General features: G+C 67.3%; 197 protein-coding genes and 12 pseudogenes (2 of these 209 only partly in view). 109 read left to right on the top strand and 100 right to left on the bottom strand.

Annotated features, from left to right (window positions below):
- Together BOX37_RS14940 and BOX37_RS14935 are read left to right on the top strand one after the other, a co-directional pair.
- Window positions 1-821: the 3' portion of a TetR/AcrR family transcriptional regulator gene (locus BOX37_RS14940; RefSeq protein WP_071928181.1), read on the top strand. The gene continues 403 nt to the left of window position 1, outside the view; only the last 821 of its 1,224 coding nucleotides appear in the window; its start codon lies off the left edge, out of view; its stop codon occupies window positions 819-821.
- A gap of 55 nt (window positions 822-876) precedes the next feature.
- The gene (locus BOX37_RS14935) at window positions 877-2,181 is read left to right on the top strand and encodes a TetR/AcrR family transcriptional regulator (RefSeq protein ID WP_071928180.1); all 1,305 of its coding nucleotides are present in this window, start codon (window positions 877-879) and stop codon (window positions 2,179-2,181) included.
- A 121-nt stretch (window positions 2,182-2,302) separates the two neighbouring features.
- On the opposite strand, the gene BOX37_RS14930 is transcribed toward BOX37_RS14935, so the two are convergent.
- Together BOX37_RS14930 and BOX37_RS14925 are read right to left on the bottom strand one after the other, a co-directional pair.
- Window positions 2,303-3,448 carry an acyl-CoA dehydrogenase family protein gene (locus BOX37_RS14930; RefSeq protein WP_071928179.1) on the bottom strand — a complete coding sequence of 382 codons (1,146 nt, stop codon included), beginning with the start codon at window positions 3,446-3,448 and terminating at the stop codon, window positions 2,303-2,305.
- A 42-nt stretch (window positions 3,449-3,490) separates the two neighbouring features.
- A complete protein-coding gene (locus tag BOX37_RS14925) occupies window positions 3,491-4,999 on the bottom strand; it encodes an aldehyde dehydrogenase family protein (protein WP_240505351.1) in 1,509 nt (502 codons plus the stop codon).
- A gap of 223 nt (window positions 5,000-5,222) precedes the next feature.
- Between BOX37_RS14925 and BOX37_RS14920 the strand changes: the two genes are divergently transcribed.
- The 3 genes from BOX37_RS14920 to fadD5 are packed head-to-tail and all read left to right on the top strand — an operon-like array spanning window position 5,223 to window position 8,612.
- On the top strand, window positions 5,223-6,209 hold the full coding sequence (locus tag BOX37_RS14920) for an NAD(P)H-dependent flavin oxidoreductase (RefSeq protein ID WP_206045834.1): 987 nt from the start codon (window positions 5,223-5,225) through the stop codon (window positions 6,207-6,209).
- Window positions 6,206-7,012: an enoyl-CoA hydratase-related protein gene (locus BOX37_RS14915; protein ID WP_071928177.1), complete on the top strand. Its 807-nt coding sequence runs from the start codon at window positions 6,206-6,208 to the stop codon at window positions 7,010-7,012. Before BOX37_RS14920 ends, BOX37_RS14915 begins: the two co-directional genes overlap by 4 nt.
- Before the next feature lie 25 nt (window positions 7,013-7,037).
- Window positions 7,038-8,612: a fatty-acid--CoA ligase FadD5 gene (gene fadD5 / locus BOX37_RS14910; RefSeq protein WP_071928176.1), complete on the top strand. Its 1,575-nt coding sequence runs from the start codon at window positions 7,038-7,040 to the stop codon at window positions 8,610-8,612.
- Between the two features lie 124 nt (window positions 8,613-8,736).
- Here fadD5 and BOX37_RS14905 read toward each other — a convergent pair whose 3' ends face one another.
- The 11 genes from BOX37_RS14905 to BOX37_RS14855 form a co-directional block, all read right to left on the bottom strand.
- On the bottom strand, window positions 8,737-10,086 hold the full coding sequence (locus BOX37_RS14905) for a lipase family protein (protein WP_071928175.1): 1,350 nt from the start codon (window positions 10,084-10,086) through the stop codon (window positions 8,737-8,739).
- Between the two features lie 100 nt (window positions 10,087-10,186).
- Complete coding sequence (locus BOX37_RS14900; RefSeq protein WP_071928174.1) at window positions 10,187-11,179, bottom strand: AurF N-oxygenase family protein; 993 nt, start codon at window positions 11,177-11,179, stop codon at window positions 10,187-10,189.
- An 84-nt stretch (window positions 11,180-11,263) separates the two neighbouring features.
- Window positions 11,264-11,956, bottom strand: a complete 693-nt coding sequence (locus BOX37_RS14895; RefSeq protein ID WP_071931514.1) for a TetR/AcrR family transcriptional regulator — start codon at window positions 11,954-11,956, stop codon at window positions 11,264-11,266.
- Window positions 11,957-12,060: 104 nt separating this feature from the next.
- A complete protein-coding gene (locus BOX37_RS14890; protein WP_071928173.1) occupies window positions 12,061-13,218 on the bottom strand; it encodes a CaiB/BaiF CoA transferase family protein in 1,158 nt (385 codons plus the stop codon).
- Window positions 13,215-15,428, bottom strand: coding sequence for an acyl-CoA dehydrogenase family protein (locus tag BOX37_RS14885; protein ID WP_071928172.1), 2,214 nt, complete (start codon window positions 15,426-15,428; stop codon window positions 13,215-13,217). The genes BOX37_RS14890 and BOX37_RS14885 overlap by 4 nt, the downstream gene beginning before the upstream one ends.
- Window positions 15,429-15,430: 2 nt before the next feature.
- Window positions 15,431-16,309: an SDR family oxidoreductase gene (locus tag BOX37_RS14880; protein WP_071928171.1), complete on the bottom strand. Its 879-nt coding sequence runs from the start codon at window positions 16,307-16,309 to the stop codon at window positions 15,431-15,433.
- A gap of 11 nt (window positions 16,310-16,320) precedes the next feature.
- Entirely contained in the window at window positions 16,321-17,193 is an 873-nt protein-coding gene (locus tag BOX37_RS14875; protein ID WP_071928170.1) for a MaoC/PaaZ C-terminal domain-containing protein, read from the bottom strand.
- The gene (locus tag BOX37_RS14870) at window positions 17,190-17,630 is read right to left on the bottom strand and encodes a type II toxin-antitoxin system Rv0910 family toxin (RefSeq protein WP_071928169.1); all 441 of its coding nucleotides are present in this window, start codon (window positions 17,628-17,630) and stop codon (window positions 17,190-17,192) included. Before BOX37_RS14870 ends, BOX37_RS14875 begins: the two co-directional genes overlap by 4 nt.
- Before the next feature lie 33 nt (window positions 17,631-17,663).
- Window positions 17,664-18,854: a lipid-transfer protein gene (locus tag BOX37_RS14865; protein ID WP_071928168.1), complete on the bottom strand. Its 1,191-nt coding sequence runs from the start codon at window positions 18,852-18,854 to the stop codon at window positions 17,664-17,666.
- Between the two features lie 207 nt (window positions 18,855-19,061).
- On the bottom strand, window positions 19,062-21,353 hold the full coding sequence (locus BOX37_RS14860) for a DUF4132 domain-containing protein (protein WP_156910415.1): 2,292 nt from the start codon (window positions 21,351-21,353) through the stop codon (window positions 19,062-19,064).
- A gap of 306 nt (window positions 21,354-21,659) precedes the next feature.
- Window positions 21,660-22,499 carry an alpha/beta hydrolase gene (locus BOX37_RS14855; RefSeq protein WP_071928166.1) on the bottom strand — a complete coding sequence of 280 codons (840 nt, stop codon included), beginning with the start codon at window positions 22,497-22,499 and terminating at the stop codon, window positions 21,660-21,662.
- Window positions 22,500-22,646: 147 nt separating this feature from the next.
- Between BOX37_RS14855 and BOX37_RS14850 the strand changes: the two genes are divergently transcribed.
- A complete protein-coding gene (locus tag BOX37_RS14850; RefSeq protein ID WP_071928165.1) occupies window positions 22,647-23,852 on the top strand; it encodes a PucR family transcriptional regulator in 1,206 nt (401 codons plus the stop codon).
- A gap of 9 nt (window positions 23,853-23,861) precedes the next feature.
- Here BOX37_RS14850 and BOX37_RS34015 read toward each other — a convergent pair whose 3' ends face one another.
- From BOX37_RS34015 to BOX37_RS34010, 3 genes are all read right to left on the bottom strand, one after another.
- Window positions 23,862-24,035 (bottom strand): hypothetical protein, encoded by a 174-nt coding sequence (locus BOX37_RS34015; RefSeq protein ID WP_156910414.1) that lies wholly within the window; start codon window positions 24,033-24,035, stop codon window positions 23,862-23,864.
- Between the two features lie 224 nt (window positions 24,036-24,259).
- Complete coding sequence (locus BOX37_RS14845; RefSeq protein ID WP_071928164.1) at window positions 24,260-24,601, bottom strand: hypothetical protein; 342 nt, start codon at window positions 24,599-24,601, stop codon at window positions 24,260-24,262.
- Complete coding sequence (locus BOX37_RS34010; protein ID WP_156910413.1) at window positions 24,591-24,728, bottom strand: hypothetical protein; 138 nt, start codon at window positions 24,726-24,728, stop codon at window positions 24,591-24,593. Before BOX37_RS34010 ends, BOX37_RS14845 begins: the two co-directional genes overlap by 11 nt.
- Before the next feature lie 503 nt (window positions 24,729-25,231).
- On the opposite strand from BOX37_RS34010, the gene BOX37_RS14835 reads away from it, so the two are divergent.
- The 3 genes from BOX37_RS14835 (at window position 25,232) to BOX37_RS14825 (ending at window position 28,372) form a co-directional block, all read left to right on the top strand.
- Window positions 25,232-26,674, top strand: a complete 1,443-nt coding sequence (locus BOX37_RS14835; protein ID WP_071928162.1) for an ATP-binding protein — start codon at window positions 25,232-25,234, stop codon at window positions 26,672-26,674.
- The gene (locus BOX37_RS14830; protein ID WP_071928161.1) at window positions 26,674-27,087 is read left to right on the top strand and encodes a roadblock/LC7 domain-containing protein; all 414 of its coding nucleotides are present in this window, start codon (window positions 26,674-26,676) and stop codon (window positions 27,085-27,087) included. The genes BOX37_RS14835 and BOX37_RS14830 overlap by 1 nt, the downstream gene beginning before the upstream one ends.
- A 67-nt stretch (window positions 27,088-27,154) precedes the next feature.
- The gene (locus tag BOX37_RS14825) at window positions 27,155-28,372 is read left to right on the top strand and encodes a cytochrome P450 (RefSeq protein ID WP_071931513.1); all 1,218 of its coding nucleotides are present in this window, start codon (window positions 27,155-27,157) and stop codon (window positions 28,370-28,372) included.
- A gap of 48 nt (window positions 28,373-28,420) precedes the next feature.
- Here the strand turns inward: BOX37_RS14825 and BOX37_RS14820 are convergent, their stop codons facing one another.
- The gene (locus BOX37_RS14820) at window positions 28,421-29,653 is read right to left on the bottom strand and encodes a cytochrome P450 family protein (RefSeq protein WP_071928160.1); all 1,233 of its coding nucleotides are present in this window, start codon (window positions 29,651-29,653) and stop codon (window positions 28,421-28,423) included.
- A gap of 194 nt (window positions 29,654-29,847) precedes the next feature.
- Window positions 29,848-30,732, bottom strand: coding sequence for an alpha/beta fold hydrolase (locus BOX37_RS14815; RefSeq protein ID WP_071928159.1), 885 nt, complete (start codon window positions 30,730-30,732; stop codon window positions 29,848-29,850).
- A 148-nt stretch (window positions 30,733-30,880) separates the two neighbouring features.
- Here BOX37_RS14815 and BOX37_RS34005 point away from each other — a divergent pair.
- A pseudogene (locus BOX37_RS34005) lies at window positions 30,881-30,985 on the top strand (nuclear transport factor 2 family protein); the annotation flags it as partial.
- On the opposite strand, the gene BOX37_RS14810 reads toward BOX37_RS34005, so the two are convergent.
- Entirely contained in the window at window positions 30,979-32,220 is a 1,242-nt protein-coding gene (locus BOX37_RS14810) for a glycosyltransferase (protein WP_071928158.1), read from the bottom strand. The pseudogene BOX37_RS34005 and the gene BOX37_RS14810 sit on opposite strands and share 7 nt — an antisense overlap.
- An 11-nt stretch (window positions 32,221-32,231) precedes the next feature.
- A complete protein-coding gene (locus BOX37_RS14805) occupies window positions 32,232-33,521 on the bottom strand; it encodes a glycosyltransferase (protein ID WP_071928157.1) in 1,290 nt (429 codons plus the stop codon).
- A gap of 92 nt (window positions 33,522-33,613) precedes the next feature.
- Between BOX37_RS14805 and BOX37_RS14800 the strand changes: the two genes are divergently transcribed.
- Complete coding sequence (locus BOX37_RS14800) at window positions 33,614-34,603, top strand: Gfo/Idh/MocA family protein (protein ID WP_071931512.1); 990 nt, start codon at window positions 33,614-33,616, stop codon at window positions 34,601-34,603.
- On the opposite strand, the gene BOX37_RS14795 is transcribed toward BOX37_RS14800, so the two are convergent.
- The 4 genes and pseudogenes from BOX37_RS14795 to BOX37_RS14785 form a co-directional block, all read right to left on the bottom strand.
- Window positions 34,586-35,638: an alpha/beta hydrolase gene (locus tag BOX37_RS14795; protein ID WP_071928156.1), complete on the bottom strand. Its 1,053-nt coding sequence runs from the start codon at window positions 35,636-35,638 to the stop codon at window positions 34,586-34,588. The genes BOX37_RS14800 and BOX37_RS14795 overlap by 18 nt on opposite strands.
- Window positions 35,635-38,160 (bottom strand): thioester reductase domain-containing protein, encoded by a 2,526-nt coding sequence (locus BOX37_RS14790; RefSeq protein ID WP_071928155.1) that lies wholly within the window; start codon window positions 38,158-38,160, stop codon window positions 35,635-35,637. The genes BOX37_RS14795 and BOX37_RS14790 overlap by 4 nt, the downstream gene beginning before the upstream one ends.
- The gene (locus BOX37_RS36150; RefSeq protein ID WP_420811625.1) at window positions 38,157-38,825 is read right to left on the bottom strand and encodes a hypothetical protein; all 669 of its coding nucleotides are present in this window, start codon (window positions 38,823-38,825) and stop codon (window positions 38,157-38,159) included. Before BOX37_RS36150 ends, BOX37_RS14790 begins: the two co-directional genes overlap by 4 nt.
- Window positions 38,826-38,859: 34 nt before the next feature.
- Window positions 38,860-48,516 (bottom strand): annotated as a pseudogene (locus tag BOX37_RS14785) (HAD-IIIC family phosphatase); the annotation flags it as partial.
- 251 nt (window positions 48,517-48,767) lie between these two features.
- On the opposite strand from BOX37_RS14785, the gene BOX37_RS14780 reads away from it, so the two are divergent.
- Window positions 48,768-50,126: a cytochrome P450 gene (locus tag BOX37_RS14780; protein ID WP_071928153.1), complete on the top strand. Its 1,359-nt coding sequence runs from the start codon at window positions 48,768-48,770 to the stop codon at window positions 50,124-50,126.
- Here BOX37_RS14780 and BOX37_RS14775 read toward each other — a convergent pair.
- Window positions 50,108-52,030: an acyl-CoA dehydrogenase family protein gene (locus tag BOX37_RS14775; protein ID WP_071928152.1), complete on the bottom strand. Its 1,923-nt coding sequence runs from the start codon at window positions 52,028-52,030 to the stop codon at window positions 50,108-50,110. The two genes, BOX37_RS14780 and BOX37_RS14775, sit on opposite strands and share 19 nt — an antisense overlap.
- Before the next feature lie 106 nt (window positions 52,031-52,136).
- Between BOX37_RS14775 and BOX37_RS14770 the strand changes: the two genes are divergently transcribed.
- Window positions 52,137-52,763 (top strand): TetR/AcrR family transcriptional regulator, encoded by a 627-nt coding sequence (locus BOX37_RS14770; RefSeq protein ID WP_071928151.1) that lies wholly within the window; start codon window positions 52,137-52,139, stop codon window positions 52,761-52,763.
- A gap of 117 nt (window positions 52,764-52,880) precedes the next feature.
- Window positions 52,881-53,489 carry a class I SAM-dependent methyltransferase gene (locus BOX37_RS14765; RefSeq protein ID WP_071931511.1) on the top strand — a complete coding sequence of 203 codons (609 nt, stop codon included), beginning with the start codon at window positions 52,881-52,883 and terminating at the stop codon, window positions 53,487-53,489.
- 2 nt (window positions 53,490-53,491) lie between these two features.
- On the opposite strand, the gene BOX37_RS14760 is transcribed toward BOX37_RS14765, so the two are convergent.
- Window positions 53,492-54,766, bottom strand: coding sequence for a hypothetical protein (locus tag BOX37_RS14760; protein WP_071928150.1), 1,275 nt, complete (start codon window positions 54,764-54,766; stop codon window positions 53,492-53,494).
- Between the two features lie 231 nt (window positions 54,767-54,997).
- Between BOX37_RS14760 and BOX37_RS14755 the strand changes: the two are divergent.
- Window positions 54,998-55,279, top strand: a pseudogene (locus BOX37_RS14755) (HNH endonuclease); the annotation flags it as partial.
- Window positions 55,280-55,448: 169 nt separating this feature from the next.
- Window positions 55,449-55,877, top strand: coding sequence for an alternative ribosome rescue aminoacyl-tRNA hydrolase ArfB (gene arfB / locus BOX37_RS14750; protein ID WP_071928149.1), 429 nt, complete (start codon window positions 55,449-55,451; stop codon window positions 55,875-55,877).
- Window positions 55,878-56,176: 299 nt separating this feature from the next.
- Here the strand turns inward: arfB and BOX37_RS14745 are convergent, their stop codons facing one another.
- A complete protein-coding gene (locus BOX37_RS14745) occupies window positions 56,177-56,602 on the bottom strand; it encodes a Fur family transcriptional regulator (RefSeq protein WP_071928148.1) in 426 nt (141 codons plus the stop codon).
- Between the two features lie 364 nt (window positions 56,603-56,966).
- Between BOX37_RS14745 and BOX37_RS14740 the strand changes: the two genes are divergently transcribed.
- Window positions 56,967-57,833, top strand: a complete 867-nt coding sequence (locus BOX37_RS14740; protein WP_071928147.1) for a class I SAM-dependent methyltransferase — start codon at window positions 56,967-56,969, stop codon at window positions 57,831-57,833.
- 91 nt (window positions 57,834-57,924) lie between these two features.
- Here BOX37_RS14740 and BOX37_RS14735 read toward each other — a convergent pair whose 3' ends face one another.
- On the bottom strand, window positions 57,925-59,184 hold the full coding sequence (locus BOX37_RS14735; protein WP_071928146.1) for an MFS transporter: 1,260 nt from the start codon (window positions 59,182-59,184) through the stop codon (window positions 57,925-57,927).
- 175 nt (window positions 59,185-59,359) lie between these two features.
- Here BOX37_RS14735 and BOX37_RS14730 point away from each other — a divergent pair, with 175 nt between their 5' ends.
- The 4 genes from BOX37_RS14730 to BOX37_RS14715 are packed head-to-tail and all read left to right on the top strand — an operon-like array spanning window position 59,360 to window position 64,768.
- Entirely contained in the window at window positions 59,360-61,033 is a 1,674-nt protein-coding gene (locus BOX37_RS14730) for an ABC transporter family substrate-binding protein (protein ID WP_071928145.1), read from the top strand.
- A complete protein-coding gene (locus BOX37_RS14725) occupies window positions 61,030-62,058 on the top strand; it encodes an ABC transporter permease (protein ID WP_240505350.1) in 1,029 nt (342 codons plus the stop codon). Before BOX37_RS14730 ends, BOX37_RS14725 begins: the two co-directional genes overlap by 4 nt.
- Window positions 62,055-62,891 carry an ABC transporter permease gene (locus BOX37_RS14720; RefSeq protein ID WP_071928144.1) on the top strand — a complete coding sequence of 279 codons (837 nt, stop codon included), beginning with the start codon at window positions 62,055-62,057 and terminating at the stop codon, window positions 62,889-62,891. Before BOX37_RS14725 ends, BOX37_RS14720 begins: the two co-directional genes overlap by 4 nt.
- Window positions 62,888-64,768 carry a dipeptide ABC transporter ATP-binding protein gene (locus BOX37_RS14715; protein ID WP_071928143.1) on the top strand — a complete coding sequence of 627 codons (1,881 nt, stop codon included), beginning with the start codon at window positions 62,888-62,890 and terminating at the stop codon, window positions 64,766-64,768. Before BOX37_RS14720 ends, BOX37_RS14715 begins: the two co-directional genes overlap by 4 nt.
- On the opposite strand, the gene BOX37_RS14710 is transcribed toward BOX37_RS14715, so the two are convergent.
- The 5 genes from BOX37_RS14710 to BOX37_RS14690 all read right to left on the bottom strand — a co-directional run bounded on the left by BOX37_RS14710 (window position 64,750) and on the right by BOX37_RS14690 (window position 71,275).
- Window positions 64,750-65,988, bottom strand: coding sequence for an ATP-grasp domain-containing protein (locus BOX37_RS14710; protein WP_240505349.1), 1,239 nt, complete (start codon window positions 65,986-65,988; stop codon window positions 64,750-64,752). The two genes, BOX37_RS14715 and BOX37_RS14710, sit on opposite strands and share 19 nt — an antisense overlap.
- The gene (locus tag BOX37_RS14705) at window positions 65,985-67,199 is read right to left on the bottom strand and encodes an aminotransferase class V-fold PLP-dependent enzyme (protein WP_071928141.1); all 1,215 of its coding nucleotides are present in this window, start codon (window positions 67,197-67,199) and stop codon (window positions 65,985-65,987) included. The genes BOX37_RS14710 and BOX37_RS14705 overlap by 4 nt, the downstream gene beginning before the upstream one ends.
- A gap of 4 nt (window positions 67,200-67,203) precedes the next feature.
- Window positions 67,204-68,523 carry a pyridoxal-phosphate dependent enzyme gene (locus BOX37_RS14700; protein WP_071928140.1) on the bottom strand — a complete coding sequence of 440 codons (1,320 nt, stop codon included), beginning with the start codon at window positions 68,521-68,523 and terminating at the stop codon, window positions 67,204-67,206.
- Window positions 68,520-69,947 carry a type III PLP-dependent enzyme domain-containing protein gene (locus BOX37_RS14695; protein ID WP_206045833.1) on the bottom strand — a complete coding sequence of 476 codons (1,428 nt, stop codon included), beginning with the start codon at window positions 69,945-69,947 and terminating at the stop codon, window positions 68,520-68,522. The genes BOX37_RS14700 and BOX37_RS14695 overlap by 4 nt, the downstream gene beginning before the upstream one ends.
- Before the next feature lie 629 nt (window positions 69,948-70,576).
- Complete coding sequence (locus tag BOX37_RS14690; RefSeq protein ID WP_071928138.1) at window positions 70,577-71,275, bottom strand: DUF8020 domain-containing protein; 699 nt, start codon at window positions 71,273-71,275, stop codon at window positions 70,577-70,579.
- Between the two features lie 696 nt (window positions 71,276-71,971).
- On the opposite strand from BOX37_RS14690, the gene BOX37_RS14685 reads away from it, so the two are divergent.
- The gene (locus tag BOX37_RS14685; protein ID WP_156910412.1) at window positions 71,972-72,688 is read left to right on the top strand and encodes an alpha/beta hydrolase family protein; all 717 of its coding nucleotides are present in this window, start codon (window positions 71,972-71,974) and stop codon (window positions 72,686-72,688) included.
- 56 nt (window positions 72,689-72,744) lie between these two features.
- Here the strand turns inward: BOX37_RS14685 and BOX37_RS14680 are convergent, their stop codons facing one another.
- From BOX37_RS14680 to BOX37_RS14670, 3 genes are all read right to left on the bottom strand, one after another.
- A complete protein-coding gene (locus BOX37_RS14680; protein ID WP_071931509.1) occupies window positions 72,745-73,191 on the bottom strand; it encodes an NUDIX hydrolase in 447 nt (148 codons plus the stop codon).
- A gap of 132 nt (window positions 73,192-73,323) precedes the next feature.
- A complete protein-coding gene (locus BOX37_RS14675; RefSeq protein ID WP_071928136.1) occupies window positions 73,324-74,700 on the bottom strand; it encodes an FAD-binding oxidoreductase in 1,377 nt (458 codons plus the stop codon).
- Between the two features lie 30 nt (window positions 74,701-74,730).
- On the bottom strand, window positions 74,731-75,093 hold the full coding sequence (locus BOX37_RS14670) for a cupin domain-containing protein (RefSeq protein ID WP_084759684.1): 363 nt from the start codon (window positions 75,091-75,093) through the stop codon (window positions 74,731-74,733).
- Between the two features lie 142 nt (window positions 75,094-75,235).
- On the opposite strand from BOX37_RS14670, the gene BOX37_RS35815 reads away from it, so the two are divergent.
- Window positions 75,236-78,118 carry an ATP-binding protein gene (locus tag BOX37_RS35815; RefSeq protein ID WP_156910411.1) on the top strand — a complete coding sequence of 961 codons (2,883 nt, stop codon included), beginning with the start codon at window positions 75,236-75,238 and terminating at the stop codon, window positions 78,116-78,118.
- Here BOX37_RS35815 and BOX37_RS14660 read toward each other — a convergent pair.
- The gene (locus BOX37_RS14660) at window positions 78,115-78,411 is read right to left on the bottom strand and encodes a DUF4242 domain-containing protein (RefSeq protein WP_071928134.1); all 297 of its coding nucleotides are present in this window, start codon (window positions 78,409-78,411) and stop codon (window positions 78,115-78,117) included. The genes BOX37_RS35815 and BOX37_RS14660 overlap by 4 nt on opposite strands.
- Before the next feature lie 606 nt (window positions 78,412-79,017).
- Here BOX37_RS14660 and BOX37_RS14655 point away from each other — a divergent pair.
- The 5 genes from BOX37_RS14655 to BOX37_RS14635 are packed head-to-tail and all read left to right on the top strand — an operon-like array spanning window position 79,018 to window position 84,457.
- Window positions 79,018-80,496, top strand: coding sequence for an ABC transporter substrate-binding protein (locus BOX37_RS14655; RefSeq protein ID WP_167659944.1), 1,479 nt, complete (start codon window positions 79,018-79,020; stop codon window positions 80,494-80,496).
- Between the two features lie 46 nt (window positions 80,497-80,542).
- On the top strand, window positions 80,543-81,484 hold the full coding sequence (locus BOX37_RS14650) for an ABC transporter permease (protein WP_071928132.1): 942 nt from the start codon (window positions 80,543-80,545) through the stop codon (window positions 81,482-81,484).
- Window positions 81,481-83,295, top strand: coding sequence for a dipeptide/oligopeptide/nickel ABC transporter permease/ATP-binding protein (locus BOX37_RS14645; RefSeq protein WP_084759680.1), 1,815 nt, complete (start codon window positions 81,481-81,483; stop codon window positions 83,293-83,295). Before BOX37_RS14650 ends, BOX37_RS14645 begins: the two co-directional genes overlap by 4 nt.
- Entirely contained in the window at window positions 83,292-84,167 is an 876-nt protein-coding gene (locus tag BOX37_RS14640) for an ATP-binding cassette domain-containing protein (protein ID WP_071928131.1), read from the top strand. Before BOX37_RS14645 ends, BOX37_RS14640 begins: the two co-directional genes overlap by 4 nt.
- The gene (locus BOX37_RS14635) at window positions 84,164-84,457 is read left to right on the top strand and encodes a hypothetical protein (RefSeq protein ID WP_156910409.1); all 294 of its coding nucleotides are present in this window, start codon (window positions 84,164-84,166) and stop codon (window positions 84,455-84,457) included. Before BOX37_RS14640 ends, BOX37_RS14635 begins: the two co-directional genes overlap by 4 nt.
- A gap of 390 nt (window positions 84,458-84,847) precedes the next feature.
- Here BOX37_RS14635 and BOX37_RS14630 read toward each other — a convergent pair whose 3' ends face one another.
- The 5 genes from BOX37_RS14630 to BOX37_RS14610 all read right to left on the bottom strand — a co-directional run bounded on the left by BOX37_RS14630 (window position 84,848) and on the right by BOX37_RS14610 (window position 92,609).
- On the bottom strand, window positions 84,848-87,082 hold the full coding sequence (locus BOX37_RS14630) for a glycoside hydrolase family 3 N-terminal domain-containing protein (RefSeq protein ID WP_071928129.1): 2,235 nt from the start codon (window positions 87,080-87,082) through the stop codon (window positions 84,848-84,850).
- Window positions 87,083-87,334: 252 nt separating this feature from the next.
- Window positions 87,335-88,897: a sulfatase family protein gene (locus tag BOX37_RS14625; RefSeq protein ID WP_071928128.1), complete on the bottom strand. Its 1,563-nt coding sequence runs from the start codon at window positions 88,895-88,897 to the stop codon at window positions 87,335-87,337.
- A 99-nt stretch (window positions 88,898-88,996) separates the two neighbouring features.
- Window positions 88,997-89,563 (bottom strand): PadR family transcriptional regulator, encoded by a 567-nt coding sequence (locus tag BOX37_RS14620; protein WP_071928127.1) that lies wholly within the window; start codon window positions 89,561-89,563, stop codon window positions 88,997-88,999.
- 68 nt (window positions 89,564-89,631) lie between these two features.
- On the bottom strand, window positions 89,632-90,573 hold the full coding sequence (locus tag BOX37_RS14615) for a formylglycine-generating enzyme family protein (protein WP_071928126.1): 942 nt from the start codon (window positions 90,571-90,573) through the stop codon (window positions 89,632-89,634).
- Between the two features lie 125 nt (window positions 90,574-90,698).
- On the bottom strand, window positions 90,699-92,609 hold the full coding sequence (locus tag BOX37_RS14610; RefSeq protein ID WP_240505348.1) for a sulfatase: 1,911 nt from the start codon (window positions 92,607-92,609) through the stop codon (window positions 90,699-90,701).
- 293 nt (window positions 92,610-92,902) lie between these two features.
- On the opposite strand from BOX37_RS14610, the gene BOX37_RS14605 reads away from it, so the two are divergent.
- The 4 genes from BOX37_RS14605 to BOX37_RS14590 all read left to right on the top strand — a co-directional run bounded on the left by BOX37_RS14605 (window position 92,903) and on the right by BOX37_RS14590 (window position 96,850).
- Window positions 92,903-93,733, top strand: coding sequence for an esterase/lipase family protein (locus BOX37_RS14605; RefSeq protein WP_071928125.1), 831 nt, complete (start codon window positions 92,903-92,905; stop codon window positions 93,731-93,733).
- A gap of 226 nt (window positions 93,734-93,959) precedes the next feature.
- Entirely contained in the window at window positions 93,960-94,685 is a 726-nt protein-coding gene (locus tag BOX37_RS14600; protein WP_156910408.1) for a DUF8020 domain-containing protein, read from the top strand.
- 23 nt (window positions 94,686-94,708) lie between these two features.
- Window positions 94,709-95,476: a DUF8020 domain-containing protein gene (locus tag BOX37_RS14595; protein ID WP_071928123.1), complete on the top strand. Its 768-nt coding sequence runs from the start codon at window positions 94,709-94,711 to the stop codon at window positions 95,474-95,476.
- A 180-nt stretch (window positions 95,477-95,656) separates the two neighbouring features.
- Window positions 95,657-96,850, top strand: a complete 1,194-nt coding sequence (locus tag BOX37_RS14590) for a lipase family protein (RefSeq protein ID WP_167659943.1) — start codon at window positions 95,657-95,659, stop codon at window positions 96,848-96,850.
- A 4-nt stretch (window positions 96,851-96,854) separates the two neighbouring features.
- Here the strand turns inward: BOX37_RS14590 and BOX37_RS14585 are convergent, their stop codons facing one another.
- Genes BOX37_RS14585 through BOX37_RS14575 form a run of 3 tightly spaced genes read right to left on the bottom strand, consistent with a single transcriptional unit; the run spans window position 96,855 to window position 98,223 of the window.
- Window positions 96,855-97,472 (bottom strand): TetR/AcrR family transcriptional regulator, encoded by a 618-nt coding sequence (locus tag BOX37_RS14585; protein ID WP_084759676.1) that lies wholly within the window; start codon window positions 97,470-97,472, stop codon window positions 96,855-96,857.
- Window positions 97,403-97,909 carry a DUF202 domain-containing protein gene (locus BOX37_RS34655; protein WP_071928121.1) on the bottom strand — a complete coding sequence of 169 codons (507 nt, stop codon included), beginning with the start codon at window positions 97,907-97,909 and terminating at the stop codon, window positions 97,403-97,405. The genes BOX37_RS14585 and BOX37_RS34655 overlap by 70 nt, the downstream gene beginning before the upstream one ends.
- Window positions 97,906-98,223 (bottom strand): YidH family protein, encoded by a 318-nt coding sequence (locus BOX37_RS14575; protein WP_240505347.1) that lies wholly within the window; start codon window positions 98,221-98,223, stop codon window positions 97,906-97,908. Before BOX37_RS14575 ends, BOX37_RS34655 begins: the two co-directional genes overlap by 4 nt.
- A gap of 501 nt (window positions 98,224-98,724) precedes the next feature.
- Here BOX37_RS14575 and BOX37_RS14570 point away from each other — a divergent pair.
- From BOX37_RS14570 to BOX37_RS14555, 4 genes are all read left to right on the top strand, one after another.
- Window positions 98,725-99,438, top strand: coding sequence for a DUF8020 domain-containing protein (locus tag BOX37_RS14570; protein WP_071928119.1), 714 nt, complete (start codon window positions 98,725-98,727; stop codon window positions 99,436-99,438).
- Between the two features lie 211 nt (window positions 99,439-99,649).
- Window positions 99,650-100,498 (top strand): SDR family NAD(P)-dependent oxidoreductase, encoded by an 849-nt coding sequence (locus BOX37_RS14565; RefSeq protein ID WP_071928118.1) that lies wholly within the window; start codon window positions 99,650-99,652, stop codon window positions 100,496-100,498.
- A gap of 11 nt (window positions 100,499-100,509) precedes the next feature.
- Window positions 100,510-101,808: an MFS transporter gene (locus BOX37_RS14560; RefSeq protein ID WP_071928117.1), complete on the top strand. Its 1,299-nt coding sequence runs from the start codon at window positions 100,510-100,512 to the stop codon at window positions 101,806-101,808.
- Between the two features lie 264 nt (window positions 101,809-102,072).
- On the top strand, window positions 102,073-103,485 hold the full coding sequence (locus tag BOX37_RS14555) for an MFS transporter (protein ID WP_167659942.1): 1,413 nt from the start codon (window positions 102,073-102,075) through the stop codon (window positions 103,483-103,485).
- 71 nt (window positions 103,486-103,556) lie between these two features.
- Here BOX37_RS14555 and BOX37_RS14550 read toward each other — a convergent pair whose 3' ends face one another.
- From BOX37_RS14550 to BOX37_RS14540, 3 genes are all read right to left on the bottom strand, one after another.
- Window positions 103,557-104,156: a GDSL-type esterase/lipase family protein gene (locus BOX37_RS14550; protein ID WP_084759670.1), complete on the bottom strand. Its 600-nt coding sequence runs from the start codon at window positions 104,154-104,156 to the stop codon at window positions 103,557-103,559.
- A gap of 36 nt (window positions 104,157-104,192) precedes the next feature.
- Window positions 104,193-105,413, bottom strand: coding sequence for a family 1 glycosylhydrolase (locus BOX37_RS14545; RefSeq protein ID WP_071928115.1), 1,221 nt, complete (start codon window positions 105,411-105,413; stop codon window positions 104,193-104,195).
- Between the two features lie 177 nt (window positions 105,414-105,590).
- Complete coding sequence (locus BOX37_RS14540; RefSeq protein ID WP_167659941.1) at window positions 105,591-106,625, bottom strand: Lrp/AsnC family transcriptional regulator; 1,035 nt, start codon at window positions 106,623-106,625, stop codon at window positions 105,591-105,593.
- 126 nt (window positions 106,626-106,751) lie between these two features.
- On the opposite strand from BOX37_RS14540, the gene BOX37_RS14535 reads away from it, so the two are divergent.
- The 3 genes from BOX37_RS14535 to BOX37_RS14525 are packed head-to-tail and all read left to right on the top strand — an operon-like array spanning window position 106,752 to window position 110,259.
- Window positions 106,752-108,068, top strand: coding sequence for an MFS transporter (locus BOX37_RS14535; RefSeq protein WP_071928113.1), 1,317 nt, complete (start codon window positions 106,752-106,754; stop codon window positions 108,066-108,068).
- Between the two features lie 11 nt (window positions 108,069-108,079).
- Complete coding sequence (locus BOX37_RS14530; protein ID WP_071928112.1) at window positions 108,080-109,306, top strand: M20 metallopeptidase family protein; 1,227 nt, start codon at window positions 108,080-108,082, stop codon at window positions 109,304-109,306.
- 44 nt (window positions 109,307-109,350) lie between these two features.
- Complete coding sequence (locus tag BOX37_RS14525) at window positions 109,351-110,259, top strand: alpha/beta hydrolase fold domain-containing protein (protein WP_071928111.1); 909 nt, start codon at window positions 109,351-109,353, stop codon at window positions 110,257-110,259.
- Between the two features lie 91 nt (window positions 110,260-110,350).
- On the opposite strand, the gene BOX37_RS14520 is transcribed toward BOX37_RS14525, so the two are convergent.
- Genes BOX37_RS14520 through BOX37_RS14505 form a run of 4 tightly spaced genes read right to left on the bottom strand, consistent with a single transcriptional unit; the run spans window position 110,351 to window position 115,225 of the window.
- Window positions 110,351-111,802, bottom strand: coding sequence for an NAD-dependent succinate-semialdehyde dehydrogenase (locus tag BOX37_RS14520; protein ID WP_071928110.1), 1,452 nt, complete (start codon window positions 111,800-111,802; stop codon window positions 110,351-110,353).
- A complete protein-coding gene (locus BOX37_RS14515) occupies window positions 111,802-112,926 on the bottom strand; it encodes an alcohol dehydrogenase catalytic domain-containing protein (protein WP_071928109.1) in 1,125 nt (374 codons plus the stop codon). The genes BOX37_RS14520 and BOX37_RS14515 overlap by 1 nt, the downstream gene beginning before the upstream one ends.
- Window positions 112,926-114,053: an acyl-CoA dehydrogenase family protein gene (locus BOX37_RS14510; protein WP_071928108.1), complete on the bottom strand. Its 1,128-nt coding sequence runs from the start codon at window positions 114,051-114,053 to the stop codon at window positions 112,926-112,928. Before BOX37_RS14510 ends, BOX37_RS14515 begins: the two co-directional genes overlap by 1 nt.
- 8 nt (window positions 114,054-114,061) lie before the next feature.
- The gene (locus tag BOX37_RS14505; protein WP_071928107.1) at window positions 114,062-115,225 is read right to left on the bottom strand and encodes an acyl-CoA dehydrogenase family protein; all 1,164 of its coding nucleotides are present in this window, start codon (window positions 115,223-115,225) and stop codon (window positions 114,062-114,064) included.
- 55 nt (window positions 115,226-115,280) lie between these two features.
- Here BOX37_RS14505 and BOX37_RS14500 point away from each other — a divergent pair, with 55 nt between their 5' ends.
- Window positions 115,281-115,997: a TetR/AcrR family transcriptional regulator gene (locus BOX37_RS14500; RefSeq protein WP_071928106.1), complete on the top strand. Its 717-nt coding sequence runs from the start codon at window positions 115,281-115,283 to the stop codon at window positions 115,995-115,997.
- On the opposite strand, the gene BOX37_RS14495 is transcribed toward BOX37_RS14500, so the two are convergent.
- The 3 genes from BOX37_RS14495 to BOX37_RS14485 form a co-directional block, all read right to left on the bottom strand.
- Window positions 115,897-116,481 carry a QsdR family transcriptional regulator gene (locus BOX37_RS14495; protein WP_240505346.1) on the bottom strand — a complete coding sequence of 195 codons (585 nt, stop codon included), beginning with the start codon at window positions 116,479-116,481 and terminating at the stop codon, window positions 115,897-115,899. The genes BOX37_RS14500 and BOX37_RS14495 overlap by 101 nt on opposite strands.
- 351 nt (window positions 116,482-116,832) lie before the next feature.
- Window positions 116,833-117,138: a hypothetical protein gene (locus BOX37_RS14490; RefSeq protein ID WP_156910407.1), complete on the bottom strand. Its 306-nt coding sequence runs from the start codon at window positions 117,136-117,138 to the stop codon at window positions 116,833-116,835.
- 58 nt (window positions 117,139-117,196) lie between these two features.
- Entirely contained in the window at window positions 117,197-118,141 is a 945-nt protein-coding gene (locus BOX37_RS14485) for an RNA polymerase sigma factor SigF (RefSeq protein ID WP_084760818.1), read from the bottom strand.
- Window positions 118,142-118,463: 322 nt separating this feature from the next.
- Between BOX37_RS14485 and BOX37_RS14480 the strand changes: the two genes are divergently transcribed.
- From BOX37_RS14480 to BOX37_RS35310, 4 genes are all read left to right on the top strand, one after another.
- A complete protein-coding gene (locus BOX37_RS14480; RefSeq protein ID WP_206045832.1) occupies window positions 118,464-119,183 on the top strand; it encodes a GAF domain-containing protein in 720 nt (239 codons plus the stop codon).
- A gap of 89 nt (window positions 119,184-119,272) precedes the next feature.
- Window positions 119,273-120,019 carry a GAF and ANTAR domain-containing protein gene (locus BOX37_RS14475; protein ID WP_071928103.1) on the top strand — a complete coding sequence of 249 codons (747 nt, stop codon included), beginning with the start codon at window positions 119,273-119,275 and terminating at the stop codon, window positions 120,017-120,019.
- 233 nt (window positions 120,020-120,252) lie between these two features.
- Window positions 120,253-120,600, top strand: coding sequence for a hypothetical protein (locus tag BOX37_RS14470; RefSeq protein WP_071928102.1), 348 nt, complete (start codon window positions 120,253-120,255; stop codon window positions 120,598-120,600).
- Window positions 120,601-120,689: 89 nt separating this feature from the next.
- Window positions 120,690-121,439 carry an esterase/lipase family protein gene (locus tag BOX37_RS35310; protein WP_156910406.1) on the top strand — a complete coding sequence of 250 codons (750 nt, stop codon included), beginning with the start codon at window positions 120,690-120,692 and terminating at the stop codon, window positions 121,437-121,439.
- Between the two features lie 188 nt (window positions 121,440-121,627).
- Here the strand turns inward: BOX37_RS35310 and BOX37_RS35305 are convergent.
- Window positions 121,628-122,245 (bottom strand): annotated as a pseudogene (locus BOX37_RS35305) (NAD-dependent epimerase/dehydratase family protein); the annotation flags it as partial.
- A gap of 97 nt (window positions 122,246-122,342) precedes the next feature.
- Here BOX37_RS35305 and BOX37_RS14455 point away from each other — a divergent pair.
- Both BOX37_RS14455 and BOX37_RS14450 read left to right on the top strand, forming a co-directional pair.
- Window positions 122,343-123,026, top strand: coding sequence for a TetR/AcrR family transcriptional regulator (locus BOX37_RS14455; RefSeq protein WP_071928100.1), 684 nt, complete (start codon window positions 122,343-122,345; stop codon window positions 123,024-123,026).
- A 204-nt stretch (window positions 123,027-123,230) separates the two neighbouring features.
- A complete protein-coding gene (locus tag BOX37_RS14450; protein ID WP_071928099.1) occupies window positions 123,231-124,511 on the top strand; it encodes a cytochrome P450 in 1,281 nt (426 codons plus the stop codon).
- 79 nt (window positions 124,512-124,590) lie between these two features.
- Here BOX37_RS14450 and BOX37_RS14445 read toward each other — a convergent pair whose 3' ends face one another.
- Entirely contained in the window at window positions 124,591-125,994 is a 1,404-nt protein-coding gene (locus tag BOX37_RS14445) for an MFS transporter (RefSeq protein WP_071931500.1), read from the bottom strand.
- Window positions 125,995-126,167: 173 nt separating this feature from the next.
- On the opposite strand from BOX37_RS14445, the gene BOX37_RS14440 reads away from it, so the two are divergent.
- From BOX37_RS14440 to BOX37_RS14425, 4 genes are all read left to right on the top strand, one after another.
- On the top strand, window positions 126,168-126,530 hold the full coding sequence (locus tag BOX37_RS14440) for a YciI family protein (RefSeq protein ID WP_071928098.1): 363 nt from the start codon (window positions 126,168-126,170) through the stop codon (window positions 126,528-126,530).
- Window positions 126,512-127,798 (top strand): RNA polymerase sigma factor, encoded by a 1,287-nt coding sequence (locus BOX37_RS14435; protein WP_071928097.1) that lies wholly within the window; start codon window positions 126,512-126,514, stop codon window positions 127,796-127,798. The genes BOX37_RS14440 and BOX37_RS14435 overlap by 19 nt, the downstream gene beginning before the upstream one ends.
- Window positions 127,799-127,939: 141 nt before the next feature.
- Window positions 127,940-128,467, top strand: coding sequence for a hypothetical protein (locus BOX37_RS14430; protein ID WP_071928096.1), 528 nt, complete (start codon window positions 127,940-127,942; stop codon window positions 128,465-128,467).
- On the top strand, window positions 128,460-128,771 hold the full coding sequence (locus BOX37_RS14425) for a transcriptional regulator (RefSeq protein WP_071928095.1): 312 nt from the start codon (window positions 128,460-128,462) through the stop codon (window positions 128,769-128,771). The genes BOX37_RS14430 and BOX37_RS14425 overlap by 8 nt, the downstream gene beginning before the upstream one ends.
- Window positions 128,772-128,949: 178 nt before the next feature.
- Here the strand turns inward: BOX37_RS14425 and BOX37_RS14420 are convergent, their stop codons facing one another.
- Genes BOX37_RS14420 through BOX37_RS14410 form a run of 3 tightly spaced genes read right to left on the bottom strand, consistent with a single transcriptional unit; the run spans window position 128,950 to window position 132,128 of the window.
- Window positions 128,950-129,708: an SDR family NAD(P)-dependent oxidoreductase gene (locus BOX37_RS14420; RefSeq protein ID WP_071928094.1), complete on the bottom strand. Its 759-nt coding sequence runs from the start codon at window positions 129,706-129,708 to the stop codon at window positions 128,950-128,952.
- A 33-nt stretch (window positions 129,709-129,741) separates the two neighbouring features.
- A complete protein-coding gene (locus BOX37_RS14415) occupies window positions 129,742-130,518 on the bottom strand; it encodes an enoyl-CoA hydratase/isomerase family protein (RefSeq protein ID WP_071928093.1) in 777 nt (258 codons plus the stop codon).
- Window positions 130,515-132,128, bottom strand: a complete 1,614-nt coding sequence (locus BOX37_RS14410; RefSeq protein ID WP_071928092.1) for an AMP-binding protein — start codon at window positions 132,126-132,128, stop codon at window positions 130,515-130,517. The genes BOX37_RS14415 and BOX37_RS14410 overlap by 4 nt, the downstream gene beginning before the upstream one ends.
- Window positions 132,129-132,250: 122 nt before the next feature.
- Between BOX37_RS14410 and BOX37_RS14405 the strand changes: the two genes are divergently transcribed.
- The gene (locus tag BOX37_RS14405) at window positions 132,251-132,877 is read left to right on the top strand and encodes a TetR/AcrR family transcriptional regulator (RefSeq protein ID WP_071928091.1); all 627 of its coding nucleotides are present in this window, start codon (window positions 132,251-132,253) and stop codon (window positions 132,875-132,877) included.
- 139 nt (window positions 132,878-133,016) lie between these two features.
- Here the strand turns inward: BOX37_RS14405 and BOX37_RS14400 are convergent, their stop codons facing one another.
- Window positions 133,017-134,813: a CocE/NonD family hydrolase gene (locus BOX37_RS14400; RefSeq protein ID WP_240505345.1), complete on the bottom strand. Its 1,797-nt coding sequence runs from the start codon at window positions 134,811-134,813 to the stop codon at window positions 133,017-133,019.
- Between the two features lie 49 nt (window positions 134,814-134,862).
- Here BOX37_RS14400 and BOX37_RS14395 point away from each other — a divergent pair, with 49 nt between their 5' ends.
- Window positions 134,863-135,228 (top strand): NADPH-dependent FMN reductase family protein, encoded by a 366-nt coding sequence (locus tag BOX37_RS14395; protein WP_071928090.1) that lies wholly within the window; start codon window positions 134,863-134,865, stop codon window positions 135,226-135,228.
- Window positions 135,229-135,723: 495 nt separating this feature from the next.
- Here BOX37_RS14395 and BOX37_RS14390 read toward each other — a convergent pair whose 3' ends face one another.
- The 3 genes from BOX37_RS14390 to BOX37_RS14375 all read right to left on the bottom strand — a co-directional run bounded on the left by BOX37_RS14390 (window position 135,724) and on the right by BOX37_RS14375 (window position 140,255).
- Window positions 135,724-136,851: a GDSL-type esterase/lipase family protein gene (locus BOX37_RS14390; protein WP_240505344.1), complete on the bottom strand. Its 1,128-nt coding sequence runs from the start codon at window positions 136,849-136,851 to the stop codon at window positions 135,724-135,726.
- A 368-nt stretch (window positions 136,852-137,219) separates the two neighbouring features.
- A complete protein-coding gene (locus BOX37_RS14385; protein WP_071931497.1) occupies window positions 137,220-138,815 on the bottom strand; it encodes a GMC oxidoreductase in 1,596 nt (531 codons plus the stop codon).
- 1,149 nt (window positions 138,816-139,964) lie between these two features.
- Window positions 139,965-140,255, bottom strand: a complete 291-nt coding sequence (locus tag BOX37_RS14375) for a winged helix-turn-helix transcriptional regulator (protein ID WP_240505343.1) — start codon at window positions 140,253-140,255, stop codon at window positions 139,965-139,967.
- A gap of 149 nt (window positions 140,256-140,404) precedes the next feature.
- Here BOX37_RS14375 and BOX37_RS14370 point away from each other — a divergent pair, with 149 nt between their 5' ends.
- The 3 genes from BOX37_RS14370 (at window position 140,405) to BOX37_RS14360 (ending at window position 142,175) form a co-directional block, all read left to right on the top strand.
- Window positions 140,405-140,995: a carboxymuconolactone decarboxylase family protein gene (locus BOX37_RS14370; RefSeq protein WP_071928087.1), complete on the top strand. Its 591-nt coding sequence runs from the start codon at window positions 140,405-140,407 to the stop codon at window positions 140,993-140,995.
- Between the two features lie 134 nt (window positions 140,996-141,129).
- Window positions 141,130-141,471: a CoA transferase gene (locus BOX37_RS35810; RefSeq protein WP_338039858.1), complete on the top strand. Its 342-nt coding sequence runs from the start codon at window positions 141,130-141,132 to the stop codon at window positions 141,469-141,471.
- Complete coding sequence (locus BOX37_RS14360; protein ID WP_071928085.1) at window positions 141,468-142,175, top strand: CoA-transferase family III protein; 708 nt, start codon at window positions 141,468-141,470, stop codon at window positions 142,173-142,175. Before BOX37_RS35810 ends, BOX37_RS14360 begins: the two co-directional genes overlap by 4 nt.
- Here the strand turns inward: BOX37_RS14360 and BOX37_RS14355 are convergent.
- The gene (locus tag BOX37_RS14355) at window positions 142,172-142,786 is read right to left on the bottom strand and encodes a TetR family transcriptional regulator (protein WP_071928084.1); all 615 of its coding nucleotides are present in this window, start codon (window positions 142,784-142,786) and stop codon (window positions 142,172-142,174) included. The two genes, BOX37_RS14360 and BOX37_RS14355, sit on opposite strands and share 4 nt — an antisense overlap.
- A gap of 96 nt (window positions 142,787-142,882) precedes the next feature.
- On the opposite strand from BOX37_RS14355, the gene BOX37_RS14350 reads away from it, so the two are divergent.
- Window positions 142,883-143,704 carry an SDR family NAD(P)-dependent oxidoreductase gene (locus BOX37_RS14350; RefSeq protein ID WP_071928083.1) on the top strand — a complete coding sequence of 274 codons (822 nt, stop codon included), beginning with the start codon at window positions 142,883-142,885 and terminating at the stop codon, window positions 143,702-143,704.
- A 247-nt stretch (window positions 143,705-143,951) separates the two neighbouring features.
- On the opposite strand, the gene BOX37_RS14345 is transcribed toward BOX37_RS14350, so the two are convergent.
- Window positions 143,952-144,287 carry an ArsR/SmtB family transcription factor gene (locus BOX37_RS14345; protein ID WP_071928082.1) on the bottom strand — a complete coding sequence of 112 codons (336 nt, stop codon included), beginning with the start codon at window positions 144,285-144,287 and terminating at the stop codon, window positions 143,952-143,954.
- A 181-nt stretch (window positions 144,288-144,468) separates the two neighbouring features.
- Between BOX37_RS14345 and BOX37_RS14340 the strand changes: the two genes are divergently transcribed.
- Both BOX37_RS14340 and BOX37_RS14335 read left to right on the top strand, forming a co-directional pair.
- Window positions 144,469-145,203, top strand: coding sequence for an NADPH-dependent F420 reductase (locus BOX37_RS14340; RefSeq protein WP_071928081.1), 735 nt, complete (start codon window positions 144,469-144,471; stop codon window positions 145,201-145,203).
- 33 nt (window positions 145,204-145,236) lie between these two features.
- Entirely contained in the window at window positions 145,237-146,580 is a 1,344-nt protein-coding gene (locus BOX37_RS14335) for an NtaA/DmoA family FMN-dependent monooxygenase (RefSeq protein WP_071928080.1), read from the top strand.
- Between the two features lie 118 nt (window positions 146,581-146,698).
- On the opposite strand, the gene BOX37_RS14330 is transcribed toward BOX37_RS14335, so the two are convergent.
- On the bottom strand, window positions 146,699-147,508 hold the full coding sequence (locus BOX37_RS14330; protein WP_167659939.1) for an esterase/lipase family protein: 810 nt from the start codon (window positions 147,506-147,508) through the stop codon (window positions 146,699-146,701).
- 137 nt (window positions 147,509-147,645) lie between these two features.
- On the bottom strand, window positions 147,646-148,965 hold the full coding sequence (locus BOX37_RS14325) for a family 1 glycosylhydrolase (protein ID WP_071928078.1): 1,320 nt from the start codon (window positions 148,963-148,965) through the stop codon (window positions 147,646-147,648).
- 205 nt (window positions 148,966-149,170) lie between these two features.
- Between BOX37_RS14325 and BOX37_RS14320 the strand changes: the two genes are divergently transcribed.
- Window positions 149,171-149,797 (top strand): TetR/AcrR family transcriptional regulator, encoded by a 627-nt coding sequence (locus tag BOX37_RS14320; RefSeq protein ID WP_071928077.1) that lies wholly within the window; start codon window positions 149,171-149,173, stop codon window positions 149,795-149,797.
- Between the two features lie 272 nt (window positions 149,798-150,069).
- Window positions 150,070-151,473: a cytochrome P450 gene (locus tag BOX37_RS14315; protein ID WP_071931496.1), complete on the top strand. Its 1,404-nt coding sequence runs from the start codon at window positions 150,070-150,072 to the stop codon at window positions 151,471-151,473.
- 618 nt (window positions 151,474-152,091) lie between these two features.
- Here the strand turns inward: BOX37_RS14315 and BOX37_RS14310 are convergent.
- Both BOX37_RS14310 and BOX37_RS14305 read right to left on the bottom strand, forming a co-directional pair.
- A complete protein-coding gene (locus tag BOX37_RS14310) occupies window positions 152,092-152,919 on the bottom strand; it encodes an SAM-dependent methyltransferase (protein ID WP_071928076.1) in 828 nt (275 codons plus the stop codon).
- Between the two features lie 26 nt (window positions 152,920-152,945).
- The gene (locus tag BOX37_RS14305; protein ID WP_240505342.1) at window positions 152,946-153,863 is read right to left on the bottom strand and encodes a helix-turn-helix domain-containing protein; all 918 of its coding nucleotides are present in this window, start codon (window positions 153,861-153,863) and stop codon (window positions 152,946-152,948) included.
- Window positions 153,864-154,011: 148 nt separating this feature from the next.
- Between BOX37_RS14305 and BOX37_RS14300 the strand changes: the two genes are divergently transcribed.
- The 5 genes from BOX37_RS14300 (at window position 154,012) to BOX37_RS35800 (ending at window position 157,922) form a co-directional block, all read left to right on the top strand.
- Window positions 154,012-154,263, top strand: coding sequence for a hypothetical protein (locus BOX37_RS14300; protein ID WP_071928074.1), 252 nt, complete (start codon window positions 154,012-154,014; stop codon window positions 154,261-154,263).
- 333 nt (window positions 154,264-154,596) lie between these two features.
- The gene (locus tag BOX37_RS14295) at window positions 154,597-155,217 is read left to right on the top strand and encodes a helix-turn-helix transcriptional regulator (protein WP_167659938.1); all 621 of its coding nucleotides are present in this window, start codon (window positions 154,597-154,599) and stop codon (window positions 155,215-155,217) included.
- Window positions 155,218-155,297: 80 nt separating this feature from the next.
- Window positions 155,298-155,636: a DUF3703 domain-containing protein gene (locus BOX37_RS14290; protein ID WP_071928072.1), complete on the top strand. Its 339-nt coding sequence runs from the start codon at window positions 155,298-155,300 to the stop codon at window positions 155,634-155,636.
- A 566-nt stretch (window positions 155,637-156,202) separates the two neighbouring features.
- The gene (locus BOX37_RS35805; protein ID WP_084759662.1) at window positions 156,203-156,415 is read left to right on the top strand and encodes a WhiB family transcriptional regulator; all 213 of its coding nucleotides are present in this window, start codon (window positions 156,203-156,205) and stop codon (window positions 156,413-156,415) included.
- Window positions 156,416-157,793: 1,378 nt separating this feature from the next.
- Complete coding sequence (locus BOX37_RS35800; RefSeq protein WP_276207279.1) at window positions 157,794-157,922, top strand: hypothetical protein; 129 nt, start codon at window positions 157,794-157,796, stop codon at window positions 157,920-157,922.
- Between the two features lie 206 nt (window positions 157,923-158,128).
- Here BOX37_RS35800 and BOX37_RS14280 read toward each other — a convergent pair whose 3' ends face one another.
- Window positions 158,129-158,710 carry a M23 family metallopeptidase gene (locus tag BOX37_RS14280; protein ID WP_206045830.1) on the bottom strand — a complete coding sequence of 194 codons (582 nt, stop codon included), beginning with the start codon at window positions 158,708-158,710 and terminating at the stop codon, window positions 158,129-158,131.
- Between the two features lie 287 nt (window positions 158,711-158,997).
- Window positions 158,998-159,537, bottom strand: a complete 540-nt coding sequence (locus BOX37_RS14275) for an ArsR/SmtB family transcription factor (protein ID WP_084759660.1) — start codon at window positions 159,535-159,537, stop codon at window positions 158,998-159,000.
- A gap of 239 nt (window positions 159,538-159,776) precedes the next feature.
- Here BOX37_RS14275 and BOX37_RS33320 point away from each other — a divergent pair.
- The 3 genes and pseudogenes from BOX37_RS33320 to BOX37_RS14265 form a co-directional block, all read left to right on the top strand.
- Window positions 159,777-160,840, top strand: a pseudogene (locus tag BOX37_RS33320) (acyl-CoA synthetase family protein); the annotation flags it as partial.
- A gap of 27 nt (window positions 160,841-160,867) precedes the next feature.
- Entirely contained in the window at window positions 160,868-161,992 is a 1,125-nt protein-coding gene (locus BOX37_RS14270; protein ID WP_071931493.1) for a TIGR03857 family LLM class F420-dependent oxidoreductase, read from the top strand.
- Window positions 161,989-163,074 carry a phosphotransferase gene (locus BOX37_RS14265; protein ID WP_071928070.1) on the top strand — a complete coding sequence of 362 codons (1,086 nt, stop codon included), beginning with the start codon at window positions 161,989-161,991 and terminating at the stop codon, window positions 163,072-163,074. The genes BOX37_RS14270 and BOX37_RS14265 overlap by 4 nt, the downstream gene beginning before the upstream one ends.
- Before the next feature lie 49 nt (window positions 163,075-163,123).
- On the opposite strand, the gene BOX37_RS14260 is transcribed toward BOX37_RS14265, so the two are convergent.
- From BOX37_RS14260 to BOX37_RS14250, 3 genes are read right to left on the bottom strand one after another with little or no spacing between them, the layout of a single operon-like run.
- Window positions 163,124-163,903: an SDR family NAD(P)-dependent oxidoreductase gene (locus BOX37_RS14260; protein ID WP_206045829.1), complete on the bottom strand. Its 780-nt coding sequence runs from the start codon at window positions 163,901-163,903 to the stop codon at window positions 163,124-163,126.
- Entirely contained in the window at window positions 163,900-164,853 is a 954-nt protein-coding gene (locus tag BOX37_RS14255; protein WP_071928069.1) for an alpha/beta hydrolase, read from the bottom strand. The genes BOX37_RS14260 and BOX37_RS14255 overlap by 4 nt, the downstream gene beginning before the upstream one ends.
- Window positions 164,850-166,229, bottom strand: a complete 1,380-nt coding sequence (locus BOX37_RS14250; protein ID WP_071928068.1) for a flavin-containing monooxygenase — start codon at window positions 166,227-166,229, stop codon at window positions 164,850-164,852. Before BOX37_RS14250 ends, BOX37_RS14255 begins: the two co-directional genes overlap by 4 nt.
- Before the next feature lie 150 nt (window positions 166,230-166,379).
- Between BOX37_RS14250 and BOX37_RS14245 the strand changes: the two genes are divergently transcribed.
- The gene (locus tag BOX37_RS14245; RefSeq protein WP_240505341.1) at window positions 166,380-166,985 is read left to right on the top strand and encodes a TetR/AcrR family transcriptional regulator; all 606 of its coding nucleotides are present in this window, start codon (window positions 166,380-166,382) and stop codon (window positions 166,983-166,985) included.
- A gap of 13 nt (window positions 166,986-166,998) precedes the next feature.
- Here BOX37_RS14245 and BOX37_RS14240 read toward each other — a convergent pair.
- A pseudogene (locus tag BOX37_RS14240) lies at window positions 166,999-167,374 on the bottom strand (hypothetical protein); the annotation flags it as partial.
- Between the two features lie 157 nt (window positions 167,375-167,531).
- Here BOX37_RS14240 and BOX37_RS35300 point away from each other — a divergent pair.
- A pseudogene (locus BOX37_RS35300) lies at window positions 167,532-167,660 on the top strand (IS630 family transposase); the annotation flags it as partial.
- A 333-nt stretch (window positions 167,661-167,993) separates the two neighbouring features.
- Window positions 167,994-169,139: a cytochrome P450 gene (locus BOX37_RS14235; protein WP_167659937.1), complete on the top strand. Its 1,146-nt coding sequence runs from the start codon at window positions 167,994-167,996 to the stop codon at window positions 169,137-169,139.
- 529 nt (window positions 169,140-169,668) lie between these two features.
- On the opposite strand, the gene BOX37_RS14230 is transcribed toward BOX37_RS14235, so the two are convergent.
- Window positions 169,669-171,063 carry a pyridoxal phosphate-dependent decarboxylase family protein gene (locus BOX37_RS14230; protein ID WP_420811624.1) on the bottom strand — a complete coding sequence of 465 codons (1,395 nt, stop codon included), beginning with the start codon at window positions 171,061-171,063 and terminating at the stop codon, window positions 169,669-169,671.
- 163 nt (window positions 171,064-171,226) lie between these two features.
- Between BOX37_RS14230 and BOX37_RS14225 the strand changes: the two genes are divergently transcribed.
- Window positions 171,227-171,442 (top strand): hypothetical protein, encoded by a 216-nt coding sequence (locus BOX37_RS14225; RefSeq protein WP_071928064.1) that lies wholly within the window; start codon window positions 171,227-171,229, stop codon window positions 171,440-171,442.
- Between the two features lie 335 nt (window positions 171,443-171,777).
- Here the strand turns inward: BOX37_RS14225 and BOX37_RS33995 are convergent, their stop codons facing one another.
- The 5 genes from BOX37_RS33995 to BOX37_RS14205 all read right to left on the bottom strand — a co-directional run bounded on the left by BOX37_RS33995 (window position 171,778) and on the right by BOX37_RS14205 (window position 177,926).
- Window positions 171,778-172,284 carry a hypothetical protein gene (locus BOX37_RS33995; protein ID WP_156910404.1) on the bottom strand — a complete coding sequence of 169 codons (507 nt, stop codon included), beginning with the start codon at window positions 172,282-172,284 and terminating at the stop codon, window positions 171,778-171,780.
- A 638-nt stretch (window positions 172,285-172,922) separates the two neighbouring features.
- Window positions 172,923-175,040, bottom strand: coding sequence for a heavy metal translocating P-type ATPase (locus BOX37_RS14220; protein WP_084759656.1), 2,118 nt, complete (start codon window positions 175,038-175,040; stop codon window positions 172,923-172,925).
- On the bottom strand, window positions 175,030-175,317 hold the full coding sequence (locus BOX37_RS14215; RefSeq protein WP_071928062.1) for a hypothetical protein: 288 nt from the start codon (window positions 175,315-175,317) through the stop codon (window positions 175,030-175,032). Before BOX37_RS14215 ends, BOX37_RS14220 begins: the two co-directional genes overlap by 11 nt.
- A gap of 93 nt (window positions 175,318-175,410) precedes the next feature.
- Window positions 175,411-177,015, bottom strand: a complete 1,605-nt coding sequence (locus BOX37_RS14210) for an ABC transporter permease (RefSeq protein ID WP_240505340.1) — start codon at window positions 177,013-177,015, stop codon at window positions 175,411-175,413.
- Entirely contained in the window at window positions 177,012-177,926 is a 915-nt protein-coding gene (locus BOX37_RS14205) for an ABC transporter ATP-binding protein (protein ID WP_071931490.1), read from the bottom strand. Before BOX37_RS14205 ends, BOX37_RS14210 begins: the two co-directional genes overlap by 4 nt.
- Between BOX37_RS14205 and BOX37_RS35295 the strand changes: the two are divergent.
- From BOX37_RS35295 to BOX37_RS14165, 8 genes and pseudogenes are all read left to right on the top strand, one after another.
- Window positions 177,822-178,349: pseudogene (locus BOX37_RS35295) on the top strand (flavodoxin domain-containing protein); the annotation flags it as partial. The gene BOX37_RS14205 and the pseudogene BOX37_RS35295 overlap by 105 nt on opposite strands.
- Before the next feature lie 364 nt (window positions 178,350-178,713).
- Window positions 178,714-181,017, top strand: a complete 2,304-nt coding sequence (ppsA, locus tag BOX37_RS14195) for a phosphoenolpyruvate synthase (RefSeq protein ID WP_071928061.1) — start codon at window positions 178,714-178,716, stop codon at window positions 181,015-181,017.
- Between the two features lie 40 nt (window positions 181,018-181,057).
- A complete protein-coding gene (locus BOX37_RS14190; protein ID WP_071928060.1) occupies window positions 181,058-181,801 on the top strand; it encodes an SDR family oxidoreductase in 744 nt (247 codons plus the stop codon).
- Window positions 181,798-183,318, top strand: a complete 1,521-nt coding sequence (locus BOX37_RS14185) for a bifunctional aminoglycoside phosphotransferase/ATP-binding protein (protein WP_071928059.1) — start codon at window positions 181,798-181,800, stop codon at window positions 183,316-183,318. Before BOX37_RS14190 ends, BOX37_RS14185 begins: the two co-directional genes overlap by 4 nt.
- Before the next feature lie 25 nt (window positions 183,319-183,343).
- Window positions 183,344-183,658, top strand: coding sequence for a universal stress protein (locus BOX37_RS14180; RefSeq protein ID WP_071928058.1), 315 nt, complete (start codon window positions 183,344-183,346; stop codon window positions 183,656-183,658).
- Window positions 183,659-183,936: 278 nt separating this feature from the next.
- Window positions 183,937-184,362, top strand: coding sequence for a hypothetical protein (locus BOX37_RS14175; RefSeq protein WP_071928057.1), 426 nt, complete (start codon window positions 183,937-183,939; stop codon window positions 184,360-184,362).
- A gap of 4 nt (window positions 184,363-184,366) precedes the next feature.
- Entirely contained in the window at window positions 184,367-184,894 is a 528-nt protein-coding gene (locus tag BOX37_RS14170; protein ID WP_071928056.1) for a flavodoxin domain-containing protein, read from the top strand.
- A gap of 94 nt (window positions 184,895-184,988) precedes the next feature.
- Window positions 184,989-185,632: pseudogene (locus BOX37_RS14165) on the top strand (response regulator).
- An 86-nt stretch (window positions 185,633-185,718) separates the two neighbouring features.
- Here BOX37_RS14165 and BOX37_RS14160 read toward each other — a convergent pair.
- Both BOX37_RS14160 and BOX37_RS14155 read right to left on the bottom strand, forming a co-directional pair.
- Window positions 185,719-186,720, bottom strand: coding sequence for a zinc-binding alcohol dehydrogenase family protein (locus tag BOX37_RS14160; protein WP_071931489.1), 1,002 nt, complete (start codon window positions 186,718-186,720; stop codon window positions 185,719-185,721).
- 90 nt (window positions 186,721-186,810) lie between these two features.
- On the bottom strand, window positions 186,811-187,068 hold the full coding sequence (locus BOX37_RS14155; protein ID WP_071928055.1) for an SHOCT domain-containing protein: 258 nt from the start codon (window positions 187,066-187,068) through the stop codon (window positions 186,811-186,813).
- Window positions 187,069-187,313: 245 nt separating this feature from the next.
- On the opposite strand from BOX37_RS14155, the gene BOX37_RS14150 reads away from it, so the two are divergent.
- Window positions 187,314-187,568 carry a hypothetical protein gene (locus tag BOX37_RS14150; RefSeq protein ID WP_156910403.1) on the top strand — a complete coding sequence of 85 codons (255 nt, stop codon included), beginning with the start codon at window positions 187,314-187,316 and terminating at the stop codon, window positions 187,566-187,568.
- A 123-nt stretch (window positions 187,569-187,691) separates the two neighbouring features.
- Here BOX37_RS14150 and BOX37_RS14145 read toward each other — a convergent pair whose 3' ends face one another.
- Both BOX37_RS14145 and BOX37_RS14140 read right to left on the bottom strand, forming a co-directional pair.
- The gene (locus BOX37_RS14145; protein ID WP_071928054.1) at window positions 187,692-188,609 is read right to left on the bottom strand and encodes an IS3 family transposase; all 918 of its coding nucleotides are present in this window, start codon (window positions 188,607-188,609) and stop codon (window positions 187,692-187,694) included.
- Window positions 188,609-188,932 (bottom strand): transposase, encoded by a 324-nt coding sequence (locus BOX37_RS14140; protein WP_071928053.1) that lies wholly within the window; start codon window positions 188,930-188,932, stop codon window positions 188,609-188,611. Before BOX37_RS14140 ends, BOX37_RS14145 begins: the two co-directional genes overlap by 1 nt.
- An 85-nt stretch (window positions 188,933-189,017) precedes the next feature.
- Between BOX37_RS14140 and BOX37_RS14135 the strand changes: the two genes are divergently transcribed.
- Window positions 189,018-189,635 (top strand): hypothetical protein, encoded by a 618-nt coding sequence (locus BOX37_RS14135; protein ID WP_071928052.1) that lies wholly within the window; start codon window positions 189,018-189,020, stop codon window positions 189,633-189,635.
- Here BOX37_RS14135 and BOX37_RS14130 read toward each other — a convergent pair.
- Window positions 189,608-190,582: a hypothetical protein gene (locus BOX37_RS14130; protein WP_071928051.1), complete on the bottom strand. Its 975-nt coding sequence runs from the start codon at window positions 190,580-190,582 to the stop codon at window positions 189,608-189,610. The two genes, BOX37_RS14135 and BOX37_RS14130, sit on opposite strands and share 28 nt — an antisense overlap.
- Before the next feature lie 250 nt (window positions 190,583-190,832).
- Between BOX37_RS14130 and BOX37_RS14125 the strand changes: the two genes are divergently transcribed.
- A complete protein-coding gene (locus tag BOX37_RS14125) occupies window positions 190,833-191,282 on the top strand; it encodes a hypothetical protein (RefSeq protein ID WP_071928050.1) in 450 nt (149 codons plus the stop codon).
- 457 nt (window positions 191,283-191,739) lie between these two features.
- On the opposite strand, the gene BOX37_RS14120 is transcribed toward BOX37_RS14125, so the two are convergent.
- On the bottom strand, window positions 191,740-192,231 hold the full coding sequence (locus BOX37_RS14120; RefSeq protein WP_071928049.1) for a pyridoxamine 5'-phosphate oxidase family protein: 492 nt from the start codon (window positions 192,229-192,231) through the stop codon (window positions 191,740-191,742).
- Window positions 192,232-192,427: 196 nt separating this feature from the next.
- Between BOX37_RS14120 and BOX37_RS34645 the strand changes: the two genes are divergently transcribed.
- Both BOX37_RS34645 and BOX37_RS36145 read left to right on the top strand, forming a co-directional pair.
- Window positions 192,428-192,607, top strand: a complete 180-nt coding sequence (locus BOX37_RS34645; RefSeq protein WP_167659936.1) for a hypothetical protein — start codon at window positions 192,428-192,430, stop codon at window positions 192,605-192,607.
- A gap of 32 nt (window positions 192,608-192,639) precedes the next feature.
- Window positions 192,640-193,200 (top strand): annotated as a pseudogene (locus tag BOX37_RS36145) (universal stress protein); the annotation flags it as partial.
- A 35-nt stretch (window positions 193,201-193,235) separates the two neighbouring features.
- Here the strand turns inward: BOX37_RS36145 and BOX37_RS33990 are convergent.
- A complete protein-coding gene (locus BOX37_RS33990) occupies window positions 193,236-193,400 on the bottom strand; it encodes a hypothetical protein (RefSeq protein WP_156910402.1) in 165 nt (54 codons plus the stop codon).
- A gap of 464 nt (window positions 193,401-193,864) precedes the next feature.
- On the opposite strand from BOX37_RS33990, the gene BOX37_RS14100 reads away from it, so the two are divergent.
- The gene (locus BOX37_RS14100; RefSeq protein ID WP_071928046.1) at window positions 193,865-194,779 is read left to right on the top strand and encodes a universal stress protein; all 915 of its coding nucleotides are present in this window, start codon (window positions 193,865-193,867) and stop codon (window positions 194,777-194,779) included.
- A 196-nt stretch (window positions 194,780-194,975) separates the two neighbouring features.
- On the opposite strand, the gene BOX37_RS14095 is transcribed toward BOX37_RS14100, so the two are convergent.
- The 3 genes from BOX37_RS14095 to BOX37_RS14080 all read right to left on the bottom strand — a co-directional run bounded on the left by BOX37_RS14095 (window position 194,976) and on the right by BOX37_RS14080 (window position 197,571).
- The gene (locus tag BOX37_RS14095; protein WP_156910401.1) at window positions 194,976-195,992 is read right to left on the bottom strand and encodes a hypothetical protein; all 1,017 of its coding nucleotides are present in this window, start codon (window positions 195,990-195,992) and stop codon (window positions 194,976-194,978) included.
- Between the two features lie 2 nt (window positions 195,993-195,994).
- Window positions 195,995-196,585, bottom strand: a complete 591-nt coding sequence (locus BOX37_RS14090; protein ID WP_156910400.1) for a dienelactone hydrolase family protein — start codon at window positions 196,583-196,585, stop codon at window positions 195,995-195,997.
- A gap of 179 nt (window positions 196,586-196,764) precedes the next feature.
- Window positions 196,765-197,571, bottom strand: coding sequence for a ribosome hibernation promotion factor (locus tag BOX37_RS14080; protein ID WP_084759646.1), 807 nt, complete (start codon window positions 197,569-197,571; stop codon window positions 196,765-196,767).
- A 580-nt stretch (window positions 197,572-198,151) separates the two neighbouring features.
- On the opposite strand from BOX37_RS14080, the gene BOX37_RS14075 reads away from it, so the two are divergent.
- Window positions 198,152-199,216 (top strand): IS630 family transposase, encoded by a 1,065-nt coding sequence (locus tag BOX37_RS14075; protein WP_240504908.1) that lies wholly within the window; start codon window positions 198,152-198,154, stop codon window positions 199,214-199,216.
- Window positions 199,217-199,385: 169 nt separating this feature from the next.
- Here BOX37_RS14075 and BOX37_RS36140 read toward each other — a convergent pair whose 3' ends face one another.
- The 3 genes from BOX37_RS36140 to BOX37_RS14065 are packed head-to-tail and all read right to left on the bottom strand — an operon-like array spanning window position 199,386 to window position 202,657.
- Complete coding sequence (locus tag BOX37_RS36140; RefSeq protein WP_420811598.1) at window positions 199,386-199,502, bottom strand: hypothetical protein; 117 nt, start codon at window positions 199,500-199,502, stop codon at window positions 199,386-199,388.
- Window positions 199,503-199,522: 20 nt separating this feature from the next.
- Complete coding sequence (locus tag BOX37_RS14070; protein ID WP_071928042.1) at window positions 199,523-199,837, bottom strand: hypothetical protein; 315 nt, start codon at window positions 199,835-199,837, stop codon at window positions 199,523-199,525.
- 54 nt (window positions 199,838-199,891) lie between these two features.
- Entirely contained in the window at window positions 199,892-202,657 is a 2,766-nt protein-coding gene (locus tag BOX37_RS14065) for a cation-transporting P-type ATPase (protein WP_156910737.1), read from the bottom strand.
- A 714-nt stretch (window positions 202,658-203,371) separates the two neighbouring features.
- Between BOX37_RS14065 and BOX37_RS14060 the strand changes: the two genes are divergently transcribed.
- Window positions 203,372-206,584, top strand: a complete 3,213-nt coding sequence (locus BOX37_RS14060) for a beta-phosphoglucomutase family hydrolase (RefSeq protein ID WP_071928040.1) — start codon at window positions 203,372-203,374, stop codon at window positions 206,582-206,584.
- Here BOX37_RS14060 and BOX37_RS14055 read toward each other — a convergent pair.
- Window positions 206,562-206,825, bottom strand: coding sequence for a hypothetical protein (locus BOX37_RS14055; protein WP_071928039.1), 264 nt, complete (start codon window positions 206,823-206,825; stop codon window positions 206,562-206,564). The two genes, BOX37_RS14060 and BOX37_RS14055, sit on opposite strands and share 23 nt — an antisense overlap.
- Window positions 206,826-206,933: 108 nt before the next feature.
- Entirely contained in the window at window positions 206,934-208,313 is a 1,380-nt protein-coding gene (locus BOX37_RS14050; protein ID WP_071928038.1) for an MBL fold metallo-hydrolase, read from the bottom strand.
- Between the two features lie 514 nt (window positions 208,314-208,827).
- On the opposite strand from BOX37_RS14050, the gene BOX37_RS14045 reads away from it, so the two are divergent.
- The 5 genes from BOX37_RS14045 (at window position 208,828) to BOX37_RS14025 (ending at window position 212,918) form a co-directional block, all read left to right on the top strand.
- The gene (locus tag BOX37_RS14045; protein ID WP_084759644.1) at window positions 208,828-211,011 is read left to right on the top strand and encodes an MMPL family transporter; all 2,184 of its coding nucleotides are present in this window, start codon (window positions 208,828-208,830) and stop codon (window positions 211,009-211,011) included.
- A gap of 89 nt (window positions 211,012-211,100) precedes the next feature.
- The gene (locus tag BOX37_RS14040; protein ID WP_056809283.1) at window positions 211,101-211,370 is read left to right on the top strand and encodes a metal-sensitive transcriptional regulator; all 270 of its coding nucleotides are present in this window, start codon (window positions 211,101-211,103) and stop codon (window positions 211,368-211,370) included.
- 25 nt (window positions 211,371-211,395) lie between these two features.
- Window positions 211,396-211,641: a YgaP family membrane protein gene (locus BOX37_RS14035; protein WP_071928036.1), complete on the top strand. Its 246-nt coding sequence runs from the start codon at window positions 211,396-211,398 to the stop codon at window positions 211,639-211,641.
- Window positions 211,642-211,681: 40 nt separating this feature from the next.
- Window positions 211,682-212,086: a DUF302 domain-containing protein gene (locus BOX37_RS14030; protein WP_071928035.1), complete on the top strand. Its 405-nt coding sequence runs from the start codon at window positions 211,682-211,684 to the stop codon at window positions 212,084-212,086.
- Between the two features lie 58 nt (window positions 212,087-212,144).
- Window positions 212,145-212,918, top strand: coding sequence for a sulfite exporter TauE/SafE family protein (locus tag BOX37_RS14025; RefSeq protein ID WP_071928034.1), 774 nt, complete (start codon window positions 212,145-212,147; stop codon window positions 212,916-212,918).
- Window positions 212,919-213,439: 521 nt separating this feature from the next.
- Here BOX37_RS14025 and BOX37_RS14020 read toward each other — a convergent pair.
- A complete protein-coding gene (locus BOX37_RS14020; RefSeq protein ID WP_071928033.1) occupies window positions 213,440-214,405 on the bottom strand; it encodes an Acg family FMN-binding oxidoreductase in 966 nt (321 codons plus the stop codon).
- 449 nt (window positions 214,406-214,854) lie between these two features.
- A complete protein-coding gene (locus BOX37_RS14010) occupies window positions 214,855-215,757 on the bottom strand; it encodes a universal stress protein (RefSeq protein WP_071928031.1) in 903 nt (300 codons plus the stop codon).
- A 54-nt stretch (window positions 215,758-215,811) separates the two neighbouring features.
- On the opposite strand from BOX37_RS14010, the gene BOX37_RS14005 reads away from it, so the two are divergent.
- The 9 genes and pseudogenes from BOX37_RS14005 (at window position 215,812) to BOX37_RS13960 (ending at window position 224,308) form a co-directional block, all read left to right on the top strand.
- Window positions 215,812-216,165 (top strand): hypothetical protein, encoded by a 354-nt coding sequence (locus BOX37_RS14005; RefSeq protein WP_071928030.1) that lies wholly within the window; start codon window positions 215,812-215,814, stop codon window positions 216,163-216,165.
- A 174-nt stretch (window positions 216,166-216,339) separates the two neighbouring features.
- Window positions 216,340-217,224 (top strand): universal stress protein, encoded by an 885-nt coding sequence (locus tag BOX37_RS14000; RefSeq protein ID WP_071928029.1) that lies wholly within the window; start codon window positions 216,340-216,342, stop codon window positions 217,222-217,224.
- 657 nt (window positions 217,225-217,881) lie between these two features.
- Window positions 217,882-218,103 (top strand): universal stress protein, encoded by a 222-nt coding sequence (locus BOX37_RS35290; RefSeq protein ID WP_084759641.1) that lies wholly within the window; start codon window positions 217,882-217,884, stop codon window positions 218,101-218,103.
- A pseudogene (locus BOX37_RS36135) lies at window positions 218,070-218,162 on the top strand (hypothetical protein); the annotation flags it as partial. The gene BOX37_RS35290 and the pseudogene BOX37_RS36135, both read left to right, overlap by 34 nt.
- An 84-nt stretch (window positions 218,163-218,246) precedes the next feature.
- Window positions 218,247-218,879, top strand: coding sequence for a response regulator (locus tag BOX37_RS13985; RefSeq protein WP_071928027.1), 633 nt, complete (start codon window positions 218,247-218,249; stop codon window positions 218,877-218,879).
- Window positions 218,880-218,992: 113 nt separating this feature from the next.
- Entirely contained in the window at window positions 218,993-220,693 is a 1,701-nt protein-coding gene (locus tag BOX37_RS13980; protein ID WP_276207253.1) for a GAF domain-containing sensor histidine kinase, read from the top strand.
- Window positions 220,694-220,970: 277 nt separating this feature from the next.
- Window positions 220,971-221,420 (top strand): annotated as a pseudogene (locus tag BOX37_RS13975) (aromatic-ring hydroxylase C-terminal domain-containing protein); the annotation flags it as partial.
- A 35-nt stretch (window positions 221,421-221,455) separates the two neighbouring features.
- Window positions 221,456-222,427, top strand: coding sequence for an SMP-30/gluconolactonase/LRE family protein (locus BOX37_RS13970; RefSeq protein ID WP_071928024.1), 972 nt, complete (start codon window positions 221,456-221,458; stop codon window positions 222,425-222,427).
- 267 nt (window positions 222,428-222,694) lie between these two features.
- A complete protein-coding gene (locus BOX37_RS13960) occupies window positions 222,695-224,308 on the top strand; it encodes a recombinase family protein (protein ID WP_084759639.1) in 1,614 nt (537 codons plus the stop codon).
- 9 nt (window positions 224,309-224,317) lie between these two features.
- Here BOX37_RS13960 and BOX37_RS13955 read toward each other — a convergent pair whose 3' ends face one another.
- Window positions 224,318-224,554, bottom strand: a complete 237-nt coding sequence (locus BOX37_RS13955; protein WP_156910399.1) for a hypothetical protein — start codon at window positions 224,552-224,554, stop codon at window positions 224,318-224,320.
- Between the two features lie 1,023 nt (window positions 224,555-225,577).
- On the opposite strand from BOX37_RS13955, the gene BOX37_RS13950 reads away from it, so the two are divergent.
- The 7 genes from BOX37_RS13950 to BOX37_RS13925 form a co-directional block, all read left to right on the top strand.
- Window positions 225,578-225,787, top strand: a complete 210-nt coding sequence (locus BOX37_RS13950; RefSeq protein ID WP_071928021.1) for a hypothetical protein — start codon at window positions 225,578-225,580, stop codon at window positions 225,785-225,787.
- 89 nt (window positions 225,788-225,876) lie between these two features.
- The gene (locus BOX37_RS13945) at window positions 225,877-226,266 is read left to right on the top strand and encodes a DNA-directed RNA polymerase subunit beta (RefSeq protein WP_156910398.1); all 390 of its coding nucleotides are present in this window, start codon (window positions 225,877-225,879) and stop codon (window positions 226,264-226,266) included.
- 74 nt (window positions 226,267-226,340) lie between these two features.
- Complete coding sequence (locus BOX37_RS33980; RefSeq protein WP_156910397.1) at window positions 226,341-226,484, top strand: hypothetical protein; 144 nt, start codon at window positions 226,341-226,343, stop codon at window positions 226,482-226,484.
- Window positions 226,485-226,659: 175 nt separating this feature from the next.
- The gene (locus BOX37_RS13940; protein WP_206045826.1) at window positions 226,660-228,276 is read left to right on the top strand and encodes a B12-binding domain-containing radical SAM protein; all 1,617 of its coding nucleotides are present in this window, start codon (window positions 226,660-226,662) and stop codon (window positions 228,274-228,276) included.
- Window positions 228,277-228,304: 28 nt separating this feature from the next.
- Window positions 228,305-229,597 (top strand): radical SAM/SPASM domain-containing protein, encoded by a 1,293-nt coding sequence (locus tag BOX37_RS13935; protein ID WP_084759637.1) that lies wholly within the window; start codon window positions 228,305-228,307, stop codon window positions 229,595-229,597.
- Entirely contained in the window at window positions 229,594-229,983 is a 390-nt protein-coding gene (locus BOX37_RS13930) for an inorganic diphosphatase (protein WP_156910396.1), read from the top strand. The genes BOX37_RS13935 and BOX37_RS13930 overlap by 4 nt, the downstream gene beginning before the upstream one ends.
- Window positions 229,984-230,131: 148 nt before the next feature.
- A protein-coding gene (locus BOX37_RS13925) for a hypothetical protein (protein ID WP_156910395.1) crosses the window boundary here: on the top strand, window positions 230,132-230,686 show its start. The gene runs 750 nt beyond the window's last position; only the first 555 of its 1,305 coding nucleotides appear in the window; the start codon lies at window positions 230,132-230,134; the stop codon falls past the right edge of the window.

The raw sequence follows: 230,686 nt of genomic DNA, 5'->3' as shown, positions 1-230,686 counted from the left end.
CCGACCAGTTCACGACCGCGATCGCCACGGTGCGCGCGATGATCCGGCACGTGCGTCCCGAGCTCGACGGCTACGACCGAGTGGTCCGCGCCGTGTCGTTGTTCGCGGTGATCAGCAGCATCGGTGACCACCACGTCACCATGTCGGTGAAGGCGCTTGCCCCACTGCTCAAAGCGACCGTCTGGGCGATGATCGACGCGGATCTGTCCGGCGAACGTGACGCGGCGCCGATCCGCGGGGCCGGCGAGCGGCTACCGCCGTTCAAGCACGAGTTGTTGCTCCGCAAGGCGGTGGAACTGTTCCATGAACACGGCTATCCGAACGTCAGCGTGGAAGACATCGCGGTGGCCTCGGACCTGTCGGCCGCCTCGGCGGTGTACCGCTACTACCGCAGCAAGAGCGACCTGCTCGCCGCGGCGTTCCGGCGCGCGGCCGACCGGGTGTCCGGGGCGATCACGCCCGCGGTGAGCGCCGCGAACACCCCCGCCGAGGCGCTGGAAACGCTGATCGACCTCTATGTCACCGGGTCCTTCGACGAACGCGCGCTGACCTTCGTCTACTACGCCGAGTTCAGCCATGTGGACCGGGCCGACCAGGTGACCCTGCGCCACCTGCAGCAGGTGATCGTCACCGAATGGGCCACCCTCGTGACCGAGGCCAGACCGGAGCTGTCGCTCGGCGAGGCCAGAATCCTCGTCCACGCCTCGTTCAGTCTGGTGGTCGATCTCGGACGGACCTTCGGCGATGACGGAATCTGCCCGCCGGACCGGGTGATCCGGCTCCTGCACGCGGTCGCGCTCGGCCGGCCGCTCCCGAGCTGACCCACGGTACGGCAGCCCAAACCGGTGCGACGGGCCTACCAGGTCAGGCGATAACATGACGGGCAAGATCATCGCCGAACGCGCGCTACCGCGAGGAACAAAGGGCAAGACAACGAGTAAGCAGGCAGACGAAGCACCCTCGGACACACCGGCCCGCACGGTCCGGCGCAGGCCGAAGAACCGCCGTGCCCAGATCGCGGCGGAATCAGCGGCCGCGTTCGGCGCGCACGGCTACCACGGCGTCAGCATGGACGATATCGCCCGTCGGCTCGATATCAGCTCCACCGCCCTCTACCGCCACTTTCCGAGCAAGTACGCGCTGTTCCGGGAGGAATTGCTGCGGCTGTCCGGGCTCGCGCTCAGTGCCACCACGCTACCCGCCGAGGCCGCCGATTGGACGCCACGTCAGCGTGTGGACCACGTCCTCGACGCGATCATCAGCCACACCATCGCCAATCGGCCGACGGTGGCGCTGGTGCGCTGGGAACGCCGCTACCTGGAGCCCGCCGATTTCGACGAGCTCAACGCGCAGTTCACCGGGGCCATCGCCGCGCTGCGCACCCTCCTCGGCGAGGTTCGCCCCGAACTGAGCCGCCGCGATCGCGCGATCCGGGCGGTCTCGATCTTCGCCGTGGTCAGCAGCATCGGCGATCACCATGCGACGGTGCCGGTGAAGGCCCTGTCCGCACTGCTCACCGCGACGAGCTGGACGCTGATCGACGCCGATCTCGATCGCCCGGGCACCGCGACCCGGTCGGACCGGAACAAACAGCGCCATCAGCCGTTCAAGCACGACCTGCTGCTGCGCAAAGCGGTGGAACTGTTCCACGAGCGGGGCTATCCGAACGTCAGCGTGGAAGACATCGCCATCGCCGCGGAGCTGTCGGCTGCCTCGGCGGTGTACCGCTACTACCGCAGCAAGAGCGACTTGCTGGTGGCCGCCTTCCGCCGCGCGGCCGATCGGGTGTCGGCGGCGATCGCGCCCGCGATCGTCGCGGCCGACACCCCGGCCGACGCGCTGGCGACCCTCATCGGGCTCTATGTCGCCGGCTCGTTCGACGAACGCGCGCTGACGTTCGTGTACTACGCGGAGTTCAGCCACGTCGATCACGCCGATCAGGTGACCTTGCGGCATCTGCAGCAACTGATCATCGCCGAGTGGGCCAAGCTGGTCGTCGCGGCCCGGCCGGAACTGTCGATGGGCGAAGCCAGGATCCTGGTGCACGCCGCCTTCAGCCTGGTGGTCGATCTCGGTCGCGCCTTCGGCGACGACGGAATCTGCCCCGAGGACACCGTGACCCAGTTGCTCGAGACCATCCTGCTCGGGCGGCCGCTGTCGACGGTCTCGCCCCCGAGCTGAGCGCGAACCCGCCCAGCCACCAGATCGCGGCGGCCACCCAGCGCGCCCTCGCGGCCCCCGAAATCACGTTCCCGGTGGGCGCCCGGCCGGAGCTCCGGCCGGGCGCCCACTCCCCTCCTGGTCAGAGGCCGAAGGTCTTGCCGATGATGTCGCGCTGGATCTCGCTGGTACCACCGAAGATGGTCGACACCAGGGCGCCGCGGACATGCTTTTCCATGTCGAACTCGCGGGCGTAGCCGTAGCCACCCATCATCTGCATGCCGGCCAGTGCCACCTGCTTGGAGGTCTCGGTGGCCTTGAGCTTGGCCATCGATGCCTCGCGAGCGAAGGTCTTGGCCGGGTTGGCGTCCACCGCGGCGGCGACGCTGTAGACCAGCAGCTTGGTGCACTCGATCTCGGTGGCCAGATCGGCGACGCGGTGCCGCAGGGCCTGGAAGGAACCGATCGGCCTGCCGAACTGCTTGCGCTCGCTGATGAACTGCAGGGTGTCCTCGAACGCGCGCTCGGCCGCGCCCAGGCTCATCGCGGCCAGGATCAGCCGCTCGAAGTTCAAGCCCGTCATCAGCTGACGCCAGCCGTTGCCCACCTCGCCGACCACCGCGTCCTCGGGGAGCACACAGTCGGTGAAGTACAGGTCGTTGGTTTCCTTCTGGTTACCCATCAGCTCGATCGGGCTGATCTTCAGGCCCGAGGTCGTGGCGGGCACGTGGAACATGGTGAGTCCCTCGTGTTTGCCGCCGCTGCGATCGGTGCGCGCGACCAGCAGGATGTTCTCGGAGATGTGGGCGTTCGAGCACCAGGTCTTCTGACCGTTGATCAGCCAGCCGTCGGTGGTCTTCTCCGCGCGGGTGGTGATGTTGGCGACGTCGGAGCCCGCCTCCGGCTCCGACATCGAGATCGACTGCGACGCACCACGAACGATCCCGCGCAGCACCGCGTCCTTCTGCGCCTCGGTACCGAACTTGGCGTAGGCGCCACCGGTGATCAGCGTCGGGCCGATGGCGCCGATCGGCAGCAGGCCGCGCAGGCTCTCCTCGAGCAGGATGCACATGTCGACCATCGAGGCGTCCGAACCCCCGTACTCCTCGGGCACGGTCAGGCCGAGCCAGCCGAGCTCGGCCATCTTGGCGTAGACCCCCGCGTTGTGCTGCTCGGCGTCGTGGTCGGTGAGCGCGTCGCGCTTCTCCCGCGTCCCGGCCTCGCGCTTGGCGAACGCGGCGACCGCCGCGGCGAAATCCCGCTGTTCCGGGCTGAATTGGACGCCCATGAGTGTGTCCCTCTGCTTTCTGTGGTCGGTGGATGTACTGACTTACTTCGCGCGCCCGAAGCGGCGGGCGGTGAGCTTGCGCACGAGCGACATGGTGGACGCGGTGCGGGAAAACGACAGCAACGCCATGCCGGGGATGACGAAACGCTGCCGCGCGATCGAATGCGGCCTGGTGAAGCCGAGCAGGCCCGCGGCGCCGTGGATGCGGCCGATGCCGGACTCCCCCACCCCGCCGAAAGGCAGCGCCGGGATCGCGGCGTAGGCGGCCGGGCTGTTCACCGAGGTGGCGCCGACCCGCAGCTGCCGGGCGATCTCCATCCCGCGCTTGCGGGAGAACACCGTCGAGGCCAGGCCGTACCGCGAGGCGTTGGACAGCCGGATCGCCTCCTCGACATCGCGCACCCCACGAATGGTGAGGGTGGGGCCGAAGGTCTCCTCCGCGACGGCCAGCGAGTCCTCGGGGACATCGAGCAGCACGATCGGGCCCACGAACGGTGCCTGGATGGACTCGCGGCCACCGAAGACCGCCTTCGCGCCCTTGTCCAGGGCATCCTCGACATGGCTGCAGACCACGTCGACCTGGGCGGGCAGCGTCATCGGACCGTAGGCGGCATCGGGGCCCGAACCGGGCGTCAGCTCGGTGACCCGCTTGGTCACCTCGGCGACGAACTCGTCGAGCACCGAGTTCACCACGTAGCAGCGTTCGGTACCCACACAGGTCTGACCGGAGTTGGCGATCGCCGACCAGACGACCGCGTCCGCCGCCGCGGCGACATCGGCGTCCTCGGCGATGATGGCCGCGTCCTTGCCGCCGCATTCGAGGACCACCGGGGTCAGGCGCTGCGCGGCCGCGGCCATGATCTTCTTGCCGGTGGCCGTCGAACCGGTGAAGGCGATCATGTCGACATCGGACTCCACCAGCGCGCGCCCGGTCTCGCCGTCACCGCTGACGACGCTCAGAATGCCTTGGGGCAGCGCGGGATTGGCCTTGGTGAAGGCATCGGCGAACCAGTGCCCGACCCCGATGGTCAGCTCGCTCGGCTTGAACACGACCGTGTTGCCCGCGGCCAGCGCGTAGGCGATGGACCCGTTCGGCGTGTACACCGGGTAGTTCCACGGGCCGATCACGCCCACCACACCGTGCGGCCGCTGTTCGATCACCGCCTCGTGGTTGGCCATCATCAGGCCGGGGAAGACCTTCTTCGGCTTCAGCACCTTGGGCGCGTTGTCCGCGGCCCAGTTCAGGTGCTCGACGGCGGTGATCACCTCGAGGTAGGCGTCCTCGAGCGGCTTGCCGTTCTCGGCCTTGATCAACTCGCAGAACTCATCGATGTTATTGACGATGCCAGCAGCCCAGCGTAGAAGTGCCCGCTTCCGCTCGGTGAACCCGAGTTCACTCCACGTCTGCGCGGCGGCACGAGCCCGCCCGACGGCCGTGGCGACGCTCGCGGCGTCATCGACGGCCCAGGTGCCGACCGGTTCCCCCGTCGCCGGGTTCACAGTGCTCACCATCGTCGCAGAAATGGATGCGGTCGTGGGGGTTTCGGTCATTCTCGACCATCCTTCAGATAGCTCGACGGCGCCCTCGCACCGCACAGGACGGGTAGGGCGCCTACGGGTTCCAGCGCGCCGCGCGACCTATTGACAGGTCGCGTCGGCCACCGTTAAGTTCATCATAATTCTCGTTAAGTTAATCACGATTCTCTTCGGTTGCAAAGAGCTGTCACCGCTCGGCACCACTGTGGGGAAGCGTCGAATCCGGAGGGAGAGCGCGATGCTGCGCACCCGATTCACCGAGGCCTTCGGTGTCGAGCATCCGATCGTGCAGGGCGGAATGATGTGGGTCGGCCGGGCCGAACTCGCGGCCGCGGTCTCGGAGGCGGGTGGGCTCGGCATCATCACCGGCTTGACCCAGCCCACCCCGCAGGCCTTGCGCGAGGAGATCGCCCGTACCAGGGATCTCACCGACAAGCCGTTCGGGGTGAATCTGACCATCCTGCCGTCCATCACGCCGCCGCCCTACGCGGAGTATCGCCAGGCCATCATCGATGGCAGGGTGCCGATCGTGGAGATCGCGGGCGGCAATCCGGCCACCCACCTGCCCTTCCTCAAGGACGCGGGCATCAAGGTGCTGCACAAGTGCACCAGTGTCAAGCACGCGCTCAAGGCGCAGCAGGTCGGCGTCGACGGGGTGAGCATCGACGGCTTCGAATGCGCCGGTCATCCCGGCGAGAACGACACACCGGGCCTGGTGCTCATCCCCGCCGCGGCCCGCGAGCTGGAGATCCCGATGATCGCCTCGGGCGGTATCGCCGACGCCAAGGGGCTGGTCGCGGCCATGGCACTGGGCGCCGACGGGGTGAACATGGGCACCCGGTTCCTGTGCACGGTCGAGTCGCCGATCGCGCACGTGGTCAAGGAACAGATCGTCGCCAACACCGAGCTCGACACCAAGCTGATCTTCCGCACCATGAACAACACCGCCCGGGTGGCCGACAATGCCGTGAGCCGCCAAGTGGTCGAGATCGAGCGTGCCGGTGGCAGTTTCGAGGACGTGCGCGAGCTCGTCGCCGGTGCCCGTGGCCGCAAGGTCTACGAGGACGGCGATCTGGACGCGGGCATCTGGAGCGTCGGTCAGTGTCAGGGCCTGATCCACGACATTCCCACCTGCGCCGAGTTGGTCGGGCGGATGGTGCGCGAAGCCGAGGATCTCATCGCAGGCCGGCTCGCGGGCGCGATCGTCGGGGCGGTGGCCCGATGAGCGCGAGCATCCAGATCGAAGAGCACCAGGGGACCCTGCGGATCACGATCGACCGCCAGGCGCGCATGAACGCCATCGACCTGGCCACCATGGATGAACTGGGCGCGCTGATCGTCGACGCCCAGCACCGCCCCGAGGTGCGGGTGATCGTGCTGACCGGCGCGGGCAAGGCGTTCTGCACCGGCGCCGACCTGGCCGCCGCGGCCGCCGCGGGCGGCAACGAGGCGTCCCCGGAGCGGGTGATGGACAGCGCCAACGCGCTGATCCGCGCCATCGTCGATTCCCCGCTGCCGGTCATCGCCCGGGTCAACGGCCCCGCCGCCGGGGTCGGCGCCTCGATCGCGCTGGCCGCCGATCTGGTCTACGCCGCCGAGTCCGCCTACCTGCTGTTGCCGTTCACCTCCATCGGCCTGATGCCCGACGGTGGCGCGACCGCGATGGTCGCCGCCGCCATGGGCCGGGCAAAGGCCGCCGAACTGGCCTTGCTCGGTGCCCGGCTGCTCGCGCCCGAGGCGGCCGCGGCCGGCCTGATCACCCGCAGCCTGCCCACCTACGAACTCGATGCCGAGGTCGAGGCGGTCGCCGCCAAACTGGCCGCCGGGCCGCGTCGGGCGCTGCAGCTGACCAAGGCCGCGCTCAATGCCGCGACCCTGGCCGAGCTCGACGCCGCGCTGGCCAGGGAGAAGACCGGCCAGTCCGAGCTGCTCGTCTCGGCCGACTTCCTCGAGGGCATGACCGCCATGCTGACCCGCCGCCCACCGCGATTCGCCGGTGCGCCCACTCCGATCGCCGACCCGGCCTAGTCCACGCCCCCGAGGAGACGACCCCATGACCACTGCCGTAGAACCGGTGCGCTCGCGCCGCAATCACTGGATGAACCAGATCGCCCTGCACGCCACCACGAACCCGGACGGGCCCGCGCTGCGCTTTCTCGGCAAGACCACCACCTGGGGCGAGTTGCACACTCGCGTCCAGCGCCTGGCCGACGCGCTCGCCCGCCGCGGCGTCGCACCCGGTGACCGGGTGATGATCCTGATGCTCAACAACACCGAGTACATCGAAACGGTGTTCGCGATCAACACCCTCGGCGCCATCGCGGTGCCGGTGAACTTCCGGCTCACCCCGCCCGAACTCGTCTACCAGGTGAACGACAGCGGCAGCGCGGTGATCATCACCGACGCGGTACTCGCGCCACTGGCCGCCGCGGTGTCGGCGGCCACCGAGACGCTGCGTACCCGGATCGTGGTCGGGGTACCGACCGGTGACGGCGCGCTCGGCTACGAGGATCTGCTCGCCGAGGACGGCGCCCCGCACGAACCGCGCGATGTGCCCGAGGATTCGGCCGCGCTGATCATGTACACCTCGGGCACCACCGGCAACCCCAAGGGCGCGGTGCTGACCCATCTCAACATGCAGGCCCAGGCCCTGACCTGTATCCGGGCCATGCGCTATGGCCCCGACGACATCGCCTTCTGCGCCTCGCCGCTGTTCCACATCGCCGGATTGGGCAGTGTCGCTTCCTGTTTCGTGCTCGGTTCGTTGACGGTGATCCACCCGCTCAAGGCCTTCGACGCCACCGAGGTCCTCGACGCGTGGGAAGCCGAACGCGCCACCTCGGTGTTCCTGGTTCCGGCGCAGTGGCAGATCGTGTGCGCCGATCCCACGGTGGCCCAGCGTGATCTGCGACTGCGGGTGATCAGCTGGGGCGCCGCCCCCGCCTCCGACACCGTGCTGCGCGCGATGGCCGAGACCTTCCCGAACGCGCTGAATGTGGCCGTGTTCGGGCAGACCGAGATGTCACCGATCACCTGTGTGCTCGACGGCGAGGACGCGATCCGCAAACTGGGTTCGGTCGGCAAGCCGATTCCCACCATCGCCACCCGCATCGTCGACGACGAGGGCAATGATGTCGCGCCGGGCGAGATCGGCGAGATCGTCTATCGCGGACCGACTCTCATGCGCGAGTACTGGAACAATCCGCGCGCCACCGCCGACGCGTTCGCCGGGGGCTGGTTCCACTCCGGTGACCTGGTGCGCGCCGACGAGGAAGGCTTCGTCTACGTCGTCGACCGCAAGAAGGACATGATCATCTCCGGCGGCGAGAACATCTACTGCGCCGAGGTGGAGAACGTGCTGTTCGCCCATCCCCGGATCCGCGAGGCCGCGGTGATCGGCCGGGCCGACGAGAAGTGGGGCGAGGTGCCCGTCGCGGTCGTCGCGGTCGAGGACGACCAGGAAATCGGCCTCGCCGACCTGGAATCCCACCTCAACGCACACCTGGCCCGCTACAAGCATCCCAAGGCACTGGTCGTGGTCGATGCCCTGCCGCGCAATGCGGGCGGCAAGGTCGTCAAACCCGAGCTGCGCAAGCTGCACGGGTCCGCGGCCCCGGTCAGCGGCTGAGAACTCCTCGATCGCGGGACGGATCGACTCGGCGGTGACCACACTGGCGACCAGCCCTCAGGTGGCCACCGCCGACCTCGACGAAGCGGGACTCAGCGGCCCTGGGCAGTAGATCGCCGCGCGCCTAGGCAGCGCGACGGGCCGCGCCCGCTGCCGTACTGCCGTCACGGTCGATGGCCGCGGCGGTGAGCGGCCGGGCGAACAGCGCTTGGAGCGCGGCCCGCGCGAGTCCGGCGAAGCCGCGGCGCCCGGCGGGCAGGCCGAGGACGCTGCGCACGGTGCGGGTCCGCGGCGGCGTCAGCGCCGCACCGGCGAACCGGTCGGCGAGCCAGTTCAGGCTCAGTGGCGTGGAGATCGCCAGCAGGCTGAGATGCTCACTCGTGCGGTCGCGCAGGTAGGTGACATGGGCGCCGTGGGCGCGATAGCGCTCGACCAGCGCGTCGATGTCGTCGACGGCGATGATCTGGTCGTGCACGGCCTGCACGACCAGCAGCGGCACCGTCGGCGCCGAGGTGCCGAGCGCGAGATCGTCGATCATGGCGGCCAGCGTCTCGAGAGCGAGAACTTCGGCGATGGGCATCGTGGTGTGTCGGCTGACGTTGTATCGCGCCAGACGCAGCACCGCGGCGGCCGTGGTGGACAGGGCCGCCTTGTCGAGCACCGCGCGCCCGTCATCGTTGAAATGGCTGCCGATGACCGTGTCCAGCGCCGGATAGACGCGTCGCAGCGCGGCGACGACCAGAGTGGGCAGACCCGCGTGCAGGCCACCGTTGAGGCGGTGGAAGGTCGAGAGCAGATCACCGACCGGCGAACCGAGGACGGCGCCGACGATGTCGAGTTCGGGCGCGTAGGTGGGCGCCATCTCGACCGCCCAGGACGTGGCGAGCCCGCCGCCGGAGTAGCCCCACAGCCCGACCTGCGCGTTCGGGTCGAGGCCCAGCGGCGCGAAGTTCAGTGCCGCGCGGACGCCGTCGAGCGCGCGGTGGCCGGGTTCGCGCGGGGCGCCCCACGCGCCGAGCATGCCCTCGTGATCGGGGATCGAGATCGCCCAGCCCCTGGTCAGCGCGTCGACGAAGCACAGCAGTTCGACATGGGTGAAGGTACCGATCGCCCGCGAGCCGCGCTGCAGCGCGTAGGAAGGGAACGCCTTGGACGAGATGGCGTCGATGGCGCACTGGAACGACAGCAGCGGCGTGGTCGCCCCGGCTCCGCCCGCGGGCGCGATGACCGTGGTCACCGACGCGTCGGCCGCGCCGTTCAGGTCGGTCGTGCGATAGAGCAGCTGCCACGCCGAGACCCGCAGCGGGATCAGGCCGAAGGCGGCCAGCTCCACCGGACGCCACCGCAACAGCGTGCCCTCGGGCAACCGCTCGTACCCGGACCGCGGCCGATAGAACGGGTCGAGTTCGGGCAGCACGGCCTGGGCGGGCGCGGGCCAGCTCTGCGCGTGTGCGCGGGTGGTCTCGGCAGTCAAGGGTGAACTCCAGGAAATCGGGGGCCGAATGGGACCGGATGTGCGCGGGAACGGGCCGGGTCGGTGACCCGGCCCGTCATGCGAGGCGGATCGCCACTGGTCAGGCGGCCCTGCGCGCGGGCTCGGAGCGATAGCGCGAGACCGGCCCGTCGATGCCGAGCAGCCGCCAGGTCAGCTTGGCGACCGGGTTCATCAGCCCGGTGCTCACGACCAGTGCCCGCACATCGGCGAAGACGTCACGCTTGGTGATCTGCGCCTCGGGACTGCCCCAGTAGGCCTCGCGCATGACTTCGTCGGGAATGTCGAACTTCTCCACGAATTCCTTGGGCGGGGTCGCGATCATCGACAGCATCACTCGCATGGCGATCGGAAAAGCCACCGACAGCACGGTTTTCGTGATCGGGTTCATGTTCGGCACGTTCCGGCGCAGGTATTCGTGCGCGAAGGAGATGTGGCGGGCTTCCTCGGCCACGTGGATCTGCATGACCCGCTGCACCATCGGATGCAGGTCGGCCCCGCCGCGCAGCAGCGACTTCTGCAGGTGGTCGATCGGCTCCTCACCGCCGAGGATCATCGTGAAGAACAGCTCGGGAAAGTACTTCACCGCCGGCCAGATGATCATCGTCAGCTTGCGGTCGACCGGGCCCATCCCGATGACGTCGTGATGACCGATCCGGTTGATCATCTCCTGGAACATCATCGTGTGGTTGCACTCTTCGGCAGCCTCGTGGGTGACGTACCGGAACTCCGGATCGCCGTTGGGCACCGAGATCAAGTACTGCATGAGGCCACGGATGAGCAGCTGCTCGAAGTCGAGACCGACCTTGGCGATCCCGGCCTGGCGCCACATACCCATCTCGATCTGGCGTTCCACCGGCTGGGCCTTGTACCAGGGGTGGCGGCCGAGTGGGTCTTCCTCGGGCATGATCCAGCGCGGGTCGTCGGCGTGCACGGCCAGCTCGGGCGAATCCCAGTCGATGTCGACATAGGGGTCGAAGTGCTTGGTCACCGAGCCCTCGGACAGTCCACGGAGGACGTCGTGGTACTCGGGCTCGGTGGTGGATTTCTTGGCGGCGGCGGTGGACAGCGTCATCGATGTCTCCTCAGTACGGTTCTTCCGTCCAGTTTAGTGGTACTGGCGGTACCATACAAGGGTTGACGCTACCTAGTGTTACACCTATTCCGCCGGTGCCGCGGCGACCAGATCCGCGATCGGAGTCAGTGGATTGAGCATGACTCCCGCCTTGCGCAGACTGCTGTCGATGATCGCCCAGATCGCTTCCTGCAGGTAGGACGACAATTCCGCGGCATCCAGCGGTTGCATCGACTGGCTGAGCCAGCGGTTCACACTGGAGTCGACGAAGCCGACCAGGCCGAAGGCCATCGGCTCGGCAATCGTCACCGGCGCGGACTGGGCGCGCAACGCGTTCTCGAACACCTCTTTGACCGTGCCCGCGATGGCGATCTTGGTGCCGGACACGATCGGCGAGTTGTGCCGTCGCGTGCCCGGCGATCCCGCGCCGATGAAGTAGTGCAGGCGTGGATTGGCCGCGATCCAGCCCACGTAGGTGTCGACCGAGCGGGCGATCGCCTCGGCCACCGTGCCCTCCGGATTCAGCGTCGGGGCCAGCACAGCCATCAGGTCGTCGAGGATGCGGACCCGCAGCTGTTCGTCGAGGTCCTGACGGTCCTTGAACAGCCGGTAGAGCACCGACCGCGGCACTTGCGCTCGATCGGCGATCTCCTGGACACCGACCGAGGCCCCCTCGGCCTGCACCGCGTCGAGCGCCGCCGCGAGGATCCGTTCGCGGCGGTCGGCGCGGTGCCGGTCCCAGCGGCTGGCCCGGCCATCGGCGCGCTCTGCGGTCACGTTCCTCCCATCAGGCACCTCGTCGGCACACTCCGAGGAACTGTAGTCCAGCGATACCGGGCTGCTTCCGGTCGCCGCCGGACCTTCCGGCGCGCCGCGCACGCTCAGGCGATCGAGCCCGCGCGCCGTAACCGGCCGACCTCCTCCTCGGAATAGCCGAGCCCACGCAGCACCGCGCCGGTGTCGGCACCGGACGCGCTGCCCGGTCGCGGGACCGGCGCGGGGGTGCGCCCGAATCGGGGTGCGGGCGCGGGCTGGGTGATCCCGCCGACCTCCACGAAGGTCTCGCGCACCCGGTTGTGTGGGTGTTCGTGGGCTTGCCAGGCCGAGAGGACCGGGGAGACACACGCATCGGAGTCGGCGAAGATCGCCGCCCACTCGTCGCGTGGCCGGGTCGCGAAGGTCTCGGCCAGCACCGCGCGGAGTTTCTCGGCCTCGTCGAGGTCGTACTGCGCGGGCAGGTCGGCCTCGGCAAGACCCAGCCGGTCGAGCAGTTCGGCGTAGAAGTGCGGTTCGACCGCGCCGACCGCGACGTAGCCGCCGTCGGCACAGCGGTAGGTGTCGTAATAGGCACCGCCGCCATCGAGCAGATTCTCGCCGCGCCCGCCTTCCCACAGCCCGGCAGCGTGCATGCCGTGCAAGAAGGCAGTGAGTAGCGCGGCACCGTCGACCATGGCGGCGTCGACCACCTGGCCCAGGCCCGAGCGGGTGCGTTCCTGCAGAGCGGCGAGCACGCCGACGACGAGCAGCATGCCGCCGCCACCGAAGTCGCCGAGCAGGTTGACCGGCGGAGTCGGGTTCTGTCCGGCCCGGCCGAGCAGGTCGAGCGCGCCCGCGACGCCGATGTAGTTGATGTCGTGCCCGGCCGCGTTCGCCAGCGGACCGTCCTGGCCCCAGCCGGTCATCCGGCCGTAGACCAGTCCGGGGTTGCGCTGTGCGCAGTCGTCCGGGCCGATGCCCATCCGTTCGGCCACGCCCGGCCGGAACCCCTCGACGAGAATGTCGGCGGTTTCGGCCAGGCGCAACACCACCTCCCGGCCCTCGGGCGCTTTCAGGTCGACCGCGATGGACTGGCGGCCCCGGTCGAGCACGCCCGAGGGTGCGAGCAACCCGGCGGAGTCACCGACCCGGTCGACCCGGATCACCTCCGCACCGAGGTCGGCCAGCACCATGCAGGCGAAGGGACCGGGGGCCAGACTCGCGATCTCGACGACCCGCAGACCGGCCAGTGGGCCGTCCGCCCGAGGACCGGGGGCGCTCACCCGGCGACCGCCGCGTCGCGGGGCAGTCCGAGCATCCGCTCGCCGATCACATTGAGCTGGACCTCGGTGGTGCCGCCGTAGATGGTGGTGGCCCGGCCCGCGATCAGCTGTTCCTGGGCGTGATCGCTGCGCTCACCGGGCACCGACACCACCCCGGCGATACCGAGTTCGGCGACGACGAACTCCGAGATGGCCTGTCCCAGCGCCATTCCCAGCAGTTTGCCCACGCTCGAGGTAGTGGAGACATCGATCCCGGACAGCTGCTTGAGCACCACCCGCGACCCGATCACGTCCACCGCCCGGCTCTCGGCCATCAGCTCACCGACGCGATACCGCGCCACCGGCGAGAGGTCCCGGCCGATCGCGAAACGCAGCAGGTCGGTGTCGGTGGCGTAGGCCTCCATCTTCTGGCTCAATGCCACCCGCTCCCCGGCCAAGGTGGTGCGGGCCACGTGCCAGCCGTCGTCCACCGCGCCGACCACGTTCGCGTCGGGGATGAACACCTCGTCGAGGAACACCTCGTTGAACAGCGCCGACCCGGTCATCTCGCGCAGCGGGCGCACGGTGATGCCGGGGGTGGACATGTCGAGCACGAAGTAGGTGATGCCCTCGTGCTTGGGCTTGTCCGGGCTGGTGCGCGCGATGAGCATCGCCCAGTCGGCGAACTGCGCAACCGTGGTCCAGATCTTCTGACCCGTCACCCGCCAGCCACCGTCGACCTTGGTGGCCTTGGTGGTCAGGCTCGCGAGGTCAGAGCCCGCGCCCGGTTCGCTGAACAGCTGGCACCACACCAGTTCGCCGCGCAGCGTCGGCACGACCAGTTCTCGCTTCTGGCGTTCGTCGCCGTGCGGGACGATCGCCCCGACGGCCCAGGTGCCCATGAGCAGCTGCGGCATCTGGATGCCGGAAGCCTTGATCTCCTGGGAGATCACCACCTGCTCGAGCGGGGCGGCCGAGCGACCGTAGGGACGGGGCAGGTGCGGCAGGTTCCAGCCGCCGTCACCGAGCGCCACGAGCTGATCGTCCTCGTCGTCGATCTGCGCGATCTCGGCGAGTTCGGCCCGAATCCCGGCGCGGATCTGTTCGGCCTCGGCGGGCAGTTCCAGTTCGCTGGACAAAGTCAGCCCGGACAGCGCGTACTCCGCGACCGCCTCGGCGCGAGCGTCGCGCGCACCGAGCAGACCGCGCAGCGCCAGTGCGCGCCGGTAGTACAGGTGCGCGTCGTGCTCCCAGGTGAAGCCGATGCCACCGTGCACCTGGATGCAATCCTGCGCGACCTGCACCGCGGCGTCGGGCACGATCAGCGCGGCGACGGCGGCCGCGTAGTCGGCGGTCTCGTCGTCACGATCGAGGGCGAACGCCGCGTCCCACAGGACCGCGCGCGCCTTCTCCAGCGCGATGCCCATCTGGGCGCACTTGTGCTTGACGCCCTGGAACTGTCCGATCGGGCGACCGAACTGCACGCGGGTCTTGGCGTATTCCGACGCCGTGGACACACACCACGACATGACGCCGACCGCCTCGGCACCGAGCACGACAGCCGTGACCGAACGCACCCGCGCGGCCGAGACCTCGAGCACCCGCTCGGCCGACACCTCGATCGAGTCCGCCTGCACGCGGGCAGAACCGCGCAGCACGTCGACGGAATCCTGCGTGCTCACGGCCAGTTCGACGTTCTCGAACGCCACCCACCGCTGCGTATCGTCCACGGTCACCGGTGCGACGATCACATCGGCGGACCCGGCGCCGAGCACGCCGTCGGCGGTGCCGTCGACGACCAGCACGCCGTCACGCAGCGAGCCGGTCAGGTTCGACTCCGTGGCGACCGCACCGGTCCGCGATCCATCGGCCAGGCCGGGAAGCTGTGCCTGTGCCCAGGCCCCGCCCGCCTGGGCGAGCACTGCGCTCGCCAGCGCGGTCGGCACGAACGGCCCGGTGTGCAGGCCGCGACCGAGCGGTTCGAGCGCCACGGCCAGCGTCAGCAGGCCCGCGCCCTGACCGCCCAGTTCCTCGGACACGTGCAGGCTCAACAGGTCCTGCGCGACGAGCGCGTCCCAGTAGGGCAGCTGTTTGCCGCCCTCGGTGGATTCGACGGCGGCCCGGACGATCTCGGGGGTGACGGTGCGTTCGACGAACCCGTTGACGGCGTCGGCCAGGGCCAGGTGGTCCTCGCTGACGCCGACCCCGAGCTCATAGCTGGTGCGTGCCATGACTAGCTGGTCTCCTTCAGCTGGGCGGCGACCCCGTCGATGGTCCACGGACCGTCGGTCTCGACCGTGCGCACGTCGTGCCACCCGCCCAGCTCGATGATCGCGCCGCCCTGCACCGCGAACACCTTGCCGGTGAGTGAGCAGTCGGCCTCGGCCAGATGCGCGACCAGCGGGGAGATGTTGGCCGGGGAGAACGCGTCGAACTCGCCCTCGGGCACCTCGGCGGCGAACAACGCGCCCATACCGGGCGTGGCCAGCGTGAGCCGGGTGCGCGCGATCGGGGCGATGGCGTTGACCCGCACGCCGTAGCGCTCGAGCTCGTCGGCGGCGACCAGGGTCAGCGCGGCGATGCCCGCCTTGGCGGCGCCGTAGTTGCCCTGCCCGGCGTTGGGCATGAAGGTGCCCGAGGCCGAGGCAGTGTTGATGACCGCCGCGTTGACGGGAACGCCCGCCTTGGTCTGCGCCTTCCAGTACGCCGCGGCGTGGTGCAGGGTGGCGGCGTGGCCCTTGAGGTGCACGGCGATGACGGCGTCCCACTGGGATTCCTCCATGCCCGCGATGAACGCGTCGCGCAGGATGCCCGCGTTGTTCACCAGCACGTTCAGCGTGCCGTATTCACTGATCGCCTGGTCGACAACGGCTTTCGCCCCGTCCCAGGTGGCGATGTTGTCGGTGTTGGCCAGCGCCGTGCCGCCGGCGGCGATGATCTCGTCGACCACCTGCTGTGCCGGTCCGGCGTCGGCGCCGGATCCGTCGTTGGCGCCGCCGAGGTCGTTGACCACGACCTTGGCGCCTTCGCGGGCGAACAGCAGCGCGTGTTCACGGCCGATACCGCGTCCCGCGCCGGTGACGACGGCGACGCGCCCCTCGAGCTTTCCCATGGTTGTGTCTCCTAGTTGAATTCGACGCGGCCGTCGGTGATCGCGATCTGACCCGCGGCTTCGGTCTCGAAGGCGTACGCGGTCACACCCGGTGCACCGGAGTCGGTGCGCCACAGCGTGGTGGTGATGTCCTGACCGGGCAGGACCGGCTTGGCGAAGCGCACGGCCAGCCGGCGCAGGCGCGCGGTGTCGCCGTCGGCGAGTTCGGTCAGCGCGGCCCAGGAGGTGAACGCCATGGTGCACAGACCGTGGTTGATGATGCCGGGCAGTCCGGCCATGCGGGCGATCTCGTCGTCGAGGTGGATCGGCATGGGATCACCGGAGGCCGGTGAGTACCGGAAGGTCTGGTCCTCGTCGATGTGGGCGGTGACGGTCGCGACCGGATCCTGTGCCCGATCGGCGTCGGTGATCCGGTGTTCGGGTGCGGTCTCACCCTCGCCGGGTCCGGCGTCGACCTTGCGGAAGAACGCGGTCAGCCACTGCTCGTTGACGAGTTCACCAGCGGCGTCGCGGGTTTCGGCGTACACGACCACGGTGGAGCCGTTGGGCTTGCCCAGGTAGCCGATCGGCTTGGCCCGCACGACCAGTTCGTCACCCGCCCGGATGGGCCGGTGGAACCGGAAGTCCTGCTCACCGTGGACCAGCTTCATCAGCAGTTCCACCGGCGCGACCGAGAGCGCGGCCGGCGCCATCGAGGTGAACACCGGCACCACCGCGAACACCGGCGGCGCGATCGACCCGTCGCGGTGCGCGGTGATCGGATCATTGGTCGCGGCAGCGTAATCGGCGATCCGCTCGGCGGTGACCGAAAACCGCTCCTCGTCGGTCCACTCCCCCAGGCCGGAGCCGTCGAAGACGACCCCGGCCGATTCCGAAGTGGTCATGCGGCCGAACCGACGAGCTCGTTGAACTTGTCCATCGAGGCGCGCAGATCGGCCTCGGCGTGCTTGGCCACGGCCTTGCCGATCGGGCCGACGATCATCGTGCCCTTGAAGCTGGCGTCGAACGCGGCCGAGGAACCGGTAGCGGTCGGCTCCACCTTGAGCGCGAATTCCACGGTGACACCGGCCATTCCGGTGCCGGTGATGCGCAGATACTTGTTCGGGTCGACCTCGGCGACGGTCCATTCGATCTTGTTGGCCATGTTCATGACCGACACGACCTCGATGAAGCGCGAACCCGCGGCCAGTTCGGCGGGCAGTTCGCTGCGCCAGCCCTGGTGGATGGTCAGCCATTCCTCCCAGTTGGCGAGATCGCTCAGGCGGGCCCACGCCTGCTCGGGGGTCACGGGAAGTTCGGTGGAAACGGTCACGGATGCCATGGGATTACTCCTTCGAGCGGGTTGGGGGTGATGTCAGCGGACGGCCGGGCGGTAGGCGGTCACCACGACCGCGCCACCGAGACCGATGTTGTGTTGCAGGGCGATTCGCGCGCCCTCGACCTGGCGGGCGTCGGCGTCGCCGCGCAGCTGCCAGGTGAGTTCGCTGCACTGGGCCAGACCGGTGGCGCCCAGCGGGTGCCCCTTGGAGATCAGGCCGCCGGAGGGGTTGACGACCCACTTGCCGCCGTAGGTGGTGGCGTTGTCGTCGACGAGGCGACCGCCCTCGCCCGGCGCACACAGCCCGAGCGCCTCGTAGGTCAGCAGTTCGTTGGTGGAGAAGCAGTCGTGCAGTTCGATGACGTCGACGTCCTCGGGGCCGAAGCCGGCCTGCTCGTAGACCTTCAGCGCCGCAGTGCGCGACATGTCCGCGCCGACGAGATTGATCGCGCTCGGGTTGGTGAAAGTGGACGCGAGGTCGGTGACCATGGTCTGCCCGACGATCTCGACCGCGCGATCGGCCAGGTCGTGCCGGTCGACGAAGGCCTCGTTGGCCAGGATCACCGCGCCGGAGCCGTCGGAGGTCGGCGAGCACTGCAGCTTGGTCAGCGGGCCGTAGATCGGCTTGGCCGCGAGGACTTCCTCGAGGCTGTACTGCTTCTGGAACTGCGCGTACGGGTTGTTCACCGAGTGGCGGTGGTTCTTCACGCCGATCTTGGCGAACTGCTCGGCGGTGGTGCCGTAGCGCTCCATGTGTTCCTTGCCCGCGGCGCCGAACATGTACGGCGCGGGCGGCATGGCGAACTCCTGCAGTTCGGCCAGGGCCAGCAGGTGCCGCATCATCGGCTGTTCGCGGTCGTCGAAGGTCGAACCGAGCGAGCCTTTCTGCATCTTCTCGAAGCCGAGCGCGAGGGTGCACTCGGCCAGCCCGCCCCGGATCGCCTGCGCCGCGAGGTAGAGCGCGGTCGAGCCGGTGGAACAGTTGTTGTTGACGTTGACCACCGGGATACCGGTCAGCCCCAGTTCGTAGACCGCGCGCTGTCCCGAGGTGGATTCGCCGTAGACGTACCCGACGTAGGCCTGTTCGACCTGGTCGTAGCCGATGCCGGCATCCTCGAGCGCTGCGGTCCCGGCCTGGCGGGCCATCTCCGGGTAGTCCCATTCCAACGCGCCCGGCTTCTCGAATTTCGTCATGCCGACGCCGACGACGAACACCTTCTGTGTCATGTACGCACTCCCGTGTGCCGTGTGCCCCGGATACGTGGGACACGGTGTCACGTCAATGTATGTTGGACAGCACGTCCCAGTCAATACCCAGACAGAACCGGCACCTGACCGGTCGAATGTGTCGTGAAGCACCAAGATCGACCGGTTGGATCGTCTTTAATGAGATGAATGTCTCGGATACTCCGCCGGGCCGGAGGCGGGGCTGATTCAGGCCCGCGCGGCGGTGCCCGCGACCGAAACGACCAGGTCCAGGTCGCGCATGACCTCGGAGAACGCGACGGGCGAGACCTCGTGCAGTGGCACGGCGCGACTGTCGGCGAGAAACCGGATTTCCCCGATCTCGACGGCACCGTGTCCGAAGTATCCGCTGAAGTCGCAGCGCAGCGCGACGACGAGGTCGGCACCCGCGGGTCTGGTCGCCTGGTACTCGTCGTAGCGACCGTGGGTGGACCACCCGCGACCGGACAGCAGTGCGACCGCCTGTGCGCCGTCGACCGTGCGGCCGTCGAAGCGCCGCGAAACCGCACCGGCCGCGCGTTCGGCTGGGGTCAGCGAGTAGAGCGCCCTGGACACCTGCGGGACCGGCTGTTCGATCCCCTGCCGCTCCAGCCGCGCCTGCCACTCGCCCTGAGTTCCCTGCTCGTGCAGGTCGACGGGGTGCACGGCGGCGATCGGGGCTGCGGTGTCGACCTCGCCGAGCAGACCGATCGTGCCCGACCGGTCGCGCCACAGCAGGGCGGGCAGCATCGCCGCACCGGCGGGCAACGAGCACAGTCGTCCCAGCTCGTCCGGCGTCACTGTCGCCCCGGTGGCGACGAGGCGCTCGAGCAGTCCGCTCCGCATCCGCCTGGCCTGCTCGCGGAGACGTTCCTGATGATCACGCAGCTCGCGATACGCCGGGTCGGCACGCACGGCGGCGGGCACCGATTTCAGCTCCCGGTCAGCCCGTGAGACCCGCAGCTCCGGCTCGGAACCATGGAACCGCAACCGGATTCGATACTCGCCGACTGTCGTCTCCGTGGGTGTCGCGGTGGCGATGCGTGCCTCGCAGTCCCATTCGAGCCGACTCGCCTCCCCCACCCCGGCCACCTGCGCCAAGTGGTCGAGGGCGACCTCGATCGCCGCGGCATGACTGATCCGACGATTGGGACCGAGCTCGGCGCCCTTCGTGGCGGATTCGCGGATCGCCAGATACCGGTCGAGGACCGTCTCGGGTGGATCCAACGGCAACATACCGAAGGCCGCGATCCCATGCAGCGCACGATGTTTCACCCGCTTGACGACCTGGGCGCGGTTCCGGCCGAGGACGGCCGAGACGAGTTCGCTCGGCACCAGGGTGAGCAGCCGCCGCACCTTCTCGGCGCCTGCCTCCTCGATCGCGGCCAGCAGCGCCGCCCGGTCCTGCCGGACGACCTCGTCTTCCGGTATCGCCCGGATCAGGCGCAGCAGTCGCGCGCACTCGGCCAGGTCGAACAGCGGCAGCAAGGCCTCGGCGTCACCGGCCCGGCCGCGCCATCCGAATACCGTGCGCCGCACCGCGACCGGCTGTTCGCGCAGGTGGTCGAGCAGCTCGGTGCGTTCGGTGTCAGTCAGTTCGGCCGTGCCGAGATGCTCGGCCACCTTCTGCTCGCCCTGCCACGACAGCGCGGCTCGGACGAAGCGCAGCCCGCGCGGCGCGAACCCTTTCGGGAACACGTCCCAGCCCACGGGATCGGGCGCCGACACCAGTCGCCAGGTCATCGAATCCACCAGTACGCGAACATCGTCCGCGCACGTCAGCGGCGCACCGGTCACCACGCCGCTGCCGTTTCGGCCGACGATGGCGTAGCCGAGATACCGGTCCGCGGTGAACGCGCGCTCGACAACCTCGGCGTCGAGCGCGTCCGCGCGGTCGAGAGCGTCGAGGACGCGCGCGACCGACTGCCGATCCAGACTCCCCAGCGGGGTCAGCGCGAGCACACGCAACAGACCGACGTCGGCCTCGGCGATCGCGGTCGCCGCCACCTCGTCCAAGAGCAGCCGATGCCGAACATCCACGCCGAGATACGCGGCCAGCAAGGCCTTCCGGCGCGCCGACGGCCACGGCGCGGCCAACAGACCCGTGATGCCGCCCGGCGCTCCGGGCCGGCAGGCGACATCGGAGAGCGCGTCGGGGGCCGCGGTGGTGTCGCGGAACGCAGCGTCGTAGCGATCGTCCGAGCCTGCGGTGCTGTCGTCCGGCGCGCTGGGCGGGAACGCGGCGTCGTAGAGATCGTCGAGGGCTGTGGTGATGTCGCCGATGTGATCGACCAGGTGGCCGTTGGCGCGATCGTCACCCTCGTCGATGCGTGCCAGGATCTGTTCGGCGCTCACACGCAGGGCGGTCGTAGCACCCCCTTGCGCCCTGACCCGATCCACCCACTGCCACAGCGCTGCCCGCTCTTCGTGCACGACCTCGGCGTAGATGCCGGGAACGATTCCCTGCGAACCACTCGGCCCGCACACCTCGACATCGCCCACGGCCGCCACACTACAAGCGCCCTCCGACAGCGACAGCGCCCCCGACGACCGGTCCGCAGTGGGGAGGATGGCGGCACTCGCCTCGACCGGCCAGGGACTGAGCCACACCACTCGTGCCGACTGGTCCCGATCATCGACGAAGTCGACGGGAGGCTCACGCGAACCGAACCCGTGGGCGAGTATCCGTGCGCGTCGATCGGTTCGACCGGCCAGATTCCGCTCGGTATCCGCGCCGCGACGGTCAGCCGGTGGACCACCGGCCAGAACATCCGCGCGGACGGCGGATCGACCGGACCGCTGCTCGGGTCACCGTGTGATCCAGGCGATCAGCTCGTCTTCGACCTCCGCGCGGTTGAGCTCGTTGAGGATCTCGTGCCGGGCTTCCGGGTAGACCCGGTAGGTGATGTCGGTCAGCCCGACGTCCCGGTAGCGCTGGACCTGCAGGTCGCTGAGCCGGAGCTTGTCGTTGAGCGGGTCGCGGTCGCCGACCATCACGTACAGCGGCAGGTCGGGGCGGATTCCGCGCGGCTCGGCGAGCCGTTCGGCCGCGGTCTTCGCGAGCAGGCCCAGATTGGCCGGATCGATCTCGAATCCGCACCAGGGGTGGGCGATGTAGGCGTCGACCTGGGCCTCGTCACGGCTGATCCAGTCGGCGGGCGTGCGGGTCGGCGCGAATTCGCGGTTGAAGAAGCCGAGCAGGTCACCGTCGGCGGCAGCGAGCTGGACGAACAGTTCGTCGACCGCCGTGGTCCCGCACAGCACCGCCGCGTCGATCAGCTCGTCGTGGTCGAGCAGGTACTGCTGCACCGCGAACGAACCGAGGCTGTGCCCGAACAACACGACGGGCAGTCCGGGATGGCTCGCCCGCAGGATCGTGGTGAGCATGGCCATGTCCTCGACCAGCAGGTTCCACCCGTTGTCACCGAGGTCACCGGGCGCACCGGCCATGCTGTGGCCGTGCCCCCGGTGGTCGGCGGCGTAGACGGCGTAGCCCAGGGCCGCCAGACGTTCGGCGAGGTGGCCGTAGCGCGCGCCGTGTTCGCCCATGCCGTGCGCGATCTGGACGACACCGCGCACGGAGCTCTCGGTGGGCAGCCACTCGCGCACGTGGATGACCGTGCCGTCGCTGCTGATGAAGGTGGACATGGACGACTCCTGGCGGGTGCGAACGAGTGCGGATACGACTCGATGAATCGTCGCACCGATGTGACGCCGATCCCATGGGATCGCCAGACCAAATAGCCGGGCACCTGTTGTTCCCGGGAACAATGCCACCCTCGGTAGGCTGCGGAAATGTCCAGAACGCCTGCCGCGAGCCCGATCGATGATGTCGCGGCCGCGCTGCTCGCGCGGATCGACGATCTGGGATCGCGGCTGGCACTGCGCTTCCTCGACGAGCTCGACACCTACCGCAATCAGAGCCAGGTGCCCTTCGACACCGTCCAGACCTCGTGCACCCGCAACCTCACCCTGATGGTGCGGCACTTCACCTCCAGCGAGCCGGTGGATCCCGAGCCGCCGAAGGAGACAGGCAGACTGCGCGCCCGCCAAGGCGTCCCGCTGGCCGAGACCCTGCACGCCTTCCGGATCGGATTCGAGTTCCTGTGGTCGGAGCTGGTCGCCGAGGCCAGACGCCATCCGGCGGTGACCGACGCTGTACTCGTCGACCTGGCCGCCGAGGTCTGGGCACTCGCGGGCGAGTACTCGGTCGCCGTCGCCGCCGCGTACCGGGAGATGAGCTCGGAGCTGGTGTTGCAGCGCGAACACGAGCGCTCGGTGCTGGTGGAGGCACTGTTCACCGGTGTCATCGCCGATCCGGCGACGCTGGGCGAGGCCACCAGAATCCTCGGCCTGCCGCCGCGTGGGCGCTATGTGGTGGTGGCCGCCGAGGTCAGTGCGGCGGGTCGGGAGGCGCTGCCCGGGATCGAGACGACGCTCGGGCAGGCCCGGATCACCTCGGCGTGGCGGCTCCAACCCGATCAGCAGGTCGGTGTTCTCGCGCTGCCGCGAGAACACGAGGCCGCGGCGCTGGCGGCCCTGCGCACGCATCGGGCCAGGGTCGGGGTGAGTCCGCCCTACGCGTCACTCACCGAAACGCCGCAGGCCCTGCACTTCGCCCGCCTGGCGCTGGTCGGGCTCGGCGACCGCGCGTTCGGGGTCGCGCGCTTCGACGACAATCCGCTGGGCATGGTCGTGGCGGCCGCGCCGGTGGAGGCCGCGCACCTGGTCGAGATCCACCTGTCCGGCCTGCTCGCCCTCCCCCACGAGGAACGCGTCCGGCTCCTGGAGACACTCGAAACCTGGTTCGCCGCACACGGTTCCGCCGCCGCAGCCGGTGAACGCCTCTTCCTGCACGCCAACACCGTTCGCTACCGGCTACGCCAGATCGAAAAGCACACCGGTCGCGCACTGACCGATCCCGCCGCGGTCCGCGATCTCGGCGCGGCGCTGCAGGCCTGGAGGGTCCTCGCCGCCCGAGGCCCGGATGCCGAGGGCTGATCAGAAAGGTCAGCTGTCGGACAGCGGAGTCCCCCGCTGACCGAATCGGCGGGCGATCTTCGGCGCCGCCATGACGCCGACCCACCAGGACTCCAGCGGGCTCGGCTCCGGCCAGCGCACGTTGGTGGCTTCCTCTTCGTGCTCGGTCGGGGGTGCGGTAGTGGGCTGGAGATCGCTGGACATCAAGTACCTCGGATCGATCGACGGCGCAGAGCGCAACACAGTGCGACGTGCCCACGGTGGAAGCCGTGTAGTCGTTCACAGCACCGCCGGGGTGGGCATCGGCAGGCAAAGGCAGAACACGAATTGGTAGGAAGCCGGATGTTCGACCACTGTCAACCGTACACTGTGCCGCCCGGCCACGGGTCCGATCGCCGCCGCCACGACCCCGGTAGCACTCATCCACCTCAGCCGAGAAGATCGAGCTGTTGGGCGGCCACCTCGGACGTGCCGCTCCCGACGTAGTCATGGCGCATGCCCCTGAGCGAGACGAGGCGGTCGTCGAGTTCGGCATCGACCCCCGGTTCGATCCCGAGATCCTCCCGGATCGCTCGACGCAGAAGGCGGACACGGAAGCCCAGCGAGTCGTCCACGAAGCGATAGAGCGCCGCCACCGCCACGGCGTCGTTCTCGTCGAGCTCCAGCGCTGCGCGATGGCCGATGTCGAGGCACCGATTCACCTCGGACGCGAAATCGAGCGCTCGGTCCGACACCACCATCTGCGCACGGGAATAGCTGTCACGCAGCACCCCGATTCTCGCGCTGCGTCTTCGCATCGATTCGCTTGCTACGAATCGCGAAAACCTGGGTCACGATGCCGCCACCGAGCGTTCCGGCAACCGTGATCGCGGCAACCGCCACATTGGTCCAATCCATGGTGGGCCATTCTCCCCCGATCGCCGCCGCGACCCGAGAAGCACTGTGCGAACACCCATCACCGTCCTCGGCGCCCTTCGCGCGCACCAGTTCGACAGAGAGGCTCGCGCCTGCTCGACATCTCTTGCAACACAGCCCATATTGACTCGATCCGGGTACGCCGGTGGATGCGGGTCGGCACGGTCCGAGAGAAGCGCTGCGGGGCCGGCGCCACGCCGATCCCGGCTGGCTCGTCCCAGCCACTGACCAGCTCGCCGCGACTCTCGGTGTGACCGGGAACACCCAATGTCACGTCAATGAATTACCGCCCCCCGCAACGTATTCCGCGCTCCGATGAGAGCACTGCTAGGGTATGCGAATTCGCCGTCGGCGCAGGACAGCGAGATCGTCCCGCGGGCTGTACAACCCAGTGCGATCCACGGCGACGACAGTCTCGTCGGAGGGCCCGGCGAGGTTCCGGCCACGGTTTGGCTCTTCGGTCGGTGACGACGACAAAGGAACCGATGACTCCGACTATCGCGGTCTTCTTGTTCGGCATCGCAACGCTGGTGTTGCTCGGCGCGGTCGCGGTGGCGCTGCTCGCCCTGCGCAACGAACGCCAGATCCGCGCCCGGCTCGCGGTGGCCGAGCGCGAACTGCACGGCCACGAGGAAGCGATGACCCGGCTCATCGAGTCGACCCTGCCCAGGATCACCGAGGCGGTCCGCGATCACCGCGATCCCGACGCCACCGCCGAAGTCCCGGCCCAGCTGCAGGATTCGACCTTCGCCCGCCAACTCGCCCAGATCGCGCTCGCGCACGCCGAGGACCTGCGCCAGGTACAGCACGAGACCGCGCTCACCATCGAGCAGGCCGCCGAGGAACACACCACCGCCCAGGTGGCGGCCGCGCAGGAGGCCACCCGCGCCCAGGTGTCCGCCGATGCCCGCGCGGCGACCAGCAACGCGGTCCGCGCGTTCGGCACCACGGTGGTCAGCCTCGGCGCCGATGTCGGCCAGGTGGTCAGCAACGCACTGCGGGAGAACCGCAACGACGAGGTCTACGCGATCCTGAGCCGCATCGACCACACGGTCCAGCAGATGATCCGCCAGGCACAGGCCTACGTCATCGTCTCCGGTGGCCTGCCCGGCAGGCGCTGGCCGCAGCAGACCGTGGGCGATGTGGTCGGCGGTGCCACCGGGCGCGTGCGTGACTATCTGCGGGTGCGCACCGGGCACTGCGATCAGGTCGTCGTCAGCCGGGCGGTCGAGCCGCTGGTGCACACCGTCGCCACCCTGCTCGACAACGCACTGCGCTACTCGCCGCCGTCCTCGTTCGTCGACATCACCTTCCAGCAGGGCCATCACGGCGTCACCCTGATCATCGACGACGCGGGCGTGCGGATGAGCCAGGAGCAGATGGAGGAGGCGCGCCAGGTGCTCTCCGGCGAGCGCATCGTCGACATCAACGCCCTCGGCCCGTCCCCGAAGGTCGGCTTCCCCGGTGTCGCCGCGCTGGCGCGCCGGTACGGCTTCGCCGCCTACGTCGACGGACCCAACATCTACGGCGGCACCCGGGCGATGGTCTTCATTCCCGCCGCGCTGCTCGTCGACGCCGCCGATGTGCGTCGACGCGAGACCGAGCCGAAGCACGCCGCCGCGCCCGAACCCGCTTCGCCGCAAGCCGAACCGGTCGAAAGCCCTGAGCCCGTCACGCCGCCGCGTCCGGCGGTCGCCCTCGCCGCACCCGTCCTGGCATCCCCCTCCGCACCGGCGAGCGACGAGCCCGCCGAGGACCGAACCACCGGCGGCCTGCCCAAACGCAGGCGTCGCGAGATCGCCCCGGCCGACGAACGCGCACACACCACCGACGCGCCCGGCCGCCCCGAACTCGCCGCCGCCTGGCACAGCGGATCCCGGCACGGTCGCGCCGCGGCCGAGCGTTCGACGAAAGGGCAGGACAGCTGATGAGCACTCCGATCGCAGACAGCACCAATCGCCTCGCGTGGCTGCTCGACGACCTGGAGCTGGCGGGGGTCCGCTTCACCGTGCTGTTATCCGACGACGGCCTACGCGTGGCGCATTCGAGCGCCATCAGCAGAGACGAGGCCGAGCGTTTCGCCGCCGCCGCGTCGGGCTTGCGTTCCCTCGGACGGGCGCTCGGTGAGTTCTGCGGCGGACCGGGAAACCCGATCCGCCAGACCATGACCGAGTACGACGAGGGCATGATCCTGATCACCGCCGCCGGCGCGGGCACGCTGCTCGGCGTCGCGACGACCAGCGAGGTCGACCTCGCGCTCGTCGCCCACCGGATGAACGACCTGGCCGCCAGGGTCGGCCGCGAGCTCGGCACCACGCCACGCGCCGCGGACCCGCGATGACCCGGTTGCCTCGAGAGGAGAACACGCAGTGACGCTCGAAACCTCGTTCGATCCCGCTCGATACCCGGTGACCCCGGATTCGCGCAGCGGTCAGGATCGAGTGCCGTTGTACTCGGAAGAGTTCGCCGCCGACCCGCAAAGCGCCTACCGCGCCATGCGGCATCGTTTCGGTTCGCTCGTTCCGGTCGATCTGGTGCCGGGGGTGCCCGCCACCCTGGTGATCGGCTACCGCACCGCGGTGCAGATCCTCAACGACCCCGACCACTTCCCCGCCGACGCGCGGATGTGGGAGCGCGACATCCCCGAAGACTGCCCGGTCAAGCCGATGATGCGCTACCGCCCCAACGCCATTCGGACCTCGGGCACCGAGCACGCCCGCTACCGTGAGGCCACCGTCGCCGGTCTCGCCGGCGTCGACCTGTACCGACTGCATCGCACGGTCGAGCAGATCGCGATGCCGGTGATCAACGGCTTCTGCGCCGACGGCAGCGCGGATCTGCTGAGCCAATACGCCTTTCCGGTCATCTTCGCCACGATCAACGCGATGCTCGGTGTCCCCGACGACCTGGGCGTCGGCGTCGCCACCGGTATGGCGCAGATGTTCGAGGGCGGCGAGACCGCGGTGCAGGGCGCGCAGCTGCTCGAGGACTCGCTCTACGATCTGATCCGGCTCAAGCAAGCCCAGCCCGGCGACGACGTCGCCACCCGGCTGGTGCAGCATCCGTTGCGGCTCAACGACGAAGAGCTGATGAACCAGCTGCTGACCATGTACGGCGCCGGTATCGAGCCGATGCTCAATCTGGTCCTCAACACGGTCCGGCTGATGCTCACCGATCAGCGTTTCGCGGGCAGCCTGCTCGGTGGCAGCCTGTCCACCCGCGACGCCCTCGACGAGGTGCTCTACACCGACCCGCCGATGGCGAACTTCTGCACGACCTATCCGCGCCAGCCGATCCTCGTCGACGACGTCTGGCTGCCCGCTCATCAGCCGGTCGTGATCAGCATGGCGGCGTGCAACAACGATCCCGCGATCGGGACCGGCGACTTCCTCGACAATCGGGCGCATCTGGCCTGGAGCACCGGCCCGCACGGCTGCCCGGCGAAATCCCCCGCCTACCTCATCGCACAGGAAGCCATCGACCAACTCCTCGACGCCCTGCCCGAACTCGAACTGGCGGTGCCGGAGCACGAATTGGTCTGGCGGCCCGGCCCGTTCCACCGGGCGCTGGCCGGCTTGCCGGTGGTGTTCCCGAAGACGACCCCGCTGGCGATACCGACCTACTGAGCCGCTCCTCGCTCGGCCGGAGTCGATCCGGCCGAGCGAGGCCGCGAGTTACTCGCCCAGACGCACCGGCAGGTGCTGGTGGCCGTTGGAGATGAAGCTGGGCACGGTGCCGAGCTCGGAGACCGGGGCGGCGAGGGTCATCGCCGGGAACCGTTCGAACAGCGCGGGCAGCGAGACCAGCGCCTCGAGCCGGGCCAGGGGCGCGCCGAGGCAGTGGTGCGCGCCGTAGCCGAAGGCCATGTGCGACTGGTTGTCCCGGGTCGGGTCGAACTCGTCGGCGGTGGCGCCGTGCCGCCGCGGGTCGCGGCCCGCTCCGGCGTAGCCGGCCAGGATCGCCTCGCCCTGGGCGATGCGGATACCGTCGATCTCGATGTCGGTCACCGCGAAACGCAAGGGCAGATGCGCGACCGGCGACTCGAATCGCAGGGTCTCCTCGACCAGTTCGGGCCACTTGACCGAGCCGTCGCGCAGGCGAGCCAGCACCTCCGGCCGGGTGAGCAGCGCGGTGATCGCCTGATCGAGCAGGTTGACGGTGGTCTCGTGGCCCGCCGAGATGACCAGCAGCAAGGTGCCGACCAATTCTTCCTCGGTGAGCTGGGTGTCTTCGTCCTCGTCGCGGTGCGAGATGAGCAGGCTGGTCATGTCGTCGCCGGGCTGTTCGCGACGCAGGGCGACCAGTTCGCCGAGGATCCGGTACATCTCCATGTAGTTGGCCTGGGACTGTTCCGGGGTGAGCGTGGTGTCGAAGATGCCGTCGACACAGGTACGCAGGCCGGGGCCGAGCGATTCGGGCACGCCCATCAGTTCCGAGATCACCTGGATCGGCAGCGGATAGGCGAACCGTTCACGCAGATCGACGATCTCACCCGCCGGAGTCGCGGCCAGCGCGTCGAGCAGGTCGTTGGTGATGCGCTCGACCTGTCCGCGCATCGCCTCGGTACGCCGGGCGGTGAACGCGGGTGCCACCAGTTTGCGGAGCCTGCGATGGTCGGCGCCGTAGGCGGTGAACATGTTCGGGGCCGCGACCCACAGATACAGCGGCCAGTCGGGCGGGATCTGTCCCGCGACGAACGCGGGCCAGTGCTGTCCGGCGTCCTTGGAGACCCGGGAGTCGACGAGCAATTTCTCGAGCAGCGCGGCATCGGTGATCGACCATGCCTGCACCCCGCCTGGCAGCTCGACCAGTGTGGCGCGACCCTGCTCCCTGATCCGGACGATCTCCCCCTGAATGTCCTCCCCCGACGTGTCGATTACCAACGGACTCGTCACCGATTCCACCATGAAACCTCTCGATCACCGGTGTTTCCTGGACCCCAGTGCAGGCGATCGCATCGAAACATATTGCTGTAGAGGACCTTCCGGTCCGTTAGCGATGCTACCGGTGGAGACCGGTTATCGCAGTGAGACAGCGGCATACGATCCCACCCGGTGAGACCGATTCGCCGGTAACAAAGCGGCGCGCCGGGTGGCGAGGCTCAGCTGTCGATGGAGCGCGCGTCGCGGATCGCCGTGCGTACCGCGTCGGTGACCACGTCGGGAGCCTCGACCATCACCAGGTGGCCCGCGTCGTCGACGACGATGTCGCGCACCGGTCGCAGCGTTCGGTTGAGCACGGCCCCGGCGCGGGCCGACAGCACCCGGTTGCGGGCGCCCCAGACCGTGGTGATCGGCGGGAAGTCGGTTGGCGGTGCGAAGTCGTCCAGTTCGGCCAGGCGCGGAATCTCACGGGAGATCGCCGCCGTCACCATCAGCCGCCGCGGCTCGGTCCAGCGGGTCCGCAGGTGCGCGACGACTTCGTCGATGTCGGTCCCCCGTGCGGCACCGAGTTGTTCGCTCACGATCACACCAGCCACCGGTCCGGGGAGGCGCACCCGCGCCAGCAGCGCGTCGAGTCGCACATTCCGGCCGAGCACCGCCGCCCAGCCGGTGCGGGTCGGGCGCAGGGTCGCCGGTGTCAGCGGGCTGCTGAGGATCAGGGACCGGGCGCGGCCGGGGTGGCGGCGGGTGTGCAGCAGGGCCAGCGCACTGCCGAAACAGTGCCCGACCAGCGTCACCTCCCGCAGGTCCCGCGCGGCGAGAAACGCCTCGACCATGGCGACATAGTTCTCGAGGGTGTAGCCGTTGTCCGGTGCGTCCGACTCGCCGTAGCCGATGAGGTCGAGCGCGAACACCTGATGGGTGCCCCGCAACGCCGCGACCTGCGCACCCCAGATCCGCCGGTCACCACCGAGGTTGTGCAGGAAGACGATCGGCTCCCCCGAGCCCGCTTCGTCATAGGCGATCGCCGTACCGCGAAAGTCGAAAGTCGGCATCGCCCAGCTTCCTTCCTGGTCACCGGCCGTGCCGCCCACCCGCACCACGACGTCACGGTATCCGCAACGGTAACCGACCCGTGTCCGCCACCTGGGCACTTCGGCCGCACACGGCCCAGAAGTGGGTAGCGTGTGTGGGATGCATCCGTTTCGAAAGGCTGTCGAGTCCGGTGACCGTGCGGCGATGGCGGCGCTGCTGGTGATGGTCCGGCCCCTGTCGGCGGCGACGGCGCTGGCCGAGGCGATGGGCGCGCAGTTCGAGCGGATCCAGCGCGAAGCCGCGGCCGAACTCGGTCACTGACCGTCGCTGCCCGCACGCCCGCCTTGGCGCCCGGCAGCCGCCGACACCGCCTCCGTGTACACCGACAGCAGCCGGGCGAGATGCCGGGACTGGCGTGGCTCATCGGCGTGCGGCGCCAGGGCGGCACGCATCGTGGCCACACGGGAACGGTCGTCGGCCAGCTCGGTCAGGACGGCCGCGAAGGCGTCCACCGAGGAGTCCGGCGTCCGGCGGCCACCTGCCGCGGGAACGGTTTCGGTGAGTTCCGGGTCGCAGTAGACGACGGGCAGGCCCATCGCCACGGCTTCCAGCAGGACCATGCCCTGGGTGTCGCAGTCGGAGGTGAGCAGGAGCAGGTCGTGGTCGCGCATGGCGGCCAGGCAGGTGGCCTGGCCGACCTCGCCGTGCAGGTGGACGCGATCGGATGAATCCCCCGCCGTGCGCACCCGCTCGGCGAGCGGCCCACTGCCATAGACATCGAGGGTGCAGTCGGCGACACGGCGGACCACCGCGATGGCTTCGAGTGGACGTTTCTCGGCGGACAGGCGACCGCACCACAGCGCCCGCAACGGACCGTCGGGGTTCGACGCCGGCCGGTCGGCCGTGCGGACCCGGTCGAGGAGCGCGTCGTCGATTCCGTTGGACACCACATTGATCGGCCGATCCACACCGCGGGCGGTGAGCCGACGGGCAAAGTGGGCGGTCGGCACGATCACCCGGTCCGCGGCCTGCGCCTGGGCGATGAGCGGACGCCAGGCCAGTCGCGCGGTGCGGCTGTCACCGTCGTACGCGGGCCGCGCACGCAGCGGGACGAACCAGCCGTGAACCAGTCGCATGGTCAGCGCCGCCACATACGGTGAGGGCGAGTACTTCTCGATCATCGTGTCGTCGCGGCTCTGCATGCTCTGCACGACCGGGATCGCGTGTCTGCGCGCGGCGCGCACACCGGCGATGCCGCTGCCGTAGGTGGTCAACGCGTGCACGACGTCGACGGGACCGCGGTGCTGGAAGGCCGCATCGATCAGGTGCCGGTTGCCCCGGGTCGGTAGCACCACCGGCAGACCGTTCGACATCGAGAACGGCACCGAGTCGAGCACGACCGTGTCCTCGTCGGGTGACGGGGAACCCGGTGCGGGCGCGGTGAACACGGTGACGCGATGACCGAGACCCCGCAATCCGTCGCACAGTGCCCGCATCGCGGTCTGGACACCGCCGAGGGTGTCGGGGTGAAAGTCGGTGAACAGCGCGACGTGCACGGCGGCCGCGCTCAGGCCGAGGCCGTGGCGGCCAGTCGCTCCACCGCATCGGCCGCGGCGCGCACCCCGTTCTCGGCCGACACCGCGCGCCCGAGTTCAGCGGCCCGGTCGCGCGCCTCGGGCGTGAGCGTGCGGACGAGCGCGTCATGCAATCGTTCCTCGGTCAGCGCCGGGTAGGGGAAGTCGGCGCCGATGCCCAATGCGGCGATCCGCCAGCCGTAGAAGAACTGATCGCTGTGCACGCCGATCACCACCGCGGGCAGACCGGCGCGCAACACATCATGGGTGTTGCCGCTGCCGCCGTGGTGCACGACGGCACGGCAGCGCGGCAGAACCCGGTCGTAGTCGAAGGAATCGAGGACGAAAAGGCTGCGGTCGTAGCCGATTCCACGTGGATATCCCTCGCCCTTCACCGCGACCAGGGCGCGTGCGCCCAGCCTGCGGCAGACCGCCGCGATCAGGTCGCAGGCACCGACGGGATCGAGGATCGGCATGCCGGTCAGGCAGAAGTAGACAGGTGCCTCGCCTTCGTCGAGCCATGCGGTGAGGGTCGGGTCGACCTCGGCCTCACCCCAGGCCCCGCGCAGGCGCGGCGGCAGGATCGGCGCCCCGACGACGGTCGAGCGGTCCGGCCAGTCCGCCGGCTTGGGCAGAAGCACCGGACTCACCATGTGCACCAGCGGAATTCCGTCCTGGCGGATGCGCCGGAACGGGTTGCGGGGCCGACCGGGCAGGTCCATGAGTTCGCGTACCCGCCGGTCGACGCGGCGATAGGCGACGCCATAGGCGAACTCGAACCCCGAGTAGCTGGCCAGCCGCAGCCGCCGCGAGGAGAACATCTTCTTGACCATGAACGACGACGGGAACTCCCCGGTCCGCTCGAGCGGATAGGGCAGGACGCCGATCACCTGCTGACCGGTCTTGCCGCCCCGCTCCATCGCCCACGGCAGGGTCGAGGCGCACGAGACGATCACATCGGCCGAATCGACCGCCTCGGTGAGCACCTCGTGCATCCGCTCCCCGCGCTCCCCCGCCATGATCTTGACCGTGTCCAGCATGATCCGGACGAACGGCAAGGTCTTGCCCGAGGACAGCGCCCGTTTGGCCGCGGGCGATTCCAGCAGTTCGGCCGAGTTGAACGGAATGACGTGCGGCTCGAAACCCGACCGCCGCACCACCTCCGCGTAGTTCTCGGTGGCGGTGATCGCGACCTGGTGCCCGCGCGTGGCGAATTCGTCGGCCAGCGCGAGATACGGCTGGTGATCGCCTCGGGTTCCCGCCGTCAACAACGCGATGCGCATATTCTCGACTTCCGTTCGTGATCGGGTGTATTCGTGCGATGGTCGGATTCGTGGCCGCCGCCTCGGTCGGACGTCGGTGTTACGGTCGGCTGGTGACCGACGAATTGCGCCTCGGCATCCTGGGCGCCGCCCGCATCGCGCCCGCCTCGGTGATCGGGCCCGCCGCCCGGCATCCGGAGGTCGTGGTCGGCGCGGTTGCGGCCCGTGACCGCGAGCGGGCGCGGCGCTTCGCCGACAAGCACCGCATCGGACAGGTGTACGGCAGCTACGCGGAACTGGTCGAGGCGCCCGATCTCGACGCCGTCTACATTCCGCTGCCCAACGGACTGCACGGTCGCTGGACCCGCGCCGCCGTCGCGGCGGGCAAGCATGTGCTGTGCGAGAAGCCGTTCACCGCCAACGCCGAGGAAGCCCGCGAGATCGCCGCGTTGGCCGAGGTCTCCGATCGGGTGGTGATGGAGGCGTTCCACTATCGCTATCACCCGCTGATGGCCGCCGCCGAGCAGGTCATCGCCTCGGGCGAACTGGGCGGATTGCTCAGTGTCGAAGCGGCACTGTCGTTTCCGCTGCCCCGGTTCTCCGACATCCGCTACGACTTCGACCTCGCGGGCGGCGCGCTCATGGACGCGGGCTGCTACGCCGTGCACATGGCGCGCGTGCTCGGCGGGGACACCCCGGAGGTGGTCGCGGCGCAGGCGAAACTGCGCGATCCGCGGATCGACCGCGCGATGACCGCCGAGCTGCGCTTCCCGGCCGGGCACACCGGCCGGATCCGGTGCTCGATGTGGTCGTCGGACGTGCTGCGCATCGGCGCCACCGTGGTCGGCGAACGGGGCCGGATGCGGCTGGTCAATCCGGTGGTGCCGCATCTGGGTCATCTGCTGATCGTGCGGTCCGAGCGCGGCAGACGGGTGCGCCGGTTCGGCCGTCGCACCTCCTACGACTACCAACTCGACGCCTTCGCCGGGGCGGTGCTGCGCGGCGAGCCGGTCGCGACCACGCCCGCCGATGCCGTCGACACGATGCGCGTCATCGATGACATCTATCTCGCCGCCGGTCTGCCATTACGCCTGCCCCGCTGAGTGCTCGTCGAGGAAGTCGACGAGATGGCCGAACACGTCCAGTGCGGCGCCACGGCCGATGAAGGTGTCGAGGTGGCCGTAGGAGGGGATCTCGACGTAGCGGACGTCCAGTTCCGGATTGCGCGCGGCCAGCACCTCGTGGCAGAGCTTGTTCGAGTCGAGCCAGGCGGCATTGCGAGTGCCCGACAGCAGCAGTACCGGGCAGTCGATCCGGTCGGCGTGGTCGAGCGCGTTCGCCGGAAGTGCCCGATAGCGGTCGTCGTCGATGTTCCAGCGCACGACGGCGTGGGCGAGTTCCATCTGCCGCAGGTGCGCCAGTGGCGCGAGCGAGATCGTGCCGAACAGTTCGGCCAGCCGGTCGTGGGTGCGGGCGTCGAGATGGTCGTGTTCGAACAGTTCCGCGCCCATCCCCCAGCCGTGGTGGACCATGCGGCAGGTGGGGTCGGGGCACTCGCCCTTGCGCGACAGCGCGGCGTAGAGCAGGGTGCGCCGCGACCACAGTCCGACCTTGCGGAAATCGGATTCGAGGTGGTTCACCCGTGACCCGATCAGTTCGCTGCCGAGCAGCACCCGCATTCTCGTCGACGTGCTGACCTTCGGGGTGAGGAAGACGCCTTGGGCGACCACCCCGGCCAGGCCGGGCAGCAGGCCGGCGGTGAGGCTCTGCGCCACGGCCAGCGCGCCGATACAGTGCGCCACCACGAACAGCGGTCGGTCACCGATGCGTGCCCTGACCTCGGTGAGGGCGGCGGGCAGGTCGTAGAGGGCGACGTCGTCGAGGGTGTAGGGCGGGCCTGATTCGTTGTAGGGCAGGCGGCAGCTTCCGCGCCAGTCGAGCAGCCATGACTGGTACCCCGCGTCGGCGAGCACCTGGGTCGCATTGCGAATCTCGGTCAGCGAGAACATCTCCGAGGACACGCCTTGCCCGTGCACCAGCAGCACCGCGGGCCCGTCGGCCGGACCGACGCGGCGCAGGCGCAGGTCGAGGCCGTCGGCGGTGCGGAAGGTGATCAGCTCGGGTTCGGTGATGGTCATCGGCGGTCCTTCCGCAGGGCACGGCGCAGGTCGAGCAGATCGATGCCGACGCGCAATACCGGTTCCATCAGGCTCTTGCCCAGTTGTCCGCCGAACCAGCTCAGCCACACCAGTTTCGCCAGCCGCTGCTGGCGTTCGGGCAGGCGGGGATCGACTTCGATGCCGTCGATCTGGTCGGGCAGATAGGTATGCGTCGGCACCGCGACCTCACCGGTATAGGCGCCGGGTTCGCCGGGACGACCGATCTCGATCACCTGGGTGCCGAGCTGACGGATCAGGCGGCGGCGCGCGGCGGCGAACTTGTAGCCCGTCAGCCACCAGGTGCCGCCGCTGCGATCACGCAGGCTCAGTTGGTAATGCATGATCGGATGCCGCAGTTCGTCGCGCAGGGGAATGCCCTCGTGTGGACGGACGGTCGCGGTCCCGGTGACGAGGAGTGGCTCGTCGTGCAGCGCGGCACAGGTGAGTTCGCCGGTCACGTCGAGGGTGCGCGCGGTGAACACCTGGGCGCTGCTCGCGACGGACAGGGTCAGCCGCAGATCACAGGGATTCTCGGCCGCTGAGCCGCGGGGTCCGATGGTGCCGGACAGTGTTTCGTTGAACCGCAGGTAGGGATGCTCGCCCGGTGAACCCATCACGGCCAGGGCCTCGAGCATGCGTGCGCGGGCGGGGCCGGCGGTGCCGGGTTTCGGCAGGCCATGGGCCGCGACGAGGGCATCGGTGTGGATGGCCGAAGCGGGTGGGGTGTTCACCATGGCGGCCAGTTGACGGCGCGCGACCGGGCTCTGCAGCAGCTGGGCCAGTGATTCCAGTTCCGGCACCGGCCCTTCCTCGATCGCACGCACCACATCGGCGCACCACTGTTCCCAGTGCTGCACCCGGATCCCCATGCCGCCCAGCGTGGTTTCGGCGACGATCCGGTCGAGTGTGGTCGGCGGCCCGGTCAGGTGGTAGGTGTGCCCCCACGCGGCGGGCGTGGTGATCACCTGCGTGGCGACCCGGCTCACCCAATCCACCGGTGCCGAATTGAGATGCCGGAATCCCGGCACGGTGCGGAATTTCAGGAGCGCGGCGGTGATGCCGGTATTGAGGTCGCGGGGGTTGTGCGCACCGGTCTCCGGATGACTGCCGATCCCACCGGGCCGCAGAACGGTCACCACCACGCCGTGTTCTGCTGCCCGGCGCAAGACGGCTTCGGCGGCCCACTTCGAGCGGTCGTACCCGATCGGCAACGTCGCGACATTCGCCGGCGGTGTCTGCTCACCCAGCTCTGTGGCATCAGAGCCGTTGAACACCGCGAGTGAGGAGACGTGGTGCAGCGGTTTGGATCGCGTGGTGCACGCCAGCTCGGCGAGCGTCAGCGGGCCGAGCACATTGGTCCGGCGCAGCGAGGGATAGCCTCGCAGGAAATCCACCGCGGCACCTGCGTTGACGATCGAATCCACTTCGGCGGCAAGGGACTCCCACCGCTGCACGGTCATCCCGAGCCGCGGCTCACGCAGATCACCGGCCAGCGGCGTCACCCGTCGCAACACCTCCCGCGACCAGGGCAGCGCGTAGCCACGAACAGCCTGCTCGAGCCGTCGCGTGGCGGCGGCATCGTCGTCAGCGCGCACCAGGCAGATGACGTGAGCATCGCTGTGCCGCAACAAATCCAGCAGCAGATGGCTACCGAGGAACCCCGTCGCCCCGGTCAGCAGGATGCGAGTTGGGGCAACGCGCTCCGGCGCCGAGACGATCGGTAGTCGGTCGGCCCCGGCCAGGTCGGCGAAGAGTTGCGCGAGGTCGTCGGTATCGGCGACGGGGTCTGGGGAAACCGTCCTCATCGGTGCCGAACCGTTCGCCTCCGCACCCGCTACGGGCTGGGTGGCACCGGACCTTGTTGCCGGTGGCGATGTCGAGGCGAACCCGGCTGCGACCGCCGCGGGCGGCTGTTGCCCTGCGGATGACACGCCGCCTACCCCTCCGCCGGTCGCTTGTCTCGGCGCCGAGTGGTCGAAGCCGCTGCTTTCGGTTCGTGGCGCGAGATACCCCGGATGGTCGGCCAGCCAGCGTCGAGCAAGTCTGCGTGGCCGCGCATCGAAGAAGACGGTGTCCAGGTCGAGGTGGATGTTCAGGTCGCGCGCCAGTGCCGCGACGAACTCGACGGCGGCGATGGAGCTGCCACCCGCGTCGAAGAAGTCGGTGTCGGCATCGAGGGACTCGGTGCTGAACAGATTCGCCACTGCGGTGACAGCGTCGACCACGGCGTCGAGGTCCGTGGCAGCCCCCTTGCCGCCGCTGTCCGCGCGAGCGGCATCGGGCCGGGCTGCCGCCGGTTCTTTCGCGCCGCCACGCGTTTCGATCGATCCGGATGTCACACCGGATGTCACCGCCAGTGAGACTCCCGGTTCGTTCTCGCCGACCCGGGAGAGCAGCGCCGCGATGTCCATGCCCGCGGTGTCGCGTTCGAGGGATTCGCCTCGGGCGCGCCGGTCGATGGCCGGGTTGCGGACCGTGGTCGGTTCAACGGGGTCGGTCACCCGGTCACCTCCTGGGTGTTCGCGGTGGTGTGCCAGGACCTGAATTCGCGCAGCCGGTTCGGTGTGATCGTCACAGTCTGTGGCCCCTCACTGGTCGAGCTGCCGTGCAGGCGGGCGGCCAGGCGGCGGGCCGGTTCGTTGCGGGGCGTGTGGTCGACCGACAGGTGGACCGTCGCGCAGCCGAGGGCGTCGGCGCGGTCGGCCACCCATTGGAGGAGTCGTTCTTCGACGCCGCGGGCGAGGGCTCGGCAGCTGAGTTGCCAGCCGGTGATCCGGAGAACGTCGCCCTCGTTCCGCAGGGCGAGTACCGAGATCAGGCCGTAGTCGCCGAAGCGGTCGCGGGCGGTGGCCGTCCAGACCTCGCCGTGCTCGCGCCACCGGTCGAGGTCGTCGGCGGTGGCGGTGCCGAGGGTGAACTGGGTGGTGCGGCGCACGAGTTGTCGTGCCCGGGTCGTGGTGTCCTCGGTCAGTGGCTCGATGTCGACCTCGAGTGCCAGTTGATCGAGGAACTCCTCGAATTCCAGTGCGGCACGGGCATGGTCGCGGTCGGATTCCTGGCGATAGAAGTCGGCGCGCAGGCGGTCCTCGATGGTCGCGGCGAGCGGTACCAGTGGCCACAGGCGGGTGAGGAACGATTCGAGCGCCTCGGCGGGCGGGCAGGTCACACAGCACCTCGGGCAGTTGCGCACGCATCCGCGCCACCTCGACGGGGTTGTCGTCGAGGAAGCAGAAGGTGTCGAGACCGAGACCCAGGGTGCGGGCGATGTTCTCCACACGGTCCGGTTTGCCGTCCCAGCTCGCGGAGATGGCGGCGAAGGCAGCGGGACTCAGCGGGCTGTCCGGCCGGTCCAGAATCGCCCGAACGATGTCCTCGTCGTTGTTGCTCACCAGCACCAACAAGGTCCCCGCCGCACGCCATTGCCGCAGTCGCCGCGCCAGCAGACGACGTGGCGCGTCGAATTCGACTCCAGTGACACCGATTTCGCCCGCGATGCCGCTCCACAAGGTGTCGTCGCCATCCACCGCGATGACCTTCGGCGCGGGCTCGACAACGGCGGTGACAGTCGCCGTCAGCGTCAGCGCCATGGCCGCCTGGAATTCCGGTGTGAACGGCAAGTGCGCCAGGACTTCGGTCCGCTCGTCGTAGGGATCGGCCACCGCGTGCAGGCGCGTCCACTGCTCCGCCTCGAGCACCGCGATACCGGGAACATCGCGAAGGTTCTCGACGACAGTCCGCTCCCACTCGATCAGCCGTTCCGTGGATCGCCGCGTCGGTGCGATGCCGACGATGATCGACCGGCCCGTACGCTCGACGACTCCCTTGATCACCGTGGGGAACTCGACGGCGAGCTCGGCGAGGACCTCGTCGGTGACCTCACCGAACCGTTCCAGATCCGCCGCCCGCATCAGCAGCACGCCGAGCGTGGTCGACGGTTGCGCGAACACCCCCGACGGATCGCGCAGGCACGCCAGCACGTGGTGGTACGGCGCCTCCGCGACGGACAGCGCGTTCTCGGATGATGCGGCGACCAGCAACTCCGGCAGCCTGCCGAGCGCGAACGTGGCGGCCACCGCCGCCCGAACACCCGAAACAGCCTCCGGTCCCACCGCTTCGGCACCGACGGGCGCTCCGGGGTCGGCGACGGCCGCTTCGACCACCGCCAGGTAGTCGGTCCCGAAGGCGGTGCAGGTCCGCGCGTCGATGATGTCGGTGTTGTAGGTGAACCAGACCTGCCCGGTGTCGGGCAGCACCGCGATCATGAGGTCGAGGTCGGAGTACCCCGTGCTCACGGGGACGATCTCGGCCCGGCCGACGGCCGAATTGGCGCGCAGGTAGTTGAAGTACACCTCCACCAGCGGCGCGTTGTCGCGGGCGAGGCCCTCCCCGGCGAGCGCGGCGATCACTTCGGCGAAGCCCGCGCCGGGTGCGAGCAGATTGCGCAGGCGGTCGCCGGTGCGGCGCAGGACGTCGGCGACGAGGTCCCCGGTTTCCACCGCTGCCGGGAAAGGCACGGGCACACCGAAATACCCGACGGCGTCCGTCGCATCGGCATGCATGCGGGTGTCCACGGGAACGGCCACGGCGAACCGATCGATCTGCTGCCTGCGCGCGAGCGTTACGGTGAGCGCACCGAGGAAGACAGCGGCCGGGGTGATGCCGAGCTCCCGCGCCCGATCGGCGACCCGATCGTGCAGACCGGGCGGCATGTCCAGCGCGAGCGCACCGGCGCCGTAGCCTCGTTCGGCCGGGCGTGACCGGGCCAGTGTCAATTCGAGCCGCTGCGCACCGGCGAACGCGGCACGCCAGCGGGCGACCGCGTTGTCGTCGCGCCTGGCCGGTTGGGCAGCCAGCAGTTGGTGCAGGTCGCGGTTGGTCACCGTGTCATCGAGGCGGATTCCGGACAGTTCGGCGACGAGTTCACCCGCGACCAACAGCATCGACTGCACATCACTCATGGCGTGGTGCGCGCCGACGAGCAGGACCTGGTCGGTGGATTCGGCGTCGAGCAGTTCGAAGCGCCACAGCGGACCGGTCGCCACATCGAAAGCCGGGGCCATCAGGTCGCGGAACCGTGCCTCGACGACAACGTCATCGAGATGGTCGAGGGACCGCCAGCCGATCGACAGCGCGGCCTCGCGGTAGATCTCGAGCTGGCGCCCGTTCGCGTCACTGGCCCGGACGGCGGTGCGCATCGCCGCATGGCGGCGAGCCGATCGGGCCACTGCCTGCTCGAGTTCGGCCCGGGTGACCCGCGTGCGCAGCCGCACCGCCACACCGCCGGTCTGCGCGGCGCTCGGGATGCCGAGCTGCTCGGTCCGCAGCAGCCGCATCATGTCCCTGGTCACCGGCAGCACTTCGACCTCGGGCACCTCGACAGCGGCAGTTTCGGCCGAACGGGAGTCTTGCCGCACGACCTCCTCGACCAGGTAGGCGGCGAGGTCGGTGAGGTTCTGTTCGGCGAGGATCGTGCCGAGCGGCACCGCGATCCCGGTGTGCGCCCGCACCTTGTTGCGCAGTTCGACCGCCATCAGCGAGTCGAGACCGAGACTCTGGAAGGTCTCCTCGACGGCGACGGTCGCTGTGCCCGAATGCCCGAGCACCTCCCCGGTCCACCCGGCGACGGCGGCCGTGACCACGGTGATGGCCTCCGCCCGCGGGAGTGCTCGAAGCTCGCGCGCGAACGCCGAGCCCGTCGCAGGATCGACCGCCGCGTGATCGGCCACGGCCCGCCGCGGCGCCCGGCGCACCAGTCCGCGCAGCAGCGGCGGGACCGCGGGTGAGCGTCGCAGCACCTCGGTGTCGAGCAGCAGCGGAACCAGCAGTGGATCACCCTGTGCCAGTGCGGCATCGAAGCACGCCATGCCGTCTGGCACCGAGAAGGCCCGGACGCCCGCGCGCGCGATGCGCCGGATGTCGGCGTCGGCCATGTGCTCGTGCATGTCGACGTCCCAGGCACCCCAGGCCAGCGACTGCGCGGGCAGCCCGAGTGACCGGCGGTGCACCGCGAGGGCGTCGAGATAGGCGTTGGCGGCCGCGTAGTTCGCCTGACCCGGTGTGCCGAACAGACCGCCCGCCGCGGAGAAGAGCACGAAGATCGACAGGTCCCGGTCCGCCGTCAGCTCGTGCAAGTGCTGCGCCGCATCGACTTTCGGGCGTAGCACAGCGGTGAGCTGGTCCGGGGTGAGCGAGCCGATGGTGGCGTCATCGAGAACGCACGCGGCATGGATCACACCGGCCAGCGGCAACCCGTCCAGCAGTTCGGCCAGTGCCGGCCGCTCGGTGATGTCGCACGCGGCGAACCGCACCCGAACACCCCGCTGCTCGAGATCGTCCCGCAGTTCCGCACCCCCGGGACCGTCGACCCCCCGTCGGCTGACCAACACCAGATCCCGCACCCCGTAGGCGTCGGCCAGATGCCGGGCGAGCGCCGAACCCAACCGCCCCGGCGCCCCGGTCACCAACACGGCACCGTCCCCGAGCGACACCCGCCCCGCCGGCGTCGGCCCTTCTGGCAGCCGAGCCAACCTGGGCGCGAAGGCCAAGCCCTCCAGCACCGCCACCTGCTGCTCGCCTGTCGCGAGAACAGCCGCGAAGTCGACGTCGGCATCCGCACTGTCCACCAGCACGATCCGGCCCGGGTTCTCCGACTGCGCCGACCGGACCAGCCCCCACACCACCGCACCCACGGGATCAGGACCGGTCCCACCACTGGACACGCGCGCCCCGACATAGTCGGTGCCTGCGTCAACCACGCCGCCTACCACCCGCACACCTGGTGTACCCGCCGTATCGCGGCTGGCAACGACTCCGCGCACGGCGGCCAGGCCGGAACTTGCGACGGGGACCACAGCCTGGGTGCGCACGATCAGCGTTGCTGTCTCGAAGCGGTTGTCGCCGAGGAAGCTCTGCAGTGCGCCGAGGACGTACTGGGCGGTGTCGTGCACTTCGACAGTCGAATTGCCCTCGGGAACAGTCAAGATCACCGCATCCGTCGCACCGGGTTCGGTGTCGTGCCAGTCGCCGAGACTCCGTACGCCGTGTACAGGGGACAGCGGCAACGGGGTCCACTTCACCTGGAACAGGCGGCGGTGGGCGGGGGCGAGGGTGGCCGACTGCCACTGGGTGGGGTCGACCGGGCGTAGTAGCAAGGAGCCGACCGATACCACGGGTCGGCCGGTGCGGTCGGTCGCGGACATGGTGACGGTGTCGGTGCCGGAACGGGCCAGTCGAACGCGCAGCGTGGTGGCGCCGGTGGCCCACAGGGCGACATCGGACCAGACGAACGGCAGGAGGGCGTGCCCGCCGTCGTCGGCGGCGAACAGGGCGGTCGCGTGCAGGGCCGCGTCGAGAAGGGCCGGGTGGATGCCGAAGTCGGCGGCCGCGCCGTGTGCGGATTCGGCGAGTTCGACCTCGACGAAGATCTCGTCGTCGCGTCGCCAGGCGGTCCGCATCGCCCGGAACAGGGGGCCGTAGTGGTGACCCCGGGCGAACAGCCTCTGGTACAGGTCGTCGACATCGACGCGAGTGGCGCCGGTGGGCGGCCACGACCGAGCTGGGGCCGAAGTCACCGAATCACCTGCTCCCCCGGGATGGTGCGCTCCATCGTGCGGCAGGTCGAAGTCCGGGCTGCCCGAGCGCGGCCCGACGCTCCATCCCACGCCGGACAGCGCGGTACCCGCTGCGCGGTGGGGCGCGCCGATGACTGCTGTGTGGTCGGGTGCGTCCATGGCGGCCGCAGGGTTGCGCCCCACGGTGGCGGCGGGACCGGGACCGGCCGCCGGCGGCGGCGATCGGAACGAGTCACGCTGTGCCAGTGAGTGATCGAGCTCCTCACCGAGAATCCCGTCGGCGTGCAGCGTCCACTGCGCATCGGGGTCGGTCTCGGACCGAGCAAAGATCCGTACTGTCCGACGGTGATCCTGATCGGCCCCGCCGACGACCACTTGCACCTGCACAGACCCCTGCTCGGGCACGAGCAGCGGCGCACGAAGCACCAGCTCGCGCACCACCGGACAGTCCACTTCGTCACCGGCCCGCACGGCCCATTCGACCAGTGCCGCACCGGGCACCAGCACCGCGTGCGGTCCCGCGTGATCCACCACCCACGGCTGCTTCGCCCGCGAGATCCGCCCCGTCAGGGTGACACCGTCCGAATCCGGCTGCGGCACAGCGGCTCCCAGCACCGGATGGGTGATGTCGTCGAGTCCGAGCGACCCGGTGTCGCGGTTGGCCCCCTCGGTCCAGAAGCTCCGCTCGTCGAAAGCGTAGGTGGGCAGGTCGATCCGTCCGCGCTCCGGGGCCAGGCGGGACCAGTCCAGATCATGACCGCCGACATACAGCGCGGCCTGTGCCCTGGCCAGGCTGGTCGGCCCGTCCTCGTCGCGAACCAGCGAGCCGACGGCGATCACGTCGCGCTCCAGCTCCTCCGACACCGTCTTCACCGCCGCTGTCAGCGACGGGTGCATGCCGAGTTCGACGAAATACCGGAACCCGTCGGCGATCAGCCGCTCGACGGTGGCCGCGAACCGCACGGTCTCGCGCGCATTGCGATACCAGTACTCGGGCCCGGCCGGCGCGTCGGTGACCAGCTCACCCGTCACCGTCGAGTACCAGGCGATGGTGGGCGCCGACGCGCCGAGATCGGCCAGCTGATCGGTCAGCGGCTCGCGAATGACCTCGATCAATCCGCAATGCCCGGCCAGTCCGGGACCGGACGCCCCGAGCCGCGTGTAGATCCCCGCGCGATCCAGCTCGGCCAGCAATTCGGTCACCGCGGCCTGCTCACCGGCCACGATCGTCGACCGGCGCACATTGACCGCCGCGATCGACACCCGACCGTCGAAGGCGAGCAGTCGCGTGGCGACCTCGGCCTCGGGCAGGCCGATCATCGCCATCGCGGCCGGTTCGTCGATGGCCTGCATGAGGCGGCTGCGCGTGACGACGATCCGGGCAGCATCATCCAGATCGAGAACTCCGGCGCAGTAGGCGGCGGCGATCTCACCCTGGCTGTGACCGAGCACCGCGTCCGGGGTGACACCGGCCGCGCGCCAGGTGGCGGCCAGGGCGGCCATCGTCGCGAACAGCAGCGGCTGGACGACGGGGAAGTCCACCAGGTCGGCGGGTGCCATGGTGGTGAGCCGATCGACCAGCGACCACCCGATGTGCGCGCCGAATGCCTTGTCACACAGTTCGAATTCCGCCCGGAACTCGGCGCTGGAGGACAGCAGGTCGCCCGCCATGCCGACCCACTGCATGCCCTGCCCGGGAAAGACGAAAGCCGTTTTGGCGTTGGTCAGCACCGGTCCGGTACCGACCGCGACATCCGCCGACGAACGCCCAGCCACCAGATCACCCAGCGCGCCGACCATCCCGGCGCGATCAGCGGCAACCACTACCGCCCGACGCTCGAACTGACTGCGCTGCAAGGCAAGTGCTCGCGACACCTGCCCCGGATCCGATCGCGGATCAGCCGCCACCAGGTCGAGCAGCCGCCGCGCCTGCCCGTGCACCGATGCCTCGCTACGCGCCGAAATCGGCAGCAGTGCCACACCACCGGCGAGCGGATCGGCCTCCTCGACCGGCGTCGGCGGCGCTTCCTCGAGAATCAGGTGCGCGTTCGTGCCACTCAACCCGAAGGCACTCACCCCGGCCCGGCGCGGCCGATCACCCCGCTGCCACGGCCCCGCCTGCGCCTGCACCGCCACCCCGCTGCGCGCCCAATCGACATGCGGCGAGGGTTGGGCCGCGTTCAATGTCGCCGGGATCCGCTCGTGCTGCAGCGCGAGAACCAGTTTGATGACACTGGCCACGCCCGCCGCCGCCTGCGTATGCCCCACATGAGATTTCAGCGAACCGACACCCAGCGGCCGCGCCGGATCACGCCCCGGCCCGAAGACCCGCGCCAGCGCCCGCGCCTCGATCGGATCGCCGAGCGCCGTCCCGGTCCCGTGCGCCTCCACGTAGTCGATCTCGTGCGGCGCCAGACCCGAGGCCCGCAGCGCCGAGCGCAACACCTGCTCTTGGGCAGCGCCATTGGGAGCGCTCAGTCCCTGACTGCGGCCGTCCTGGTTCACCGCCGAGCCGCGCACGACCGCGAGCACCCGGTCCCCGTCACGCCGCGCATCACTGAGCCGCTTCAACAGCACCAACCCGGCTCCCTCGGCCCACACCGTCCCGTCCGCATCCGCGGAGAACGGCGCGCACCGGCCCGTCGGTGACAACACACCCAGCTTGCACAGCTCGATATGGGCGATCGGCGACATCAGCAAGGTCGCCCCGCCCGCCAGCGCCAGCTCGCACTCCCCCGCGCGCAGCGCCTGCATGGCCAGGTGCATCGCGACGATCGAGGACGAACACGCGGTGTCGAGGGTGACCGCGGGTCCGTGCAGACCCAGGGTGTAGGAGATGCGACCGGACGCGACGCTCGGCGAAAGTCCGGTTCCCACTTGACCGTTCAGCTGGTCGGGCGCAGGATCAGCCAGATAGCCGGTGCTGTACACGCCCAGGTACACCCCGGTCGCGCTCCCGTGCAGGGTGCGCGGGTCGCGGCCGGACCGCTCGATGGCCTCCCAGGCCAGCTGCAGCATCATCCGTTGCTGGGGGTCCATCACCGCGGCTTCGCGGGGGCCGATGCCGAAGAAGGCGGCGTCGAAGCGGTCGATCCCGTCGACGTAACCGCCCCGGAAGGTGTAGGCCGTGCCGGGCATGGTCGCGTCCGGGTCGTAGAGACCGTCGATGTCCCAGCGGCCCGGCGGCACCTCTGACAACCCGTCGGTCTCGCCGTCCAGGAGACGCCACAGCGCTTCCGGGGAATCCGCGGCACCGGGGAATCGACAGGACATGGCGATGATCGCGACGGCATCGTCGTCCTCGGCGTCCGCCCGTGATTCGGGTTCGACGGCTTCAGGTGCGGCGGTGTCGCTCTCGGCCGGCCCGGCCAGCACCGTGGCCACCCCGGCGATCGTCGGGTGGTCGAAGAACAGATTCGTGTCGATGAACCGGCCGACGAAGTCCGACAGATCGACCACGAGCTCCACCAGATCGGCCGAGCCCAAACCGAATTCGACCAGGGGACGGTGGATGTCGACCCGTTCGGGATCGAGCAGCGCCTGCCGCGCGATCGCGTGCACCAGCCACGATCGCACGGCCTCCACGGACAACTCCGCCGCGGGCTCCTCGACCGCGACCTCCGCCGCAGGCTCCTCGAACTCGTCCTCGGGCGAGCGCATCGGCCCCGCCAGCAACGCCAGCAGCTCACCGGACAGATACGCCGCCCGGCACGCCGAACGCTGGATCTTGCCACTGCTGGTCTTGAACACGGTCCCCGGCCGGATCAACAGCACCGCGGCGAGGGTGAGCCCGTGCTCGCTCGACACCGCGGCCCGGATCGCCCCCTCGGCGGCGGCCAGCTCGTCGGGATCGGACCCACGCACCTCGGCCACCACAACCGGCTGTTCACCGTCGGCACCGGCCTCGACGGCGAAGGCCGCCACACAGCCCGCGCGCACCTCGGCGTGCGCCGCCTCGACGGTCGCCTCGATGTCTTGCGGATAGTGGTTGCGACCATCCACGATGACCAGGTCCTTGTGCCGACCGGTCACGAAAAGCTCACCACTGGAGACGAATCCGAGGTCACCGGTGCGCAGGAAGCGACGGTCGTCGCCGGGCAGCATCGCCCCGAACACCTCGGCGCTCGACTGCTCGTCGCGGAAGTACCCCGCCGCCACGCTGTCGCCGGCGACCCAGATCTCGCCTTCCTCGCCATCGGCGCGGGCGAGGCCGCTCCCCGGATCGACGATCGCGAGCGACATCCCGGCCGCCGCCGGGCCGACGCCGACGAGCTCCCTGCCGTGCGCGGAGATCCCCGGCACGATCGTCGGGGGCGCGGTGGTGGGCGGTGCGGTGACGATCAATGTCGCCTCGGCCAACCCGTAGACCGGCTGCTGGGCCTCGGCGCGGAAGCCGGCGCGGGCGAAGGTGTCGGCGAAACGCCGCACCGTCGCGGCCCTGACCGGTTCCGACCCGTTGAACGCCACCCGCCATCGGCTCAGATCGAGCTGATCGATCTGTTCCGGGGTGACGCGGCGAAGACACAGTTCATAGCCGAAATTCGGTCCGCCGCTGGTGTGCGCGCCGTAAGTGGAAATTGCCTGCAGCCAGCGTTCGGGCCGCTGCAGGAAATGCAACGGCGACATCAGCACCGAATTCGCGCCGAGATACACCGTGTGCAACAGCGGGGCGATCAGACCCATATCGTGATACATCGGCAGCCAGCTCGCGAACAGGGCGCCGTCCCAGGATTCGGCCAGTGCGCGATCGTGCCCGAGACCGGCGGCGAGCGCCTCCTGGTTGTGCAGGAGATTGCCGTGGGTCAGCACGACGCCGCGCGGGGCGCTGGTCGAACCGGAGGTGTACTGGATGAACGCCACCGAGTCCGACGACAGATCCGGTTCCTGCCAGCGCAGCGCGGCGGCATCGGGTAGCTCGTCGGTGGCCAGCCAGGGCAGTCCCGCCAGTTCGGGGATCTCCGCGCTCAGCGCCGCCGACTCCGCGACCACCCGGCGCGGCGCCAGCACCACGTCGACCTCGGCATGGGCGACCATCCGCCGCAATCGCCGCAGCGAGCGGTTGTCCCATTCGGGCAGCGGCGCCGGCACGGCGACAACCCCCGCGGCCAAGCACCCGAAGAACGCCTCGGCGAACTCGGGACCGGCGGGGAAGAGCAACAGCGCCCGGCGCGGCGCGGAGTCCTGCAGGACGGCGCCGATCGCCCTGGCGCGGCGGCCCAGCTGGGCGTAGGTCAATTCGCGAACGACACCATCGACGTCTCCATTGTCCAAGAATCGATAGACCACCTCGGCCGACCGATTCTCGACCCGGGCGAACAATGTCTCGACGAAAGTGTTGAGCACGAACTGCTTCCTCTGACCGTGGAACCCGCTGACTGCGCCCACCCTAGCGGTCGGGTGACGACGGTGACCGAACCTTCGAAATAGACTCCTTTATGGTTCGCCCCGGTAATCGGGGGCTTCTGAATTTCGACTCTCGTTGCTATGGCCGTAATTGCACGATTGCATGTCGTGGTTCCAACGGTGAGGATGGCGGGGTGTCACAGACCCCGATATCGCTGCGCGAACTGCCCCGCCTCCGCACCCGCGACCTCGCCCAGCTGGGCGGACTGCTGCGACCAGGCACGCACACCTCCCCGCTGCTCGCGCTCGGCGAACGGTTCGTGGTCAGGCCGCCGGGGTTTCCGACCATGCTGGTCACTCACGACATGGGCGATGTGCGGGCGCTGTTCGCCAACAACGACGACTTCTCGATCGGGCAGGTGCTCAGCCGCTTCTCCAGCCACGACGTGATGTTCGGCAAGCAGACGATGATCTTCCTCGACGGTGCCGAGCATCGCCGCGAGCGCAAGCTGTTCGCGCCGCCGTTCCAGGCCGCGGCGCTGCGGTCCTACGAGCAACTGATGGTCGAGGTGGTCGAACGCGAATTGCCCACCTGGCCGGTCGGCGAACCGTTCGAATTCCTGAAAGTCGGCTACGACCTGGCCATCGGCGTGCTGCTGGGCACCGTGTTCGGCGATGTCGCGCCCGAGCGCCGCGATCGGCTGAAGTCGGCGATCAGCGCCTGGTTCGGCGAGATCGAGAGCCGCGGCTTCCTGGCCGTCACCCTGATCACCCCGCTGATCGGCGGTGCCACCCTGCCGTATCCGCCGCTGCGGCGCCGCCAGGACGAGGTCGACGCCGTCATCATCGAGGAGATCACCGCCCGGCGCGCCGGGCCCGCTCCGGCCGCGGCGCCGGTGAGCGGCCACCGCGACGTGCTCTCACGCTATGTCGGCACCGACCTCGACCAACACGACGACGCCGCCCTGGCTCGCAACATGCGCGGCATCCTGCTCGGCGCCTACGAGACCACCGCGATCACCCTCGGCTGGATCGCCGCCATGCTCGCCGGTCATCCCGAGGCCATGGCCGAGGTGGACGCCGCGGTCGACACCGGCGACACCGACCGCCTCGACGCCTACCTCGACGCGGTGGTCGCCGAGGTCATGCGCCTGCGCCCGGTCTCACCGTTCACCGGACGCCGGGCCCTGCGCGACACCGTGATCAACGGTGTGGCGATTCCCCAGGGTGCCATCGTCATCGTGCCGATCCTGCTCATCCACGAATCCGAACGGCACTACGCGGACCCGCTGACCTTTCGCCCGGAACGCTTTCTCGACAACCGGCCGAGCGCGCATTCCTGGCTCACTTTCGGCGCGGGCGCTCACCGCTGCCTCGGCGCCCAGTTCGCCCTGGCCGAGGCCCGCATCCTGTTCCGTACCGTGCTCGAGCACCGCCGCATCGCGACGGTGCCCGGGCCGGTCGAACCGCCGCGCCGCTATCACACCGGGCTGAGCCCCGCCGACAACGCGCGCATCACGCTGCTCCCCCGCGTTCAGGCGTTCATCTCGTAGACACCGGCCAGCGACCTGGCCTCGGCGAGCACGCGCTCGAACCGCGACCGGTCGAAGACCGGACGGCGGACCAGGTCCAGGGCCCGGCGCTGCTGGGCGGGTGTGGCGGTCGGTTTGTTGTGCAGGGTCAGCGCGTTCGCCGAGAACGCGCGCACGAAACCGTCGAAGATCTGGTCGAGCACGGCCTTGTCGGTGCCCTCGATCCGCGCCTGTTCCAGGATCAGCTGCGCGTAGGGCACCGCGGTGAACAGCTCACCGAGCGCGAAGAGGAAGTCGACATCGGCCTGCTGCGCGGTGGTCGGCGCCGCGGCCGCCAGCAGTGCCTGCAGCGCGCGCACCTGCTCCAGGAACACCGCCACGTTCGGGACATCGGCGAACTCCCCGAACACCGGTCGCCAATCCTCGAAGCGGATCCGCCCCAGACCACTGCTCGGCCCCTGCCGGAACAGGAACTCGTCGTCTGCGGGGTCGCGGCGCGTGGGCACGGGAGCATAAGTGGCACTGGCGAACTCGGCGCCGAGCGGCTTCACGACCGCACCGAGGCGCGGCGCGATCCGGCGACTCGACCAGCTCAGCGCGCCGGCGAGGGCCTTCGTGGCTCCCGCAGGGGCCACCGCGGCGCCGGGAATCGACTGCAGGGCGGCCAGTCCCGCGTCGGCCGGATGGAACATGTAGTTGGCCATGAACTTCAGTGACAGCGCCATGTTCACGTGGACGGTGCCCTCGAGCCGCGGCAGGCCGAACATGGCCGTCATCGCGATCGGGAAGTACATGTCGTTCTCGAAGCCGCGCGCGGCGATCACGTCGGCGAGATCCTCGATGACCCGCTGCCCCTGCCGGGTCACCGACATCTTCTCGATCGCGTTGAACAGCAGGTAGCGGCGATCCTCCGGCGCGGCCGAACGCATGTAGTCGATCGCGCGCTCGCTGTAGAGCTTCATCGCGACGATCCGGGCGTAGGAATCGGTGATCAGCGAACGCACCTGCGGGAACTCGGTGACCCGGTGCCCGAAAAGAATCCGGTTCTCGGCGTGATTGATCGCCTCGTAGTAGGCGTGCTCGCAGGCACCGATCGCACCGAAACCGAGGTTGAACTTGCCGACATTGACCGTGTTCATCGCGGCGTGGAAGGCGTCCTCGCCTTGATGCAGGATGTCTTCCTCGGCCACCGGGTAGTTCTCGAGGTCGAAAGCGGCGACATAGATCTGGCTGTTGACCACATTGCGACGCAGCTTGTACGCCTCGTGCTGGCTGTCGGCGACGAAGAACAGATACCCCTCGTAGTCTGCCTGCGTCGGCTTGTTCGTCAACGCCTTCGCGCTGTCGATGATCGGCTTGTCCGAACGGCGCCCGAACACCGAAACCATCGAGGCCAGATTGCCGTTGCCGATGTAGTGCTTGCCGCCGGTCGCGGTGTACCCGCCGTCGGGCTGCGGGTCGACGATCATGTCGGTGGAGTAGACGTCGGCGCCGTGCTCCTTCTCCGAGAGCCCGAAGGCGAAGATCTCGCCGGAATCGAGCTGCGCGGCCGCCTTCTTCTTGGCGGCGCTGTTGCTGCTCTGCCAGATCGGGCCGAGCCCGAGGATGGTGACCTGCCAGACATACCAATACGACATCCCGTAGAAGCCGAGGATCTGGCTGAGGGTGGCGTTGCGGCCGGTGTCCCAGCGCTTGTTCGGATCACCGTCGGCCTCGGCGGCGGGAGTGAGGAAGGTGGCGAACAGCCGCTCCCGTTTCACGAAGTCCAGGAAGTCCGAGAGCCAGACCCGCTCGTGGTCGTCATGGACCAGCTGGGTCTTGCCCCTGGCCTCGAACCAGTCGACCACCGCGCGCAGCATCCTTCGGGTCTCGGGGTCGAACTGGGCGAAGTCGCAGTTCTTCGGGTTGAGCAGGGCCTGGGGCATCGTCGCTCCTCACACGGGCGTCCAGCCTCGTCGGACGCTTCATTCACGAATGTAGCATTTTTCTACAACGGTGTAGGAACAGGTCACCTGTTGCTATCGTGGACCCATGGCTAGTGAGACGTCCGTTCAGCGGCGCGAACGGGCAGCGCACCTCGGCCCCGAGCGACGACGCCCCCAAGTGCTCGACGCGGCGCTCGAGATCGCCGCTCGCGACGGCATCGCCGCGGTGACCATGGGCGCGATCGCCGAGCACATGCGGGTCACCCGACCGGTCGTCTACTCCTGCTTCCCCGACCGCGTCCAACTCATCGACGCGTTGATCGAGCGCGAGGAGAACTTCCTGATCTCCGGCGTCCTCGACATCCTGCCGCCCCGACAAACCGACGCCGACGAAACCGTCTTCGTCGCCGGCTTTCGCGCCCTGCTGCACAAAGCGGCCAGCCGCCCCGCCGCGTGGCGGCTGCTCTACGGCAATCCCGACCCCGCCGTCGCCGCCTCCTTCGGCCGCGGCCGACGTCTCGCCGTCGCCCGCTGCACCGAACTGCTCCTGCCCACGCTCGAGGCCTGGGGCGTCACCGACGCCGAACGCAAACTCCCCGCCCTCGTCGAACTCTGGGTCTCGGCAGGCGAAGGCGCCGTCCGCACCCTGCTCGCCGACGACGCCGCCTGGACCCCCGACGAACTCGGCGCCTTCACCGGCGCCGCCGTCTACCGCGCCATGCGCGCCGCCTGACCCACACCACGCTCCGGTGGCGGCCGCTCTCACCGATGCCGCCACCAGAGCGCGGTGATCAACGGTCCAGTCGGCGGCCTAGGGTGGAGCACGGGGCTGGTCGAGTGGAAGGTGGTCATGGACGTGGCGAACGAGCGCACGCCGAGTGCGTGGGAGGAACGCATTGCGGCGGACCCCACGCATTCGACCTGGTACGTGGAGCGGTTCCGGAAGCTCGCCGCGCAGGGCGAGGACATCGTGGGCGAAGCCCGGCTGATCGACGCCATGCTCGGACGCGGAAGCCGCGTGCTCGACGCGGGCTGCGGACCCGGCCGGATCGGCGGCTACCTGCACACCGCCGGGCACACTGTGGTCGGCGTCGACGTCGACCCGGTCCTCGTGGAAGCGGCCATCATCGATCATCCCGGCCCCACCTGGCTCGTCGGCGACCTCGCCGAACTCGACCTCGCCACCGACTTCGACGCCATCGTCTGCGCGGGCAACGTGATGACCTTCCTGGCACCGTCCACCCGCACCGCGGTCCTGTCCGGATTCGCCAACCACCTCGCCCCGACCGGCCGCGCCGTGATCGGCTTCGGCGCGAACCGCGGCTACGACTTCCCCGATTTCCTCACCGACGCCGAATCAGCCGGTCTCACACCAGATCTCCTCCTGTCGACCTGGGACCTGCGCCCGTTCACCGACGAGGCGGACTTCTTGGTCGCGATTCTCTCCCGCGCCCACTGACCTCAGTTGCCGTGCAACCACCGCTGTTTCAGGTTCCAGTGGTTGTCCCACCAGGCACGTTCGGAGGCGGGATCCGCGCCCGCGGGCGGGGGCGGGGATTCACCGGGAAACAGCCCGTTCGGATCGGGCTCGCCGACCCTGGTCGGTGTCGGTGTCTCGCTCGGCGTCGCCGTGTTCGGTGGGCTCGCCGAGGGGGCTGGGGTGCTCGGGTTCGCCGCGGTGGCGGGGGCCCGGTCCGGGAACTCCGGATTCCACTGCGGAGCGGGAGCCGCGGGCACGACAGGAACGGGGTCGACAACCGGCGTCCGCCCGGCGTCCGGTGCCGGGTTCGGAACGAGAGTCGACGGTGGCACCGCGGCCGCCGGCCGACGCGGAACCTGCGCTTCGGTCGTGGCCTCGACCGCTGTCGCGGAAACCGACGGCGGCGAAGGGCTGGCCGCACTGGGCAAACCCGCCTTCACCGCTGGTGAGCTGTCGTCCAGTACTTCTGTCACCGCGAATCCGGACGCGACCAGCAGCGCCGCGGCGACCGCCGCGACCAGCGGTAGCCGACCGGGACGCCGGGGCACTGCCGGTGGGGCGGCGGACCGGTTTCGCACCTGACCGGCGGCCACGAGCGCCGCTCCCCGCGCCGTCGCGTCGGCGAAATCCGGCAGGAGGACAACCGGCGCGCCGAGTTCGTCCTGCAAGACGGTCGCGATCTCGGGCTCGGCCGCCCGCGAGCCACAGAGGGCAACCACGCTGGGATGCGTCGGAACCGAGGCCAGCATCGACCGCACTCGACCGATCGTCTCACTCATCGGGTCCGCATCGAACACCTCCGTGGACGCCTCGTCGGCGGTGCCGACACCCCACCGGGTGGCCCAGGACTCCGACGCCAAGATCTGCCCGCGCTCCGCCCCGACCACTACCGCGGTCGAGGTGCGGTCGACCACGTTCAGCAACACCACGGTCCTGAACTCGTCCAGCTCTGGCGTGCCACCGACCAGCGCGGACATCGCCGACCCGGTCGAAACCATCGACGATGTCCGCCACTCTCCGGACGCCAACTCCGAGACGATCGCCTTCCGGTCCTGCGCCGAGTGATAGGCCACTGCGACATCCGCTATGCGCGGCTCCGTCTCCGCGAGAGCATTCAGTGCGCCGACGATCGACCCACCGTCATCGACTCGCTGCTCGACCGACCGCAGCACCGCGGGCTGTGCCGGCGGCTCGGTGGAGAGCAGCACCCCGCGGATGACACCGAGCTCCGCTGATATTCCCACTGTGAGTGTCATGGATCACCTACTCGATCAATCTAGGGGCTCCCGGCAGGTTCGTTGCGAACGCCCTCAGCGATCGGCCGACACCCAAGTTGTGACCTGTCTCACCGCCGATACACGCGCGGGCGTTCGACCGGAACACCGCGCCCCGCCTGCGACCTGTCGACCATCGCGACGCGTATTCTCACCCCCGTGCCAACTGGCGGTAGCAAACGGATTCGCGCCGCGCGCAAGCGGAGGAAGCGGATGGCGCGCGTCACTCACGACCTCACCGACGCGCAGTGGGACGCGCTCGGGACGGCCTGGGGAGGGTGTGCCTACTGTGGCTCCTCGGTGACCTCACTGCAGAAGGACTGCGTGCAGGCCATCTCGCGCGGCGGCCGCTACACGCTCGGCAACGTCGTGCCCGCGTGCGGGTCGTGCAACTCCAGCAAGTGCAACGCCGAGGTGACAGGCTGGCTGCGGCGCAAGAAGCTCGACGAACGCGCGTTCCTCCTGCGCCACTACGAGATCTCGGCCGAACTCGCCAACCGGTTCGCCCAGCCGCGGGAATCGGTGGAGGAGGGGACCTGCCGCACACGCGACCTGCCCACCGCGCAGACCACCAGAGACGACAAACGATAGGGTTTACCGTCCGGTCGCGACCAGATCAGCCTGGTCGAGTCGACTCCCGAATCGCACGGAACGGCGTCGGATCATGGCAGAGGACCTGATCGTGACTCGGGCGCTGGTGATCCCCGGGTCCGAGTTGCGCGAGCGGTTCTCACGGTCATCCGGTCCGGGAGGCCAGCACGTCAACACCACCGACAGCCGGGTGGAGCTGTCGTTCGACCTCGCCCATTCGCCCTCGGTGCCGGAGTCACTGCGCACCCGGATGCTCGACCGCCTGGCCGCCCGCCTGGTCAACGGGGTGCTCACGGTCGCCGCGTCGGAGCAACGCGCACAACTGCAGAACCGCGCGGCCGCCCGCGAGCGCCTGGCTTCGCTACTGCGTGACGCCGCTGCCGCCCCGCCACCCGCACGCCGCGCCACCAAGCCCTCGCGCGGAGCGAAGGAACGTCGCATCGCCGCGAAGAAGCGGCGCGGTGTCACCAAACGCAACCGCCGCGCCTCCCCCGACGACTAGCCGCGCGTCTTTCACTGGACTGCGAGCCAGCGCTTGCGCGGCTGTGCGCAGCACGGCAGCCCGGCCGATCGTGCTCGCTTGCACACCCCGTGATGCGTAGCCCCTGACTGGAGCATTGCCACAATGATGTTCATTATCGTGTTCGTTCGCGTTCGAAAGTCGGCCCGTGCCCTCGAAGACCGTGACTCATCCGGCAGCGGCCGGGTTCGACGAGTGTTCACCCGAGCGTCGTCCGCCGCTGCGCGCCACGGCAGACCGTGGGCGCCAGCGCCACCCGACCCGCCCAGCAGCGCAGGTGATCAGGACGCGCGGTCTCGACAGCGGCCCTGGACGCTGAGGTGGTGCACCAGGTCGGTGAACCCGCACTCCTGGGCGAACCACTCCATCTCGGCCACAATACCCACGGCCGAGATCGGTTGTGCGCGGCCACATTCCGTACACCACAGGCTGTGCCGGTCGTCCGGATCCGACGCGATGCGGAACAGGCGCGCACCCGCCTGGCCGCGCAGGGTCACGACCCGGCCCTCGCTGATCAGCTGCCCCAAGATCCGATAGACCGTCGCGTAACCGATACCACGGGTTCCGAAATGGGAAGCCTCGTAATAGATCTCACCCGCGCTGAGGCAGCACTTGCCGGCACCGAGTACCGCGAGGAGAACGTCGCGGCGACTGCCGCCGTAGGCCTTCCGAGATCGAGGGGAGGAGGCAGGGTCGGTCTTCGACATCGAACGCGAGATCCTGTCACCGCGAGGTGGATACCAGATGGCTGACCGACCGACATGCTCGCTTCGCCCCTGGCGCGCAGGCCCCCGAGCATGATCGCCAGCTCGCCCTCGAGCTACGCGGGATCCATCGGCGAGGGCGAAGTCATCACGGTGAATCAGCGATTCCACCGAGGCCACGACCATCCGCGCGGCGCCGCCAACCGCGCGGCACCACCGAGACAACGATCGCGAAGGACACGCGGTCGATGGCGCCGCGCACCGAAGCCGATTGGCAAATAGGTGGCTACCATGATCGACTGCGGGGATCGACCATCATCGACCCCCATGCTCTAGATGAAAATGATCTTCATTAACATCGTGACCCATGACCATCACCGAACGTCAGGAGACGCCGATACCGGGGACCGGTACGTCGACCACGAACCCGGCAGCGGCCGAGGCGGTATTCGGGCACGCCACCTCGCGCCTGCTCGCGCCGCTGCAGGTGCGCGCGGGCGATACCGTCGTCGATGTCGGCCCCGGAGCGGGATCGGCCACGCTGGCGCTGGCAGAAGCTGTCGGTGAACGAGGCCGGGTGCACATCGTGGACGTCGATCCGGCCATGCTCGAAGCCACGATGAACGCGGTCGGCAAGGCCGGCCTCACCGACCGGGTACGCCCGATACTGCACGATCTGGAGAGCGGCCCGCCACCGATACACGACGCGGTCGACGCCGTGTGGTCGTCGGCTTGCGTGCATCACACGCGCGATTGGGGCGCGGCGGTGCGCGCGTTGACCTCGCTGCTGCGTCCCGGCGGTTCGCTGTGCATCGCCGAAGGGGGCTTGCCCAGCAGGTCGATTCCGTGGGATTGCGGCGTGGGCACACCGGGTCTGGAGACTCGGCTGGACGCCGCGCACAACCGCTGGTCCACGCAATGGTTCGCCGGACGTGCCGGCGTGCGGCGCCACACCGGCGATTGGGGCGAGATCCTCGGCGCCGCCGGCCTGGAGGGCGTCACCCGATTGAGCACTCTCATCGACTATCCCGCACCGCTCGACGAGCGGGTCCGGGGCGTTGTTCTGGACGAGTTGGCCGCGCGGGTCCGCCGAGCCGGTCCCTTCCTCGACGACCGCGACGCCGCCGCCTGGAAAACTTTGCTCGACCCGGCCGACGCGCAGTGGCTCGGCCACCGGCCCGATCTGGCACTGCTCACCGTCCGAACCGCGTTCTACGGCCGCCGCCCCCACTAGCCTGCTCCCCCAGCGGTACACCGAGACTGCCCGGTTCGATGACAAGTGGCCGGGGCCGCCTCGGTACCCGAACCGTCGGCGCCGCCGTGCGTTAGACGGTACGCACGGCGTCCATCGAGGGGATTTCGCGTAGCCGAGGGATGCGCGACAGCAGGATCGGCAGTGCGGCGACGAGGAACCCGATCGCCGCGATCCACAGCCCGGTACGCAAGCCGAGCTGGCCGCCGACCACACCCCCGACGATCGCCCCGGTGGTTCCGATGCCCCACATCAACGTCCGCATACCGGCCGTCATCCGGCCCATCAGTTCCGGCGGGGTCACCGCTTGGCGCAAGCTCGTTCCGGCCACGTTGGACAAGGCCAGGCCGGCGCGCATCAGGAAGAAGCCGGTCGTCACGCCGATCACGGCCAGCACGGTGGGGCCGGTGGCGAGCGGGATCAGCAACGGCCCGGTGTAGCCGACGACAACCGCTGTGGCGTAGACCTTCCCGAAGTGATGGCGGCTCACGATCCGCGCGGCATACGCCGCACCGAGTACGCCACCGATGGCGCTGAGCGCGACGACGAGACCGATCAGGCCCGGGTCGAATTGCAGTTCGCGTACCGCGTAGACCACGAACAGCGCCTCGACGAACATGTAGCAGAAGTTGAAGCTGGCTCCCGCCACAGCGAGAATCCGCAGGTAGGGCTGCCCAACGATGAACATGATCCCCTCCTTGATCTCCCTGCCGAGGTGCCGCTCGCCGGATGGACGAATCTCCTCACGCGCCTTGATCGTCCACAACGACAGCACCGAGGCCAGATACGATCCGGCATTGACGGCCAGGGCGAACGGCGCGGTGAGCACCTGCACGAGCAACCCGCCCAGCCCGGGACCGGCGAACTCCGCGGCCGAAGCACTCGCGCTCACCCGCCCGTTGGCCGCGACGAGGTCATCCTTGCCGACGATCACCGGCACGTAGGACAGCCAGCACACTTCGAACAGCACCGTGCAGACACCGATGGCCGCCACGATGACCGCCAGCCCCACCATCGTCAGGGAGTCCAGCGCCGCCAGCAGGGGTACCAAGCCGACCAGCCCCGCCCGCAACAGATTCGAGATGATCATCAGCGGGCGCTTGGCCCGTCGGTCCGCCAGTACCCCGAAGGGTAGGGCCAGGAACAGAAACGGCAGAAACGCCAGCGAGCGCAGTACGCCGAGCTCCTCCGGCGACGCCTGCAAGATGATGACCGCGGTCAGCGGGAGCGCGAGGTTGGTGACCTGCGTACCGAACAGTGAGACCGTCTCCCCGAACCAGAAGCGGCTGAAGTCCGGGTTTCGCCGCCACCAGCGCTTCTGACCATCACTCATGCTCGCCCCCCGTGAACCCGCGATGAAACCCTAACACGCACAATGAAAACCATTACCATTAGCGAAGCGCACCCGAACCCTGTCGTTCTTATTGAAAATGATTGTCACTTACGATACGTTGCCCCGGATCGACGATTACTCGGCCCCGGCATCGGGGCGCAGATTGAGGACACACATGCGGTTCAGAGGCACGGCATCAACGCTGGGCGGGCTGGTACTGGTCGCGGCGATGAGCATCACCGGTTGCGCAGGCAACCCAGAGTCTGTTCGTCCCGAGCACAGCCTCGCGCAACCCGACATCAACCAGCAGGACCCCACAGCACTGCGCGACGGCGGAGACCTGCGCGTACCCATCGACGCGTTGCCGTCGAACTTCAACCCCAAGCAGGTCGACGGCGCCCGCGTCGTGACCTACCAGCTCGCCGAGGCGATCCTGCCGAGTGCCTTCCTCGACACCGCCGACGGCGTACCGGCGGTGAACCGCAACTTCTTCGACTCGATCGAGTTGGTGTCCACCGACCCGCAGGTCGTGCGCTACGTCATCGCCGAGCAGGCGGTCTGGAGCAACGGACGCTCGCTCAGCTGGCTGGACCTGCGCGGACACTGGGCCGCGCTCAACGGGACCGACACCGGGTACGAGGTCAACAACCACGTCGGATATCAGGACGTGGCCCAGGTCGAGCGCGGCGCCACCGACAAGGAGGCGATACTCACCTTCGCCAAGCCGTTCGCGGACTGGCAAGGGTTGTTCCGGCCGCTGGTGCCGGTCGAGGTCACCGAGAACGCCGAAGCGTTCAACAAGTCCTGGCTCGACGGCCCCGCCGTCACGTCCGGACCTTTCGAGGTCGCCTCGATCGACACCACGGCCAAGGTCGTCACGCTGCGGCGGAACGCCCAGTGGTGGGCGACGCCGGCGACGTTGGATCGCGTCATCTTCCGCGTTCTCGCTCCGGCCGCCCGCGCCGACGAACTGGCCAACGGCGGCATCGATCTGTATCCGATCGGTGGTGACATCGATCTGTTCACTCGCGCCAAATCCATCCCCGGCGTCGAGATCCGGCAGGCCACCGAACGCCGGGCCGGTCAGCTCACCTTCAACGGTGCGGCCGGATCGCGCCTGGCCGATGAACGGCTGCGCATCGCTGTCGCCCAGGCGATCGATCCGCAGCAGGTGACCGATGTCGTCGTCGGCCCGATCGCGCCGGGCACCGAGGCGGTCGGCAACCACATCGTTCCGCCCGGCTATGCCGGCTACCAGGACAACTCAGCGACCCTGCCCTTCGACCAGGACGCCGCGAAGACGGCACTCGACGGACTCGGCTGGGTGCTCGACGGTGCCACGCGCGCCAAAGACGGTGAACGGCTGAACCTTCGGTTCGTCGTCCAGGCCACCCCGACCGGGCGCGCGGTCTCCGGTGTGATCGCCGAACAGCTGGCGCAGGTCGGTATCGGGACCACGGTCGAGTCGGTGCCGGTCGACCGTTTCCAGAGCAGCTACCTGCAGCCGGGCAACTTCGATCTCATCGCCTTCGAGTGGACGAAGTCGCCGTACCCGATCTCCCACGACCGCCCGGTGTTCCAGGAACCGGTCGGCGCGAAGGCGGGCAACAACTTCGGCCGGGTCTCGGTGCCCGGAATCCAGGAACTCTACGATCGCGCGATTGCCGAGTTCGACACCACCCAGCGCGACGAACTCGCCAACGAGATCGACGTTCTGGCCTGGAAATACGCCCATCACCTGCCGCTCTATCCCGAATCCGGCGCCTACGCGGTGCGTGCCGACCTGGCCAACTACGGCGCCCGCGGCCTCGGGGCCTATGGGTTCGCTCAGGCCGGGTTCATGCAGTGACAACCCGCGGTGACGGCCGCCTCCTGGCGCCCGCCTCCCCGACCCTGCGGATGGCGCGACGGCTGGGCATTCGGCTGGCGGGCTGGGCCGGATTGTGTTTCGCCGCAGTCCTGTTGACCTACACCCTCGCCTCACTGACCTTCGATCCGCTCGCTGACTTGCGCACCACACAGCCCCCGACACCGCAGACGGTTCTCGACGCGCGTGCCGCCGAACTCGGTCTCGACCAGCCCATCCCCACTCGCTTTCTCACCTGGGTCGCGGCGGTGCCGTCCGGTGATTTCGGCGTGACCGTGGCTGGTCACGACATCTCCGAGCAGGTGGGGCAACGAGCCGGTGCGAGTCTTCGGCTGTTCCTGCCCGGCAGTGCGGCCGCGGTGGTGCTCGGCATCGCGTTCGGATTGTGGGGAGCGCTGCGGGCAGGCCGCTTCTCCGATACCGCGTCGATGACGATCGCCCTTGTGCTGCTGGCGATCCCGGTGTTCGTCCTCGGTACCGTACTGAAGATTCTCTGGCTCCCGATCAACGAGGCCGCGGGTACCGACCTGCTGCCGTTCAGCGGCGAGCGGACACCGGGATCCGACCTGACCGGCTGGGCCGCGATGACCGACCGCCTCCGGCATCTGATCCTGCCCACGGTGACCATCGCACTCCCCCAGATCGCGTTCTACAGCAGATTCCAGCGTGCGGCGATGCTCGAGGTGCTCGACAGCGAGTTCCTGCGCGCGGCGCGCGCCCGCGGGCTGACCCGTTTCGGGGCCATCCGCACCCACGGCCTACGCATGGCGTTGATCCCGATGACCGCGCTGATCGCGTTCAGCTTCGGACTGCATCTGGCCGGCGGTGTCTTCACCGAACGGATCTTCGGCTGGCACGGACTCGGCGATTGGCTCATGAGCGCGGTCGAGCACCAGGACGCCATGGTGGTGGCGACAGCGACGCTGCTGATGGCGATCCTGGTCGTCACCGTCGGCTGGATCGCCGAGATCGCCCTCGCCGTCCTCGACCCACGGACACGAACATGATCGATGGTGCGGTATCCCTGCGAGCGGCCCTGCGCCGACGTCCCGGTGTGTTCTTCGGTGCCGCCGTCCTGATCCTGCTGGCAATCGCCGCGTTCGTCGGTCCGCATCTACTGCCTCACAGCCACACCCAGCAAGACCTCACCAACATCTTGGGCCCGCCCTCCCCGGCGCACCCACTCGGAACAGGACGCCTCGGCGAAGACGTGCTCGCACTGTGTCTTCGAGGGCTGCAGAAGTCACTGGTGATCGGGTTGCTCGCCGCGGTACTCACCACCGTGCTGGCCGCGGCGATCGGCACCGTCGCGGGCTATCTCGGCGGAAAGACCGACCGTGCCCTCATGACGGTTGTCGACATCTTGCTGGTGTTGCCGCCGATCCTGGTGGTCGCCGTGCTCTCCCCCGCCCTGCGCGGGCAGTCCTGGCTGGTGCTGATCGTGCTGATCTCGGCATTTCAATGGATGCTGACCTCGCGCGTGGTGCGGGCACGGGCACGGAGTCTGCGCACCTCGGGGTTCGTCATCGCCGCGGAGAACATGGGCGCCTCGACCGCCCGGATCATCACCAGACACATGCTGCCGCAGATGGCGCCGCTGTTGATCATCGACTGCACCATGAATGTCGCCACCGCCGTACTCACCGAAGCCGGGCTGAGCTACTTCGGTTTCGGCGTCCAACCACCCGATGTCTCCCTCGGCACGCTGGTGGCCACGGGAACCGGCTCGGCCCTGACCTTTCCGTGGGTGTTCGTGGCGCCGGTCGGCTTCCTCGCGGCCACCGTGCTGGCCACCGCGGTCCTCGGCGAAGGCTTGCGCGACGATGAGAGGACCCCATGAGCCCACTGCTCGAAATCGACGATCTGACAGTCACTTTCACCCACCGCAGCGGCCGGACCAGGGCGGTCGACGGTCTCACGCTCACCGTGGCCGCGCGCGAATCCCTCGCCCTGGTCGGTGAGTCGGGGTCGGGCAAATCCGCGACCGCGCTCGCGGTGATGGGGCTGCTGCCCGCCTCTGCCCGCGTCGCGGGATCGGTGCGACTGACCGGCCTGGAACTGCTCGATCTGCCCGACCAGGAGTTCTCGCGGTTGCGAGGGCGCCGGGTGGCGATGGTGCATCAAGATCCTCTCGGCTCGTTGACGCCGGTGCTCTCGGTCGGCGCTCAGGTCATCGAGGCGCTCACCATCCACCAACGCGGCATCAGCCGACACGACGCGACCCACCGCGCTGTCGAGCTGTTGGACGCGGTGGGCATCCCCGCCGCACGAACCAGGATCTCGGCACTGCCACACGAGTTCTCCGGCGGCATGCGCCAACGGGTCGGCATCGCCATGGCCATGGCCAACAGCCCCGAGCTGATCATCGCCGACGAACCGACCAGCGCGCTCGATGTCACCGTCGCGGCCCAGATTCTCGATCTGCTCGATGATGTGCGCACCGAGACCGGTGCCGCGTTGCTGCTCATCACCCATGACCTCGGTGTGGTGGCACGCTCCTGCGAACGCGTCGCGGTCATGAACCACGGGGTGCTCGTCGAGCAGGGCGCGGTGGAAACCCTGTTCACCTCGCCCGCCAGCGGTGAGCTGCGCTCCCTGCTGACCGCCACGACGTCCTCGGCCGGCCACGGGCGGCCCGCCGGGAACCCGGTGCTGCGGGTCACCGGCCTGCGCAAACACTTCACCGCACGCCGCGGCCACGAGGTCACCGCGGTCGACGGCGTCGACCTCGATCTCGCTGCCGGACAGGCACTGGCGCTGATCGGCGAATCAGGCTGCGGGAAGACGACATTGCTGCGTGAGATCATCGGCCTGCGCCGGCCGGCGGCGGGCACGATCGAGGTTCTCGGGCGCGATCTCGCCGCTCTGCGACGGCGCGATCGCGCGAAACTGCGCCAACACGTGCAGATGGTCATGCAGGATCCGACCGCTTCGCTGAACCCGACGATGACCGTGGCCGATCTCATCGCCGAACCCCTGCGCATCCACGGGTGGTCACGCGCGAACGCCCGTGCCCGAGCCCGCGAACTCCTGGATCTGGTCGGCCTGGACGAAGACTGCGCCGAGCGACGGCCCGCACGCCTGTCCGGCGGGCAACGCCAACGGGTGGCAATCGCGCGCGCCCTCGCGCCCAGACCGCGCCTGGTGCTGCTGGACGAACCGGTGTCGGCGTTGGACATGTCGCTGCGCGCGGGGATCATCGACCTGCTCACCGAGCTGCGCGACCAGTTCGATCTGGCGTTTCTGATGGTCTCCCACGATCTCTCGCTCACCAGGCAGGCCGTCGAACACGTCGCGGTCATGTACCTGGGGAAAGTGGTGGAATCGGGTCCGGTCGGCGAGGTCCTCGACCAGCCCCTGCATCCCTACACGCGGGCACTCATCGCCGCCACCCCCACTCTGGACGTGTGCACCGCGCGAGCACGACGCGCGGCGGTACTCACCGGCGAGTGTCCCGATCCGGGCGCCAAGTCCGACCGGCCGCAAGGATGCGCGTTCCGGGCACGGTGTCGGCTCTACGCCGAACTTCCTGTCTCCGAACGCCATCGGTGTGAGCAGCTGGCGCCGTCAGCACGATCGGTCGGTGCCCGGCGGATCACCTGTCACCACGCGGTCCTCACGCCCGAGTCGGCGTCCTGGTCCGGTTCGGCGCATCGGGTCACGCCAGCGGTGCAGGACGACGACGTGCGAGCCCGACCTCACGTCCGCACCCGATAGAAGCCCGGCCCGTCGAGGTAGTTAACCGCACGGAAGTCGTCGGCCACGACCTGGGCGACCGAGTGGGCCAGGCCGACCATCAACGGTTCGGTGCAGTCATCGACCGTGCGGGGAAGCTGCTCGCCCGGCCGCACCGACAGGTGCTCCTGGTGGAAACTCGGCAGCGCCCGCACCTGCTCGAGCAGCGGGTAGTCCTCGAGCACCCCCTCGACCGGCGAGGTCAGATACGCCATCACGACATGCCGTTCGATGCTGTTCGGCCGCACGTACTCCCGCTCGAATCGCTGCGGGTGCAGATAGGCGTCGACCGTCCATTCCAGCTGCGACTCGCCGCCGGCGAGGTGCGCGTAATACGCGGCGCCACCACCGCAGAGTCGGATTCCGGCCTCTACCAGGCAGGGACCGTCGGGGGTCAGCATGATCTCGAGGTGTGCGGGACCGTGGTGCACGCCCAGCGCGTCGAGAACGGCGCGGGCGTAGCCGATCAGTTCCGGTACCTGCTCGGCCGGGGTGGAGAACACCCCCGCGTGCCGGTCGACGACACCGTTGACCGTCATCTTGGCGTACCGCCAGATGTCGGTGACACGGTGGCGACCGTGGGAACTGACCGTGTTCACGGCGTACTCGGTGCCGACCAGGTACTCCTGGGCGACAACAGCGTCGTTGGATCGTCCGAACACATTGGTACTGCCGTGGATCTCGCGGTAGGCGGCGACCGAGTCATCCGGTGTGGCGCAGAAGCGAACTCCGTCGTTGCCCGCGCTGCGCACCGGCTTCACCACGACCCGGCCGCCGATCTCGCCGTGCCACGCCCGCAGCTTCTGCTCATCGGAAACCAGCACCTGCCTCGTGGCGCGAATCCCCGCGAGACGCAAGGTCTCGTTCTGGATGAACTTGTCCCGGCGTGCGGCACTGAGCGCACTGCCGTTGGTGGGCAATCCCAGTGACTCGCTGAGCCGGTCGGCCAACTCGACGCCCGTTTCTCCGCCGGTGATGACGAAGTCGGGTCGGTGGGCGGCGACCGCGTCGCGCGTCGCAGAGAAGTCGCCGCGATGGACGATGTCGGCGACGAAGCTGCTCAGATCCGGCCTGGCGCGATAGGCGGGTGGGACATCGACGGTGCTCTGCACACGCACCACGCGCGCACCCGCGTCCAGAAACGCCTGTGCCAACGGCAGTGTCGGAGCGTAGATGTCCACAATGGCAACAGTGGGGCTCAACTCTGCATCCTCTCGCATCGGCCGACCACGGCGAGCAGCCGATCGATCTCGGCCGGGGTGTTGTAGACATGGACACTGACGCGCACGGCGTGGTCTCGGCTGTCGCGACCGGCTTGGCAGTGGCTGTCGGCGCGCACCATGATTCCCTCGTCGGCCAAGACGAATCCCAGATCATCGGAGCGCACCCGGCGGTGTCGGAAGGTGACGATGCTCTCCCGATGCTGCACGGTCGAGTCCAGGGAGAGACTGTCCTGGCAGCCCAATACCTGCACTCCGTCGAAGGCGCTCAACCCGTCGGTCAGGCGTGCGCTCAGCGCGGAATTCCAGGCCCTGACATCAGCGAGACCGGCCGCATCGAGCCAGTCGAACGCCGCCGTCATACTGACGATGCCCGCGGTGTTCGGTGTTCCCGCCCACCCCTGCCTGGTGAATCGTGGACCACGCCGATTGCGTGCCCAGACCGCGCCGATCCCCGGTAGCGCCATCATCTTGTGTCCGGAGAAGACGACGAAGTCCACATCCAGATCGGCGACCGAGACCGGCCCGTGCCCGACACTCTGGGCGGCGTCCAGGCAGATCGGTACGTCCGGTCCGACCGCTTCGCGAATCCGGTGCACATTCATATCCGCGCCGAACACGTGGTGGACGTGGGTCGCCGCGACGAACTTCGTGCGGGCGTTCAGCAACGAGGGCAGCGCGCGATGGTCGTAGTCGCCCGATGCCGCGTCCACGGGCATCGCCTTGACCGCGATGCGCACGCCTCGGCGGGCCAAAGCGACCCGGAGATCGAGCCACGGCCGCAGGTTCGACTGGTGGTCGCCGAACGGCACGATGATCTCGTCGCCGTCGGCGAGCAACTCGGCGAGCCAGTCCTGCGCGACCGCGCGCAGTCCCGCGCTGGTGCCGCTGACGAACTCCACCGAGGAATCGGAGTCGTCGTCTCCCAATGCTTTTCGCACACGGTCACGCGCGCGGTCGACGCGCGCGGTGGTGCTGGTCGCCCACGGGTAGGACCCTCGTCCGACGTTGGCGTTGTCACCGGTCAAGAACTCGTTGACGGCGTCGAGGACTGCCGCGGGCTTCTGGGCGGTGGCCGCGCTGTCGAGGTAGGCCGGCCTGGGGTTTCCCGCGATGATCGGGAACTGCCGGCGGAGTCGCTGCTGCCAGTCGGCGAGTCGGTCCAGTACCGCGGGGTCGGCGTTCATGGTCATCGCGTCAATCCCGTACCAGCGGGGCGCCCGCGTCGCGCCAGGCCACGACACCGCCGCGCAGACTTCGCACGTCACGATGACCCATGCGAGTCAGCAGCGCCGCGTAGCGCGCCGACTTCTCGCCCACCGGGCACACCAGCAGCGCGGGCTGGCCTGCGCCGAACGGCAGGCCCCCGCGCACCAACTCGTCGAACAACTCGTCGACGATGTTGATGGAGCCCTCGATGTGCAACGTCGAATAGGCGAAGGAACCGCGGAGATCGACCACGACGGGGCGCTCGACAGAAATCCAGTCTCGCGCGGCGGTGACATCCATCGACTCGACCGAACACAGTTCGTCCTCGGTCACGGTGTCGAGGGAGTTCGGCCGGGCGGGTTGCTTCAGCAGTTCCGGGCGTAGCCGGCGCACGTAGCTCATGTAGCTCTCGACCCGGTCACACACGATGAAGACCGCGGATTTCCGCGTTTCCAGCGTCGCGTCGATCGAGGCGAGGTGGCGCACGGCGCCGAAATAGGCCGCACCCGCTGTCGGCCCGCCCAGGATTCCGCAGCGACGGTTGAGTACGAGCATGCCGTCGATGGCCTGCTGGGCCGAAACCGGCTCGAGCACATCGTAATTGTTCGGATCGAACAGGCCGACCTCGTTGACCTCGTCGATATTACGGATTCCCGGAATGAAGTCCGATTTGGTCGACACCAACCCGACCACCCTGACGTCGGGATTGTTCTCCCGCAGCACAGTGGCCACGCCCGTGGACGAGCCCGCGGTGCCCACGCAGGCGATGAAGATGTCCGGGCCCTCACCATCGAGATCCTTGATGATCTCCGGAGCCGTCCCGACTCGATGCGCTTCTGGATTGCGCGGATTGAAGTATTGGTCGGTGTGCAGGTGGCCGTTGCCTTCCTCCGACAGCATCCGGTACATCCGCGTCAGCGGGTCCTCGGAGTCTGTCGGGTCGAGGCACTCGGTCTGACCGGGCAGCTCTTCGATCTGCGCACCGAGCAGCAGCAGCAGGTCCTTGAGCTCGGGGACCTTCATGCGGTTGGTCACGCTCTTGAACGGCAGCCCATGCATGGCGGCGACAACCGCCAGCGCCTTGGCGGTATTGCCGCTGGACAGTTCCACGATCGCGTCACCGCGCTCGACCGCCTCGGCCAGACCGGCCCTCGCCATGTTCCAGGCCGGACGATCCTTGACCGATCCGAACGGGTTGAGCATTTCCATTTTCGCGTAGAGATCGACGTTGCGCAGGCCGTGAACACCCGGATCGATACGAACGAGTGGCGTATCACCGATGACGTCGAGAATGCTGTCGAACTTCATTCGCGGTTCCCTTTCACGGGCCAGTATTGATCATCGAGACACCATCGCCAGCTGTCGCCGGCCGGATAGACGGCGACCTTCCGGGCGATGGGTTGCATCAGGGCGTGGTCGGCGGCGAAATCCATGAAATAGCCCGCCGTGTTCACGAACGCGAGCAGCTCGCCGCGCACCGGCATGCGTGGCAGTGTCACTCTTCGGCGGGTGATCAGGTCGTCTTCGAGGCACAGGTTGCCGGACAGGTAGACGCCGACCGGATCGGCGTCGATCGGGTCGTCGCAGACAAAGACGGGATCCATGAAGACCGCGTGGTCCTCGGCACTGATGTCGCGCGAATTCGCCTCCAGCCGAACCATGGTCTCGCCGGCGGCGGTCGAACGAACTTCGGCCACCCGGGCCAGCGTCAGCCCGCACTGATCGACCAGGGCTCGGCCCGGCTCGATGTAGAGGTCGTACATGCTCTCCATCAGCAGCGTGGCGAACGGGCGCCCCAGCGACGGAGCGGTGCGGCTCAGCAACTCATCGAGGTATCGCGCACCGGCCACCGGCCGATAGCTCGGGTAGATGCCCAGTGCTCCGCGCAGCGTGCCCGCCTCGGCGCGCAATCCGTAGCCGTGGCTCTGCCAGGTCATCGATGGTCGAGTACCGAGCACCGATTTGCTCAGTTCCGTTGTGTAACTTTCCCACTCGTCCCGGTCGGCGAGGTAGTTCGCTCCGAATCCGCCGCCGATGTCGATCGCGCGCGGTGCGAATCCGCGAGTCACGGCGTCGTGCATGGCGAGCAGGCAGCCGTCGAGCGCCAGTGCCTTCTCGTCGAGTCCGTTGGTGTCGAGGTGATAGGACACGCCCAACAGCTCGATGCGGTCGCGGTGTCGGTCGAGGATGTCGAACACCGAGGGGAGTTCGCGCTGATGCACACCGAACCTGCTGGGTCGGCTGAGAACCTTGACGCCCGGCGAGTCGAATGCCGACAGCCGGATCATGGCGCGCACGGCCGGCATCCGGTGGCGGGCAGTGATCTCGGCGAGCTCGGTCAACTCCTGTTCGGAGTCGGCGTTCACGATGGCACCGACCTTGGCCGCGAGCCACAGGAAATCCGCGTCCTTGGGACCGGTGGCCATGATTCGATCTCCCGCGAATCCGGCTGCCAGGACATGCTGGAGCTCACCGAGCGAGGCGACGTCCACCCCGATCTCGCCGGCCGCCAGCTCACGGATCAACGCCGTCGACCTGTTGGCCTTGTGCGCGAAGTAGACCTGCCCGGTCAGACGATGCGTGCCGTACACCGATCGATAGGTTGCCGCGTTCTCCTCGATCTTCTGCGGCACAACGACATTGAGCGGCGAACCCAGCGCCTCGACCATCCCCGACAGCACACCGGGGTGCGCGAGAACATCCTGCAGCAGGCCGCTCACCTGGGGTGTCAAACGTAACTCTGTATGCAACGCAACCTCGATCGAACGCCAACCCATCAGAAGCCGAGGCTCATGAAATCGGCTGGGGCAAAACGTAACTGCTTCCAACGATGTGCCTGTGTACCGATGCCTCCCCCGAGCGAGCAGGGGCGGTTCCACCCTTCTATCCAGGTACACGGAAGTTGCCGAGGGCGCTCCACTACCCGGGCGCCCCCAACGACCACTTAATGACAATGATTCTCAATAGTCACATCATTGCCCGTCCTCCAACCTTCGCGCAAGCCCACCACCCACCGAGTACCCATGGCCGGACTCCCCAGTGCCACAACAGAGTCCGCCTTCAGCACGACACTGCGACCACCGCCGCACCACCCCCTACCCAGCACGAGCTCAAGGGTTTCGACCGCGTCCGAGCCCCACCCGGCACGGACGTTCCGACCGCAGCACGGCCGGCCTACCCATGAATTGTCGAGGATCAGCGGCAGGCGACACCTTCGAATCGCGACGAAGCCCATCCCCGCCGATGACCAGACCCCGAGAGTGGACATCGCACGCCGGCGCGACCAGCCAATCGACACCGACCGGAGACCTCGACGACGAGATCCCGACCAGCCGAACGCCGATCAGCCGGCCGTCGTGCGCTACTTCGCCGGGAAGGGCTGGTTGATCGTGCTGAAGTACTGCAACGCCGCCCCGATCGCCACCGGCGCGGTCACCAGGATCTGCCCCGCGACCGTCCCCAGCGCGCCCACCGCCAGGATGCCACCGAGGCAACCGATGGCCGCCGCGGGCAGGAACGGACCGAACAGGCCGACGATGGTCGCCGCCGCGACGGTGGCACCGACGGCACCACCGAGCACGCAACCCACCGCGGCACCGCCGAGGCTGCCCACCAGCGTGCCGATTCCGGCGCCGAGGCCCACCGTGCTGGTCAGACGCGACCAGGCCGCCTGCTCGCGGTCGTATTCGTTCTTCCACGGAGCCTTGTCCTCGAACGGCAGGGCGACCGGCCTGTAGGTCGCGTGGTCCCGATCGATCCGCGGGGTCAGTGTCGCTGCGCGCCCGCTGATCTCGGCGGCGATCGGGAACTGGAAGTCGTCGATGGTGAACGTCAAGGGCGTACCGGCGACGACATCACCATTGGGAGCCTTGACTTTCAGCGCCCCGTCCTCGACCACGAGCGATCCGGCGTCGACGCTGATGATCGACTGGGTGTCGGTCGCGTGCGCGCTGAAACCGACCGGCTCCTCGGCGGCCGGAGCGGCGTAGGCCACGTTCGACCCGAAGCCGACCGAGGCGATGACGGCCGCGCTGCACAGCGCAAACTTGTTGATCTTCATCAGGGTGGTTCCTCATCTCACATAGGGCTGCCGTGCGGCGCGCACAGGGCTGCCGATCGGCCGAGGTTCGAACACCGGCCGATCCCGCGTGCCACACGAGAGGACAGTGAACCATTAATGGTTTTCATTTTCAATAAGGGTCGACGTCGTCGCCACCGGGCAGCGTCGCAGTCCGGTGGCGGAGGCGGACGAGGCCGCGCGACGCTGCGAACAAGCGCTCAGGTTCTGGCGCTGGAAGCGCGAAGTCCACGGCGTAGTGGTGGTTCAATGGAGGCTGAGTTCAAGCCTCAGGGCAGGGACGCGAACGAGCTGACAACCCGGCCCCGAGGATCGACGCGGACGAGACGTGGTGAACATGGTCGGGAACCGGTCGTCGCGCTGTCTCGGATGTCCACTACACCGGATCGGGTGCCGATAGATGAAGGGTCCGAAGTCCGGTTGATGGTCGGCGTAGTGCTGTCGGCCGTGATCACCGCGACGATTCTCGTGACCGGTGCGGTCGCACAGGTTCTCGGGACCGAGCCGGGCGCAGCCTCGCCCCAGCAACGTCCGTGCATGGACCGCGGGTGGCGATTCCCCGTCGTCGAGATGTCGGGAGGCCCACGCGAGGTGCTGTGGAAAGGTCCGACACGGTCCTGGGCCAAAGGCGCGATCATCGTCCTGCACGGCGGTGGTGGTGAGCATGTGCAGTGGTGCGTGTCGAATCTCGGCCTGACAGCGGCGCAAGTCCGATTCAGTGAGCTTGCCGTCGAAGAGGGCTTTGCCGTCTTTCTGCTGAATTCGTCGAGCGAGGTCCGCGACAACCAAGGCCGTGTCTGCGGCAAGATCTGGGACGACGAGGTCAGAGACCGCCCGAATCTGGATCTGCCGTTCATCGAGCAAGTGATTCGGCAGGTGATGCCACCGCTGCGGCCCACCGGCAGTGAGGACGCGGTGTTCCTCACCGGTTTGTCCTCCGGCGGATACATGACAGTGCGGGCAGCGACGCACTTCAACGCGCTCGTCACAGCTTTCGCGCCGGTCTCCAGCGGAGACCCCTACGGCTGGCATCGGAGGTGCGAGGCGGGGCTGGCCCCGCGCATCAAGGTCGAGGGCGCGGGGTATGACAACGAGACCGGCAAGCAGATCACCGAGCGGGCTTCGTGTGCGTCGCCGAGCTACCCGAACGAAGCCCGCTGGGATGACGGAAAAGCACTGACCAAGCCGAGTTTCCGGCTCTTTCACCACGAGATGGACGGCATCAACGACCTGTCGTGCGCCGTCAAGGCCGCGCGCCAGCTGAACGCGCACGGCTATCCGAGTGAACCGGACTTCCTGCTTCGCGGAGGACGGCGCAGCCTGGCGAATCATCTTTGGCAGGACGAGTACAACCGTCCCATCCTGGACTTCTTCGCGAGCCGGCTCGACCGGTGAATGACCATCCGTCCCTGCGAGACCGGTCGAGCAGCCACACCGACCGTCCGGTGTGGTCACTCAGTGGCAGCGAGGTCCTTGTAGGCCGTGAGGATGCCACGAATCGAGGGTGTGACGCGCAGTTCTCGATCCAAGGACACCCACAGGTACCCGGCGTGGGCGGAGAGGAGGATGGGGCCGGTGGCTTTCACCTCGACGGCGAAGTGCAAGCGCCGCACGGGTTTTCCCGCTGGGGACAGGTAGTCGAAGTCGCCGACATGATGCCGGATGCCGGTGACGGTCAGACCGGTTTCCTCGCGCACTCCCCGCACCAGTGCCGCGGCGACCGACTCTCCGGGTCCCACGGTGGCGCCAGGGAGTTTGTGGGTGAGCCGGATGGGGCCGGTGCTGTTCACTTCTAGGAGCAGCACTTCTCCGCCACGGTCGATGATCGCGCCGACACGCAATCCGAAGCCGTCGCGTTCGCCGCGCGGCAGGACCTCGTCGTACATCGATGTCGACATCGAGGGATTCACCAACCTTCGGTCAGGCAAAGTAGCCGGGTGTAGTCGAAGCACCACGCCGTGGTGACTTCCTTGTCAATTGTGCCCGGTGCCGGGAACATTCGGAGACAATTGAACCGCCTCACCGCTGCCCTACTCGGCCGGTGCGATGTTCTGGTTGAGATGGAACAGGTTGGCGGGGTCATAGGCCTTCTTGATCGTCGCCAAGCGGTCGTAGTTCGGGCCGTAGTTGGCGCGGATGCGGCTCTGGTCGTCGGAAGCCATGAAGTTGATGTAGCCGCCGTCCGCGGTATGCGGTTCGAGCGCGGCGTGGTAGCCGCGCACCCACTCGATATTGGCTTCGTTGTCGGTCGGATCCGACCACATGCCGGCGATGACCGGAGCGAAGTTCGCGGTGCGATAGGCGAACGCGGTGGCCTCGACCGCCACATCGTGCACAGCGCCATCGATCGGGTAGAGATGCATGGTGGACTGCATGGCGGGGACCCGCGGACCGAACTCGAGATGGGTGGCGAGGGCGCCGTCGGTGAGCTCGGGTTGGAACGCCGCCTTCCAGTAGTGCTGCAACCCGGCGGGAAGCAGAGCGTCGAACGCGCCGTTGAGGGCCGGATAGGGCATCCGTCCGACGTGCTCGGCGACCGGTGCGGCCACCGCTCGCAGGTCCGCGAGCAGCGCTTCGCCTTCCTCGTCGCTGCCATTGAAGCACGACACCAGGAGCATGAAAGGTTCGCCGACTCGATCTTCGGGGATGAAGGGCAGCGGTGGGGCGATCTGGAACGCGGGGAAGGCACCCATCGCGCGCGGTGCCGCCGCGATCCAGTCGCGATAGGTCCGCAACAGTTCTTCGGCGGCCTCGAGCTCGAAGAACATGGGTCCGCCGTAGATGGTGTCCACCGCGTGCAGGTCGAACTCCATGTCGGTCACCACACCGAAGTTGCCGCCGCCGCCGCGCAACGCCCAGAACAGGTCGGGGTGCTCGGTCGCGTTCGCGGTCACGAAGGTGCCGTCGGCCAGGACGACGTCGGCGGAGCGGAGGTTGTCGATGGAGAGCCCGTGGGCACGAGCGAGGTAGCCGATACCACCGCCGAGCGTCAGGCCGGCCACACCGGTGGTCGAGATGATGCCGCCGGTGGTGGCGAGGCCGAAGGTGTGCGCGGCGTGGTCGAAGTCGCCCCAGGTGCAGCCACCCTGTACCCGGGCGGTCCGCTGCTCGGGATCGATGCGGATGCCCTTCATCGCACCGAGGTCCAAGACGATGCCGTCGTCGACGGTGCCGAAACCGGGCACGCTGTGGCCGCCGGCGCGGACGGCGAGGTCGAGCCCGCTCTCCCGGGCGGCGTCGACGGCGGTGCGCACATCAGCGACGTCGACGGCGCCGACGATCGCGAGGGGTTTGCGGTCGATCATCCCGTTGTACACCGAGCGGGCCTGGTCGTAACCGGGTGACTGTGCCGTGATCACCTCGCCGCGGACCGATTCGAGCATGGTCAGTGCTGGCGTGCCGTTCATTGCTGCTCCTTGGAGGTCGAGTCGCGGCGATCAGCCGAACAAGCGCAGCGCGTGGTCGTGGAACTGACGCATCTGCGCCACCGGACCGACCTCGAGGAAGACAGCTCCCCCGGTGGAGGTGGCGGTGTGCCCGGCCGGCCAGTGGTAGACCTCCCCCGCGTTGGCGGTCTCCACCGTGCCGTCGGCATGCTCGAGCCGTAACGACCCTTCCAGCACGATTCCCCAGTGTGGGCTGGGGCAACGGTCGTCGGGCAGTCCTTGCAGGACCGGGCCGAAGTCGGTCGCGGCCGGCACGCTGGCGTACCGGACCGCCATGTCGCCCCACTCGATGTACCGGGTCACCAACTCGCCTTGGGTGACTTCGATGGGCAAGTCCTCGATTTTCGTCGCCATGTTGTGCTCCTCAGTCGGTGTCACCTGTGACGCTACGGAGAGCCGGTACCCGCGCGCCTGACCTGATCTGATCGAATCGGCGCAGGACAGGGGGTCAGATCGGACCATCTCGGTGGCCGCCGAATCCGACTATGGTCGAGAAGTGACGGAATCGGCTCCGCCGAGCAGTGGCACGGACTTTGTCGGTCGCCGCGCGGAGGTCGCGCGGCTCGAGGCCGTCTGGGCCGCGGTCGAGAGCGATCGGCGCCAGGTCGTCTTCGTCGGCGGCGAGCCCGGCGTCGGCAAGACCCGGCTGGTGAGCGAGGCCGCCGCCGCGTTGCGCGCGCACGGCGCCACGGTGCTGTGGGGCGCGTGCCGCCAGGACCTCGACATCCCGTACCGGCCCTTCGTCGCGATTCTCGAGCAGGCGATCGAACAGACCCCGCCGGACATCCTGCGCGCGATCGCGCCCGCGGCGGCTGCCCCACTGCTTCGGCTGACCACCAGCGTGTCGCGGTATTGGCCGTCGGCACAACCGATTCCGGGTGACCGGGACTCCCGGCCCGCCCTGTTCGACGCGCTGTTGCGGCTGTTGCTGGCGACCGCCGAACGCTGTCCGCTGGTGCTCGTCCTCGAGGATGTGCAGTGGGCCCCGGAACCGACATTGGCGATGCTGTCTCATCTGGTCGAGTCCACGGCCGGTGAGCGCCTGCTCGTGCTGGCGACCCTGCGGACCACCGCACCGGACCGCACCGACGAGGTCAGCTTCGCCCTGGCCGATCTGCATCGTCTCGACGGTGTCGCCCGGATCGACCTCGCCGGGCTCAGCACCGAGGAGGTGGCCGAATACCTCGTCCGGGCGGCCGGAGTGTCTCCCGGTTCGGCGAGGTCGGCCGCTCCGGTACTCCGTGACCACACCGGCGGGAACCCCTTCTTCCTGCAGGAGTACTGGTACGACCTGGCGACCCGCGGCGGCCTGACCGCGGCGCGTTCCGGTGTCGCCGCGCCGCGATCGATCCAGGACGCGCTGGCCCGTCGGCTGGCCGCCTTCGATGTCGACCACGCCCGGGTGATCGAGCTGGCCGCGGTCGCCGGTGACCTCGTCGATCCCGAGATCCTGACCGACGGACTCGACTCGAACACGGTCCTCGCGGGGATCGACTTCGGTGTGCGAGCCGGACTTCTCGTCGCGGGCGCGGCGGACGGCGAGTACCGGTTCGCGCACGCCCTGGCTCGCCAGGCCGTCCTCGACCGGATGTCGGCGGGCGACCTCGCGGCCGCGCACGCCCGCGTCGCGCTGGCCGTCGAGGAGCGGGATCCGACCCGCGTGGCCGCGCTGGCTCATCACTTCTTCCGGGCCCGCACCCTCGGGTACGCGGACAAAGCGGTGCGCTATCTGGTGCTCGCGGCCCGCCAGGCCGAGCGTGGCATCGCCCATCGCGAGGCGGCGGTGCTCTACGAGCGCGCCGCGCAAGCGCACGCCGCGCACGGACCCACCCGGGTCGAGCTCCTCTCGGCGGCGGCGCGCTGTCACCTGCACGGTGGCGACTTCCCGCCCGCGCGGCGGCTCTACGAAGATCTCGCCGCGGACGGCGACCCGCGTGCCCGGCTGATCGCCGCCATCGGACATGAGAGCGCCTCGTGGCGGCCCTCCGTGAGTGGCCAGCGCTCACTGGCGCTGCTGAGCGAGGCACTGAGCGCCGCGGCACTGGATCGTGACGATCCACTCTCGATCCGCGCTCGCGCGAGCATGGGGCGTGCCGCCTCGTTCACCGGCGACGCGCGGCAGGCTCGCCTGATCGGCGAGGATGCCCTGGCGGGTGCCAGGGCCATCGGCGATCCGGAGCTGCTCGCGCACGCGCTGTGCACGACGTTGTGGCAGGGTCTGCGCCCAGACCTGGCACCGCAACTGCTGGCCAGGGCGATCGAGCTCAACGAGATCGGCTCGCGCCTCGGCGACGACGACTACCTGGGTCCCGCCGCCTTTCACCGTGCGGTGTTCGCCTACCTGCTCGGCGACGAGGCGACGTGGAGCAGTGCCCAGCGCGATCTGACCGAGTTGGCGCTGGCACAGGGGCAGCCGTTCTTCCGGTATGTCGCCGGCTGCTCGCGATGCGCGCACCGGTTCGCGGTCGGCGACTTCGCGGGCACCGAGCGGATCATCGACTGGCTCGACGACCAATTCGCTCAGGAGTTCGGCGGCGCCACGGAGGGATCGTGGGGTGTGCAGCAGTTCATGCTCCGGCGGGTCACCGGCGGTCTGGAACAGGTTCGTCCGCTGGTGTCCGGGCGCGAGAGCTTCGACGATCACTGGCTGCCCGGCCTGCTGGCCCTGTACACGGAACTGGAGATGTGGGAACCGGCCGCTCGTGTGCTGGCCCACCTGTGCGACCGGCTCGGCGACCACCGTTTCGGCGCGCAATGGGCGGGGCTACTGGCCTTCGCCACCGAGGCGGCGGTCCGGCTCGAAGACACCGCGGTGGCGGCGACGCTGCGCCCGTTGCTGGCCGAGTACACCGGGGCCAATCTGATGGCGGGTGCGAGCGTCGCGGTGTTCGGCAGTGCGGACCGCTATCTCGCCGAGCTCGACTCCGTACTCGGCGCCCACAGCGCCGACCAGCACTTCGAGCATGCGCTCGCGATGGACCGCCGGATGGGCGCGGTGACCCACCAGGCCGAGACCCTCGCCGCGTGGTACCGGCACCGGCTCCGCCACCCCGGCACCGTGCCCGGGCCTGCCGCCGCCGACCTGGCCACCGAGGCACGCGCGCTGGCACGGCGTATCGGACACCGCCGCATCCTGCGGGATCTGGACGCGGATCCGGCACCCCGTGCCGAGCACGTGTGCCTGCCGAACGGGCTGACCGACCGTGAGGTGGACGTGCTCCGCCTGGTCGCCGACGGTCTGTCCAACCGCGAGATCGGCGAGCGCTTGTTCATCAGCGCCAACACCGCCGCCAACCATGTGCGCAGCATCCTGATCAAGACCGCCGCACCCAATCGCACCAGGGCCGCGATCTTCGCCACCGAACATGGACTGCTCTAGCCGGTGACCGGCCCGTCCGCTGCCGACAGCGGCGCGAAGGCACCGTCGGGCGTGAGTGTGCCTGACAGTTCCATGATGGCGTCGGCCGGGATTCCGGCCCGGACCGCGGCGGCGCGGATCGCGTCGACGTTGTCGGCCTCATAGAGACAGAACGTCTTGCGTTTGTCCAGAGACAGGAAGGAACTGAGCCAGCGAACGCCGAACTCGTCGTTGACCCGGTTGATCTCCGCGGCGGTCTCCGGGGCCACCTCGAGCTGCTCGGCGAATTGCCGCTCCACCATGAACACCGGCATCGACTACGCCCCTTGATTGTGCTCGGGCGACGGACACGCGGTGCACCCCGTCCGAACGGCGATCCCCGACCTCGACCTCAACCTACCAAGGTCGCCGTTCGCTGTTCAACGTTCAGCGCCGCTCACCGCGCCGTGACCGGCGATTCCGCCGGGACGGCGGGAACCTTGACACTGACAATCCGCAATGTGATGCTGTGCACATAGGTTTGCAGGAACATAGGAGTCCCATTGCACCTCGCACGCGAAAACGCCGGAAAACTGACCGACAGTGATCTATCCTGGCCACGACGAAGCGCACGACGCCCAAACGTGAAGGCACTATAGATGCACATGTATATAGTGGCGGATGGTCCGGCGAACCACATCCGAGCAACGGCCACACCACCGTTACCGCTCCCCCGCGCACGCGATGATGCCTCCTCACCCTGGCCCAGCATCGTGCGATAAGGCTTCCGTAGCTTCGTTCAGCTCAGCCGACACCCCCGCCGAACACGCCTACCGTCTGATCGGTCGGCGCCATTTTCGAGCTGGCGCGAACTGCCCAGCGTGTACTGCCAAGGATCGATGAAAATGAGAGTGAAAGTCGCGACGCTCGCTGTCGCCGCAATGTTGACCGCCGCCGGGTGCGCGGGAGCTGGAGGCGACCTCGCCGGACCGGACGAGAACCTCGTCCTGGTCACGAATCAACCCAACGCGTCCTTTGATCCACCACTGATGCGGGTCGGGCCGCAGTCGCTGTACTGGCAGGCAGTCTATGACACCCTTCTGCACAGCGACGTGGACGGCGAGCCACTGCCGGGAATGGCGTCGGCCTGGTCCTATGACGAGAGCAAGCTGAATCTCACCCTCACGCTGCGCGAGGACATCACCTTCAGCGACGGCAGCGTTTTCGACGCCGCGGCGGTCAAAACCAACGTCGATCATTTCGTCGCGACACCTGGACCGAACGGCCCGATGACCAGCGCGATCGAGTCCGTCGAGGTCACCGGCCCACACCAGGTGATCATCCGTCTCAGACAGCCGGACCCGGGCCTGCTCATCAACCTGAGCAGTACGCTCGGCGCGATGGCCGCACCCGCCGCGATTGCCCGCGGCGATCTCGCGACCGCGCCGACGGGCTCCGGTCCGTACACCTTCCAGGCGAGCCAGTCCAGCGCCGAACGGAAGGTCTATCACCGCAATACCGCGTATGTCGATCCGGCGGCCTACCCTTTCGACACGCTCGAGATCAAGTACTTCGCTGATGTCAATCCGGTACTCAATCAGCTCAAGACCGGGCAGGTGGACGCCGCGATGGTGCGCGCCACAGTCACCGAGGAACTCGAGGCCAGCGGTGTCGACGTGATCAGCGGTTCCGCGGAATGGGCCGGGCTCCTTCTGTTCGATCGGGCCGGGGTGTCCATCCCCGCACTCGGTGATGTCCGGGTTCGGCAGGCACTCAACCATGCGTTCGATCGCGACTACATCAGTTCGATCACCGACGGCAATCCGGTGCCGACCGCGCAAATCTTCAACGCGGAATCCATCGCCTATGATCCGGCACTGGAAGATCACTACGAATACGATGTCGACAAGGCCAAATCCCTGCTCGCTGACGCCGGGTACGGAGGCGGCTTCACCTTGCCACTGCCCGACCTCAGCGCAATTCTGGGACCAGCGATCAACAAAACGATCGACCAGTCCTTGAATGCGATCGGAGTCACCGTCGACTGGCAGCGGGCTTCCCCGACCACGATGACCTCCGACATCGCCTCGGGCAAGCTTCCAGTGGCCCTCTTCCAGCTCGCGGCGAACACTCCTTGGCAGACCATCACGAATTCCGTCGCTCCCAGCGCTGGCTACAATCCGCTGCGTACGGAAACTCCAGAACTCAACGCACTCATCGATCGAATCCGCATCGCGAGCGGCCCGGAAGAATCGGCGGCCGCATACAAGGCAGTCAATCGGTATGTGGTGGAGAACGCCTGGTTCGTCCCCCTGTTCCGTCCGGGCAAGTACTTCGCGCTGACTCCCGGAATCACGACTGAATATCAGCTCGCCGGTTCGGTGCCTGACCTCTCGCGATTCCAGCCGGTGCAGAAATGATCGATTTCCTGTCAGCCATCGACACCATGGGCGGCGGTGATCGCCGATGACGTTGCTGATTCTGCGCAGGCTCGGGGCAGCGGTCGGCATGATCTTCGCGGTATCGATCCTCGCCTTTCTCATTCTGAGCAGCGGGACGGACGATCTCGCTCGAAACATTCTCGGTGAAGCGGCCACGGCCCAGGCCGTCGACGACCTGACTCGTGAACTCGGCCTGGACAAGCCACTGCTCGCGCAATTCCTTCCATGGCTCGGCGACCTGATCCGCGGCGATCTCGGCCAGTCGTATCTGACCCGACAGCCGGTGATCGACGTCGTGGGAGAGCGGCTGCCGGTGACGTTCTCCCTGATGGCGCTGACGATCGTGGTCGTCGCCTTCGCGAGCACCGCTCTGGCGATTCTGGCCGCAACACGGCGAGGCGCGGTCGACCGCGCGATCCAGGCCGGATCAATCGTTGCCCACGCCGTACCGAACTACCTGGTCGCCATGCTGTTGGCGTCCTGGCTCGCCGTGGGTCTCCAGCTGTTCCCCGCTGCCGGTTTCGTCCCGCTCACCGTTTCGCCGTATGCCTGGGGAGCCTCGCTCGCGCTTCCGGTCGTCTCGCTGGCGCTGGCCGGTGTGGCGGCCAGCGCACAGCAAGCGCGCGGCGCCCTGGTCGATGTCCTGGCCTCCGATTACATCCGCACGTTGCGCTCCCGGGGCATTTCCCAGCGCTCACTGTTGTGGCGGCATGCGATGCGCAACGCGTCCCCGGCCTGGCTGACGACGCTGTCCTTGCAGCTCATCGGTCTCATCGGCGGATCGTTCATGATCGAGAAGGTCTTCGGAATGGAAGGTCTCGGCAGCATGGCGGTGAACGCCACGCTCAGCGGCGACCGGCCCGTACTCATGGGCATAGTCATCCTCACCACGGTGTTCGTCGCAACCGTCAACCTCCTCGTCGATCTCGCCCTCGCCTGGGCCATCCCGAAGGCACGCGTCTCATGACCGATATCCCTGGGCCCCCCGCTGCCGGTGGCTCCGACCCAGCCGACCCGCGCGAACGCCACGACATCCGTGCGGGTCTGGTGACCAACGCCGCGGCACACGTGGGGCTCGCGATTCTGCTCGTCGTCGCGGCATGTGTACTGGGCGCGTTCTACCTGGAGTGGTTCCACCCCGAAGCAGGCATCAGCGGCGATCTCAGTGATCGCAACGGGGCACCAGGGGTCGGTGGTCACCTGCTCGGTACCGACACCGCGGGCCGTGACGTCCTGTTGCGTCTTGTCGTCGCTTCGAAGACGACGATTCTGGGTGCGGCGCTGGCGGTCTGCGTGGCGCTGGCGGTGGCGGTGCCGCTGGGGTTGTCCGCGGGATACTTCGGCGGGAAGCTCGATGCCGTCAGCCAGTGGGTAGCCGCGCTCATCATGTCGCTGCCCTCGTTGCTGCTGCTCATCACCCTGGTGTCGGTGACCAGTTCAGCCACCAGCACCGTCATGACGTTCCTCGGGCTGCTGATGTTCCCCGCGGTATTCCGGCTGGTCCGCGGTCAGGTCATCGCGGTCAAGAACGAGCTGTACGTCGATGCCGCCCGGATCTCGGGGCTGAGCGATGCCAGGATCATCGCGCGCCATGTGTTCGGTGTGGTGCGCGGCCCGATCGTGATCATGACCTCGATCCTGTGCGGTGTCGCGATCACCGCACAGGCCGGCATGGATTTCATCGGTCTGGGTGACACCGAGACCGCGACCTGGGGCCAGATGATGAACGAGGGATTCCTCGTCTTCTACAGCAACAAGGCGCTGTTCATCTGGCCGGGAGTCACGCTCACCCTGACCATCGCGGCCTTCATGCTGGTAGGCAACGGGATGCGCGACGCGTTCGCCCGTGTCGGCGACGACGCACCCGCAGGTGCTCGTTCCACTGCCCGGACCCCGGTTCCGCGCAGCGCAGCTGCCGCACCGTCGCCCGACGTCGTGGTCGCCGTCCGCGATCTGGTGATCGCCTACCCCGGCGCCGGCCAGGGGCGGGAGGTGGTGCGCTCGGCCGCGTTCGAGCTCCGGCGCGGACGCACCCTCGGCGTGGTCGGCGAGTCCGGCTCCGGTAAGACGCAGACGGCCTTCGCGATCCTCGACCTGCTGCCCGCCGCCGCGCGAGTCCAGCACGGTGAGGTGTGGCTCGACGGCGTGAACACCTTGACGTTGACCGCTGCCGAACGGAGCAAGCTCGTCCGGTCGAGGGTCGCCTATGTTCCGCAGGAACCGATGAGCAATCTCGATCCCGCCTTCACGATCGGATTCCAGCTCGTCGAGCCACTGCGCGTCCGCGGCATGAGCAAGGACAAGGCCCGCAAGCACGCACTCGAACTGCTCGCACGCGTCGGGATCCCCGAGCCGGAACGCACCTTCGCGGCCTATCCGCATCAGATCTCCGGTGGTATGGCCCAACGTGTCCTCATCGCCGGTGCCGTCTCCACCGATCCGGCGGTACTCATCGCGGACGAGCCGACGACCGCCCTCGATGTCACCGTGCAGGCCGAGATCCTTGACCTGTTCCGTGACCTGCAAACCGAATTCGGGATGTCGATCCTGCTCGTCACCCACAACCTCGGTGTCGTTGCCGACCTGTGTGACGACGTCGCGGTCATGCGGGAGGGCACGGTGGTCGAAACCGCGACCGTCGAGGAGTTCTTCGCGAACCCGCAACACCCGTACTCCCGGCAACTGCTGGACTCGATGCCGGATCCCGATCATATTCGGGCGCCGTTCGACCGCGAGCAGGCCGATGACGCGATCCGGATGGAGAAGACCACCCTATGACCCTGCTCGACATCCGTGACCTCACAGTCACCTATCCCCGCCGCAATCGGCGCACCGCGGCCTTCACCGCGGTCCGCGACGTCTCGCTCGATATCCGCGCCGGTGAAACCGTTGGCTTGGTAGGTGGTTCCGGGTCAGGAAAGACGACCATCGGACGGGCCGTCCTCGGTCTGGCGCCGGTCACCCAGGGATCGATCGCTTTCGACGGCGAAGACATCAGCCACATCACCCGGGCTCGGCGGCGTCGACTGGGATCCCAGATCCAGGTGATATTTCAGGATCCCTACACCTCGCTCAATCCGTCCATGACGATCGCCGACATCCTGACCGAGCCGCTGACCGCCGCCGGACGGTCAGGGCCGCAGTCCCGTGACAGGGTCGCGCAGCTCCTCGACGCGGTCGGCCTGCCCGCCGATGCCGGTGCGCGCTACGCTTCGGAATTTAGCGGCGGGCAGCGGCAACGTGTCGCGATCGCACGGGCGTTCGCGTTGCAGCCGAGACTGATCGTGTGCGACGAGCCGGTGTCGGCTCTCGATCTGAGCACCCAGGATCGGGTCCTGCGACTCCTCGTCGACATCCAGGAGCAGACGGGTGTCGCCTATCTGTTCGTCTCCCACGATCTTTCGGTGGTCCGCCACATCAGCCACCGGGTCGCGGTGATGTGTCAGGGCGAGATCGTCGAGTCGGGACCGTGCGCCGCGGTCACGGAGTCCCCGCAGCACCCGTTCACCCGCGATCTGCTGTTCGCCTCACCTGTCGCCGACCCGGCCCGGCAACGCGAGCGACGTCGGCAACGCGCGCAAACGCATGAGCAGCGTGCCACCGAACCGGCCGCCGCAGGTCAGTCCACCGCACTCCAGGAGGCGCCGTGATCGCACCGTCCCGAATGTCGGCCGTTCCGATCCTGCTCACCGCGGTCGCGATCACCTCGACGTTCCTGTTCGCCGCGTTCCCCGCCCCGCTCATCGCCGGGGCAGTCGTGTTGACGATCTCCTTCGCACTCGGCCGACGAGATCTGCGCGCGCGGCGGCGATTCATGATCCCGGCGGTGACAGCGGTGATCACGATGCTCATCGCGACGATCGCGGCGAGCACTTTGGTGCCCGCGGACGCCGCCGCGCCGCGTCCGGCCCATTCGATCGACATCTTGTCCAGGAACTGACCTCGGACACCACCAGCTGGACAACGACTTCCACGGTCGTCGCAACTTTCCGAAAGGATGTTGCGGCGACCGTGTCGCTGTCCGGAGGTGTGGCCGGGTTCGGGGTGTCAGCAGGTCTCCGCAGCTTCCGTAGCGCTGAGCGTTCGGCGGGCGACGCCGCTGGATCACCGGCCGCGCACGTACCTTGCCCGCCGAGGACGATCTGCGCTGCCCAAGCCGGGAGCCATCTCGACCATCCGACTGGCGCACGCTCGCGCAGAGATTATGGGACTTGCTCGTCTTGTACACATCGCGCACCAGCTCGCCGCCCACAACGCGCAATGCTCGGCTGGGATGACCCAGCCGAGCATTGCGCGTGACTACCGATCTACTGGACGCAGGCGAGCCAGCTCAGCCTGCGGCGTGCGCCTGCGAAGCCGGAGCTGTTGCGGTGGTGATGATGTCGTTGATCGCATCGACGTCGAAGTCGACCGCGTCGATCCGGCAGAGCCGGTTGAGCGGAGTTCCGACCAGCATGCTGTATCGGCCGAAGTCGAGTTCGGGGTTGTCCAGCAGTACCCCCGCCAGGCCGCCGGAAGCGCGGCCCAGGATCTCGCGGAGCGTGGGCCCATGGACCGGGTCGGCGAGCCAGGCGCCCGTCGACGAGGTCGGGGTGAGCCGGCCGGGCAACGGCTCGCCGTCGAGCTGGATGGTCTGGCTCACCCGGATGTCGGTACTCGACGCGCCGACCTGGACGACGAACTCGCCCGCCTCCACGTGCCAGGAGCCCTTCCGCGGATGCCAGTAGGCGAAGGCGCGGCGATCGAGTTCGACCCGCAGCCGACGGGATTCGCCGGGGCCGAGCTCGACCCGCGCGAACCCCTTCAGCTCGTGGACGGGGCGGGCGAGATCCGACTCCGGATCGGCGATGTAGATCTGCGCCACCTCCGCCGCGGGGTACTCCCCCGTGTTGGTGATGGTGAATCCCGCCGTGGCGCTGTTCCCTTCGACGGCCACCTCCAGGTCGGAGTAGGCGAACGTCGTGTAGGTGAGACCGTGCCCGAAGGGGAAGGCGACCGGAAGGCCGCGGGTTTCGTACCAGCGGTAGCCGATGAAGATGCCCTCGCGATACTCGACCGTGGTGCCGTCACCGGGAAAGGCCGTGTACGCGGGGGTGTGCCGCAGGTCCAGCGGGATGGTCTCGGCGAGCTTGCCCGTCGGCGAGTGCGCGCCCGACAGCAGATCGGCGACGGCGGTGCCTGCTGCCTGGCCGCCGAGCCAGGCGAGCAGGATCGCGTCGGCGTGGTCGGCAAACGGCAAGGTGACCGCGGCGCCCGCCTGGACGACGACGGTCAGTCGGCCGCGCCGTTGCCGCAGTGTGTCCAGGAACTCGACCTGATCGGCGGGCAGGTCGATCACCGATCGGTCGTAGCCCTCGGACTCGGCGGAATCGGGCAGTCCGGCGAAGACGATGACCTCGGCCGCGTCCGCGGCCGCCGTCGCGGCGGCCAGGTCGTAGTCGGCGAAGTATTCGATGGTGCGATCGGGCAACGCCGCACGCAGCGCGTCCAGGGCATTGTCCAGCCGGGTCGGCACCACCCGCGAACTCCCCGCCCCCTGATAGCGCGGCGTGACGGCGAACGCACCGCACACCACGATCGGAGCACCGATCCCCGCCAGCGGCAGTGCGCCGGCATTCTGCAGCAGCACCGCGGACCGGCGGGCGGCCTCACGCGCCAGCTCGTGATGGGCATCGGTGTCGACGACCGCAGGGCCCTCGGACGCGCGTGCCCGGTCGATCAAAGTCAGCACCCGCGACGCGGCGAGATCGAGATCCGCACGGTCGAGTTCCCCGGATTCCAGTGCGGCGAGCACCCGGGCGGGGCCGTCGGAGCTCGCGGGCATCTCGAGGTCGAGGCCCGCGCTGACACCGGCTGCGCGGTCGTTGACAGCGAACCAGTCCGACACCACCAGCCCCTGGAAGCCCCACTCCTCGCGCAATACCTCGGTGAGCAGCCAACGATGCTCGGCGGCATAGGTGCCGTTGAGCCGGTTGTAGGAGCACATCACCGTCCACGGCTGCGCCTTGCGCACCACGGTTTCGAACGCGGGCAGGTAGATCTCGCGCAGCGCCCGCTCATCGACTTCGGCCGAGACCGTCATCCGACTGTGCTCCTGGTTGTTGGCCGCGAAGTGCTTCAGCGACGCGCCGATCCCGTTGTCCTGCAGACCGCGCACCATCGCCGCACCGAGTTCGCCCGTGAGATGGGGGTCTTCGGAGAAGTACTCGAAGTTGCGCCCGCACAGCGGGGACCGCTTCATGTTGACCCCTGGCCCGAGGAGCACCCCGACCCCCGCGGCCCGCGCCTCGATCGCGAGCGCGCCGCCGATCCGCGCGAGTAGTTCCGGATCGAAGCTGCTCGCCAATCCGGACGCGGTCGGGAAACAGGTCGCGGGCCGGGAATCGGTCGTACCGAGGTGGTCGGCGTCCTCGTCCTGCCTGCGCAGGCCGTGCGGGCCGTCGGCCACACTGATGCCTTCGATCCCCAGCCGGGGAACTCCGGCGAGATCCCAGAAGCCCGCGCCCGTGCAGAGGGCGGCCTTCTCGGCGTCGGTCAGTTCGGTGATGAGCGGATGCAAAGACATGACAGTTCCTTCGTTGTTCCTGGACCAGCCGGCGGATGGAGCGCGCTCAATGCGCCCCTGGGGGCGAAGACATCACCGCGCCTTTCAGCAGGGGCAGGTGATGTCTCGACTCCCCTGCGCGCGAAGCGGATTCGGCTTGGGCGGCTGGCGCAGATGGGTGGGTGTTCGATGCCCGGCCGTGTGTGGATACAGCCGGGCAGGAAGGACGCACGGCTCGCCGAACAGGCCGATTCGGGTGCTGGGGCTGGATGGTCAGGAACTTGTTGCGGCCTCGGACAGAACCTCCATCCATCGATTGCGCAATGCTTCGACGCGCGGCCGATCGGGGGCCTGCCAGGAGACCGGGATCGTCAGACTCCGTAGCCGTTGTTCGAGGTCGTCGGCCAGGTGCGCGCGCCCGGTGTCGCGGAGGTGCTGTGCGTAGCGCGCCGGGTCGTTGTAGTAGGTGGGCCCGGTCTGCAGGGTCGTCTGCATCGGATCGGGGAGAGCACCGGGATGTCCGGCGTAGGTGTTCCACCATTCGGCCAGGCGCGCCCGCATCGCGACGGCGAGCTCGGGTTCGTCGGCGAGCAGATCACGAGTCAGATAGGGATCGGCGGTGACGTCGAACAGCTGCTCCCACTCGGCCCGGAAGCAGCCGGGGTGATAGGTACGGATATAGAGGTGGTCACGGGTGCGGACCGCCCGTTGATAGGTGTGCGCGCCGTGGCCGAAGACGAGGTAGTCGCGCGATTCGACAGCGTTGCCGCGCAAGGCTTCCGCGAAGGATTCGCCCTGCCATCCCGCCGGGATCCGGAGCCCGAGCAGATCACACAACGTGGGCGCGAGGTCGATGTTGTAGAGCAGGGCGTCGTTGCGTCGCTGCTCAGCGCTCAGGCCGTCGGTGACACCGGGCCAGTAGACGACCAGTGGCAGCCGATGGGTCGGCTCGTTGGCCAGACCGTGCTCGGCATAGGAACCGTTCTCGCCGAAGGACTCGCCATGATCGGCACTGACGATCACCGCGGTGTCCTCGGCGATCCCGAGCTCTTCGAGGACTGCCATGAGCTTCCCGAAATGGTGGTCCCAGTACGCGATCGAACCGTCGAACCCGTTGATCAGATGCTCGAAATCCGCGCGTGAGGTGATCGCGTCGGGCATGTTGTGCGGGACCGGCGAGCGGCCGGTGCCGGCGAGGGAGTAGTTGAGATCCAGCGCGCTGCGCGGTCCGTAGACCTCGCCGTGCGCCGCGATGGTCTCGGCATCGGGCCAGTCCTGCACCGGCCCCGACTCGGCCATCTTCGTTGTCCACTCCACCGGCTGGGTGTAGTCGGTATGCGGCTCCCAGTAGGTCAGATGCAGGTACCAGTTCTCATCGTCGGCGTGGCGGCGGATCCAGTCGATCGCGGCACGATTGACGTCGGCGGCATCCTCGTCACCCCAATTGCTCGTAGCGCGAATGGCTTCGCGGAAATTGGCGTGAAAGTAGTAGGCACGGTGTCGCTCGGCGAAAACCGAGACGGCGGCGGTGTAATAGCCACCGAACTGCAGTGCCTGCCCCAGCATCGGCCGATCAGGCTCGGGCGCATGCCCGGCGTCCAGGCGGAACTGGGCTGCTTGACCGAAATGGCCGATCACGCCGTTGGTGATGCCGAATTGCCCGCTTGTCAGTGCGGTGCGCGAGGGCATGCACGGTGAATCCGAACAGTAATAGCGGTCGAAGACCACCGACTTGTCCGCCAACTGTTGCAGGTTGGGCGTAGTCGGCCGGTGATAGCCGTAGGGGGTGGTGTGATCGGCACGTAGGGTGTCGACATCGATATAGATGATGCGCATGGCAAAGCTCCCGGGGGTGCGGTGGGTAGGGTGAGCGCCCGCGGGTCAGGGCGATTCAGGTGGGCGCGGCGGAAGTCACCGCGGGTGCGGGGTCTGGGCTCAGCGCGTGCGGCCCGACTCCAGTCGTGCCAGCGTGAGCTGTAGCCACGCGACATAGGCCGCCGTGGAGGCATAGCCATGTTCGTGAGCCAGGACGTGCACCTCGCGCGCCCACTCGGGATCGAGACCCGGGATCTGCGGCTGATAGCTCTCGGGAAGCGGGGCGTCGGCCGAGAGGTTGTCGTTGTCGAGCCGGTACTGGAGTTCGGTCCGAACGATGTCGATGGCGATCTCGCGATCGAGTTGCCCGGCGAAGAAGAAGCGCAGCTTGAAATCCGGATCCATCGGTCGCGGGGAGGGTTCGAACGGCGACCGGGCCCAGTCGAGGAGCACGGTCCGCCCGGCATCGGTGAGCGAGTAGACCTTGGCATCCGGACGACCAGAACGCTGGTCGACCTCGAACTCGACCAGCCCGCGGTCGACGAGGACGCCCAATCGTCGGTAGATCTGTGGCAACTGGACGCCGTAGCCGATGTAGCGGCCCGCGCCGTCCATCCAGCGGCGCAGGTCGTAACCGGAGTACCGGCCAAGGGCGAGCGCGCCGAGGATCACGTAGTCGAGCTGCATTGTCTGGTCTCCTATGTTCCTAGGAACTTAGTACTGAGAATTGCATCGGTAGTTCGCCGTGTCAAGGGTCACGCGACGGCGAATGTCGACAGCGCACAGCGGAATCCGGTGTGCGCACTGGAACTGTCCGGCGTATTCGCCGAGCGGGCAGCGACCCGATAGCGAAAACAGTACGAGTCATGACACATATGTGAGCCGCCGCGGATCACCCTGGCCTCACCGGTGGCCGGACCGGCCGGATTCGCGACCGGTACCGCACCGTGTTCTGTGGTCCACCAGTCCGCGCACCACTCCCAGACGTTGCCGGTCATGTTGTAGAGCCCGAACCCGTTGGGCGCGAACGCGTCGACCGGGGCCGTGCCGCGGTAGCCGTCGGCAGCGGTGTTCTTCGCCGGGAAGCTGCCGCGCCAGATGTTGCACCGGTATTCGCCACCGGCGTCGAGTTCATCGCCCCACGGATATCGCGCACCGACCAGGCCGCCTCTCGCGGCGTACTCCCACTCCGCCTCCGTCGGCAGCCGCTTGCCCGCCCAGTCGCAGTAGGCCCGCGCGTCGTTCCAGGACACGTGGACCACCGGGTGGTCCGCGCGATCGTCCAGCCCGCTGCCCGGCCCCTCCGGGTGGTCCCACACCGCACCCTCGACCGCGCACCACCACGGGGTGCGCTCGGGTCGCTGCGACCGTCGGCGCACCGCGGCGGGGAGGAATCCGGCGAAGACATACGACCAGCCGAGACGCTCGGCCTCGGTGCGATACCCGGTGGCCGCGACGAAGGCGGCGAACCGGGCGTTGTCGACAGCCCTGGCATCGAGGTGGAACGGATCGAGCCGGACGGGGCGCACCGGCCCCTCGCCATCGGATCGATAGCCGTCACCGTGCGCATTACCCATCGAGAACTCCCCGCCGGGCAGCGCGACCATTCCCGCCGTGTCCGCGACACCGGCAGCGACCGGCTCACCACGAATCTGCGCGCCGGTCTCCGGCGGATGTGCTCCCGCGCGGGCCGGCATGCAGCAGCTCGGCGACTCGGCCGGCCCCACTGGCACCTCCGTCCGCTGCGATCTGGGCTCGTGCATTCGAATGTACATAGCGGAGGAGTAAGTCTCGGAAGCGGGCCCGCTGCGGCCACAGCTCGTCATTGCCGGGTCGATGCCGGGTTCCGAACCCCGGCTGTCAGAGCGGCCAGCTCCGTCGCGATCGCGTGGAGTTTGTCGACCGGCACGGCCCCGCGTGCCGCCGCGGCGATATCGAGCAGCGCGGCGTCACCGATCATCTGCAGCACCTCCGTGTCGCCGAGAATCGGCAGATGCCGTCGCAGGATCGGCCCGGTGACCGGATCGGCGAGCATCTCACGCACCGGAACCAGCAATGCCGCACCACCACCGGCGAAGTCTTCGGGTTTCGGCAACGGCTCGAGGTTCTCGCGAGACAGCGAGCGCTGGGCACCCACCAGCAGGTGCGCTTCGGTGACGGGACCGGTGACCGGCAGTCCGAGCCGCTCGAACTGACTGGCCGGCGCGTCGTTGTCGCGCATGAGCTCGACCATCAGCCCCGCCATCCGACGTTCGACATCGTCGTCCTGGATCGGGTCGAGTTGGCCCGGATCGGTGGCCAGGTCGAACAGCAGGGTGCCGAACTGGTAGGGGTTCATCAGGCTGCGCCCGGGGATGCGTAGCGTCCGTACACCTTTGGTGAAGGTGAACGGATCGGCGAGCGTGAGATCGGCGAGCTCGTCGGTGCCGAAACGGGCACGCATATGCGTCGGCATGAGGGTGAATTCCTCGAGCGGCTGGTTCTGCGGCGATACCGGCGCCCGCATGTAGACATGGCGACCGTCCGTGACATTGACATGCCCGCCGTGAATCCCGAACAATCCGGCCCTGCGTGCCTGCACATCCGCGGCGATCGGCAACGGTGCGCCCTGCATGTCACCAGTGCGGTCAACCCCGAAGAACTCCAGCAGTGTCGGCGCGAGATCGATGGTCTGCACCAGGGACGCACTGCGCCTGCCGGCGGACTCGGCGGCCCGCGGGTCCCACGCGAACAGCGGCAGGTGAACCAACTCGTTGTACCAGGGCATCACAGATTTGCCCCACCAGCTCTTCTCACCGAGCAGGAACCCGTGGTCGGTACACACGATCAGCATCGTGTCCCGCCACATGTCGTACTCGTCCATGATGTCGAGAACCCGACCCAGCGATGCGTCGCACATCGACAGCAGCGCCGCGTATTCGAAACGGGCATGCTGCACCTGATCAGGCGTTTCGGTGACCTGTTTGTAGTCCGGCCAGTCGAAGTGCGGGCCGTCGTAGTCGTGCGGGTAGAGGTCCTTGTATTCCTTGTGGCTGAAGAAGGGTTCGTGCGGATCGAAGGTCTCGATCTGCACGAACCAGCGATCCTGACTCGCGTTCGTATGCAGGAACTCCACGCCCGCGTCGAAGGTCAATGTCTGCGGATGCTTGGCCTCGGTGTCCAGGTGCTGCCGGTTCACCCAATCCTGGCGATACGCCCCGCGGCGCATCCGCTTGACATCCTCGGGGATCATTGGTTCCGCGACCTGCCCCTTCCACGGGTCGCCTTCCTGGCCGCGGAAGAACTCCCAGCTGTTGTAGCGGCCGTGGTAGGTGGCACCCCCGTCCTCCCAGTAGTGCGGATGATCGCTGGCCAGATGGGTGTAGACGCCGGCCTGCCGCAGCATCTCCGGCATGGAGTCGTCGAAGGGTTCCAGTGGCCCCCAGCTGCGGTGCAGGAAGTTGTGCCGGCCGGTGTGGATCTCGCGGCGTGCGGGCATACAGGGCATGGACCCGGCCCAGCAGTTGTCGAAGGTGGTCGTGCGCTCGGCGAGCCGCGCGAAGTTGGGAGCATGCGTCCAGTCGCCACCGTACGGCGGCAGCAGGTGCCTGTTCAGGCTGTCGAACATCACCATGATTGCTCGCATGGACCATTCCTTCTGGTTGATCGCCGACGCGTCGCTCGGTCGCCGGTGGTTCTGGCAGACATGCCGAGGGCGTGTCATCCTCAGATAATCTGCGGACACACTGTTCATACACGATCCAAGGCCAGGCAGGAACCCCTTTCAATAGATTCCTACGCACATATAGCGCCGCGGTCGAGCGGCGGCCCCGAGGACGACCGACAGCAGTCGGACAACCCCGGTCCACTCCCGCACAGCGAATGCTCGAACAACCGTCGGCCCCGCACACCGACCGCGACGTAGTCAACCTGCCGCCATTGCGACACCCTTCAGCACATAGATTCGGCGCAACACGCTCGAACCCGACACAAGCGAGTGATGCTATATTCGCAGGAATATATGTCACCTGTCTACGGAGGTTACCCGTGCGCACTGTTCTCAGCGTGGCCGTCGCCCTGGCGGTCGCGGGCGGCGCCTGCACCGCAGTGGCGGCCGCCGAACCCGCCCCGCCGAGCACCACACCACTCACAGCACTCGACCCGTGCCCAGCCGGGACGCTCGAGGATGCGCCGGTTCTGCTGATTCCCGGCACCAACGCGACGGTGGAGAAGAGCCTCGGCCCGGTTCGGCAGGCCCTACTCGAAGACGGACGCTGCGTGTACGGGCTCGAATACGATTCCATGCAACCGATTTCGCTGTCCGTCGACTACTTCACCGCCGCCGTCGCGCGAATCCATGAGATCAATGGAACCACGGCCCTCGACGTGGTCGGGAAGTCCCAGGGAGCACTCATCGCGAGGGCGGTGAGCGTGGAGTTCACCGATCCACATCCGCTGCGACACGTCGTCGCCATCAGCGGCCCGCAGCACGGGGTCACCAGAGCTGTCGCCGGTGTGGATATCACCCCACTCGGCGCACACACTCCCGCCTTGAACCTGCTCGACCGCGCCGCGGTCCGCGACATGCTGGCCGGTTCCCCCTATCTCACCGAACTCAACAGTGGCCCGATGACCGCCCCCAGCGTGCGCTACACCATGATCGCCACGGCCTACGACCAGATCGTGTCACCGCCCTCCGTCTCCTTCATCGACGCGCCGAATGTCACCAATACCCTGATCCAGGACGGTTGCCCGGAAGACCGGGCGGGGCATCTGGCCGAATCGACCGACCCCCGGACCATCGACCTGGTTCTCAACGCCCTCGACCCCGTGCGACACCCCTCGGTCCGCTGCCTTCCCAACACGGACGAGCGCTAGCCGACCCGCGGCGAGCCCCGCACCGCGACCCCGGATGAGCCGTCACCTTCACGAATCCCACGTTTTCCAGCAGACCGACTATTCAGTCGGTACGCTCTCCGGCATCGCGACCGCCGACCACGGGAACCTCCCCATCGCCGACCACACAGCGGCCGTGATTCGCCCGAACAACGGGGCATGTCACCGGATCTTCGGTGGCGCACAACGAAAGATGATGAGGTTCTTCATGAAAATCCGTCATGCGGGTCTGGTCGCGGCCATCGCCGCAGCCGGGATCACCGTCACCACCGTCACCGCGAACGCGACCCCGGAACCGCCTACGACACCGCAGGTGAGCTATCAGGCGACCTTGTCCGGGAATACGGTGGTCGTCGCGCTCGAGCACGGCACGTTCGTCCGGGCAGTGGAGAAGAACTCGGTAGGAATCCAGGACGCGGCAGGCACTGTCCTCGACAACCTGCCGTTGAGCTACGCGATCGACGAGCAACAACTGCCGATCCGCGAGCAGATCTCCGCGGATGGGCGCACCCTGCGCCTCACGCCCGACGTCACCGCGGTGGACCGCTCGACCCTCCGTCCGGTGGCCTCTCCGCTGGAGAACCAGCTGGCCATGAACGACCTGATCAATTCGGTCAGCGTCAGCACGTCGATCGGCAGCCTGATCGGCACGGCGATCGGCGCCACGCTCGGCATCGGCATCGGGTTCGCCCTGGCCGGCGCATCCTGCCTGGTGTTGAGCCTGGGGTGTGTGGTGGCCGTGCTGCCCATCGTCAGCCTCGCCGCCGGTGTCGGCGGCATCGCCGGCCTGGTCATCGCCGGCGCACCGAGCGTCGCGGTGGCGCTCTACCAGTACGTCACGACCCTCAACGCCGCCCCGGGAGAGAGCATCTACGCACCGGACCTGCAGGGCAGGACCGGTGTTCCCGCCGGGTCTCCCGCGGCCGGAAACTAGCGGGAAGACTCGAGGCTACCGAGATGACACTTCGATCCACCCTGTGTGTTGCCGCCCTGTCCGTCTGCGCGGTCACCACGGCGTCCGGCGTCGCGAGCGCCGACCCCGCACCCACGGCACCGGCGTACGCCTCCGCTGTGGTCGGCGACTCCGTCGTGACCGTCCTCGATCAGGCACTGTTCAGCGCCACCGCGGACGGGCGGGCGGTGGAAATCCGCACCCTCGCGGGAGATCCCGTCCTGAGCCTGCCAACGGCGTTCCTGCTCGACGGCGCGCACCACTCGATCAGGTACCAGGTGCTCGACGCCGGACGAGCACTGGTCCTCACCCCGGACACGGTGGTACGACCGGTCGCTTCTGCCATGGAAAACCAGTTGGCGCTCGACGACTTCGCTTCCGGCATGGCCAAAGTCCCACTCGGCACCATCGCGGGTGCGGTGATCGGCGCGCTCGTCGGCGCCGTGATCGGACTTGGTTCGTGCCTGGTGGTCGGGCCCGCGTGCCTGGCTACCGCGCCGGCCGCCATCGGTGCCTTCGCCGGGGCGGGGGGCGTGCTCGGCACCTTGATCGCCGGGGGCGCGGCACTCGCCGACGGCCTGTGGAAGTACATCACGACCGTGCAGGCCGAACCCGGTGAGAGTGCCTATGCCGAACGCGGCGGCATCCTCGACCCGAACGGCACCGGTGTTCCTGACGCGACCCTGCGGCTGCCCAAGGGCCTGGGCGCCGGCAGCAGCTCCGGCAGCAGTGGCGGTAGTGGGGGCGGCGCCAGCGGCTCCAGCGATCAGTAGCAACCTCGACGACCCCCTTCCGGAAGGACGATCATGCTCTCCACCGAATCCCGGTCCACTACGGTCGCCATCAGTGCCGGGACCGGTGCCGATCGCCGAATCCGAACTCCGCGATGTGGTCAGAGCCGTGTCCGCGTGACCGTGCGGTCGTCGATCGCACGGCTCGCGGTCATGGTCGCGATGGCCATTGTGGCATCCGTCGTCGTCGCGCCCGCAACGCGCGCCGAGGAGTCCATCCTGCCCGCCGGTTCCGTTGTGCCGGACCTCGATCCGTTCTACCGCGCGCCTGCCGACATCGGGTCCTACCGGGACGGCCAGTTGGTGGCATCCAGGGAGTTCGCTGCCCGGATGCCGGTCGCGGTGCGCGCCTGGCAGTTGTCGTACCGCACCAACGATTCACACGGGAATCCGATCCTCGCCGTCACCACCGTCATGGTGCCGACGGCGCCGTGGACCGGCCCTGGTCCACGGCCCGCCGTGTCCGAGCAGATTCCCGAAGACGCCACCGGGAGCAGGTGCGCGCCGTCCTACGGGTTCGCCACCGGCACCGCGCAGACCGGCAACCAGATCGCGAAGATGCTCGGCTATGGCTGGGCGGTAGCGGTTCCCGACTTCGAGGGGCCCGAGTCGGCGTTCCTCGCCGGGCCGCTCTCGGGTCATGCGGTGTTGGACGGTGTCCGAGCGGTGGGGCAGTTCGCACCGGCCGGGCTCGGCGCGGATACCCCCTGGGCCATGGACGGCTACTCCGGCGGCGCCGCGGCTACCGGCTGGGCGGCGGAGCTACAGCCGACCTACGCGCCCGAGCTCCGCTTCGTCGGCGCCGCCATGGGCGGTGTGCCCGCGAACCTGTCCGCAGTCATGAGAAACGTCGACGGTGGGCCGTTCTCGGGCTTCCTCGTCGGGGCACTGGTAGCCGGTCCGCGCGAATTCCCCGAACTCCGGCTCGACAGCATGCTCAACGAACGCGGGCGCGCCGATGCCGCGGCTGCCGAGGATCTGTGCGTGCTCGAACTGCTGTTCCGATTTCCGTTCTGGCGGTTGGCCGACGCCACCGTCGGAGACCAGTTCCGCGAGGACTCGATGCTGAGTCAGGTGCTGCGCTACAACTCGCTCGGCACCGTCGCGCCGACGATACCGATCTACAGCTACCACATCGACACCGACGAGGTCGTGCCGGTCGCCCAGGCCGACGATCTGGTCGCGGCGTGGCGAAAGGGCGGTACTGCGATCATCACCGCCCGCATCCCCTCCGGTAGCCACCTCTTGGTGGGCCAGAGTGAGGCCGCGGCACACCAATTCCTGCGCGAGCGCTTCACTGTGGGCGGACCGGTTGTCGACGTCGACCTGAATCGTGCGGTTCCCCTGCCACGATGAGGTGCTAGCCGCGGTCCGGCACCAGATCCCGGCGCAACATGCCGGTGAGAGTCCGGACCGCGGTCACCATGTCGAGAGATTCGTCGCGCAACCACAATTCGGTCAGGCCGGTGAGCGCGCCGACGAGCACCAAGGCGATCGCCTCGGCGTCGATGTCGGTACGGATGTCACCGGCCTCGGCACTGTCCTCGATCACCCGCGCCAGGTTGTCACGGTAGGTGCGGAGCCGCTCGTTCGACCAGTCCTGCGCCAGCTCGGGAGCATCGGCGGACCCGAACAACGCGAGGTGGCTGAGGCGGGTGAAATCCCGGTCGGTCTCATTGCGGGCCGCCAGCCGGTCGATGATCTCGAAGGCACGCAGCGCGGCGGGACCCTCGTATTCCCGGTCGACCTCGACCGCGTCGAACGCCTGCTCGTCACGCTCGGCGAGGACCGCCGCCAGCAGCGCCTCCTTGCTGGCGAAATGATGCAGCACTCCCGACCTGGTGATACCGGCAGCCTCGGCGACAGCCGCCAACGAGGTGCCGCGGTATCCGTTCTCCGCGAACAGCTTCATGGCCGCCGAGAGGATTCTGGCCCGCCGGGCCTCCCCTGCCTGTTCGGCGTCACGTGTTCTCGCCATATCCGGGCCTCCCAGCTGCCGAGCGGGTTCTCCCGCGCCCAATGTCCCGGCAAGCCTACTGTCCGGTCGTCCGGCCCCGGTGTCGCGCCGGCGAGCGGCACCGCCAGCAGCGTCAGCGCCGCGACCGCCGCGACCACGAGAGCGACGCCTGCCACGGGCGCGGTGGCGACTCGGCGGTCGCCACGACGTAGCGCGTGATTGCGCTGCCAGCCCAGGACCGAGATCCCCAGCAGCATGACGGCCGCGCCCCCGAGCGCAAGCGCGGAAGTCACCCGATGCCACGCCGACCCGCCGTCACCGAAAGCGACGGGACCCACTACCAGAACATGGTGGCCCAGCAACGCCGAAACGACAAAGGCAGTGGCGGCGGTGCGCCGCCAGGCGAGCGCCGTGCGCTCGGCGGCCAACCCGGTGTCGGCGTCGCCGATACCGGTCACCGCAACACCACCGACGCCGCGGCCAGCAGCGAGACCGCCCCGACACCGACCGCGAGGATGGGCACCGCCCCGGGCGTGGGAAGCGGGCCGCCGCCGCGCATGGCCCGCTCGACGATCCGCCAGCGCCGGTAGGCCCCGAGTGCGAGCACCAGCGCGAGGAAAAGGCACACGAGCACCGCGGCATACAGCACTGCATCGGTGTCGATCGGCGCGACCAGGGCGTGTACCGCGACCGCTCCGGCCAGCAACCCCAGCGAGGTGCGAATCCAAGCCAAGAAGGTCCGCTCGTTGGCCAGCGTGAATCGGTAGTCCACGGGCTCTGCTACTGGGGGCGGGGCTGGGGTATCCGAGTTCACAAGCACCCTTGTCGACTGTCGGCTAAATATGTTCGTACGAACATATCACCCGCGCACCGGCGAGTAGCCACCCGCCACGTCGAACAGCGATATCTCGTCTACAGGCGACAGGTTGACACGCATCCAAGTTGGTGTGATCCTAGCCACCATAAGTTCCTGAGAACATAGCCAATCGCCACTGTCTCCGAATCGTCGACGCGACCACGACCCCAGCATCGCCGTCGACTTCGCCCGCGAACACCACGCAGCGGCCAACCCGATACCCAACGGAGCCAGATTCGCCCACTGATTCTCGCGGCCACGCGGCGCGCCCGACGCGACAGGCGAGCCGCGACGCCCAACCGTTCGACAACGAGGAGGACGTAGCGACACACCGGTGAGCCCGGCGGAACCGATCCGCCTTTGGGCCAACACATTTCCTACCAATGACGTCCTGCAAGACGACGAAAGAAACAGTAGATGCACAAGCTCGCAACCGCCACCGCCATGATGGCCGCGGCCATCACCTTGACCGCGGGAACCGCCGGCGCCGCCCCCGAACCGGCGCCCGAAACCATCGGCTACACCGCCACCACGACCGAGACCTCGACAGTCATCACCACCGACAGCGGTTCACTCGCCGTCGAGGACGGGGTTTTCAAGATCAAGGCTGCCAACGGCGCCACCGTAGCCGGCGCCGAATTGTCCTTCCGGGTCGACGATTTCGTCTTCCCCATCAAGGCCGAGCTCGACGACCGCACCGCCACACTCACCCCGCAGTTCGACACCGGCCACGCTGTCTACCAGCCGGTGGCGCTGCCGTACGAGAACGAGTCCACATTCCAGACCGAATTCCAGCGTGAGCAAGCCGCCTGGGCACGGATGGCCTCCACCATTCAGCTGGGCGCGGGCATCGGCACCATGGTCGGCGGTATCGGCGGCGCGGCCGTCGGCTGCCTGCTCGGCGGCATCGCCGGCGCCACGGTTGCCGCGGCGACCATCATCGGGCTCTTCGGCCCATTCCTGCCCGCGGCGGCCATCGGCTGCATCGGCGGCGTCATGGCCGTCGGAAGCCTCGGCTCGTTGGCCGGCTCCATTCTGGTCGCGGCGCCGGTAGCCGTCCTGGCGGCGGTGCAGTACTTCTCCACCATCAACCAGCCCGCCCCGACACCGAGGCCACAGCCGGCCAAGTAGCCGTCTCAGCCCCGGCGATGCTCGTTCGTGCGGTGCGTGCAACGGCACGCACCGCACGTCTCGTGGCGGCAGGCACTCCCGGTCAAGCACATCCACGGCGAGGGGCAGCACGCCATTCGCTCGACGTGACGGGGATTACACGCTAGGCTTGCCGACTAACGAGTCAGTACGCTTGCCTCCCGGCGAAACCAGCCCGACGAAAGTGACACGCATGATCGACAATCCCTTCACCGGCCACACCGCGGTGATCACCGGCGCGGCCTCCGGTATCGGTGCGGCTCTCGCGACCGAGCTCGCCGCCAGGGGGATGTCGCTGGTGCTGGCCGATATCGATCAGGTCGGGGTCCGCCGGGTAGCGGCCGCGCTGGGAACCGACCGGGTGCGGACGCTCGGTGTCGGTGTCGATGTGAGCGATCCGGACTCGGTCGCCGCGCTCGCCGACATCGCCTACACCGAATTCGGATCAGTCGAGCTGTTGTGCAACAACGCGGGGGTACTGCTGTTCGGCAGCGTTTCGGAATCCTCGCTCGGCGACTGGCGGTGGCTGTCGTCGGTGAATGTCGAAGGCACGCTCAACTGCCTGCGCACCTTCGTCCCCCGCATGCGGCGCGCCACCGGATGGCGTCATGTCATGAACACCGCGTCCACGCACGCATTCCTGCCGGACACCGCCAACAGTGCGCTCTACAGCGCTACCAAACACGCCGTCCTCGCGCTCACGCTCGGCCTGCGCGGCGAACTGGCCGCCGACGGCATCGGAGTCACGCTGCTGTGCCCCGGCCAGGCCGCCACCCGCATCCTCGATTCCCAACGCAACCGCCCGCAGACCTTCGGCCGCCGGGCGGGCGAACCGTTCGGCACCGGGCCGATCCCGATGGCAATCGAACCGCAGGCCGTCGCACGTGCCGCCGTCGAAGGCATCCTGCGGGATTCGCCGCTGGTCTTCGCCCTTCCCGAAGACACCCGCGAGAACTTCCGCGCACAAGTCGCGCAGATGTGGCATCTCGCCGACAACGCGCTGGGAGACCACGCCGAAACCCAGTTCACCATCGGCGGCTAGGACACCGCGAGATGGACGAACAATCCGTACCCGGCGTCCGCGCGACTGCGCACGGGACCGAACCCACCGACCTCTCTCCGCCCTCCATGCCCGCCGCGATCGACCGGAGGATGCGTCGCTTGCTGTCCTCGGTGCCGTTCGCCACCGCCACCGTGCACCTCGGCATCTCCGTCTCGGGATACTTCCTGGCCCTGCAGATCCAAGCCATCGACGCCGACGCCAAAGTCGGCAATCTGGCCCTCGTGCACGCGGTCGGCTCGGTCGCCGCCATGATCGCCCAACCCCTGATCGGCGTGCTGTCCGACCGCACCCGCACCCGAGCGGGTGCACGCACACCCTGGATCCTCACCGGCGCGGTCATCGGATCGGCCGGCCTGATCACCGCGGGATTGTCGACCACCATCGCCATGCTGGTCGTGGCCGCCATGATCATCCAGTTCGGATTCAACACCCTGGGCGGCCCGTTGTCGGCGATCCTGCCCGATCGGGTACCCACCCGGCTCCGCGGCAGGTACTCGACGCTCGCGGGACTCGGCTCGATCAGCGCGGCCATTCTCGGACCGATCCTGGCATCGTTGTTCGTCGACCGCATTCCCCTGGGATACAGCACTACCGCCGGCGTGATCGTCCTCATCGCGGTGCTGTTCGTCCTGCTGAATCCTGACCTCGACAACCGCGCGCTCCCCCGGCAGCACTTCTCCACCCGCGCGTTCCTGGCCGACCTCTGGGTCGACCCCCGCCGCTATCCCGACTTCGGCTGGGCATTTCTGGGTCGCCTGCTCATTTTCGGCGGCTACTTCATGGTGCTGACCTATCTGCTCTACCTCATGCAGGGATACGTCGGCCTCGGCGTCGATGAGGCCGCGCAGCTGGTTCCGCTCATCGGGGCGGCCGGAATGCCCGGATTTCTGCTGGCCATCGTCATATCGGGGCCGCTGTCGGACCGTATCGGCCGCCGCAAGCCACTCGTTCTGGTCGGTGGCCTGATCGTGGCCGCGGCGCTGTTGATTCCACTGGCCGCGCCGACGGTGGCGGGAATGTTCGCCTTCGGCATCGTGGCGACCATCGGCTTCGGCGTATTCACCGCTGTCGATGTCGCGCTGATCTCGGAGGTCCTGCCCGCCAAGGACGATTTCGCCAAGGACCTCGGAATTCTCAATATCGCGGTGGCCTTGCCCAGCGTGCTCGCCCCGGCACTGGCCGCGGCGGTGGTCACCGTCTCCGGGAGCTACGGCGCGGTCTTCGCGACGGCGGCGGTGATCACCGTCGCCGGTGCGCTCGCTGTCCTTCCCATCAAGGGCGTGCGCTGACACCGCGTCACGTGGACATCGGGTGCCCGCCTGTCCGACACCACGGTCCCCGGTGACATCAGGGCCCGAGGGGCCGGGAACAACGTCGAAAACGTCTCGCAGAGAGATGTTTTCGCGATCCCCACCCCTCGAAAGGACACGACATTGTTCTCCCCTTCACTATCGGACGATTCGGAACCACAGTCCCGCGCCGGCATCCAGCCGAGGCTGGTACGTGCGTGGCGCCGAGGAGCTTCCCTGCTGGCTATCGTGCTGGTGCTCCAGATGCTGGCACTCATCCCGATGTTGGTGTCGAACGCGATGGACGGCATCCGAGATGAGTTCGGCACCGAAGGAGGCGGCTGGGTCACGATGGCCTTCGTACTCGTCGGCGCCGCGACCGCACCTCTCGTCGGCACCCTGGCCGACCTGCACGGAAAGCGGCGGCTGATGCTGATCTGCCTCGCACTGTCGACCTTCGGCGCGCTCCTGTCCGCCGCCGCGGTCGGCATCGGGATGCTCATCGTCGGCCGAGGACTGTCCGGCCTCCTCGTTCCGTGTCTGTTCCTGAGCTATTCCCTCATCCGGGATGTCTTTCCGCCCAGGACGATTGCGCTGGCGGTGTCCGTCGTCACCACGATGATCGGACTGGCCGCCATCGTGGCTCCGTTTCTGACCGAATGGCTGCTGAATGCCGGGGGTTTCCGCGCCGTCTTCTGGTTTTCCGCAGTCGTACTCGGCGTTCTGGTCTGCGCTGTCGCGCTGACCACTCCGGAATCGCCGGTCCGGCTGCCCGCCCGCGTGCGCGGAGTGGGTTCGATCATCCTCGGCGCGGGCCTGGCCTTCGGGCTCATCGGCATCTCCCGCGGCGCGGCGCACGGTTGGACCACCGTGTCGACGCTCGCTTTCCTCGCAACCGGTGCGGCGCTGATCATCGCTTGGTCCGCCACCGCAACGGCAACCGGAGACGGGCTGATTCACCTGCGAATATGGCGTCGGCGCCCGGTCGTCCTCACCGCGACCGCGGCCGGACTCGGCTACGCCGTCGCTGGTCTGTACACGATACTGCTGCCGATGCTCACCATGATTCCGGCCATGCTCGGACTGGGATACGGATTCGGTGTCGATGCCAAGGGCGCCACCGCGTTCCACGCCCCACTGGGTCTGATGACCGTCGTCGGTGGGCTTCTGGTCGGTCTCTTGGTAGGCCGTTTCGACGTGGAGCCACGGCTGACCGCGGTGGCAGGCCTGGCGACGATCACCCTCGGCTGCGTGCTGAGCGCTCCCTACCACCACAGCGAAACCGTACTGATGAGTTGGGCGGGGCTGGTCGGCCTCGGCATCGGCCTGACCTACGCGTCTACCCCCAACCTGCTGATCGCGGCCCTGCCGCCGCAACTTCAGGCGAGCGGTGCGGCACTCACCGGCGTCTTCCAGTCCGTGGTCCCGGCGATCGTGCCGATCATCGTCTTCGCGGAACTGAACGGCTCGTACGCCGCCGAGTTTCCGCCGGCGATCACCGCCATGCTCAACGGCCAGGTGCTCTATACCGATACCGGCATCACCGTCGGGTTCCTGATCGCGGCCGCCGTCGCGTTCCTCGGTGTGCTCGCTGTGCTGTTCTTGCCGCGCACCGGTGAGCGGATCGATATCGATGCGATCCTCGCTGACGGGAGGCAGCCCGCTGAGCTGACCTGATACCCGCTTCCACCGCTGCTGCCCGTCACGGTCTGGCCGTTGCGGGCAGCAGCGTTCGGACGTGGGCTGCCTCACGCGATCCGAGAAACATACGGCCGCAGGGCATCGACCCACACGGCGTACCCGGCGCCGGACAGGTGCAGACCATCACGGGTGAAATCGGACCGCAGCACACCGCCGGCGTCGGCGAGCGCGGGCCACAGATCGATGTAGACCGCGTCCGCGGCGGCGGCGATCTCCCGGTACGCGTCATTGAGCTCGCGTATCCGATCGGCGAACCGCGCGCGCCTCGGCAGGACGCTCTGCACGAACAGCGGTGCGCAGGGCGCACGGTGACGGATCACCGCGACGAGCCGGCGCATGTCCGCCGCGACCCGGTGGGTCGATCGCCCCATACTGAGATCGTTGGTGCCGATGAGCAGGAAGACCGCGGCCGGGCTATCGATCGCGGTGTCCAATCGGCCGAGGACATCGCCGATGGTGTTACCGCCGATTCCGCGATTGACCGGCCTTGTCTCGGGAAACCACTCATCCCACAGACCGCCCTCGGTAATGCTGTCGCCGAGGAAGATCAGGCGACCGGTCGGCGTCGGTAGTCGCGCGAACTGCGAGGCTCGCATGGCCATCGATGTCTCGAGTAGGTACCAGCGTCCCAGTCTGTACAGCAACATGGTGTCCTTCCGGGAGATGTCGACGGCGCGGGGCGGTCAGATCCGGCCGGAAGTCGGCGGGCGCAGGCGTTCTGGAGTGGGCAGCGTGTTCGCCCGCGCGAGGTCGCCCAGCCAGGCCAGACTGGGTTTCGGTGTGCGGGCAAAGGTCCGGCGGTCCACGGCGATCAGCCCGAATGTCGGTCGCCAGTGGCCCCATTCGTAGTTGTCCAAGGCCGACCAGTGCAGGTATCCGCGCACATCGACGCCATCGGCCATCGCCGCGCCGAGGTGCGCGAGAGCTTCTCCGGTGTAGGCGATGCGACGGGTGTCGTCGTCGGTGGCTATACCGTTCTCGGTGACCAGTACGGGGGTTCCGCCGGTCACCTTCCAGGCGTGGCGCACGGCGATGCCCAACGCGTCGGGGCGGTAGGCCCAGCCGGTCAGGGTGTTGTCGGGGTGATCGGGGTGCGCGACGATGCCGTCCTCCCCCACCGTCCGGCTGGTGTAGGCCTGGCTGCCCACGAAGTCATCATCCGCGGCCGCTTCCAGATAGGGGTCTTCCCACACGCGGTTGGCCTCCGCCAGTTGCCGCTCGCAGCCGGGCGCGGCGACGAATGCTTGCTGGGCCACGCTCCATCCGACAGCTGCCCTGGTCTCCGATCGCAGGATCGCCGTCGCGGCGTGATGGGAATCGATCAGAATCCGGCCGATGTCCGGGTCGGGCTCGGGCAACGCGCCGGCCGCGATGGCGCGGACTGCCTCCGGGTCCGCCACCATCTGCTGCACGGATGCCATGATCGCGACCATGTTCGGTTCGTTGATGGTGCACACCCACGGCACGTCCACCAGAATCGGGGCGACCGCGGTCACGAAATCGGAGAAGCGACCCACGGCATCGGAACTGGTCCATCCGCCCGCTTCGGCGAACCACTCCGGCCCGGTGAAGTGGTGCAGCGTCACCACTGGGGTGAGCCCGCGGTCGAGCGCGGTTTCGATCATCCGCCGGTAGTGATCGAGCATCGCCCGCGAGACCTGTCCGGGTGTGGGTTCGATTCGCGCCCATTCCACGCCGAACCGGTACGCGTTCAGGCCGGCCTGACCCAGCAGCGTCATGTCCTCGTGGTACCGGTGATAGCTGTCGACAGCGTCGCCACTGCGTTCGGGAAGTATCTGTGGTGCACCATTTTCCAGCGCCCACCAATCGCTGTTGAGGTTGTTTCCCTCGGTCTGGTGCGGCGAGGTCGCCGCTCCCCACAGAAAGGTGTCGGGCAGCTTCATCTAGGGATCACTCCGTACTGTCGGCAACTACTGACGACCCCGCCCGGAGGGCACATACCCACACCGAACCTCGCGTCGAACGCAGTGTAGCAATCCGACTGACTATTCAGTCGGGTAGCTCAGCCCTCGAGCACCGGGTCCCAGGCAGGGCACTCACCGACTCCGGCCATCGGCCGACTACCCGCGATCACCCTCCTCCTGCACGATGAGCGGAACGACGCCGCCCGCACGGCCGTGATCGTCGAGGAGCCGGCCCATCCGCTTGACATGCCGCAAGGACAGCGCGATGTCGATGATCTGCAGGTCGTCGACCTGCTCGGCGAGCGCCGCCTCCAGCCGGTGGATATCCGCGGCCGACCGCAGCCAGACCGACAGCAGCAGATTCGCCCGGCCGCCGGTCACCGAGGAGCACGAGCGGGTTTCGGGCAATCGCGCCAGCTGGGTGGCGACACCGTCCAGGTCCGCCGGGCGCACCCGACACCACAGCGACGCGCTGATCGGCCACCCCGATACCGGCTGTGCCACCTCGCAACGCATGACGATGCGGCCCGCGCCGAGCAGGGCGTTCACCCGACGGCGAGCGGTCGAGGCACTGATGCCGACGCGCTCCCCCAGCTCGGAGAAGCTCGCGCGGCCATCCAATTCCAGTGCCGCGTAGAGCTTTTGATCGGCCGCGTCGAGCTTGCCCCCCGCTTTCGGCAGTACTTCCGGTCGCGAGGCGGTAATGCGGGCGCGCTGCGCGGCGGTCAACGCGCGCAACCGCCACCTGCTGCCTTCGGTGTAGACCGCGGTCATCACATGGGTCCGGCAATCACGAACACCGGGGATGGCGCCCAGCGAGGTGAGGACATACGACGACAGATCCGCCAGATTCGGCGTGAAGACGGTGAGGGAGAGATCGCCGTCACCGGTGATGTGTTCGATGGTCGCTACCCGGTAGTCACCACGCAGGGTGTCGGCCACGGCACTCGCTTGACCCGCCGCACAGCGCACATAGATGTTCGCACCGACGACGTCCCAATCCCACGGCGTGCCGGGATACACCGATATCCAGACCAGACCGGCGGCAGCGAGCCGCTCCCACCGACGCGCCACCGTGACCGGATCCACTCCGAGCACGCTGCCGACCAGGTTCCACGGAACGCGCGGGTTGAGCTGGAGCGCGTTGACCAACTGCAGCTCCAGCTCCTCGAGATTGAATGATTCCTGCACGCCTGGTCCGTTCAATAGCATTTTCCTGCGAAATGTGAGGATATTTCGAGGCTACACGCTAGCCTCCCCCCACCGCTGAGGCGGCCAGTGCCAGGGCCGCCAGCGGTCTGGAAGGGAACCGAGGACATGACCGAACGAACCATCACCGAATCGCCCGCGCCGGACGATTCCGCCGGGCAGCGCGACGGCCTGCCGCGCCGCGAACTCGCCGCGGCCACCGTCGGCGGCATCGTCGAGTCGTTCGACTGGACCGTGTACGTGATCTTCGCGGCGTTCTTCACCGCGGACCTGTTCGGCTCCGATTCGCTCGGCGCCACCATTGTCGCCTACGGCGGATTCGCGGTCGGCTTCATCGCCCGTCCGCTCGGCAGTCTGTTCTTCGGGCGTGTGAGCGATTCCCGCGGCAGGCGGTTCAATTTGCTGTTGTGCATGTCGATCATCTCGGTGGCGAGTATCGGCATCGCCCTGGTTCCCCCGGCGGCGACGATCGGTATCTGGTCGGCGGTGGCGCTGGTCGCCCTGCGCATCGTCCAAGGACTCGCCTACGGCGGTGAGGGGCCGACCATCGCGGCCTACGTCGCCGAGACGGCGCCGCGGCGCCATCGGTTCCTGTTCAGCGCGATCTCCTACGGCGGGATCATGTTCGGGTCGATGCTGGTCTTCCTCACTGCCGCCGTGCTGAACGCGACGATCGGCGAGGAGGCACTGCGCGCGGGGGGCTGGAGATGGGCGTTCGTCATCGGCGGTGCGCTCGGCCTGCTGGCGTTGTTGATTCGCGCCTATGCGCCGGAAAGCAGCGAGTTCGAGGGCGGCCGGGCAGCCGTCGCGCCGCGGCCGCCTGCCCTGACCGTGGTGTTCCGCGAGCACCGCAAGGCACTGCTGACGATCTTCCTGCTCACCCTCGGCGGCACGGTGACCTACTACTACACACTCGTCTATCTGCCGAAGTTCGCCGCCTCGGCCGGGCGGGCCGACACGGCGGCGGCCACCTCGTTCATGACCCTTGTGCTCATTGTGGTGCTGGTCGCCATGCTGGTGGTCGGGGCGTGCGCCGACCGGTTCGGCGTCCTCCCGGTCATGCGCATCACCTTCGCGTTCAATGCCATCGGGGTGTTGCCGATGACCTTCGCGCTGATGCACGGCGTGCTCCCCTTCGAAGTCGTCGCACTCGTACTCGGGCTCGGCGCGGCCGGCTTCGCGGCGGTCGGCAGTGTGCTGAGCGCGCTGTTGTTGCCTGTCGAGGTGCGGGCAGTCGGCGCGGGCCTGGTGGCCACGGTGACGGTCACCGTGTTCGGCGGCACCTTCCCGATGGTCGCCGAAGCCCTGCAGGCCTTCGACTTGCGCTGGGTCATCCCGGTCTACGTGTTCGTCGCGGCGCTCGCGCTGCTGGCCGGAACCCGCACTGTGACGAAGGTCCGCTTGTTCACCGAAACCGTTCAGTAAGGAGTCCGGACATGTCCATTCGTGAGGATGCCGCAACGCTGCAGGGGGATCTCGTGCAGCTACGACGTGCCCTGCACCGGGAACCCGAACTCGGGCTGCACCTGCCGCGCACCCAGGAGAAAGTGCTGACGGCGCTCGACGGTCTGGGTCTCGAGGTCGGCACCGGAACGTCGCTGTCGTCGGTGACCGCGGTCCTGCGCGGCGCACGCCCCGGGCCGACGGTGCTGTTGCGCGGGGATATGGACGCGCTACCGGTCGTCGAACGGACCGGCTTGGATTTCGCGGCGCGGGCCGACCGCATGCACGCCTGCGGGCACGATCTGCACACCGCCATGCTGGCGGGTGCCGCGCAACTGCTCAGCGCCCACGCCGACCGGCTCGCCGGGGATGTGGTGTTCATGTTCCAACCCGGCGAGGAGGGCTTCGACGGGGCCGGGAAGATGCTCGACGAAGGCGTACTGGACGCCACCGGCAGCCGGCCGGTCGCCGCCTACGCATTGCATGTGATCAGCCAGCACATCCCGGCGGGGGTCTTCGCCGCCCGACGCGGGCCGTTCCTGTCCGCGGCCGACACGGTCCGGGTCACCGTGCGCGGAGCCGGCGGACACGGCTCGATGCCGCATCAGGCACTCGACCCCATCCCCGCCGCCTGCGAAATGGTGCTCGCGCTGCAGACCATGGTGAGTCGCCGCATCGACATCCACGATCCGGTGGTGATCACCGTCGGTGCCCTGCACGCGGGTACTCAGGACAATGTCATCCCGGACGAGGCCTACTTCGAGGCCACGGTGCGCTCGTACTCGCCCGCTGCGCACGCCCGCGTCAAGGACGGTTTCCTTCGCACGGTGCGCGGTGTGGCCGCCGCGCACGGACTGTCGGTCGAGATCGACTACGCCGAGCTGTACCCGGTGACCGTCAACGACGATCGGGAAACCGAATTCGCCGCCGCTACCGTCGCCGAGATCTGCGGCCCGCAGCGCTGGGCCTGGCAGGACCGCCCAGGCGCGGGCTCGGAGGACTTCTCCCGGGTCATCGCCGAAGTACCCGGTGCGATGATCGCTCTCGGGGCGACTCCGATCGGCGCCGAGGTCGACAAGGCGCCGATGAACCACTCGCCCCTGGCCATCTTCGACGAATCGGTACTCGCTGACGGCGCGGCAGTCTATGCCGAACTCGCGCTCCGCCGCCTCGCCCTGTCGACCGACCGAGCCGAGCGCACAGAGCGCGGAACCCGGTAGCGCAAGATTTGTCGCGCACGACCTGATCGTCGAAGGAGACAACAATGCCGAGCCTTTCCGTTGGCGCGCTCACCGCCTTTCTGCGACTGAAACGGGCGAATCGCCCCTTCGTCAGCCCCGCGCGTGCGCAGGAGCGGATTCGGGAACGCGCCCTGCGCCCGAGCCCCTTTGGTCCACCCGCGCGCCTGCGCGGGGACGTCACGGTGTCGGTCGAGCATCGAGACGGCGGGCCGGTCTACACCCTCGCTCCGCGTGCCGGCCGCGCCCGCGGCAGTGTCGTCTATGTTCACGGCGGCGGTTGGGTCCATGAAATCGCACCGCAGCACTGGAAGCTGGCCGCCGGCATCGCGGCACGCGCCGAAACGACCGTCGTCGTCCCGATCTACCCGCTGATACCCTTCGGCACCGCCGCGCAGGTCGTCGCGGCGACCGCCGCGCTGGTTGCGGATTGCCGTGCGCGATATGGCGACACGTGCCTGGCCGGCGACTCCGCGGGCGGTCAGATCGCCTTGTCGGCCGCGATCGTGCTCCGCGACGAATACCGGGTCCGGCTGCCGGCCACGGTGCTGATCTCGCCCTGCGTCGACCTCTCACTCACCAACCCTGACATCGACCTGGTGCAGCCCACCGACCCGTGGCTCGGCCGGGACGGAACCCTGGTACTGATCGAGCACTGGCGTGGCGACCTCGAGCTGGCCGACCCCAGGGTGAGTCCCCTGGCCGCCGAGCTCCACGGGCTCGGGCCGTTGACAGTATTCTGCGGAACCAACGACATTCTGAATCCGGACAACCGATTGCTCGTCGACAAGGCCCGTGCCGCCGCAGTCGATGTCGAGTACCACGAGGCGCCCGGACATGTGCACGTGTATCCGCTGACACCGACGCCCGAAGGCAAGGCCGCCCGGACTCTCATCGTCGACCGGCTACGGGCCGCGATGGCCGCCCCCCACTGACCACTTCCCACGTCGGAGCCTCCCGACAACACCGCGCCGGGAGCCCCCTTGGCAGCGGCGCCGAACCACAGGCGGTGCCGTGGCCCGGCCCTCAGCGCTCGATGGCCAAATACTGCAGCTCCTGGTATTCGTCCAAACCGGTGCTGCCGCCCTCCCGGCCGAGTCCGGAAGACCTCGTCCCGCCGAACGGTGCCGCCGGGTCGGAGATCGCGCCGGTGTTCACGCCCACCATGCCGGTGTGCAGGCGTTCGGCGAAGTCCAGGGTGTCGCCCAGGTTTTCCCCGAAGACGTACCCGGCCAGGCCCGATTCGGTGTCGTCGGCCAGTCGCAGCGCCTCGGCCGGGTCGGTGAACGAACGGATCGCGGCGACGGGGCCGAACACCTCCGAGGTCCAGAGCCTGGACCGGGTATCGACGCCGGTGAGCACAGCGGGCCGCAGGAAGTGCCCGGCTCCGCCGAGTTCGGCGGTGGCGGTGTGCTGGTGCGCGCCGAGGCCGACCGCCTCGTCGACCATCGCGGTGATCCGCTGCACCGCCGCCCCATCGATCAGCGGTCCGATGCGAGTGGATTCGTCGAGGCCCTCGCCCACGGACAGCGCGGCGACGGCGGCGACGAACCGTTCGGTGAACTCCGCGACCAGCGACTCGTGGACCAGGAACCGGTCGGCGGCCACACAGGTCTGCCCGGCATTGCGCAGCTTGGCGAGCACGGCGCCCTCGACGGCCTTGTCCAGGTCGGCGGATTCCAGCACGACGAAGGGGGCGTTGCCGCCGAGTTCCATCGACACCCGCAGGACCCGCCGCGCGGCCTGCGCGAACAGCATTCGGCCGACCCCGGTGGAGCCGGTGAAGGTGAGCTTGCGCAGCCGCCGGTCGGCGAGGATCGGCGCCGAGACCAGCGGCGCGCGGGCGGTCGTCACACAGTTGACCACACCCGCGGGCACCCCGGCCTCCACCAGGATCCGCATGAATTCCATGGCGGTGAGCGGGGTTTGGGGCGCGGGCTTGAGTACAACAGTGCACCCGGCGGCGAGCGCGGGTGCCACTTTGCGGGTGACCATCGCCAGCGGGAAGTTCCACGGTGTGATCGCGAAAACCGGTCCGACCGGCTGTTTCCGGACGGCGATGCGCCGTCCACCACTCGGTGCGCGGAAGTAGGCTCCGCTCCCGCGGGTGGCCTCCTCGGCGAACCAGCGCAGGAACTCGGCGCCATAGCCGACTTCGCCGCGCGCTTCGGCGAGCGGCTTGCCCATCTCCAAGGTGATCGTCCGGGCGATCCGGTCAGCGCCGGCGTGCAGGAGATGGAACGCGTTCAGGAGGATGTCGCTGCGGTGGCGCGGATCGGTGGCCGCCCAGGACTCCTGCGCCGCCACCGCGGCGTCGAGTGCGGCCAGCGCGGTCACGTCGTCGCCGTCGGCGACCGTCGCGACCTGGGTGCCGGTGGCCGGATTCAGCACGGCCATCGTCGTCGCGCTCTCCGTCCACCGGCCGCCGACGAACTGGGCGACAGGAAGATCGGAGACTGTGTGCGGCGGAGTCGGCATCACCGGTCCGCCGTTTCGGCGCCGAACATGATCACCTGGCGCACCGCGGTGCCGTCGGCGAGCCGGTCCATGGCCTCGTTCAGGTCGTCGAGGCCGATGCGGGCCGAGATCAGCTTCTCGACCGGCAGCCTGCCCGACCGCCACATCTGCTCGTAGCGGGGGATATCGCGCGCCGGGACCGAGGAGCCGAGGTAGCTGCCGACCACGGTGCGTGCCTCGGCGGTGAGCGTCAATGGTGACAGTGCCACGGTTGCCGTTGGGGCTGGCAGGCCGACGGTGATGGTGGTCCCGCCCGGCGCGGTAGCCGCGAAGGCGGTGCCGAAGGCGGCCGGGTGCCCAGCGCACTCGAGCACGTAACACGCCCGAATACCTTCTGCTGCCACCTGTTCCGGCGTATAGACCTCGGTGGCGCCGAGCTCGCGCGCCGCCGTCAGTTTGGCGGGCAGACGATCGACGGCCACGATGCGCCGCAGCCCGATCGCGTTCGCGGTCAGCAGCGCGGCCATTCCCACGCCACCGAGCCCGACCACCATCAGGTCGTCCGCGGGGCCGGGGGCCGCGACATTGAGCACCGCGCCACCGCCGGTCAGGACGGCACACCCGAACAGCGCGGCCACCTCCGGCGGCACATCGGCGCCGACCGCGACGAGCGAAGCCTGATCGATGACGGCGTGCGTGGCGAAGCCGGAGACGCCGAGGTGATGGCGCACCGGCGTGCCTGCCCTGGTCAGCCTGCCGGGGTGGTGCAGGAGTTCGCCCGCCGTGTTCGCGCGAGTTCCCTCCGTGCACGGCAGCCGACCGCCGCGGGCACAGGCGGCGCAGCGCTCGCAGCGCGGCAGGAACGACATGACGACCCGATCACCGACAGCTAGCTCATCGACCTGACCACCGAGCGCCACCACGATGCCGGCCGCCTCGTGACCGAGCAGCATGGGCAGCGGCCGGGACCGGCTGCCGTCGACCACACTGAGATCGGAGTGGCACACCCCGGCCGCTTCGATCCTGACCAGCACCTCGGTCGGGCCGGGCTCGTCGAGCTCGAGGTCGTACACCCCGAGGGGGCGCGACGAGGCGAAGGGTCTCGGCCGGTCAGCATCGTCGAGGACCGCTCCGCGAATGCGCATCAGCTCGCCGCCTGCCGCTGCTCGCCCAGCCGGCCCGCCAGCTGACGGAGGTGATCGCTGGAATCACCGAGGGTGTGCTCGATCGCCGTGAGGCGGGCGGTGTAGTGGCCTACCGGGTATTCCGCGGTCATGCCGATGCCACCGTGCAGCTGGATCGCTTCCTGGCCGATGTGCCTGCCGGAGCGGCCGATCCGCAGTTTCGCGCGGGAGGCGACCGTCTCGTCGACGAGGCCGTCGGCCAGCGACATCGCCGCGTACAGACTCATGCTGCGGGCCAGCTCGAGCGAGACGTACATGTCGGCGGCCCGGTGGGTCAGCGTCTGGAACATCCGCAGCGCGACACCGAATTGCTTGCGGGTCTTCAGATAGTCGGTGGTGAGGCGCAGCGCCTCGGCCATCGCGCCGACCGCTTCGGCGCCCAGTGCGGCCTGGGTGGCGATCACGGCTTCGCCGATCACTTCGCCGGCATCGAGGCTGGTGCCGAGCAGTTCCGCGGGCGCACCACGCAACTCGAGATCGGCGCCACGGCGCCCGTCATAGGTGCGGTATGCGGTGGGCACGACCGCCGGGTCGCGAGGGTCGACCAGGAATAGGGCGGTGCCGCCGGTGGGCACCACGGCGGAGACGATCAGCCGATGAGCCCGATCCCCTTGGGGCACCAGGGTTTTGCGTCCGGTCAAGGTCCACCGCGCACCGCCCTCGACCGCCAGCGTCGTCAGCCGCGGGTACGGCCAGCGGACACCGGGCTCGGCGTGCGCGAAGGCGAACACGTGCTCGCCTTCGACGATCCCGGGGAGTAGTCGCGCCCGCTGCTCCGGTGTGCCCGCGCGGCTGATCAGGAACGCGGGCAACAGGGCGCCGTCGAAAACCGGTTCGGGTGCCAAGGTACGGCCGAGCTCCTCCATGGCGAGCATGGTTTCGACGGGCCCGCCACCGATGCCGCCGTCCTCGATCGGCACGGTCAACCCGAGCAGACCGATCTCGGCGAAAGCCGCCCACACCTTGGGATCCCAGCCCGGGTCGTCGGCGACGACCTCGGCACGGCGCTCAGGAGTGTAGAAGCGGGTCAGCACGCTGCGCACGGTGTCGCGCAGCAGAGCCTGTTCGGGAGTGAAGGTGAAATCCATGGCAGTCCTCACAGTCCGAGAATCGTCGAGGCGATGATGGTGCGCTGCACTTCGTTCGATCCGCCGTAGATCGATGTCTTGCGGTAGTTCAGATAGGCGGCGGTGCTGCGGCGCGCCCAGTCCTCGGTCTCCCCCACCCGCGCGACGGCGGCCGGACCCGCGATGTCGACGAACAGCTCGGTCACGGCCTGCTGCAGTTCGGTGCCGCGCAGTTTGAGAATCGAGGAGACCGGGTTGGCGGCGCCCGCGCTCGAACTCGCGGCGACCCGCAGCTGCACCTGTTCCAGAGCCAGCAATTCGTTGTCGAGATCGGCGATCCGGGCCGCGAAGGCCGCGTCGTCGAGGAGCGTGCCGTCGCCGAGCGCGGTCTGGGCGGCGTACTCTTTCGCCAGCTCCAGGCGGACCTTGGTCTGCCCGACGGCGGCGATGCCGGTGCGTTCGTTGCCGAGCAGGAATTTGGCGTAGGTCCAGCCGTGGTTCTCCTGACCGACGAGGTGCGTGGCGGGTACCCGCACGTTCTCCAGGAACACTTCGTTGACCTCGAAGCCGCCGTCGATCAGCTCGATCGGCCGCACCGTCACGCCGGGAGTGTCCATCGGGAACAGCAGCATCGAGATGCCCGCCTGCTTCTTCGGCGCGGTGGGATCGGTGCGGACCAGGCAGAACATCCAGTCCGCGCTCTGCGCGGCCGTGGTCCAGGTCTTCTGTCCGTTGACCACGTACTCGTCACCGTCACGCACCGCGACGGTGCGCAGCGAGGCCAGGTCGGACCCGGCGTCGGGCTCGGAGAAGCCCTGGCACCACCAGATGTCGAGGTTCGCCGTCGCGGGCAGGAACCGCTCCTTGAGCTCCGGCGAGCCGAACTCGGCGAGCACCGGGCCGATCATGTTGGTGTTGAAGGTGAGTGGCTCGGGCACCGAGGCGAGCTGCATCTCGTGATGCCAGAGGTGGCGCTGCACGTCCGACCAGTCCCGGCCACCCCATTCGATCGGCCAGTTCGGGACGGCCAGCCCCGCATCGTTGAGGATGCGCTGAGTGGTGACGTAGTCGGCTTTGCTCAGCTCGTGCATGTGCCGGTTCCGGCGGCGGATGTCTGCGGGAATCGCACTGCGGAAAAAGGCACGCAGCTCGTCGCGGAAGGCGAGCTCGTCCTCGGTGAAGGCCAGTTGCATGGTCCGGTATGTTACATAGAGTTCCTCGTGTATCAAATAGAGAGGGGTCCGGCACATGAGTACGCCCTCCGCGACGGCCAGATCCGACGCGGGCCACCGCACCCAGCGCGACCGGCTCATCGCCGCCGCGCGGACAGCCTTCACCGCACACGGCTACCACGGCACAACCATGGAAGACGTCTGTGCCGTCGCCCGCACGTCCAAACCCGTTCTCTACCGGCATTTCCCGAACAAGAAGGAGCTCTATCTCGCGGTCGTGTCCGACTACCTGACCGACGTCACAGTCAGGATCCGAACGCTCAGCACGGCGGGCTCGGACTTCGACCGGGTGTACCGCACCGCCGGGGTCCTGTTCGACCTCGTCGAGTCCGACAGCCACTCGACACCGGAGCTGGTCTTCCACTCCGGCACCGCCGGCGGCCACACCGTCGACCCCCGGATCGCCGCAGCACTGGCCGGATTCGTCACCGACCTGGCCACCCATCTCCGCCTGCACAACGGCGGGCCGCCTCGGGCCCACCTGCTCGCCTACGGGCTGATCGGCGCGACCTTGGCGACGGCAGGGGAATGGCACCGCGCGCGACGGCCGATACCGCGGCAGGCAGCCCTGGAAGGCATTGCCGCCTGGTACTGCTCGGGCCTTCGGGACACGCTGATCGGCACTCTCCCGCTCAAGCCCGCAGCAGTGCGGCCTGGACCCGGCTCAACCTCTCCACATCACCCTGAAAGCCGGCGACAGCGTCGTTGTACAGGAATGCCTCCCACAGCCTGACCAGCGCGTAGGCGAGAGTGGCGCGGTCGATGGGCGGCCGGTACCCCTGCTCCTCTGCGCGCTCGAGCAGCCCTTCGACGATCGCGACCGCCGCCGGGTGCACCACCCCGTCGCTGCGGGTGATCAGGCGCAATGCCGCGGTGGATTCCTGGTCGAAATAAGTGCGCAACGAACCGTTGTCGACCAACCAGTGCACGGCCAGATCGAGAACCTCGACGAGCCGCTCGCCGCCGGTCGCGGTACTACGTCGTTCGGCGTACCCGACCATCTGCTCGAGCTGGCGGGCCAGAGCGGCACCGAGCAACCCGTCCCTGGAACCGAACCACCGATAGATACTGGTCCGGCCCAGACCGAGCTGGGCGGCGATGGCATTCGCGTCGACCCGCCTTCCCGCCAGGAAGGTGTGGATGGCGGCATCGAGTACGTCGTCGCGGCTTGCCGCCGCCGGACGACCGGGTGCTCGAGTTCCTTCGGTGCGCGCCACGCCCGTCAGCATAGGGCTCACCGGCGCACCGGCTCCCCGCCGCGGGCCCCGGGACGTGGTCGACGCCCTCCCCCGCAGAACTCGGCCACGTTTGAACGGGATACCTGGCGTCCACCTCGACCGGGCACAGGGCGCCCGACTGCGGCACATGCTCGAACAAGGCCCACGATTCCTCCATTCTCGACACCGCCCGGGTCCTGCTGGCCGATCGCTGGGATCAGCGACGGCGAACGCGCGGCAGGTCGCGCACCTGCGGCCCGGGTTCGAGCTCCACCGTCGCGGGATGATGCTTGTCAGCGGCTCTACCGAAGCCGACGTCATCGCTGATCGCGGCGGACCGTCTCAGCGGCGCTATTCGGCACTCTGCAACGCTTCGGCTATCGCCTCGAGCCGTCGCTGCGCCTGCGGGGACAAGCCGACCGCGGACACACACAGCCTCCGCAAACCCATGTCCTGGAGGCGACCGACGAGGTCGCTGTCATGCATCACGATCGCCGTGAGGGATTCGGCATCGCCGTATTCAGGTGTGCTGCCGAACTGTTGGGCTGGAATCGAACTCGCCATCATGGCCTCCTCGTGTGTCCCCGTACGGCAAATCACCGACGAGACGAATTGTTCTTCACTTGATCCGACACGGATTCTCCTGTCGGGCAACACCAAACGGCCTGCCGGTTGAAATCACCGCAATCTCGCGGCTATCCCATGGCCCGGCCGGTCAGTCGCGTAACGCGCTCTCTCGCAATGCGTTCAGAGTTCTGGCAAGAATGCGTGACACCTGCATCTGAGAAACGCCGATCTGCCGGGCGATCTGCTGTTGGGATCGGAATCGAAAGAACCGCAGGTGCAATACCTGACGTTCCAGTGCGGGCAGTGCGGCGATCAACGGCCGAACGGCCAAGAAGTCCTCGACGTGGCGGTATTCGGGGTCCTCGGCGCCGAGGAAGTCGAGCAGCGAAGGTGACGTGTTGCCGTTCTCGTTGCCGGTAGGCGCATCGATCGGCGCTGTGCGGTAGGCGTTGCGCGCGACCAGCGCGTGCGTGACCTCGACCAGATCGATACCGAGTTCCGCAGCGATTTCCCGCGCTGTGGGTGCGCGGCCCAGCTCATGGGTCAACGCGTCGGTCGCGGGGCCGAGCAGCTGCTGAATTTCCTTGATACGCCGGGGTACTCGCACAGCCCAGGTGCGGTCACGGAAATGGCGACGAACCTCACCCATGATCGTGGGCACCGCGAATGCCAGGAAGCCCGCGCCGTAGGTGGGGTCGAAGCGATCGATTGCCAGGAGCAGTCCCAGGCGAGCGACCTGCTGGAGGTCTTCGAAGTTCTCCCCACGACCGGCGAACCTCCTGGCGATGTGGTCGGCCAGCGGTAGGCATCGGCCGATGATGTCCTCGCGCAATATCGGTCGGCCCGGATCCTGCGCTCCGAGCTGGGCCAGCTGTTCGAGCATCGGTTCGATGTTGTCGTAGCTGTCTCCGCCACCACGTTGCCGCGAAGCTTGTGCGACAACAGGTTCCGATGCGCGCGAGGGAAGTCGGTGTTCGTCGATCGGGCCGATGACCTGTCGCTGCGGCGACGGGAACCGCTCGGTTGCCGACACCGGTTCGGCTGCGGAAGTATGGCTGTCCAGTCGCTCGACAGCAAGCCATCTGTTGCCCATGGTGACACCTTCGGTCGTCGCGCGCTTGCGTTCGACTGCCAGGGTCAAGGACAGCAATTACAAGCCTACTGCCTCAGGCCGGGCGGCGGTAGGTTGAAGGCGCCTGGGATACGAGACAACTGGGCGCTATGCTGCGACCATCCTCGAAGCCCGTATCTGTCACCCGGGTGAACACATGACGACCGCTCACTCGCTTCCGTCCGAGACATGCACCTTGCACGCCACCAGTCCGATGCGCTACTGAGAGAATCGCGGCAACCGATGCACACAGTGGACATGACAATGGGCGCCGTCGACATGTTGCCCGGGGTGGCGACGGTCGTTGAGTGATCAGGACTCGATCCTCGAAGCTCGCGCGGCCCTGCTGTCCGCGTTGGACAGCAGCCGCGATGGCTTGGACGCGGTAGCGCGATTGGGCAGGATGTGTGTGGATTTGTTGCCTGTCGATGGTGCTTCGATATCGCTGATGGCCGACACCAATATTCGTGAAACCCTCTACACCAGCGACGAAGTGGTCGCCCGGATCGACGCGGTGCAGTTCAGTCTCGGGGAAGGCCCGTGCTTCGAAGCCTTCCAGACCCACCGCCCGGTGCTGGTGGCGGATCTGCGCGCTACCAACACAGCATGGCCGGTTTTCGCCACGGAAATGACCAACGAACCGGTGGGCGCGATTTTCGCGTTTCCTTTGATCAGTGGTGCGATCAGCCTCGGCGCGATGGATCTCTACCGCGAGCAACCCGGCTGGCTGTCCGCAGCCGAGGTCGCCATCGCGCTGCAGACCGTGGATATGGTGGCGATGGCTGTGCTGGAGATGCAGATTAACGTGCTGGACCAACCGCAGTCGTGGTGGACCGACCTGCCCAGCAGTCGCGGCCAGGTGCATCAAGCGACGGGGATGCTCATCGCGGAATTCGGTATCTCCGCGGCACACGCGCTCGCGCGATTGCGTGCTTACTCCTTCACGACCGGACGCCTGGTCGATGACGTCGCCGATGATCTGGTCGCCCGCCGATTGACCCCCGCTGACCTGGAAAAGCCATGAGCCCGGATCGCCCGAAGCACTTCGATGACCGCAGGCGCGGAAACCGCGCGTCGGGATTACCTTTGACACCGGAGGAAGGAGACAACGCCATGCCCGAGGCGCCGCTGTCGACCAGAGAACGAGAAGCCAGTCTTTTGGAGGCGTTTGTCCAAATGGCGGACACGCTGGTCGACGATTACGACATCGTGGACGTGCTCCACGAGCTCGTTTCCCACTGTGTTCGTCTCCTCGATGCCGCCGCAGCCGGAATCGTGCTTTCCGACCAACGGGGCAGTCTGCAAGTGCTCGCCTCCTCTACCGAACAGACCCGCATGCTCGAGCTGTACCAACTCCAGACCAGCGAAGGTCCGTGCTGGGATTGCGTGCACGGCGGCGAACCGGTCTCGGTCACCGATCTCCGCTCCGAGACAGACCGCTGGCCGCTGTTCGTCCCCCGCGCTCTCGAAGAAGGTTTCGTCGCCGTCCACGCGTTGCCGATGCGTCTACGCCACGAGACCATCGGTGCGCTGAACCTCTTCGGCCGCGAGCCGGGTCCCATGCCCGCACAAGATCTTCGGACAGCTCAAGCCCTCGCTGATACCGCGACGATCGGAATCCTGCAAGAACGGGCGATCCATCGCGGTGAGATGCTGACCGAGCAACTGCAGGTCGCGCTGACCAATCGCATCACCATCGAACAAGCCAAAGGCGTACTCGCGCACGCGGGAAACCTCGACATGGACCAGGCATTCCAAGCATTGCGGGCCTACGGGCGGCGACGAAGTACACGGCTGTCCGATATCGCTCATCAACTGGTCACCGGCGCGACCACAGCGCGCACTGTTCTCGACGATTGACATCTCGGCACTACCGCCAGCGGTGCCGGAGACGAGGCCACGGCGGACCGTTTCGCGCGACATCCCGCCCCGATCGCGGTGCTGCTCATCGCCGTGGTGTCCGAGACCGCCCTGTGGGAACTCGACGCCGAAAGCTCATGCAGTGAACTACGATCCGCGCTTGTCCGACTGGCGCACACTGAACGCGGGCGCCCCGGCAGCTCACCACGAGGCCGGGGACTGAAGGGGGTCCGATGCGCTGGGAGCAGGCCGAGAGCCTCCTCGCTGTGGCACAGTCGGCGGACCTGGTGCGGATGCGGCGCGGCGCGATCGACGATCCGTGCTTCTACGAGACTCTGGCCTTCGTTCCGCAGTGCTCCGAGCACCAGCTCGACTTGGCCGTATCGGGCGCGCCGATGCGGAGGGAGCCCATCGGGTCTACGCGCACGACGTCGGCACCCTGCCCCGGTCAACCGTTCGACTGGTGGTTCCCGGATCTGTCCGACGCGCGCGCTGATTCAGCGTGGACGCGAAGGGAAGCAGGTGACGTGGCCGGGGTCAGCGCGCACGCACGGCGTTGGCTGACCGCCCGGCGCTCATGACTCGACGCCGAACGCCGCCCCGCGCTACGCTATGACCGACCGGTCGGTCATTTGCGCCTCGCCGGTCATCCGCCGTAAGGAGCGAAGTCATGCCGCGTTGGCAACTGCGTTTTACCGGGCTCTGCGCCCTTGCCGTGTCGACGGCACTACTGTCGACTTCCACCGCCTCGGCCGACGAGCCGGCACCCGCCCCGTCCTACAGCTACCTCGGCGGCGCGGCCGCTCACCTGGCGAACCCGGGTAGCGCGCCACCCGGTGCCAACGATCCCACCTGCCGACCCACCGCGCAGCGCCCCGAGCCTGTCGTGCTGCTGCACGGACTCAGCAATCAGGCGATCACCTGGAACACCATGTCGCCGGTGCTGCGCGCCCACGGCTACTGCGTGTTCAGCACCGACTACGGTGTCGGACAACTCGGTTCACTCGGCGCCGTAGCGCCGATCGAGGTCAGCGCCGCGCAGATCGCGGCGTTCATCGACCAGGTGCTCGCGACGACCGGCGCCGAAAAAGTAGACGTGATCGGGCATTCGATGGGTGGCGCCGTGCCGTTCTACTACCTCAACCACCTCGGCGGCATCCCGAAGGTCGACGACTACATCGCGATGGCGGCTCCGCTGGCGGGTACGACACTCAGCGGACTCCAGACGATGTTCGCCTCCGTCCTCGACCACACCCCGGACCTGGAGACCTTGCTGGCGACGCGGTGTCATGAGCGCTCCACGGCGCCGGCGCGCTCCGCGGCGATCATCTCGCGCAGGGCGTCGTCGGTGGGAGTCGGAGCGATACCGAAAGTGTCGGTGGCCGCGGAGGAATCGAGCACGAACGGGTACCGGAGTTGATATTGCATCTCGACCATCTCCTTGGCGTTTCGATCGAAGTACCCCGCCAATCGCAGCGCCACCGCGGGCATGCTCCGAATCCGGGCCTGCGGTGCGCCGGACAGCTCGGCGATCCGTTCCGCCATGGCCCGGATCGAGCGCGGCGGCGGGGTGGGCACATGCCAGGGGCGGCCCAGATGAGAGGGCGACGCGGCGACCGCGACCAGCGTGCGGGCGACGTCCCCGGCGTAGGTCCAGCTGTGCGCGACGTCGAGAGCGGCGGGCACGGACACGCGGTGACCTGCCAGCACTTTGGGCAGCACCAGCACGCTGAGCGGGGTCACCGCACCGGCTCCCAGGTAGTCCGATCCACGTACTTCCGCGGCCCTGACACGTCCGGCCCGGTGCGCGGCCAGCGCCTCTTCCCACAGCCGCGCCCGAACTCGCCCTTTGACGGTAGTCGCGCGCATCGGCAGATCCTCGGTCATCGGGCCGTCGACCGGTCCGTACCCGTACAGATTGCTGGTCGCCACGTAGATCGCGCCGGTGGCCTCGGCTGCCCGGAGAAGGGCCGCGCCCAGCGGTGGCCAGTCGGTGACCCACCGGTCATAGGGCGGGCCCGCGCAGCAGTACAGCGCTACCGCGCCGGTGGCATGGCGGATCAGCGCGTCGACGTCGGCGGCGTCGGCGGCTATCCGCTCGATGTGGTCGTGCGCGGGGCCACCGCCGCTGCGGGTCAGCAGGCGCACCCGCTCACCGCGCTCGGCGAGCAGCAGGGCGGTCGCGGACCCGACAGGTCCAGCTCCGACTACGACATGTAGGGACATCACGAGCACCTTCCGAGCATTACGAGAACACTGTTCTAATACAAGAACACTGTACTCGAAAAGTTCGGATGTTCTCACTCGTGCGAGAATTCAGTACATGTCCGCTTCGTCGCTCCGCTCGCGCGTCCGCTCCGAGATGAGCCAGGAGATCAAGGAGGCCGCCCGGGCCCGGTTGGCCATGGACGGCGCGAACCTGTCACTGCGCGCGGTCGCCCGGGACCTGGGGATCGTCGCGTCGGCGCTGTATCGCTACTTCCCGAGCCGGGACGCCCTGCTCACCGCGCTGATCGTGGACGCCTACCGGGATCTGCGCGACGCCGCGCAGCAGGCCGTCGAGGCGGTACCCGCGCACCAGCCGCGCGGCCAGTGGCTCGCGGTCTGCTGCGCGGTGCGGGCCTGGGCGCTCGCGCACCCGGCGGAATACGGGCTGCTCTACGGCACGCCGGTGCCGGGGTACGCGGCACCGCCCGAGACGGTGGAGCCGGCCGCCGCGGTACTTCTGTTGCTGGCCCGGATCGTCGGCGAGAGCCACGAACTCCAGGCTCCGGACATCGAGCCGGTGCCGGAGGCCCTCCGAGCCGACCTGCGGACACTCATCGATCAACGCGGCGAGAGCATGTCCGAGGAGCAACTGGACCGCGTGCTGCTCGCCTGGACACACTTGTTCGGAGCGATCACCTTCGAGGTGTTCGGCCGTATGGACGACCTCATCCGAGCGCGCGACGAGTATTTCCAACGCCACGTTCTGCTCATCGCGGACCTGGTCGGTCTGCCTGGCTGAACCGCGATCCGCAACGGAAGACCGCGAATCCGCGCCAGAAAGCCTTTCCGTGCTGAAATCATCTACGGAGATCAACAATTCAGGCAGAACGTCGCGCTGTCGCGCTGTCCGCGAGGCAGCGAACCCGTGGACTTCCAGATCGCCGCACGGCCCGCGCACACCGAGGTTACCGTGGAGTGAGGTGTCGAGGAGAGGACCGTCGCCATGTACCCGCCCGGCCCCCGACTACCCGCGATCGCACAGACGATGCGGTATGTGCAAGCACGGGAGCGGTTCATGACCGCCACCGCCCGCCGATACGGCGACACCTTCACCCTGCGCTTGGTGCCGCCGTACGCCCGACATCTGGTCGTGTTCACCCGGCCCGAACACATCCGCGAGATCTTCGCCGCCTCCCCCACCGACCTGCACGCCGGCGAGAGCAACGGCATCCTGCGTCCGCTACTCGGCGATCATTCGGTGCTCATCACCGACGAGGCCGAGCACGCTCGCGCCCGCCGCCTGCTGATGCCCGCCTTCACCGGGCCCGCCCTGGCCGGTTATCGCAAGATGATCGAGCAGATCGCCGGCACCCACGTGGAGACCTGGCAGCCGGGGTCGACGGTCCGCAGCCTGGACGCGATGACCGGGATCACCCTCGATGTCATCGGCGAGGTGGTGCTCGGCGTCGCCGATCCGCGCCGCCGCGACCTACTCGGTCCACCCATGCGCCGCGTCACCGACATCGCCCCGCTCACCCTGCTCGGTTCCCGCTACCCAGCCCTGCAGAACCGCGGCCCCTGGAAGCGGTTCCAGCGCGACCGGGCCAGTCTGGACGCCCACCTCTACGCCGAGATCGAGCAGCGACGCACCGGCAGCGACGCACCGGGCGCTGATGTGCTGTCGCGACTGATGGCAGCGGGCAGCGGCGACGACGCCCCGCTCACCCCGGACGAACTCCGCGATCAGTTGGTCACCCTGCTCGCCGCCGGGCACGAGACGACCTCGGCCGCACTGTCCTGGGCGCTACACGAGCTGGCCGCCGACCCCGTCCAGCAGGACCTCGCCCGCCGAGCCGCGCTCGACGGCGACACCGCTTACCTCGAAGCGGTGATGAAGGAAGCACTGCGCTACCACTGGGTCATCGGAGGGGTCGTGCGAAAGCTCACCCGCGACATGGTGATCGGCGGCCACGAGCTGCCCGCAGAAGCCGTCGTCGCGACCTCGATCCTGCTCGCGCACAAGCGGCCCGAGGCCTTCCCGGACGCGGTGTTCCGACCCGGTCGATTCCTCGACGGCAGCGTGGCGCCGAATACCTGGCTGCCGTTCGGCGGTGGGGTGCGCCGGTGCATCGGAGCGGGTTTCGCGCTGATGGAGGGCGCGGCGGTGCTTCAAGAGATCCTGCGCCGCCATGTCCTGTCCCCGCCCGCGTCCGCGACCCCGCGGGGCCGGATCCGCAACATCACGCATGTGCCGTCCGACGGAGCTCCGATTCTGGTCAACTGAACACCGCACCATCCATCACGAAACGCGAACTGGCTCCGACCGAACCGGCTCTGACACGGCCGGTTCCCACGGCAGGCCGTCACAGACGATCGTTCACCAGTTCGTCGGCCAGATCGGGAACCTCGTCCGCCGTTCGCGACGGCCGATGGAGCAGAGTCAGCCCGATCACCACGCCCACAGCCGCGATCACCGCGGTGGCCGCGAATGCCGTCTGATACCCGCCGATCAGTGCCGCAGTGGTGGCAAGCGCCACCCCGAGGCAGCTACCGATGCTGAACGAGGTGTCCACCAATCCGGCAGCGAGCCCCGAATGGCCGGCGCGCACGTCGGTGAGGGCAGCGATCTGGGCGCTGACGAAAGCCGCGCCCATCCCTGCACCGAAAACCAGCAGACCGGCAACCAGAATGCTCACCGAGCCGACGGCGCCGGCCGTGGAGACCAGGATCAGGCATCCCGCTCCGAGCAGCGTACTGCCGGCCACCGCCGCCCATTTCATCCCGATGTGGTCGATCGACCGTTCGACCGCAACGATGGCGACCACGGATGTCACGGTCATCACCGCGGCCAGCAGTCCGAACTGCAGCGCCGACCATTCCAGCACGCGCTGAACATAGGCGGTCAAGGTGATCAGCAGGCCGTCCACGGCCATCCCGGCCGTGAAGATCAGGAGATTACCGCCGATCAGCAGGCGTGAACGCAGAATCCGGCCAGGAACCAGCGGAGCGGCGCAGCGACTCTCGACAACTATCAGCAACCCACCGAAGACGCACGCCACGACGAACAGGCCAAGGGTCCGGGGATGCGACCAGCCGACAGTGGGAATCTGCGTGATCGCGTAGACGAGCAGGCTCAGCGCCGCAGTCACCAGCACCGCTCCGGCCACATCGAAGGTCCGCGGTGCCCCCGCCTCCCGGCTTTCCCGCAGCAGGCTCAGCGACAGCGCGCCGACGACGATCCCGACAGGCACATTCACGAAGAAGATGAACTCCCAGCCGAGTCCGTCGGTGATCAACCCGCCGAGCACCAGCCCCACGGTCGCTCCTACGCCGCCGAGCCCGCCCCAGAGGGCGAGCGCCTTGTTCCGCTCAGGCCCCGCGGGAAAAGTCACCATGACGATGGACAACGCCGCGGGAGCGATGACGGCCGCGGCGAGGCCTTGCAGGCCGCGGCCGGCGATCAGGAGCTCGCCGGAGGGAGCCAGGCCGCACAGCAACGACGCTGCCACCCACAGCGCGTTTCCGCCGATGAACATCCGGCGACGCCCGAGGAGATCCGCCACTCGGCCGAAGAACAGCAGCAGCGCACCGAAGGCCAGCACGTAGGCAGTGACCACCCATTGCCCGCCCACGTCGTCCATTCCCAGATCCGCGGCGATGCTCGGCAGCGCGGTCACGACGATGGTGGAGTCCAGGATCGTCATGAAAAAGGCTGTCGCGAGCAGTGCCAGGACACGCCAACGACGTGGTTGCGGATCGTGAGGCATGACGAGTTCCCTTTCGAACGCGACGCTTCGGTCGAAGCGAGCTGTCATCCGGTGGTCGGAGCCGACGCCCGGGACCGGACACACGCGCACTCGTCGTCGCATGTCGCTTTTCAGCAGGCTGCTTCGATAGCTGAGTAGGCTCCGACGCGGGGCCGTGGCGGGAAGGATTCGAGATGAAATATCTGTTGCTCATCTACAGCGCGCCCCAGACTTGGTCCGCGCTGACACCGGAAGAACGTGCGCGCGTAGTACGCGAGCACTCCGCGCTCGAACGAGAACTCACCGAGTCCGGCGAATACATCGGCGGCAGCGCCCTCGCCGACCCGGAACAATCCAAAGCGGTCCGCTTCCGCGACGGTTCCCCGGTTGTCACGGATGGCCCTTACCTCGAGGCCAAGGAGCATCTCGCCGGGTACGACATGATCGACTGCGAGAGCATGGAACGGGCCATGGAGATTGTCGCTCGCAACCCGCACATCAGGCTGGGCGGGGTAGAAGTGCGACCTCTCATTGACCCATGCGGCTTGGAGATGTGAACGGCCCGAGTCGAGCATCCGAAGTCGAGGACCTGCTGCGTGAACTGCTGCCGCACGTTCTCGGCACGCTGGCACGCCGGTGGGGTGACTTCGATGCGGCCGAGGATGCGGTACAGGATGCTCTGCTGATCGCTGCCCGCCGGTGGGCGGTGGAGGGGCCACCGGACAATCCGCGGGGTTGGCTGATCACCGTCGCCTCCCGGCGGTTGACCGATCAGTACAGGCAGGATGCGGCGCGGCGCAGGCGAGAAACCACCGCCGCTGCGATGGATGCGGCTCGGGATCGAGTATCGGCCCCGGCAGACACCGATCCCACGGCAGGCGACGACACCCTGTTCCTGCTGTTTCTGTGCTGCCACCCGTCGCTGACGGCGGAGTCACAGATCGCCTTGACGCTGCGCGCGGTCGGCGGCCTGACAACGGCTCAGATCGCGAGCGCGTTCTTGGTACCCGTGTCGACGATGACCCGACGGATCAGCCGGGCAAAGCAGCGGATGGCAGTCGACGGGCCCACCTTCGGTCCGCTGTCCGAACGGGACCGTGATGAGCGCCTGCGCGCGGTGATGCAGGTGCTGTACTTGATCTTCAACGAGGGCTATACGGCCAGCGGCGGAACCTGTCTACAGCGGGCCGAGCTGGCCGCGGCAGCGATTCGCCTGGCGCGGCTGGTTCATCGGCTGCTACCCGATGAGGGCGAAGCAGCCGGTCTGCTCGCCCTCATGCTGCTCACCCACGCCCGAAGTGCTGCCCGCAGCAGACCCGACGGCGCGCTGGTACCACTCGAGAAACAAGACCGCGGCCTGTGGTCGGCCGCCGAGATCCGCGAGGGCATCGATCTGATCGAGCAGACACTACCGAGATCGCTGGTCGGCCCCTACCAGATCCAGGCGGCGATCGCGGCAGTGCACTCCGAGGCCGCTCGAGCCGAGGACACCGATTGGCCCCAGATCGTCGCGCTGTACGAACTGCTGGAAACTGTCGCACCCAGCCCTGTGGTCACGCTGAACCACGCGGTGGCCAGAGCGATGACCGATGGCCCCCAGGCCGGGCTGGACATGCTGGCCGAGCTCGGGTCCGACGGGCGACTCGCCGGCTATCACCGGCTCATCGCCGTCCAGGCGCACCTGCTGGAAATGCGGGGAGATCGTGCCGCCGCCCGCGCCGCTTATCGGACAGCGGCCCGTCGAACGACGAGTCTGCCCGAACAGCGCTACCTGGAGTCGCGCGCATCCGCGCTCGGTCCCGAGGACAAACCGGAAGTGCCGTGAGCGCGGGTCGAGCAGCCGGCCGCGCGTCAAGCCGGTTGGACGCTACTTGACCAAATTGACTTTGCGATGCAAAGTTGGAGCATGAACTCTGCATCGCAAAGTAATTTGAATGCCGAGGATCCTCGCGCGCTCCTCGGCGATATGACGACCCTGACCCGGCGCGGATGGAAGCTGGCCACTCCCATGTGGTTCCCCTTGCTCTGTGTGGCCGTGACCGTGCTCGCCTCGGTGCCGGTGGGCGTCTTGCTCGATTCCGGCATCGGCATCGGCTGGTACTGGCTCGTCGCTTCCCCACTGAGCGCGATCGTCAGCGGCTGGTACTTCACCCGCCGGCCGACTCAGATGCCGGATCTTCGCGGGTTGGCCGTCTTGTTCACCGGGATGGGCCTGCTGATTGCCGTCGGATTGATCGCCTGGCTGTACCGCGGCGCCTGGTCGCTGGTCGCCCCGTGGCTGGTGGTCGGGATCGGGCTGGCGGCGCTCGCCGTGGGCATGCGGTCACTGGCGACGGCCGTGGTCGGGGGCACCGCCATCGCCTCCGCACTGGTTGTGGCGATCGTCGACCCGGCCCACGGATACTCCTGGCTTGCCCTGATCATCGGGTTGGTGGCGGCGGTGGCGGCGGCCACCGAGATGCTGCGCATCGAGCCCGGTACCGGCCATGGCTGAACCGCATCCCATCGTGAGCCTGGATGACACCGTGCACCAACGCATCCGGCTCGGCATCCTGGCGCTGCTCCGCTCCGGGGTCGCCATGGAGTTCGGCGTACTACGCGATCAGTTGCAACTCACCGACGGCAACCTGAATCGCCATCTCAAAGTCCTCAAGGAGGCCGACATGATCGCAACCCGGCGCAGCACGGGCCGGGGCCGCCCGAAGACCTGGCTCACCATCACCGACGCCGGGCGCTCCGCCTTCGACGCTGAACTGACCGGTCTGCGCGCCCTGATCGCTGCCGCCGAACAAACCTGAGCCCGCGGGGACCTGCAGGCCGGATGGGGTAGGTGACAACTCGAGCTACCCCACCCTTCGGGTTCCACTTCCGGTGGCCAACGCGCCGCGCAATGCTTGGCCAGTGCCAGTGTGTCGGCAGGTGTTCCGGCGATGGCATAGAGCTCCTGACAGGTTCTGTCGGGGCCGTGGGCCGGATTCAGCGGATCGAGGATCCGATGCCCAAGCCTCCGTCGACATCCAAAACTATCCCGCTCACGTAGCCGGCGGCCGGTGAGCAGAGGTAGGCGGCGGCCTCGGCGATGTCTTCGGGGCTGCCGGTTTTGCGTTGTGGCACTTTGGCGATCAGCTTTTCGCGGGCGGGGGCGTTCATCGAAGCGAGCATGGGGGTATCGATGAGGCCGGGCGCGATCGCGTTGGCTGTGATGCCTTGGCGAGCGGTTTCGAGCGCGAGGGTGCGGGTGAGGCCGACGATGCCCGCTTTTGCGGCGACGTAATTGGCTTGGCCGAAGTTGCCGCGCCAGCTCATCGAGGAGAACGACACGATCCGCCCGTAGTTGCGCGAACGCATGTGCGGCAATGCCGCTCGGGCGCAGAAGAAGGCTCCTGAGAGTGAAACATCCAGCACCGAGCGCCAGTCGTCGTCGTCGATGTCCTCGATCCGGTTGTCGCGGATGATTCCGGCATTGTTGACCAGGACGTCGATGCGGCCGTGCGCACGAGTGACGGTGTCGATCCAACTGCCGACGTTTTCCGAGGAGGTGACGTCGACCTGATGGGCCAGGCAGGTGCGACCGAATTCCTTTTCGAGGCGGTCGGCGAGGTCGCGGGCGCCGACCTCGTCGAGGTCGCCGATAGCCACGATCGCGCCTTCGGCGGCGAATCGCTGGGCCATGGCTGCGCCGAGCCCTCTAGCTCCGCCGGTCACGAGAACGACCTGATCGGTGTAGCGGTTCATTGTGCTCCCAAATATCTGATGTGGCTAAGCGTTTCAGGCAGTTCGGCTATGCAGGAACGCCGTCAATGAGGCTGGTACGTCGGTGGTGTTCCAGTGCTGTTCGAAGTCGGCGAGTTCGCGGGCCAGACCCTGCTGTTCGTCCAAGGTCGTCAGCGTGTGCAACAGCGCCTTGAACGCAGATTGGGCCGGTCCGCTGGCTTCGGCCAGTTCGACAGCGGCAGTTCGTGCGCGGGCGTGCACTTCCTCGGCGGGAACCACGGCGTGCAGCCACCCGGTACCGGCGAGCTGCTGGGCAGGGACCAACTGACCGGTCAGGGCCAGCCATCGTGCGGTGGAATCGCCGAGTTTGCGTGGCAACCGCACGCTCGATCCCGCCGCAGGCAACAGGTTGTTGCGGATGTGCCCGTCTCCGATGAGTGTCGTGTCGGCCACGACGACGACGTCACAGGCCAGCGCCAGCTCGAGACCACCGGCGACTGCGTGACCGTGCAAGGCGGCCACTACCGGAAGCCTGCTGGCTTCGAGCCGGGTGACAACAGCCGAGACCCGACGCAAGAAGCGCGTCGGCCCGCCGGGGGCATCGGCCAAGCTCAGAAAGTGCTGCAGGTCGGCACCGGCACAGAAACTCGGACCCGCTCCGGTGAGGACCAAGCACCGCGTGTGCGGATCTTGTTCGGCCTCGGTCAACGCGGCGTCGAGCGCATCGACCAGCTCAGGGTCCAAGGCGTTGCGGCGATGAGGACGGTTGAGAGTGAGGGTGCGAATGGCGCCTGTGTGGTTGACCAGGACGACCGGTGCGGAAGGGCTCATCGCGCACCCAGTCCGGCCTCATTGCGGCGTCGCTGCCGCAGCTGTGCGCGCTGGATCTTGCCACTCGGCGTCTTGGGCAGGCTCGCGACGAAGTGGATCCGCCGCGGGTACGCGTGCGCGGCGTAATTCTGCTTGACCCATTGCTGAAGCTCCCCAACGAGAGCGTCGGTGACGGCCGTATCAGGTGCGAGGACCACGAACGCCTCCACGACCTCGCCGCGCACCTCGTCGGGACCGGCGATGACGGCGGCCTCGCGGACAACGGGGTGCCGAAGGAGCGTGGATTCGATATCGAAGGGGCCGATGCGGTACCCGGCCATGATGATGACGTCGTCGTCGCGAGCCGAGAACCGGACGATGCTCTCGGAATCGACCGAGGCGATATCACCGGTCAGGAAATAGGCGCCACCAGCGCGAAACCGGTCGCTGCCGCGCCCTCCGACATAGCCGCGGAAGGTCATCAAAGGGCTGCCCGCCACAACGATCGCCAGTCGTCCGGTCCGACCGGGTTCGACCGGGGCGTCGTTGTCCTCGTCCAGGACGGCGATCTCCCAGCCCGGCAGTGCCGTTCCCATCGCGCCCTCCAGCACCTGTCGTTGCACGCTGGGGTGGTGCGGGAAACCGATCGGCATACCGAGTTCGGTCTGGCCGTAGTGGTCGTGCACCTCGAGCCCGAACGCGAAGCGGGACCAGCCGTTGACCTCCGGAGTCAACGGCTCCCCCGCACTCGACAACCGGCGCAGCGTGAGCCCCTGCGGAACCGGCAGGCCGCCGGCCCGCAACCCGCGGTAGACGGTGGGCGCGGCGGTGAAATCGGTGACCGCGCGATCCTTCAGCACCGTCCAGGTCGCCGCGGCCGAGAATCCGCCGCGTAGCAGCAACGTCGGCACACCGGCCGCCAAAGGAGCCACAATCGCGGTGTAGAGACCGTAGGCCCATCCCGGATCGGCGGCGCACCAGAACACACTGTCGGGACCGACCCCCAGACCGAATTCCAGGTAGCTTTGCCAGCCGGCGGCGTAGCGCACCGGATGCACGACTCCTTTTGGTTTTCCCGTGGTGCCAGAGGTGAACATCTGCACCAGCGGCCCGTCCCCACCCACCGGCACCGAACGGATGTCTCGCCATACCGCTGCGTCGAGCCGGGCGCTCAACCCGTTCGGGACAGCCGAATCGGCGATGATCAGCTTCCAGTCACCTGCCGGCACCTTCGCCTGCTGATCACTGTCAGCCACAACGAGTCGTACAGCGGCGTCCGCGAGCCGTGACCCGATCGCGTCCTCGGCGAAGGCGGTGAACAGCGGAACATAGACCGCTCCGAGGCGCCAGATACCGAGCACCACCGTCACCAGCTCGGCGCTCTTGCCCATCAAAGTCGCGACCCTGTCCCCGCGGCCCACACCGAGCTCGGAAAGCACGGCAGCCGCTCGTCGAGAAGATTCCGCCAGCTCGCCGTAGGTGTAGTCGACCGCGGACAAACCCTCGTCGACGATCGTGAGGGCTCGATCCGACGGCGGGTGCCGGTCGCACAGCAACCACGCCACATCGGTGTCAGGCGCCCCGAACTGTTCGAGTAGCTCAGCGACGCGTACTGCACAGTCAGAACTCACAACCACTCCTATGTGGGTACTTAAACAAGTCTATTGGTACTCATTACGGTACCGCACGGACGCGACAGATGACAGCCCATTGCTCGCAGCTGCCCAGCGAAAGGTGTGAAACACTCGGTTCCATGCCTCGTACGGCCCCCGCGCGTCAGAACACGGTCAACAGTCCTCGTAAGCGACGCGTCGATGTGGCGCGTCGTGAGGATCTGCTGCATCAGGTGCAGGAGATCTTTCTCGGCGAAGGTTTCACCACCGTCACCATCGGCCAACTCGCCGAGCGCTTGCATTGCTCCAAGGCCACGCTGTACAGCGTGGCCGCAACCAAGGAGCAGTTGGTGGTGCTGGCGACCAGACAGTTCTTCGTCGAATCGGCCGAACTCATCGAAGCCGAGGTGGCCGGACTGACCGACCCGCAGGCCAAGATCTTCACCTACCTCGGCGGTATCGCGAAGGCGATGCGCCGCAACTCGACAGCCTTCTACCAGGACATGGTCGCATTCGCCCCCACAGCCGAGATCTACGGACGCAACACCGCCCGCGCGGCCGAGCGCGTCCATGAACTGATCGATGAAGGAATACGGACCGGCCGTTTTCGCGCCACCGACGGCAGATTTGCCGCGCAACTCGTCGCTCTCGCCATCGAGGGAGTCCAGTCCGGCGTCCTGCTCGAACGCACCGGCCTATCGGCCGCTGACGCCTTCAACGAATTGGCGACCCTGCTGATGAACGGCTTACTCCACGACACCGAATGACCCGTAGCCGTGCACGTTGTGCCGAGTCGGCCGACCTCGGCGTGCAGGGTCGAATCACCGCGTGACCGGGTTTCGACGCCAGAGCGGTCGTACGCCACGAAGGACGGCGGCCGATCCACCGGTCCTTCGTGGCGTGACTCTAGGAGGTGGGGACCACGGGCAGGACCAGCCGGGAAGGTCGAGCGGTGTCGTGGAAGATCTTCTGCTGTGCGACGCGGTGCTCGACGGCCACAGCCGGGTCCTCGCCGGTGTTGAGGTTGCGGTCCCAGCGCGGGAAGTTGCTGGAGGTGACCTGCACCCGGAGCCGATGACCGGCCTTGATCACGATACTGGTCGACCACAGGTCGATGGTGTGTTCATCCACGCGTCCACTTTCAGTGTCGATCCGGGTGATGCCGTCAACGATGTTGAGCGAAGTTCCGCGTTCGTCGACCTCGCACAGCCGCACGACCCAGTCCGTGCTGGGTCCGTCGGTGGCGGCGAACAGGGTCGCGCTGACCCGACCGGTGATCTCGAGGTCCTGCTGGAGTGGGTCGCTGGTGAACACCAACACATCCGCGCGGGACTCCACTGCTTGCTGATCGAACGCTCCGGGAAGAAAATCGCTCGCCATGACGAGCGCACCGCCCGTTGTCGGCACAGGGTCGGCGGGATCGTAGACATAGGATGATGACGCCACATCCGCGGTGGGAGCTGCAGTCGACAGCTGCCCGCCGGGATGGAGGAAGAATTCCGTGTCGGTGGCACGGGCCAGCGGCCATTGCTGCTCGTGTCGCCACTGGTTCAGGCCCATGACGAAGATGTCCACGCCGGGGTCCGGTTCCGTCTCGACCGGCTCGTTGGGCAGGAACTGGTCGAACCAGTCCAGCTGAATACCGGTCATCGTTCCGTCGCCGCTGGGCGGGGCCATCGAGCCCAGCCCATAGTTCACCATCCCGGCCCGTTCCGGCCGGGGATTCAAATCGTGGAGGTGTTCCCAGGGCCCGACGATCAGTCGAGTCAGGTGGCCCTGTTCGCGTGCAGCGATGTAGTTGTCGAGCGTGCCCTGCAAGAACACGTCGTACCAGCCACCCACGTTCAACGACGGCACGGTGACCTCCCCGTGCCGGCCAGCGACACGCGCCTCGGCCATCGAGGAACTGTCTCGCAGGGCGCGCCGCGTACCGATGTCCGGGAGATTCGTGCGCGTCAGCGCCGGCGCAGCGCCCGAAGGCATCTCCCAATATGTCACCTCGGCGAGCCGGTCGAAGTCGCTGATCGTGGCGCCCAGTCTGGCGAAGAGCTCCCCGGAATCTACGGCCACCTTCGGATACTGGCCAGCCGCGGTCATCAGCGACCACCAGAGATTCAGTCCGTGCTCGATCGCTCCACCACGAAAGAAGATCCCGTCGGCGGGGTCGGACCAGGTGATCTGTGGAGCGATGGCACGCAGGTGTGGCGCGCCCGCGACGGCAGCGGACCATTGGGTATTGCCGGTGTAGCTCCCGCCGAACATTCCCACGTTGCCATTGCTGTCGGGCAACGTCGCCGCCCACTCGACGGTGTCGTAGCCGTCTTGGTGCTCATGCGCCCACGGCAGCCACTCACCGTCGGAAGCGAACCGGCCTCGAGTGTCCTGCTGCACCACGATGTAGCCGCGCCGCACAGCTTTGAGGATGTCGAGCTGGGCCGCCGCCTGCGGCGAAGCCTTGTCGTACGGGGTGCGCTGCACCAGGACGGGCCACGGCCCGGGCCCAGTAGGCCGGTAGACGTCGGCGCGCAGAATCACGCCGTCGCGCATGGGCACCGACACGTCGAAACTGATAGCAACTTGACTCATTGGATCCTCACTGATCATCAGACACACCGCCACAGCACTCACAGAACATAACTGGGTACCATCGTATTTGATATAGTACCCACTGTGCCGTAGGGCACAACCCCGCGAACCATGCATCGCCGACGCGGCCGGAAGCAGCAGACACTCCCTGATCCCCGACGAGCAGATGCGACCCCTGTTCGCCTACTTGCACACCCTGGTGACTCCCACCGCCCTGTTCGCCGCGCCGGAAGACTTGGCCGATCCCGCCCTGTCCACCCGAATCTCCCGCACCGCAACCGAACTCGCCGCGCTGGTGGCCAACGGTGCCAGCGACGCCATCCGCGCCGACACTTGGCACAGCCACCGCCACGAATTCGCTACCACCGCTGCGCCTGCCGCCGACAAGTCCACACTCGACACCATCGATCTCGACACCGATCTCATGCAACTGGCAGCCGGCGGCCGAACACCACAATCGGCTCCTGGCCCGCGTCATGCAGGGCGCGGCCGCACGGGTGCGGATGGAGTTGCTGCACCGCTTCCGCGGTGACATCACTGCCAAACCTGCCTGACCGGTGAGCGGTCGGGGCTGCTGCGGGATCGGGTGGGGCGGACATTCGTCCAGTTGAGACCCGAGCTCGGCATTCGAACTCGACCTAGGAGACATCCATGGGATCCGCATCCTCACTGCTGGCCAGCGTGCTCGTTGCCCTGATCCTCGCCGCAATCCAGAGCGGCAGCGCGGGCAGCTGACCCGACACCGCGACGGCCCATCGGGAAACCCCGGTGGGCCGTCGTCATGTGCTCAGCGCGGAGTGAGTTCGACGATGCCGAACTGCTGCCAGGTCTGGTAGATGTCGGCCTTGGGTGCTTCGTCGAGGGCGAACACACGGAGCACTCCCCCGTAGGTCAGCGCAACGGTGTGCTGAGTTCACCCGACCGTGTCAGATCAGCGAGCTCGGGCACCCCGCGGCGCCAGAGCATCCAGGTCCCGCGAGAGCCTGTGCAAGTGCCGCCTCATACGCGTGTGCCGGTGCGCCCGGCGTCAGCAGGCGGGGGAACGAGCCTCCGCCAGCATGGACAGCTGGATCGTATCCGCCATTGCCCGATAGCCGGCAGGGTTGGGGTGTAGACGGTCCGGACTGGCATAGACGTCCTGAAGGACAGCGGGGTCGGCCGGGTCACGGAGGGCGGCGTCGAAGTCGACGATGCCGTCGGCGAGGGTTTGGCTACGTATCCAGGTGTTGATCTGCTGACGGTCGGTCTCGCTGCGTGGGGCCAACACGACACCGTTGACAACAGCGTCGGAGGATGGCAGCAGGGTGCCGATCCAGATCTTCTTGCCGTGCCGGCGCGCCGTGGTGATCAGTTGCTCATATCCCGCGATCATCGATGCCGCGTCGGCGTGTGGGGGCAAGCCGAGGTCGTTGATGCCCTCTTGGACAAGGACTCCGCTGACTCCGGCCTGGTCGAGTACGTCGCGTTCGAACCGGGAAAGGCCACTGGGACCGAGAAGCAGCGGTTCACCGCTGGTCAAGAGGCGGTTGCTGCCGATTCCGGCGTTGACGACCGAGACGGGAATACGCGCGTCGTCGAGCCGGCGTTGAAGGAAGTCCGGGTAGCGCCCATTGGTGTCGGCCACCGCGCGGTCGGCCGGGACAGCGGCCGGGGTGGTACCGACGAAGCCGTCGGTGATGGAGTCGCCGAACGCGACGATGGCACTTGTTTCGGCGGGTGCGAGCACATCCAGGGCGTTGACATAGAACCAGGCGTTGGTCGTGGCGGTGAACCCCGTGGGGTCGGGTTGTCCTGTCAGGTCGCCGCTACCGGCGGGGGAATAGTAGGAGGTGGCGTTGGCATTCCAGTGTTTGGTCGGCGGACCGACCGGGTCGGCGACGTGGATACTGACCGCCAGCGGTCTGAACGAGGCGGCAGTGAACGGCACCGGGTCGCTGAGGACATCGGCTCCGGCAGCGAGCGTGGTCGAGGGCTTTCCGTCGAACAGCACCGGCGTGATGTTCGCTGCGCTCGCCCCTGACACCTGATCAGCGACGCTGACGGTGTCGAAGGTGACCGGTGTGAGACCGAATCGGTTCGTCAGACGAACCCGTACCTGCGTTCCGCCCAGATGCGGGGTGATGACCATACGGAAGGTTTGATTGTTCACGGTCATCGGGACAGTCCCACCGGACGCATCCATCGGCGTCACCGAATCGGTGGGACTGGCCGCCCAGGACGCTACGAAATGCTCTCCCCCGCAACCATATTCGTGAGCCTGCGCGTGGGCGGGTTGTATCGCGAGAACGGGTTGTATCGCGCCCACCACCATGGCGCCTGCTGTAGCGGCGACAGCGATGGGCACGCGCCAGGCCGATGAGATCCGTAGCCGAGGGCGGTGAGTTGTCATGTCGGAGAATTTCATTATCGAACTCCTGCTTCACGTAGTGTGATTCGCCGGTCTGCTAGGCAGGGCATGGCATCTGTCGTGTCTCTGAATTGGTCGTTGCGGCGGGGCCGCTGCCGCATCCCTGTATTCACAGGTCAGATGAGGGTGCCGATATCGCGGGCGACGATATTGTCCAATGCCCGTTCGGCGACCGCGGCGATGGTCATCGACGGGTTGCAGGCCGCAGTGTTACCGGGCATCAGCGCACCGTCGAGGACATAGAGCCCGGGTTGGTCGTGCACACGGCCGTCGAAGTCGCAGACCGCGCCCATGCTCGCCCCACCCAAGGGGTGCCAGGTGGACGGGAACAGCGCGTTGGTATCGAGGAGAATGCCCTCGGGTCCGGCGATGCGGCGCACTGCGGGGTCGATGTGATTGTTCTGGATGTCGCTGTCGCCGGCGGAGGGCCAGTGCAGGATCGCGTCGTCGCGACCCGAGTCGTAGGCGAAGGTGCCGCGGCCGTCGCTGACTCCGAAGCCGACCATCATGGTGCTGCGCGGGTCCAGCGACAGCGGCGGCAGGGACGCCTGGATGACGGTATGCGCGGAACGCGGATCGCCCCAGTTCTTGCTGCCGTAGACCACCGGACCGCCTTGGGGCGCACCGAATTCGGCCGACGGGTCGGTCCAGACGTAGATCCGGTCGGCATTGGTCCCCCAGCCCTGGCCGAGGCCGTCGGGTAGATCGGGGATCAGCCCCTTGGCGCCCGCGCGAACCAGCAGGCGGGTCGTGTTGAGGCTGCCCGCGGCCATGATCAGGGTGCCCGCGGTGAGGATCTTGTTCTCGACCACCGCACCGGTGGTGTCCAGGCGCAGCACGTGCACGATCCACCGGCCGTCGGTGCCGCGTTCGACGTCGGTCACCTCGTGCAGGGTCTCGACGGTCACCCGACCGGTGGCCTCGGCGGCCGCGATGTAGGTGACGTCGACCGAATGCTTGCCGCCGTTGTTCACGCCCATCGCCCCGTCACCGTTGGTGTAGGACGGTTTCATCTCCCCGCGCAGTTCGGCGAGCGCGAAATCCCAGTCGATGGGCATGGGGATCTTCGACAGCGGCATACCGGCCCGCTGTACACGTTCGGCGAAAACTCTTGCTGCGCGGTAGTTCTCGCTCGCGACCAGCTCGTCGGGAGCCTCGGCCAGTTTCAGCATTCTGGCCACCCGCGGATAGTGCACCCGGTCCATCAGCGCCCAGTCGAGTTCGGCCGGGAAGTGGGTGTCGAAGACTTCCCGGGTGGGCTGCAGTGACATCCCCTGGTAAACCAGGGAGCCACCGCCGACGCCCGCCGCGCACAGGGCGGTCATGTTCACTCCCGGCACGGCTTCGACCAGGCCGGTATAGGGCTCGAAGATCATGGGGCGACCGAACAGGTTCGGGCTGGAGCGATACCAGAGTAGTCGCTTGTCCGGAGATGAGGCCCGGGGGAAGGTTTCGGCGTTGGGGCCGGTGGGCCAGCGCAGTCCGCGTTCGAGCACCGTCACCGGCACCCCCGCCTGCGCCAGTCGCAGGGCACTGACGCCGCCACCGAATCCCGAGCCGATGACCACGACCCTGTGCTCTTCCCGCGTCAGCGGGACGGTGCCGGGCTGCGCGGCGGCCGGGGCAGCCGAACCGACCGAACGTGCGCCCAGAGCTAAGGCACCAGCAGCGGCAACACCGCCCAGCAGGGAGCGGCGCGAGAATGCGGGCATCACGAGATCCTTCATCTTTGTCTGACCAAGCAGGCAGAACGGGTTGGGTTGTTCGGGACTTCTTGCGTTCGGCGAATCGAGTCCGAGGCCCGGTGTCGATCAGCCGAAGGCGCAGCCGGTGAGCGGCTACACGGGCGGAGTGGTGGGAGACGTGTTGGCGGTGTCGGCCCCGACCGCCGACACCGCGCCCGTACGGCGAATAGTCACCACTGCGCCGAGCCGTCCTGCCATCGCGAACTCGCGCTGACTCGACCGACACATACGACACGCTCCCCGTACGCCATCCGCTTGCTTCATTACTTTCGGTGTGCTCGCTTGCTGTCGACCATGAGGAGCATCACAGCGAAGCCGTCGTACGGTAACACGGTTACTCGAGTTCCGGATGGGGCGAACTGAACGCGGGACCAAGTTGGTCAACTGTTCATTTCGCGACGCCGTTCGGGCACCCGCACCGCCCCTGGGTTCGGATCGCAGGACTCGCCTGCCACCGTTCCAGCCAGAGACCACCGCATGCAATCGCCACCGCCCCGTCTGGCCGCCACCATCGGCTCGTTCACAGCGCTCACCCTGATCACGGGCGCGCCGCACGCCCCGGGGTCACCGGGCCGTCACCGTCGAAACACTCGCGGCCGCCCCGATCGCCGGGGCCGAGCAGATGTGCACCAGTGGCGCACCAGCATTCGACGATGCGATGACCGCTGCGGCGTCGGTCCTACGCGGCACGGTCGGGCCCGCCCAGCTCGTCGGCTTCGACCAGCGGGTCGCCGACTTCCGCCCCTCGATCGCCGCAGTGCGAGTGCATCGAGACGGATTGCCGATGCGTCCGGAAGTGAAGATTGCTTTCGATCTGGCGACACCGACTCTCGACATCACCAGCCCGCTGTTCTCGGCGGATACCACCGTCGCCGGTTTCACCGGAGTCGGTGCGGTGGTCACCACACCGTTGTCGATCGCCCAAGACATGGTTCGCGCCGACCGATTTCGGTGCGCCAATCATGCGCGGCGTGATGCAGTCGATGCGGGCAGTCTGGATTCGGCGGTGTCGCGACGGTGCCTGCCCGCTTCACGGAGTCATCGATGTGAACTTTTCACCAGTCTGTCAACTGGTCGCGCTTGCTGGTGCGACCAGCCCGCTGTCGGCGGGCTCGCTCACTGCGCGCTTCGAAAGCGATCCTGCTGACGACTCGCCCATCGCCGGGCCCAGGTACCCAGCGGTTCGTAAGCTTGCAACAATTCTCGGCCCTCACCCGAGAGCCGGTAGCCATTCGGGCCGTTTTCGATGATCTCGGCGTCACGTAGTTCGTGGAGCCTGGCGTTGAGCCCGGTGGCCGAAATGCTGTCGCAACGTTGCTGCAGTTGCCGGAAGGTGAGTTCGTCGGCGCGCAGTTCCCAGATGATTCGCATCGCCCATCGCCTGCCCAGAAGATCCAGCAGAGCCATGATCGGCTCCCCGGCAGTGTGTGACGACGACATCGACGAAGACTATCGCAGCGCCGATTCTCGACGGGCATCGCTCGCATCGTCTTGCGCTCGCTGGAGGCGAAGCGCTACGGTTGCGCTCTGAAAAACAGAGCACTCGGAGGTGTCCGATGTCCGATCCCGTCAGAATTCTCCCCCTTGAACCCCCGTACGAGCCCGACGTCGAGCAGTTGCTGGCCAAGTGGATGCCTCCAGGTACCGACGTGACCCCGCTGGCACTGTTCCGCACACTGGCCATCCACCCCGAATTGGCGACACGGATGCGCCCCCTCGGCGCAGGCATCCTCGGCAGCCGGTTGATCGACCCACTGCTGCGCGAAGTCATGATCTCTCGCACATGCGCGCGATGCTCGGCCGAGTACGAATGGGGCGTGCACGCCGTGGCATTCGGTGGTCCGCTCGGACTCACCGCCGCCCAACTACGTTCCACCGTGCACGGTGACCCCCACGACAACTGCTGGGACCCCCGGCAGCGCGGTGTTCTCCGGCTGGCCGACGAACTCCACGACACCAGCACGGTGTCCGATGACCTGTTCGCCGAACTGGGCACCTTGTTCGACCATCGCCAGATCCTGGAACTCACCGCGACAGCGGGCTGGTATCACACCATCGCCTATCTCATCGGGGTTGCCCGGGTGGCTCCCGAACCATGGGCAGCATCGTTCCCCGCACCCACCGCGCCGATAGCCGGACAACAATGACCGCCACCCCACAGCCCTGCCGGGAAAGGACGGGCGGCCCGATGAACGAATCCGCAGCACCGCCGGCCGGAGTGTCGGTCGTCGAGATCGGCGGATGACCGGCCGGCCCACTGACAGGTTGGCTACTCAGCGGCTTGGGCGCCACGGTCGGTCGCATCGACACACCTGCCAATGCCCCACTTTCACCTGCCCTGGACATCGCGTTGAACCATCACAAACGCCCACCTGAACATCGATCTGCTGACCGCCGACGCGCTGCGGACGTGATCACGCGCGCCGACATCGTCCTGGACAACAACCGGCCCGGGCTCCTTCCCGAACTCGGCATCGACCTCGAACGGTTGCGCGATGGCGACGAGCGACCGATCTGGGTCAGCATGCCGGGATTCGCGTCCACCGACCCCGAATTCGCCGGCACTCCCGGTTGGGAGATCCTCATCGGGGCCACCTGCGGGATGTTCACCGATACAGCGTGACTCGCCCCGCCCTGGGCCTGCCGCCGGTCTTCACCGCACTGCCGATGGCCTCAGTCCATGCCGGGGTACACGGGGCATCGGCCGCTGTGTCCGCGCTGGTCGGTCGCGACCGAGATGGTTGCGGCGACCAGATCGAAGTCCCCCTCGCGTCCTGCCTGTCGGTCGCACCGGGAAGCGCACTCCTGGATCTCGACGACCAGCAACACCGCTACGACGTGCCGCCGCTCGCACGTCCTGTCAGGATGCTGCTGCCGACACTACGAGGTGTGGCGTCGCGCCCAGACCCCCGGTCTCAGGCCGAGCTCGCCACAGCGGCCCGCGCCTTGATCCCGCCACTGATGGACTCCTATCGCTGTGCCGACGATCAGCTGCCCTACCTGTTCGCCATGGATCACGACCGAATCCCGCACACGCCGCTGCGCACCCTCGAAATCGCCGAGGCCGCAACGAGAATCGGGCTCACCACACAGGACCCGTATCGGGTCGCCACCACCGACAACCTCCACGACGCCGCCGGCCTGTCGTTCGCGCTGCGCCGAACATTGTGCACCCTCATCGCACAGCGCCTGGCGGCGCGACCCGCCGACGTATGGGAAGAACTGCTCGGCAACGCCGGGGTTCCCTGCGCCGTGCAGCGAACCACAGATCAATGGCGCGCACACCCCGCCGTGATCCCGTACCGGCAGGTATGTTTCGTCGGCTAGGTGACCGGCTCGACCAGTACACCCATGGCCTGGTCGAGTAGTTCGGACAACGGTGCGGCTCCCTCGCTGGCCGTCCAGGCATCGGTCGCGGCATCCAGACAGGAGATCGCCGCGCCCACGAGAGCGTGGGCGCGCAGGTCGCCCGTGGATTCCGAGTCATCGCAGAGCCGGCGGGCGATCTCGGGCACCAACAGGCTGTGCCAGCCCTGCGTCTTCTCCCACTGACGCGTCATCAGGGCGCAGGCGTCGTTGAGCAGCCGCATCAGGTTCAGGAACGGCTGAGGCTCGTCGGCCGTCGGCTCGGTGATCACATCGAAGGAACGGCGCAGTGCTTGCCAGCACCGTTCCTCGGCGGGGCGCGCGGCAAGCGCCGCGGCGATCCGGGGGCCGAACTCGCTCATCTTGCCGAGGACGACTTCTTCCTTGGTGCCGAAGTACCGGAAGAAGGTGGTCCGCGACAACCCGGCCTCGGCGGCTATCTGCTCGACCGTCGTCTTGTCGAAACCCTGTTCGGAGAACAGCCGGAACGCGACTTCGCTGACCTCGTCGCGCATGGCAGCTCGCGTCCGCTCCCGCAACGTGGAGCGCACGGTCCTGGAGGTCTCGGCCATGCCATGAGTGTAATACAACATACCTAAGTGGTACTCAATCCCATATAGGTATATCGTCTCTAATGTTGTCTTAGTTTCTACCGAGGAGTTCTTCCCATGAGCAAGATCTGGTTCATCACTGGTTCCTCGCGCGGCCTGGGCCGCCACTTCACCGAGGCTGCGCTCTCGCGGGGCGACAAAGTCGCGGCGACTGCCCGCAACACCGACGCACTCGCCGATCTGGTCGCCACCCACGGCGACGCGATCCTGCCGCTGACCCTGGACGTCACGAACAAAACCGCGGTGTCCGATGCCGTGCGGCGCGCCCACGAACACTTCGGCCGCCTGGACGTCGTCGTCAACAACGCCGGATACGGTCTGTTCGGCATGGTCGAAGAGCTGACCGAAGACGACGTCCGCGCCCAGTTCGAGACCAACGTCTTCGGCACCCTGTGGGTCACCCAGGCGGCCCTGCCCTACCTCCGCGCTCGAGGCAGCGGCCACATCGTCAACGTGACCAGCCTGCTCGCCCTCGCCGCCTTCCCCACCACGGGCGGCTACACCGCCGCCAAGGCCGCAGTCGAGGGGCTCTCGGACTCCCTGGCCCAGGAAGTCGCCGCCTTCGGCATCAAGGTCACCGTTCTCGAGCCCGGCCCCTTCGGCACCGAGTTCAACGCGTCCTCCGCCCAATCCGCACCACTGCCGGCCTACGACAGCTACCGCGAGACGGTCCACGCCAGCTTCGCCAACGTCCCGAATCCCGACCCGGCGGGAGTCGGCGCCGCGTTACTGAAAGTCGTCGACGCCGAAACCCCACCGTCGCGGATCTTCTTCGGCACCTTCCCCCTCCAGATCGTCCCCCAGCTCTACGCCGACCGGGTCAAGGGCTGGCAGGAGTGGGCCGAACTGTCGGCCGAGGCCGAGGCCGGAAAGCGGTAAGCCGCCAGCCCTTCGGAGCGTCCGCTTCGGAGATTCCGGCTCAGTGACCGCTGTCGACGCCGGCTCGGCGTTCCTTGAACGACAGGACGCCTCCGGGTCCGTCATCGGTACCGACGGTCTCGGTCCGCAATCGGGGAACGGCATCGAAAGCTGTCGAAATCCCAGCCTCGGCGGCGCGGCGGGAGACGGCCAGCGAGTGCCCATCGGTGCCGCAGCCGCGATATCGCCCATGAGTCACCGAGATGAGCTAGGACACCCTTGCACCGCGTGACGCCTCGTCGAGAACGAGCGTCAGTAGCCCAGGGAAGCGTCGATCGAGCTCTTCGCGACGGAGCCAGTTGCGGTGCCTGTTGCCGTGCGCCTCTTGCCTGATCAGACCTGACTCGCGGAGTATGCGCCAATGGCGGGTGAGGGCGGATTTCGAAACGCCATAGTCCGCATTGCTGCACGCCCGGCCCGGCTCTTCCGCGAGCTGTACGACAATCGCTCTTCGCACCGGATCGGTGAGCGCCGACATCACCTCGAAGAGGTCGAACTCTTCCTCGGTCGGGATGGTGAGCGGGTTTGCCAATCGACTGGCCATGGGTTCGATCCTGTTCGGACATGCAAAAGATGTACCACTTTGCGTGTACATGATCTACAGTGGATGTACGGGACTGCGCGTACATCTAGTTTGCTCGCTTCTGCGCGGGACGACAAGCCCCCGCAACCACACACCTCCAAGAGCGTCGGTCGCGCTCGACACGAACGAAGGAAGAACAGGTATGAAGGTTTCCGTCATAGGTGCCGGAGCAATCGGCGGCAACATCGCGCGCCTCCTCAGCGAGGCCGGGCACGACGTGCTCATCGCGGACGCGCGCGGCCCGGAATCCGTGGACTCCGCGGTGACCGCAGCAGGTGCGCATCCGGTTGAGCTCACTGCCGCGACAAAGGAACGGGACGTCGTCATCCTGGCGATTCCGTTCGGGGTGCAGCCCAAGCTCAAAGAGCTCGTCGAGACTGCGCCGGAGAGCACCGTAGTGGTGGACACCTCGAACTACTACCCCACCCTGAACGGGCACATCCCGGCCGTCGTCGACGGACAGGTCGAGAGTCTGTGGAGCCAGGAACAGTTGGGGCGCCCGATCGTGAAGGCCTGGAACGCGGCCTTGGCCGAGACGCAGCGAAGCAAGGGGAAGCCCGCAGGCAGCGCCGACAGGATCGCGATCCCGGTCGCGGGCGACTCCGCCGAGGCCCGTGCGACCGTGATGGCTCTCGTCGACGACACCGGTTTCGACGCCTATGACGCCGGCCTGCTCGCGCAGTCGTGGCGGCAGCAGCCCGGAACGCCGGCGTACTGCACCGAGCTGGGCATGGAGGACCTCGGGCGGGCTCTTGCCGCGGCAGAGAAGGACAGAGCGCCTGCCACACGCGATCGCCTGATGGCGCACTTCGGCTCCCTTGCCGCGATGCCCTCCCACGAAGAGACCGTCGCGACCAACCGTGCCGCTCACCAATAACTACTCTGCTCACGCACCGAACAAGGGAACATCATGACGACCGGGAAACAGATGATCCTGGGAATGCACCTCGGCAACGGATATGGCTCGCAGAGTTCTGCTTGGCGAGCGCCAGGGGTAGACCCCGCCAACTACACCAGCTTCGATGCACAGGTGCGCTACGCCCAGGCCGCCGAGCGGGGAAAGTTCGCATTCCTGTTCCTGCCCGACTTCCTGGGCGAACAGGCAGACCTCACCCGAGAATCACTCATGATCACCCTCGAGCCAATGATGACCCTGGCAGCGATCGCCCGTGAAACGAAGCGAATCGGGCTCGTAGCGACTGGCTCCACGACGTTCAACGAGCCCTTCAACATCGCGCGTCAATTCAAAGCCCTCGATGTGATGAGCCACGGCCGTGCGGGATGGAACGCGGTCACGACCAGCGACCCGGTCGCTGCCGCGAACTACGGACGGGCCATCGCGCCGCGGCCGGAGCGCTATCAGCGCGCTCACGAGACCATCCAGATCGCCCAGGCTCTCTGGGGCAGTTGGGGCCGAGACGCCTGGGTCAAGGACACGAAGACCGGGTACTTCGCTGACCCGGCGAAGATCCAGCCGGTCAACCTGCAGGGCGAGTACGTCGCCTCGCGCGGCCCGCTGTCCATCCCTCCGTCCGAGCAGGGACAGCCTGTCATCTTCTCCGCCGGTGGCGGCGGGAACGGTGCGGAGCTCGCCGGTAGGTACGCCAGCGGAGTCATCGGCGCCGTGTTCACGATCGAGGATTCCCGCAACCAGCGCGAAGCGCTCCGCGAGGCGGCGCGCCGAGCAGGCCGCGACCCTGATGAGGTGAAGTTCTTCGCAGGGGTGATGCCGGCTATCGGGGCGACCAAGCGGGAGGCGTTGGACCGTCGAGTGGCTCTCGGTGAGCTCGCCACCCCGGCCCGAGTGCCTTACCTGGGCGCCATGCTGAATCTGCCCGCGACACTGAACGTCAGCCAGCTCGATGAGCCCCTCACGCCCGCGCAGCTGGCTGTGGCGAGCCCCAGTCCCTTCGACCCGCGCAGCGTGCGCGCGCTCGAGGTCGCCCGCGAAGGTTGGACGATCCGCGACATCCTCGCCCACGGAGTCATCGACTACCACCCCACCCCCGTCGGTACGGCATCGGTGACCGCGGACCATATGCAGGAATGGTTCGAGGCGGGGGCTTGCGACGGGTTCTGGGTCTCCATCGACATCAACGAAGACGGCATCGACACCTTCGTCGAGGAAGTCGTGCCGCTGCTTCAGGAGCGCGGGCTGTACCACGAGGACTACGAAGGAACCACGCTGCGGGATCACCTCGGTGCGCCTGCGCAGTACGGACTCGACCCCCGGATCGCTGCTCCGGCGGAGTGATCGACCCGGGCTGTTCCGTGAAATGCCGCCGGGCAGTACATACCCGGCTCACGAATTTCACCTGGCAATACATGTCTCTACGACGCCGTCGACCAGTCGTCGCCACTCATCGAGGCGGTCACTGACGTTGTAGTTTCTGCCTCACCCAGTCCACGACGGGCCGCTGCTGGGGAAGGGTGGGGTGCTCGAAGTCGGAGTCGGGCCACAGCTCATCGGCGAACCGATTCTCGACACCGGACTCGTCGATGAACGATGCCGTCCCGCCAGGGGAAACAACGGCGTCATCGCGCAGGGCGAGGATGTGATAGTTCACGCCGGTTGCCGCGAGCGGGGGTTGGTTGTTCTTCTGCCTGTATGCCGATCCGGGCGACGACATGTCCGCGCAGGCCGGGCAGATGGTCGCGCGCAAAATGCCGTCAGCTGTGGCTTCGATACCCAAATCGTGGAGTAGGTCGGTTGTTCCACTGAGGCTGGCGCCGTGGGTGGCCGGTGCCAGCAAGACCACCGTGCGTACGCCGCTGGGGCCCAGTCGCCGGGACAGGACGCCGGCGAGCAGGCCTCCTTCGGAGTGTCCGACGAGGTCCACGCGGGCGGATGCGGTGCGCGCGCGAACTTCATCGATGAACAGTGCCAGCTCGTCTTCGGACTGCGCCAAGGGTGCCAGCCCGTTGAGTGCGTATCCGGTCGAGGCATGCGCACCGTAGTTCTTGGCGAACACGCAGGCGCCGCGTGCGGAGAGGTCATCGATCTCCGCTCGCCAGTCTTCGATATTGCCGAAGATTCCGTGGATGAAGACGATCGGCCTGGGAAAGTCGCTGTTGGGCAACGTTTTACAGTCCCAGTTGTTGACAGAAGGGATCAGCTCCGCTGTCGCGGTGGCCGAGACCGAGCCAGTGAGAACGAGGGCCGAGCAGGCCAGCGTGACCAAGGAGCGATAGTGCATCAGGGATTCTCCTGCTTGTAGACGCATGCCCCTGCAGATGACCGGGATCGGAGGCGTGTACCGCCACAGTCCGCAGGTGGGTCGGTGTGCAGCGCGGAATAGGTGGTGGGTGCCGGGACTCGTCAGCGTGGCTCTACCGACACCGGATCGCCGCAACTGTCGGGCAGCGCGATCAGTGAGCACGGTGCTGGTTGGCGCGTCGGCCGGTAGGTGGAGGGCACTCCGTGGTGTTCGGTGATCTCACGGTAGGCCGCCACCGCGGCTGTTGGGTGGCGGGTCAGGGCAGGGTCGTGCACGGCATCGACGCTGTAGAGACCGAATCGGGGACCGTATTCACCCCACTCGTAGTTGTCGGTGAGGCTCCAGTAGTTGTAGGAGACGATGTTGATGCCGTCTTGGCGTGCGCGTTGAATCCAATAGACGGTGTCGCGGAGATGGTCGTCGCGCCGGTACCCGTCGGCACGGTTTTGATCCGCGTCCGTAGCCAATCCGTTCTCGATGACCCGCAGCGGCTTGTCCGGATACTTGGCGGCGAAGTAGCGCAGCACGTAGTACATGCTCTCCGGTGATTGCGGCAGATTCCAGAACGAGCCGCCCGAGGTGGCGAACGACGGCAGTTCCGACGGCGCGATCGAGTAGTACTGGTCGACGCCGATGAAGTCGAAGGAATCGACCATACGGTCGGAGAACACGGCTTCCAGCGCCGGCTCCACACCGGGTATTGGAATGTAGGCGATGTTCGAGGAGACCTGACCCCCGGGCTGCACGGCATGGATGTAGGTCGTGATCGCCCGATGAGCCGCGATGATCCCATCGATCATGAGCCCGGTGTTGGCCGGCGCCAAACCACCGTAGGTCAATTCCCGCCGAACGTATTCGCTGGGCTCGTTGAACGTGATCCAGATCGGCTCCGCCCAGGTGTAGCGATCAACGACACGTCGTCCGAAATCGGTCAGGGCCGAGGCCATCTCCGGGTTGTTCCACCCCCCACGATCCACTGCCCAACCAGGATGGACCCAATGATTCAACGTGATCATGGGGCGCATGCCCGAGGCAACGATGCGGCCGATCACCGCGTCGTAGAACGCCCAACCGGCCGCATCGTCGACACCGGGCTGCGGTTCGATGCGCGACCACTCCACCGACAAGCGATAGTTGTCCACACCGATCGAGGCCGCCCTGGCGACATCACCCTCGTACTGGTGGAAGAAGTCCACGGCGTTTCCTACCGGCTCGTGCAACTTCCCCTCGTTGCCGTAGCGCAGATAGTTCGAGTCCTGGTTGAAACCTTCGGACTGGAAACCGGATTGAGCCACCCCGAACTCGAAGTCCGCAGGCAATGCGGGAAGGCCTTCTGCCGCCGAGGGCGCCGCAAGGGCGGTGAGAGCCAGCACCAAGACCACCGCGGACAGCATCGCGGTGACAGTCGCCGATTGACGCATAACTTCCTTCGTTCGGAATTCACGAAGCTGCGCCGTGGCCACCTGACTCGAGTAGTCGACCGAGGCGAACAGCGATCACGCCATGAGAGCAGCTCGACATGGCGTATCCAGATTCGTTCATGTATCCAGATACATGATTGTCTTCGCGTATTGTTGTGTAGGGACTGAGCAGTGTCAAGGAGGCACATATCAGAGAAGGCTGGACATGCCCAGGTTGACCCGTGCCGAGAGCGTGCAGCGCACCCGAAAGATGCTGCTCACCGCCGCCGAAGAGGTGTTCACAGAGAAGGGCTTCACGCAGGCTTCCCTCGAAGACATCGCGGACAGGGCCGGGTACAGCCGAGGTGCGGTCTATGCGAACTTCACCAACAAGGAAGATCTGTTCCTCGCGCTTCTCGGCGACTGGCTCGATCGCGACATCGAGGAGAGCGAGGACATCCTCGCTCCGGGCGGTGACGCGATGCAGACCGTCGACTCCCTGCGAGGCCGAGGCGGCAATCGCTTCGCCGACCACGGACGCTTCGTGCTGATGCTCGAATTCCGGCTCTACGCAATGCGAAACCCTTCGGCGGCACCGACATTACGCGACTACGACAGAGCATCCCGAGACTGGTATGCGCGTTCCACCCGGCGCGTGATCGAAGGAATGGGACTGAGTCTGCCCGCATCCGCCGAGCAGATGGCACTGGTTGCGCTCGCTCTCGAGCACGGTATCGCGCTGCTCGCCCACACCGATCCTGAGGCGATTTCGCAAGACTCTTTTCTTGACGCGGTGACTCTGCTGGGCACGGCTCTGATCAGCGTTGCCGAGCGAGAACGCAGCGCGCAGTAGACAAGCGAACCCCGTGCTCGCGCGGCGGCATCGTTCCCTCCAGCGTGCTATGGCATCGTCGATGGGCTCTCCTCCGAAGCCGAGCTTCAGCAGTCTGCGTGGCCTACTGCCGGGGTACGGTCAGTGCCCGCGCATCCGCCGACCGCGATCTTCGCATCGGCGCCGCCCGCATTGCCATGGTCGAGCCGCCTGCCAACCGATTCGTGCCCGCGGGCCAGCCCGCTTCGAACAGACCAGCCGAATCAACGACCCAGAAGGCACAGGGACACAACATGATCGATACGACCTCCACCACAGAGCTATCGGCGAAGCTGCCCCATCCCCGGTTTCGGTTGCCGCTGCTCGGCGACATCCTGACCACCGATTTCGCGAAGCCATGCCAACGGCTGGCCGAGCAGGCGCGGGAGTTGGGGCCGGTCTTCGAACAGAAACTCTTCGGTTACCCCGCGATCATCGTCACCGGGGTCGAGGCCGTGGCGGAAGTCAACGACGAGTCGCGGTGGGAAAAGCACGTCGGGCACGTGCTGACCAAATTGCGACCGCTGGCGGGCGACGGATTGTTCACCGCCTACAACTCCGAGCCGAACTGGGCCAAGGCACACACCATCCTCGCCCCCGCCTTCACCAAACCGGCGATGGCCAACTACCACGGCGCGATCACCGACACCGTCCGCGAATTGACCGACCTCTGGTCGACGACACCGGAATGGATCGACGTGCCGGCGACGACGAACAAGCTGACGTTCGAAATCATCGCGCGCGCCGGATTCTCGCATTCTTTCGGTTCACTGGCCGATTCACACAGCGGTTCGTTCGTCGAAGCGATGGTGCACGAACTCGCCTACGCCAACCGACGCACCGATGTACTTCCACTGTTCGACAAGGTCTTCCGCCGCGATGGCCGCGATCGGCACCAGGCCGACCTGACGCATGCCCACGCCGTCGTCGACGACATCATCGAGGCCCGCACCGGCGATCCGCATCGTGCGTATCGCGACATCCTCGACCTCATGCTCGACAGTGTCGACCCGGAAACCGGGGAGCGTCTCGACGCAGTCAACATCCGAAACCAGATCCTCACCTTCCTCGTTGCCGGCAGCGAGACCTCCGCCAACACCATCGCTTTCGCTCTGCACTACCTGTCGACCCGTCCCGACATCGCCGCGAGCGTCCGCGCCGAACTCGACGAGCGTTGGCCCACAGCACAATTCCCGGACGTCCGCTACGACGACGTGGCCAAGCTACGCACTCTGCGCCGCGTCATCGACGAAACCTTGCGGCTGTGGCCGACCGGGCCCGGATACTTCCGCCGGGCCAAGCAAGACACCACCCTGTCCGGCCGCTACCGATTCGCCAAGAAGGACTGGGTGCTGGTGCTACTCCTCGCCGCCCACCGAGACCCGGCCTGGGGCCCCGACGCAGACCAGTTCAACCCAGACCGATTCCTGCCCGACACCATTCGGCGCCTACCACCTCGCGTCTACAAACCTTTCGGCACCGGCCCCCGCGCCTGCATCGGCCGCCAGTTCGCCCACCACGAAATAGCAGTCACCCTTGCGGCCCTGCTGCACCAGTTCGACCTGGAATCCGACCCCAGCTACGACCTCGACGTCCGCGAAACCCTCACCCTCAAGCCTGCAGGTCTCCGGCTGCGCGCACACAGACGCCGCCGATAGGCATCGCCTGGGCCGCAACGGCCCGCCTACGCCGCGACCGCTCGGGTCAAGTCCAAATGACCGCGGTCGGTCAGGCGGTCAAGAGGGGCTTCCCCAGTTCGTCTCTCGAGCTGCAGTCAATCATGCTGCGATGCAACGTGGTACAGGGGCAGAATGACAAGGGCCCAATGCCTCCAGCTCACAGCACAATGCGATGGGAAACCATGGGAGAGTTCGGAATTCCTTGGGACGGTAGGGATGAGAACAGCCCCGATTGAGGACCGGGTCCCACAGCGTCGAGCCATGCGGACCTCGGTCCCGCCGCTCCGGGCCCTCCTGCGCTCGATGTCGAGTTCGCCTCGGCCGCCGCAGCGCTCTCGCAACCGTTGCTCTGCCTGCTCGAAACTGGTTGTCGAGACAAGGCGCGCGGCCAACGACGAATCGACCAGTGCGCAAACGTCCACTTCGCAGACGCGTGGTGCAGCGTCGGTGAGTTCCACCCGCGCAGCCCTCGAAGACAAGACGGTGTTCCGCGCGGGGTGACGCCACGCCCGCGGGCACGCTGCTGTTCACGCAGGATCGTGCGCAACGATCCCGGCCTGTTCGACTGAGCGCCGACCAGGCCGGTCCGCGCGACGCTCAGGACTTGCGGCCGATACCTGCCCAGTACCAGGCGCTGTCGGCCTCGGCGACGGCGGCGGGGCGGTCGATGAGTTCGGGTCGCCAGGCGGCGACGGGCACCAGACCCGGATCAATGAGGGTGGTCCCGGCGAACAACTCGCTGGTGGCGGCATTGCTGCGGGGGTGAAAGGAGATGCCCGAGGCCTCTGCGGCCGCCTGCACTCCGGCCATCGCCTCGGGTGCGAAATCAGCGGTGGGATGGGTGATCACGAGGTAGCTGCCGGAGGGGACGGCATCGAGGAGGTCGGCGATGACGTCCTGGGGACGGTCGGCGTCCGAGAAATACATCATGATCGCGACGAGCATGATGGCCACGGGTTCGTCGCGGTCGAGGGTGTCGGCGAGGTCGGGGTGGTCGAGGATGGACCGCGGGTCGTGCAGGTCTGCGTGAATGAATCGGGTGCGCCCTTGCGCGGTGCTGTTCATCAGCGCGCGGGCGTGGGCGAGCACGATCGGATCTTTGTCGACGTAGACGACCCGCGCCGTGGGGTCGAGCTGCTGCGCGACCTCGTGAGTGTTGCCGGCCGTGGGGATTCCGGTACCGATGTCGAGGAACTGGGTGATGCCCGCTTCGCTGACCAGATGCCGCACCGCTCGGCCGAGGAAGGCACGGTTGGCGCGCGCCATCGTCTTGATGGCGGGGACATGCTCCGCGATCGCATCGCCGAGCGCCCGGTCGGCGGGGTAGTTGTCCTTGCCCCCGAGCCAGTAGTCGTAGACGCGTGCTTCGTGAGCGATCGTGGTATCGATGTCGGTGGACAGGGCACCGAAGGCATTGTCGGGCATGGGATCTCTGTTCTTATCGGTGTTCGCTACAGGGAGAGGTCGACGGTCGAACGGGTGGTTCGCAGCGTGTCAAGGAACTGCGTGGTCCGCTCGGGCGGATAGGCACAGACACACAGCCGATCCCAGGCCGCGTTGAATCGGTCCAGCTCGGCGGTCTTGTCGAGGAACTGGGGCCCGGCAAGATGGAGATAGTGCGCGATATCGCTCAACTCGGGCGCCGCGAACCGCAGCATGGTGAAGGGGGTGCCGCTGATGGCCGGTCCGCCGATGTAGTCGGGCAACACCTGCACGGTGATGTTGGGACGCTCCGCCAACTCGGCGAGATGGTCCATCTGCCCCTGCCAGATCTCGGCTCCGCCGAGCGGGCGGCGCAACGCGGCTTCCTCGATGACAAACCACGCCCGGGGCGGATCCGCGCGGGTGAGCAGTCGCTGCCGCCGTGCCAGCAATTCGATGCGGCGCTGGATGTCGGCGGCCGGTTGCCGGTCAGCGATCGCGAAGACCGTGTGGGCGTAGGAGGGCGTCCACATCAGGTCAGGCATCAAGCTCGGCGCATAGCAGCGAATCAGGGCGGCGGCTTCCTCGAGTGCCAGATAGGTGTCCGGTCGCGCGGCCGTCAGATCCGTGCCGGCTTGCCACCGTCCGGTCCCGTTGGCACGCTCCACCAGTTGCCGGTATTCGTCGCGCAGATCGGCATCACACACCCCGTACGCGGTCAACAGATCCTCGACATCGGCGGCGCGGACGGTGACTCGGCCTGCTTCGAGTCGACTGATCTTCGAATGAGAAGCACGGATCACCCGCCCGGCAACATCCCCGCTGATACCGGACGCCTCGCGCAATCGCCGCAGGCGCACCCCGAGCACCCGGCGGAGCAGGGCAGGGTCCTCCTCCGAATCCCGCCCTGCGCAGGCGTCGACGACGGCGGTCGAATCCTTGCTCACGGACACCCCTGTCGGCATTCAACATCCCGATCCTGATTGTGCCACAACCTGTTACACCTCGATACCTGACGCCGTGCACGTGCAGATGCACGTGCAAACCGATAGGCTGTCCACGGGGATCAGTAGAGATTCCTGTTGGGGGCTTGCAATGGAAATCAGTGGCACGGCGAGAGGCTTCGCCGCCGATCCGTGCGGCCGGGTCGGGATCGCCGAGGTCGTGCGGTCGTACGGGATCGACAAGGTGCGTACCAGGATCGAGCAACTGCGCGGCGCCGGGATGCACTACGCGGCAGCAGCAATCGAACGCGAACTCCTGGACGCTCGGCTGATCGAACCACCCGAACCGTCCGTTCGACGCACCCGATGCGAACGGCAACAAGCCGCGCTCGTCCACCGGTGAGGTCGCGCCGACCGCGCCCTGCCGGGTGACGACGCCAGCAGCACCACACCGGCCGCAACCATCGAGCCCGTACACGATGTCGCCACTCTCGCCGCCCAGATGCTCGATGCCACTCCTCCTCGCTGACCGGTGGCATCGCCATACTTCGACCATGCAGTATTCGGCACACCGCGAAGGTGGTGCCCCAGCCTGTCGGGCCGTACCGCGGACGGGACAGAACACGTGACCGGCGCGTCCGAGTGGACCGGGACAATGCTGCTTCGGCCCGGGTTGATGGTGCTGACTGGTGCGATCGGAACCACAGCACTCCATGCACACCACACGGTGCAAATCATGAAGAGCGAGTCGGCGTTCTGTATCGGTGACGAACATGGAGTTACCGCAAGCTGCCAGGCGGTGGTGATTCCGCCGAACACCAGCCACCGAGTAGTCGAAGGCGCTGCCTCGGCGACATTGATCCACCTGGCGCCCGAAGCGGCTGTGGCGCCGATACTGTGCCCCGAACCTGCGGATGCGGTCGATGGCTGGGTGCGTCACGGGGCGATGTTCAGCTCCGGCCCGATCGGCATGGCGGCCATTGTCTCCGGCGCGGTCGAACCCGACCGTAGCGCCTGGCACCCGGCGGTGCGCCGCTCCTTGGCCGATTTGCCCGGACTCCTTGCCGACGGCCCGGTGCGGCTCAGTGAACTCGCCCGGCGGGTACAGCTCTCGGAGAGCCCACTGGCGCACCTGTTCTCGGCTGAAGTGGGACTTCCCTTCCGGGCATACGTGCGGTGGCTGCGGATGCAGCACGCGGTGCGGCTGTTCGCTGCGGGACGAACCCTCACCGAGGCGGCCCATGGTGCCGGATTCGCCGACAGTGCTCATTTGAACCGCGTCTGCCACAGCATGTTCGGCGCGGCACCGTCGCAGTTCGGGCAGTTGCGATTGGTGGACGAGTTCGGTGACCCGTAGCAGGTTTGTTCAAGCAGTCGCCGGCGCGGCTTGCAACGCTGACAAGGAGCCACGACAACTCAGGAGGTCCCGTGTCCCGCATGCCTGCCGGCGTCCGATCCACTTTCGAAGCCGAACTGAATCGCGCACGTCTGACCACTGATATCGACGAGATGTGGTGCGCGCTCGAACGGGCTCACATCCTTTCGCAGGAGTGGGCGTGGCCGCACACCCGTGCGCACTGGGAGATGCTCCGGCTCGCGATCCGGTGCCGCGACCGCCGCGAAGTCGTCGGCCAAGTGCTTCGGCTCGCCTTCGGCGGCATCGCATCCGCGACCGGGCGGGCACCGCTGGGGAACACCGGCCGGACTGATGTCGGCCCGCTCACGCCGATGCCGATCCCGGAAGATCTCATGGCCATACTTTCCGCCCATCGCTAGTGTTCTGCGCCTGAAATCCGTTGCAGATATCGAGCGAGGGAGTCGAGTAATCGGCCAGACCGACCCGCCAGACCGTACTCGATGAAACGGCCCCGCCATTCGGGCACCGTCATCGCCGACACACCCACCTCGGCCGCTACGTGGGTGTTGACCGCTCCTGGTTCGGTGCAGGCCAGCACGATCCGGCACCGCACCGCAACGCATGCGCCTGCGTCTACGCGGCACACCAGCTGTGATGTCCAGGGACGTTGCACCTGCCCCGGATGGCTACCTCCGAGCCGGAGAGGGGGTGAACCCAGCACGGAGGTAGCCGGTCACGAAACCGTAGATAGTGCGCGGTAGCTGTCCCGAGCTCACCGATAACGACACGACAGGCTGATGAGGAATGTGAAGACACCCCTGCAGTCGCGCGACACTGCGCACTACAATTCCGTGACATGCCGCGTCGAAATTCTCCGATGCGGCATGGCGATGAGATTACCAGCATCCGTTTCATGACGCGCGCATTGTTCCCATTCATGGGAACAATGCGCGCGTAGATAGACCCTGAAGCCTTTGACATCTCGATGCACACGCCGCTGCACACACCCTCGAGGAATTGCCGGACCACTCTTCCCATTCGTGGCAAACCAGGACTGAAAAACCCCGTGAAATCCCGCGTCATCAACGCCCTCGCGAAACGTCTATGCCTGAGCTACCCGGTACTGGCCGAATGCCGCGAGCACGCATCGGCGGCCGAGGAGCAATACGGGATCTGGGGTGGAATGTCAGAGTTCTAGCGGCAGAACCACTTCCGCTCGCACCATAGCCGCGTGGCACATCGGCAAGAGTCCGCGATGCGCACATCGGTCGACGGGACCGGTTCGTGACGGCGTACCACAGGGGCGAACCGCTGCTCCCAACCATGGAAGCAGCCGCCAGCTAACGCGCCTCTAATTAACGGTACATTATCTGCGTAACCAAGGTCCCGCAGGTCACCTGCGGGTTACCGCTCGGAATGGAGACCCCCCATGCCAGCACACGTCCATCGTGGTCGGCTTTCGATCGCACTCGCCCGCGCCGCAGTCGTCGGTGCGGCGACGCTGATGGCCGCGACAGCCACTACCGGACACACCCTCGCCGCGCCAGCGGCTTCGATCACTCAGACCACCCTTGGGGGCAGCGACATGGGCGACAGCGAGAGCCCAGGTACAGCTGGCGTCACCAGTGACGGTTCGGGGGAAGGAAGCGGGAATTCGAGCCCCGACAACGCCACTTCACCCAGCCTGCAGGGAACGCCGGATCAGCCAAGTGACGCCGACTACAACGGATCACCGCCCGCGACAACCCCCGACGGGGTCCCCACCGACGACGTCCCATCCGGCGATTTCACCGACAGCCCGCCCAGCGGAAATCAGAACAACCACCCCGGGACAGGCCACGGCTTCCCCGCCCATCCTGAGCCCGATCACCCCGAGCCGGACTTTCCGCCGCCCACTTTCCCGCCTCCGGACTTTCCGCCGCCCACTTTCCCGCCTCCGGACTTTCCGCCGCCCACTTTCCCGCCTCCAGATTTCCCGCCACCCACTTTCCCGCCTCCAGATTTCCCGCCACCCACTTTCCCGCCTCCAGATTTCCCGCCACCCACTTTCCCGCCTCCAGATTTCCCGCCACCCAGCTTCCCGCCTCCGGAGTGTGTACCGCCAAGCTGCCCGCCGCCCGGTTTCCCCGAAAGTCCGCTCGCTCCGTATTTTCCGCCCTCGTTCGACAGCGATCCTGGACCGCATGAGGATGACGACCTGACCTGCTTCGACCAGCGGAAGCACCACCCCCTGTGTACACAGTCACCGCCCCGCGACCACCTCGATCCCCGACAGCCGGAGCCCTCTAGGCGCACCATCGAAACCCCCTGGGGGCTGCTGGTACTACCATTCCCGATCCACCTGCTCCTCAATTGATTCCGCGAGTTGTCACGAGTTCGACAATTGACAGCGCGACAGCGTGTACGACCCGCTCGGCGCCGATGCCATCTCGAACGTCCCCGAGCGGGTCGATGGGCGGTTCACGCGCTCCGAGCCGCGAGGACGGGCGGGACTATGCGAACGGGCTGGTCGTAGGCACAAGCCACCCACCGTAACGACACTCTCACCACGACCGGGCTCGGCCAGGCCCGCGCCGATGAACTCGTCACCACAGCACCGGCGCGGGCACTGGCTGCTCGCCTGGCGCAGCATCGCCAACCCTGCCGAGATCGCCTCCTACCTCTGCCACGGGCCCCGCCGGTCGACCATCGCGGATCTGGCCTGACTCACTCGTTTCGAAAGCTGTTGTCGCAAAGGAGGAACCGGAACGGGGCTGCTGTACGAATAGGTGACGCTGTTACCTGATCGTGCAGCAGCCCGAACAGATCGAGGTCTCGCTGGCAGTCTTGGAGCGCGTACGCCCGAGCGGCTCGCCGAGGCCGGGATCCAGCCAGCGCAGGTGCAGTGGGATTGGTTTCAACCACCGGCGCTCTAGTGAGTTTCCGGACATGCCGGGGAATTGACTGTCATGTGTTGGTCGTTGGCGGGGAGCGCTTCTGTTCTCTCATCCTCGTCGTCGAGTGTGACCCCTGCGAAGGTCATCGGGAGGCCTCGAGCGGTCCAGAACGAGGCGCGGTCCATGAGTTGCGCATGTACATGCGGCTCGCTGGTGTTGCCCGAGTTGCCGCAATGCCCGACGATCGAGCCTGCTGTGACGCGGTCACCGACCTTCACGGTCAATGATCCCTGTCGGAGATGTGCAACGGTCGCGTAGACGCCGTCGTCGCTGCGAATCGTGACGTGGTTGCCGACCACGAATCCCGGCCCGCCGATCTCGCGGATCATGCCCTCGGCCATCATGTAGAAGATGCCCCACGCGTTCGAGCGGGCGCGGTGATCCCTACGCCATCCCGAGGCTCGTACGACCTCACCGTCGAGCATCGCGAACACCGGCGCCCCGAACGCCGGATACTTGCTCACTGCCCGCATCATTCTTCTGCCGAACTCCGGTCGAGGAGTATCGACCGGATCGGCGACAACATCGATCGCATATGCCTGCCCGTAGGCGCGCACACCGTGGCTGGGTACCTGCGAGGCCGGGCTGTTCACGCCCACCCACCGGCCTCGCACAGGAGGCGCGACGACTCGGACAGGGTGCTCCGGGAGCAGCCGTGGCGCCAGGAACGCCAGTGCCAAGCAGAGCGCGGCGACACCGAGCGCTGCGAAGACGACAACGAGGCGCACCTCGCGAACCCCTCCCGTGCTCAGCAAACGCCCCAGAAGGGCATTGCCGATGAGGATGACTGCGGCGAGGTAGTAGAGCGGTATCCGCACTCGGTACAGCGCCAACACCACCCGCTTCATCGCTCGGCTCCCACCATGCACACCAGCAGTGGCACGACGCGGGTCGCGGGAACCTCGTAGCTCCCGCGACCGCTCTGCTTCACCCAGCCCGCGGCGACGAGCTGGCGCAGATGGTGATGCAACTGCCCGGTCGTTCCCAGCGATGCGGTCTCCGCGAGCTCGGCGGTCGCATGCACGCCGGACAGAATCTGGCGGAGGAGTTCCAGCCGCACGGGATGCCCGAGCGCGGCGAACGTTGCGGCCTGATCAGACCAGTCGGTCTCCCACATGCCGGACGTGCCTGCGCCCTGCTGCCACGCCACCGGCGCGCCGTCGGGCAGTGTCAGCGAACCCACCATCATCACCGCACCATCCGCCGTCGCGGGATGATCGCCCAGCCGAGACTGCAATCCCGTCAGCGCCCAGAACTGTTCCCCTTCCACAACAGGCGAGGCCGAATGCGCGACTTCGGACTCGCCGGCCATGGCCTCCAAGTGACTCACGCGCTCCGACAGTGCGGCCATCTCGCGTCGCAGGTCATCAACGTTCTCTGCCATGAGTGTGATAATACGTTACATCGTTCTTACGTACTAACGTACCCTCTCGACTGGCAATGACTGCGGCTTCGTTCAACGGCGGAGAGGCAGGCCGACAACCAGTGCCAGTTTTGCCCCATGAGGTTCCCCCCGCTAATCCGGAAAGGCCGGGGAAGACCAACCGCACACGGCCGGTTCGCCGAGTAGACAATCTCTGAAATCTGTATACAGCCGCGAAGGACGTGTTCTAAATTTGGGCCATGGCTGACACGGTCACCGACCTTCTGCTCGCGCGAGCGGAGGACGATTCCCTCGCGATGACCTGTCCCGACCGGACCCGGACGTGGCGCGAGCACATCGCCGAGACACGACGCCAGGCCGTGACGATACTGTCTGTCGCCGATCCCGCCCGTCCGATGCACGTGGGAACACTGCTGGGCGACACCGCCGAGATGCTCACCAGCCTCGCCGCCGGCGCGCTCGGCGGATACGTCACGGTCGGCATCGACAACACCCGGCGCGGCGCGGCCCTCGCCGACGACATCCGGCGCGGCGATGTCCAGACCCTGCTCACCGACGCCGAGCACCGAGCACTGCTCGACGGGCTGGACCTCGACGGGGTCACCGTCTCCGATGTCTCGCTACAACGCTGGGCCGAATTGCTGGTCAGCGCAGGCGAATTGACGCCGCACCGCGTGCGGCTGGCGCACATGATGGTGCCGTTCGCGGGACGGCCACCGGTCGAGCGCTTCGGCCGCGGCGCCGACGACATCTGCTACCTGTCGAGGCCGCTGTTTCATTCGGCCGCAATACTCGGCGGCTACTGCGTGGCCCTCGCCAGCGGAGCGGCCATGGCGCCCGCCACATTCTCGGCCTCGACCTTCCTCTCCGATATCCGGTCTACTGGTCGGGAGATCTGGCTTACAAGGACGCTGGCGGCTACATCCATCCCGCCGTTCGTACCGCTGACCGGATGCGCGTCGACATTGAGAAACTCGCCGCGGGTCCGATCGAACGGATCCGGCAACGGCTCGACGCGGTCAGCCGGGCCGCCGTCTACGCCGTTCCCGACGACCGGGTCGGCGACGCCGTCATGGCCGCGATCGTCGTGCGCGACAACGCCTCTCTCGATCCGGGCGAGTTCACCGTGTTCTTCGGCGAGCAACTCGACGTCTCCCCCAAGGCCTGGCCGTGCTTCGTCCGCTCGGCCGCCGACCTGCCGACGACAGCCACCAACAAGATTCTCGAACGCACGCTCGTCGAGCAGGAAGCTACGGCAGGCGAGAGCAGCCTCTGGCGACGCGAATCACGCTCGACCACTTACGAATCGCCGCACCGGAGGTGCCTGCCGATGTCATCAGATGACCAACTCCCGCCACAGCTGACCGAGCTCGGCTATTACGCGCTGTCGCGTCATCCCGTCACCCCCGCCGAACTCGCGGCCGAGGCGGTGCATGCCGACCGGATCGGGCTGGGCACCGCCTTCGTCTCCGAGCGGTTCAACGTCAAAGACGCCGCGGCCCTGTCGGGCGCACTCGCCGCGGTGTCGACCAGGCTGGGTATCGCCACTGCGGCGACCAACCACAACACGCGTCATCCGATCGTCACCGCGAACATGGGCGCGACCCTCGCAGAACTCAGTGGCGGACGTTTCGCGCTCGGCCTCGGACGCGGAATCGCGCCACTGTGGCAGGTTCTCGGGCTACCGAACGTGACCGGTGCGCAACTGGCCGAGATCACCGACATCGTGCGCAGGTTGTGGCGCGGAGAGACGGTCATCGGCCACGATGGCGCAATCGGTTCCTATCCGGTGCTGCATCTCGGCGTGGCACTCGATTCGCCACCGCCGGTACTGCTGGTGACCATGAGCCCACGGACCCTGCAACTGGCAGGCCGCATCGCGGACGCGGTCGTCCTGCACACCTTCCTCAGCGCCGAAGCCACCGCGAGCGCGGTGTCGACGGTGCGCGAGGCCGCCGAACGCGCGGGGCGCGATCCTGCCTCGGTGCGGATCTGGTCGGTCGTGGCCACTGTCGGTGACGACCTCGACGAGCTGGATCAACTGCGCCGCCTCTACGGCCGCCTGGCCACCTACTTGCAGGGTTATCCCGAGATTCTGATGCGAGCCAACGGCTGGCGCAGTGACGATCTGGAGCGGGTGCGGGCGAGTACGGCCTTCACTTCGGCGCGTGGTGCGATCGACGCGACCGCCAATGCCGTCGAACTCGCCGAACTCGCCGCGGTGATCCCACGGGAATGGGTCAGCGACTGCGCGACCGGTTCCCCGAACGCCTGCGCCGCCGCGGTCGACCGCCAATTCGAACTCGGCGTCGACTCGGTGATCATGCACGGCGCCACCCCCACCGAATTGGTCCCGGTTCTCGAGGCCTACCGAGCGATCCGCTCGACCCGGCGCGCACTGCCGGCAAACCCGGGCTCGGTCGTGCTACCGGACTCGTCAGGAGTTGTCAGATGACCGCCGAATACACGCCTCCCAGAACGGTTTCCGAGGACATACCGACCGACCCGGATTCGCTCACCCCCGCCTGGCTCACCGCGACACTACAGGCGCACGGGCACGCCGTGGAGGTCGACAGCGTGACCGTGACTGCGGTGGGTTCGGGTCAGATGGCAGGCTCGTACCGGCTGCTGCTGCGCTACCGCGACAGCACCAGCTTGCCGGTCAGCATGATCGCCAAACTCGCCATCGGTTCCGACGATCATCGCCGGTTCGGAGCGGGTGCCTTCCGCAACGAGGTGCGCTTCTACCGCGACCTGGCGTCGACGCTGGCAACCCCGGTGCCGGGCTGTTACGCCACGGTCGTCTCGGAATCCGGCAGTGAATTCGTGCTGTTACTCGATGATCTCGCGCCTGCGGTGCAGGGCGACCAGATCGCGGGCTGCACCGTCGAACAGGTGCGCGCGGTCGCCGTCGCCGCCGCGGGGCTGCACGGTCCGCGCTGGTGTGACGACACGTTGTTCCAGGTACCGGGTCTGTCTCTGCCCACAGCTGAGGATCGGGACCTGATGGACTCGGTACTCGCGCCGATGGCCGATGCCTTCGTCGAGCGTTTCGACGATCGGCTCACCGACCTCGAGCGGTCCGCGATCACGTGGCTCGTCGCAACCGCCGGTGAGTGGCTGGTCGCCCCGTTGCGGCATTTCGCGCTGCTGCACGGGGATCTGCGCGTCGACAATGTGATGTTCGCGCCGGACGGCACGGTGACGCTGCTGGACTGGCAGACCATCACCCCCGGGCAACCGCTGCGCGATATCGCCTTCCTGCTCTCGACGAGCCTCACGATCGAGGACCGCCGCCGACACGAGCGCGCCATCGTCGCCGACTATCACCGGGAACTCACCCGGCACGGCGTCACCGGCTACAGCGTGCAGCAGTGTTGGGCCGACTACGTGTCGTCGCTGATCCACGCACCGTTGATCGTCGTCTTCGGTTGCGGCGCCGCCGCTCCCACTCCTCGCGGCGACCGGATGTTCCACACGATGCTCACGCGCAGCGCCGCCGCGATCGACGACCTCGTACCGGGCGCATTGCGCTGATTCCGATACTCGGCGTGATCGCGGCGGAGAAAGCCGGTGCGGCACCGGCTTACGGTTGTTCCGGGTTCGCCGCCATCGCCCGTACCCGGCCCAGCACATCCGGGTAGCGGCGCAGATGTGCGCCGCCGTTGAGATCGATCGCCGCTCCGGTCATCCAACTGGCACGGTCGGAGGCGAGGAAGGCGACCGCTTCGGCGATCTCCTCCGGTCGTCCGCTGCGCCCGAGTGGTGTGTTGTCCAGGTATTCCTCGGTCAACCCCGGCACCAACGAGATTCCGGCGACCAGTGGGGTGTCGACCAGGCCGGGAGATATCGCGTTGACGCGAACGCCACGCTCGGCCAGTTCCAGCGCGGCGACCTCGACGAGCATGAGCACACCGGCCTTGGCCGAGCAATAGGAGGCCATGCCTGTCCCTGGTTGGCGACCGTTGAGTGAGGCGATGCAGATGATGCTGCCGCCCTCGGTGATGTGGCGACCCGCGTGTTTGAGGACCAAGAAGGTTCCGGTCAGGCAGACATCGATGGTGGTCTGCCAGTGCGCCAGGTCGAGTTCGGTGATCGCGCCCGGAATCGAGAGCCCGGCACAGTTCACCACGGTGTGCACGCCGTGCGCGGACTCGAACCCCGCCGCCACCGAGTCCTCGTCGGTGACATCCATACCCATCGCGGTCACATCGCCCCCGAGCGACGCCGCGGCGTCGCGGGCGGCAGCTTCGTCGATATCGGCGATCGTCACCCGATACCCCTCGGCTGCCAATGTACGTACGGTTGCCAGGCCGATTCCGGACGCGCCGCCGATCACCAGTGCCGCACGCCGATCGCTGGTCATGCAGCCCCCTCCGTCGTCCGAACCTGGCTGTGTGCTGCGTCGAGCAGATGTCGTCGTAGGAAGGCTACCTGGTGGGCGACGGCGCTCTCGAACCACTGGTTGCCCGCGAAGAGGTCGAAATGGTCACACGGGTAGTGCCTGACCTCGGCGCGGGCCTTGAACGCCGCCTTGGCCGCGGCGTGTGGGGGCGCGGCGCGGTCGAAATCGGCGATCTGCACGAGGACCGCGGCGGTGATGCGGTCCGCATGCCGATCGGCCCGATAGCCGCCGAGCTCGAGCCCTACGGCGGCGTCGACTTCGTTGCGCCAGGTCGGCCCCGCCAACGCGGTATAGGACTCGAAGTAGCCCTCGGCGGTCAACGCCGCCCGCTCGCCGGGTCTGCCGACCAGCGGCATCATGATCGGCTTGCCGCCCAAGCGCCCCGCCACCGCGCTGCGCACACCGGTCATCGCGGAACGGGTGACCGCGCCGACGCCCACCTGGTTCAGGGCATTGCGACCCGCTGAAATGCCATCGATCATGGGTGCCATCGCGATCACCGCGCGGATGTCGGTCCGGTCGGCGGCCACACTCAACACGTGCCCCGCGGACTGGGAGACGCCCCACAACACTGTTCGCGCCGGATCGACCCCGGGCTGTGCGATCGCCGCGGCGATCGCGGCGTGATAGTCCTTGACCTGAGCGGCCATCGAGACCCGTTGGCGCGGTTGACCGTCGGAGGCGCCGAAGCCGCGGTAGTCGAAGGCGAGAACGGCCAGGCCGGAGTCGGCGAGGTGCCGCGCGAACGGAGCGAGACCGGAATCCTTGGTGCCGCCGAATCCGTGCGCCATGACCACGACGGGCGAGCCCGTCGGCCCGATGAGAGCACCATCCGATGTCGGTGGAAAGAACCAGGCATCGCAGGTGGTTCCCTGGGAGGGAAAGGAGATCTGCCGGTAGGCGTCGGTCATCGGGGGGCTCCGACGGTCGTGGTGTCGGTATCAGCCACCTGGGCCCACGGCGGCGGTCCAAGGACCCGGGCCCGTTGCGCTCCCGCCGGTAGTTCTCGTGTCCGCATATCGTGTTCGTAGAGGAAATAGTCGACTTGCTGGGTGTGGCGGGGACGGTCGAGCATGTGCCCGGTGTAGCGCTGCTGATCAGCAACGATCACCTCGCGCATCCGCTCCGGCTCGGGCAGTCGGTACCGTCCGACCGCGTACGCCCCGACCAGCCGCGCCTGGGATTCCACGAAGGGGAACAGGGTGGGCGTCGACTGCGCGAATCCGGCGAAGACCAGGTCGTCGATACCCGGCACGAACATCCGCTTGTACAGATCGATGCGATTGCCGGGTGCGCTGAGGAAGTCCGGATCGAAGAACGGGAAGGTGATGTTGTAGCCGGTGGCATAGATGACAGTGTCGAAATCGTCGCAGGTGCCGTCGGTGAAATGCACTGTGTGCCCGTCGAACCGCGCGATATCGGGCTTCGGGATCACGTCACCGGATCCCAGCCGTAGCGGGAGTTCGACCGATTGGGTCGGATGTGCCTCGAAGAAGTTGTGATTGGGCGTCGGCAGGCCGTAGCTCTCCGGGCGTCCCGAGATGAGCGGCTGGCCCCACTGCGCGATCTTGCGCTGCCACGAGTACGGGATGTGCGGGCTGGTCCGGAAGTACTTGTCCGCCGGTCGGCCCGCTATGTACTTGGGCACGATCCACGCGCCGGAACGAGTCGACAGACTCAGGGTGTTGCCCAGCGCTTTCGACGACAGTTCCACGGCGATATCGGCTGCGCTGTTGCCGAGACCGACGACGAGAATCCGCTGATTCGAGAAGTCCATCGGTGTGCGCAGGTCGATGTAGTCGTGCGCGTGCAGTGCGGTTCCGGCGAACTCGCCGGGAAAGTCGGGGTAGCGCGGGTCCCAGTGGTGTCCGTTCGCGACGACGAGCAGATCGAAGTAGCGCGTCCCGGTGCGCTGGGATGTCAGCTCCCAGCCACCGCCGGGCAGACGGCGCGCGTGTTCGATGCCGTTCTCGAACTCGATGTGCTCGGTCAGCCCGAAAGCGGCGCTGTAGTCGTCGAGGTACCGCTTGATCTGTGTGTGGTGTGGGAAGTCCGGATAGTGCTCGGGCACAGGGAAATCCCGGAACGACAGCTGGTGTTTGGAGGTGTCGATGTGCAGCGACCGGTAGGCGCTGCTGTGCCCGTTCGGATTGCCGAATGCCCAATTGCCGCCCACCCTGTCCGAGGACTCGAAGCAGGTATAGGGAACGCCGTAGTCGTTGAGCATCTTTCCCGCGGTGAGGCCGCTGATACCGGCGCCGATGACCGCCGTCCGCGGTTGATACATGTCCCGATCCCTCCAAACCGATCTGGTAGACAGATTTGCAAGAGTGTCTACCCGCAGTTGTCACATTCTCAGATCTGTCCACAGCTTGCTAGGGTTTCGGAAAACCCGATGTCGTTCCCGCGTGAACATCGACCCCGGAAAGTGAGGAGCGTGACCCAAGCTGCGACGGCGACGGTCGTGGACCGGTTACTCCACGCCGCGCAAAAGTTGTTGGCGGCCAACGGAATCCGGGCCACGACAGTCAGCGAGGTCGCCGAGGAGGCAGGAGTCTCACGCGCCTGGCTCTACCGGCACTTCCCCGACAAGACGACCCTGCTCGGTGCCGCGCTCGTCCGGCTGACCGACGCTTTCTGGACCGACGCACGCCGCGAGCTGGATACGATCGACGACTTCGCCGAACAACTCGCGGCGGGGGTTCGCATTGGCAGGGGCGCCTACGACGATCCCGGCGCACTGCTCATTCGGCTACGGGCCGAGGAGCCCGAGGAATTCGCCTTGTGCACCGGCGCGGGCGTCTCCGGCCTGATCCCCGACCTGGCGTCCTTCTGGCGCCCCTACGTCGAGGCCGCGGCAGCGCGCGGCGAGATTCACCCCGATCACGACCTCGCTGAGGTCTCCGAGTGGGTGGCGCGTGTACTGATCAGCCTGGGCACGATCCACGGTGACACCATCGACCCCGACGACAGGGCCGCGGTGCTGAGTCACGTGCGTCGCTTCATCCTTCCTGGCCTGACGGCGGATCCTGGCGCTTCCTGAGCCGACCACCCGATCACTGGAAGTAGGCCGTGAAGTCGCCGAAGGGAACCTGGCCGGTCGGACTCGCCGTGATGGCGGCAGCGACCTGCGGGGGTATCGGAGCCCACAAAGCCGGCATCTCGGCGGCGAGGGCAGGGTTCAAGATGTAGATCAAGGCAAAGTTCACGATCCACAGCGGCGGGGCCATCGACATGCCAACCTCGGTGCGCGCCGCCCTTGATGTTGGTCACCAGCTGAGCCGTCCCTGAAATCTGTTGCGCCGCGAAGCCGCAGGCGGCTTGCACCGTGTACGCCGACCGGTAGAGCGCGGCCAGAGTTCGAACCGCACCGTTGTCGCGCAACCAGATGCCGACACAACCACCGGGCGCGATCAAGCTGTTGACCTGCCTGCCGAAGTCGAGACGCGGTTCGGCAACACGCGACAGGCACTGAGGCTCATCCGGCACGCCGAACAGTCCTCGACGGGCTCCCTGCGGAATCGGCGAAACAACGGGGGACTGCCCCTGGTTCGGACCGCACCGACCTTGCCGATGCAGATCGGTATCCCGCAACGGCACCACCACCCTGTTCACGGCCCTGGAAATCGCGACTGGCAAGGTCACCGGTGTCTGCAAACCCCGGCATCGCCACCAGGAATTCCTCGGTTGCCTGCGCCACGTGGCCCGCGCCTTTCCGGGTAGAACCCGAGAGCGAAGCCCTTCGTCTGGACCAAGACCGCCAAGCGGATCCTGGCCAAGGCCGACCGCCGAAGAACTTCAACTACAGCCCACCAGGTGCTGGCGGGGCTGGTGCGGATTCAATCCCATGCGCTAGACTGCCTATGTCGCTCCGCATTCAGCAGTATCAGTTCCCCAGATGCTCAGCAGAAAGTGCAGCGCTAGGCGTTCCTCAGGCTCGATCGTTTCAGGGCGAAGCATGTCGAGTGATGGTTCGTTGCCCCACCTCGCTCGGCATCGCAATGCGGCTTCAGCATGGCCGTGGGTATTCAGCCGCGCGAAGGGAGCGAGGATGATGATCGGAGCCCGAAAGGATATCGACGATATTCTCGCTGACTTGTCGTCGCAGGATGGCCGAGGCCGTCGAAGTTCGAGCTACGAAATTTTGCGCGGCCACGGGTCCGCGACTTATACGTCCGAGGGTGAACTGATCGTCACGTCGTACCGACTGGCATCAAAACTCCTTCTTGACCACCGCATGACCCAGATATCCGAGCCATCGAAATACCCAGATTGGCGTGAGCATCGAAGCTTGCGCCTCATCCACGGAAACATGCTGACAGCGAACCCGCCGGAACATACGAGGCTGCGCGCAGCTGTAGCGAAAGTATTCGCGCCCCGGAATATCACTGCTTTCGAATCAGAGATTGAACGAATTACGGAAGAGCTGATCGAAACTATCGTGACAAATTCCGCGTCGATCAACGTCGCCGATGATTTCGCACTGCCACTTTCGATCACTGTTATCGGGAATTTGCTCGGCATTCCCGCGTCTGACCGGCTCGAACTGCGCTCCCATGTCATCACCCTGGCCGGCATCTTCAATATCGCTGGTCAGCGAGACGACGCAGCTCTGGCCAGCGCCGACCGGTCTGCAGAAGCCCTGTCCGACTACCTGACCAGATTGGTTATGAAACGGCGAGCCGAACCACGCGATGACCTCATCTCAGAACTCGTGGCGGCCCACGCCAGCGTGGATTTGTCTATGGCGGAGATTGTCTCGATGGTGCTGCTGCTCTACTCAAATGGATTCGAGACCACCGCCAACACGCTGGCCGAGGGAATAATGGCACTGCTCAACCACCCCGACCAGGCCGACCTGATCCGTTTCAATCCGGACCTGACCCGGAACGCAGTCGACGAGGTGATTCGCCTTCATCCACCGGTAGAGGCTGTCAGTCGCGTTGCCGCGGGTGCGATACAAACTGACGTCGGACAGTTGCCAGCCGGTCAACGAGTGTTGGTGCTGCTCGAGGCGGTAAACCGAGACCCGCATGTGTTCGCTGATCCCGACCAGTTCGACATCACCCGCACGGGTCCCCGATCGCTCTCGTTCGGCGGCGGCATTCACTACTGTCTCGGTTCTCACCTTGCCAAACTGGAGGCGAAGGTAGCCTTTCCGGCGCTGTTGCGCGAACTCGATGCAGTCAGGCGGTAATCGACGTCTGCATTCTTGTTGACGCCACATGCTCTGCAGCGATGCAGATGAATTGGGAACAACAACAGAAGGAGACTACAATGTGTGGAATTGTGAATGCCGCAAAGGTTGCTCCGACTTCAGTTGCCGCGGGACCCGCGGAAGCGCCGGATCTGCGTTCTTCCGGCAGGATCACGGTAGCGGTGCGGAATTCTCGAGTGTCCATCGAGAAAGGTGAGCTGCACCCGATAGCTATGTACAGTCACCGCTAGATGCCGGACTGTCGCCTTCTTCGGCTGTGACTCAGCCGGAATTCAGGTCCGATCAGGGTCCCGCAGGCGCTGGCAAGTCACTGCGGGACCTCTGCGGATCAGGTCGGACATTCGTCGTACGCCGACAAGGTGTGACCTCGATCCTCGTGGATGACTTTTCTCTCCTGACTAGGCGGCGCCTCAGTAATCGGACACAGCGCGATACGCTTCTCGAACGTTGGAGGTTACTGGTCGCGTGGCGCCGACTATGTGTTCGACGCGCGACCGTCCCGCTGGCTTCACTGGATTTCGGGACCTGTGGCTCGAATTTTCGTGTGATAGCACCACAATTCCTGCAATTTGAGGATGGTCGCTTCCAGTTCGATGCGGCTGATTCTCGGGTTTATGGTGCACAATCGAAAGACGCGTTGCTGGTCGACCGTGGTGGGAGCGACCAAGGCGAATCCGTCATCTCGTAGCTCAGTGCACACTTGGTCTACGATTCGGCCTGCGACCAAGGGTTGTCTTGACGATGAACCTGCGGTGGTGCAACGAAAAGTGAGAACCGCAAGCTCAGGCGGAGTCACTACTTCCAGCCCGGGGCGCCTATCGATGAATCTTCCCACGTCCTCGGCCATCTGCATCCCCGCAGCGACTGCTGAGCGGAATGCATCGGCTCCGAATACCTTCAGTGAAAGCCAGAGCTTCAGTGCTCGAAACTCCCGTGTTTGTTTGATGCCGCGATGCATATAGTCGGTGCCTTGAACTGTGGAAGGCACCTCTTCTGCCAGATATGACGGAATCCTGATCCCGAAGACCTCTTCCAGTTTGCAGGGCTCGCGTAGGAGAACGCAGCCCAGCTCTGGTGGTTGGAACAGCCATTTGTGCGGATCCACCGTCAATGAATCAGCCAGGTTCAAGCCGGATAGCGCCTGGCGGCCTCGACTCGTTACCGCCGCCGCGGCACCGTACGCCCCGTCGACGTGCAACCATGCCTGCTCGGCCCGGCAGACCTCGGCGAGTTCGGCAAGGGGGTCCACCGCACCCGTGCTCGTCGTACCCGCGTTCGCGATCACAACGAAAGGGTGTAGGCCCGCGCGACGGTCTTGGCCGATGCGACGGGCCAGGATCTCCGGATCCAGCCGCTGGGAACCGTTGCTTGGCAGGCACCGAATCTGGCCTGGTTTGGTTCCGAGTACACGCAATGCTCGATTGACTGAGAAGTGAGTCTGGTCAGAGAAGTACGCGCATCCGCTCTCCACAACTCTACCCACAGTGCAGTCCCGAGCCACCGTCAGAGCAGTCAGATTGGCCTCCGATCCTCCCGAGACGAAAAGACCACCGGTGGTCGCCGGCAAATCCAGCATCTCAATCAGCCAGTTCAGCGTTGTCGTTTCGATCGCGTTACCGACTGGCGCAGCCCTCGGGCCCGACGGGACCACAAACCCTGCCGCCAAAGCTGCCGCGAGCACCGAAATATAGTTGCTCGGACTGGGGACAAAAGCGAGAAACCTCGGATGGTCAGGATGAGCGTTGCCGGTACGCAGCAGATCGCCAAGTTTCTCCAGCAACGCCGAGGAATCTGTATCGCCGGATTCAGGCAGTTCCTGCTGTAGCAAATCTGCCGAATCCAGGGCAGTCTTCCGGCTTGCCACCGGGCCAGAGTCGATGTGAGAGTAGTGATCGACAATCATGTCCACGACCTGATATCCGAGCGCGCGCATCGCTTCTTCCGACAGGCTAAGCACTCAGACTCCCTTTCTCACCACAGGTAGCCAGGGGGCCGGTGTGGTCCGGTTCGAGGTCGCTGTTCCTACCCTGCGGCACATCCCAGGGGCGGCAGCATCTTGGACTGAGATGTTCGAACGGCAAGCGAATGTCGAAACCGCAACGCTGTATGAAACTACCAAAAGCCGCCACCAACCATCCGGCGACGACGACGTCTCCGAGTGCATCTCCGTCACCGTCGGCCAGAATGTTCGCAGGCGCGGTGCGGATGAACGCGCCGTGCCCGTGTCCGGATGGCACGAGGTGGACGATCCTGGCAGCTCGATCACCGGTTGGAAAGATTGACCGACTCACTCACCAACACCATCTTGTCCTCCTCGGCGCGATGGTGTGGGTGCCATCGGCAACTCGGTGATGATCGCGCCGATGCGCTTCCCGTGGCGGGCCCGGCGATCGTCGACGCACTGCACACCGACTCGGTGTGCAGTGGTCCGGGCGCCTGATGAGCGGGCGCCACTCACCCGCCATCGTTGCCGCACCCTCGGAAGCGAACAACCACGATACTGGCCGATCAACGTCGCAACACACGGCGACCGGCTTACACACGAGCCTTCCTGATCCTGCTGGGCGTTGGCCGAGCAGGACCGGAAGGCTCGACAATGTGAGCGGTCGTTTCCAACTCAGAGGGAGGTGATTTCCAGGAGTACCGTGGAATAGAGGTTTGCGACTGTCCCGAGCCCCAGGGTGCAGGTCAGAATGTCGGTCGCGGCCCCTACTGTTTGAAGTAGCACAGTGTCACCGGTGAAAACCCCCGAAGTAACGACACCGGTATGTGTGACAGTAATCACGGCTCCCGCAATGTTGGATGCGCGGTTGGCCGATATTGTCGAAGTCTCTCCGGTGTTCCAAGTCAAGGTGAAGTTCGTCGGCCCGCTGTCGAGCAATTCGAGGCATGAGCGGGTCAGTTGAACTGTGACATTGCGGCTACCCGAGGTGATGTCGGGGCGACTTGTCGACGTGCAAGGACCGAGCACGGTCGCTACGTCAACGGTCGTGGCCTGGGGCGTCGAGGTCAGGGCGGGGTTGTAGGTGACCGTCTCGCTACTCGGCGGCACACACGTCAGATCGAGAACGCCCGCCGATGCCACGTTTGACGGCAGCAGAAAAGTGCTCACCGCGACAGCCATGAGTGAAACAATACCGGCACGACGGCGTGCGTTTGCCAATTGAGACCTGCTGAACATGAAGTTGTCTCCCTATTCGAAGAATAAGTATTCCCGACTGATGGTCCGTTCACAACGATTGCGCTGATATATCACTCGACGTGGCAGATTCGTTCCAGAGCGGGCGGCGTACCCAGCGTGATAGCTGGTATCTATAGATGATAGCGCCGCCTCGATCGAGCCGCTGACCGATTCAGCGAACTTCCCTGATATTCGCGTTTCGCAGCCGATTGCCGGACGGTTCTTCCGGATGACGCGTGAAGGGGCGACGCCGACAACGCCGGAAACTCCTCGAGACACCAGGTTCGCCTCGCCTGACCCCCCGGCGATTCCCGAGACTTCATCCCTTGAGGAAGATGAAGTCTGTAGTTCGAGGAAGTATCCGCAGACGCTGCGCGAGCGGGCCGTGCGGATAGTCTCCGAGGTCCGCGACCACCACGAGTGGCATGGGCGGCGATCGGGCGGGCGCCGCGCTTCTGGGTGCCGGGGCCGCTGAGGTTCCGACTTGGTATTCCGTGGCCCTGCAAGCCCTCGACGCCGTGAACGCTTCCCGCCCGGCCAGCCACCACGCCGACGTCGTGCGGCGAGGACAGGTTCTGCGGTCAGTGTGACAAGACTGCGTCAGGGCGAAGGTCCAGGCGACGCAGCAGTTGGGCATTGAGTGCTACGACGACCGTGGATCCGGACATCAGCAGCGCGCCGACCTCCATCGGCAGCGTGATGCCCCACGGGGCGAGCACGCCCGCGGCGAGCGGGACAGCGATCACGTTGTAACCGGCCGCCCAACTGAGGTTCTGAATCATCTTGCGGTAGGTCGCTTTCGACAAGGTGATGACCGAGACCACCGATCGTGGATCGTCACTGGCCAAGACCACCCCGGCCGAAGCGATGGCGACGTCGGTGCCCGCCCCGATGGCGATGCCGACATCGGCCCGAGCCAGCGCAGGAGCGTCGTTGACGCCGTCGCCGACCATGGCGACCTTGTGACCGGCGTCCTGCAGCGCCTGCACCTTTGCGCCTTTGTCCTGAGGCAGGACGCCGGCGAACACTTCGTCGATGCCGAGTTCGGCGGCGACGGTCCGCGCCACCGGTTCGGCATCACCGGTGATCATGGCAACGTGAATTCCGCGAGCGTGCAGGGCGTCGATTGCCTGGGCGGATTCGGGACGAATCGCATCAGCCAACGCCAACGCGCCGACAACCTGGCCGTTCCGCAGGACATGCAACACGGTCGATCCTTGCTCGGCCCACCGTGCGGCTTCGGGTGCGCCGCTGAGATCGCGTTCGGTGAGCATGCCCGGACCACCGACACTGACAGTGGCCCCGCCGACCGTGGCGGTGACACCGATGCCGTTGCGAGCCGCGAAATCACTGGCGGAAGCCACATTCAGCCCGCGATCGGCCGCGGCGGTCACTATGGCGCGACCTAGCGGATGTTCGCTGTCGGCTTCCGCGGCCGCGGCCAGGGCGAGCACCTCGTCCTGGCTCACAGTCGTAGTGGTGGCGGTAGCGGCAACGACGGCCGGCTCGCCGCGAGTGAGGGTGCCGGTCTTGTCGAACAGCACGGCGTCGACGGTGCGCATCGCTTCGAGAGCGCGGCGGTCGGTGATGAGGATGCCTGCCTTGGCGGCGCGTTCGGTGGCGATCGAAACCACCAACGGGATCGCCAATCCGAGAGCGTGGGGGCAGGCAATGACGAGCACGGTGATCGTGCGGGTCACCGCGGATTCCGGTTGCCCGAGAAACATCCACACCACAGCGGTGATGACAGCGGAACCGGAGGCGAACCAGAACAGCCAGCCCGCGGCACGGTCTGCCAGGACCTGCGCGCGCGAGCTGGAGTTCTGAGCCTCGGCCACCAAACGTTGGATTCCCGCCAGGGCGGTATCGGTGCCCACGGCGGTGATGCGAACGCGCAACGCGGAATCGGTAGTGACGGTTCCAGCGACGACACGGTCGCCCGGCCCGCGGCGCACGGACCGCGATTCGCCGGTGATCATCGATTCGTCGACGTCGGCGATACCGGATTCGACGACGCCGTCGGCAGGCACCTGGCCACCCGGACGCACCACCACCAAGTCCCCGGCGCGCACATCATCGGACGCGATGGTGGTGACCGCGCCGTCCTCGCCGACCCGTTCGGCTTCGTCGGGAAGCAGCGCTGCCAGAGACTCCAGTGCGCTCGAGGCCTGCCCGAGTGAACGCATCTCGATCCAATGCCCCAACAGCATGATCACGATGAGCAGCGCCAGTTCCCACCAGAAGTCCAGCTCGTGGGCCAGTAAGCCTAGCGTCGACCCCCAGGAAGCGGCGAAGGCGACTGTGATCGCGAGCGCGATCAGCAGCATCATCCCGGGCTGTCGTGCTCGGATCTCCGAGACCGCACCGGTCAGGAACGGGCGCCCACCCCACAGGTACATGAGCGTGCCGAGGACCGGCGACACCCATGTCAACGTGCCGGGCACGGTGTAGCCGATCAGGTCGGCGAACATCATGTCAGCCGCGACGACCGGGATCGCGATGACCAGCATCACCCAGAACAGTCGCCGGAACACCGCGACATGGTCACCGTGTCCGGCGTGCTCGCCGTGACCCATGTGCTCATCGTGACCTGGTGAGCCATGCGGGGCTTGGCGACGGCCGTGATCGTGTCCATGATGCTCGTATCCGGCAGGAGCCGGGTCGGAGCCGATGCCAGGAGGTGGTCGATCACTGGACATAGCCTCGACTATATACCCTGGGCAGGTATTTGTTCGCGACATTTTCCCAGTTGAAGCAACCTACACCGCGCTGTGGGAATTGTCCCGCCAGCCGGAAAGCCCAAACACAGTTGTCCATCGCGAGATCCGCCTCGGCGCCGCGCGTCGAGACGGGAATCAGAATGCGCACGGTCTCCGCTGTCGGTTCCTCGCCACAGCGAAGCAACAGCGCCCGGTACGCGGCCTGGACCGCAGCGATCGCCACGTCGTTGACCGATGTCCCGAAGGTGAGTTCCATGAAACCCCAGTCCAGGGGCTATAGCTCACTCATCGGACAGACCTCGAATAGCGTCGAAGGGCTTGCGGCGCGCCAGGTGGCCCCCGCCCGCGGTCAGCGACCTATATCACGGCGCCTGATACCCGCCCAGGCGACGCCGGTCAGCACGACCGTCACAGCGAGCAGGATGCCGCTCGCGAGCGCATCGGGACGTTGTAGCGGGACGAGTGCGGTGTGCCGCAGCGGCGAAGCGCCGGCGAACCATCCAGGCAGGTCGAACGCGTCGATGAACAGCAGGGCGACAACGACGTATCCGTAATACGTCCATCCGAGCACCGCCGAGATCTCCGGCGCCCAGCCGACGAACGCCGCGGCGACGGCGACGACGACCCACACCGCGGGCAGATACGCCAGCGCCGACACCGCCAGCCGCAGTGCCTGCAACGGTTCATCGACGCGAAGACCGTGCGCCAAACCTTCACCGAAACCACCCGCGACCAGCACCACGGCACTGCCGACCAGCGCTACCGCCACGTAGCCCGTGAGCCAGCGGACGCGGCCGACCGGTGCCGACAGGATCAACTCCGACAGCCCCCTGGCCTCCTCCGACCGTGCCCGCAAGATGCCGGCCACCCCACACGCGGCCGCCAGCAGCGCGCTGATCGACAGCGTGAACGCGAGATACGAGTCGACCGCGTCGTGGACGTCTCCCCCGAGATACGCCGCGAGTTCCGGGTTGTCGGCCAGGAACTGCTCGATACTGTCGGCGAAGGAACCGTAGGCGCCACCCAGCACGGCCGCACCGAGCGCCCACCCGAGCACGGCGCCTCGCTGCAACCGCCAGGTAAGTCCTACCGGCGAGCCGAGCAACGGCGAGGCCGTGGCGCGTCCGATGCGGTAGCCGAACAACCCGGCGCCGAAATCGCGCCGCCGCGACAACCAGAAAGCGGTGGCGATGAGCACCGCCGATACCGCGGCGAACAACGCCAGCGGCCACCAGCGGTCATCGACGTAGGGAAACGTTCGCTGTCCCCATCCGATCGGTGAAACCCAGGCGACCGCGTCCGTGCCGGTGTCACCGATCGCCCGTGCCACATACATCACCGCGATCAGCGCGGTGACGGCGCCGTAGACACTGCGAGGGTTCTCGAAGACCTGAGCCACCACAGCCGTCGCCGCGGCGACGGTGAACCCGATGCCCGCGACCGACATCCCGACCAACACCGACCCCGCCACCGGCAGCCCGGTCACCACCGCGGTGCCGGCAACCACCACGGCCACGACGGCGTCGACCACGAGCGCGACGACGAGAGCGGCGACGATGATCGAGCGGCGGCCGACCGGCGCCGACCGGACCAGCTCGGCGCGCCCGGTCTCCTCGTCCGAGCGGGTGTTGCGGCCGATGAGGAACATGTTCATCAGCGACACAACGATCGCCAGGTAGGCGAAGATCTCGAAAACGACCTCGCCACCGACTGTTTCCAGCAGCCGTGTCGGACCGCCCATCGCCACGATGGCCGCGTTGGCTTCCATCGTGGCGCGCAGCTGTGCGAGCTTGGCAGGCGTGTCGTAGAAGTTCTGGCTGCTCACCGATTGCAGCGCCATCAGTACGGCTGTCCCGAGCAACCACCAGGGCAGTATCCGCCGTTCACGACGCATCGTGAACCGGACCAGGGTACTGACGCCCGCCGTCTCGGGGTGCGCGATCGCGGTGTTCACGATGCCACCGCCGTCGATGCCGGGTCACTGGTGTAGTGGCGCAGGAAGATGTCTTCCAGCGTCGGTTTCGCACTGGCCAGAGAGACAACACCGAGATCGGTCAGTACACGCAGCACCGCATCCAGATCCGCGGTGTCGACCTCGAAACGGACGTGACGGTCCTCGACGATCAGGTTGCGCACACCGGTCGAGGCCGCCAGCGCGGTGGCGGGACGCTCGGTCTCGACGTCGATCGTGGTGCTGCGCAGATGTCGCAACTCGGTCAGTGTTCCCGTCTCCACAGTGCGTCCGCTACGGACGATACTGACCCGATCGCAGAGCGCCTCCACCTCGGCGAGCAGATGACTCGACAGCAGCACCGTGCGCCCCTCGGCGACCAGCTCGCGGCAGCAGTGCTGGAACTCCATCTCCTTCAACGGATCCAGGCCCGCGGTCGGTTCGTCGAACAGGAACAACTCGGCGTCCGAGGCCAGCGCCGCCACCAGCGCCACCTTCTGCCGGTTGCCCTTGGAGTAGGCGCGCGCCTTGACCGACGGATCCAGCTCGAAACGGGCGAGTAGCTCGGCACGCCTGCGCGGGTCGATGCCGCCGCGGAGTTTGGCGAGCAGATCGATGGTCTCCCCGCCCGTGATCCCCGGCCACAAGGTGACCTCGCCGGGCACATAGGCCAGCCGGGTGTGCACAGCCACCGCATCGGTCCATGGGTCCGAACCCAGTACGCGGACCGTACCCGAGTCCGCGCGCACCAGGCCCAGCAGAATCCGGATCGTTGTCGTCTTTCCGGCGCCGTTCGGTCCGAGGAATCCGTGTATCTCGCCTCGGTGAACGGTCAGGTCCAGCGCGTCCAGTGCCAAGGTCGGGCCGAAGGACTTGGTCAGCCCCGAAATGGCGATGGCGGGATCATTGGTCATACTCTGATCGTCGCGCCGACCCGGCACATCGGGGAGAGCCGAAAGTCCTGGCGGTGGTCGTCGTTTGTCATCGCGTCGCGATGCCACCCGGGCGGTACCAGAGGTCCCGGGAAAACAGGTATCCAGGCTCTGCCCCGCAGCGACCTTCCCGAGCGACGCTGGCACCATGACCGCAACACCTGCACCCACGTCGCAGTCCTGTTCGCCACCGCGCAAGGCTCCACCCGCCATATCGCGGAGTTCATCTACGAAGAACTGGTCTCGCGCGGCGCGAACGCCGAACTGCACGACATCGAGCACGCACCCGACCTGACCCGAGTCGACCCCGTCGTCATCGGCAGCGCCATCCACACTGTGGACCTGCTCCCCGAGGCGACCGCCTACATCCGCCACAACCTGCCTACCTTGACGGGCAAGAACGTCTGGCTGTTCACGGTCGGCCTGGGCCCTGCCCTGCACGCGGATCGACAACGGGTGAATCATCGTCTCGACGGGAAGTGGGTCGCCAGATGCCGAAGTCCTTGTTCCAAGGGCATTTCGGACTCCGCGGCGCTCACGTCACCGGGTAAGCGGCCAGCAGTCCGGCCGACTCGATGTTGTCGTGGCGGTAGGCACACGCCTCGGCGACATCGACATTCAGCACCCGATCCGATCACGCACCGTAGGCAACCACGCACGCAGTACGGGACCAATGCCCTCCCACCCGGGACCTTCGACCGTGTCGACGAGCCCAGCTTCCGATCAGGCTGGAAACCGACATCGACACCGAGCGGGAACGAGGACCGAGATGGGCGAATTCGTCGCCGAGTTCAGTGCATTGCGGATGGAGGACGCCGACCGGGCCGGTGGCAAGGGCGCCAACCTCGGTGAACTCGTCGCCGCGGATCTGCCGGTGCCCGCAGGCTTCGTCGTTCTGGCCGCCGCCTACGAACACGCGATTGCCGCCAGTCCCGCCGGATCGGAACTCGGGCAACTGCACGACCAGGCCCTGGCATCGGTGAACGACACCACCCTGCTCGCCGAGCGGTGCGAGAAGATGGCGGCGATCATCCGCACCGTCGATCTCGACGGCGCGATCGGCGGGCCCGTCTCGGCGGCCTATCGCGCGCTCGGCGACGAGGTTCCGGTCGCTGTGCGCTCCTCGGCGATCGGTGAGGACAGCGCCGGCGCGTCCTTCGCCGGGATGAACGTGACACGGACCAATATTCGCGGCCGGGATACGCTGCTGGCCGCCGTGGTCGACTGCTGGGCCTCACTGTTCACCCCCCGGGTCCTGACCTACCGGGCCCGTCGTGGGATGCGTGGCCGACCGGCGATGGCCGTGGTCGTGCAACGCATGATCGATGCCCGATGCGCCGGGGTCGCTTTCAGCGCGGACCCAACGACCCGACGACGCGATCGCGTCGTCGTCGAAGCCGCACGTGGTCTGGGCGAAGTCGTCGTCTCGGGTGCGGTCGAGCCCGATACCTACCTGCTCGACGCCGCAGGTCCGAACCTGCTCCATACCCGTATCGGGCGGCAGCACTTCGCGATCGTCTCCGGTTCGGATGGTGACCGCCGGGTCGAACTGGATGCCGCCGACCCCGCCTCCCCGGTTCTGACCGACGAGCAGGCCCGGGCGGTCGCCCGGCTCGCGCTGACAGTGCAGGCTTTCCACCACGGGATCCCCCAGGACATCGAGTGGGTCTTCGACAACGAGGGCGCCCTGTGGATCGTGCAGGCGCGACCCATCACGACGCCGACCGAGGCCGTTACCGAGCCGAGTGCTGAACCTGTCAAGCGCGAGACGCTGATCCAGGGCATCGGCGCCGCACCCGGTGTGGCGTCCGGGCCCGTCCGCGTGCTGGCTTCGCCCGATCTGGGGCAGCTGCTGCGCGAGGGCGAGGTCCTCGTCGCGCCGATGACGAACCCGGACTGGTTACCAACGCTGTCGCGCGCCGCGGCCGTGGTCACCGACAGCGGCGGCATGACGTGCCACGCCGCCATCGTGGCACGCGAACTCGGTATTCCGTGCATCGTCGGTGCCCGCACCGCCACGACAACTCTCACCGACGGCACCAGCGTGACAGTCGACGGTTCTACCGGGCAGGTCACCGCGGGCGCTACCGACGTCCCGGTACATCGGCCCAGCGCCCACGTCGAACCGCGCCGCGCCCCGGCAGAGCCGACCGCGACCAAGATCTACGTCAACCTGGCGACCCCCGACACCGCGGCGGCGGTCGCGGCCGACGACGTCGACGGGGTCGGACTGCTGCGCGCGGAAACCCTGCTCACCCGCGCGCTCGACGGCCGCCATCCCCGAGATCTCCTGGCGCGCGGCGAACAGCAGCTGTTCATCGACCGGATGAGCGAGTCGCTGCGCCGCATCGCCGCACCGTTCGGCTCTCGCCCGGTGATCTATCGCACCACCGACTTCCGCAGCAACGAATTCCGCGCGCTCCGCGGTGGCGAACAGTACGAGCCCGTCGAACACAACCCGATGATCGGCTACCGCGGCTGCTACCGCTACATCCGCGAACCCGATCTGTTCACCGCCGAACTCACGGCGCTGGCCCGCGCCCGCCGAGACCACCCGAACCTGCACGTGATGATCCCGTTCGTGCGCACCCGCTGGGAACTGGAAGCGTGCCTGGAACTCATCGACGCCAGCGCGCTGGGGCAGCAGCGTGGCCTGCACCGATGGGTGATGGCCGAGGTGCCGTCGGTGCTGCACTGGCTGCCCGAATACGTCGGCCTCGGTATCGACGGCGTCTCCATCGGCAGCAACGACCTCACCCAGCTGATGCTGGGTGTGGACCGCGACTCCGAGCACTGCGCCGAGCTGTTCGACGAATCGGATCCGACGGTACTGGACGCGATTTCGCGCATCATCGCGACCGCCCGGCGACTGGGCATCACCTCGTCGCTGTGTGGCCAGGCGCCCTCGAACCGGCCTGCCTTCGCCGAACATCTGGTGCGCATGGGGATCACATCGGTGTCGGTGACGCCGGACGCGGTCGCCGCGACACGCCGTGTCGTCGCGTCCGCCGAACGTCGAGTCCTGCTCGACCACGCACTGGCCGTTACCGCGGATCGCCTCCGCCCGGCCTGAAGACCCGCTTTCGACAACCGACAGGAAAGGCTCGATCATCATGACTGATCTCCACGGACGTAGCGTCGTCGTCACCGGCGGCGCGCGCGGCATCGGCGCGGCCGTCGCACATACCCTCGCCAAATCCGGCGCGGGCGTCGTCGTCGCGGACCTGCTGGAACGAGAAGGACGCGACACGGCCGCCGCGATCGGCACCCAGGCGATGTTCTGTCATCTCGACGTCACCGACGAAAGCGAATGGCGGCGGGTGCTCGACGACGCCGAAGCGAACTTCGGGCCGCTGGCCGTTCTGGTCAACAATGCCGGCATCCTCGATTTCGGCGGTGTCGAGTCCGAGTCGCCGTCACAGTTCCGCCATGTCCTCGATGTGAATCTGGTCGGCTCGTGGCTCGGGATGCACCTGGCCGCGCCACGCCTGCGCGCCGCGGGCGATGGTGTGATCGTCAATGTGTCCTCGACCGCGGGACTCATCGGCTATTCCGGCATCGCTGGCTACGTCGCCAGCAAGTGGGGCCTGCGCGGGCTGACCAAGGCGGCGGCCCTGGAACTCGGCGCGGCGGGAATCCGAGTCTGTTCGGTTCATCCCGGCCCCATCCGAACTCCGATGACCGCCGCCATGGATCCCAGTGTCGCCGCGGGCCAGCCACTCGCGCGCTTCGGTGAGCCGGAGGAAGTCGCCGCGATGGTCGGCTTCGTCGTCACCGAGGCGACCTTCTCCACCGGCTCGGAGTTCGTACTCGACGGCGGCGCCACCGCGGGCGCCTCGCTGGTGCTGCCCTCATGAACCCTGAGCCCGGTTCCACGGTCCCACCACCGTCGGCGCAGGTACACGAAACACATTCCGGTGTCGTGCTGCTGTGCGGTGAGCGGGCCTACAAGACCAAGAAGCCACTGCGCACCGATTTTCTCGACTTCAGCACGCCGGCGCTGCGCGAACGCGCCTGTGCCCGCGAACTGACGCTCAATGCCCGGCTGGCGCCCGATGTCTATCTCGGGATCGCCCATCTCAGCGATCCCGAGGGCGGACCGGTCGAACCCGTGTTGGTCATGCGCCGCATGCCCGCGCATCGCCGCCTGTCGGCCCTGCTCACCGCGAACGAGCTGCCCACGGCAGATCTCACTGCGCTCGTCGACCTGCTGGCGGAGTTCCATCGCAAGGCGCGACGAGGATCTGACATCGACCAGGCAGGCACGGCAGGCGCGGTGCGCGGCCGGTGGCGTAGCTTGCTCGATCCCCTGCGCACCGGGCCCGGGGAACTGATCGATTCGGAACTGCTCGACCGGATCGACCGGCGCGCGATGACCTACCTCGAGGGCCGGGCCGAACTGTTCGAGGACCGGATCGCGCAGCGGCGCATCGTCGACGGTCACGGCGACCTGCTGGCCGAGGACATCTTCGACCTGACCGACGGCTTCCGGGTACTCGATTGCCTGGATTTCGACGATCAACTGCGCTACGTCGACTGCTTGGACGACATCGCTTTCCTCGCGATGGACTTCGAATACCTCGGCCATCGCCGGCTGGCCGACGAATTCGTCGCGAACTATGCACGCGCGCAGAATGATCCGGCGCCGGCATCACTGCGCGACCACTACATCGCCTACCGCGCCACGGTCCGAGCGAAGGTGGATCTCGTCCGCGCCGGGCAAGGCGATTCCACGGCTGGTGCGCGACTGAACAGGCATCTACGTATCGCCGCGGACCGCCTCGACAACAGCGCGGTGCGCCTTGTCCTGGTCGGCGGGCTACCCGGGACCGGGAAATCAACGGTCGCCGCGCGGCTGGCCGAGCGGACCGGGGCCGCGCTGCTCGCCAGCGACCGCGTGCGGGTGGAACTGGCGAACACCGCGCAGATCACCGGCGACATCGGGCGGTTCGGAGTGGGCCGATACTCCCCCGCCAACCGAGCACGGGTCTACGACGAGCTTCTCGACCGCGCGCGTGAACTTCTGACCCACGGCGTCTCGGTGATCCTCGATGCGAGCTGGAACAGCGAGGAGGAGCGCCGCCGCGCGGCGAAGCTGGCCGGTGACGTCGCCGCCGAACTGATCGCGCTGCGGTGTGTCTGCCCCAGAGAACTGGCCCACCAGCGAATCGGCGACCGACGCGGCAGCGAGTCGGACGCCACTGCCGAGATCGCCGACGCCATGGCGGACTTCGAGATCGAATGGCCCGACGCTGTCACAGTGGACACCAGCGCGCCACTGGCCGAGTCCGTCGTTGCCGCCTACAACGCCTGGCACGGCGACTCCGCCCCTTTCACCGAACATCACCGCACGACATCCGACCATTCGGCCTGAAACTCCCCGACTTCAGGAGACGACCATGACACAGCACAGTGAGAGCCCGCACCAGAGCGCCTCGGCCGCGGTCGTTGTCGGAGCCGACGGCTCGGACGGATCGAATACTGCCGTCCGCTGGGCGGCACGCACGGCCGCGGATCGCGGTCGTGCGCTGCACATCGTGCACTGCACCGAACCAATCGCCGATCGAACGCCCATCGGGCCGTCGTCGTCACGCGCGGGCCCGATCCCGACCGCCGCGACGGCCCGGTGGTGGTCGGTGTCGACGGCAGTAGCGTCGGCGAGCCCGCGATCGGGGCGGCGTTCGCCGAAGCCTCGCTTCGCGGCGCCGAACTGATCGCGGTGCAGCGTGGAGTGATCTGGCAGGAGGCCAGTTCGGCGGCGTCGGCTACCTGGAAACGCCCATCGAGGACTTCGCGGTCGCTGAGGAGGCGCTGCTGGCCGAGCGATTGGCGGGCTGGTCCGAGAAGTTGCCCGACGCATCGACAACGTCGCGGCGTTGATGCGCGTGCCGCGCCGCGGGATGACCGAAGGTCATCGATCGGGACGCTGGTCCTCGGTGCCCAGGACCTTCGGCCCTGACCCGGGCCGCGGCTGAGCCGCCATGCTGGGGTCATGATCTCGATGTACGTGCGGCGACTCGACCCTCGTCGGTCCATCGTGTGCCTGATCGGCGGCCTGATGGCGACATGGGCGTTCGCCGGGGCGCTCGGTCTGATCACCGGCGCGGTGGCGCTGAGCCCTGCGACCGTGGACAGTCTCCCCTGGCAGAGCCCGATTCTGGCCGGAGTGGCACTCGCCATGGTGGTCGGCGTGCCGATGACTGTCGTCGCGCTGGCTGCCGCCCAGGACGATCCGCGTACCGCGCGGACGGCGATGATCGCCGCCTGCGCACTGGTCGGCTGGATTCTGCTGCAGCTCGTGCTGCTGCGTGAGTTGAGCTGGTTGCAGCCGGTATGTGTCGTCTTCGCCGTTGCCGTTGCCGCTCTCGGCACCCCGCCACCGCTCTATCGCAAGCCTTCCGACCGTGAAACGAGATGAATCAATGCGTGCACAGGTTGTCTACGAGTCCATGTTCGGCAACACCGCTGCGGTTGCCGAAGCTATCGCTGCCGGTTTGCGGCCACACTTCGAGGTGACCGTGGCGCACGTGGCCGAGGTCGTGAATCACCCCGCACCGCAGGTCGACCTGCTCGTCGTGGGTGGTCCGACCCATGCCTTCGGACTCAGCCGCACCACCACCCGCCAAGACGCGGCAGGCCGGACAGACGATGCCGTCGAGATCGAGATCGGTATCCGCGAGTGGCTCGACGCGGCACTGCCCGTGCCGTCGCCGCGCTCGGCGGCCGCCTTCGGCACCAAGATCGCCCGCCCGCCGTGGCTGCCGGGTTCGGCGGCGAAAGGCATCGCCAAACGCTTGCGTCATCTGGGATACCACCTCGCGGTCGCCCCCGCCGATTTCCATGTCGAGGACATGACCGGGCCACTGAGATCCGGTGAGCTCGAGCGGGCTACCGAATGGGCATCGCAGCTGGCCACCACCGCGCTGGCCCTTCCTGGTGCGCCGAGATGACGCGCCGATCGCGAACACCGAACACGCCACCATTGCTCAGCCGCCGGCAACAACGAGATCGCCGCTCGCCCATACCCCCGAGAGAGGAACCTCGATGATCAAGGTCTTCCTGGTCGATGACCACGAGATCGTCCGGCGCGGTGTCGGTGACCTGATCGACTTCGAACCAGACCTCCAGGTGATCGGCGAGGCAGACAGTTGCGCGCATGCGCTTGCCCGATTCCTGCCCTGCGCCCCGACGTCGCGGTGCTCGATGTCCGCCTGCCCGACGGCAACGGCATCGAGCTGTGCCGCGAGTTGCACTCGAGCATGCCCGAGCTTCGCTGTCTGATCCTGACCTCGTTCACCGACGAGCAGGCCATGCTCAACGCGATCCTGTCCGGAGCGAGCGGCTACGTCGTCAAGGACATCAAGAGCCTGGAACTGATCAACGCGGTGCGCGCGGTCGGTGAGGGCAGATCGATGCTCGACAACCGGGCCGCGGCGGCACTGATGGCCAAGCTGCGCGCCGAGGCCGAGGAGAAGACCGGGCCCCTTGCCGCACTCACCGAGCGGGAACGAACCCTGCTCGCGCTGCTCGGTGAGGGCCTGACCAACCGCCAGATCGCCGCCAGGATGTTCCTGGCGGAGAAGACGGTCAAGAACTACGTATCACGTCTGCTCACCAAACTCGGTGTCGAGCGTCGAACGCAGGCCGCCGTGATGGCGGCCGATCTCAGGTCGCCGGACCGGCACTGACGACCGATCAGCCCTCCCCCCTCGCCTGCCCGCGGCCCAAGGCCTGACACGGTCAGCGTTCCGGGCCGACTCCGTGGTCGCGCCGGTCAGGGCACCAGCACGGCGGCACCGTCGAATCGGCCGAGCGACAGGTCGAGCAACGCGCGATCGGCATGCTCGAGCGGGTAGCGATGGGTCGAGACGCTCAGCCGACGTTGCTGTGCCAGCGTGAGAAATTCCCGGGCCTGCGCACGGGTGTTGGATGTGACGCTACGAATCTGGCGTTCTCGGAACAGGTGTCGCTGATAGTTCAGCGCCGGCACATCGGTGAGATGAATGCCGGCGATCGCCAACGTGCCCCCCGCATCCAGCGCCTCCATCGCGGGCAGTACCAACTCGCCGACCGGGGCGAACAGGATCGCGGAATCCAGCGGCTCAGGTGCCGCGCCGGCGGCACCCTGCGCCGAATCCGCACCGAGCGCCAAGGCCAGTTCCCTGGCCGCCGGGTCCCTCGTCATCACATGGACACGAGCACCCCGGGCCAGCGCGATCTGCGCGGTGAGGTGGGCGCTGCCGCCGAAACCGTAGATGCCGAGAACCCCGTTCGCGGGAACCTCGGCGCGCACCAGGGCGTGGTACCCGATGACGCCGGCGCACAACAGCGGAGCCAGCTCCTGGTCGGAATACCCGGACGGCAGCGGTAGCGCGAAATCAGCGGGAACAGTAGCGAATTCGGCATAACCGCCGTGGGCGTCCCACCCGGTGTAGCGCGACCGGGGACACAGGTTCTCCGCGCCGCGCAGGCAGTACCGGCACACACCGCAGGTCTGCCGCAGCCACGGAATGCCGACCCGGTCGCCGGCAGTGACAGTGCCGTACCTGTCGGGGACGGACACGACCTCCGCAACCACCTCGTGTCCTGGTGTCACCGCCTGCCGATGGACCGGTAGGTCGCCTTCGACCACATGCAGATCGGTACGGCACACGCCGCAGGAAAGCACTCTCACCAGTAGTTCGTCAGCCCGGGGTACCGGCATCGGCTCCGCGCCGAACTGCAGCGGAGCAGATGACCCGACCGGCCCCGGACGGACTACTCGCCACGCTCGCATCATCTGGCCGCTCCGTTGTGTGATGTGCCGGTTTCTGCCGAGATCGTGTCGAGCCCGGCGCCGTGAACTCTCACCGCCCCGCGCGTCGGGTCATTGTCGCGTGGCGGAGCGCAGAACAGCCAACCGATCCGCGTACTCCTTCGCATCGATCTCACCTCTAGCGAACCGCTCCGCCAGCACATGCTCGGCGCCCGGCGGCACCGGATGCGGGCGGCGCTCACTGTCCGTACGGAACAGGTATCGCAGGGCGAGCGCGAAACCAACGATCAACAGGCCCCAGAACAAGATCATTCCAAAGCCCATCCAGGCGTATTGCCAGCCACTGACGTCGTGGTCGTACCAGTACATGTCCGGTCTCCTTCCGTGATCCGCGTGACGCGGCGATGTGTCGGTAGTACAACCATGGGCCTTCCGGCCAGGGCGAGATAAGGGCCGACAGGCACCATCGGTGAGTACCAATTCCTCCCAGATGACTTTGGTCGAATCCGTCGGGGACCAACGCCTCTCACCACAACGCAGGCCGCGGAGGGACAGTTTGTCGACGGACCGTGGAAACCATTCCGGTCCGATGGAACAACTTCGGAGGAATCACCGTGAGCGACAGCACTTCCAGCGTGGCGTACCACAGCAAGCCGGGCGAGAGCCTCGCCGACCCTTACAACATTCCCGGAATTCTGCTCTTCTTCACCGGAATAGTCGGACTCGCATCGACACTGACGGCGGCAGGGTACGGGTTCGGCGGCTGGACCGTGCTCGGGGCGATCGCCACAGCGTTGAGCTTCACCGCGAGCATCGCCGTGTTCGTCCTCGAACACGAGCGGCTGCGTAGACTCGCCGCCCGCCGCTGAGGCGGCTTTGTTCGATCAGCCCCGCCGGGCGGCAACAGCGGAAGGTTCGGGATGTACGACCGCGACACCGTTCTCAGCACCCTTGAGGTTCCCCCCGAATGGTGGACAGGGAGGCTATGCGGCTCAGGCTACTGCCGCTGAGAGCGACCGCTCGTAGCTGTCAGGACTTTGATTCCCAATCGCGGAGTGCCGCCGAGTAGTGTTATAGAAACTCATCCACATGTCAACTGAAGCAACAAGTTCGGCCTTCGTAGCGAACGCGTGCCGGTAATAGTGCTCATGCTTGAAACTCGACCACAGCGATTCGGCGGGGCTGTTGTCCCAACAAATCCCTGTCGCACCCATCGATCGCAGCAGACCGTGCCGGAAACAGGCGCGCGCGGTCAGATGCGCGGTGAACTCCCCACCACGGTCCGAATGCAAGATCGTGCCCCGGCAGTGCCCACCACGTGCGGCGACGGCGGCGTCGATGGCCTCGGTGACCATGTCGGCACCGATATGGTCGGCCAGGCTGTAAGCGAGCACTTTGCGGGTGTGTCCGTCGCGGATCGCGCACAGGAACATGTCGCCTTCACCGCAGGTCAAGTACGTGATGTCGGTGGTCCATACAGCGTCGGGGCGGCCTTGGTCGAACCGGCGTGCCACCCGGTCGGGCGGGAACGACGCGTCCGGGTCCTGCACCGTGGTTTTCACTTTGAAGGTGCGGGGACTGATGCCCTCGACCCCGATTTCAGCCATGATCTTGGCGACGGTATTCGCTGAGACTCGCATCCCTTGATCGCGCAGTTCGCCGGTGATTCGTGGTGATCCGTAGGTGCCGTGGGAATCGCGGTGAACGGTCAAGATCTTCGTTTCCAGGTCCGCGCGCCGCTGCTGGCGATCGGTGAGAACGGTCCTCGCCCTGCGTTTCACGTAGGCGTAGTAGCCGGCCTTGGATACTTTCAGCAGACGAGCCATTCGCGGGATCGAGAATCGTTGCCCTTCGGGTAGGGCGGTGCCTGCGGTTTCGGTGATGTTCTCGGGGCAGGCGTACTTGACCATCAGCTCGAACCGGGCCGGTTCTGACCCATCGCGGCAAAGTACGCCGAGGCTTTTTTCAGGAACGCAATGTCCTTGTCCTGCTCGGCAACTCGCTTCCGCAAGGCGAGGAGCTCGGCTCTCTCGGCGGCTTGCAGGGGTGTTTCGCCAGCGGCTTGCGCGGCGTCGAGACGTCGTCGTTCGTCTTTGACCCAGTTGCTGAGTAGTCCGTCGTTGATGCCGAGTTCGCGGGCGACTTCGGCGATGGTGCGACCGGTATCGATTACCCGGTGGGCGGCCTCGACCTTGTACTCGGCCGTGAACGACCGGCGTTTACGAGGAGGCATGCGGACATCCTTTCAAACAGACCAGATGGTCTGTCAAGTCGGTGTCCACTACTCAGGGGGAACCTCACCTGACGAAAGCGCCGTCATGAGCACGACAGTCTCGCATCTGCTTCTTGTTGCCGCCGTCCTGTTCACCGTGAACTTGCTGCCGGCCTTCGGGCCGCCCAACGCGCTGCTCGTGGTGTTCTTCTGGCTGAACTGGAACCTCGATCCGGTCCCGCTTGTCCTCGCCACCGCCGTCGCCTCGGGTGCGGGGCGTTATGTCCTCGCCGCCGCCACCCGTCGCGCCGGTGGCCACCTCGGCGCGCAACGCACGGCCAACCTGCGGGCCGCCAGCGACTATCTCACCGGTCGTCGTGGCCGCAGGTTCGCCACGATCGGAGTCTTTCTTCTCTCTCCGCTACCGTCGGCGCAGATGTTCGAGGCGGCCGGGCTCATGGGTCTGCGTCTTGTTCCGCTCACCACCGCGCACGTTGTGGGCAGACTGGTCAGCTTTTCGCTGTACATCGGTGTAGCCGGGGTCGCCGAGCGCAGTCTCGGCGAGACCCTGACCTCATCGTTCACCACGCCCTACGGCATCGCCGTTCAAATCGGGCTCCTTGTCGGTGTCGTCATGCTCGCCCGGATCGACTGGACCAAGTACCTTCCGGTCGCGAAACCAGCATCCGACACCGATCAGCGGGCGCCATCCGGGCGGTCCTGACGGTGACCGAGATGCTTGCGCGCGGCGGTGACAATTCCGGTGGCACAGACCAGAACGACCGCGACAGCACCGATCCCGATCCCGATGTCGAGGCCTTTGCCCACCTCACCGTGTTCACCGCGAAGGTCGGCAAGGAAGACGTCGGAGAAATAGGGCCGATGCGCCAGGACGGCGGCCGCGGTCGCGACGGCGAGCAGATCGGCCGCCATCGACAACGCGGTGACCGGCAACGTCCAGGCACGAACGATCAGTTGCGCGCAGGCGACAGCGATCCACAGCACGGCAACGACCACCACCGCAGGCAACAGCCGGCTCAGCACACCGGAATCGAGTCCCTGCGCGATCTCCGCGAGGAACGGCGGCGCCAGCGCCGGGAAGAAACACAACGCGACGACCAACACGGTGATCGCGAAGACCAGATCACCGATGGCGTCGCCGAGCGGGATCTCTCGCCCGTGTGGCACCGGTGCCAGATCGTCGGGGCGCCATTCGTGCAATACCACGCCCGGCGCGACACGCTCGATCACCGCGAAAACGACCGTCACCCAGAACGCGGTGTACACCGCGCCCGCGAACGCGGACGTGAGCCCGTCTTGGAGAACCTCGACGACAGTGGGCGCGGCTTCTCCACCGAGGGAGGCCGTCAGCAGGCTCACGCCACCCACGACGATCGCCATCGTCCGCATGGCGGGCCAGAGCACCCGTAGATAGGTGTCGTACAGGTGGGGGCCGATCAGCTGACGCGGCGCGCCGCGGAATCGCCGAGCTTGATCCTCGGGCGGGCCGAGGTGGGAAAGCACCGCACGTACCGGATGTGCGGGCACCTCCCCGGCGATTCTGGTCCGCAATTCCGCGCCGACCTTGCCGCGGCTGGGGCGCGGAATGTGAATAAGTACCGCATACACGTAGCGGTCGATCAAGTCGCTGTCGGACAATGTGTCGGCCACCGTTACTCCCCTGATCCAGGCGTTCCTTCGATTTGCGGCGCACCCGCGTTGTCATGTTGCCGTCGACGAGCGCGCCCCTCCCCGAGTATCGGCCCCCCTTCGACCTCACACCGCCGGACGGGCGCAGTCGAGTACGGAATCCCCCGCTGAAGAGGTCCCCTGGTCCCATGACGAAGAGCACTGCGACTCTCACTCGGTACGCAATCGACAGCGAGACTCGGGGTATCGACTGATCGACACCGGAGGAACTATGTCGACATTTCAGCAGCGTCGCGTCCAGCGTGCTCGTCGCGCGGGCCTGATCGGTAGCGCCGGCTTCGTCGCGTTCTGGGCATTCGCGGGGGCCATCGGCCTGATCGGTGGTGGCATCGACCTCGGACCGGAGATCACCGCTCGTCTCCCGCTCGAGAGCCAGGTCTTGGCCGGGTTGCTTCTCGCCGCGATCGTCGGGGTACCGATGACCTACACCGCGATACTCGCGCTGCGGGCCCTGCCCAGCGCGGCGGTCACCGGTATCGGCAGCGGGCTGCTTCTGCTGGGCTGGGTCGCGATCCAGCCACTGGTGATCGGGCAGTTCAATTGGCTGCAACCCGTCTTCGGTGTGCTCGGCGGCTCGGTCTGCCTGCTGGGATCGAGCCTGTGCCGCTCGAGCGACGGCTTCCGGTCACCCAAGTTCCCGTTCCGGCCATCGCCGGCGTGACGACATCACCTCTCGGAGAGTAGGACTCATGGCTCGGCCAGCACCACACAGCCTCCGCGCACGAGCGAGAGCGATGGCACTGCCGGTAGGCGGGTATGTGCGTCCCGGCTGACCTGCCTTCTCAACGCGGGGAGCGACCGGCGACGAGGCCGCGATGCCGGGTGACGAATTCCCGCGCCTGCCCGGACTGCGCACCACGCGAGCGATCACCATCGCCCCGGCCGCAGTCTGGCCGTGGCTGGTGCAGATGGGCCCTGGCCGGGCGGGCGCCTACACCTCTGTCGGTCGTGTCCGAGCAGTCCGGGGCGTCGCAGCCGCTACTACATGGAGTACCAATCCGAGATCCGTTGGTGATCAAGACATTCCGGCATGCTCGTGTCGTCGCTGCTACCTGCGGTCACGGACGACGATCATCGACACGTGCCCGTGACCTGCCCGCCGAGAGCAGGCGACGGCATCAGCTGCGACCTGGTACCGGCCGGTCGATAAGATCGTCGCCGATCGCACCGGCTTCCCGTTCCAGGAGGCGGATACCGGTCACGATGTCGGGGTCGATGGTGATGACGGCATCCATCGCGCCCTCCACCCAGGGCCGCAACCGCCGCTCGTAACTTTCGATGCGCCGGGGATCCGATACTGTGCGGGCCAGGCCGGTCACCGACACCGACCACCCGATACGGCGCACCGGGTCGATCTCATCGGCGCCGTAGGTGACCACCACCGGCGAGGTGTGGGAGGCGAGTCCGGTGAGCGTGGAGTGGAGGCGGGTCCGCACGACGATCAACCCGTCCTCATCGACGAGGTGGTTGACCGGACGGATCGCCGGCAGCGCATCACGGGTGTAGACCACCCTTCCCATCGGTGCGCTCGCCAACAGGCGTAATGCCTCTGACCGCCCCAGCTCCAACACCCTGCGCTGCCGATCGCCCTCGTTCCCCGAGTCGATCACGACGGCACTCCGGCCAGGGACGCACGCCCCATCTCGATCAGTCGCACAGGTTCACCCTCGCCTTCCGTTCGTCCTGGGCTCAGAAGACCAGAAGTCACGGGCAGGGCCCAGTACCGAAAGCCCCTTCTCGATAGGACCTTCAGCCCTACGAGCCAGCATCTGGCAGGCTTCCCGAAGAGTCGGTACGGCCCCGGCCGTGCATACCGCGGGCCGCGAAGTGGGCGCGCGGTTGAATCGCCTGCTCGATGACGAAGGCCTCGCGCACCTGCCCATCGAGATCGGCGATGACACTCGGGAGGCGCTCGTCATCGCCGAGCGAGAAATAGCCCGGAGTTATCATGTCGTGCCAGGGTGGCCGCGTCCGGCGCCGCGCTGATCGCTGACATCGCCGGAACGCAGCTGACGACGATGCTGGCAGAGCGTGTCTTCCTACTCCGCGGCCACGGTCGTGACGGCGCGAATCCGCGCCCCACGATCGACCGAATCCGTAGCCGATCCAAGGTCTCGCCAGACCCTCGACGCAACTGTGCCAAAAGTCCCGGTTGTTCAGGTACAGGTGCTCTCCCGGTGGCCGACCGCCTCCGCCACCCTGGAGATATGAGCGAGATCACCACCGACGAGCACGACCGGCAGGTCACCGCGGCGCCGCCCGTAGTCGTGGGCGTAGACGGTTCACCGACGTCGGTCCGTGCGGCACAATGGGCCGCTGTCGTCGCCGACGCCCGACAGATACCGCTGCAACTGGTCCATGTCGCGGGGAGACATGTCGACGCAGTGACAAGCGCGGAAATCCTCGACAACGCCCGTCGCGCCGTGCTCGAACGGTGGGCACGAACCTCACCGACCCCGCCGGTGATCAGCACGCTCGCCCTGCACGGAGATCCGGCGACCAGGCTCATCGGGTTGTCGGCGCAAGCGTCCGAAGTCGTCGTCGGCAGTGTGAGCCGAGGCTTACCCGCGCGAGCGATGCTCGGGTCGGTGGCGAACACGCTGACGGCCTCGTCCTACTCGCCTGTCGCCGTCGTCCGGCCCTTGAACAGCGGGGCTTCGGCCGTGGGGCCGATACTCGTCGTCACCGCACCTACAGACGGCGGCGCCTCCCGTGCAATAACGGCCGCGATGCGCGCCGCCACCGAGCGCAACAGCGAGATGGTCGTCGTCAATGTCACCCGACCGACTGCGCGCGCCTCGGCGATACGGGCGGACGAGGAGATCGAGAAGCTGCTGACCGACCACGGACGCCAGTTCCCCTCCGTCCGGGCTCGGCTGGTCACCTACTTCGGTAATACCCGCACCGCGATCGAAAGATTCGGTGCCACAGCGCAATTGGTGGTCACCACCCGACCGCGCAGACAGTTCTGGCCGTACCCCAGCGGGGCTACCCACACTGCCCTTCATCACACCCGATGCGCCGTCCTGGTTGTCCCCGAGCAGCCGGCGAATCCGACCGGATCGAGCGCTTCCGCTTCCGGGTCCCCCACCGCCACGGAGCGGCCGAGTTGGCGATCAGCTAGCCCACTGCCCCCGCCTGATACGGCGAGCAGCGCGCCTGCCTGTGCCCTCGCACCATCGACGACGGACCTCGAGAACGGGAAAACACCCCCGTCAGACAACACCCGAAGGGACTCGAATCATGACCGCGACCACCGTCGACCACTACTTCCCCGCCGCACCGATCGTGGTCGGCACCGACGGCTCAGAAGCCGGCGGGCAGGCGGTGCGCTGGGCAGCCGAGACCGCCGCCGCCGGACAACGGCCTCTGCGCATCGTGCACGCTGCCGATCTGACCGCCGCGCATATCCTGCTCGATCCCTGCGACCCGCCGATGAGCTCAGTCACCGAAGCGATACGCGAATTCGGCGCCGACTGCCTCAGCGCGGCGAAACTCCAGGCGCGAGCCATCGATCCCGCGCTGGCGATCGAGACCGCCGTTGTCGACGGAACCGCCGCCGCGGGGCTCATCGAGGAATCCGCCACCGCGCACCTGACGGCTATCGGCGCGGTGGGTCTCAGCGGCGGTGGGCTGTTCGGATCCACCGTACTCACCGTCGCCGCGCACGCACGCGGCCCGGTGGTGGTCGTCCGCGACGCCGGTTCCGAGCAGCCGACCCGCGGAGCCGGGCCGGTAGTCGTCGGCGTCGACGACAGTGAATACAGCCGCGCCGCAGTGGCGTCCGCCTTCGCCGAGGCCGACGAGCGCCATGCCGAACTCGTCGTCGTTCACTGCTGGAGTGACCTGCGGTTCGGTTGGTTCGCCGGGCTACCCGATGTCCTGGCCGATGGTCGCGCCTACGCCGACGCGCAGGAGTTGATCAACGAGCAGTTGGTCGGCTGGCAGGAGAAGTACCCGAGCGTTTCGGTCAGGCGGAAGATCTACCTGTCGGGCCCGTCTCATCATTTGCTCGGGTGGTCCACATCAGCGCAGCTCGTCGTCGTGGCGAACCGCGGTCGTGGCGGCTTCCCCGGCTTGCGGCTGGGCTCGACCGGCAACGCGCTGATCCAATGCGCGCGTTGCCCGGTCGTGGTCGTCCATCAGCGCATCGGGTGAGTCGCCCTCGCGCACCGCTCGCCCTCGTGAGTTCGACGCCGCTATCGGTGCGTGTGGCGGCCACAGCGACGTAGCGGCTACGACCAGAGTCCTCGGACACCGCGCCGCGCGGCGCCGACCGACGGAGAACGGCACGCCTTCACCGACATCGAGTGGGACAACCCCGGGGACAGACCAGCGCGGATCCGAGTCGGTGTCAGCTCTCACCGCGCTGACGACATCCGGCGCGGCGCCGCCCAGCCGCCGTCAGCGCGGTGAGCGCAACGCAACTCACCCATTCGTTCGACAACCGGCGACTGGTCGGTCCCCAGCTGACCGACGAAGACCCCCCGCCGGGGTGCGCGGAGCTGACCCGATAGAACTTGGCCTCCGCGGGAAATCCTCCGTCGCTCAACCGTTTCGCCTCGAGCACGTCCAGCGCCTCGGTGCAGCGTGGGTCGCTGATCAGCTCCGCCTCGGCCAGAACCGTCAGCGCGAACAGGATGTCGTAGTGCCAGTAGCACGGAAAGTGCAGCTGCAGAAAAGTCCGATCGATGACGGAGCCGTCGGTGCGGCGGCGAAACAGTCGACGTCCGAGGAACAATTCACAGGCACGGAGGACCGCCTCGCGAGCCTCGGTACGTCCGGTGATGCGGGCATAAGCGTTCATGGAACGCAGCGGGACAAGGCTCTCACCGAACGACGACACGTGGCCGGTCGCTCGGCGATCACAGTTCCAGCCGCCGTCTGGCCACTGCGCACGGAGCAGACGATCGACAAGGCGATCGACCCGCTCGTCGGCCAGCCCCAACCGCAGCAGCGCCCAGACCAGATTTCCCTCGATCGACGCGTGCAACGTCGGCAGCTCCTGTCCCCGGACCCGGCCGATATGACGCCGCTCGTACTCCGGCGACAGCACCCAATCCAGTGCTTGCTCACGCAACGGCACCAATGACTCGTCACCCACCGGATACCCGAGTTCGGCCAGGGCGACAAGCACCCAGTGCGCACCGCGCCATTTCGCGTTGTAGGGGTGGAAGGGCAGCGTGCCGTCGGCGAGTCGTTCGGAGAGCAGCCGCCGAACGCGCTCGCTCCCCGGGACCGCCGCGGTCGCCGCGGCGACCGCGGGATCCCGAGGGGTCAGGCCGAGTACACCGACGAGCGTCCGCCACCGGATGGACGGCTCCCCGGAGCTGAGTAGTCGCGCCACGATCGGGTCCGGTTCGACCGGCATCCTCAGCGCCTCCTGGTGGCCGTACACTTGGTCGGCTCCGCCGCGGCACCGAGATGCTCGGTGAACCACACCGCCGCCGAATACGCGGCCCGCCAGGACAGATACCCGGCCCGCGACGACCGCCCCGGCGAGCTCAACTCCGTCACCCGGCACTCACCGCCCAGCAACCCCGCCGCGTGTCGATTACGCTGCCGCACCCGCGGATCCACGCCCCCGACCAGCAGCAATGTCGGCGCGACGACCCGGGCCAACCGCTCGCCTGCCAGGTCGGGCCGACCGCCGCGCACGGCCACCGCCTCGACCCGCGCATCGGGTTCAGCCGCCGCCCACAATACGGCCGGTGCCGCCGAACCGGTCCCGAACAGACCGACCGGAAGACGCCGTGTCTCCGGGATCACCGGCAGCCGTCGCAGGACGCCCGCGAGACGGCCACCGAACAGTTCGACATCGAACACCTTGGCGTTGTCCGCCGACTCGGCAGCGGTCAACACATCGACAGTCAATGTCGCGAGCCGATGCCCGCCCAGCAGATCCGCGACGAACCGGTGCCGTGGGCTGTGCCGGTCGTCACTGCCACCATGCGTGAGAACCACGAGGCCGAGCGGGAGCGCGGGAACTCGAAGGCACCCTTCGAGGACCGCGCCGTCGCACGTCATCGCGATTTCGCGCTCCGCCACCACCGGTGCCGTTCTCGTCGCGAGAACATTCACGACACACCGCCCTGCCGATCGGCGGAGCGCACCGAAGTGCCCGCCACGTCGATGATCCGCATCTACAACGCCGCCGGGGTAAGGAAGCCGTAGTGCCCGTCGTAGCGGTGGTAGAGCACCCGTCCACGGCCCCGGTTCGCATCACAGAAGAACACGAACGGCCACCCCGTCACCTCCAGCCGATCGACCGCGGCTTCGACACCAAGCACCGGTGGTCGCGCGGCACTGATCGAGACAGGTACCGCCCCCTGGCTCACCTGATCGGGCCGTGGGTCGAGTTGGGCCAGCCGAAGGCCCGTCGGGCCCGACCGGTACAGCACGCTGTCGACACCGCTTCCGGATTCGGTGAACAGGTGGAAGTCGTAGTCCATCAGCGACATATCGAATGCCGCCTCGTCACAGGTCTCTTCCGCCAACGCGAACGACTTGCGACGCAGAACCTCACGTTCCTCGTTGGGGCGGGGGAAATAGGGCAGTCGCGGTCGAGGCGTGGCGCCATGGTGCCAGCCCGCCGAATCGGTGGGCAGGTGGTCGCCGCCGCGCTGTGCTTCCCAGCGCCGCGACAAGCGCTCCAGCCGAACACGCAACCGCTCCGCGACCGCGTCGATAGCTTCGCGGGTAGTCGCGGCCGTGACCTGCACCCGGACCGAGACACCGGCCATGTTCACATTCGCTTGCGCCACGATCGGATCGATGATCGCCGGGTCTCCGTGACCCACGAGCCGAACCCGCACCGACAGCACCGGTTCCGACGCGTACCGCAACGCCCACGCGATCTTGTCGCGGGCATACTCCGTCGCCGCCGCGGACACGTGTCGCCCCACCGAGATCCGCACAACCGCGTCCAACGATTCTGTGCTCTGCAACATGGTGTTCTCCTTTTGTCTCACCTGATCAGACTCGCCGAGCCGAGCACGGGCGGGCAGGGCCCCAATACCAGCTCGCTCGACGCATTGGACACGGATTCGGAGGACTTTTGTCACTCGCCCCGACGCACGGTTTGCGCGCGGCCACCACCAGCGCCGCGCATCCGACGAACACATTCCCGCGACATCGCGCGGCCGCTTGTCGAACCGAGTAGGAGCCCGGTCAGACGGTTGTTTCCGTGGCTATCGGTAACAACCATCTGAGCGCCGGAGGCAGCCTGCGTTGCGTGGCCCTTCCGCACCACAGCGTTCACCGACACCGTGGGGTACTTCTCGGCCATGTCGCCAAGTGTTCCCCGAGCGATCGCTCTGCTTTCTGCGCAAGCAATTCCCTGCAGTCGGCGCCCTGCGGGTACCTCAGCAGGTCCGATTCGTTCCCTGCGTGCAGGGCGATGATGTCAACACCTAGTGCCTCGTCCAGGAAGGTTGCCCTGGTAACCGGGTGCCGAGTTGATCGCGCGCCCGCGACCGGAGATGCTCCCCGGTGGAGGTGGTGCCGGTGGCCAGGAAACCGGAAGTGTTTGTGCGAGAAGTGACCCCGGACGAGGGCCGCCGACTGCAGAAGATCACGAAGACGAGCAAACAACCGATCAGGATGCGGCGTGCGATCGTGGTGATGGCCTCGGCGCACCGCCAGCCGGTCCCCGCGATCGCGAGGTTGATGCAGGTCAGCGAAGCCTATGTGCGGCAAGTGATCCACGACTTCAACGAGCGGGGGTTCGACGCGTTGGACCCAAAATGGAGCGCGGGCAGACCGAGCAAGGTGGACCGGGCAACGCGTGAACGCATTGCCTGTATCGCCCGGTGCTGCCCGCGAGACCTCGGCTGGCCGTTCTCGGCCTGGAGCTTGTCGAAACTCCGAGAAGTGTTGGCCACCAACAACATCGCTGAGATCAGTCGTGAGACTCTGCGCAAGCTCTTGAAGGCCGAGGGTGTGTCGTGGCAGGCGGTCAAGACCTGGAAAGCCGGCACCGATCCCGAGTTCGCCACCAAGATGGACCGCATCCTCGACCTCTACGACCACCGGCCTGCTGACGGGCGGGTGGTCTGTGTCGATGAGTTCGGGCCGTTGAACCTGCAACCTCGTGCTGGTCGAGGCTGGTTTCCGCGGCGTAAGCCGAGACGGTTGCGGGCGACATATCACCGCACTCAGGGTGTTCGGCACCTGCTCGGTGCCCTGGATCTGGCGACGGGGAAGATCCATTACCGGATCCGGGACCGGAAGCGGTGGCAGGAGTTTCTCGGGTTGCTGAAGTCGCTGCGAGCCCGGTGGCCAGGTGAGAGGCTCTACGTCATCGCCGACAACTTCTCCCCGCACAAGCGGGCCGAGGTCCGGGACTGGGCCGCCGATCATGATGTGGAGTTGGTGTTCTTGCCGACGTATTCATCGTGGTTGAACTGGATCGAGTCCGAGTTCGCGGCGCTGCGCTACTTCGCGCTCAACGGCACCGATCACCGCAGCCATGGTGAACAGGACGCCGCGATCGGTGCCTACATCCGCTGGTACAACCAGCACGCCCGACCCAAGCGGGACTTCGCCGTCAACTCCAAGATCCGGCGACCGGATTACCTACCGAAGGTTGCTTGACGAGGCACTAGATGCGTGGCGAGTTCGAACGCGCGGCCGGTTGCGGCATCACTGCTGCGACTTCATGTGCGCCCTGCTTTCATGTGAGAAGCGTCGCCGTCGCACACTGCGTTCGGTTCGCGAGACAGCGATCGGGGCGGCCACAACAGCGGCCCTGAACGGACGTCGGTCAGCGCACGGTCGCCGGGCTGTGCACTGTGCCCGGGCTGTCCTTGGTGGCCGGACTGTGCGCCGGTTCGACGACGAGCACCGGTACAGGCGAATGGCGAACTACGTCGGACGACACACTTCCCAGTAGCCGAGCACTCAGCACCAGCGTCCGAACACTCGAAGCGTGGTGGAGAGCACCAGCTCCGATTGCGGCGACCCGTCCAATCCCACCAGCACCCGCGGCGCGTGCAGTGTTGGAGCGACCGCGCCCGGAAGTCCGTCTGGCCCGGTCGCAACCAACCGGGGGTTGCGCTCCACACGTTCCATAGCGATAGGTACGAACAGGGGCCCGAACAACACCGCGGGCAGCACCCACGCGGGATCGTGACCACGGCGGATCATCCACAAACCCGTCACCGCTCCGATGACGACCCAGACGATGGCGAAGATGAGGAGGAACGTCAGGTTCATACCACTATGCTCGCTCGTCCTACCTGCGGCCGAAACGTCCTAAAGGCCATAACCTCAGGGACCAATGGTTTCAACACCCGGGTGCTGATTCCCCAGTGTCCGAGATCGCCGCAGACGCTTGTCCACCGCGACCACAAGACCGGCCGCGAGGGCGATCATCAGGATCCGCAGCCACACGTCGCCGCTGATGGGAGCGGTGTCGAAGATGGTGTTCATAGCGGGCACATACGTGATCGCGAGCTGACCGACCAGCTGGGCGAGGACGCCGACGATCAGCCACCGGTTGGAAAAGAACCCGATTCGCCACACGGAGCGCGTGAGCGAACGGCAGCTGAACAGATAGACGGCCTCGACCAGAACGAAGAGATTCAGGGCGGCGGTGCGCGCCTCGGGAAGACTTGCCCCGGCGGCGAGTTCCCAGTGGAACAGCCACCAGGAGCCGGCGACGAGCAGCGAGGACACCAGCAGAATCCGCACCATCAGCGCGCGAGTCAGCAGGGGTTGGTCCGGTGCGCGCGGCGGCCGGGCCATGATTCCGGCTTCTTTGGGTTCGAAGGCGAGCATCAGTCCGAGAGCGACCGCGGTGGTCATGTTGATCCACAGGATCTGGGTGGGCAGGATAGGCAGCGCGGCACCGAAGACGATCGCGGCGAAGATGACCAGGCCCTCGCCGATGTTCGTCGGCAGTGTCCAGGCAATGAACTTGGTGAGGTTGTCGAACACGCCGCGGCCCTCCTCGACCGCGGCTTCGACAGTGGCGAAATCGTCGTCGGTGAGCACCATATCCGCGGCGTCCTTGGCGACTTCGGTGCCACCGAGCCCCATGGCCACGCCGATACCGGCCTGCCGCAGCGCAGGAGCGTCGTTGACCCCGTCGCCGGTCATAGCCACGACGTGCCCGCGAGCCTGGAGCGCCTCGACCAGTCGCAGCTTCTGTTCCGGAGAGACTCGCGCGAAAACACTCGCGCGTTCCACCGCCTCCGGGAGCTCCTCGCTGGACAGCGCGGCCAGATCGGCGCCGGTCAGCACCATCCCTTCGACAGGCTCATGGGGGTCCAGCAGGCCGACGCGACCGGCGATCGCGGTGGCAGTCGCGGCATGGTCACCGGTGATCATCTTGACCGCGATCCCCGCCGTATGGCAGGCGGCCACCGCGGCCGCGGCCGCCGCACGCGGTGGATCGACCATGGCCTGCAGCCCGGTCAGGACCATGCGGTCCGAGAGCAGCCTTTCGTCGAAGTCTGTGGGACCGAACTCGTTCGTTCCTCCCACCGGCCGCATCGCCGTCGCCAGGACCCGCAACCCCTGCCCTGCCAGCTCGGCGGCAGCGGCGAGGACCGCGGCACGGTCCACGGGCGCAGCGACCCCCTTGCCGTCCAGTTGGTAGGCGCACAGGCTCAGGACTCGTTCGACCGCGCCCTTGACCAGCACCACCTGCCCCGACGAGACCGGGCTCGTCGCATCACCGTGCAGGGTCGCCATGTACTGACGCTCAGAGCTGAACGGAATCGTCGCCCGGCGCGGAAGCACCTGCGCGACTTGGCCGGGGCCCAGCCCCGCTTTGGCGGCGGCCACCAGCATCGCTCCTTCGGTGGGGTCGCCCACCACATCCCACCGTCCCTCGTGCTCGGTCAGAGCCGCGTCGTTGCAGGCGGCTCCACCCAGCAACGACCACCGCAACGCTGGGTGGGAATCGATCGCGGCCGCGTTGTCGTGCACGTCGTGCACGGAACCTTCCGGTGCGTAGCCGAGGCCCGTGACCTCGAACCGGGCCTCGGGTGTCCACACACCGGTGACAGTCATCTGATTCTCGGTGAGGGTGCCGGTCTTGTCCGTACAGATCACCGTGGTGCCGCCGAGCGTCTCGACTGCGGGCAACCGACGAATCACCGCGCGTCGCCGCGCCATCCGGGCAACGCCGATGGCCAGGGTGATCGTGACCGCCGCCGGTAGCCCTTCGGGGATAGCGCCCACCGCGAGCGCGATCGCGGCAGTGAAGGTCTCTACAGCATCCTGCCCGCGTAGCAGGCCGACGCCGAAGGTGAGCGCGGCCAGGCCGAGGATACCCACAGTCAGGATCTTGCTGAACTCGGCGAGCTTCTTGGTCAGTGGCGTGTCCAGCGTCTCCGCCGCACCGACCAGCCGATGGATTTCGCCCAGCTCCGTCTCCGCGCCGGTGCCCACCACCAGCCCAGCTCCGCTTCCGGTGGTGACCAGCGTCCCCGAGTACGCCATGTTGCGCCGATCCGCGACCGAGATCGCCCCTGGCAGCACCCCGTCGTCTTTGACCGTCGGAGTGGACTCGCCGGTCAGCGCCGACTCGTCGACCCACAGCTCGGTCGCTCGGATGATCCGCAGATCGGCGGGTACCTTGTCGCCCGCTTCGAGCAGCACCAGGTCCCCCGGCACGAGTTCGTCGGACAGCACGGTCCGCCGGCGTCCGTCACGGATCACCTTCGCCTGGGTGCGCACCATCGAGCGCAGGCCCTCGAGCGCGGCCTCGGCCTTGGACTCCTGGATGAACCCGACCAGCGCGTTGATCGCCACGACACCGAAGATCACCGCCGAGTCCACGTATTCGCCCAGCGCGGCGGTGACTGCCCCGGCCGCGATCAGCACATAGATCAACGGGTGGTGGAACTGGCGCACGATCCGCACAGCCAGCCCGGCGGTCCTGGCCACGGGCAAGCTGTTCGGTCCGAAACGAGCCAGTCGCTCGGCCGCCTTCTGATCGGTCAGACCGCGATGTGGATCCGCCCCCAGGCGCAGCACCACCTCGTGAGAGGTCAGCTCGTGATGCGCGGCCGTCGACGACGGCATGGTGATCGGCAAGTCGACTCCTACTGAGCGGAAGTGGGGTTTGCCCGGAAGCACTGTCAGTAATTCGACCATTACGCGGACTTCGGTCGCAGAGGCCTTTGGCCTGCGGCTGGGTGCCATTGGGCATCCGGGGCTCGGGAGCAATAGCGTGGGCACACGCTGTCGAGGGCGGGCGGCACCAATTGACGGCACAGCGAGCGATTTCGGCCGATTCGAGTACATCGCCGAGGGCCGTGCGGCCCAGCAGACGTGGACTTCCGGCGCTTCTCGCCGTCCCGGCGGGATTTCAGACTGGGACAGCAGCCGCACAAGGAGGTATCCCGTGTCACTTGCCCACAGCGACGATCCCACTCTCGGTACAGCGTTGTACCCAGGTCCCTACGAGAGCACCAGATCCGCGACGATAGTGCGCTGGCCCGAGCCCAGCCCGCTCCAGGGATGGTGGGACGAAATCATGAGCCCTGCCGGACAGAACCCGCCCCGCGAGGACAACGCCGCGCCCGGCTGATCCGCAGGGGACAGCGCATCGGCGTCCACACAACGAGCGGATGTGGGCGCCGGTCACCGATCTGCTGACCTTTCGGATGCGACTCGCGGACCAAAGACACTTTTCGACCGCAGCCGGCGAAGCGCACGATCACAAGCGTGCACACAACTGACTCAGTCGAAGAACCGCTGCGCCGGGCTGGATCGGAAGCGATCGCCCGAACGGGGATGCCGGAGCCCTCTCGCACCGCCAACGGTTACCGCGCAGTCGTCTTCGACATGGACGGCGTGGTCACCGACACGGCGACGGTGCACGCGATCGCTTGGAAGGCCCTGTTCGACGAGGTCCTGCCGACACTCGGCAGCGCCGACCTGCCGCCGTTCGACCCCGGCAGCGACTACCGCGACCTGGTCGACGGACGCAGCCGCGAAGAGGGCGTCCGGGCATTCCTGGCCGCGCGCGGCATCGAGATAGCCCCCGGCACGCCCGACGACAGACCTGATCAGATGACCGTATCCGGCCTCGCCGCACGCAAACAATCGTTGTTCGCCGAGGCACTGACGCACACGGGAGTCCATGTCTTCGCCGATGCCGCACGCCTGCTCACGGGACTCCAGGCCGCGAGCGTGCCCACGGCTCTGGTGACGGCGAGTCGCAACAGCGCCGCCGTCCTCGCGGCCGCCGGCATCTGCGACCTGTTCAGCTTCGTCGTCGACGGCACCGATGCCATGGAGCTCGGCTTGCCGAGCAAACCGGACCCCGCGATGTTCCTCGAAGCGGCCCGCCGACTGGCCTTCGACCCGAATGAGATCATCGTGCTCGAAGACGCCACCGCCGGTGTCCAGGCCGCCGACATCGGCGGATTCGGGCTCGTCATCGGCGTCGATCGCACGGGCTCCGGTGCGGCGCTCAACTCGGCGGGAGCCGATGTGGTTGTCACTGATCTGGCCGATCTGCCCTTGGTTCCCCGCCCCGGCTTTCCGCAGCGGCCTCAACCACGCTGGTGTGGCGGTGCGACGACGGCCGGGCCCGGCGGCTGGAATCTGTTCTACGACGACTACGACCCCACCCAGCAAGGCACCCGGGAGGCACTGTGCACCACCGGCAACGGCTACTGGGCTTCACGCGGTGCGATCCCCGGCTCCCTCGCGGATGGCGTCCACTACCCGGGCACCTATCTCGCCGGCGTCTACAACCGCACCGTGTCCCAGATCGCCGATCAGACAATGGAAACCGAGCATCTGGTCAACACCCCCGACTGGAGCTATCTCGCGGTGAGGACGGCTGAGGGAACGGCGCTGACGCCCGGGGTGCCGCAGATGCTGAGCCACCATCAGAACCTGGATCTGCGCGCGGGCGTGTTGACCACCCTCGACCGCTATCGCGACGAAGCGGGCAGGCTCACCCGAATCACCAGCCGACGGTTCCATTCGGTCGCCGACAAACACCTGGCGGCTGTCGAACTCACCATCGAAGCCGAGAACTGGACCGGGTCGGTGGTTGTCACCTCCGCGATCAACGGCCGCGTCGGCAATCGCAACGTGGCGGCGGACCGGGCACTCGTCCCCGACCACCTCGTGCGTGGCGCTCCCCAGGAGTTGGACGCCGAAACCGTGCTCTACGAAGCGATCACCAACCAATCCCGCGTCACGATCGCGACGGCGATCCGGACTCACATCGCCGACAGCGTCGGCATAGACCGCACGACGCTCGCCGACGATCATCTCCTCGGCCACGAACTCGTCATACCCATCCGGCCCGCGGTCGCGGTCAGGGTGGAGAAGGTCGCGGCGGTGGCCACCTCGCGGGACCGCGCGCTGTCGACCCCGGCTACCGAGGTCGGCGCCCGAATCACGCGAGCACCTGATATCGCCACCTTGCTGGCGGCACACGTGGCGGGCTGGGCGCAGCTGTGGGATCGATTCGGCATCGAGCTCGGCGACGGCCAGGACGACCGGCTTGCGTTGAACCTGCACGTATTCCACGTCGTGCAGGCGACCATAGCCGCCCATCCCGACACCGACGCGGGCCTGCCCGCCCGGGGACTCCACGGCGAGGCCTATCGCGGACACATCTTCTGGGACGAGTTGTTCGTCTACCCGATGCTGACCTTGCGCCGCCCCGAACTCACCCGAGCCTTCCTGCAGTACCGCCATCGTAGGCTCGACCGCGCCCGCGACGCCGCCCGCGCGGCGGGACTACCCGGGGCCCTGTACCCATGGCAGAGCGGCAGCGACGGCCGTGAGGAAACGCCGACCGCGCTGTTCAATCCACGTAACGGCCGATGGATGCCGGACAACTCGCGTCGGCAGTGGCACGTCGGCCTCGCGATCGCCTACAGCGTCTGGCAGTACTACCAGACCACCGCCGATCTCCGATTCCTGATCGACCACGGCGCGGAGATGCTGATCGAGGTCGCGCGGCTGTTCAGTGCGCTCGCCGTCCACGACACCACCGACGACCGATTCGACATCGATGGCGTCATGGGGCCCGACGAATTCCACGACGGCTCCCCCGACGCTCCCGGACAGGGCATCCGCAACAACTCCTATACCAATGTGCTCACCGCCTGGGTACTGCGACGAGCCCGCGAGGTACTCGTTCTGCTCGACGGCGTGGATTGCGGACCGCTGTGGGACCGGTTGCAGCTCACCGCGGAGGAGCCCGTGCGCTGGGACCGGGTCAGTCGCCGCCTCCGGGTGCCGTTCCATCGGGACGGCATCATCAGTCAGTTCCAGGGGTACGAGGATCTCCACGAATTCGATTGGGACGCTTACCGCGCGACCTACGGCCACATCGAACGGCTCGACCTGATATTGCAGGCGGAAGGCGACACCACCAATCGCTACAAGGTCTCCAAACAGGCCGATGTTCTCATGCTGTTCTACCTGTTCTCCGCCGAGGAGCTCCGCGAGATGTTCGAGCACCTCGGCTACGCGCTACCGCCCGAGCTCCTCCCTCGCACGGTCGACTACTACATCGCCCGCACCAGCCACGGCTCCACCTTGAGCCGCCTCGCGCACGCTTGGGTGCTCGCGCGTACCGACCGGACGAGGTCGTGGGGCCTGTTCGCTCAGGCGCTGCGCGCCGACCTGGCCGACACTCAGCGGGGCACTACCCGAGAGGGCGTCCACATCGGCGCCATGGCCGGCACCGCCGACATGGTGCTGCGCTGCTACAGCGGCATCGAGACCCGGCACGACACGCTGCGGCTGCACCCGGTGCTCCCGGCCGAACTCGACAGCACCGAGTTCACGGTCTCGTACCGAGGACAACCCATCACCATCACCGTCACGCACAGCCGGATCACTCTGCACCTACATCCCAGCGCCGCGGCTCCCATCAACCTGTGTGTCGAGAATGTGGATCGCACCGTGGGGCCGGGGCAGACCTGGGATATTCCATTGCCGTGCGAGCTCACGGGCCCTGCCGACGAATGAGGTCGAGCGCGGACTCGCGATCAGACGGGTTCGTTTTTCGGAACCGTTCACGCGGCGAGATCGGCTCCCCGCGGCCGGTGCCGAAGGATTTGGTGAAGCCGTTCATCGTTTTGCCCAACACCAGCAACGCTTCTCGAACCTGTTGATGGCTGCCGCTGTCGTAATCGGGGTACTCGAATTCTCGCTGCGGCCCGGCACCGATCGCGACCGGGTACAACGCGTCGCGGTTCTGCTGGATCACGGGTTGCTCGTCGAGCGGAGCCCAGGGCGCGGTCGTGATGCACTATGCCCAGTCCACCGATGATGGAGCAGCATCGTCATGATCATCGTGTCCGTAGCCGCGCCGAATTCAGGCCGCCGCGTGGTGATCGACCCACTCGTTGTAACCACCGATCAGGTCGCTGACCTGCTCGATGCCCGATGATCGGAGCAGCGACGCGGCGACGCTCGAGCGCCACCCGCCCGCACAGTGCACGACAATCGGCACATCAGCAGGGAGCTCCCCCATCCGAGAACGCAACTGCGCCAGCGGAATCGGCTTCGACTCGGGAATGAAGCCGAACTCTCGCTCGCCGGGATTGCGGACATCGACAAGAGTGACCGCACCATCGCCGAGCAACTCGCGCAACTGCTCGACAGTCGTCCTGGGTGCAGCCTGAAGCAGATGCGTCAGTTCGGCAGGGAAGGCGCCGTCGTGCTCGACGTTGAAGTACCCGACCGCTTCGTCGGACCCGATTCGCGCCAGTCTCAGCGCGGCGTCCTGTTCCTCGCCGGGATAGGTGATCAGCACGATCCGGTCCCCGATCTCGGCGACCATCCCGCCGGTCTCGGCGAACCGACCGTCGAAACCGACATTCACCGACCCGCGCACATGCGCTGCGGCGAAGTCGTCCGGGCTCCGGGCGTCGAGAACGCGCGTACCGCGATCCAATTCGCTGAGCAACTGCTCCACCGTGACAGCCGGGATGCTGCGGTCGCGATCCAGCACTGCCCGATTCTGTTTGTTCAGCGCGGCGTTGACGTGGAAGTACTGCGGGACCGCCGGTTGGCCGTCGGTGATCAGCGCGACGAACGAGTCCTCGCTCATCGGCTGGACCGCCGGATTGGTTCGCCGCTGTTCGCCGATCGTCGAGGTCAACTCCGCGGACAGGTTTTTCCCGCACGAGGAGCCCGCACCGTGCGCGGGCATGACGATCACCGAGTCGGGCAGGCTCAGCAGTGTCTGATGGATGGTCCGGTACATGGCACGCGCGAGGTCCGAGGTCGACCCGTCGCCGAGGTTCACCAGGTCGGGTCGACCCACGTCACCGATGAACAGAGAGTCGCCGGTCAGCACGGCCGTCGGGCGGGCCGACGCAGTTTCGCGCACCAACAGGCTGATCGATTCCCAGGTATGCCCCGGAGTGGACAGCACCTCCAGATCGACCTCACCGAGCGAGACATGTTCACCGTGCGTCAGGCGCCGGATCGGATAGTCGGTTTCCGCCGCGGCACCGAAACCGATCCATGCCCCCGTGGCCTCGAGCAGTTCGAGGTGACCGGAGACGAAGTCCGCGTGGAAGTGGGTGTTGATCACCCCTTCGATCGTGAGCCCGTGCCGCTGAGCATCGGCGAGGTATTCGGCGATGTCTCGGCGCGGATCGACGACGATCGCCCGGCCGGTGCGCTTGTCACCGATCAGGTACGACGCATGGGACAGGCATTCGATGTAGTACAGCTCGAGAATCACGCTTCCTCCAATCCGAACAAGGGCTCTTCGTTGCTGATGTGGACAAGAGTGACATATACCCCCTAGGGTATGCAAGTACCCCGGGGGGCATACACTCGAGCACGCATCAACCCCGAGGCCTGCGGCCACCGACACCCCCTAGGTAATACCCCCCAGGGTATTATTGCCTGATTCCCGTTTCCGAGGAGGCCCTATGTGTTATCCCGTCACCTGCCCGAACTGCAAGAAGACAACATGGGGCGGCTGCGGGTCCCACGTGAGCAGCGTCATGAAATCCATCCCCGCGTCCCGCCGCTGCGACTGCAAGAAAGAGTCCACACCCGCGAACGAGCCGGGGTTCTTCGCCCGCATCCTCGGCCGCTGAGCCCGAGCGCGATGTGATCCACATGCCCGCGGGGGACGTTCCGTGAACCGCCGAACTGGATAGCACCGACCAGACGCGGTGACCCCACCACATTTCCCGCGGGCCCAGCGCGCCCCGAAATATACCCCCTCCCGTATAAGGAGTAGTGACATGAGCAGCAATAACGCGGTCGTCAGCGGCCGAACGACGACGACGAAGCAGGCGCCGGGGTCCGCCCCGCCGACCGAGCCAGGCGGCGCGTTGGCCCGCATGGGAGCAACGATGGCCACGCACGCGAAGTGGGTCTTCGGCGTGTGGTTGATCGCCCTGGTCGCCCTCGGCGCCGCCGCGCCGAGCGTGTTCAGTTCACTGGCCGGCGCCGGCTGGCAGGCCAACGGGTCGGAATCGGTTCGGGTCCGCGAGCTCGCACAGCAGCATTTCGGCGGGAACTCCTCTGCCGCTGTGCAAGTGGTCGTGCACTCCGATACCGGCATGGTCTCCGATCCCGCGGTGCAGCAGGTCCTCACCGAGGCGACCGCCATCTTCCAGGGCGACGACCGCTTCGGCGCGGTGATCGCGCCCCAGCCCGGGATGTCGATCAGTCCGGACGGCCACACCGGAGTGCTGATCGCCGGTGCAAACGCGAGCACCGACGAGATGGTCAAGGCTGTCGACGATCTGAAAGGCCAGTTGACGGCGCTGTCGAAGGACGGAGTCGAGGTCTACCCCACCGGCGCGTCCGCGCTGTGGAGCGACTTCAACAAAGCCAACCACGACGCGATGATCAAGGCGGAGATGTTCTCCTGGCCAGTGACGCTGGCGATCATGGTGCTCGCGTTCGGCTCACTGGTCGCCGCGGGTCTGCCGCTGCTGCTCACACTGGCCGGGCTGATCGCATCGGCGGGCGGGCTGGTGCTGCTCAACTCGGCCACGCCGATCTCGGTGTGGGCGATGAACTTCGCCATGATGTTCGCCCTGGCTCTCGGTATCGACTACGCGCTGTTCATCGTCGCGCGATTCCGTGACGCGTTGAGCAAGACCGGCGACTCGCGCGCCGCGGTCGCCGAGACGATGGACACCGCGGGCAAGGCGGTGGTCCTGTCCGGCCTGACCGTGCTGGTGAGCCTGTCCGCCGTGCTGCTCGTGCCCGCCCCCGCGGTGCGGACCATGGCCGTCGGCATCATGCTCGCGGTCGCGTTCGTTCTCGCCGCCACCTTGACGCTGCTCCCGGCCGTGCTGGGCAAGCTCGGACCCAAGATCAACGCCGGTTCGCTGCCCTACGCCAAACGGCAGCAGCACCGGTCCGCACGCTTCGAGTCCTGGGGCAGACTGCTGCACAAGCATCCGTGGCCCTTCGCCATCGGCTCGCTGCTGATCCTGGCAGCGTTGTCGATCCCGGTGCTGGACCTGAAGGTGGCCATGCCGTCGATCCAGGTCGTGCCGACCGACGCACCGGTTCGCCAGGGCTATGAACTCATCCAGGCCCAGATGGGCGAAGGCGCTCCTGGCATGCTGCAAATCATCGCCCCCGCCGCCGAAGCCGAGGCGACCGCCGCGGTCGCCCGGGCGTCCGACGGTATCGCCATGGTCACCCCGCCGATGCCCAGCGTGGACGGCTCCGGTTACGTGATGTTGCAGGCGATCCCGAACGTAGACCCCTCCGACACCGCGATGGGCGCGATCCTGGGCCAACTGCGCGCGGACCTCCCATCGCAGTCACTCGTCGGTGGCGCCCCGGCGGAGAACCTCGACCTCCAGCAGGCCCTCAACGACTATCTGCCGTTGATCATCGGTGTCATCCTCGTGCTCGGCTTCGCGTTGTTGCTGGTCGCACTGCAGGCGCCGCTGATCGCGATCCTCGGCACGGTGGTGAGCCTGCTCTCGACCGCGGCGGCGTTCGGCGTGGCCAAACTGATCTTCCAGGACGGGCATGGCGCGAGCCTGCTCGGCTTCACCCCACAGGGCTTCCTGGACGGTTGGGGGCCGGTGTTCTTCTTCGCGATGATCTTCGCCATCGCGATGGACTACACGGTGTTCCTGCTCGCGACGGCCAAGGAGCACTACGAGGAATCCGGCGACCCGGAGCACGCGCACGTGATGGGGCTGGCGCATTCGGGCCGAATCATCGCCGCCGCCGCGGCGGTGATGGTGGCGGTGTTCTTCACCTTCGCCTTCGCCGAGCCGTTGCCGCCCAAGGAGATGGGCATCATCCTCGGTGTCGCCGTGCTGCTCGATGCGGTGTTCATCCGGCTCATGCTCCTGCCGGTACTCCTGCGCTTGACCGGGCACGCCGCCTGGTGGTCACCGGCCTGGCTGCGCCGCGTGCTGCCGACGATCAAGTTCTCCCACGGCTGATACGAAAGGGGGTATGCATGGCGTGGATCACCCAGCTTTGCATACCCCCTGGGGTATAGTGGGGGGGTAGACCCAGGAAAGGAATCGACATGGTCGGAAACGACGAGAGTATCGCGCTGGTACTGAACCGGCTGCGCCGCGCACACGGACAGCTCGCCGGGGTGATCTCGATGATCGAGAACGGTCGCGACTGCAAAGACGTCGTGACCCAGCTCGCCGCGGTCTCGCGCGCGCTGGACAAAGCAGGCTTCAAGATCGTCGCCAGCGGACTGCGCGAATGCCTGACCGGCGAGTCCGCGGACGGCAAGCAACCCATGAGCGAAGCCGAGCTCGAGAAGCTCTTCCTCGCCTTGGCCTGACAGATCCACGAGAAGAGAAGCGCCCGTGCCGAACCTCCCCCGCCATCAGGGCTGGACCGTAGAACGAGTTGTGCCGCTGATGGCCGGCGTGATCGTGCTGACGAGCGTGGCCGCAGCTGCGGCCTTCTCGCCGTGGTGGCTGCTGCTCACCGGTTTCGTCGGCGCCAATCTCGTCTTCTACTCGATGGTCGGATGGTGCCCCGCCAGCCTGATCATGGAAAAGGCCGGACTCGGGCGCGCCGACTGCCGAATCCAGCCCACCACCCGCTGACCCTCCCCACAATCACACCAACGAGAACGGAGACCCACCGTTGAACCTGGCACTGTCCACCACACTGGAAACGTCGTTCGAGGATGCCGTCGCCCGAACCCGAGCGGCATTGCAGGAACAAGGATTCGGCGTACTCACCGAAATCGACATGCAGGCCACCTTGAAGGCCAAGCTCGACACGGACATGGAACGCTACCTGATCCTCGGCGCCTGCAATCCGCCGCTGGCCCATCGGGCGGTGCAGGTCGACCGACAGATCGGATTGCTTCTGCCCTGCAATGTGGTCGTGCGCGACAACCCGGCTGAGGAAGGCACGGTCCTGGTGGAGGCGATGAACCCCCAACTACTGGTGCAGGTCACCGGCGAACCCGCCCTCGCGGCGATCGCCGACGACGCCGGCCGGCGCCTGCAGGCCGCGATCGACGCACTCACTGCCGACGCCTGAATCCCACGAAAAAGCCGACACATCCATTCACGCGATCGCACCTGGACAGGAGACGTCGATGACGATCCTCGTCTCCGTGGCCCTCGGTGCCGTCATCGGCATTCTGCTGGGCCTGCTGGGCGGCGGCGGCTCGATTCTCGCCGTCCCGGGGCTTGTCTACGGGCTCGGGATCCCGCTCGGGCAGGCCGTGCCGATGTCACTGCTCGTGGTCGGCGTTTCCGCCTTGTTCGGCGCCATCCCCAAAGTCCGCTCCGGCCTGGTGCAGTGGCGAGTCGCGGGCGTGTTCGCCCTGACCGGACTACCGGCCGCGTTCGCCGGCAGTGCGGTGAACCAAGCCATTCCCGCACCACTGACACTGGCCGGATTCGCGGTGGTGATGATCGCCGCCGGAGCTCGAATGCTGTCCGGCGCGGGAGGAATAGGCACTGCCTGCCGAGTGGAGGGATCCACCGTCAATTGGCGCCGCTGCACCTCCCGCGCCGTTCCGGTCGGCCTCGCCGTCGGATTCCTGACCGGACTCTTCGGAGTGGGCGGAGGATTCCTCATCGTCCCGGCCCTAGTCCTGCTGCTCGGCATCGAGATGTCCGCGGCGATCGGCACATCGCTCGTGATCGTCACCGCCAACTCCAGCTCCGGACTCCTCGCCTATCTCGGCGATCTCAGCCTCGACTGGCGCATCACCGCGGTGTTCACCGCAACGGCCATCGGCGGATCACTCGTCGCGGGCCGCTACGGAAAGCACATCGACACCACCCGGCTACAGAACTGGTTCGCCTACCTGATCTTCGCGGTGGCGGCCTTCGTCCTCGTCGAAGTGATCTTCCTCCGATAGCCCGGCGGCCGCAGATCACCTCTACCGACGTGAACCGGGCGGCACCAAGCGCTACTCGGGGATCCGCCTCGCTGGCAAGCACTTCCGTACCCGAGTGGTCCGACCTGGCCGGGCCTCGGCAAACCGCAACCCCACCAAACGGGCAAGCTGGCGATCCCAGTCCGCCTTGCGACGGGACATGACAATGCGACGCTGATTCCGTACAGCACTGCGCTGACCGGTGGGCGTGGGGCAGAGGCCGGTTTGCCGGACGGGTCGAGCCACACTCGGATCCGGTCACCTCTGTCCACTCCGCGCAGGACTTGCACGGCGCAACGCTCGAACCCGAGGCCCCAGTCCAGCTCACGGTCGCACGGCGGATATGCGGCGAGGTGTGGTGGGGTCTGTCCAGCACGAGCGCGTCGACGACGGTCGTCTGCGAGTGAGCGACTCGCACCTGTGCGGCATCGTCGGGACCGACGATACCGAGCAGGGGCGAAAGGCCTTGTCCGATCAGGTCGTTGAGCCCCAGCTGACGCACCTCAGTCTCGGAGCAACAGTTCCTCGACGGGACGTCGGGGTGTTTCAGCAGGGAAGTCGGCGCTGGTCGGCGCCCATCCAACGCGGAGGAAAGCCTGCGGATAGGCGGTGCCGGACAGCAACTCGTCGCGCAGGCGCGCGCGCTGTTCGACAACTTCGAGCGGTTCGGTGAGCAGGCATGTGGCCAGCCCGATTCCGGTTGCCGTCAACAGCACATTGCTGATGGCCTCACCTGCTCGCAACCTCGACCTCAGATCGTCGGCACCGGTGCCGACCACCAGCAATTCGGCATGGTCCGGTTCGCTCGCGGGGTCGACGAATTCGGCCGCCGCGAACGCCCGTGGCGGGAAATCGTCTCCCGGACCGACAGGCGGGGCATTGCGAGCGGGGACACCGTCGGGACTGCCGTGGCGCCCCGACCACATCGCGAGCTCGAATCGGTAGGACTCGTCGGCGGCATGGATCCTGCGCGCTTGCTGTGCGGCGGCTCGGACGCGTTCCCGGTCGTCGATCCGGCGGACGATGGCGCCCAGCGCCACGGCACGCTCGGTGAACAACCCGAGATATCCGGCAGGCACAGGCCACGATGTGTAGTGGCGCCGATCGGTCCGACGGACAGTGATGGCCTTGCTGAGCTCGACGTCGAGCGCGGTGGGCCGGTGCCGGATCAGGGTCAGCGCCGCCAGGTGATCAGGTTCGGCGGGGTCGGGGATGCGATGGATCACCGCTGCCCAGCCCATCGCTGTCAGCGCCACCGACAGGTGGTGCAGTGCCGCACCGCAACTGATCACGAGGTCTCGCTCGTCGGGGTCGGTCGCGGGCAGAGCCCGTCGACGGTCGAGGTAGAGATGAATACTCTGGTCGCCGACACGCCAGCGCCAAGGCTGCACATTGTGCACGGAGGGGGCGCGCCCGGCCAGGACCAGCGCCGCCCTCACAGTGTTGTCGTCCGGAAGTCCGTGGTCCATGATGTCCGTCCCTCGATAGCAATGGTCAGTATTCGTACTGTCCGCCACGGCAGGGGCTGGGATAAGGGCATGACGACCCTGCTCAGAGGGACTTCGGGTCCTCTTTACCCACCACTGGCGAGTCCGTGCCCTGGTGTCGAATATCGATGCCGTCGTGATCGGCCGCGCGATCCACGACATGGACCTGCTCCCCGAAGCCTGTGCCTGTGTGCACCACAATCTGAATGCGTTGGCGGACAAGGATGCCTGGCTGTTCACTGTCGGACTCGGACCCGCACTGCGGGGGGCCGCTCGGCCGCTGGTTCGGCCGCAGAATCCCGCGCAAGGTCGCTGCGGTGATCAACGTGCTGCACCCGCGCGACTACACCGCCTTAGCCGGATAGTACGAACGCGGGGGCGTCCCGTGGCGCGCCAGAACCATGTACCGCGCTGGTGGCCGTGTCTGCCGGTCACCGGCGATCGCGGACCACGATGATGGGAATCTCCACTGAATGCAGCAGTGCGTTGCTCGTCGATCCGAGCACCATGCCGGCGAACCCGCCACGCCCGTGACTACCCACGACAAGTAGTTGGGCCGACGACGATGCGTCGAGCAGCGAGCGGACCGGACGGTCGGCCACCACGATCCTGCGTACCACGACATCCGGATACTGCTCGGCGTGCCCGGCCAGAGCTTCGCCGAGCTCGGCCTCAGCGGTTTGCCTGCCCATCTCCCACCCGAGCATCGGCAGGTCGGCACTGGCATCGCTGAACGCGTGCAGCGCGACCAGATCCACCTTGCGCCGTGACGCCTCCTCGAAAGCGAGTTCCATCGCAGCAACACTGTTGTCGCTCCCGTCGACGCCGACGAGCACCGGGAGCGCCGCCGCCACGGGGTCGAGCCCGGCATTGTCGTGGATCACCGCGACCGGGCAGTGCGCGTGGCGCGTCACCGCCGTACTGATCGAGCCGAGCAGACCACGCTGGAAGGCGCCGAGTCCCCTGCTACCGACAACCAGGATCCGCGCCGAGGCCGAGCGCTCGATCAGCAGCGCAGTAGCCGATTCGACACTGATCTCGGTGGTGATCACGAGGTCCGCGGTGGGAACCGCGGCCCGCGCGACCCGGGCTGCCTCACCGACGACGCGCTCGGCGTCGACGCGCAACCACTCGAGACTCGCGTCGACTGGCGACAGCGCGGGCCCGGAGCCGACCGGCAGCGCGGCCGAGGTGAGGATATGCAGTGGCCGGTGGTGCAGCACAGCGTCGACGGCTCCCCAGGCGGCGGCCTGATACGAGCTCGCCGAACCGTCGACCGCGGCCAGCACCGGTGGGACCTGATGCTGGGCGGGACTGGTTTCGTCAGGCGACATGGTCGTTTCCCTTCGTCGGCACGATCGTTTCGACCGCCGGATTCACCATCGAGCATGGCGGGGATCGGACCGGCGACGTCAGGGCACAATGTCATCGCCCCGACGGCCGATCGGCCTCCCGTCGGCGTCGGACCGGAACGCGTCCAGCGCGGTCGGCAGGGTGGGAAAGAGCCGGTCGGCGCCGATCCGGTCGGTCAATCCCGAAGCGTCCACCAGCCCACCGCCGCCAAGGCCATGCAGCTGCCGCAGGCCCCCGGGTATCCGCGCTCCCCACCGTCCATGCATGTCCTACCGGCGTGGATCAGGCACTGCCGAATGTCACTCGATCGGGTGTGCGTGATGCTGGCCATCGCGGTGGCCGCGCTCGGCGCACCGGCCTTCGAACCCCGCGCCGGGGCGGCCCGATGAGTCCGGTCGGTCAGCACTTGGTCGCCCTCGGGTGAACATCGGCCATCGCGTACTCCGTGCGGGCACGGTCGAAGTCGTCTCCCAGCGACAAACGACCTCACTGTGGGGGCCGTGCGGCCCTGCCGGGCGCGTCGGCGAGCGGCGCACAGTGGGAGAAACAGAAAGGCACACACCATGTCCCCTCTCGGAAACCAGAATCAGCCCGTCGTGGTCGGCGTCGACGGTTCGGAACAGTCGGGCTTCGCGTTGCGCTGGGCGGCCGAGTTCGCCGCCCATCACCGCGCGCCGCTCGACATCGTCTTCGCGGTCGAGATCCCGGTCGACTACTACTACGGCCCGGGGCTCACCGGCCCGCGCGACGACCATGCGGCGCTGCATCATCAAGGGAAGAAGGATGTCGCCGACGCCGCCGCGACCGAAGCAGCGGCTCTGACCACGCCGATCGCCGACATCACGATCTCCACCGATGTGATCGAAGGAGCCCCGATCCCGGTACTGCGCGACCGGAGCACCTCCGCACGGCTGATCGTCGTCGGCAGTCGCGGGCTCGGCGCGCTACGCCGCACGCTGCTCGGCTCGGTCAGCACCTCCCTCGCCCGGCATGCCGAATGCCCGGTCGCGGTGATCCCGGACGCTCTTGTCGACGCCGAAGGGCCCGTGGTGGTCGGTGTCGACGGCTCCGCGTGCAGCACCGACGCCATCGGGATCGCCTTCGACGAGGCGGCCCGCCGCCGCACCCGGCTGGTTGCGGTCAATGCCTGGTCGGAGTTCTACCGCTACGAGGCTCGCTCGACAATGCAGACCGAAGCGGAGGCATTGCTGTCGGAAAGCCTCGCCGGCTATGCGGAAAAGTACCCTGAGGTGCAGGTCGATCGTGTCGTCGTGGAAGACCGTCCCGCCCGGGCGGTGCTCGACGCGTCCACGGGAGCGCAACTGATCGTCGTCGGTAGCCACGGCCGGGGCGGCTTCGCGGGCATGACGCTCGGTTCGGTGGCGCAAGCGGTGTTGCACGGCGCCGAGAGCCCGGTCATCATCGCCCGGCCGCGGTCGCAGCACTGATCGGTGCGGCCGACGGGGCGGCGGCTTCACACGACGAGCACCGCCGCCCCGTCGATTCCGTCGACGTCCCGGCTGGTCCGCTCGCTGATGACCGCCGTGGATCTCGCTGATGATCAGCATCCATCGGCACCGCACTGCACGACCGCTACGGGGGTTGGATGTGTCCACGCAGTCACCGACTTTGGTCCCACGAGCAAGGGCAACGCGGCCCTGACCAGGGGCCCTCTCGCTGGCGACACTCGATCTATGGGTTTGTCATCGCATCGTGATCCTTCTACAACCGACCCGGCGACCGCACCACTGGCCCATCCCGCCATCGCCCTGGCTTGTATGCTGCTCGCTGGCGCGATGTGCGTATCACCTCAGCTATCGCTATGGGCCCGCGATTACGGCAGCACCCTCGTATACGCCGCCCTCGCGCTCTACTTGATCCTCGCTGTGCTGCTGCTGCGTTGGGGATGGCGCTCACGCCCGACAGTTCCTTGGGCATCACCTCCCGCGATCGGCCTCGACTAGGGACGACAGCCGAGTCGCCGCTGAGCGCTTTCCTGCGTGACGTACCGGCACAGAGAGACGGAGACCATGAAGAGCCACGACAGGGCGGATGCTCTGCATCCGACGGCACACATATGGCCGCGACGATGACCCCGGCCTGTCCTGGTCGGGGCCGATGGCTCCGTGCACGCACTCTCGGCGGTGCGGTGGGCAGCCCGAGAGGCCGCACAGCATAACCCGCCACTGCACCTGGTACCCCGGCGTCGGTTCTCGCCAGGAAATCGCGCACGGCGCGGCTATGCCGAGAATTACCCGCAGGTGCGGGTACGGCGGGTCGTCGCCGAGGCCGTCGCGGACCAGCCGGGTTCTCCCTGGGATCAGTGAGCAGAGCGGTGCTCGATCGCGCCACTGTGCCGGTCCTCGTCGCGCGACCACACTCCTGAACATCGACGGCCCGGTCGCCGCTCACGACAATTCCCCTCGGCGTCGTAGGCTGGAACGACACCTGAATCGAAAGGTCCGAACACATGGTCAAGGTCTTTCTGGTCGACGATCACGAAATCGTGCGACACGGCGTCGCCGACCTCATCGACCTCGAACCCGACCTCGAGGTCATTGGTGAGGCCGGGAACTGTTCCCAAGCGCTGGCGCGCATTCCCGCCCTGCGACCGGACGTCGCGGTGCTCGACGTGCTACTGCCCGACGGCAACGGCATCGAACTCTGCCGCGAACTGCTCTCCGCCGATCCAGAGCTACGCTGCCTCATCCTCACCTCGTTCACCGATGAGCAAGCGATGCTCAACGCCATTTTGGCCGGCGCCAGCGGCTACGTGATCAAAGACATCAAAAGCCTCGAACTCGTCCAAGCGATCCGCGACGTCAGCGCCGGAAAATCGCTGCTGGACAACCGCGCCGCCGCGGCGCTGATGAGCAAACTCCGTGCCGAGGCCGAAGAGAAGACCGGTCCGCTGGCCTCCCTCACCGAGCAGGAACGCACGCTGCTCGCCCTGCTCGGCGAAGGACTGACCAACCGGCAGATCGCCGCACGCATGTTCCTGGCCGAGAAGACCATCAAGAACTACGTCTCCCGGCTACTGACCAAACTCGGTGTCGAACGGCGCACCCAAGCCGCCGTGATGGCCTCCGAACTCGACAAATAGCGACCAGGAACCGATGACAGGCGACTCGTAACCGGTTCCACCCTTCCGGGTCGTGGGACGATGGCCACGTGGACGGACAAAGCCATACCTTCTCGACCGGCGGACAACCGCCGGTGACCGAAACGTTGTCCCAGCTACGCCTGCGCGAGTTGTTGAGCCAGGTCCAGGATCGCATCGCCCAGATCATCGACGTACGCGACAACATGGACCGCCTCATCGAGGCGATGCTGGTCGTCACCTCGGGCCTGGACCTCGACGACACCCTGCGCTCGATCGTGCACACCGCCATCGAACTCGTCGGCGCCCAGTACGGGGCCCTCGGAGTGCGCGAGACCGACAAGACCAGCAATCAGCTCTCCGAGTTCGTCTACGAAGGCATCGACGACCGCACCCGGGTACTCATCGGCGACCTGCCGCGAGGACACGGGGTGCTCGGTGTCCTCATCCAAGAACCCAAGCCGATCCGGCTGTCCACCCTGTCCGATCACCCGTCCTCGGTCGGTTTTCCGGCGAATCACCCACCGATGCGCACCTTCCTGGGTGTTCCGGTCAAGGTGCGTGACGAGGTGTTCGGCAACCTGTATCTCACCGAGAAGGCCGGCGGGCAGGAATTCACCGAAGACGATGAGGTCGTCGTGCAAGCGCTGGCCGCGGCTGCCGGCATCGCCATCGCCAACGCGCGGCTCTACGAGGAATCGCGCCTCCGCCAGCAATGGCTCGAGGCGACCAAGGACGTGGCGACCGAACTGCTCGCCGGCGAAGAACCCCACGAAGTCCTCGACCTGGTCACCCAGCGCGCGCTCGCACTCACACAGTCGGCGTGCACCTTCGTGGCCCTGCCCGAAGACCCTGACATCCCGCACGACGAAGTGACCGAGCTGATCGTGATCGCCGCCGCGGGAGTCGACGCCCGAGAAATCGTCGGGCAGCGGCTCGATGTCGAGGATTCTCAATCCGGAGCCTCCTACCACTCAGATGAGATCGTCACGGTCGACAAACTGCCATACAACTTGTTCTCACACACCAGAACTCAGTTCGGGCCGGCCGTCGTGGTGCCGCTGCGCGTCGGTGACAACACCATCGGTGTGCTCACCACCATCCGCCCCGCCGACGTCCAACCGCTCGACGAGACCGCTCGGGAGATGCTCGTCGCGTTCGCCGACCAGGCGGCCTTGGTCCTGCAACTGTCCGGCACCCAGCGCCGTATGCGTGAACTCGACATCCTGTCCGACCGCGACCGCATCGCCCGTGGCCTGCACGACCATGTCATCCAACGGCTTTTCGCGGTCGGGTTGTCACTGCAGGGAACCGTCCACCGCGCCCGCACGCCCGAGGTCAAGTCCCGGCTGATGGAAACCATCGACGACGTGCAGTCCATCGTCCAAGACATCCGGCATTCGATCTTCGACCTGCAGAGCAACAACACCGCCGACTCGTCGAAGTACCGAAAGTACTTGCACGGCATCATCGTCGACGCGACAGCCGATACCGGGCTGCGTACCACTGTCCGCCTCGCCGGGCCGGTCACCGTGCTGGCACCACCGCTGTCCGACGACGTCGAAGCGGTCCTGCGTGAGGCGGTCAGCAACGTGGTCCGCCATGCCCGGGCCAACCTGGTCTCCGTGGAAGTGCGGGTCGGTGACGAAGTGAGCATCGAGGTCACCGACGACGGCTGCGGAGTACCCGCCGACGTCACCCGGCGCAGCGGACTGGCCAACCTCGGCGTCCGCGCGGAAGGGGCCGGGGGCTCGTTCCGCATCGAGAATCGCCCCGAAGGCGGAACGACCCTGCACTGGTCGGTGCCGCTGCCATAACGGGGTCGCCGAAACAGAGTCACGGTCCCTGGAGTGGCGTTTCGTGTGTTCGGTGAAGCATCAGATCCTCGACCGGCGCCGAGACGAAGGGGCCTCGAGGCGGCCACCGAGACCCAGCGCCGGGGTCTGCGAAAGCCCGGACGCCGCTGGTCGGCGAACAACAACATCGTGACGCAACACAGCCTGCGCTCGGCCGACCTCGGATGTAGTGCGCAGTCCGCACGCTCCCGAGTGTCGCCTCGCCACACGTCGCAAGCTTCCGCATTCAGCGACTATTCAGCGGCACCCGGTCGGCGCGCGCCCGCTGGAGAACACCCGCGCGCAGATCACAGTGCTGGGAACAGATCCGGGCGCGACCGGCGTCCGCTACGACTTCGACTTCGACTTCGGCGACGGCGACGAGCTGGTCGGGCGGCGGTTGCGGGATGTGGAGTTGAACCGGGGCCGACTCTATGAGCTGATGCACGGCGGCAAGGGACTGCTTCTCGACCAGACCGCGACGCTGTCGGGCTGGGCCGATCGCGTCGATCATGTCGTCGATGTCAACCAGGAACTCGAGGTGCCTGCGGTGTTGCTGCGACCGGATGGCTACGTCGCCTGGGTCGGCACCGACCAGCGGGAACTCCACGACCACCTGGCCACGTGGTTCGGCGCTGCCGCGAGCCGGGGAGTGCCAGACCCTGGATCGAATGTCATAGGGAGAAACCTGGTGTGTCGCCCACGATAGGGGGGCCGAATTCGTCACGAAAGGACCGTCTGCCCATGCGTGTTCGCTTCCGTCACCTCCTCCTCGGTGTTTCCGTCACCGTCACCATGGCTTGCACCGGTACCGCCCCGGCCGAGTCGGCGCAGGTCCCGCTCGACCACTATGTGATCCCCGGTGATCGCGCCTTCCCCACCGGATTGGCCTACGACCCGGCGAGCGGCCACTTCTATGTCGGCAGCGCGGCCGACGGCGCGCTCTATCGCGGGCACATCGATCGGCCGGAGGTGGAACTCTGGTCGCCGGACGGGACCGACGGCCGCGCGCTGACCTCCGGGATGACGCTGGACCCGGCGGGCCGGTTGTTCGTCAACGGTGCCGACAGCAACTCCATCCGCATCTATGACCCCGCCGGTGCCGAACTGCTCGCCGAACTCCGCGGTCTCGACGGCGGGTTCGTCAACGAGGTCACCATCGCCGACGACGGTTCGGCCTACGTCACCGATTCCTTCCTTCCGGTGATCTACCGGATCACCGAGACCGAGGGCCGCTGGCAGTTGGAGCCGTGGCTGGATGTGGCCGACACCCCTATCGACTGGATCCACGGCAGACACAACCTCAACGGGATCCTCGCCGTGGGTCGGCATCTGTTGTCGGTGCAGAGCAATACCGGTCAGCTCTGGCGTATCGACCGATTCACCGGAGCGGTGATCGAGGTGGACGCGCCCCCGCTGCCGAGCGGGGACGCGCTGATCTCCGCCGACGGCCGGCAGGTGTTCGTGACGCAGGGCAATCTCTATGCCGCGGGCGACCAGGAACCCCGGGTCGCGGTGCTGGCGATGAACGAAGACCTCACCAGCGCCCAGGTCGTCGACACCCTGATCCCGCCGGGCGGGTTGCGGCACCCGAGCCAGGCCGCGCTCACCGAACGAGGCCGCATCCTCGTGGTCAACAGTCAATACAACCGGCTCGTCGCCGAGCAGGCACCGGAACTGCCGTTCACGATCTCCAGTATTCCGGTCGCCGATTGACGCCCGCCGCGGCCGGCGCCCAGCACCGGCGGGCAGTGCGCGAAGGCCACGACCTCGGCCGCGCGGCCGCCTACGCTGAGTGCGTGGACCGTCGAGATCAGCTCCGTGACTTCCTCAGAACCCGCAGGGCCCGGCTGACACCGGAGGATGTGGGTCTGCCGGACGCGGGCGTGCGCCGAACCCCGGGGCTGCGCCGCGAGGAGGTCGCGGTGATCGCCGGGGCTAGTATGTGATTAGTAGCCCCTTACCCGTTGGGGAGTGAATATCATGGCAAAACCACAGGTCACAGCCGGTAATGATCTAGTGCTGGATATCTACGCTCGGGTGTCGCGTGTGGGTGATGAGCGGCAGCGGTCCACCGGTGGGCAGGTCGATGACTGCACGGTGCGGGTGCGGGATCTGGGTGCGACGGTGGGGCGGGTGCATGTCGATGACGGGCGTTCGGCGTGGAATCCGAGTGTGCGGCGGCCGAAGTGGGATGCGTTGATGGCGCGGCTGGAGTCCGGGGAGACCGGCGGGGTGGTGGTGTTCGACATGGCTCGGTTCTCCCGTCGCCCGATCGAGGGTGAACGGTTGATCCTGGCCGCCGAGCGGGGCCTGGTCGTGCTGGACAGCGAGGGCGAGTACGACCTGGAAACAGCGAGCGGCCGCAAGGCTTTTCGTGACCAGCTCAACGCAGCGGCCTACGAATCGGACCGCCTGTCCTCGCGGGTCAAGCGCGGCAAACGAGTGAAAGTGGCCCGCGGCGAGTCGAATCACTCGCACCGCCCCTTCGGCTACGAACGCGACGGAATCACCATTCGCGAGTCCGAGGCGGCGATCGTGCGCGAGATGGTCGCCCGGGTGCTGGACAAACAGGCGGGCATTCAGGCGAAAACGCAAGCGGGCCAGGACACGACGGCAGCGCTGAAAGAGGACGCGATCGGTTACAAGACGATCGCGGCGGACTTGAACCGGCGCGGGATCACCACCCGCACCGGTGCCGCCTGGAGTGGGGAAAAGGTCAAGCGAGTGGTGTTCAACCCGCGTTACGCCGGATACGTGACCCACCACGGCGAGATCGTCACCACCATGACCGATGCGAATCCGCTGATCACACCGCAGCAGTGGGAACGGCTGTGCGCACTGCGCGACACCACCCCTGTCGGTCGGCCCCCGACAGCGGACTACCTGTGCTCGGGGCTGGTGCACTGCGGATTGTGCGGGAAGGGTTTGACCGGCCGCCCCCAGCACGGACGCAACTACCCCGACGGGGAGGTGCGCCGCCGCTACATCTGCCAGAAACGCCAGACCGGAGGCGGCTGCAACCGTGTCTCGGTCGACGCCCGCACCCTGGACCAGGAGGTAGGCGCGCTGGTGGTGGCGACACTGTCGGACCCTCGCCATGCCGACGCGTTGATCGCCGCCGCCGACGATCTTGCCAAACGCCGCCGCCCGATCGCCGATGCGCTGGCCGAGGCGCGCGAGACCGCGACGGTGATGTCGGCGCGGCTGGGCAAGGGCGAGATCAGCCTCGACCGCTACGACACGGTGATGGCCGGGGTCGATGCCCGCATCGCCAAGCTCACCGCCGAACTCGACGCCCTCGACGCCGATACCGACATCGATGACTCCCCGGCCGTGCGCGCGGAATCCGCGCAGGCATGGGCACAGCAGTGGGAGGATGCGGGCACCGCCGACAAACGCGCCATGATCAAACGCGCACTGCACGGCAGCCGCCTCATGGTAGACCCGGCCACCACGGCGGGGCCGAGGTTCGACCGGTCCCGAATCCGGTTGGTGGACAAGAACACACCCGCACCCCAGGCGCACGACGGCCCCGGTGCCCGCGTCACGGATGACGCGGGCACCGGGGCAGGGGACGGGGTTTCCGTGGCCTGACGCGGCCCCTCAGGCAGCGTTCGGGTACTGGTGCGGGTCGCTACTACCGTGGTCAGTGGCGGCCCGTTTCCGTGCCCGGACACGGTCCAGGACAGCGGCGATCGCGTCGAGCTGGGCGCGGGCCAAGGGCTCACGGTCGGCCACGACCTGTCGCCAGTGCTCGATCCGGTCAGGGTCCAGCGGCACCACCACCGACCGCTCACGGTCCGGGGGCGAGGGCGGTCTGGGTGTGGGGGTATCGGTCACGGCGGGCCTCCCGAGGGTGGGTGTGAACGAGTTCGGTCCTCACTTATCTACTGCCGAGAAAAGGCCCGAATCGGGACACCATGTCGAGCCACGGTGTCATAACGATTCCGACACCGAGACAACAGAACCCGCCCGCGAGAGCAACGCAGAGCAGACACACAATGCCCGCGATAATCCGCGAGAATGTCCCCGAGAGCCATGTCTATACATTCTGATGTATAGACAATCCACGATGATATCCGCCCAGATATGCGCCCTCTGACCTGCACGGATGCGGTTGCGGGGTGCGTCGTTTTAATCCTCCCACCGAATACTTCATCGAAACCCATCATGGAACGTGCCATGGAAAAATCTTCATCGAGCCACTCACCCCGAGCACCGAACGCGAACCGCCCCAACAGCTCACAGCATGGGGCTCGAACCCGGTCGGCACAGACGGAACAAGGAACTGGGCGGCGGGCCAACTCCTCCGCATAGGCACGAGTCAGCGCCGGGCACGCATGTCTATTACATATATTGTAATAGACAATCCTGGATAACACCCGCGCGCGGATATGCCCCGCTACCTGCGGATACGAGGCGTGTAGGTGGGGCCATTTGATCGCCCCCCACATTTCTCCCCACATTTCCCCCCGCATAACCCCACGTATCGACCACGGCCCGACCGGAGCGGAATCGGGGAGTCAACTCTTGGCGCGCGGGGCGAGTACTGCGGGCGCACGAGGCAGCGAGCACAGAGGATTCGCGCAACTCGTTGGGCTGGCGTACCGGCATTGCCGCCCAATACGCCCAAGGCGACCTTCGGGGATCAGCACCACGCGCGCAGGGCGCTGCGGCACGACTCGAGCAGTTGCCGACGTCGGAAACCCCTACGCTACGCCCACACCACGCCTCCACTAGACGAACCCCGACGGTACCGATGACCAGCAACGATGGCTATCAGACCCGAACAACCGGGACCAACGACGAGTCAGGAAGACGCAGCCCCCAGACCCGCTGGGCGCGTCACCCGGAGGCCCGCGAATGGAACAGTCCGACTACAAATCCACCGCCACCAACGGCCGGACGGGACGCGACCACAGCACCGCACTATTCCCAGATGGCTGTCGCTCCTTTCAGGTTTGCGACCACGTTCCGACGTTGTCCGAACTGGTGACGACTTTGGAAGCGATGTGCGAGGCGGGGTGGATCACCACCGCCATCGAGCGAAGCGACGAGCGTGAGGGTGCCTGATGACTCGCACGGTTCGACAGATCTCAGCGTTCGCCGAATCGCCTCGAACTCGGTGCGAGTTCTACCGGCGGATCTGTTCATTGCCCACTGTGGTGGACCCTCAGACGGGCCGGATCACGATGCGCGCCGGGCTCGTCGGCGCGGTGATGATGCCGACCGGGCTCGCGCAGCGCGTGAAGACCAGCCTCGATGCGCGCGGTGTCGCGCCGTTGTCGATCATCGGCCACCCCCGCGCCGACATGTGGACCTTCTTGGTGCGTGCCGACATCCGTCCCGTAGGTGATCCCGAGATTGTCGCTCAGTTGTGGCGGGCGCGGGTGGTCGTGATCCGGGAGGGCGACATCGCATTGCCGTCACCTGCGCCGGACCCGTTGATGGTGCGGACCTGGGTGTCCCCGGCGACCGGAGTATTCCGTCCGTCCGGCGCGGTGGTGGTCGAATGCGCCCGAGCCTGCCTGTCTGGACCGGCCCGCCGATGAACACAAGTGGCGAACCCTCACCGTGCCCGGACGAACCCGACGTGCGTCTCTCGGTCCTGATCTCCAGTGTCCGAATGGATTTCGCAGCTTGCCTGACGGCGGCACTGGTGTTCGTGTGCGATGTGGCTGCCCGCCGCCCAGGAACGGTCACCGTGCAACCGGGCAACTGCACCGGCCTGCCACGCCTGCCTGCGGAACGGCTCTACCTCCAGCCCTGACTGCGTTCCACGCGGACCCACAAACCACCCGCATGGCCTCGGCACGCCGCCCGGCGAGATCGCCTGTCACGACATCTCGCCGGTCCCCTCATCCGTGCCGAGGCGGCCCCGGAGTTGTTTCCCGGCGACTCCGGGGCCGCCCCCAAACCGTCACCCGATCGAAGGAACGAACACCGTGTACACCGAGAGCGATACTTCCACCGACCAGCGACAACCGGTGGTGCTGGTGACTCCCGCGCCGGTGACTCATCGCACGGCCGAAGAGAACCTGGGGCTCGGATATCTAGCTGCGGTACTGCGCCGCGCCGGTTATTCGGTGGTGGTTCTCGACGGCTGGCTCGCAGGTTCACCGGCTGATGCTTTAGCCGATCAGATCGTCGCGGCTGACCCGATGATGATCGGCTTCGCCTGCTACCGATCGAACATGGGCTCGGCGCTCACCACCGCCGACATGGTTCGTTGCCGATTGCCAGGCGTGCCGATCGTAGCGGGCGGGTTCGGTCCCTCGTTCCATGCCGAGGAGTTCCTGGCCGCCGGTTTCGATGTCGTCGTGCGTGGTGAGGGCGAACGCACCATCATCGAGCTGGCCGAGCGTTACCGCACCGGGACACCGACCCTGAGCGGCATTACCGGGATCAGCTTCCGCGCTGGCGGCAGTGCCGGTTTCGTCCACAATCCGGCGCGCACCGCGATCACAGACCTCGATGCGCTGCCTATGCCCGCTCGCGACACTCTCGACCTGACGATGGCGCGCGCGAGCTTGGTGCACGTGCAGTCCTCGCGGGGATGTCAGGCCAGTTGCACGTTCTGCTCCATCGTCGCCTTCGAGCGCCTCGCCGGGCGCGGTCCGACGTGGCGGCAACGTTCTATCCGTGGGTTCGTCGATGAACTCGAGCACCTGCACTCGCTCGGTGTTCGGCATGTGAAAGTCATCGATGACAGTCTCATCGAGCCGCCGCGCGACGCGGCCTGGTGCGCGGAACTGGCCGACGAACTCCGCGCTCGTGGCGTATCGATGTGGCTGCGCGGCTCGATTCGCGCCGACCGCGCCACTCCGGCCGTGCTGACCGGTCTGGCCCGTGCGGGGTTCTGGTCGTTTTCCTGTGGGATCGAGAACTTCGCGCCGACCGCGTTGCGGCGCATGGCCAAACGCGCCGACCCCGAGGCGAACTTCGCCGCGCTGGCCGAGTTCCGCCGCCTCGGCCTCTACGCCCAGGCCGGACACATCCTCTTCGACCACGCCACCACCATCGAAGAACTCGAAATCAACTGGGCCGCGATGGTCGCCCACGACTGGACCGTGTCCAAAGGCATCTTCACCGAAATGTATGCCGCCACCGGCACCAACTACACCCGACGCCTCGACCGCGACGGACTGCTCACCCCATCAACCCAGACACCGGGCACCGCCGGGCTCGGCAACCACGCCTACCCGATCACCGACCCAGCCGTGAACACCGTCTACACCGCGCTCAAACACTGGCAACGCTCCCACTCGCGCCTCTACGACCGCACCATCGACCCGCTCTCGGCACCCAAAGCGATCTCGCCTGTGCACCGGGACATATTCGGGCAGTTGTCGATCGAGCTGCGCCGCGCCGACCTCGACTTCTTCCGCGCCGTACTCGACCTCGCCGCGGGCGGCGCCACGGCCGGCGAGGCGGTCGAGTTCACCGACAACCGGATCGCCACCACTGCTGCCTTCTATCACCGCGTCGCCGCCCGCACCGATGCCGCCTACCAGATGGCCGGGCTGCACTACGACGGCCAGGACAACCCGTTCCTGTGCTGAAAACCCACCACCACAAGGGGGACCAACCATGTCCAACACACCCGAACCGATCATCGCCCGTCCGAGCTTCCCCTGGGAACGCACCGGCCCCGCCACACCATCGGGCATCGACGCCACCGAGCACTACCGCCGTGACGGTGTCGGCCCGATCGAGCACACCGACCTCGACCAATGTCCCACCACGATGCGCAACATCGGCTGGACCCTCGGCAACGATTGCCCCTACCGCTGCACCCACTGCTACAGCATGGCCGCCCGCGACAAAGGCCAGGACTTCACACCCGAAATCATCGACCGCATCGTCTCCCAGCTCGCCATCAACGGAGTCGAAACGGTCAACCTCGGCGGCAACGAGCCCTTGTTCACCAACGGCCCCAACCCGCGAGACACCCTACTGCCCCGCATCATCCACGGCCTCGCCGACGCGGGAATCCTGGTCGGGCTCACCACTTCCGGCATCACCATCACCCACCTCGAACGCGACCACCGCGACGCCTTCGAACGACTCAACGACGTCGATGTCTCCTTCGACTCGCCCTACCCTGACGAGCACAACGCCAACCGAGGCGCGAAACTGTTCAAACAGGCCGTCCGAGCCCTGGAGTTGTGCCAGAAATACGGCACCCCACACAGCGTGATCATGTGCGCGATGGGCTGGAACTTCACTCCCGACCGCATCGACGCCCTCGTCGCGCTCGCCCGCGACCACGACGCCCACATCCGGATCAACCCCATCAAACCCGTCGAGCCAGCCCATATGGACTCCGCACTTCCGGCCGACCAGTACTACGCCGGATTCGCGCGGCTCATGTCTCAATGCACGCCGATCGACCTGGGTGAACCACCCTTGGCCGCCGTCACTGGCTACACCGGCGCGAAAGGCTGCCCCTGCGGGCGGACATCGTTCCGTATCCACTCGATCACCCCGGACGGCCGCATTCCGGTCTCGCCCTGTGTCTACCTGCACGACTACAAGGTCGGTGATCTGGTCGTCGACGACCTCGCCGACATCATCGCCTCACCCCAGTTCGCCACTTTCCGCCGCCGCAACGCCCACCCCGAAGCCGTCGACGGCTGCCAGGGCTGCGAACTCATCCAATCCTGCCGGGCCGGGTGCGCGGGCCGGTCCTACCTGCACAACGCCCACACCACCGGCAAACGAACCCTGTTCGCCCGCGACCCCTACTGCCCCCGCGACATCGCCCCCGACCAGCAGTTCTGGACCGACCCGAAAGTGCCCACCGACCAGCGCCTCGTCCATATGGACTACCTGTGCACCTGGATCGGCAAACCCCTACCCACCACTACCATGAACCCATGACCGACGCCGGGCAGAGCCCATCGACCAGCGACGACTCCCAGTCGCTGGCGATGGCCCGCCACTACCTCGGACAGCCCGTCGGTCTCGTATTCGACCGCCCCTACGGCAGCCTCCATCCCGTCCACGGATTCCGCTACGAAGCCAATTACGGCTATGTCCCCGGCACCCTCGCCCCTGACGGCGACGAACTCGACGCCTACTACCTCGGACCCGAGTACCCCATGCAAACTGCCCACGGTGTCTGCATCGCCATCGTGCACCGCCACGGAGACGACGACGACAAACTCGTTGTCACCCCCACCGGCACCGACCTCGACAACGCACACATCGCTGCCGCCATCGCCTTCCAGGAGATCCCCGGCCGCTACGACATCATTCGCCACTGACGCCGACGCAGCGCCGCGCGAATCAGGTTGTGTTCCTACCTGTTCAGCGGCGCTAGACCGCCGTTGGTGCGCGCTATCGCCTGAATGTCAGGTAACGTCGGGGAAACGCGCATTGCCAGGGTCGGGCGGCGAATGGTGAGGTAGTGACATGGTCAGAGGGCGGGAATGGACCGGTTTCGAGGCATCCGTTCTGCAAGAAGCGATGCGGAAGTCAGTCCGAGAATTCGCGACCATGCTCGGCGTGGAAACCACGACTGTGTCGAATTGGCGAGCAGGGCTGAGCTCTGTCAGGCCGAGATCGAACACACAACAAATCCTCGACACAACATTCAGGTTGCACGCCACATCCGAAGATCGAGAACGATTCGATCAACTCATCTCAGAAGGAGAAGTCGAGTGGCGAAAACGCCACCGCAGTCGGGCCCACGAACCGAATTCGGCTTCGATCCATACCGACATCGCGCTCCCAACCGATCCTCCGCTCGAGGACAACATGTTTCGTCTGCGACGAGTTCTCATCGGGAGTATGCCCGCAACCAAGCCGAGCACAGAGCGAGAGTCCACGTCCTCAGTCATGCACATCTGGGACCTGTTCTTTTCGGCCCAGTTCAGCGAGATGGAACGCGCACTTCCGGCCGCCTTGGCCAGTGCACACGCCACGGTCGAAGAATCAACGGGCGAATTACGACGGCGAGCCAGCACC

It is taken from the genome of Nocardia mangyaensis, from assembly GCF_001886715.1.
In the GTDB taxonomy this organism is placed as follows: Bacteria; Actinomycetota; Actinomycetes; order Mycobacteriales; family Mycobacteriaceae; genus Nocardia; species Nocardia mangyaensis.
The sequence above is the reverse complement of the archived record's forward strand: the minus strand, read 5'-3'. Positions and strand labels throughout refer to the sequence as shown.

Coding starts and splice junctions, on each gene's coding strand:
- BOX37_RS14935 (WP_071928180.1), top strand. CDS start 877: ATGACGGGCAAGATCATCGCCGAACGCGCGCTACCGCGAGGAACAAAG.
- BOX37_RS14930 (WP_071928179.1), bottom strand. CDS start 3,448: ATGGGCGTCCAATTCAGCCCGGAACAGCGGGATTTCGCCGCGGCGGTC.
- BOX37_RS14925 (WP_240505351.1), bottom strand. CDS start 4,999: ATGACCGAAACCCCCACGACCGCATCCATTTCTGCGACGATGGTGAGC.
- BOX37_RS14920 (WP_206045834.1), top strand. CDS start 5,223: ATGCTGCGCACCCGATTCACCGAGGCCTTCGGTGTCGAGCATCCGATC.
- BOX37_RS14915 (WP_071928177.1), top strand. CDS start 6,206: ATGAGCGCGAGCATCCAGATCGAAGAGCACCAGGGGACCCTGCGGATC.
- fadD5 (WP_071928176.1), top strand. CDS start 7,038: ATGACCACTGCCGTAGAACCGGTGCGCTCGCGCCGCAATCACTGGATG.
- BOX37_RS14900 (WP_071928174.1), bottom strand. CDS start 11,179: ATGACGCTGTCCACCGCCGCCGCCAAGAAATCCACCACCGAGCCCGAG.
- BOX37_RS14885 (WP_071928172.1), bottom strand. CDS start 15,428: ATGGCACGCACCAGCTATGAGCTCGGGGTCGGCGTCAGCGAGGACCAC.
- BOX37_RS14880 (WP_071928171.1), bottom strand. CDS start 16,309: ATGGGAAAGCTCGAGGGGCGCGTCGCCGTCGTCACCGGCGCGGGACGC.
- BOX37_RS14875 (WP_071928170.1), bottom strand. CDS start 17,193: ATGACCACTTCGGAATCGGCCGGGGTCGTCTTCGACGGCTCCGGCCTG.
- BOX37_RS14870 (WP_071928169.1), bottom strand. CDS start 17,630: ATGGCATCCGTGACCGTTTCCACCGAACTTCCCGTGACCCCCGAGCAG.
- BOX37_RS14865 (WP_071928168.1), bottom strand. CDS start 18,854: ATGACACAGAAGGTGTTCGTCGTCGGCGTCGGCATGACGAAATTCGAG.
- BOX37_RS14855 (WP_071928166.1), bottom strand. CDS start 22,499: ATGTCCACCTTCATCAGCAGCGACGGCACGGTCATCCACGTGCGCGAG.
- BOX37_RS14850 (WP_071928165.1), top strand. CDS start 22,647: ATGTCCAGAACGCCTGCCGCGAGCCCGATCGATGATGTCGCGGCCGCG.
- BOX37_RS34015 (WP_156910414.1), bottom strand. CDS start 24,035: ATGTCCAGCGATCTCCAGCCCACTACCGCACCCCCGACCGAGCACGAA.
- BOX37_RS34010 (WP_156910413.1), bottom strand. CDS start 24,728: ATGGATTGGACCAATGTGGCGGTTGCCGCGATCACGGTTGCCGGAACG.
- BOX37_RS14835 (WP_071928162.1), top strand. CDS start 25,232: ATGACTCCGACTATCGCGGTCTTCTTGTTCGGCATCGCAACGCTGGTG.
- BOX37_RS14830 (WP_071928161.1), top strand. CDS start 26,674: ATGAGCACTCCGATCGCAGACAGCACCAATCGCCTCGCGTGGCTGCTC.
- BOX37_RS14820 (WP_071928160.1), bottom strand. CDS start 29,653: ATGGTGGAATCGGTGACGAGTCCGTTGGTAATCGACACGTCGGGGGAG.
- BOX37_RS14805 (WP_071928157.1), bottom strand. CDS start 33,521: ATGCGCATCGCGTTGTTGACGGCGGGAACCCGAGGCGATCACCAGCCG.
- BOX37_RS14795 (WP_071928156.1), bottom strand. CDS start 35,638: ATGACCATCACCGAACCCGAGCTGATCACCTTCCGCACCGCCGACGGC.
- BOX37_RS14775 (WP_071928152.1), bottom strand. CDS start 52,030: ATGCCCCAGGCCCTGCTCAACCCGAAGAACTGCGACTTCGCCCAGTTC.
- BOX37_RS14770 (WP_071928151.1), top strand. CDS start 52,137: ATGGCTAGTGAGACGTCCGTTCAGCGGCGCGAACGGGCAGCGCACCTC.
- BOX37_RS14765 (WP_071931511.1), top strand. CDS start 52,881: ATGGACGTGGCGAACGAGCGCACGCCGAGTGCGTGGGAGGAACGCATT.
- BOX37_RS14760 (WP_071928150.1), bottom strand. CDS start 54,766: ATGACACTCACAGTGGGAATATCAGCGGAGCTCGGTGTCATCCGCGGG.
- arfB (WP_071928149.1), top strand. CDS start 55,449: ATGGCAGAGGACCTGATCGTGACTCGGGCGCTGGTGATCCCCGGGTCC.
- BOX37_RS14745 (WP_071928148.1), bottom strand. CDS start 56,602: ATGTCGAAGACCGACCCTGCCTCCTCCCCTCGATCTCGGAAGGCCTAC.
- BOX37_RS14740 (WP_071928147.1), top strand. CDS start 56,967: ATGACCATCACCGAACGTCAGGAGACGCCGATACCGGGGACCGGTACG.
- BOX37_RS14735 (WP_071928146.1), bottom strand. CDS start 59,184: ATGAGTGATGGTCAGAAGCGCTGGTGGCGGCGAAACCCGGACTTCAGC.
- BOX37_RS14730 (WP_071928145.1), top strand. CDS start 59,360: ATGCGGTTCAGAGGCACGGCATCAACGCTGGGCGGGCTGGTACTGGTC.
- BOX37_RS14720 (WP_071928144.1), top strand. CDS start 62,055: ATGATCGATGGTGCGGTATCCCTGCGAGCGGCCCTGCGCCGACGTCCC.
- BOX37_RS14715 (WP_071928143.1), top strand. CDS start 62,888: ATGAGCCCACTGCTCGAAATCGACGATCTGACAGTCACTTTCACCCAC.
- BOX37_RS14705 (WP_071928141.1), bottom strand. CDS start 67,199: ATGACCATGAACGCCGACCCCGCGGTACTGGACCGACTCGCCGACTGG.
- BOX37_RS14700 (WP_071928140.1), bottom strand. CDS start 68,523: ATGAAGTTCGACAGCATTCTCGACGTCATCGGTGATACGCCACTCGTT.
- BOX37_RS14690 (WP_071928138.1), bottom strand. CDS start 71,275: ATGAAGATCAACAAGTTTGCGCTGTGCAGCGCGGCCGTCATCGCCTCG.
- BOX37_RS14680 (WP_071931509.1), bottom strand. CDS start 73,191: ATGTCGACATCGATGTACGACGAGGTCCTGCCGCGCGGCGAACGCGAC.
- BOX37_RS14675 (WP_071928136.1), bottom strand. CDS start 74,700: ATGAACGGCACGCCAGCACTGACCATGCTCGAATCGGTCCGCGGCGAG.
- BOX37_RS14670 (WP_084759684.1), bottom strand. CDS start 75,093: ATGGCGACGAAAATCGAGGACTTGCCCATCGAAGTCACCCAAGGCGAG.
- BOX37_RS14660 (WP_071928134.1), bottom strand. CDS start 78,411: ATGCCGGTGTTCATGGTGGAGCGGCAATTCGCCGAGCAGCTCGAGGTG.
- BOX37_RS14655 (WP_167659944.1), top strand. CDS start 79,018: ATGTTGACCGCCGCCGGGTGCGCGGGAGCTGGAGGCGACCTCGCCGGA.
- BOX37_RS14650 (WP_071928132.1), top strand. CDS start 80,543: ATGACGTTGCTGATTCTGCGCAGGCTCGGGGCAGCGGTCGGCATGATC.
- BOX37_RS14645 (WP_084759680.1), top strand. CDS start 81,481: ATGACCGATATCCCTGGGCCCCCCGCTGCCGGTGGCTCCGACCCAGCC.
- BOX37_RS14640 (WP_071928131.1), top strand. CDS start 83,292: ATGACCCTGCTCGACATCCGTGACCTCACAGTCACCTATCCCCGCCGC.
- BOX37_RS14630 (WP_071928129.1), bottom strand. CDS start 87,082: ATGTCTTTGCATCCGCTCATCACCGAACTGACCGACGCCGAGAAGGCC.
- BOX37_RS14625 (WP_071928128.1), bottom strand. CDS start 88,897: ATGCGCATCATCTATATCGATGTCGACACCCTACGTGCCGATCACACC.
- BOX37_RS14620 (WP_071928127.1), bottom strand. CDS start 89,563: ATGCAGCTCGACTACGTGATCCTCGGCGCGCTCGCCCTTGGCCGGTAC.
- BOX37_RS14615 (WP_071928126.1), bottom strand. CDS start 90,573: ATGCCGGCCCGCGCGGGAGCACATCCGCCGGAGACCGGCGCGCAGATT.
- BOX37_RS14610 (WP_240505348.1), bottom strand. CDS start 92,609: ATGAACAGTGTGTCCGCAGATTATCTGAGGATGACACGCCCTCGGCAT.
- BOX37_RS14600 (WP_156910408.1), top strand. CDS start 93,960: ATGAAAATCCGTCATGCGGGTCTGGTCGCGGCCATCGCCGCAGCCGGG.
- BOX37_RS14595 (WP_071928123.1), top strand. CDS start 94,709: ATGACACTTCGATCCACCCTGTGTGTTGCCGCCCTGTCCGTCTGCGCG.
- BOX37_RS14590 (WP_167659943.1), top strand. CDS start 95,657: ATGGCCATTGTGGCATCCGTCGTCGTCGCGCCCGCAACGCGCGCCGAG.
- BOX37_RS14585 (WP_084759676.1), bottom strand. CDS start 97,472: ATGGCGAGAACACGTGACGCCGAACAGGCAGGGGAGGCCCGGCGGGCC.
- BOX37_RS14570 (WP_071928119.1), top strand. CDS start 98,725: ATGCACAAGCTCGCAACCGCCACCGCCATGATGGCCGCGGCCATCACC.
- BOX37_RS14565 (WP_071928118.1), top strand. CDS start 99,650: ATGATCGACAATCCCTTCACCGGCCACACCGCGGTGATCACCGGCGCG.
- BOX37_RS14560 (WP_071928117.1), top strand. CDS start 100,510: ATGGACGAACAATCCGTACCCGGCGTCCGCGCGACTGCGCACGGGACC.
- BOX37_RS14555 (WP_167659942.1), top strand. CDS start 102,073: ATGCTGGCACTCATCCCGATGTTGGTGTCGAACGCGATGGACGGCATC.
- BOX37_RS14550 (WP_084759670.1), bottom strand. CDS start 104,156: ATGTTGCTGTACAGACTGGGACGCTGGTACCTACTCGAGACATCGATG.
- BOX37_RS14545 (WP_071928115.1), bottom strand. CDS start 105,413: ATGAAGCTGCCCGACACCTTTCTGTGGGGAGCGGCGACCTCGCCGCAC.
- BOX37_RS14535 (WP_071928113.1), top strand. CDS start 106,752: ATGACCGAACGAACCATCACCGAATCGCCCGCGCCGGACGATTCCGCC.
- BOX37_RS14530 (WP_071928112.1), top strand. CDS start 108,080: ATGTCCATTCGTGAGGATGCCGCAACGCTGCAGGGGGATCTCGTGCAG.
- BOX37_RS14525 (WP_071928111.1), top strand. CDS start 109,351: ATGCCGAGCCTTTCCGTTGGCGCGCTCACCGCCTTTCTGCGACTGAAA.
- BOX37_RS14520 (WP_071928110.1), bottom strand. CDS start 111,802: ATGCCGACTCCGCCGCACACAGTCTCCGATCTTCCTGTCGCCCAGTTC.
- BOX37_RS14515 (WP_071928109.1), bottom strand. CDS start 112,926: ATGCGCATTCGCGGAGCGGTCCTCGACGATGCTGACCGGCCGAGACCC.
- BOX37_RS14510 (WP_071928108.1), bottom strand. CDS start 114,053: ATGGATTTCACCTTCACTCCCGAACAGGCTCTGCTGCGCGACACCGTG.
- BOX37_RS14505 (WP_071928107.1), bottom strand. CDS start 115,225: ATGCAACTGGCCTTCACCGAGGACGAGCTCGCCTTCCGCGACGAGCTG.
- BOX37_RS14500 (WP_071928106.1), top strand. CDS start 115,281: ATGAGTACGCCCTCCGCGACGGCCAGATCCGACGCGGGCCACCGCACC.
- BOX37_RS14485 (WP_084760818.1), bottom strand. CDS start 118,141: ATGGGCAACAGATGGCTTGCTGTCGAGCGACTGGACAGCCATACTTCC.
- BOX37_RS14475 (WP_071928103.1), top strand. CDS start 119,273: ATGCCCGAGGCGCCGCTGTCGACCAGAGAACGAGAAGCCAGTCTTTTG.
- BOX37_RS14470 (WP_071928102.1), top strand. CDS start 120,253: ATGCGCTGGGAGCAGGCCGAGAGCCTCCTCGCTGTGGCACAGTCGGCG.
- BOX37_RS35310 (WP_156910406.1), top strand. CDS start 120,690: ATGCCGCGTTGGCAACTGCGTTTTACCGGGCTCTGCGCCCTTGCCGTG.
- BOX37_RS14455 (WP_071928100.1), top strand. CDS start 122,343: ATGTCCGCTTCGTCGCTCCGCTCGCGCGTCCGCTCCGAGATGAGCCAG.
- BOX37_RS14450 (WP_071928099.1), top strand. CDS start 123,231: ATGTACCCGCCCGGCCCCCGACTACCCGCGATCGCACAGACGATGCGG.
- BOX37_RS14445 (WP_071931500.1), bottom strand. CDS start 125,994: ATGCCTCACGATCCGCAACCACGTCGTTGGCGTGTCCTGGCACTGCTC.
- BOX37_RS14440 (WP_071928098.1), top strand. CDS start 126,168: ATGAAATATCTGTTGCTCATCTACAGCGCGCCCCAGACTTGGTCCGCG.
- BOX37_RS14435 (WP_071928097.1), top strand. CDS start 126,512: ATGCGGCTTGGAGATGTGAACGGCCCGAGTCGAGCATCCGAAGTCGAG.
- BOX37_RS14430 (WP_071928096.1), top strand. CDS start 127,940: ATGACGACCCTGACCCGGCGCGGATGGAAGCTGGCCACTCCCATGTGG.
- BOX37_RS14425 (WP_071928095.1), top strand. CDS start 128,460: ATGGCTGAACCGCATCCCATCGTGAGCCTGGATGACACCGTGCACCAA.
- BOX37_RS14420 (WP_071928094.1), bottom strand. CDS start 129,708: ATGAACCGCTACACCGATCAGGTCGTTCTCGTGACCGGCGGAGCTAGA.
- BOX37_RS14415 (WP_071928093.1), bottom strand. CDS start 130,518: ATGAGCCCTTCCGCACCGGTCGTCCTGGTCAACCACACAGGCGCCATT.
- BOX37_RS14405 (WP_071928091.1), top strand. CDS start 132,251: ATGCCTCGTACGGCCCCCGCGCGTCAGAACACGGTCAACAGTCCTCGT.
- BOX37_RS14400 (WP_240505345.1), bottom strand. CDS start 134,813: ATGCATGGTTCGCGGGGTTGTGCCCTACGGCACAGTGGGTACTATATC.
- BOX37_RS14395 (WP_071928090.1), top strand. CDS start 134,863: ATGCGACCCCTGTTCGCCTACTTGCACACCCTGGTGACTCCCACCGCC.
- BOX37_RS14390 (WP_240505344.1), bottom strand. CDS start 136,851: ATGACCGTGAACAATCAAACCTTCCGTATGGTCATCACCCCGCATCTG.
- BOX37_RS14385 (WP_071931497.1), bottom strand. CDS start 138,815: ATGCCCGCATTCTCGCGCCGCTCCCTGCTGGGCGGTGTTGCCGCTGCT.
- BOX37_RS14375 (WP_240505343.1), bottom strand. CDS start 140,255: ATGGCTCTGCTGGATCTTCTGGGCAGGCGATGGGCGATGCGAATCATC.
- BOX37_RS14370 (WP_071928087.1), top strand. CDS start 140,405: ATGTCCGATCCCGTCAGAATTCTCCCCCTTGAACCCCCGTACGAGCCC.
- BOX37_RS14355 (WP_071928084.1), bottom strand. CDS start 142,786: ATGGCCGAGACCTCCAGGACCGTGCGCTCCACGTTGCGGGAGCGGACG.
- BOX37_RS14350 (WP_071928083.1), top strand. CDS start 142,883: ATGAGCAAGATCTGGTTCATCACTGGTTCCTCGCGCGGCCTGGGCCGC.
- BOX37_RS14345 (WP_071928082.1), bottom strand. CDS start 144,287: ATGGCCAGTCGATTGGCAAACCCGCTCACCATCCCGACCGAGGAAGAG.
- BOX37_RS14340 (WP_071928081.1), top strand. CDS start 144,469: ATGAAGGTTTCCGTCATAGGTGCCGGAGCAATCGGCGGCAACATCGCG.
- BOX37_RS14335 (WP_071928080.1), top strand. CDS start 145,237: ATGACGACCGGGAAACAGATGATCCTGGGAATGCACCTCGGCAACGGA.
- BOX37_RS14325 (WP_071928078.1), bottom strand. CDS start 148,965: ATGCGTCAATCGGCGACTGTCACCGCGATGCTGTCCGCGGTGGTCTTG.
- BOX37_RS14320 (WP_071928077.1), top strand. CDS start 149,171: ATGCCCAGGTTGACCCGTGCCGAGAGCGTGCAGCGCACCCGAAAGATG.
- BOX37_RS14315 (WP_071931496.1), top strand. CDS start 150,070: ATGATCGATACGACCTCCACCACAGAGCTATCGGCGAAGCTGCCCCAT.
- BOX37_RS14310 (WP_071928076.1), bottom strand. CDS start 152,919: ATGCCCGACAATGCCTTCGGTGCCCTGTCCACCGACATCGATACCACG.
- BOX37_RS14300 (WP_071928074.1), top strand. CDS start 154,012: ATGGAAATCAGTGGCACGGCGAGAGGCTTCGCCGCCGATCCGTGCGGC.
- BOX37_RS14295 (WP_167659938.1), top strand. CDS start 154,597: ATGAAGAGCGAGTCGGCGTTCTGTATCGGTGACGAACATGGAGTTACC.
- BOX37_RS14290 (WP_071928072.1), top strand. CDS start 155,298: ATGCCTGCCGGCGTCCGATCCACTTTCGAAGCCGAACTGAATCGCGCA.
- BOX37_RS35805 (WP_084759662.1), top strand. CDS start 156,203: ATGCACACGCCGCTGCACACACCCTCGAGGAATTGCCGGACCACTCTT.
- BOX37_RS35800 (WP_276207279.1), top strand. CDS start 157,794: ATGAACTCGTCACCACAGCACCGGCGCGGGCACTGGCTGCTCGCCTGG.
- BOX37_RS14275 (WP_084759660.1), bottom strand. CDS start 159,537: ATGGCAGAGAACGTTGATGACCTGCGACGCGAGATGGCCGCACTGTCG.
- BOX37_RS14270 (WP_071931493.1), top strand. CDS start 160,868: ATGTCATCAGATGACCAACTCCCGCCACAGCTGACCGAGCTCGGCTAT.
- BOX37_RS14265 (WP_071928070.1), top strand. CDS start 161,989: ATGACCGCCGAATACACGCCTCCCAGAACGGTTTCCGAGGACATACCG.
- BOX37_RS14260 (WP_206045829.1), bottom strand. CDS start 163,903: ATGACCAGCGATCGGCGTGCGGCACTGGTGATCGGCGGCGCGTCCGGA.
- BOX37_RS14255 (WP_071928069.1), bottom strand. CDS start 164,853: ATGACCGACGCCTACCGGCAGATCTCCTTTCCCTCCCAGGGAACCACC.
- BOX37_RS14250 (WP_071928068.1), bottom strand. CDS start 166,229: ATGTATCAACCGCGGACGGCGGTCATCGGCGCCGGTATCAGCGGCCTC.
- BOX37_RS14235 (WP_167659937.1), top strand. CDS start 167,994: ATGATGATCGGAGCCCGAAAGGATATCGACGATATTCTCGCTGACTTG.
- BOX37_RS14230 (WP_420811624.1), bottom strand. CDS start 171,063: ATGATTGTCGATCACTACTCTCACATCGACTCTGGCCCGGTGGCAAGC.
- BOX37_RS14225 (WP_071928064.1), top strand. CDS start 171,227: ATGTTCGAACGGCAAGCGAATGTCGAAACCGCAACGCTGTATGAAACT.
- BOX37_RS33995 (WP_156910404.1), bottom strand. CDS start 172,284: ATGGCTGTCGCGGTGAGCACTTTTCTGCTGCCGTCAAACGTGGCATCG.
- BOX37_RS14220 (WP_084759656.1), bottom strand. CDS start 175,040: ATGTCCAGTGATCGACCACCTCCTGGCATCGGCTCCGACCCGGCTCCT.
- BOX37_RS14215 (WP_071928062.1), bottom strand. CDS start 175,317: ATGGAACTCACCTTCGGGACATCGGTCAACGACGTGGCGATCGCTGCG.
- BOX37_RS14205 (WP_071931490.1), bottom strand. CDS start 177,926: ATGACCAATGATCCCGCCATCGCCATTTCGGGGCTGACCAAGTCCTTC.
- ppsA (WP_071928061.1), top strand. CDS start 178,714: ATGGGCGAATTCGTCGCCGAGTTCAGTGCATTGCGGATGGAGGACGCC.
- BOX37_RS14190 (WP_071928060.1), top strand. CDS start 181,058: ATGACTGATCTCCACGGACGTAGCGTCGTCGTCACCGGCGGCGCGCGC.
- BOX37_RS14185 (WP_071928059.1), top strand. CDS start 181,798: ATGAACCCTGAGCCCGGTTCCACGGTCCCACCACCGTCGGCGCAGGTA.
- BOX37_RS14180 (WP_071928058.1), top strand. CDS start 183,344: ATGACACAGCACAGTGAGAGCCCGCACCAGAGCGCCTCGGCCGCGGTC.
- BOX37_RS14175 (WP_071928057.1), top strand. CDS start 183,937: ATGATCTCGATGTACGTGCGGCGACTCGACCCTCGTCGGTCCATCGTG.
- BOX37_RS14170 (WP_071928056.1), top strand. CDS start 184,367: ATGCGTGCACAGGTTGTCTACGAGTCCATGTTCGGCAACACCGCTGCG.
- BOX37_RS14160 (WP_071931489.1), bottom strand. CDS start 186,720: ATGCGAGCGTGGCGAGTAGTCCGTCCGGGGCCGGTCGGGTCATCTGCT.
- BOX37_RS14155 (WP_071928055.1), bottom strand. CDS start 187,068: ATGTACTGGTACGACCACGACGTCAGTGGCTGGCAATACGCCTGGATG.
- BOX37_RS14145 (WP_071928054.1), bottom strand. CDS start 188,609: ATGGTCAAGTACGCCTGCCCCGAGAACATCACCGAAACCGCAGGCACC.
- BOX37_RS14140 (WP_071928053.1), bottom strand. CDS start 188,932: ATGCCTCCTCGTAAACGCCGGTCGTTCACGGCCGAGTACAAGGTCGAG.
- BOX37_RS14135 (WP_071928052.1), top strand. CDS start 189,018: ATGAGCACGACAGTCTCGCATCTGCTTCTTGTTGCCGCCGTCCTGTTC.
- BOX37_RS14125 (WP_071928050.1), top strand. CDS start 190,833: ATGTCGACATTTCAGCAGCGTCGCGTCCAGCGTGCTCGTCGCGCGGGC.
- BOX37_RS14100 (WP_071928046.1), top strand. CDS start 193,865: ATGACCGCGACCACCGTCGACCACTACTTCCCCGCCGCACCGATCGTG.
- BOX37_RS14095 (WP_156910401.1), bottom strand. CDS start 195,992: ATGCCGGTCGAACCGGACCCGATCGTGGCGCGACTACTCAGCTCCGGG.
- BOX37_RS14080 (WP_084759646.1), bottom strand. CDS start 197,571: ATGTTGCAGAGCACAGAATCGTTGGACGCGGTTGTGCGGATCTCGGTG.
- BOX37_RS14070 (WP_071928042.1), bottom strand. CDS start 199,837: ATGAACCTGACGTTCCTCCTCATCTTCGCCATCGTCTGGGTCGTCATC.
- BOX37_RS14065 (WP_156910737.1), bottom strand. CDS start 202,657: ATGCCGTCGTCGACGGCCGCGCATCACGAGCTGACCTCTCACGAGGTG.
- BOX37_RS14060 (WP_071928040.1), top strand. CDS start 203,372: ATGCCGGAGCCCTCTCGCACCGCCAACGGTTACCGCGCAGTCGTCTTC.
- BOX37_RS14045 (WP_084759644.1), top strand. CDS start 208,828: ATGAGCAGCAATAACGCGGTCGTCAGCGGCCGAACGACGACGACGAAG.
- BOX37_RS14040 (WP_056809283.1), top strand. CDS start 211,101: ATGGTCGGAAACGACGAGAGTATCGCGCTGGTACTGAACCGGCTGCGC.
- BOX37_RS14025 (WP_071928034.1), top strand. CDS start 212,145: ATGACGATCCTCGTCTCCGTGGCCCTCGGTGCCGTCATCGGCATTCTG.
- BOX37_RS14020 (WP_071928033.1), bottom strand. CDS start 214,405: ATGGACCACGGACTTCCGGACGACAACACTGTGAGGGCGGCGCTGGTC.
- BOX37_RS14010 (WP_071928031.1), bottom strand. CDS start 215,757: ATGTCGCCTGACGAAACCAGTCCCGCCCAGCATCAGGTCCCACCGGTG.
- BOX37_RS14005 (WP_071928030.1), top strand. CDS start 215,812: ATGGCGGGGATCGGACCGGCGACGTCAGGGCACAATGTCATCGCCCCG.
- BOX37_RS14000 (WP_071928029.1), top strand. CDS start 216,340: ATGTCCCCTCTCGGAAACCAGAATCAGCCCGTCGTGGTCGGCGTCGAC.
- BOX37_RS13985 (WP_071928027.1), top strand. CDS start 218,247: ATGGTCAAGGTCTTTCTGGTCGACGATCACGAAATCGTGCGACACGGC.
- BOX37_RS13970 (WP_071928024.1), top strand. CDS start 221,456: ATGCGTGTTCGCTTCCGTCACCTCCTCCTCGGTGTTTCCGTCACCGTC.
- BOX37_RS13960 (WP_084759639.1), top strand. CDS start 222,695: ATGGCAAAACCACAGGTCACAGCCGGTAATGATCTAGTGCTGGATATC.
- BOX37_RS13950 (WP_071928021.1), top strand. CDS start 225,578: ATGGAACAGTCCGACTACAAATCCACCGCCACCAACGGCCGGACGGGA.
- BOX37_RS33980 (WP_156910397.1), top strand. CDS start 226,341: ATGGATTTCGCAGCTTGCCTGACGGCGGCACTGGTGTTCGTGTGCGAT.
- BOX37_RS13935 (WP_084759637.1), top strand. CDS start 228,305: ATGTCCAACACACCCGAACCGATCATCGCCCGTCCGAGCTTCCCCTGG.
- BOX37_RS13930 (WP_156910396.1), top strand. CDS start 229,594: ATGACCGACGCCGGGCAGAGCCCATCGACCAGCGACGACTCCCAGTCG.